The organism is Chryseobacterium camelliae, assembly GCF_030818575.1.
Classification (GTDB): Bacteria; Bacteroidota; Bacteroidia; order Flavobacteriales; family Weeksellaceae; genus Chryseobacterium; species Chryseobacterium camelliae_A.
Genome location: NZ_JAUTAL010000001.1, coordinates 1,787,435 through 2,018,120, shown reverse-complemented (window position 1 = coordinate 2,018,120; position 230,686 = coordinate 1,787,435). Strand labels below are relative to the sequence as shown.

Here is a 230,686-nt window from a genome sequence, read left to right as displayed (position 1 = left end):
TTTCTGGTAGATGTCATACTCCTTTTCCTGAGCATAAGCATACCTGGGGTCCGGTATCATCGGCAATTTTGCCATTTTATGGATGGTAACAGTAGGAAAGTGATAATCCACTTCTACAGTACCAAGCAGCAGATAACAGCCGCCGCCCTGAAAATCATATTCCTTAAGGCTGTCCGGAAAGTGGGTCGTATCAAAGTATTCCCCGTTTACATCGATCCACGTCCCGAAAAACATGGCCCCTTTTTTTGTCGGAACGTGTTTTCTTGAGATCAGGTAGGCCAGCATCTTTACCTGGCGTTTATGGAAGCGGGGGAGGTCTCTCACGAAGACTGAGCCCCGATATGAAGTCTGCAATAAATCAAACGGACTGCAGGACACCGGAAAGCCGATGATCTCAATCTCATCAAAGGCATCTTCAAAGGGTTCCCGCTTCAGTTCAGGCAGGCGGTAAGGCTGTACAGGTTCCTCAATCAGCATCAGGCCCCTGTTTTCAGGCCTGAAGTTGACCAGCAGCATCCTGGCTTCCACAAGCAGTTCATTCTTGGGTTTCCCGGTAAAACGGAAAGCACCGATGAAAATCAACGTCTGGATAGTCTCAATGCCGGCCGGGATACGCCGGATAAAATCTTCCAGTGACCTGTAAGTTCCGTTCCGTTCACGTTCTTCAACAATTCTGTGGGCTATTTTTGTTTCAAGCCTTTCCATAAGCATAAACCCTAAATAGATCTCATTTCCTTTAAGGGTAGCAAGGAATTCGCTGTTGTTCACACAGGGAACCTGAATGCCGGCCCCAGACATCCTGGCTTCATGGATGTAGACTTCCGTGCGGTAAAAACCGCCCTGGTTATTAATCACGGAGACCATGAATTCCAGCGGATAATATACCTTGAGGTATAAACTCTGGTAGCTTTCCGTAGCATAGGAAGCTGAATGGGCCTTGCAAAAGGAATACCCGGCGAATGATTCAATCTGCCGGAAAGCTTCCCGGGTAAGAGCTTCAGAATGTCCCTGTTCCTGACATTTTTTAAAGAAGTTGGTCTTCACTTCCTGTACTTTTTTAATTGACCTTTCTTTTCCGCTCATGGCCCTGCGGAGAATATCTGCATCTGCCAGCGATACCCCTCCGAAATACTGGGCAATCTTAATCACATCTTCCTGGTATACCATGATGCCATAAGTTTCTTTCAGGTTGTCTTCAAAGACAGGGTGGAAATACTCAAACCGGTCCGGATGGTTGTGCCTGAAAATATATTCCCGCATCATCCCGCTTTGGGCTACTCCGGGCCTGATGATGGAAGAGGCGGCGACCAGGGTCCGGTAATCCGAACATTTAAGCCTTCTCAGCAGTCCGCGCATAGCCGGGGATTCAATATAAAAACATCCGATGGTTTTTCCTATCGCCAGGTATTCATTGGCTTTTGCCTCATTTTTGGACAGGGCGGTATTCCGGATATCTACAGTAATGCCCTTTGTTTTTTCAATAAAAGCTACTGTATCATTGATGGTACCGAGCCCGCGCTGCGAAAGGATATCGAATTTTTCAAGGCCGATATCTTCCGCAACGTCCATATCGAACTGGGCGATCGGGAATCCTTTAGGCGGCATTTCCAGCGCGGTGAAATTGGTGATGGGATCTTCGGAGATCAGGATCCCGCAGGCATGCATGCTGCGTTGGTTCGGGAATTTTTCCATCATAGCGCCATAACGGTGGACATGCTTCACTACCGAATTCCGGTCATGGTTTTCTACCGATTGATTGGCCAGGCCGTCAAGTTCTTCTTTAGGAAGCCCGAATACTTTCCCTACTTCACGGAAAATCGATTTGTATTTGAACTGCACATTGGTGCCACAGAAAGCCACATGCTCTTTTCCATAACGCTTGAAGATGTATTCCAGGATGGTATCCCTGTTCTGCCAGCTCCAGTCGATATCAAAATCCGGCGGAGAATTCCGGTTCAGGTTCAGGAAGCGCTCGAAATACAGGTCGAGTTCCAACGGGCAGATGTCGGTAATTCCCAGGCAATAGCTGACGATGGAATTGGCGCCGCTCCCTCTTCCTACATGCATAAGCCCCATCCGGTTGCTGTAGCGGACAATGTCCCAGGTAATCAGGAAATAAGAACAGAAATTGAGCGTATTGATGACTTCCAGTTCACGCTCCACTCTTTTACGTGCCTCTTCATAGTCATGGCCATACCGTTTTTTAAGTCCCAGATAGGCCAGTCGGGTAAGCATCTTCAGGTCTGAGGTTCTGGATCGTGTATAGGACTGTCTGTTGCGGACCTTTTCAAAATCAAATTCAAAGCTGCACGCTGCCAGAAGCTTCCTGGTATTTTCAATAATTTCAGGATAGTACTGAAACTCTTCCATGAGTTCTCTTTCTGGCTTCAGGTATTCCGATTTCCTGCAGGTATCCTGTTCCGAAAGCATGGATAGCAGGGTGTTTTTATCTATAGCCCTTAAAATAAGGTGCAGGTTGTATTCTTTCTGGGAACTGAAGGTGACCGGCTGGAGGATGACCATGCGGTGAAGATGCTTTTTCAGTTCGGGGCGGATCAGGGAATTCAGTTCCTCTTCGCGGATACCGATGTATTCATTATCCTTAAGCACTGTCGGCATGTTCTGCAACGGGTAAACCACAAATACGTTTTCAAAATCCGGGGCTGTTTCCGTAAGTTCTGCTCCGTCGCAGTTATGGGCGGTGATCATCCGGTTCACTTCCCCGATCCCGGAAAATTCCCGGGCTATGGCGATATATAGCAGCTTGTTATCTTTCCGGATTTCCACTCCGGCGATGGGCCTGATTCCGGCGGTATCACACTGCTTTTTAAAATCATAAATAGCAGTGACGGTATTGATATCTGTAAGTACCAGTTCTTGGATGCCCAGTGTTTTTGCTTTCTGTACCAGCTCTTCTACGGACAGGGTTCCGTAACGCAGGCTGTGGAAGGAATGGCAGTTGATATACATAGGAAAAGGTTATAATAGGGTTTTATGTTCAAAATCAAAGCCCGAAGCCCTGCCGACGGCATCCGCTCCGAAACGGTTTTTAAGATGGTCCATAGTCCGGTAAAGGCTCATCTGCTCTTCGGTATCCTCAAACAGGTTCATCTGGTGCCTTCCGTGGACAAGGTCCGTAAACCGCAGTCCGATGAGCCGAATCCGCATCCTGCGTGTATACAGCCGGTTGAAAAGCTCAAGGGCAACCCTGGATAGGGTATGGTCTGCTGAGGTATAGGCGATCCTGGTCTGTTTGGTTTCCGTATCGAAATTGGCATACCGGATTTTCACCACCACGGTAGAGGTCAGCCATTTCTCCTGCCTCAGCTGGTAGGCCAGCTTTTCCGACATTCCATTCAGGATTCTCTGCAGGTCCGGAATATCCATGGTATCGGTGGCAAAGGTCTTTTCCGTAGAAATAGATTTGCGTTCGGAATAGGGGATGACCGGGTTTTCATCGATGCCGTTGGCTTTCTTCCAAAGCTCCTTTCCGTTTGTTCCGATCATCTGCTGGAGCACCAGGACAGGCATTTCAGATAAGGTATGGATCGTACGGATGCCTACCCGGGAAAGCAGCTGGAATGTCCGGTCGCCCACCATCGGGATTTTCCTGACAGAAAGCGGATTTAAAAAAGGCTTGATTTCCGTTTCCCTGATCTCCAGCTTTCCTCCAGGCTTAGATTCCCCGGTCCCTATTTTGGAAACGGTCTTATTGGCGGAAAGCGCAAAGCTGACAGGCAGCCCCACTTCTTTGGTTATGGATAGTGCCATCTCCTGGGTCCAGCGGTAGCATCCGAAAAATTTATCCATTCCGGAGAGGTCCAGGTAAAATTCATCGATGCTTGCCTTTTCCACTACAGGAACTCTTTCCCGGATCATGTCGGTCACCGTATGGGAAAGGTTGGAATAGAGCTCATAATCCCCTTTGATGATTTTCGCTTCAGGACAAAGCCTTAATGCCATCCGGATAGGCATTGCGGAATGGACGCCAAATTTCCGTGCTTCATAGGAACATGACGCCACAACCCCCCGGTCTCCGCCTCCTATAATAAGAGGGATCCCATTGAGGGCGCTGTTTTTAAGCCTTTCGCAGGATACAAAAAAGGCGTCCAGGTCCATATGTACAATTGCACGGTTCACGGTACAAAACTAGATACTATTTGTATCATTTTTTGTATATTTGCTGATACAAATTGTATCAATGTCTATTTTTTCAGATAACATCAGGTTTTTAAGGGCTCAGAAAAATGTATCCCAGCAGGAACTCGCGGATAAAATTTCCCTGAGCAGAGTACGCTATTCCAAATATGAAGACGGGCGGTCTGAAGCTCCTTATGAGCTTCTGATCAGAATCTCAAAATATTTTAACGTGAGCATCGATCTGCTCCTTACGGTTGATATAAGGAAATATCCGCTGGAAGATATCCTGAAGCTTCCGGATAACAGGATCGTCCTGCCGGTTATTGTGGATAAACTCGGGAACAACAGTATTGAGATTGTGCCGCAGAAGGCATCGATGGGCTATCTGTCCGGGTACAGCGACCCCGAATATATTGAAAGTTTACAGAGGATTTCACTCCCTTTCCTCGTCAACGGCAAATACAGGGCATTCCCGGCACAGGGTGATTCCATGCCTCCGTTTAAAGACGGGTCTTACATCATCGGGAAATACGTAGAGGATATTAACGACCTTAAGACCGGTAAAAGCTATGTTTTTGTCACCCTGAACGACGGTATTTCCTATAAAAGATTCAGGGCTAAAAAAGGAAAATCTGTTACGGTAGCTGCAGATAACCCGTTTTACAAACCTTATGATATTCCGTTTGGGGAAATTGTAGAAGTATGGCAGTATGCTTCGGGAATATTCCCGGAGGATTTTGAACCTGGCCATTTTGAAGATTATAATATCAAAGACATGTTCATGCAACTCAGGAAAGATATCCGGGACCTGGAAGATAAAGTTTCAGGGAATCATTAATCATACATGAATACAGGACTTTATCATGATGACTGCATTTTTACTATGATTCAAAATTTAAGACTGTGATTTTCTGTGAGCAGGATTTCTTTTTCATTTAAAAAGCAAAAAGAATTTTAATGCAACAAAATATGATGCATTATTATTAAAAACAAATGGCAAAACCTTCTGGCGTTATAAATTAGAGGCGATAAGAGGCACCGACAAAATAATGTTTTTCTGCATCATGCTGAAGACCATAATTAATTCCTGCATCCACCTTGAAATCTTTGGCTACTTCCATCTGGACCGCGGCATTGACGTAATTCGATATATGGTGCGCCTTAAAATCATATGTGTAATAGGTTTCGGCAATTCCCTCTACTTTTTTTACCATGGGATGGCTGATGGTAAGCGTCTGAAGGAACTCTGTATGCATGGCCGGCTGGTCTGTGTCTTTCAGCCTGTCAACTTCTACCTGCATCCCGATTTTCCATTCTCCGGGCAGTTTATACAGCATAGGAACAATCAGGCCTCCTTCCAGGCGGCTTTCGTCGTCATATCCGGATGTCGGCAGTTTAATGTAGGGGAGAACTGCTAAAACAAATTTCCCCTGATCGTTTCCTATCAGGTTCTGTTTAACCCTGAGGCTGATGTCACCAAAGCCCCGGGCTGTAGTGACGGCACCGGAAGCAAGGTCGGTTTCCTTCTGTATGCCGTAGGTTGGGAAGCCTATCTGTACGGCAGTAGAACCGGTAATCCCGATCTTTATATTGGCATGGTTGATCAGCAGGGTGCTGGTCTTTTGCATTTCAGTCCTTTCATGCACCAGGTTGACGATATCGGTTTCATACTGGAAATGTCCGGCATCTACGGTATAGGGAGATTCGGTTACATCAGGACGGTCGGTTTCCATGTCCCTCATCAGTGCCTTTGGAACCGGCTTAAAAAGTGAGTAGTGCGATTCAGCGTTTTGCTGTCCGGCGCATAAAGAATGAAGGAACAGGACGAGGATGGAAGTGAAAAAGTAATTGTTTTTATTCATAGTTTCGGAGCTTGATTTAACCTTATTTGCTGTATTTCAAAAAAAGAGCCATAGCATTGATCGGATGCCAGGTGTGGTATGTTTTTATTGATGTTGTGAAGGTATGATCAGCATATTGCTAACGAAAAGTGTAAATAAAAACGGTTCCTATATCAATAGAAACCGTTTTTAAAGAGTTAGAAAGCATGCTGTACTTTTCTATCTCCCGGAAAGGTTTTTAGTTCTTACCTACTGATGGTTTACTGATGCATTATGGTAAGTAATATACATCCATTCCAACCTCAATCCCCCTTCTTATGCTTATGCGGCTTCAGTGACGGATCATTTTTAGGGGTTTCTTTGTTATCCCTTTGGCGCTTATCGGTTTCACCGGTAGAAGCGGCTGTTTTCTTTGGGCCTGGTTTTATTCCCATAACGATTGGTTTTAAAGGTTAAACATAAATAAGGTTAATATTGAATTTGCCATGAATGCAGGCATTGAATTTCAAATACTAACTTATTAGAGCATAACGCAAAAGGTCAGCCAAAAGAGCATTTTTAGCTGGCTTTTTACAAAAAATGCAGGACAAAGGTCCTGCATGAATATTGAGTATTGATCTGAATGATTATAGTCCGAGTGAAATCTTGAACACAGGTTTAAGGTTAACCTTTAGTTCATCAACACTGGATTTTGCTCCTTTAACCTCCAGGATTAATGAATTCTGCTTGGATCTAAGGTAGTCGATAAGTTCAGTGTCTATGGTATTGATCACCAGCTGGTTCGGATTGGTGTTGTTCTCAACGGTACCGATCAGTACTTCCGGTAAATTCGGAGCTTTGATATAGATCTTGGCGCTGTTGATGATATCCAGTTTATTTCCAAGATTGGAGCTGATGTATTCTATAGTAAAGCCCGTTAGCTTGGCGCTTTTCAGATTATTGATAGACAGTTTCGGATACTTTTCCTTGATGGTGGCATCAACGTCTAAGTTCAGGGCAATTTCAGGATAGCGCAGATAAGAGCTGGTCTGTACTGTGGCAAAAGGCAGAGTCTGTTCCACGGTTACCGGAATGTCGAAAGGAACGGGGATCTCAAGATCGTCACAGCTCGTTAAAGAAAATAAGCTTAAGAAGCATACAGGTAAAATCAGAGTGAGGAATTTTTTAATCATAATATTTATTTTTTCCCTTCCTGAACCAATTGCATGCCAAATAATAGGGATTTAGCAATCAGACTGTATAAATATTGTATGCATATCATTGGTGTTTTGAAAATTCCAGGTATGGCTATAGCTTATTAATACGGTAAAAATCTGATCAGAAAGATATTAAGATATTGAAATATAAAGTATAATTATATACTAATTTTTTCCAAATATGCAGATTGTGGCCACCTATTGTGATACCCATTTCACATCAAAAAACAAAATTATGGACAACCAACAATCTGAATTAGAACACGTTGAAAAAACAATTGAGCTGGTAGAAACCGGTATTGAGAAAGAATCCAAAACCGGTGCTGCACCCAACATCACCAGCTGGATCAAGATGCTAAAAGGCCGCAGAGGTTTTGCTCCGATCCTTCACGATCTTGAAAAACTGAAGGATGCCATGGCTGAAAAAGACAACAAAAAAATCTGCAGCCTGCTTGAAAAATTAGGCAATGCTACAATAGAAGCCGCTGATAAAGCGGAAAATGAAAAGGACAGCGCATCCATCAAAAAGTTAGGGAAAGGCCTTTTAAAGGTTTCCAAACTGGCGGGAAAGCTGACGCTTGAAAAAAGTAAGTAATGAAAACAGAATGATGAATATTGTATATTAATAAACCATATTAGTCATAGCTTATCATTTAGCCATTCAGACATGATCTGAGTGGCTTTTTCTATATAATGAGTGTTTCAACGAAACATCAAGTATCCTGATAATAAAGCTTTTTATGAGGAAAGCAATATTACTCTTACAATGGAGGGATATCAAGATTATAGTCTGTAAATAAAATATCATAATCGAAATTTCGATGCTCCTGCTGGATTAAATTTTTACGGACATGTCTTGCTACATGGATTTAAAAATATGGATTATGCGGATAATTATGGAGAGCATTGATGGGATTTAAAGAAATTCTGAAACAAATAGATATAAAAAATACTTAAAAATAAGGATATATTCATTGCTCTGATTACAGTACCTTTATTCTTAATGTTTTAACACCATATTCTATGATAAAAATAATCCAGGCAGCAGCTGCACTGTTGATCATTGCAGGCACTTTTTCCGTTTCCGCCCAGGAAATCAATTGTAAAGATCATACAGCGGTCAAAGAGAAGCTGAAGGCTATTCATGAAACTGATCAGCAGATACGTTCGAGGATTAAAAAAGAAATGCCGTCCGGAGATGTTTCTAAAATTAAAGAGATGGCGCTGGAAATGAAAGCGTCGGATAAGCAGAATCAACTATACATCAGCCAGCTGTTGGACCAGTGTGGATGGCCGGAGGGGTTGACTGCGGAAGAGAGCAGTGCCATATTTTTGGTTATCGACCATGCAGACATTGCTTTCATGCAGAAATATCTGCCGGTACTGGAAAGCCAGGCCCAGGTTGGAAACGTCTCAAAAAGTGATCTGGCCACCATTCGCGACCGTGTCCAGATGCTCACCGGAAAGAAACAGGCGTATGGGACACAGACTTTCAAGGTAGGTAATGAGGTTTATGTATGGCCGGTAGATCAGGAAACGATGCTTGATGACCGCCGGAAGGAAATGGGATTACCTTCTATGCAAGAGTACATCGGGATGCTGAATAATGCTTATAAATCAAAAGTGATCTGGGATAAGCAATTGACTGTGGAGGAAGCTGCTTCAAAAATGGCGAAGAAAACCAAGTAATCCTGAAAGGATATCAGGATTGGTCAGAAATGTTTTTTTTAATTGAAGATGAAAATCACTAATTCATTCAGATATACATACTACTGAAAACAAAAACCGAAAGCCAAACATGGGCTTTCGGTTTTATTATGAATGATATAATGAATCGTTTTTATTTGTTGAAATTTTCAGCAAAGAAGCCGAGCATGCTCTTGTAGAATTCGATTCGGTTCTTTTCCTTCCCGAATCCGTGGCCTTCATCATATTTTACCATATATGGCACTTCAAAGCCTTTTGCCCTCAGTGCTTTTACGATTTGGTCAGATTCGTTGATGTTTACCCTTGGGTCATTGGCGCCCTGCACTACAAACAGCGGTTTCTTGATCTTGTCGATCTGATATACCGGTGACACTTCTTTGGCAATTTTGGCTTCCTCAGGATTATCCAGGTCGTACCAGATCTGTTTGACCATTTCTTTGTACGGCTTCCAGTATTCAGGGAAAGAATCGAAGAAGGTGAAGATATTCGATACGCCAACATAATCAACGCCGCAGGTATACAGGTCCGGGGTCTTGATCAGTCCCATCAGGGTGGCGTAGCCGCCGTGGCTTCCTCCATAGATGGCGATTTTATCCTTGTCGACCCAGCCTTGTGCGATGGCATATTTTACGCCGTCTTCCACATCATCCATTGCTTTCCGTCCGATCTGCTTGTAGCCCGATTTCTGGAATTCCTTTCCGTAACCTCCTGAAATCCTGAAATTCACCTGCAAGGTTGCGTAACCTCGGCTCGCGAACAGTTGCGTTTCCGGGTTAAAGCCCCAGTCATCGCGGATGCCCTGCGGACCGCCGTGGGGATTAACGATCAGCGGTACTTTTTTACCCTGGAGCGCTTCTTTTGGCAGAGTAATGTATCCATGGATGGTTACGCCGTCCCTGCTTTTGAATTCTATCGGGCGCATTTCCGCCATATCTTCCTCTTTCAGCTGTGGCATCAGATCGAAAAGGAGCTTGGTGGTTTTGGTTTTGGTATCGTAGATATAATATTTTCCGTATAGCTTGTCGCTGTCTACCACCACCAGCAACTGTTGGTCTTTGTCATCCGATGAAACCACGGAAATCTGCTTGTCCCCAAACTCGGAGGTCAGTTTGGCATGGACTTCCTTATAAAACGGGCTTACCGGGATTGTTTCATTTTTAATGCCATTATAGCTGATGTAATCCAGTTCGTATTTCCTGTTTTTCCCGGCCAGGCTGATGGAGCTCACATCGAAATCCGGATTGGAATACACTTCCTTGATCACGGCATTTTTCTTCAGGTCGTACAGCACAATCCTCGATTTATCGCTGTCAAGATTTGTTACTACATAAGCTTCATCCTTGTTGCCGGAATTTTCATTGAAATCCAGGATGTAGAACGTATCTTTCCAGTCGGTGGATTTCAGGAGGTTGAATTTCCCGGTTTGCAGGTCTTTGTAATACAGCTTTGTGGTCAGTCCGTTTTCCAGGACGCCATATCCGCGGAGGTTCCCGTCCTTATCAAAAATATAATTGTCAATGGGGCTGTTGACATCCTTGTTCTCATAGAGCTGTGTCATTTCCCCCGTATTGAAATTGATTTTATACGGTTCAAAAATCTGCTTGTTGTTTTTATTCATCGCTACGATCACAAACGGAGTATCCTTAATCACATGCACCATATTCAAGGTAATCCCTTCAAAAGGTGTAAGGTCTTTCAGGTTCTTCCCGTCGATGTCGGCGGCATAGAGGTGGATATTTTCATTCCCGCCACGGTCCTGAGTAAAGAACAGCCGTTTTTTATCCAGCCAGCCGTAGCTTCTGATCAGGTCGTCTTTTTCCTCAATCGCTTTGGTAACTGTTCCGGTCTTGATGTTTTTTACATACACATGGTTCTTGCCGTCCTTGTCTTTTTCCTTGTAGGAAAGGTACTGCCCATCCGGCGATACCCTGAACTGAGAGGCTTTCGGCCGGGCAAAATAATCTTCCACTTTGTATTTGTAGTTGCCTTTATCGTACGCCATCAATTTGTCGAAAGTGGCCTTTGTGGAAACCAGGGTAGGATCCCCCGGCAGCTTGCTGGTTTGGGTCTGTGCATTCATCATAATGGAGGATATCACAAGCGTGGTAATCCCGAAAATTTTTGTGTTAATATTCATGTCTCATAGTTTGGTGAATAGTATTTTTAGGATAAGACGCTTTTAGAAAGTGTTTTGTTACATGGGGTGGGGGGATTTAGTATTGTCATTTAAACAGAATTAAGATGAAACATAGTCGGTCTTGTTTTTAAATATGAATGTCACACAATACATTCCAAGTGTTAAAAAGAAAAGGATAAGGACGGTAGGCTTGAAAATTAAGGGTTAGTCTGTATTTTGAAGAGTGTATGGTCAAAAAGTAAAAGAAAAAATATTGCATAAGGGATATATTAAGGGTAATTTTTTGATGTGTTTTCAAACTAATTTGCTTTATTTAAAGTAGAGGGTCTATTTAATTTTTAGAATAATATGTAATCTTTTTATTAGTTTTAATAAATAAACTGATTTTTTGACAGATATTTCAAGATGAGAACAAAAACAAATAAGCGCCGAAAAACTTCAGCGCTTATTGTTTTAAGTATTAAATGATAATTTTATTTTTTAGCAAATATACTTTTAAATAAATTAGGGAAAAAAGCCGGAGTACCAATCCCCATTTTCTTAGTAACTGGAAATATGTATTTAATTAAAGGATTTAAAAAAATAAGGGAAAATATCAATATATAAATATAGTTAGGATTATAATTATTAATACTACTATTTCCTAAAAAATAAAAAACAGATATTCCCAAAATAAAAAATACAATAGCTACTATAAAATTTCCTTTTTTCATACTTCAATAAATTTATAATTTATACAAGAGCACAATATGCTGCGATACCTGCATACCAACCTGCTACTCCCCAAGGACCAGTAAAGCCGGAAACTACAGCTCCTGTTACACCAAGAGCAGACCCCGCATTGCTTGAAAAACATTGACTCCATTTTTGGCGTCCTGCAACTATACCTTCCGGACCATTCGTGTAAGATTCTACAAAGACTATAGTTACTCCAGTTTTATCCTTGTTTAAAGCCAGTTTAAGTCTGTACATTTTATTTCCATCACCGTCTAAATACCAAACATCAGAATAATCATTTGAAACTACTGGTTTAACAATGAAGTCTACAACACCGTCATTTTGTGTTGAATAGAATATCTTTCCATCTTGATCCACTCCGGTTAGAATAGCTGTTCTTTTATCTTTACGGCCAAAATCTATACGCTTAGTAAACTGCAAAGAAGGGAAATTGGTTGACTCACTTGTTACTGGCTTGCTCAAATCGCTAATGTTTAATAAATCAATATCCTCTCCAATTTTGTTTTGTGATTGATTGCTGTACATTTCTGGTTTCGCACTATTCTGTTCATTGATGTTTGAAGAAGTAGGGTTCGTCAAATCATCGTTACCGTTACAAGATAGTAAAAAAATCGCAGAAAATGCAAATAATGTTTTCTTCATAATATAAAATTTAAAAAATTAGTTTACAAATATTAAATAAGGGAGGATGATTTTTAATGGATTTTATTTTATTAAATCTATTAATCATTAAAATTATATTTTTCATTCATATTTTTCCCTTTTAACTAGAACTGTTCAAAAATAGGAAAAATATATGTATTTGCAAATTTTTTTCAAAATTTTGTGATTTAAAATTGTGTGTACATTGGTTTTTTATTCCTTTTATTGTGATTTTTTTATTAAGGATTTAAAAGAGTAAATACTTGACTTAAAGTTGTTTATTTTGTTTTTTTTAGTGGTTTTTATCTAGTTTAAAATCAATTAAAAATAATTATAAACTAGTGTAAATTATTTTTTTTATCACTTTTTTGAGAATAGTTTTAAATGCGTGACCTGGAAATTTTGAAATCTGGTTGATCATCAAGTGTTTAAGAAAAGAAAAAAATAAAAGAATTATATTATACATATGTATTTATGGATATGGTTTGTTTGAAAATAAAAATCACAAACCAAAGGTTCGACTGAATCAAAAGTCACAAAAGTTTTTGACACTTTAGAATTTTTAAGAATCCAGCTTTGAAAACAGGAAGAGCACATAAGTTTTTAAAAACCTACGGTTTTTATGTGTACGTAAAATCCTTTGCAGCTGGTATTTTTGCAAGCTGCAAAATTCCCCTCCTTTGGAGGGGTGGCGAAAATTCAGAGAATTTTTGACGGGGTGGTTTTTAATAACGATTAAAGTGGTGTGGTTCACTTGGGGAAAATAATCTGCGTGATCTGCTAATCCGTGGGAGAGGAAAAACCACAACAGGCACGAAAGTTTTTGACACATTAGAATTTTTAAGAATCCAGCTTTGAAAACAGAAGAGCACATAAGTTTTCTAAAAACCTATGATTTTTAAATGCGTGAAAAAAGCTGCTTGATCTGCTGATCTGCGAGAGGATAAAAGCGTGGTTTTGTTACTGGATATAGGAGAGTGGGAGAGTTTGAGAGTTAGAGAGTTAGAGAGTTTGAGTGAGATGGTAACCACAAAAGTTTTCTTATACTATATAATTTTAAGAAAATAACTGTTAAAAAAAGAAGAGTACATTAGATTCTAAAAGCCTGCGGTTTTTATGTACACGAAATTCGTGAAGGCCGGTGGTAAGTATAATAACTTCAGGTAGAAAATAAAGCCTGATCATGATTGAGGATACAGCCCTCAAAAGAAAATCAATAATAATTCTTATTCCTATTAAAAAAATGGTTATTTTTTCAGGACACCATTTAATACCATCACATGAACAGAAAACTGAAACGGATGCTGATCATATCCTTTGTTATACTGGCATTGATCCATCTCGCTTATTTTATCTACGGATACTTTACATTCAGCAGCAGTATCAAAGAAATTAACATATATACGGAGTTCTACCGGTTTAAGTTTTATGACGATGTTTCCATTTCGCATATTTTCATTACCGGCCTGTTCCTGTCTGTGTTTCTCATCGTGCTCCTACGGAATCATTCGGGATACAGGTATACCGGCCCGGAAATACTGCGCATTGGCGCTGTTTTATTGCTGGTCTCACTGCTTTCATCAACGTTCTTTATCAGCTATAGCGTTGGGGCCAATGCCAAAATCAGGACGGAACTCCCTGAGAAAGCTTTTAATGATGATAAAACAATGCTCAATGTTTTGCGGCCTTTCCTGTATAATTATACTTCCTACAGCTCGGAAAAGTTATTCAACCCTGAAAATATCCTCTACCCGAAACCTTATCCGGTGATAGAAGAAAGGGACACAACTTATTATGATCCTCACAATAAGGAATATTACTCGATAGAACATGCCTATTACAGTATTGATACGTTAAAGATGGCCAATGATGATCTTAAGTCACTGAGGGAGAAAACCCGTTTATTGCTTAGCGTGACCGACATTGATGAGAACGAATTTAAAAAGCGGATTATTTCAAAGAAAGCAATAGGTGACAGTACAGAAGTGGTGTACAAAGGAGTTGAGGTGAATCCGAAATATGATGATAACATCTGTATTTTTCTTGAAAACAACCAGCTTTTCATACCGGTACACAACATTCCTGAGCGCAGTCAGCAATATCGCAATGCAGTAACCCGGTACCAGCTGCTGTATAAGTATCCCCAAGATTCTATGCTGAACTCGTTCCGCAGGCTGAGTGCCATGCTTAATACCTACGGCATAGAAAATAAGATCGTTCCCAAAGAGCTTACCCGTGATGTTTTCTTTTACCGCGATCATCGGCAGGAGCCGCTTAACGGAATCCGGAACTACATTGACAGAAATGCCCTGAAAGAGAAATTCAAGGCATTTGACCGGCTGTTTTACCATCCGAATTATCTTCATCCTTCCATCATGCCTATTTTCATAGCGGTGGTTCTTGGGATATGGGCTGGATTGTTTGGTTTATTCCTGCTGGTCAACCTGGTCAGGAAAAAGCGGGTTCCGGGAAATAGTAATGCATAGATTTCACGGACTGATTTCAGTCAATAGCTTATAAAAAAAACTGCTCAGCCTCATTATACAATGATCCGCTGAGCAGTTTAATTTTATTTTTAACTTGGTTATGCCGGATTATTTCTGGCCTTTTCCAATTCCCAAATACGATGTTGAGCTACCGCTTTGATAAAGGATTCATCGGAATTGCTCTGATCCGCCGTGATGATCGCGGGATCTTCGTGCTTTTTACTTTTCACGTTGCTCGCATCATAAACAGCCTCTGTTCCTTTACCGAAATAAATGGCTTTACAATGCTTATAAGCTTCATTGACAAATAAAAGGGTACCCGGCTTATTATCCTCATTCAGCAGATTCTCTGCCGACTGTTTGCCGCTGCCGATATATAAGGCATCAAAACAAACGCTGGCTGTACTGGTGAGCGAGTGTTTCGGCTCAAAAGTGGTTCCGTCATCTGCCTTTACAGCTGAGAGGCTTCCGGCAATGATTTGTACAACAGCGCCTTCTTTTTCAAGTTTTGATTTCAAATCGTTTACTTCTTTTGCCTGTACGCCATCTTCGATAATGAAACCGATGATCCTGCTCTTAATGGTATCTTTAACCGTATTTTTCATGCTTAATGCATCAGAAATTTGGGTAGAAGGTTCCTTTTCAGGGCTTTGAAGCGATTTTGGATCGGCGTCAGCTGGGATGCTTCCGTTGGGCTGTTTTAATGTCGTTATTTTCACACCTACTTTTTTAGCTACCGCGGCTGCCAGTTCTTTGTTGATGAAATTCAGCTGTCCAACCACTCTTTCACGGATGGCAGGAATGGTTACTTTAGACAATTCAAAGATCAGAGCATTCTGAAGATGCGTTTTTTCAGGCTCGGACTGGCTGTTGTAAAATAATTTTGCCTGGGAATAATGATCCACAAAGCTTTGGCTTCTTGCTCTCACTTTCTTTCCGTCTACACGTTCTTCCTGTGAGGCAAATCCCCCGTTTTTCATCATAGCCTGAAATGGGCATCCTCCTCCAATGGAATTGGGTTCGTAGCTCACCTTGCCTTTCGTGATCTCCTGGCGCATATGGCCGTCACGCTGATTGTTATGGACTGTATTGATGGATCTGTTGATCGGGATTTCGTGGAAATTCGGCGATCCTAACCTGGATAACTGAGTATCGGTATAAGAAAACAGCCTTCCCTGAAGCAACGGATCATTTGTAAAATCTATTCCGGGTACCAGATGTCCCGGATGGAAGGCGATCTGCTCAGTTTCCGCGAAAAAGTTATCGGGGTTTCTGTTCAGTGTCAGGGTTCCTACCAATTCAACCGGTACTTCTTCCTCAGGAATCAGTTTTGTAGGGTCGAGCAGATCAAAATCGAATTTATGTTCGTCTTCTTCAGGAATAATCTGTACCCCGAAGTCCCATTCCGGAAAAGCACCGTTTTCAATGGCTTCCCAAAGATCCCTCCTGTGGAAATCGGAATCCTTTCCTGAAATTTTAGTGGCTTCATCCCAGGCTACCGAATGCACCCCTAATTTGGGTTTGAAGTGAAATTTTACAAAATGCATTTTTCCTTCTTCATTAATAAATTTGAAGGTATGTACACCGAAGCCTTCCATCATCCTGTAACTTCTCGGGATAGCTCTGTCGCTCATGGCCCACATAATCATGTGCATGCTTTCCGGCATCAGGGAAATAAAGTCCCAGAACGTGTCATGGGCAGAAGCGGCCTGAGGAATGGCATTGTCAGGTTCAGGCTTTACAGCATGAATCAGGTCCGGGAATTTAATGGCATCCTGAATAAAGAATACCGGAATATTGTTCCCTACAAGGTCATAATTCCCTTCTTCCGTATAAAATTTAATGGCAAAACCTCTTACATCCCGGGCGAGATCAGTACTTCCCGCACTTCCTGCAACGGTGGAAAAACGCACGAAAACCGGCGTTTCTTTTCCTTCTTCGGCAAGGAACTTGGCTTTGGTATATTTTGCAAGGCTTTTATGGATTTTAAAAACTCCGTGTGCTCCGGATCCTCTTGCATGTACAATCCTTTCGGGAATTCTCTCATGGTCAAAATGAGTGATCTTTTCTCTCAGGATAAAATCCTCCAATAAACTCGGTCCTCTTTCTCCGGCAGTAAGCGAATCCTGATCATTGTTGATTTTCAATCCCTGATTAGTGGTTAGGGCCTGGTCGGTATTATCCGTTGTTGAATGACCCAACTGTGCTGATTTTGGATTAGAAGTCTCTTTCATAAATATGATGTAATTTGTATAGTGTATTGATGAATATTCAAAAATTGAGCCAAAATGTTTTATTATTTCAAATATATTGTTTTTGTGTTGTGATAAAATCTGTTTTGTTGTTAAATGATTATTAATTTGATAAAAATATTATAGAATGTTGTGTTTTATCGATCATTGAGCTTGAAAGATTAATAAAAAATCAATTTTCATGATAAAAAATACAGATTGTTTATTTAGGTGTATTATTTTCTGCCCATCATCTCAATACTTTACTTAGACGGTATTCATTATAAACATTTTAGCATTTTCACATACCATTGTTTTAGGGCAAACAGGTACTTTTACTTATATTTGCTGCATTTATGATTACCCAAGAAACCCTGTCCGATAACAATTTCAGCCTGGACTTAATCATACAGGCATTAGCTTCCTCTCCAGCCCCGACATCTATCTACTCGGGTGAAAATATGATCATACGGTTTGCAAACGAAGGCATGCTGAATCTTTGGGGTAAAGATGCCTCTGTAATAGGAAAGCCTTTGATGGAAGCAATCCCTGAACTTGAAGGACAGCCCTTTCTGGAATTATTGCAGGAAGTATGGCGTTCCGGCAAAACCTATTCGGTATCCGATGCGCCTGCGAAGCTGATAAAAAACGGAAAAGAGACCCTTGATTATTTCGATTATGAATATAAGGCACTCGTAGGCCAAGATAAAAAAACATGGTGTATACTGAATACCGCACTGGAGGTGACCTCACGCAGGGAATTTCTCCGGAAGATACAGCAGAAAGAGGAACGGGAGCAGGCACTCAACGAAGAAATGGCTGCAACCCTTGAAGAACTCACTTCAACAAATGAAGAGCTCAATGACTCTGTAAAGCTGCTTGCCAACAGCAGGCAACATGTCCGGGCAATTATTGAACAGGCTCCTGTTGGAATTACCATGCTGCAAGGTCCCGAGCATATCATAGAAATTGCCAACCCGGCCATCCTGAAGATATGGGGGCGCACGGAGCAGGAAGTTATTGGCTACCCGCATGAAAGTGCCCGTCCGGAATTGCAGGATCAGCCCGTAAATGCGTGGCTTAAAGAAGTCTACCGAACCGGAAAACCGAAGGTTAATAATGAATTACTGGTGAAGCTGTGGCACAGAGACGGTTTACGGGAAGCTATCGTGAATTCAATATACCAGCCTATCTTTTCTGATAGCGGCGAGATAACCGGCGTGCTCATTATCCTCGAAGAGATCACCCAGCAGGTTCTGGACAGACGGAAAAATCAAAACGACCAGCAGATGCTGGCTATGGCCATAGATGCGGGTGAACTCGCTACCTTCTATTACCAGCCTTCCACGAACCTCTTTTCCGGAAATGCACTGCTTAAAACATGGTTTGGCTTATCCTTCGACGAAAATTTAGATCTGTCCCTGGCATTGGAGGTCATTCTGCCGGAAGATCGAGATCAGGTGATTGCAGCGATTACACACGCCCTTAGCAAAGAGTCTGACGGTAATTATTTTATCGAGTACAGGATTCAGAATAAAACTGACAAAAAGGTAAGGCTGCTGCAGGCAAACGGCAGGGTATTTTATGATCAGAAGGGTGACCCGATAAGCCTTAACGGTACTCTCAGGGATATTACCGAACAAAAAAAGGAAGAAGAGCGGAAAGACGATTTTATGGGAATGGTAAGCCATGAACTTAAAACACCGCTCACCTCACTCAAGGCCTATCTGCAGGTTTTGCAGAGAATGGCTGTAAAGAAAGAAAACCATGTAGAGCAAAACACGCTTGAAAAGTCTCTGAAGCAGGTGGACAGCATGAACAGTATGATCAACGGTTTTCTTAATGTTTCTAGGCTGGATTCCGGTCAGATGCACATCCATAAAACACCTTTTGATTTCCAATTACTGTTTTCTGAAATTGAGGATGAAGTGCGGTCAACCATCCATACCCATCAGTTTATTTTCAAACCTTCCGGTTCAAGATCAGTCCTTGCAGACCGCGAAAAGATTGCCCAGGTGCTCAATAACCTGATCGGAAATGCGGTGAAATATTCCCCTGTGGGAACATCAATTATTATAGAATACGATCTCTTCGGTGATGACCGGTTGAAAATTAATGTCCGGGATCAGGGGAAGGGAATTTCAGCAGAGGACCAGCAGCGGATATTTGAGCGGTACTACCGGGTAAAGGACATCAATAATGCTTCCGTGGCAGGATTCGGTATAGGGCTGTATCTTTGTAAAGAAATTATCGGACTCCATGGCGGTGCTATCGAGGTCCAAAGTTCCCCGGACGAAGGCACTACGTTCTCATTTGTATTGCCGGTAAACGGAAGGATGCTTACCAACTAAAAACTTATCGGCTGTTTTTAACTTCACTGAATTTAAGACGTCGTATCATTGGCATGGTCATCACTGATAAACCCGTTATGAGATCTGGATAATCAGGAGATGCTAGATGTGCGACTATAAATTAAAAAGCCAGCCTTATTCATATGATAAGGCTGGCTTTTACAGAAAGTTATATCAGGATTTGCTGCTTTATTCTACATTCCCTTTATATTGTTCCACGCCATTAACGTAAAGGACAGACTTAACCGGATCATATTGATACTGGTCATTTTGATACATGCCCTTGTCAGACTTATTCAGGATGAGGGTATGATTGGCCTGATCCGGTAAAAAAAGCTCCAGTTTACTTTTGTCATCACTCATCAAAACAAATGCACTGATGACGGCTGCATCTTTTTTAGGAGCCACAGGATTCAGCCGGAACCCTTCATTAAAAACCTGTATGCAATCCTGTTTCAGTTCGCTCCAGGTCTGTCCCGCCGAAGCCTTGCATCCATGGTCGTCCTTATCGGCACCCACCACTTTCTGTTCATTCTTAACGGTACTTTCGTTTGTCTGAGCAGGTTTGTTACAGGCTGATAGTACAACCATACCTACTGTTGTTAAAATCAATTTTTTCATTGGAATCAAATGTATGTACCATGAGCTACAACAAAAATGCCATCGCGAAATAAAGATTATCAGGTGTATTATCAATTAAAATTCCTAGCTGAAAATTATCCGGCAGTTCAGGAACAATTAAACTGACGCTGCTCCCATAATGGATAATGATTTTATTGTAATAACATCATTAAGATCATAGCAGGCTGTTATCGATATAATTTAAAGGTAGATCCAATGGAGGAGTACAATATTTAATAATGTAAAAATCAGTATTTATACTGATACCCTTTACAAAGGTATTCCTGATTTTTGCGCACAGGAAAATATAAAGAAGGGTGTGATGTAAAACCGGAGCCTAAAATCTGGAATACGATATTCGTACACTAAAACTGGTCTGCTTTTTCAAAGAGAATGCGTCAAGAGACTAGTGTAACGGTTGAAACTTTTCCTGTAAGGCTCCGCATTATTAAATGGATGGGATGGTTATATAGTTTTAGCCATTGGCTTAATACAACATGAAAATATGGCAGATCATCCCCGGTGAAGCCTTTAGAAACCTATTCGGCATTGCATTCCTGAACATTTGACAGTCATTTATAATTAAAATAAAAACAGATGAAAAATCTATTTTTCGCTATTGCATTAGCAATGGGAACTGGTGCAAAATCTCAGTGCCCTAATTTCATGAAGTCACAGAGCAATCCTTATTATTTATTGTACAGCAGCAGTTCTGCTATTCCGGATAGCGGAAATCCCAAAACCATCAACAACTTATCGTTTGTCAATGCCGGCTACTGGAATCAGTCGAATACATTTTATGCTTCGTGGACCAACACCTCGGGCCAGCCTCTGGATATCAATAATTTCACCATACAGTTTGGTAACCAGACCTGTACCTATAACTCGGCCACCTTATCTGCATTGGAAGTAACCAAGGATCTTCAATCAATTCCGTCAGATAAGGCCTACAAAGTATTTTCAGTTGATGGAAAGCTTTTGCAATCGGGAATAACCTCAAAAAACCTGTACAGAGAACTACCGACGGGTCAGGTAATTTTGCTCAGTGTCGAACAATATTCCGTGTTAAGAATGAAAATTAACCAGAGGTGAGGCATATATAGTTAGATAGATATTGAAGTAATAAAATTGAAAAGAGAACTGATTCAGTTCTCTTTTGTTTATGGTAAAAATGCTGTCCTCTTCAGGCACCCGGATTATTATAAAGGCGGAATAGTCTTATCATAACCTCTAATTTAGATAAATTTACCTGTTATTGCATTGTTTCCAAATAGCTGTTTACTAATCTGACTAACAGCAATTCAGAAGTCATGATACCGCTTACATCGTAGGCAAAGCACCTCCATCCACTGAATAATTAGTTCCTGTTATATAGGTGGCGTTGTCAGAAACCAGAAAGGCGACAAGACGGGCCACCTCTTCAGGTTCTGCCATGCGGTTTAAAGGTACGTTGACAGTTTCCATAACTTTTTTAAATGCTTCCTCTCTGCTGGTACCAGATGCTTTCGCCATATTGTCGATAAATTCAAGCATCAGAGGAGTTTCCACCACACCGGGTGAAACTACGTTTACTCTGATGCCATGAGGGCCAAGCTCGCTGGCCAGGGCTTTACTGTAAGCATTCAATGCTGCTTTAGCAGAAGAATAAGACATGGTCATCTCCCAGATCGGCTGTTTTGCGGCATTGGTGGAAACATTGATGATGACTCCGTTTTTCTGTGCGATCATCGCAGGAAGGAAGGCTTTGTTGATGCGTACCACCGAAAGGAAATTCAATTGCCAGTCATTGATCCAGTGTTCGTCCTCAAGTACGCTGAATCCGCCACCCGGGCTCAGGTTGGCTCCAGCATTATTGATAATGATGTCAATACGCCCGTATTTTTCGATGACTTTTTTACTGATCCCTTCAGCAGTGCCGGCTTCAGTGAGATCAGCCGCAATAAAGTGTTGTTCTTTAAGTGCTTCTTCTGGCTCAGTGCGTGCAATGACAATAACCTGCGCTCCCATATCCCTCAATGCATCGGCAATAGCCTTACCTATGCCTTTGGTTCCTCCGGTTACCAAAGCGACTTTACCGTTTAATGAATAGTCCATATTTTGTTTTTTAAATCTGTTGCAAAGGAAAAGTTAATACTTTACTTTTGCAAGTAGTTACACGATTGTATAGTAATGCCAAAAAGTAAAGCTTTAAACAGAATCAGTGAGATATGGGCGAAAAAAAAATAAAAAAAAATAAAGAGCGGTGTACGCTTCAGGAAATTCTGACCATCATTGGAGGAAAATGGTCGATGTCTATTATTTATGCCCTCTTTCCGGGCAAAAGACGTTTCAGTGAGTTAGAGCGCATGGTTACTGGCATCAATACAAGAATGCTGGTTAAGGAATTAAAGAATATGGAAGCCAACGGCATCGTGGTCAGAAAAGTATTTGCTACCGTTCCTCCCACCGTTGAATATATGCTTACCGATAAAGGAAAAAAACTGGAACCCATTATTGATCAATTGTATCAGTGGGGTGTAGAATACGTTGGTGATGGCGTGACATGAGAAGTGACAATATCTGTTTTTTAGATAATCAGGTTGTCTTTGTTGATTGGAGTTGTGCAGCATCAGGTAATAAAAATCATGACCTTGCAACATTATTACCTACACTTTATTTAGAAGGCAGCCCAAGTCGCTACAAAATAATGCCAGATGGTTCAAATTATGCACCTGCCTTGTGTGCAGGTCACATAAAGCGTTTGGGTGAACGAAACTCTATGCCGAAGTGGTTAGTGAGTGTTTTCAAAAAACTTGTAGCAATTGAGTTAGAATGGGCAGTAGAGTGCTTAGGTTTGGAAAAGCCTGATGGAATTTCTTGGGATGTCATTGATTAGTCTTTTGTCTGCAACAGTTTTGCTATAAATTCTGTAGCACCATTATCTTAAAGATAACAAACATATCTGGATACTCTGTGGAATTTATAGATATAAAACAAATGTCAGCAGAGTCACTGTCACAAGAGTTTTTTTGACACATGAGAATCTTAAGCAGCCAGCTTTGAAAACAGAAAGAGCACATCAGTATTTAAAAATCTTAGATTTTTAATGCGTGAAAAAATCTGCTTGATCTGCTGATCTGCGAGGATTGTACCACAACAGTCACAAAAGTCTTTTTTTTGACACTTAAGATTTTTGTAGTTACCAGCTTTGAAAATAAGAAGAGCACATTAGTTTTTAAAAATCTACGATTTTTAGAATGCATGAAAAGACGTCCTCGTAATCTGCTGACCTTCGAGAATATAAAATTAGAAACGAAGGTTTATCGGTTTAATATGGCAAAAAAATCAATGGCTGGTTTCAGTTGTTTTTCAGGATACTCCATTTGACGCCGAGCATAAGGTAAGACGGCATCATTTCTTTAGCTGAATCCAGAAGAGTATTTCCTGAAATGATCCTGTTGATATAATCCTTGGAGTTGGTAATATTGTAGTAGGCAAGATGCAGATATAACGGCCGAAGTTTGGATATTTTACGTTCAATAAATAGGTTGGCCATAAAAAAAGACCGGCTACGGCTGGTATTGAACCGACCATAATAGGAATGAGATCCGTATCCTGTCAGCTTCCAAGCTTCATTGCTCCAGGAAAGATCAAGCCCTGTTGTATAGGTGAAAAATGATGTCTTTGATGCATTGAGTGTATTGGTGCTGATGATCAGCGAGGGCTGAAAATTAAAGTTTATATCCAATGACTCTCCGAAAGTCTTTGATGCTGCAATAGTCTCCCGGATCGTTGAAATTTTAGTGTGGTTTTCCACGCCATTGATGACATTTCCTGAATATCTGTACATCACATTGGTATTGAAATTCATATTGATTTCGCTTTGTTTGATTTCGGCAGACTTAGAAATATTGAAAGAAAGTAGATAATTGCCGCTGAAATTCATAGGCTTTGTACTCTGGAAGCCGGCCGTATCAGCCGTAACCTGTTCCACAATTTCATTCTGGTACAGGACCGCATTCAGGTTGATCAGAAAAGGCTGCGAGTTGCTGTTGACAGTATTATAAGAAAAATCCAGGAAGTGGGTGAGGGAAGGCTTCAGGTCCCGGTTTCCATACCGGATGAACAATGGATTCGTATTGTCTATTATGGGCTGTAGCAAAATACCGGCAGGCGGGGTTATCGTATTCCGGTAATTCAGGATAAAGGAACGTACGGTATTAGGCTTGTAAGTAAAGCTCAGGTCAGGAGAGAACTGAATACTTTTGGTGGTGTGGTCGCTCCTGGTATCCAGTTCTGTCTGCTGAAGGTTAAGGCCGCCTGAAATTTCATAACGGTCGCGTTGATATGTATACCGTGTTTGTGCCTGCTGTGTCAGAGTTGTTGTTTTTGTCTCCAGAAAAACGGATGAAAAACCGGGATATTCCTGAAATATATTCCTTCTGTTTGTGTTGTACGCTTTGGATAGGCTATAACTTACCGTCATGCTGCCATATGGATGTACAGGTTCTGTATAATTTGCCGATACGGAAACCGATGTGCTCCTGTTTTCGCCTATGTTCATCTGTGTTGAAGCAGGATTATCCATAGAAAATACTCTGATGGTATCGTTTTGCTGCAGGTGATTGATGCCTCCATACCAACCTACTGAAATACTTCTTCCTTTTTTCCTGAACTTCCTGCTGATATAGGCATTCAGGTAACCACTTCCTGTCCGTTGTTTACTGCTCACGGTATTATGGATCGTATTGATAGGGAGTTGATTTTGTATGATGTGAGACAGGCTGTTTTGCTGGGTTAATGTGCGGCCTGTTAAAATATTGGTATTGACATTCAGGGTTGTCAGTGAGTCGATCCGTGCATTAAGCGTATAATTGAACCGCAAGGAAGTATTGTGTAATGAAGAGCTGGTTTCAGTACTGTTATACTGGATCACGTTGCCCGGCAATTGCGTCTGGAGCCTGCTGGATTCCCTGGAAAAGCTCTTTGTATCATCAATTTCAGTACTCCCGTAAAACCGGAGTGCAGGCGATTTAGAATAGGATATATTAATTCCTGCAAGCCTTTTTTGTACAGTTCGCGGACTGTTCCCTGAAGGCATCTTATGGGTACCGATTCCCGTAAGCCCTGCATTGTCATCCTGTGCAACGATGCTGTAGTTGGCCTTTTTATCCAGGGTGCTGATGTTCCCGGATAGGTTGTGGCATTTTACCAGCCCAGCTCCGGCCTGTACGTCGCCGAAAAGAGATTTGTTTTTTTTGGTAATGATATTGATGGTCGTGATTTTGGTTTCGTCCTGAATACTGCCCTGTCCGTTTTCTTTCTTTGCAGAAGAATATACCTGTATGTTGTCAATCAGTTTAGCAGGGATCATCTGAATCGCTCTTTTTTTGTCATCCCCGAAAAAAGCCTCGCCGTTCACCAGGATCTGTTCCACCTCTTTACCGCGGATCAATACATTGCTGTCATGATCCACAAAAATTCCCGGCAGGCGCCTGAGAAGATCTTCCGTACGGGCATCAGGCCTAGTTTTATATTGTGTAGCATTATATTGTAATGTATCTGAATGTATTTTTACTGATATTGGTTTTAACTTTACTTCATCGATAACGGTTTCCTTCAGGCTGAGGTATACATCTGGTAAATCAAGGCCGGAACTTTGGATTTCAATATTGGATTTCAATTCTTTATAACCCTGTTTTTTGAAATGCAGCTGATACCTTCCCGCGGAAACACCGGTGAGAACAAAATGTCCGCTTTTATCAGAAGTCAATTTGCGCACGACCAGGGTATCATTTTTTTTAGTCAGTATAATACTAACAGCCTCTAATGGAAGATGCGTATCAGAATCTCTGACCTTTGCAGAAACTTTCATCTGCCCTGCAATCATCTGGCTGAGCAGGAGGATAATGATTGTATAATATTTCTCACGCAATGTGGTGGTTTTATTCACATTAATTTGAAACAAAAAAGTTTTCTCTTGATTATCAGTATGCCATCATAAAAACATTTAACAGGCATGATTGAATACAATGTATTGGATCTTACCTGCTTGCATGCCGTTGTTATGATGAACGCAAATTTAAAGTTAAACATTTATTAGTAGTAAATATTTTTTATTTGTCATGATAATGTGAATATTTTATTGTAATATTGTTTTACAAAATATTAATACTATGAAAACAATTTTTAAAGCAGTGGCTATCGGCTCACTATTGCTGGGCATGTCAACTGTAAAAGCCCAGTCAGGTACGTTAATCTTCAAAGAAGGCAACGGAGGATCGCAAAATACAGTGGCCCAGATTACGGATGCACCGGGGCAATGGTACAACCTGAAAGCAAAAACACCCGCCTATATCGGTTCCAATGATGAAACACGGTCAGTTATTCTCCAAAATGTTAGGGCTGGCGCAGTTCTGTCTGTATATGATGCTCCTGCAGGAGATGCCAGTGACGATTATTGTGTAATTACCGTAAAACAGTTTACGCCGTACAAAGTTATCCCAAGTTATGAGACTTCATTTGAGGATAGTGAAGTTAAGGTCCAGTTTTTCCGGAAGAATGGCCTGGATGGCAAAGTTTCCTTTATCCGTGTAAACTAATTCACAGATCCTCAGAATAAATAATTGTTATTAATAAAAAAACGGGATCATACCTATTCATGGTCGGAAGATTTTTCTTCCGACTTTTTCTTTTTAGGTAGCAGCGGTAGAAGTTTTTACGCGACCAAAACATTTGGCAGCTTGTCGAGGCTGTTTTTTTATTTTGCACTAAGGCCACATAGCAGAAAGAGTGCTATGAGCATGGAGCGATAATTAAAAAAAATCCGCTTCATTGCAAGGTCTCACTAAATTCGAGGAATTTTTGACGGTTTGGCTTATGTGAACGATAGATGATCATTGTTATATTATTTTATACATTATATAGTGAATTGTATAAAATTTAATAATCTAATTATCAATACTTTAATATTGTGTATTTTAATTTATTTATCACTTTATTTTGAAATAAAAATAAAATATATATCTTTGAATCAGGAATTAGTTTCCTGTTGAGATAATGGCTTTTACTGAAGTATCACAGAGATGCAAATGGGATGGAGATTGACATAACAGAATCTGTGACAGAATAAAGAGTCAAGTTAGAGAATTATAATTTTTAAATATTTTTGACTCATCGTGTTAGTGGAGTGTTTTGGTGTAGCCGTCTTATTGATAAAATAAGGCGGCTTTTATATTCGGCTGATTTTTCCGTCAGAAGAAAGATGCAGGAGAGAATAGACTAGGCATAACCACCAACCGAAGTTTAACGGATTCAAAAGTCGGGAAAGTTTTTTAACACTTAAGAATTTTGAAGCGAACAAATTTGAAAACAGAAAGAGTACTTAGGTTGTAAAATCTACAGTTTTTAATTATAGCGATAAAAATCTGTGTGAAAATTTAACAATCGAAGAATTCCCTTTACTCATAGAAAAGTGAAATTTAGAGAATTTTTAAAGGATGGTTAATGGCCATGGCTTAATAAAGTAAGATCGTACAACAACTTTTAAAGTATAAAAACCTTTAAAATAGCAGCTTTAAAAACAAGACGAAAAAATAAAAGTACGAATACCATGAAAACAGGCAAAATTAAAAATGATGCTGATTATTTGCCTGCTGACTGAGAATTTCTGCTTAGGATGATGTATCCGGTAATTCCGCCGATAAGAGATGCTGCGAAAATCCCTATTTTAGCCTGGGTCTGATATTCCTCATGGGAAAAGGCCAGCGAAGTGATGAACAGGGACATCGTAAAACCAATGGAAGCCAGGAAGCCCAATCCCAGGAGATTCCGGAAATTCATGCCTTCAGGCACCTTGGCAATTTTCAGTTTGATGAATGCCATACTGAATCCTACTACGCCCAATACTTTTCCGGCAAGAAGTCCAAGCGCAGTTCCTAAGGCTATATTATTGTCCAGGAGTGCTGCCGGATCTATGTTCAGTGAAACTCCGGCATTGGCAATAGCGAAGACAGGAATAATCAGGAAGGACACAGCCGGATGCATGGCATGCTCCAGCCTTTGCAGGGGTGGTGTAGCGGCCAGCGTGGCTTCATTCATTTTTTCCAGGACATGGAGCTGTTCGTTGGTAAGGGTAGGCGTATTTTCAGTAGGATCAATGTTTTTGAAGCGTTCCAGGTAAACATTGATCTTGGAAATGAATATATTTTCCTTGATTTTTACATCAGCAGGGATGGTAAAGGCAGCCAGTACGGCTGCAATTGTGGCATGTACGCCTGAAACCAGGAATGTTGCCCACACACCGCAGATACCCAGCACGGCATAAAAGATGATGGAGCGTATGCCCAGTTTATTGCCCAGGTACATAAAAAGCAATATCAACAGGCCGGCCAGCAGAAACCCGATGCTGATCTCCGAGGTATAGAAAAAAGCAATAACCAGTACGGCCCCCAGGTCATCAACGATAGCAAGGGCAGTAAGAAAAACTTTAAGGGCAAGGGGAATCCTGTTCCCCAAAAGATACAATACGCCTAACGCAAAGGCAATATCAGTAGCCATTGGGATGCCCCATCCTTTGTGGGGTTCTCCCGAAGGGTTAAAAGCCAGGTATATCAGCGCAGGGATCAGCATTCCGCCTACAGCCGCAACAATGGGAAGAAGTGCTTTTCTGGGATTGGAAAGTTCCCCGCCAATAATTTCCCGCTTCAGCTCAAGCCCTACGACAAAAAAGAAGATGGACATTAGCCCGTCATTGATCCAATGGTGAATACTATAGTTAAAATAAATTTTGTTGTTCCATGTTAACCCGAATGACTGATCGAGAAATTCATGGTACGCATGAGATAACGGTGTGTTGGCTAGCACTAAGGCGATCATTACGCTGATTCCCAATAGCAGGCCTCCAGATTTTTCCTCCTGGATAAAGCGCTGGACGGGCTGTACTAATTTGTCGATGGGCGTCTGAGGGTAATGATTTTCCATAATTCTTTAATAATTTTAAAAGTATCCGAAGATACCTTTTCATTCATTTGATATTTGTATCCGTATTATCTGCTTTCCGAAAGGCAGCCTGCATATTGTACAGTGAATATCAGGATCCTAAATGCAGAAGTCAGGATCGCTTATAATTTTTTTTCATGTGTCTGACTACAAAATAGCTGAGGTCACCGGTCAGCAGGATCAGGAGTAGAATATAGCAGGCGATCGTAAGAAACGAACCGGATCTGTTGATAAAATCATACAAGGATATCAGAAAAAAAGCAAAGATAATCTTATAAAGTATGGTGAAATTCCTGTTCATATCTGGTAAATAAATGATCCGGTTTATTATTTCCGCTGCATACAAATGTATGAAATTACGAAATAATTCAGGAAATAGGAATGGAATTACCCGTCATGATCAAAAAGCTTTTACATGTGAAAATGACAGATTACAAATGGTTGCCAGGCGGATATTGTATATAAGTGGCTTAGTAAAAATCTGATCACATGTTAAAGATTATGATGTTTAAGGTTTGGCAATACAAAGTTGTAAGATTTATGGCAGCCTCTTTAGGATCCGGTTCATCTGATCAATTTCCCGTTGCTGCGACTTTATAATGCTGTCTGCCAATGCCCTGACTTCCGGATCTTTGATGCCGGCATGCCTGCTGGTCATGATAGCGGAAGAATGATGGGGAATCATAGCCCGTAGGTATTGGGCATCACCTACGGCCAGCTGCAAGCGCAGGGCAGTAAAGGAAGCGATGAATACGAGGGCAGAAATAATAATGATCATACTGTTTTTTTTCCGGTCCGGATACATTCTACCCATCATCATGATCATCAGGATGGCCATTGGTGCCACCATCATCAGGGCCATATAAATTCTTGTCAGGCTGGTATAGTAATCTTCAGCTGCATTGACGTTCAGGAACATCATAATATACATCAGTATAAATGAGAAAAACATCATGAGGAAAAATTTTCTATAGTTCATAACTAATGGTATTAGGGGATTATATTTTATTATACATCAAATACCAAACCTATTGACATCTGCACCCGCCGATTGTTCATGGTATAAGTGGAGAAATAGCCCTGGACTACTTCAATGTTTTCGATTTTATGGTTACGATTGCAGATCCAAATTCCTATTATATGCTGGTAAAGGTTAAAAATTTTCTTTAGTTTTTTATACATTACATAATAACTGCTGTATTTAAGCAATTTTTAATATAATAAACATCTAAACCTATCCTTTGTATGAATAATTCGTATAAATTTGCAGATTCATAACAAATGCAATAATGGGTATTATACAATCGAGAGGGTGCAAAGTGGGGGCTTCTTTATTCTTACTGGCCATGTCCGTCATCAATCATTCATGTACAAAAGATGGTGAAGATTTCTTTGCAGAAAATGTTCCGGAAAATATAAAAAACCAGTCGGAATATTCAGGTCTTCTGAATTATTCTACCGATTTAGGTACATTGAACATCAATACGATCGCTAACGGAAATTACCCCGGAGAAAACAATCCTGGCTACATTAAGAATATCAGCAGCCCGAATTTCGGATATTGCCATCCGGATGTTCAGTATTTTCCCAATGGTTTCCATGGCTAGACAGGAAATGGGAATGAATGCCCGTAAAGCCATGCAACTGTATGCTGAAGATAAAGTCGCCCAGCAATGGAAGGATTTAATTGGTTCTTTCAATGAATAATGCAATTGTATATTTGGGAAAAGATCGTTCACCATACATGTAAAATCCTAGGAAATTTTAAGAGTACGGAATTAAAAAAAACAGGGCTTCTTCAGGCTCAGCTCTCGGAAAATAGATTAGGATCAAATACCTCATCATTATCGATTATATTTATACCCATTTTTTAAAGCACATATGAAAACAATACTCAGGGCATTCGCTGCTGTCATCATGATCAGCAATATGGCGATGGCCCAGGATACCAGGGATACCGCAAAGTCTGGTTGGACAGCCCATTTTCAGTCGACTGTTATTGCCCAGAAACATTCCGGGTTTCCATCGCCGTACAGTGGGGATAATTCCCTCGCTAATAATGTAGAACCTGCTGCAACCAGCCTTACCGGTACGCTGTTCTTAGGCCGCAGGCTGTGGAAGGGAGCAACCTTATATGTTAATCCGGAAGTTTCGGGAGGAAAGGGATTGAGTTTTGCAACTGGTGTAGCCGGTGCACTGAACGGTGAGACCTACCGCGTAGGAGAAGTCTCTCCCCAGGTATTTATTGCACGCGCTTATATCCGGCAGCATATTGCACTGTCCCATGATCGTTATGAATACCTGGAGGACGACAATAACCAGGTGGCAGAAACGGTACCCGCCAACCGGATTACCATCAGTGCCGGAAAATTTGCCGTTTCCGATTTCTTCGACGGGAATGCCTACAGCAAAGATCCGCGAACGCAGTTCTTCAACTGGAGCATGTGGGCGAACGGTGCCTGGGATTATCCTGCCAATACAAGAGGTTATACGTTTGGTGCTGTAGTAGAAATTATCAAACCTCAGTGGGTACTTCGGCTGTCCAGTGTCGCGGTACCCCGTATCGCAAATTTCCATCTGATGGAATACCGGATTTCAAAAGCCCATTCCGAGACTGCTGAACTGGAGCACCAGTTTTCCATCCGCAAGAACCCCGGACGCATCCGTTTGATTGTGAGCCATACGCAATCTCAGGCACCGTCTTATCAGGACGGACTGGAAGCGTTAAGTGAAGGAAACATGTTCCTGCTTAATGTGATCCGTGGTAAAGAAGAACATAATGCCTATGGAGGTAAGAAAACCGCTATCGGGCTGAACCTTGAGCAGCAGCTTACTTCTGATATCGGATTTTTCAGCAGGGCAGGCTGGAATGACGGGAAATATGTTACCTGGGCTTTCACGGAAATAGACCATACCATCAATGCTGGATTTTCCGTCAAAGGAAGCCGCTGGAAACGTCCGGATGATGTAGTGGGTATCGGTTATGGGATTAACGGAATTTCAGAAGACCACAAGGACTTCCTGAAGGCAGGAGGCTATGGATTTATTATCGGTGACGGCAAACTGAACTACGGCAGCGAATCTATTCTGGAAATGTATTACAATGCAAAACTAACCAAATTCCTTTGGGCGACCTTCGACTATCAGTATGTGCATAATCCGGCTTATAACAGGGACCGCGGACCGGTGCATGTCTTTGGGATCAGGTCACACATCCAGTTTTAGTGGATAAGGGTAAGCTGCAGACTGGAACTGGTTAGGTTACTGGCAGAGACGGCAAAGAGCAACCGGCGGAGGTGATGTAATCAAGTGTATAATCTTTTCAGTAGCTTTTGTAACTATTTGGCATCTTGGAAAATGTTCATTTGAAAGATAAATCTTGGCATTGGTCATTGCCAGTGCATTTTTACAGATTAGTGGAAAATGGCTTTCACACCTGTAACTGCAATCTCCAGGCCTACACAGAAGATCAGGAAGGCAAAAATCCTGTTGGCAATATTCTGCCCGTTTGTTCCGAGTTTCTGTATGATGGTTTTGGTATGGCTGTAAAAGAAAAATACCATGGCACACATGATAAGGATGGCCAGAATGATGGCAGAAGTGTTGATCAGGTATGTTTCCCAGTTCTTATCTGCACTGTGGGCACTTAAGGTAAATAGCACCGAAATGGTTCCTGCTCCTGTAGTAATGGGGAATGTAAGAGGGTAAAACAACTGGTCCGAAATATCGGCAGTTCCGATTTCAGTTTCACCGGTCAGGTTTTTATCACTGTTCTGCTGTTGGTCGGAAGACAGCGAAACCCAACCCATCTTGCAGATCAGGATGCCTCCGGCTACCTGGATTACAGGGATTGAAATCCCGAACAGTTCCAGGATCCAGTGGCCTGCAAATAAAGACACGATACAGATGAAAAAAGCATATACCGTAATCTTTCTGACCGCATTCTTCTTCTGGCTATCCGAGAGCCTGGAAAGGTACGGGCTGACAATCAGGGCAGAACCAATAGGATTAACCACCGGGAAAAGCGCGATGATCCCAATAAACAAAAGATGCAGAAAAGAATGAAACGGTACCGGCATAAATCTGTCTAGTATTACGTGAAAAAATATTTTGTGATCTAAATATATAACTATTCAATTAAATATAGAATATCCCAAAGGAAATTTAACAGGCTGAATAAGTTAGGGGATTTTATTATTTTCAGTCGTATATTCGTTGAAAATTAAGTAACATCATGCTAGAAACGATTAAAGAACCCTGGCCATGGTATGTAGCGGGGCCGCTGATAGGACTTACTGTGCCGGTGCTGCTTATTCTCGGTAATAAATCATTTGGGATCAGCTCATCGCTCAGGCATATCTGTGCCGCCTGCATTCCTGCAAATATCAGTTTCTTCAAATACGACTGGAAGAGAGAAGCCTGGAACCTGTTTTTTGTATTCGGGATATTTTTGGGCGGTGCCATAGCCTCCCGACTCCTGATGTACCCTGGAGAAATTTCTGTTAATCCGGCCCTTAAAACAGAACTGGCTACCTATGGAATTACGGATTATAGCAGCCTGGTACCGGTACAGCTGATCAATTTTGCAGGCCTGCTAACGTTCAGAGGCTTTTTCACTATGGTCATCGGTGGATTTCTGGTAGGTTTCGGAACCCGTTATGCCGGCGGCTGTACAAGCGGCCATGCCATTATGGGATTGTCTAACCTGCAATGGCCTTCATTAGTGGCTACCGTTTGTTTCATGGCTGGTGGATTTTTAATGGCCAATGTCCTCCTGCCGTTCATTCTCTCCTTATAACTAAGCAACATGGAAAAAGAAAAAAATGCATCTAGTCCGTCAGGTGTGAATATTAATAAAATTCAGCCTGCCAACCGGTGGTATGGAAATCTGAAGTACCTCCTTGTAGGAATCTTATTCGGCATTGTATTTGTCAAGGCGGAAATCATCAGCTGGTTCAGGATCCAGGAAATGTTCAGGCTACAGTCCTTCCATATGTACGGAGTGATAGGAAGTGCAGTTCTGACCGGAATGGTATCTGTTTTTATCATCAAAAAATTCAATATCAAGACGCTTTCCGGAGAGAAGATCTTTATAGCTCCGAAGACATTCAATAAAGGACAGATCTACGGGGGACTGATTTTCGGCTTTGGATGGGCTGTTACCGGTGCCTGTCCGGGACCGCTTTTCGCACAGATCGGAACAGGTGCATTTGCGGTTATTATTACCCTGGTAAGCGCGGTCGCAGGAACCTGGGTATACGGATATTTCCGTGAGAAACTTCCGCATTAGGAAGATTCCTGATAACGTTTGTAACAAAAGTAGCGGTACAGCTATAGTTTTAAACGGAAATTTGCTTTATACCACTCAGTGTTTAACTTTTAAAATTTTAAATTATGTTTTTTCAGCATATTTATGATAAGAGCCTTGCACAGGCAAGTTATTTGATCGGCTGTCAGGCCGAACGTAAAGCGGTTGTGATCGATGCCAAAAGAGATATCGATACTTATCTCCGGATTGCCCAGGAAAATAACCTTACCATTACCCACATAACGGAAACCCATATCCATGCGGATTTCCTGTCGGGTTCACGCGAGCTTGCAGCAGTTACAGGCGCGCAGCTTTATCTGTCGGATGAAGGCGGTGAAGACTGGCAGTATGAGTTTCCGCATATAGGATTAAAAGATGGTGATACGCTATCCGTTGGAAACCTTAGTCTGAAAGTCATTCATACACCGGGACATACTCCTGAAAGCATCAGTTTTCTGCTGACCGACCATCCTGCAACAGATGAACCGGTGATGATCTTTACAGGGGATTTTGTATTTGTAGGGGATGTCGGAAGGCCGGATTTGCTGGAGAAAGCAGCCGGAATCATCGGTACCCAGGAACAAGGGGCCAAAGAAATGTATCATTCCGTTCGGGATTTCAGTCAACTTCCGGAATTCATCCAGGTCTGGCCGGGACATGGGGCCGGGTCAGCCTGTGGAAAATCCTTGGGGGCTGTTCCCAGCTCAACAGTCGGTTATGAAAAGATACGCAACTGGGCTTTTCAATATGGAGAAGATGAGGAGGGCTTTATAAACGACCTGCTGGAAGGCCAGCCGGAACCTCCAAAATACTTTGCGATGATGAAAAAGCTTAATAAAGTGGAAAGGCCTTTACTCACGGAGGTTCCTGAGCATACCAAACTTTCAGGGGAAGCATTCCTCAGGGCATATAATAACGGAGTAAAGGTGATTGATACCAGAAATAAAGCAGATTTTGCCAAAGGTTTTCTGCCGGGAAGCATCAATATCCAGGGGAATAACTCATTTGCAACATGGATGGGATGGATCATGGAATATTCCGAGCCTTTTATTCTGGTTGCTGAGGATGGGCAAATAGATGACCTTACCCGGAAACTGATGAGGATCGGAATGGATCAGATGACTGGCTATATTGATCATATTAATGACCTTGGAATAGATTTGGAGATTGCCGATGTTATAGATACCGCGGAATTTAAAGCTTTCCTGAACAGGGATGAGGTCCAGGTTTTGGATGTGCGGAACAGGACTGAATATGAAACTGCGCATATTGAAAATGCGGTAAACGTATTTGTAGGAACCCTGCAAGACCATATCGATACCCTTTCCCGTGAAAAACAGATCGTTATCCATTGCCAGAGCGGGTACAGGGCCGCTATTGCCTATTCTTTGCTCAGGAAAAACGGTTTTGATAGGGTTAAAAATTATTCCGGCGGAATGAAAGAATGGCTGGAAAACGGAGGACCTGTAAAAATCTGAGGTTGGATATGTACAATTGTTCCGGATATTCAAGCCTGAAGGTATTCGGACCTGTTTACGAAAGTCTCACGCCTCTACAGCATAATGCTATAATGGCAACTGAAAAATCCGGAAACCCACCTGCTGATCAGCTGAAACTCAGTATTGAGGCTATGTAGTTGATGTATAATGTGTTGTATCGTAAAAATATTCAGGAATTATCCATACCATTGCTGAATTAATGTATAAAAAAATGGAAAATACAGCATGAAAAGCTTCATCTAAGATTGTTTCTGAGCAGGCTCTGCACCTTCTACCATATCTTTTTCATCTTCCTTGGATACCATCTGCGGGCTCCATTTTGCATGTCTGGACGGTTTCAGTTCATGTCCCATGGTTTTTGCATATACTTTGGTAAATTCGGCACCGAAAAAAATAATCTGGCAGGTATAATTGATCCACAACAGCAAAAGAATAATGGTTCCTGCTGTCCCGAATGCAGAGCTGGGGTTGAACGTATCGAAATAGAAAGTCAGGAGGTATTTACCGAGCGTAAAGAGCGCAGCCGTTACCGCAGCTCCCACCCAGACAGACTTCCACTGGATCTCAACATCCGGAAGGATTTTAAACATAGCCGCGAAAAGAATTAGTGTCACGGCAAAACCAACCACGATATTCAGGATATTCACCAAAAATAAGGTCTCCAGGTTGAAGCGGCGGATGATCCAGTCATTGGCAAGCCCGATAAAGGAGCTCAGCAACAAAGTGATCAGCAGCAGAAATGCTATAACAACAATCATCCCTAAAGAATTCGCGCGGTCCAGAAGGTATTTTTCCCACGCTTTTTTAGGGGCTGCCACAACATCCCAAAGCTTATTGAGCGATTTCTGGAACTGAAAGAACAGGGAAGTGGCACCAAACACCAAGGTAACCACACCTACAATTTTCATGACGATATTTTTTTTGTCTACCATACCGCCAATCACCATTTCTTCCAGGCTCTTCCCGACATCTTTTCCCATCATGCTTCCGATGAGTTTTGTTATTTCCCCGCGCACTGCCTCCTCACCGAAGAAAATTCCCGCAAACCATATGATGATGATAAGAAGCCCGGGAATTGAAAAAATGGCACTATATGCAAGGCTGGCGGCTTCCGTACCCAGGTCCCGGGCACTCCAGTCTTTAAAGGTATCTTTCAGGATGTTCCAGAAGTTGTTTGTTATTTTCATGTTTATAGAAATTTGGTTTAAAATATTATTAATAATTAAAAATAATATTTAAAATATTTTCTGAAACATTCAAAATCCGTACCTACATTGCTAAAATCCTTACGGGATAAGCTTTTTTTACATGTAAGACGGTGATGGACAATAAAAAAACTGCCTCATTCCGGAATGAGACAGCTTGTATAATTATATAGATGTATTAAGACTCAATGAACTTCAGAAGATCCCTGTTAATGGTTTCGTGCTCTGTAGTCGGCATTCCGTGCGGGAAACCGGGATATGTAATCAGCGTTCCGTTTTTCAGGAGTTTTGCAGATTTAATAGCTGAATTTTCAATAGGAACAATCTGGTCATCTTCGCCGTGCAGGAGCAGAACGGGAATGTCTACCAATTTCAGGTCCTCTGTAAAATCGGTTTCAGAAAACGCTTTGATACCGTCATAGTGCGCTACGATTCCGCCCATCATGCCTTGTCTCCACCAGTTTTTCTGCACGCCTTCTTTCACGTTGGCACCTTCTCTGTTGTAGCCGTAAAAAGGAAAGGTCAGGTCAATATAGAACTGGTTTCTGTTGTTTAAAGTCTGTTCCCTGATATTGTCGAAGACTTCCATCGGAACACCGTCAGGGTTGTTTTCACTCTTAACCATAACCGGTGGAACTGCGCTAATTAACACCGCTTTTTTCGCCCTTCCGTTGGCATATTTGTTCACATAGCGGATTACTTCGCCACCGCCTGTTGAGTGACCAATGTGGATCACGTCTCTCAGGTCTAAAAATTCAACCAGTTCGGCTGCATCGGAAGCATACTGCTCAATAGTATGATTATAGATATTCTGGCTGGAACGCCCGTGGCCTCTTCTGTCGTGTGCTATCACCCGGTAGCCCCTCTGCAGGAAAAAGATCACCTGCGCATCCCAGTCGTCGGAAGACAGCGGCCATCCGTGATGAAACATCAAAACAGGTCCTGCTCCCTGGTCTTTGTAAAAAATCTCTGTTCCGTCTTTTAAATTCAGTGTACTCATAGTCGTTAATTTTAAAGTTGTGATTTATTTTTATGTTTTTCTGTCCTGATTCTTTAGCAAATGTAGCATACTTAAATTCAACACATCTTAATCTATGGTAATATTTCATTTTAATTAAAAAAGCGGATCTAACTGTTGAGATATCTGAATACGGCAGCAATGGATATCAATGCAGCCGTCGACAATCTGTATATCCAGTTTCCGGAAACCACGAAAATATGTACAGAAAAAACCAGCACTGAAAACCATTCTGGCAATACTGTAGGCTAATATTTTGCAGTGTTTATGAGGGGCGAATTATCTTACGAGGATAATTTTACCGGTATGGGTACCTCCTTCCAGTAATCGGTGTGCTTCGGAAGCTTCCGAAAAAGGAAAAGTCCTGAATAGTACAGGCCTGAATTTTTTCGATGTTATTAAGGGCCATACATGGCCCTGAACCTGTCTGGTCAGCTGTCTTTTAAATTCATATTCCCTGCTTCTGAGGGTGCTTCCGGTGATCGTCAGGCGTTTCTGCATCACCTTTGTAATATCCAGCTGTGTCTTGTTTCCATCTACAGCATTGATATGGACGAGCCTTCCTTCCGGTTTCAGAATATTGATATTCTTAGCTAAATAATGGCCGCCTATCATGTCTAAAATAACATCAGCTCCTTCATCCTGAAGTTCCGTTTCAAAATCCTGAGTTTTATAATTGATGCATACGTCAGCACCCAGATCCAAGCATATTTTACCTTTTTCATCTGAGCCTGCCGTAACAATCACCTTTGAACCCAAAGCGTGAGCGATTTGGATTCCTGTAATTCCGATGCCACTGTTTCCTCCGTGGATTAATAGGGTTTCCCCGGGCTGAAGTTTTCCCCTCTGAAATACATTGGACCAAACCGTACATACCGTTTCCGGCAGACTTGCAGCTTCGGCAAAACTGAGGCCGTCAGGAACCGGAAGGCATTGGCCTTCACGGACACTCACGAACTCAGCATAACCGCCTCCTTCCAGAAGCGCGCAGACAGGGTCACCCACTTTAAAATCGGTGATATCCGGTCCGCAATCAACGATTATTCCGGCAACTTCCACGCCTAAAATGTCAGCCGGAACGCCAGCCGGAGCAGGATAATTGCCTTCACGCTGAAAAATATCCAGCCGGTTGATGCCTGCTGCTTTTACCTCTATCAATACCCGGTCTGCCGATATTTCGGGCGTTGGGTACTCCTTTAATTGTAATACTTCCGGACCTCCGGATTTTGTAATGACGATTGCCTCCATTTTTTGAATTTTAATACTTATTGGTTTTAATTTTTCCAGGCAAGTATAGAGTAGTGTAAACAGCATTATTTACTTTCAGAGCTTTGAAACCAATTTTTGAAAGCTGTAATACGCTTGGTGCATGCTGTTTGCAACAGTCCTGCTGGTTCAGCAATTGTTACTGCTGGAAAATACCCCGGGTATAGTTCATAATTTATGCCGATATGTAGCGATCCGATTGCTCAGTGATGAATTCTTTTGATTTTCGATCACCGGATATAGGTAATCTCTTGAAATATGACCTGAATGGTTATTTATGTTGGTCAAAAAAACACTTTGGGATTGTATCCATTAATAAGAAAGAAATACCTTACAGTTTATCTGTTTGTGATGATGATGTTCGGATTATATTCGACGGCTTTATTCAGAAGATGTTCTTCCTGTGCAGGATTGCTGTCCATACCGAAGAAAAAGCTTCCGCCTTTTGATTTCTTGAAAATGACCAGTTTATTTTGCCTGCCTCTGCTGAAGTAATTGGGACGGATTAAAATTTCACTGAGTTCTGTAAAGGAAATATCAGGTTGGCTATATAGTTTGAAAACCCTGATCTTACCTGAATAAATAATGAAAGACGGAAGCTGTTTCTCCAGCCACCATCTGGTTTTCTCCAGCTTTTCCATAGTTTCCAGGTCTTCATCCGTCATTACTCCGATTACTTCAAGATATCCTTTAAAAAAAGACCGCATAAAAACAGTTGCGCCAATGAATATCAGAAATGCAGGCAGTATCATACACTATAGTCCTGTTGCTGTTCGTTATGTATCCATAGTAAAGGAGAAGGCCTATCCCTGCGGCGATAAGAGAAATACAAAATACAACGATTTCCAGTATAATATTTCTGAGCCTACTGATTTTTTTCAGCACTGTTTCACGGTAATTTGTTTTCAGCATATCTGGACTTATTTATATCCGGTTATATTAAATTCATAAGATTATGATCAGACCTGTTAATTATAAAACTGCCATTTTTGCAGCATTCTACCTGGATAAAAGCATGGTATGCAGGTAGAAACCATGTACGGGGTTTCTGTATTTTAACGGTTTGCCGGCAGGGAAGCAATATAATCCTGCAGGTTTCTGGACTTGACGTACCGGTCCGGAGCAATACCTTTTCCAACCTCCTTGTATTGATCCCCCTTCCTGTTCACCAGGATTCCTGTGGTAAGCTTCAGAATGGCACCGTCTGACATCCTGAACTCAGAATTGTCAGAAGTGAGTCCCTGGGTAGGGGTTCCGATGATCGTGGTGTTTTTCTGCCCGGCGAAAGCCGCGGTAACAAATTCACCTGAACTCGCGGTCTTTTTACTGACCAGGATATAGATCGGAATTTTTTTATGTTGCAGGGTCATTGCCGGAACCTCTATGGTGGCGATCACCGTCTGGCCGAAAAGCACATCATTTTTGCGGTTGGCATAATAGCTGGCCCTGCCGCTGTTATCGATGGATCCAACAGCTTTTTCGCTGTCTAAAAATGGCTGTATCGCTTTGAACATCGGAGAAAACATTCCTCCGTCGTTGTCTCTGAGATCCAGGATCCAGGCTTTTGGGTTGCTGGCATCCAGGGCTTTTATTTTTTTATAAAAATCACTCACGTACAGCTTCCAGTCGTCCTGGTTCAGATTGCCGATGGCCGGAACCGAAAGATAGGCCAGCTGGCCATTGATCAGACTGTCTTTTGCATACGGGAATTCCAGGCCGGATTCTGTATAGCGCTTCATGTAGGCACTGACCATTTCCGGAGGATAAAATCCGGAATGCTGGTCCTGAAGCAGCTCAAGGCTTTTAGTAATGATCGGATAGGCTTCCTTGACTGTTCCTTTACCGGCAGCAGAAGCCAGGGCTTCTTCCGAGAGCTTTGTCCAGTCCACTGTCCCTTTATTGACTGAGTTTTTCTTCATCAGCGTGATGGCCTCTTCAACGTAGCTTACGGCATTTTTCTGGGCCGATAGTGCACCTGAAATGATCAGGCAATAGAAAAAGAGATAGAATTTGGTGGATATTCCGGTCATTATTTCTTGTTTTTTTTAGGTTTTTAAATCTACGGATTATTTGATCATATGACATCAAATTAATTTGCCTGTTGCATAAGGACATTCATTTATACAGTCGTGAGCAGAAGTAGCCCGTAACGTCAGGCGATCTGGGGATGTTCAGTAAGGGCATCACTATAGGTCATATACAGGGATGGATCATGAAATTCTTTTGGCTATGGTTTCAGGATTTTATCTGCCAGGAGGATCAGTTCATTCTGGGTGCCCTGATCTGCTTCATTGGACAGCAGGACAATACCTGAATTCAGATCCGGATACAATATCATGTAGCTGCTGAATCCCAGGCTTCCTCCTGTATGTGAAATACTCCTCCTGCCAGATGCTGTTTTTTTTACTTTCCAGTTTAGGGCAACTGCGCCATCCTCAATGTTGCCGAACGTAGGCTGGTGGCTCAAGTTGACGACAGCATTTTTTTCATTCAGCTGGAAAGCCATGTACTTCAGCATATCCGAACTGGAAGAAGCTATACTTGCGGCCACTCTGAGATCTTCCCAATCAATAACAGGCATCATACGCCCCTTTTCGTCATATCCTTTTGCCATTTTTAGCGGCAGCTTACCGGATTCCAGCAGATAGGTATCTTTCATTTTTAAGGGTCGCACGAAATATCTTTTCAGGAGGTTTTCATAAGAATCATTATAAATGCCTTCCAGGATATATCCAAGCAATTGTGCTGCTGTATTGCAGTGCCTGGAAACGCTTCCCGGTACAGCCTTTAATTGCACCTGATGCAGGTCCCGGTAGAGATCCTGCCTGCTGTAGGCTGTATGGACAGAATCCAAGAGGTAGGGTATGGAGTCCGGGTCTGCCTTGCCAAAGATATCTTTATCCGGCATCCAGTTGGGTAATCCCGAGGTGAGGTTAGCCAGATTACGTAAAGTAATGGGGGTTCCGTTAAACTCCAGATTAGGATAATCTTCCTTCAGGTATTTTCGTATGTCATCGTTGAGGTCTGCCTTCTTATCGAGAACAGCCCTCGCAAGTAAGGTGGCCCCAAATGTTTTCGTGATGGAAGCAAGCTCGTATATCGTATGTTCTGTCGGCAGGTCCTGTCTGTCTTTCCGGCTTGAACCGTAGTTATACAGGTATTCCTTTCCGTTTTTTATAATCCCTATTGAAATCCCGACTCTGGAATTATGCTGCATAAAAGCAAAAACCGATCGGTCCACCAATGAATCGGATGCCGTTTTTAACTGATTATCTGTAGGCCAGTGTATCTGACCCGTTTGAGCAAAACAGCCTGTTGCATAGGATACAAAAGTGAACATTAAAAGGAGCTTTTTCATATAAGGTTAGGTTTTAAAAAGGAATATATTTACAGACGCATTCTCATTTTTTATCCTTTAAATACTGGGTGGCATTGGTGTTTTCAGGATTCAGCTGCAGCGATTTCCTATAGTTAAGGATCGCTTCCTTCCGGTTTCCAAGAGCTTCCAGTATTTCGCCATAGCTGTCATAGACATTGGAACTTTTGGGAAACAGCAGGGTATTCAGTTTGAAAACCTGCAATGCTTCATTTTTTTTGCCCTGTTCCACAAGCTGATAACCCCAGGCATTCACTTCATCTTCTGTGAGGATAAAGTTTTTATGGCTCCTGCTGATCTTATTGAAAATTTTATCTGCATTTTCAAAACCACTCTTAAGGAGTTCCTGGCGCAGAAACTTTAAATTTTTACTCAATCCGAAACCGTTTTTCGTTTTCATATCGGGAATATAAAATCCTGCAATCTCGTCTATGAACCATTCAGGATTCGAACCCTGAAGATTGGTGAGAACGATTATGGACAAGTCATCCTGAGGATATAAAAACAATGCGGAACGCATTCCGCCAACGGGTGCCATTGCGGGATGCTCTTCTCTGACTACTGTCGGCCAGCCCAAAGCATATCCATTGGTCAGTTTATTGAATCCGCCGATGTTCCCGTTATTCAGCCTGGCTGTAGCGAACATCTGATCTATGCTGGACGGGTTTTTCAGTAGTTTTCTGCTTTGCAGTGCCATCAGCCACTGGGCCAGGTCTCCGGATGTTGAAATGATTCCTGTTGCGGTTCTGAAGAACAGAGGAAAAATAGCATAGGAATTATGCAGTTTACCGTCGTTGATCCATTTTCCGTCATCATTATACAGGGTAGAATAGGAGTTTGAATTATTGGGAATAATATCGCTGGAATCACCAAACCGGGTGGAAGTCATACCACAGGCTTTGAATTGGTTTTCTTCAATAAATTTTGTAAAATGCTGACCGCTGAGCTTGGTTATGATTTTCCCTATAATATAATATCCGGTCTGATTGTAACTGAATTTTTCTCCGGGCCTGAATTCTATCGGTAGCTTTTTAACCATTTCCCAGTTGCGGTCTTCATTGCCATCGCCCAATACCTGTTCTTTTTCGTCTATATTATTGGGAAGGCCGGAAGTATTGCTTAGTATCTGGTCAATCCTGATGGATTTCCATTCGTCAGGGATATCGTCCATATATTTGGATATGGGATCTTTCACATCCAGTTTTCCCTGCTCCTGCAACTGCATTACCGCTACGCCCACAAAAGCTTTGGTCATGGAGTTGATTGAGAAAGTGGTTTCTGAACTTGTAGCTACCTGGTGTTCCAGGCTTGCAAAGCCGTAGTTTTCCAGTTTATCTAATCTTCCATTTCGGATGATCGCCAGCTGGAGGCCCGGAATATTCAGCTGTGCCATTTTTCCTTTGATGAATACATCAATACTGTCTGTTATGCTCTGAGCAGTCAGTTGCTTTGAAAATGATACCGCCAGGAGCAGAAATACGATTCTGATGGATCGAAATGGCTTATTCATGAGAAGTAGTCAATGGTTTACACTTTAATAACAGTTTCAACAGCCGGAATGTTACATAAGGCAGTAAGAAAATCATTTCCTTTCTTTTTGTCACTGAAATATGTATGTTAGTTTACATCTGTAGCCCACTTCAGATCGTTATTCACCGCTACCGAATATCCTCTACAGTCAAATAGTATGGACAGGCTGAAACATAGCAGTTTTCTGTTCTAACGTAAAGTATCTAACTATTTTTTCTTGATCTTCTGAAGGGTGTTTTCTATCATTTCCAGGCGAGCCTTTACTTTCTTAGCTGCGGCATCCAGGGTGTAGCCTTCATCCAGCATTTCTTTGATGAGCAGTATTGTTTTGATGTTGTAGTAATTGTAACGCCTGTTCTTCCCCTCCTGGGAAAGGCTTTCTATAATGCCTTTTTCTTCCCAGTAGCGGATCTGGCGTATAGGGATTCCGGTAATTTCCGCTACTTCGCCTATGCCTACCACCAGTTTTTCTAAGAAGTTGAAATCGGTATCTAACAGTTCACTCTTCATGTTTGTAGATTAATTACAATGTATGTTGTAAATATAACCAAATAATTTCTAAATTTGAATTGTAGATAATCGACAATTAATGTAAATGTAATTATATTACGTGTAGATTTAATCGGTTTAAAATTGATCTGCTCAGCTTGCCATATATTTTGCTTTCTGAGCAGCATACCGGCAAAAAAACGGAAACGGATGCATCCGGAACGGAACCATTCTGTGATCATGAGTTGCAAAGCCGGAACTTTGATATTATATATCTTTTGAATAATTAAATAAATATCAACACAATGAAACTACATTTTAACGACCAGGCTTTTTCTTTTGAATTATTAAGGGCTGTAACCTATGCAGGATACCAGGGAGCCAGTATTGGTGAAGCATTGGCAACGGCCAACCGCATCAAAGAAGGGGATTTCAACAGCTGGTTTGAAGAGTGGGAGAAAACTGCCCGCCGTATTGAACGTATTGCCAACCATTGCTTAGAGGGGAAACATACCGTAAGCGCCGGAGAGGCTTATCTGCGGGCCCATAATTATTACCGCACCGCAGAATTCTTCCTTGATGGAACGGATCCACGCCGGATAGAGAGTTTCGGCAAAAGCGTATATACATTTGAAAAAGCAATGGCTCTGTATGGAAATTATTTTGAAAGGGTAGCAATTCCTTATGAAAATACTTTTCTGAAAGGGTATTTTTATGGTGTGCTCGGCTATGATCCGGATAAGCCGTTGCCAACACTGGTATTCATTGGGGGATATGATTCTACCTTGCAGGAACTGTATTTCTGCGGCGCAGCTCCTGCGATAAAAAGAGGCTATAACTGTCTTATTTTTGAACTTCCGGGACAGGGTGAGGCACTGCGGAAACAAAACCTTACGATGCGCTATGACACAGAGGTACCGGTAGGTGCTGCGCTGGATTTTGTACAGCAACGCAAAGATGTCGATATGGAAAAACTGGCTTTGCTGGGGATGAGTTTAGGAGGATACTTTGCTCCGCGGGCAGCTGCTTTCGATCACAGGATAAAAGCCGTTATCGCCTTCAACGTATTCTATGATATCTATGAATCCATACTTAACCAGAATCCGCAATTGAAAGCGGTAATGGATCTGCCTGATGAAGAGAAGGAAACTGTTTTAGCCAACGCTGAGGAAAATAATTCCAATCTCCGCTGGATGCTCAATAACGGCAAATGGGTCTACGGACTGAAGCACCGGTATCAAGTCTTCGATGAAATGAAACGGGCCTCACTGCGTGGCGTAGCTGAAAAAATCCAGTGTCCGGTTTTACTGACCATGGGAGAGTCTGATCATTTCGTATCCGAAGATCAGTTGCAGGAACTGATCCATGCTATCCAATCACCCAAGACCATCCGTATATTTACAAAAGAGGAAGGCGCAGAAGAACATTGCCAGGAAGGCAGTCACGAACTCTTCCATCAGGTGATGTTTGACTGGCTGGATGATACTTTCTGGTATTATAATGGTTAGTGCCTGTCAATAAAGATCATTGCTTTTCCCTTACCGTATTTCTTAACATTGCAGGGACAATTTTTTTATGGAATACGCTTACAGGAATAAAATACAACCGTCCCCATATATTATGGTACTGTACGGTGGTCGTTACCGTTAAGGTACCTTTCTCTTTCAGGATGGAGATCCTGAAATCAAGATGTTTATCATCTTCCCCTAAAATGCATTCATTTTGAGTCATATGAATGATTTTAAAAAAGCCCAGTGCATCGCCTACCTGGTATTCGATGTTGCTTGTCATAACGGGTGCGGAATTATTTTCAGGTACTTTTAGACCTATGAGCTTTACCAGTGCGTTTCTCAATATGAACAAATTTTTGATCCATCGGGGAGTGCCGGAAAAGAAGGTGTTCACCAACTGACTGATGGTAGTATTTTCTATATCTGGAAAATCGGCCCTGAAACTGTCATGATAATCATAAACTAAACGATCAGGAAAAAGAACGGATGTTTCCGGAAAGGCTACTGTATTAATTTTCATCATTATGGATTGTAATTCTTATGGTTCTGTTATAATTACAAGGACAAAAATCAATATTCGGTCTGGATCAACATTTGACTTAGGTCAAATAATATTTTTGGCAATCCTGGATCTTATCCTGCTTAATGTTTCAAGCGAGATACCCAGATATGAGGCAATATAGGTCAACGGAACGGTCCTAATCATATCCGGATGTCGCTTAATCAGGTTAAGGTAAAGAGTGGTTGCATCCTGTGTCTGAAATTGAAACAAACGGTCCTCAAGCCACAAAGAGTGAAGTTCAACAAGATACAGACCTAATTTTTGCAATTCCGGATGCTGCTCCTTAAGAGCATTGAATCTGGATTTGGTAAGACTCCAGGTTTCCACATCGGTAATGGCCTGTGCAAATTCCTGGGCAGCGATATCCAGAACAAAACTTTTTGCAGATTTAATAAAATCTCCGGGAAAAAGAATCTCAGTGGTGATTTCTTTACCATCATGTAAATAATAACTCCTGCAGATGCCTTTCCTGATCCAGAAAATTTTTCTGCAGACTTCATCCTGATGAAACAAATTCTCTCCTTTCCTGAAATGACGAAGCTCTGCATTTTCTTCAATACTACTGAAAATTTTAGGGTCTAATGTTGAAAGCATGGCTTAATGCATTGGTGAGATTAAATGTAATCAATAAATCTTAACAGGTCTGAAATTATTTTATATTCAAATATGTACAGACCATCAGGCTAAGGATAACTTCAGTCTTTTAATCCTCATACAGAACGTATATCACCTGTCTTATTTTTTGCTTTCCTTTATTACTGATCATTCTTTTGCGTTTATGGTCATTAACTTTCTTATATTGGCATTTTAGAAAAGCATTTACATTGCAGCATATATGGATTGAGAATAAATTTCAGGAAAAACCAAAAAATACATACCTACATTTCAGGTTTTTTGTATTTCGGAAAGGACCATATAGAATAAGTTATCTTTGCCATTCAGGAGGTGAAATTTCAAAGTCAGGGATGGCGTTAAAAAAAGCCTCTAACTCAGCCGTGAAACAGGTTGAATGAAATGCTTTTTAGAAATTATATGAGATATTCAACAGCAGGATTCCTGCTGAGTTTTTAATTTAACAGCTACATACCATGATCAGGAAAACATTATTTACCTTCATTGTTTTAATTCCCCTGTTCTTTTGCAGTCAAAAGTACTCTTTTACCTATGAATATACCTTCAGGCCGGATTCTTTGCACCTGGATAAAACTGAAATTGAACTGATGGGGTTGTTTGTAGACAAAAATGAATCAACCTACATCAGCCTGAGAAAAACGAAAAGAGATTCGGCCGTTGCAAGCAACAATGAGTCAGACATTGCTTCTGCAAACCGGTCAGTCTCTACCAACACCTTCCCGAAAGAGAAGGTTAGAGGAATCATTCAGAAAAACCGGCAGTCTGATGAAGTGGTCACCTATCAGACTTTAGGCGGAGAAAGGTTTAAAATCATCCAGCACATTTCATACAACTGGCATATACAGGCAGAAACGAATGAAATACAGGGTAAAAAATGCCAGCTTGCGACGATGGAATACAGAGGCAGGACCTATAATGCCTGGTTTACCGAGGAAATTCCCATTGCTGAAGGGCCTTATAAGTTTGGCGGACTTCCGGGCCTGATTGTAAAGATCGAAGACACCAAAAAACAACATGTCTGGGAGCTGAAAGGCATTGAAAAGTTCAGAAGCATAAAATTCCGCTTGTCTAAATTTATCCCTGTTACAGAAATGCAGTATAAAAAAGCCGTTGAAAATTATCTCAGGGATCCCTTGGTTAAACTGAAGGACCTCATGCAGAGAAATGGTGTTACCAGCATTACAACCACTTTACCTGACGGAAGCTCTTATTCTGATGCGGAATATGAAAAGATGAGAACCAGGAAAATACAGGATGAGTATAAAGAAAATAACAATGCTGTAGAACTTAATTAGGCAGGAAGAAGCATGATGGATACGATATCTGATGGGCTTCATATACTCATGTACATCAGAAATCCCCGATATTTTTTGAGCAGGATTGAATGCAAATTGCTTTTGTATTCCGTAGTATGGATTGTGGCAGCCTGTGACCTGCTGCTCAGATTGATAGTATAAGTGGCTTAATTTATGATAATCAGTATAAGTAATAAAAAATATTCTATGGAAGTTAAAAAGATCATTATAAAAATCCTGAAATGGACAGGAATTGTTGTGGGTTCTGTTCTTCTTCTTATATTTATTATTCCTGCATTGTTTCCGGGAACCATTTCGGAACAGGTAAAAATATTTGCCAATATGCATCTTGCCGGGAAACTCGATTATAAAAAAAGCCACCTCACATTTTTCAGGCATTTTCCTTCGCTTACCGTGTCTGCGGATGATTTCCTGCTTAAAGGTTCAAAACCATTTCAGAACGATACATTACTGTCGGCCCGAGAAGTTGCTGTTGGGATTAACCTTAAAAACCTGATTTTTAACAGACAGATTAAGATTGATGAAATATATGTTACCGATGCTTATGCCAACGTTTTCGTCAATTCGAAAGGGGAAGCCAATTATAATGTATACATAGCAAAGCCTTCAGAAAAGCCTAAAGATACAACAGGCACTGGTACTTCGATAAAGCTGGACCTGATTAAGCTAAGGAACTGGAATATTAAATACAATGACCATTCTGCCAGGGTTCTGGTGGATGCCAGAGGCCTGGATTATACCGGTAAAGGCGGTTTGAGTGAAGATATCTTTGACCTGACTACCTATCTTGATATTGATAAGCTTGATTTCAGCTTAAACAGGACGTACTATGCCAAACAAAAGTCGCTGCACGCAGACCTGATCACCAGGATCAATACCAATGCACTGACTTTCGTGCTGAGGAAAAATGAATTGAGAATTAATGACCTGCCATTGAAGTTTACCGGGTTTTTGAGCGTCCTGAAAGACGGCTATAACCTTGACATCAATGCAGCTTCTGAAAATACAACCGTCCGCAATATGATTTCTGTCTTGCCGCCGCAATACCTGGAATGGGCAAAAGATACCAAGATTGAAGGAAAAAGTGATCTGTTTTTCAGCCTTAAAGGGAGGTTCAGCGAACCTAAAAACCTGAAGCCGCGTTTACAGGCCAGGCTGATGGTCAAAGATGGATTTGTATCCAGTGGAAAAGCCCCCGTTCCTATGAACAATTTTAATATGGATATGAATGTGGACTTTCCTGACCTGAACACAGACCAGCTTGGGCTGGACCTGAAAAACTTAAGCTTTGACTTAGGTAAAAACAATAATTTCAAAGCGGTGGTAAGGACGAAAGGCTTAGATGAGATGCAGGTATTTGCTGATGTAAAAGGTGCAGTTAACCTGCAGACCCTGAGCCAGGCACTGGGACTGAAAAATATGGAAGTTAAAGGCCTTTTGGATACCAATATCAAAGCCAACGGACTCTTCAGCTTGGATAAAAAATTGTTTCCGAAAACACAGGGCTACCTTAATGTGAAAAACGGCTGGCTGAAAACAAAATATTATCCTAATCCTATTAAGGACATTCAAATCATGGCCAATGTTGTCAATACAGATGGAACCTTCAAAAGCCTGGGCGTACAGCTTCATCCGTTTACATTTGATTTTGAAGGCAATCCGGTTTTTGTAAATGCAGATTTACAGAATTTTGAGGATGTCCTGTACAAGGTGAGGGCAAAAGGAGTCCTGAACGTTGGAAGAATCTATAAAGTATTTGCAAGGAAAGGGTTTGATGTCAATGGCCTTATTATGGCCGATGTTTCCCTGAACGGGCGACAGAGTTATGCAACGACAGGCCAGTATAACAGGCTGGATAATAGAGGGAATTTAATTTTAAAAAATATAAAAGCCACCACGGAATACCTTCCGAAATCTTTTTACATCAAAGAAGGGAATTTCCAGTTTGAGAATGAGAAAATGTGGTTTAGGAAGTTTTTAACTACATATGGCAAATCGGATTTCGCCTTAAACGGATATCTTTTAAATACCATTAATTATTTTATTGAAAGGAAGGGGATGCTTCATGGCAAGTTTAAACTGAAATCAGGATACATCCTAATCGATGAGTTCATGGCCCTGAAAAACGGTGACAATGCTGACAAAGCCATAGAAGTGGATTATGCAAAAGCGGAAAATCCTAATAGCAGCGGAGTGGTTATTGTCCCTAAAAACCTGGACGTTTCTTTGGAAGCGGATGCAAAAACGGTTGAATTTAAAGGGTTGAAGCTTAGTAATGTATTCGGTCTGGCCTCTGTTGACAAAGGGCAGGTATATCTTAAAAATACCTCACTCAACGTAGTAGGAAGCAGGATGAATATTGACGCACGCTATCAGGATGAATCCCCGATAACCGCAAATTACGATATCGCACTTAAAGTTCGGGATTTTGATGTGCAGCGGGCTTACCGGGAAATAGATATGGTCCGTGAAATGGCTACCGCCGCAAAAAGTGTCAAAGGCATTGTATCCCTGGACTATAAATTAAAAGGAGACTTTGATAAAGATATGAAGCCGATCTATCCGTCCCTGGAAGGTGGGGGAGTCGTCAACCTCAGGGATGTGGAAGTTAAAAACCTGAAAATGCTTTCCGCGGTAGGAGACAACATCGGAGCAAAAGCATTTAATGATCCCGATATGAAAGGGGTGAATATTGAGACCCACATCAAGAACAATTTGATTCACGTAGACAAGTTTACCTTTAAAGTTTCTATTTTAAGGCCAACCATCAGCGGGACAACCAGCTTTAACGGATTGCTGGATTTGAGAATCAGGGTCGGAATTCTGCCCGGAGGGATCATAGGGTTTCCTGTTGTGGTTACCGGAACGCACGAAAAGCCGAAAGTGAAAATTTTCAGTAAAACCGGGCAGGGAATCATTGACGCACTCTACAATCAAAAATCCAATAAAGTCATCCGCCAGGAAAGGCGTGCCGAGAAGAAGACCAGGAGACAGCAGCGCAAAGAAAAAGAAGCTCAGGAACAGAAAGCGAAAGCAGCCGAGAAAACGATAACAAAAGATCTGAAAGAGAAAAATTAGGCAAGGTATCCCATCTGTACTTACTTAATTTTCTATGCATGCAAGCCGGTAACTGAACGCTTAGCCGGAAATGAATCTCCATTTCAAACGGGTTACTCATGAGCTGTTGAGCTATTTCATTGGCGCAGTTCCGTTAAATGAGTTCCTGAACTCCACAGGCGAGAGACCGGTCTGGGCCTTAAACATCTTGCTGAAGGACTGCTGATGCTCAAACCCCAGTTCATAGGCTATTTCACCAACCGTCAGATCGGTGGACATCAGCCGTACCTTTGCCTGTTCAGTAAGTTTCTCCCGGATATACTGCTGGGCATTTTTCCCGATAACCGAGCGCAGGACATCGCTCAGATATCCGGGCGAAATGTTAAGCCGTTCAGACAGGTACTGTACGGTAGGAAGTCCCTGATGAAGCGATTCCTGATGGCTGATATAGTCATTGAGAATCTTTTCCGCTTTTTCGAGAATATTGTGGTTAACCACCTTCCGGGTAATGAACTGGCGTTTGTAGAACCTGTTGACGTAACTCAGTAAAAGTTCGATCTGCGCAAGCACCACTTCCTGGCTGAACTCATCCACACGGCTGTTCAGTTCCTGTTCCATAATCTTAAATATGGAAATGATGATCTTTTTCTCTGAGTCTGAAACGTGCAGGGCCTCATTGAATGAATAGGAAAAGTAACCGTATTGCTTTATTTTATTGGCTATGGGGTGTCCCAGCAGGAAGTCAGGATGGATCAGCAGAATGTAGCAGTAGGTTTCACTGTTGTACTCGGTGCTTCCTACCAGCTGATTGGGTGCCAGGAACAGCATGCTGCCTTCCTCATAATCATAGTGATCCCGCCCGTATTTCAGCCTTCCGCTATTCTTTGTGATGAACGTTATTTTATAAAAGCTAAGGATGTCATAAATGGGTGCCATCCCTGTATTGAAAGGATTGTCCTCATTGAAATGGACGAGGCTGATCAGCGGATGCTGTGGCGCAGGAAGACCGAAAGCCTGGTGGCTTTGGGATATGGATATAAAGCGTATCAGTTTATCCTCTTTCTTTTTCATAATATAAATGTATAAAAAACCTACGAACATCGTTGCCGTAGGTTTTTGCGTTAGAAATTACCAAGGGAGAATATGATCTTCTCCGCTGAAGTCGGCAGGCCCTGTAAAACTTCCTGTCGGAAGGTCTTCTGCCAGAGCTACCCGTATCGGTTCCTTTGAACCTTCTTCCACAGAATCGGTTCCCTGGAAATTGTTGAGTGCCGTAGCCGTAAATCCGGGACTCACAAGATGAACTTTGATATTGGTATTTTCCAGGTCAATTGCGAGTGAAAGGAATATCCCGTTCAGGGCTGTTTTGGAAGCACCGTAAACGGCATCAAAATTTGTACGGTACGGATTCTCCGGATTTGCATTAATGGTAAGAGACCCCAGTGCGCTGGAAACAGTTACGATGCGTGCGCTGGGTGCCTGTTTCAGTAAGGGCAAAAATGCCTGCGTTAAAGCAAGTGTCCCAAATACATTCGTATCCCACACCGTTTTCAGTTCGTCGATCGAAGCAATGCTGGCGCGTTGCGATCCAAGAACTTCTTCCATGGTACGGCCGGATGCGCCGGCGTGTGAAACTGCAGCATTATTAACCAGTAATGTGAGATACCCATGTTCATTTTCTATGGTCTGTACTGCTTTACGGATCGATTCGGGATCGGTAATATCCAGCTGGATAGCCTGGGCTTTTTCGCCCAGCTTTTCTACAGCAGCTTCGCCTTTTTGCAGATTACGGGAACCTGCATAGACTTTATATCCATTCTCTGTAAGGGCTTTTGCAATCTGAAAGCCCACTCCTGTATTGGCACCTGATACCAGTGCCACTTTATTTTCGTTTGTCTGCATGATGTTTTATATATATTTTGTAGAACAAAGATGGGTATTAAAATGGCTTTTCCTGTATCCGGATCGAAACTATTTGAAGCCGAATTGAGGATAGCGGTTATTTTATCATAAATTCATAGATTTCACCTCATTGGGATGCGTAGAAATGGTTGTTCGCTGATAAAGAGAGCCATATGAAGTCAGGCTTATATTATTCTATCTTTTATAAGTGCGGGAGCTTATAATACTAAACAGCGTAAAGCGGTTTTCCGTAATGAACGACTTGTAGATCATGCTATCTTTATATAAAAATACATTATGACCAGGCATATTTTAATTTCAGGACTGTTTTGTATCATGAGTTGCAGCAAGAAAGCGAGGCCAATCATTATTGGCACAAACATAAGCTATGAGCAAAGCAGATTACTTTTAGAAAACAGTAAAAACCTGGAGCAACAGAAAACTCAAATTTTGGTATTGGTTAATGGTAGGGAATGCTCCTGGGATCATTTTTCTTCGTTGCTAAAGAAAGGTAAAATTAAAACTTTTACAATAGTAAAGGATCCATTGGAAATCCAGAAAGTGCAGAAGCCGTCCGGATCTGTAAAGGCATTGCTATTGGCGACCCAATGATTATACTTCCTGATCCCCAAAATGCAGGGATAGCTGAAACACACTTATAAAAAATCCCCCGGATCTATTGATCCGGGGGATTTTTTATAAACTGCTGATTCCATTTCAGAAGCCCATGTCTGAAGGAAACAGATCCTTACTGCTGAAATTCTACAATAAATCCGCTCACACCGGTGTTATTAGCCGGAAAATCGTTCCATGGATGGACCGAGGTATAATTGTTTTTTACTACAGTCACATTATCATTTTTCCCGTAGGTATGCACAAAGCCTTCACCTGAACCGGCATTATTAGGTTCATTATCATAAAACCAGTTGACTTTTCTCACAGCTGAAAGGCCCCCTGCACTGTAATCGTGTAAAGGCTGTTCACCTGTAATCCATTTCTCTTCCGGATCCGGTGTCAAAGCGGATCCCGCGTCCCATGAAAATTTTACAAAGCCTATCCATGTTCTCTGAGAATCGAAAACGGTATTGTTGGTTAACAGGTTCTGTTCTACATACTGCCATTCGTTATCCGTGGTAAATGTAGCCAGGTATCCACCCATATTTTTGGCCGCATTGTACGCATCGAACCAATTTATGGCCCCGTTGCCGGAGTAAGCGGTATAGGTATGCCCGTTTACAGTATAGGTTATATTGCCCTGTTTTGTATAGGTACTGCTGCCTATTGTAAGGGTTGCAGGAGTAGATGACGCCGTGGCGGTTTTGCTGGGAATATAACCCAGGATATTAGAATCCACTGATGTTGAATAGCTGAGGACTGTAGTATTGGTCACAGCCCCTAAGCTTCTCCAGATACTGCCATCGAAGTAATAGCATCCTGCGGATGTAATATTGGCGGTCTTCGTGTCTGCAGCAGTTGGAATTGAGGTGGCATATACAATAGCGCCAGTCTGTGCTGCGGTATATTTGGGTCCCGCATTCTTAATCTGGTCTCCCGTCATGCGTGGCATCCCGATTCCTTCTGATGTCGTTCCGTCTGTTTTCAAAGCATTTACCTGAAGGCTGGAAATGACATTGGAAGTTCCTATACCCATTTGTGCAGAGAGACCAATGCTGCATCCTGCAAAAGACAGTAATAATAAATATTTGTTCATTTTTATTTACTGTTGAAATTCTACGATAAATCCTGTGGTATTTGCCGAATTGGCCACCACATCATTCCAGGTATGGGTGGACGTATATCCACCGTATGTTTTTGTACCGCTGTTCTTGGGTAAGGTAATGACAAATCCTTCTGTTCCGCCGGAATTGTTCGGTTCTCCACTGTTAAACCAGTTGGATTTCCTTACTGCGCTGGTACCTCCTGCACTGTAATCATGCAGCGGCTGCTCTCCTGTAATCCATTTTTCTTCCGGGTCAGGGGTAAGCGCAGCTCCTGCAAACCACGAAAACTTTGCAAAACCAATCCATGCCTGCTGGGAATCAAATGCAGCTGCACTCAAAAGGTTGGTTTCAACCTGCTGCCATTCCGCATCCGTTGTAAATGTAGCGAGGTAACCACCCATATTTTTAGCTGCATTATACGCGTTATACCAGGTGATTCCTGCTCCGCCTGCAGCATAAGCCGCATAGCTGTGACCATTATAGCTAAAAATACCGGTACGTGTAGCCGTAACACCATTGATAGTAACTGTAGCCGGGGCACTGTTGCCTGCTGTAGCGGTATTGCTCGGTACATAGCCCAGGATATTGGGATCGATGACGGAGCTTATGCTCAGGGTTGTTGTAGTGCTCTGTGCACCCATGCCATGCCATACGCTGCTGTCAAAATAATAATAGCCGGGAGCTGTAATATTTGCGGTTTTAGTGGTAGTAGGTGACGGCACTGAAGTGACGTATACAATAACACCAGCATGTGCAGCAGTGTACTTTGAATCGGCTGCTGAAAGTTGGTTTCCTGTAAGCCGTGGAGCAATAACTCCCTCTGCAGTTGTTCCATCCGTGTTTTTTGGAGCTACATCCAACGTAACTTTAGGGGATGTGGTATTTATCCCAACTTGGGCTTTAGAAAAGCCGGCCGACAAAAGAATGACCAGAAGTAAATTTCTTCTCATAAATAGGTTCTAAAATTTTTTGCAAAGATAGGCAAATTAAGAGCTATATAAAGCTGCAAATGCTTATAAATAGGGAAAATAGAGGGGTAGTAGGTAAGTGTGTATCTTATATGTTCATCTTCAGATCATTACACGTTACACTGAAATCTGATCGAAGGCTTCAGCCTAGTTAAAAATGGCTTTTCAGCCGCTATCAATTTAAAATTATAGTAAAATAAGAGTTTTAAAAAATGTCTTCTCAACAGTCAGCCTGATTTATCTGCCTTCTTTGATCCGTATTATGCTATGGGCTAACCGGATGTATTAAGAAATATATCCTTTCCCAAATGATGTTTAGGAACAGGCATTTCTTCCGTTTTAAAATATCTGAGTTATTTTTTAGATTGTCTTTATCATTAAGGTAGTCAGAATCCCAAAAAATATATTGTATCGGTATACCTTTTGGTTAAGCATATATGATATAATAATGCTGATTAAACTTATTATGCCGGCCATTCGACTTTGAAAAGCGGACAGGAAATAAAATAACATATTTTCAGAACAATCACCAAATAATACAAACAAAATTACAATGAAAAAAGCATCATTAAAAACCATTGCAGAAAAAATGAAAGACTTAGATTTCTGCATGATGATTACACACGATGGAAGACAGGTTCCGCATTCGAGGCCGATGAGCAATAACGGCAAAGTAGAATATGACGGGGATTCCTGGTTTTTTACGTATGAGGACAGCAACAAAGTTCATCAGATCAAGAAGGATGATAAGGTAAGTCTGGCTTACCAGACAGATGATATGCTGTTTATAGAATGTTACGGAACGGCGGCAATAATTAAAGATAAATCGGTTTTAAAGAAAAAATGGGTTGATGGCCTTGAGCAATGGTTTCCGGAAGGAATTGAAACACCGGGAATCTGCTTGTTAAAAGTAAGTGCCAAGCGGGTTACCTTCTGGCATAAGGATGAAGAAGGGGAGTATGTGGCCTGATCAACAATCCGAACAGAATAGATATCACAGACCCAAATCTCATCTGTATGTTTTTACATACGCGGTAGACCGGCAAGTCGTTTAATATATACATTTCAGATATATATTAATCTATTAATGATAATTTGCTGCATTTAATCAGTAAATACAAAGCCATACGAATGATGCGTATGGCTTTATTATTACATCCTGTAATTTTAAGGGATTATCTTTTCCTGTTTCAATTTATTGAATAAGCTGAAAAAAGAATCCTCCGTGCTTTCAAATGCAGTAAAACCGTATTTCCTGCTTTTGGACATATCGGTCATTACTTCCAGCGGCCTGCCCAGATCCAGATCCGTATGCCAGGCAGAGCTGAGCCGGTCAAGATGGGTTTCTTTAAGGCCGTATTGGTGTGCAATCCGGCTCCAGACTTCCTGTTTATTCTCCATTTCTTTTTCAAGGGGCCTGATGGAACCGTTGTAACCTTCTGCTTCAATCCCGAAATAGTCTGCAATTCTTGTCCATAACCATTTCCATCTGAAAACATCTCCATTGGTTACATTGAAGGCCTGATTTTTACAATCTTCCGTTGTTGATGCCCAAATCAGCTGTTTGGCCAATATTTTAGCATCAGTCACATCAGATAATCCATTCCACTGGGCTTCAGAACCCGGCCATACGAATTTTGCACCGGTTTCTTTGCATATGCTGGCATAAACGGCTAACGTAATTCCCATATTCATCAGGTTACCAATGGCATATCCTATAACCGTATGCGGCCGGTGGATGCTCCAGGAGAAATGGTCTCTTTCTGCCGCTTCATACACTGCATCTTCCTGAGCGTAATAGAAATTAGGATATGCTAACCTGGGATGCTCTTCCCTTACCGGTGTTTCAGGCAATATTCCTTCTTTTACATACGCTTCAAAAGGGCCTAAATAATGTTTTAACCCGGTAACCAATGCAACATGGCGGACTGATTTTTTAGGCGATAAGGCATTAAGCAGATTTCTTACCATCGCGCTGTTAACGATGATATTTTCTTTTTCAGTGTCTTTCCGCATCCAGGTAGTAAAGAAAACGTGGGTAGGAAAAATATCCTTAAGAGCTTCAGCTAAACCTTCTTCATCCAACAGATCCGCCTTAATGGTTTCTAATCCTTCAACAGCTGTCCTGTGGTTTCTCGCTAAACCATATGTGGTCCAGTTTTGCGCAATTAATTCCTCAGCAAGATTGCTTCCTGTAATTCCGGTTGACCCTACAACCAGTGCAATATTTTTCATAGTACATATTTTAATTAAACTTGTATGAGCTTAACAAAATTACGCACAGGTCTATCATAAAAAACTTGACCGGGATCAAGAGTTTTTAAAAAGAAATAAGGTTATTGAAACAGCAGTTTTCTTCTGATCCTGCTTACCGTTTCCGGGCTCAGCCCTAAATAAGAGGCAATAAGGGCATGGGGAATTCTCTTAAAAATATCAGGATGAGTCTGTACCAGTGACAAATACTTTTCCTCTGCAGTCGACTTATTGAAAATAATCAGCCGCCGGTCTTTTGTAACCAGACTGTTTTGATAGAGAATCCTGAAATACCGGTCCATCACCGGAATTTTGAGCGTTAGTGTTTCATAATCGTCAGAACTGATCAGAAGCAGTTCAGAGCGTTCAATGGCGTTAATATTCAGCAGTGCTTTTTCCCGGTTGATAAAACTGTTGAAATCGGAAATCCACCAGCCTTCAAAAGCAAAAAGGCTGATCCTGTCCTGGCCTTTTTCGTCGCTGGTAAACGATTTCAGGATTCCGTTGCATACGAATGCAAGGTGAGTGCAGATTTCGCCCTCACGCAATAGAAATTCTTTCCTGTTAAGCTTTTTCTGGATGAAAAAAGTTTTCAGCAATGTTATATCTTCCTGGTTGAGCTCAACCTTCTGACGAATATGTTGTATTAAAATATCGAACATGGCAATGGAAATTAATCAATGATCCAATCTGACCAGACCACGGCACAGGAGAAGCAAATATAGGTAATTAAAATTATGTTATCCATTCATTTAGCAGGCCTGATGCCCAGTATCTGCCCGTAGAAATAAGGATCGATTAGTAAACCAGGTAATATTTTAAAAGATGGAGACACGGATGCCCCAGTATTTCCAACTTGATTGTGCTTAAGGAGGTTTGAAAGATGATCATCTGGTGTTGTGTTGTCTAAGATGGTAATAAGAACTAACCGTAACGTTCTAAAAGCTCCTCTGCCAAAAGCTGAAAATATTTTAAATACCTACCAAAAATTATCAAATAATATTTGATAATAATATACTAGTTAATACCAAATTAATTAAACAACATTTCAAAACCTAAACAGCATCAATCTTTTTGGTGTTGTTTGCGTTACTATTTGCTTATCAGATATAGATTACATAAATTTACTATTAAACAATAATAATTATGAAAACTTTTGATGATTTGCAAAGTATTTGGGAAGATTTAAATATCAAACCTTACAATCATGATGGAAAAATAGAAATAACAATCATGACTGGAGGTGATGATAAGCTAGTTATTAGTATATCTGATAAAAATGACGAAGACAGTGGTAAAAGTATATTTTTGAAAAACGTTAGAATCCAACCTTTAACTAATAATGATTTTAAAATTACATTTATTGATGATGACAACTTAAACATTACTTTCTTAAATGGAAAACATCCAATTAATAATAATGAAAATTTAATGATATTAGATATCCCTGAATATGGGAAAAGATATTTTGAGAAAAAATCAGGAATAAATTTTAAATATCAACCAATAAATTTAGGCTATTAAAGTATGGAAAAGATTATTGATAGGCTGTTTGATTGGGATAAAATATCGACAAAACTTATTTTCTTATTATTTTTAATTACAGGAATATTATTATTTATACCCGATAATTACTTACAGAATTTAAAGCTAGAATCATTTATTTCTGAGTATGGAAAGTATATTGGAATTACTTTTATTAGTACTGTAGGTTTTCTTTTAGTATCATTTACTTCTTATATCATTTCTGTAATTAGAAATAAAAGAGCTACTATTAAAATTAAATCAACTATTGTTAAAAATATCAATCAATTGACATATCCAGAAATATTTGCATTAAGAGAATTTTTGATTAATGGAAAATCGACACTTCAATTACCATTTTTGGACGAAACAATTATAAGTTTAGAAAATAAAATGATTATATATAAAGCTTCTAATACTGGAGTTTCTGCTATAAGAGGACAGTATTGGGCATATTCTATATCAGAATATGCATTGCCTTATATAAATAATCACTTACTTAAAATACCAACAGAATTAAATGATGAAATTAAAGCTAAAATTGAAAATGAAAGACCAAATTGGTCATTAGATAATAGTTTCAGATGATATTATTAGTAGTATATAATCTGCAATAAGCCCAGCTAAATGGCTGGGCTTGTTATTAAACTATTTTGAATTATTCTTTTTAGCTTCAGAAACTTTCCTATCATAAGGAGATTTATTAGTAGGTTGTAATGAGATATTTTCCTGATGAGCTTTATTAGTAATGGACCCTTCTGATCGACCAAGTTCATATGCTATTAATCCAGTAGGTGTATTCTTATCTGCTAATTTTTGTAATTTTTCAATATCAGATTCAGTCCAAGTCTTACCTTGATTTTTAGGAGTTTTTGCCATAGTTGTAATTTTTAGTTTTCATAAAATTAAGAAATAAAATTGATAGTATTGTAATTTCTTTCAACAATAAAGCTTATAATTCATTGAGTAGCATATATATTCTAAATTCAATTATTATGAAATCATTAAAAGAATTCATCGCAGAAAATTTAGAAAATCCTACTGTTACAACTATTCAAGAAAATACAGAAAAGCTGGTTGAAGAAAATAGCAATCAAGAAACTGTTGAAGAGGGCGCTAAATCAAATGAAGACATAACCAAAAAAGACTGATGCTATGGGTTTAGAAATCAACCAAAAGCATCAATTTTATTCTGAAGAACATAATGTCAAATTAGATTTTTTCATTTTCAAAAATAATCACCCTAGATTATTAGTTAGTCAATTAGAAAGAAATTTTAAAACTTCTTTTAACGAATGGCTAAATTTGCCAGATAAACAAAAAGTTGCAGACTTTAAATCAGTATGCTATTTTGACCAATATGGTTATAAGACATGTGGTGACTATTTTAATGATTTTGTTATTGATGTTGATCAACAACAATATTGTTCATATATGTTAGCACATCAATATATTGGTGAGCATAATGAAAAATTATATTCTGAAACATTGGATTTTTATAAACAAATCAGAAAGTTCCATAAATTTTAACCAAATTTTCATAATAATTAAAATTATGAAATTCTAAGTCACTGTCTGTTATTTTAAATATTTTACCATTATTGTAAAGTATTAAAATATCAAAATCTTCATTGTTAAAATTAATACTGGTTTGAACATCAGTTTCAATATTAAGAATACTTTCAAATCTATAATCTTGTGTATTTGTATTTAAAGGCCATGGAACAAACTTTATTATATCATCTTCAAAATATGTATGCCCTTTAGCGATAGAATCATTTAATATACCTTGCAGTTTTTTATATAGTTGATATGTTGTCATCAAAAAATTTTAAGTTACAATTTACCAAATAATCGTATAATAACTATCTATAAGTAGCATTACTTTTAACAATCATCAGTAAGTTTTCATTTAACATTATATCAAAACCCTCTATTTTAGAGGGTTTTGCGTTTTTCAGCCTTAAATCTTTTTTATATATTTGTATTATTAAAAATAAAAACCATTCCGAAAAAGGAATGTAAAATAAATCGTGCTAATTGCATTATTGCTAACCTAAACTACCACAACGAAGTTTTCGAACTTTATCTTTAAAAGCAAATAATGTATATAAGGTACGCCATTTTGGCGTGGCTTGTATCATTGCTTTTAAGGGTGTGGTAGCCCTTGGTTAACGTGGTACAATGTCCACGCTTTATTTAAGCATTATTAACCAAAACTACCACACAATGAAATTTGAATTCTCTACATTCAAAGCAGTAGCATCATGTTCTATTTTGATCCTAACAAATCTCTCTTTATTAGGACAAACAAAATTTACTTTTGATGATGAAACACTAAAAAAGTTTGATTATCAGACTTTAACTCCTGTTAAATACAAACAAATAACCGATGGCTCAGAAAAAAGAAATGCTTACATGATTTCAATTGACGAGCAAATTCCCATTTCCTCAGATGAATTAAAAGGTTCTTTTAATGTTGTTTCAAATAAAATGGGCTTTCACGATCAAGATGTTTCGGGACATTTTCTTAAATATGAATTATCAGAAGAGGTAATGAAATATTATGAGCTTTCTGAAAGTAATGTATTGTTGGTAGAAAATGAAAATACCAAGAAACTTTATATGATGGAATCAAGTTTTCTTAAAAATATCAATAAGGAAAAAGAAGAAAAACAAAAATATGAAGCTGATCGAGAAACTATAAATAGATTTATGCAATCACTCGGCTATAAACCTTATACAATAGGTGAAAATCTATATGTGAAAACAAAATATTATCGAATTTGGTGTACTATGGCTACACTTGAAGTCTTACAAAAAGATAAGGACTATTTAAAAAAGGTTGATAATTGGTATGAACATCGAGAATCCATACGAAAACAAATTATAGCAACTATTCCCAAACTTGATCATTACGTAAGATTATACAAAATACAAAGAAATAGAATGTCAAAGGCTGATATTTCTGCATGGGCGGTACTTACAAAATCGGCTAATAGCTTAAATAAAAAACAGGTTGAGTTAACTCATAAGTTATGGGGATTAATAGAATTATATGACACAACAAATGGATATAATAAATCTGCCGATGAATTTATCAACTATTTAAGTGCTTCTAAAGGAATTTTAGGGATATAATTTCGTTTACAGAGTCAATTGTTTAATAAATATATATACAATAATTTTTTACACGTCAAGTTATGACGTTAACGAATTTTAATTTAGATTCTAATTACTGGAAACCGTAATTTCAATTTCAAACTTTTTTATATATTTACCAAATCGATAAACATACCATGGAAAATGAATTAAAAATAAAAATTCTTTCAAATAGTAATGGAGAAAAAGTTAGTCTCGATAACATATCTATAGATGCTGCCGATGCATTAAAAGTATTTATAGAATCATTGAGCGATTTTGCTAAGAGTTATAATGATAATTCAGATGTAAAGTTGTCTATGAAAGATGGATGTATCGAAACAATACTAATTTATCCTGCAGATAAGACAGAAATATCAGAAGATATTGATGAAATAATTACTGGAAAATCTTTTGAAACTCACAGAACAAAATTATTCAAAAATATTCAAGACAAAATAAAATTGAATGGTCTTGAGTATAGTGTATTATTGAAGGAAAATAACATCGAAAAAGATTTAACCAAGAATTTTAAAGATAAAAACTTTCCATTAAGAAGAGGAAAAAAAGTTCAATTAAAATTTGAGATTGTTTTTCTACATGGTGAAATATTTGAAGCTGGTGGAAAATCTAAAACAAATGTTCATATTACTGTTGGAGATAAAGATTTTAAAATTGACTGTACGAAACCGCAGGCAACTGCTATGGGTGGTGTATATAACAAAGTGAATTTATCTGTATTAAAAAAGTGGAGAACAGAAACCAATATTGAATACATATTAATAGAAAACTATTCAAAAGAAAAAGATTATGATTATTTCAAAAAATTGCATGAAGAATTTAAGAAAAAAAATACTTTAGAAAAGTACGACTATTTACATGATAAAGTTGTTGAAATACTTGAAGATGAAAATATACACACAAATAACATAATTAAACTATTAAGACTTTATAATAATCAATATACAGATAAAGACAGAGGTATTTTACGAACATTGTTAATGAGTATCAAACCTATTTTAAAAGAAAATGATGAAATTTCTTACTACTATAATGAAGTAGCTAAAAGATTTAGATATGGTAGTAAATCACAAAAGATATAGCAGACGATGGATTTTAAAAAACTTTTAACCAAATATAATACTAAAAACCTTTCCGAAAATTTTGTTGCAATTGCAACTCAAATTTATAATAAGAAAGCTGTACATGCTGGAATTTTAATCAGATATAAGAATAAAGACTATCTACATCATTACCCTGGTGGAAATCAAATTCCCTTGGTTGAGGAAAATTTTAATGGTGATGGTTGGTATATCTATAAATCAGCCGACTTTATTAATGAAGACGAGTATGAAGTTGGTGCATTTCTTCAATATTGTAGAAGAATCTGTAAAAATAGCAAAATTAGCTACGGCTTTATAACCGATGGTTCAAAATATGATCAAAGTGGAAAATTTGTAAATAAGAGTGAACTTCCAGAAATTGGAACTTGTGTTGGATTTTGTATAAATACTCTTACGGGTGCAATCATTGATATTCAAGATAATATGTTCGAATTAGATGACTGGACTGATTCGGAATTACTCCAATATCGTGATGAGAAATATCAGCAACAAAATAAAGATAAATATCCAGATATGGATTTGAATTTATATAAGCTTTTTAGAAAAAGAATAACGCCAATGGAATATTTATGTTCATCATTTTTTCATAGTTACCCAATACGAAAGGATGAAATTTCTGATATTATACTTCCCGTACAAGAAGTTATTGATCAAAAATTTGCTTCATAAGATTAACATGGGGTGAAAGCCCCATGCTTTAACCTATCAACTCTTCATAAGTAAGTCGTTCCTCAAATGCACAATATAAAGCAAAATTAAATCTATTGCCTTCATCAAAATCTTTAGTGTTATATCTAAAGGAAAATTCGTCACAGTAAAGTTGTAAATGTTTTGGACTAACTGAATGATAAATACCAAGAATTCCACGTTTTAGTAAACTCCAGAATCCTTCAATACTATTTGTATGATAGTTATCTTTGACATATTGACCTCTAGTATGAGGTATACTTTTATGTTCGTAATGTTTGTGTACTTGTGAATAACCTTTCCAACCATCACTAACCACAATAGAGCCTCTTTTGACCATGTTTTTAATAATCGTTGTGAGAGTTTTCCCTTTTGTGTTAGGAACGATTTCTGTAGATACTTTTCCATTACTAAGTAAACCAAATACAACAGCTTTTGTTTTAGTACTTCGACCCTGGGTATTTTCTACTCTTTTTTGCCATGATTTTTTATGATTTTTACCACCTATGTAAGTCTCATCCACTTGAGTGTCACCATCAAAACTTTTAACTTTTTCAGAACGTAATGAATGTCTAATCCTTGAAAGCATGAACCATGCAGTTTTTTGCGTTACGCCAATATCTCTTGCAAGTTGATGACTGCTAATACCTTTTTTGTGGGATGTGAAAATATAGATTGCATAGAACCATTTCTTAAGCGGAATTGCTGAATTTTCGAACATCGTTCCAATTTTCACATTAAAATTTATTCTACAATCTTTGCATTTATAGATACCATTGAATTCACCATTCTTTTTTAATCTGTAATGGTCAGGTCGTTCACTTAAACAATTGGTACATATTGGGTCGTTGTACCAAAGTAAATCTTCCAAATATTCTCGACATTTTTGTTCTGTATTAAATGCTTCCATCATATTCGTTATAGAATCTGTAGGATCATTAAATCCAAGATTGAAAAGCTTCTGTACGTTATGAATTATCATATTTTATTAGTATATATAAATTTAATAAAAAAGATCGAGGCAGAACAATGCAGGGAGATAAACTTTTATGATTTTTATCTTGTTTTATATTTGATTTTCAGTTGGTTGTTGCTTATTATTTGACAATTTCAGGAATAAAAAACAGCATCAAAAGATTGATGCTGTTTAGGTTTTGAAATGTTGTTTAATTAATTTGGTATTAACTAGTATATTATTATCTAATATTTTTAAGTGAACTGAAATTAGTCGAAATTAGAATCCGAAATAAACAAATCGGATTAAAAATTTATTCTGGTGATAAAACGGAAAGCCTAATCTATGAACAGGCAATTTTTCACAGGAAAAATAAAGGTGAAGTTCTCATTTTAAACAAGTTTATAAAGTAAAAAAATGATTAAAGAAATTTTAATTCATCTTTATCAATAGAAAAACCCTTGTAAAAGCAATGATTGCAAAAATAATCTCAATTGCCCTATTTTGCTACTTCCTTTTTTTTAGGTGCTATGCCGTATGCTCACTGTTTTATTCCTTCATTATTCAGACACCTAACGAAAGCCTGGTCAGGAACACTAATAATGGTTATCAACTGACCATTTTTCAGCTTGAATTTTATTTTTTGCTTATCATTATATACGGTTTAAGACCTTCTCGGTTTAGCAAGATCATTGTTAAGAGCTACAAAGAAGGTGGAACTGAGAAATTCTCAAAAAAATCTTTTTTTTGGATCGTTTATATTGGCGTGCTACTTGCCGTATTTGGAATACCGCTATTAATTTTCAAAAATGCATTAGGAAATATTGCAGAGGTCATTACAACAGCCAACCAGTACATTATCGAAAATACAGGTTTATTGACAATGGCACTTATTTTTTTAGGCCTTAATATGTTGGGCTTTTACTATGACTTTATCAATGCTTTTCATTATGCCAAAATCCAGTTTTTCAGGCTTCTGCTGGCGTTTATGCTAACACTTCCGATTTCGGCATTTTTATATCTCATTTCGGTTGTACTGAAGATGAAGGCTGATGTACTAATTATCATCTGCCTGGCCTTTAACCTTTCTTTTCTTTATTTGGCACTTATGGCTTTGCGGAAACAAGGAAGTCAAAAAAATAATGCATCAGCATTAAAATTCTAGGCAGTAAGGAATTCAAGCTGTCACAAAAAGTAATATCATGCTGAGCTATTGCATAAAAAATAAGACTGACGATAACCGAAAAGTTAAAAAAGGTCCGGAACAAGAGGTGCATTATTATGATGCTCTGAGCCTTTATAAAAGGATGATTTTATCTTTTTAGAATTATATGCTGGCTAATGTAAGCGATTGACGGATAAGGTATATCAATTATTTCAAACCTTAAGTTTTGGATTTTTTCTTAGGCTTCTTTTTCTTTTTATTCAGATAGATGATAAAGCCCGTCACAGGCAATGAGGTTGCGATGATTGCCGCCAGAAAATAGATCAGCCTGCCCGGAGTTCCGAGAATACTTCCTGTGTGCAGGTCATAGTTTCTCGCTCTTAATGCTGAGCCGGATCCCAGATTATCTTTATAAGACTGATATTTTAGGATATCCCCCGAATACTGGTCGATAGTATAATGAATATTCCGGTAATATCTGTTGTCTATGGTAAGTTCAGCGTAGTACGTTCCCTTTTCTGTTCTTGGAAAACTGATCAGTGCCGATTTTTTGCCGTGAAGATCCTGGAGTACTTTATGGCCAATTAAATCCAAAATATTTTTCTGATGGGTAAATGCTCCGGCAGGAACTTTACTTTCAGCCTTCTTTTCCTGGGGAGCGTTTGCGTTTAATGTCTTTTCCATCCATTGATCAAGATCTTCAAAGTTCCATATCAATGCAGAATAACAGATCAATAATAACGGGATTATAGCATAGAATCCTAAGACATTATGAACATCATAATTGACCCTTTTCCAGTTGGCAGATGTTTTAATAAAGAACATCCCTTTCAGCATCGCTTTGCTCATTTTTCGGGGGTACCAGATGACCAGCCCGGAAAGTAATAGGACCGTAAACACAATCGTAGCATATCCTGTAATGGTTTTTCCTATTTTCTCCCCCAACAGAAGCCTCCGGTGAAGGTTCAGTACAATTTCAAAAAAATCTTTTCTGGCATCTTCCACATCCTGTACTTTCCCCGAGTACGGATCAATATATATTCTGTAATAATAGACATAAGTCCCCCAAAAGGTAGCCGCATCGTTATTCATTTTTAAAGTACGGAATACATAGGTTCTGGAAGGGTCAGAAGATATCTGGACTCTTTTTACGGTAAGGCTTTCCGGGAGCGCTTGTTCTGCCCTGAGACAAAGTTCTGAAAGAGGTAATTTTTTACTTCCTGTTTTATCTACAAAATATCTTTGGGGATGTATGAGCTGTTTCAGTTCATCTTCAAAAGCCAGGATACATCCTGTTGATGCCATGATAACAATGATAAGCCCGGACGTGAGTCCGAGCCATAAGTGTAATTGATATGCAATCTTTCTGAATTTCAGTTTCATCATTAGAATTTAAGACTTACTTCCGCTACAAAATTTCGGGGCATCTGGGCTACAACTACGCCCTGGCCTGCAAAGTATTGCGAATTCCCTAAATTATTCATTTTGAATCCTATTCTGTACCTTTCTTTTTCAAGGGAAACGGAAGCATTTATCAAAGTATAGGCAGGAAAAATAAACTGACCGGTAATCACTTTATTGCCGGTAATCTGTTTGCCCACTCGATTCACCCCGAAGCCCAGCCCTAATCCTTTAAGCCCTTCAATGGGAAGAATATAACTGATCCAGGAATTGAACACGTTTGCCGGGCCGGCAGATTCCGGGCGAAGACCTTCCACATTAGCATCAGCCTTTTCCCATTTGCTGTCGTTATAAGCGTATCCGGCCACAATATTGAGCCCCTGGACAGGATTCATCATGGTTTCTATTTCAATACCTTTGCTTCTTTGCTTTCCGTCCTGAACCGTAATATTGTATTCTTTTCCGTCACGAATGACTCCGATTCCCCTCTGCACATTGTCCACCAGAATATCATAATATCCTACCGTGAAGTTAATTTTGTTTCTCCAGAGGTTTCCTTTTACTCCGAATTCCCACTGATTGGCCATTTGTGGTTTCATGTCGCCGCTGTATTCAGGCAATTGCTGTGTAACAGGCGCTGTGTAACTAAAACCATTCATGTAATTTCCATAGGCAGATAAGTGATCTTTAATAATTTGATATACTAATCCAAATTTTGGAGACCAGGCTGTTTGTTTAAATTCTCCGGTACGGACATTCGTATTAAAATTAAGCTGTCCTTTGCTTTCATAATGATCCATACGTAAGCTTAAAAGAGTGATTAAACGGTCTGTAATATACGTTACGTTTGAAAGGTAGGCTCCGTAGAGGTTGGAGGAAGTGTTGTTTCTTACCAAAGGCGCTGTAGAGGTTTGGATTTTTTGCAGGACCAGATCCCGGGAGATATTTGCATACCCCTGCAATGTTTGTCCATTGATGTTATCATAGGCCACAATAGGGGAATGGTTATTATTTAAAGACTGATTAAGAAAATCCAGCCCTATCAAAACTTTGTTTTTGATTTTCCCGAGTTTAAACGCTCCGTTAAAGTTCTGCTGTATACTGGTAGACGAGCCCTCCGAGTTCTGCCATTGCAAGTTGCGCTCCAGCATGGCATCGCTGGTATTTCCTCTTATGAACTGGTACTGGTACAGTCCTTCTGTTTTTCTGAAGTTCCTTGAAATCAAGGTTTGAGAGTTCCAGCGGTCAGAAATTTTGTAATTGGCCTCAGCTTTTACATTGATTGAAGGAGCTTTTAAGGTGATGTCATTATTGGAATAGGATTTCTTCCAGTCGAATCCCAGCTCATCCGGATTATGTGCAAAATAAGCTCTGGTTCTCGGAAGAAAAATAATAGGCGTATTGGTTCCTTCATAATTATAAATCTGAGCGCCTAGATCAAATTTCAGCCTGTCATTGACCTCATAACTTAACGTAGGAGCAACGAACAGCGATTTCCTGAATTCAGAATCCCTGAACCCATTCTGATACTGATAAGCGGCATTCAAGCGGAACAAAGTCTTCCTGGAATCGGTAACCGGTCCGTACACATCAACAGTGGCTCTGTTCAGATTATAGCTTCCCATTAAATAGGAAACTTCCCCGCCGAAGTAGTCTTTAGGCTTTTTGGTGACAACATTGATAAGCCCTCCAAAGGAAGTTACGGCACCTCCGTACAGAGTTCCGGACGGCCCTTTAATCACTTCGATCCGCTCAATATCAGAAGGGTCTATTTCTCCGTTGGTATTGGCAGGAACTCCATCTACCATAGAAACTTTAGTGGGGAATCCCCGAAGACTGTAATAAAAACTACCGTCTCCTGATCCCCTTCCCGGGCTTCCCTGCATTTTTATCATTCCCGGAACGTTTTTCAGTACTTCCGAAACATCGTACGTAAGCTGCTCTTTCATTAACTGCTGATTAATGCTGGTATAAGCCTGAGGGTTTTCAAGGTTTTTGAGAGGCATTTTAGAGACCGACGTACTGTCTTTATCCAGAAACTTGTTTCTGCTGAAGCCATAGATGGTAATTCCTTCAATCACATTATTCTTCTCCGAGATATAAATCGGTGCAATTTCCTCCTCATCCTTTTCAACAGTAATCGTCTGTCGCATCAATTCGATATCATTAAGCATTATCTGAAGGGTGTATTCCCCGGGCTCTACATTATCAAAATGGTATTCCCCAGAATTGTTGGTTTTTGCCTGATAGGAAGTATTGACAAGCCTTAGAATAGCATTTTTAACGGGTACCTGCTCAGACAGCATTATCTTACCGTAAATACGGTCGGTTTGCTGTGCTGAAAGATAATTTGAAAATAATGTTACCGTAAAAAGGAATATAATAGTTTTAAGGGTTTTCATGTTGTAGGTTTTGTAGCAGGGGATAATTTATTTTGCCGTTTGGCGATAATGGAAAGGATTCGATATATTCAGTCTGTACATATTGCGGATTGATGTGCAATTTGTTTTTAATGGTTTCTTTAATGATCTGCGGATCTGTTTCCTTATGATCATACATAACCACAATTTTTTTATCCTTGTCGTTCAGGCATGCGAAAGTAGTTCCCTGCAATTCATTTTTAAGGATAAACTCAACTTCATCAAGATTGAGGCGTATGCCGAAAAGCTTCATGATGCGTTTTATCCTGCCTGTGATGTAATAGATTCCATCCTCATCTTTCCGGGCGGTATCCCCGGTGTGCAATACCTTTTTCTGATGGTAGTCTGCAAGGTCTTCCAGCGTGTTCGCATATCCTCCGAATATACTGGGATGAGAAAAAAGCAATTCCCCCGTTTCCTCGTCGATGGTGAAATTGCCGTTTTTTACAGGGGACCCAATAGAAGTTTCTTCATTCATGAGCCCTTGAGTGGAAAGGTATGCCATTCTTCCTCCGGCTTCGGTTTGCCCGTATTGAGCAAAGAATTCTTTAGAATATTCTTCACAATAGGCAAAAATAATTTTCCTGAGTTCGGTATTGATGGTCCCGCCGGTATGGGTTAAGTACCGCAAACTCGAAGAATTTTTCCTGAAAAAGCCAATTCTGTTAAGGTTTTCATACAAATAAGGAACTCCACCCAAAGTACTGTAACCATACTCATCCATTTCCTTCCAAAATTCGTTCTGCATAATGTCTTTATCAGAGCATACAATTCTGGCGGCACGCATACAGTTTGTGGTAAATATGGAGAAACCATATACAAAATTGATGGGAACATTTAAAGGAACTACATCAGATTCAAGGATCGGCATATAATCAAGGATACTTAATGCATTCTGATAAAGGCTCTCATCAGACAGCTTCACCAGTTTGGGGGTTCCTGTTGTTCCGGAGGTACTCAAAAGGATTTTAATTTCAGAATTAATTTTGATCTCATTCTGGTAATCGTCCATCATAAAAATCTTAATCGTATCTGAAAATTCTTTCAGGCTATAACCTGGAATCTCATTTCTCTGAGGATCAAAAATGTATTTGGGCCGGTATTCTGCCTCAAGGCGATCTTTGAAATCCGGATGCAGCTTTCGTCCCAGCAATGCAATGGTATGGGCAGTGCCGTAAAAATTAAGCAGAATTTCAATACTGTTTAGCTGATTATCATTGTAGAGAAACAGCAAACCTTTTTCCACGGGATTCAGCCCAAGAGAACGGTAGAGCATTCCTACAGGAATGGTCCTGCCGGTGGAGGCCTCTGTAAACAGGAGGTTTTTATTGGCAATTATATTTTCTAAGATTTTCATGGGCATTAATTTTCTACGAAGACTTCATACTTTTTCATTTTTTCACGAATTTTCCCTACAGTGCCCATTTCCATAATATCGTTGAAATCAAATTTAACCTGATAATATTGCTCTAAGGCTTCAACGATAAGGAGGTGCGACATAGAATCCCATTCCGGGATTTCCTGATAGGTAAGGTCTTCTGTAACGACTTCTTTTTTTACCGCGATAGCTGTTGCGATAATTTCATAAAATTCTTCGGTGGTATTCATTTTATATTTTTATAGTTTTCCATTTTCCATTTTTAAAAATCATCAGGAATAATACAGCCAATACGATTTCCGAAGAAACAATAGCTGTAAAGACTCCCTTCAGTTCCCATTGCAGCCTTACTCCCAGGATATAGGCCATAGGAAGCTGAATGACATAAAACATGATCATATAGAGCAGGGTTACCTGCATGATATTTCCTGCAGCATTCAGTGCGCGGCTTATCACCATCGTAAAACCTAATAGCAGATAGGCCATAGAAACCACATGAATGTACTGTACAGCATATCTTGCCACCTCAATTTCTGTGGTAAAGAATTTCACCACATATCCCGCAGCTATTTGCCAGAACAGGGCTACAGCAATGAGGTAGGTCATATTGATCGTTCCTGCGCGCCAAACGGTTTTTTCCGCCCGCTCTGAATTTCCGGCACCCAGGTTCTGCCCTGTAAGGACTCCTGCTGCATTTCCGATTCCCCAGGCAGGCATTGTGGCAACGGACGCAATACGCTGTGCAATGATGTATCCGGCAAGAGCTGTAGTTCCGAACGTGGCAATAATCTTAACCATAATCAGCCAGCTTGATGTAGGAATAACATATTGTACAAGCCCTCCGAAAGCAATTTTCAGAATCTTTTTCAACAGAGGGAAATCCCACTGAAAAGGAGCCATAATATGAATGCTGGTTTTTCCTGAAAAGAAGATGTATACCTGGTACAAAACACCCAGGAACCGGGATAAAAGGGCCGCGTAGGCTAATCCCATCAACCCGAAGGCAGGTATGGAACCCAGCCCGAAAACAAGAACGATGGCAAAGATGATACTGGAAATATGGCAGATCCAAAGAGATTTCATGGCAATGTCAGCATCACCCGCTCCCCGGAACAGTCCATTGACAGAAAGCCGGATAATAACAAGTCCTATGCTAAGGAAAACCAGCCTTGAAAACAGTGGCCCGTCATGTACACTATTCGTATTTACTCCCAGAAAGTGTACGATTTCGGAAGAGAATAAACATGATAAGCCGCCTATCAAAGCAGCAAAAAACAAAGCCAGCAAAATGATGTACTGAGCTGTTCTCCACATGCCTTCATGATCCTTTTCACCTGCTCGTCTTGCGGTTAATGTTGCTGCAGCAATACCGATACCTACCGCAATGGCATAAGCGAAATTGATGTAGTTGTCCGTAATTCCTACAAGCCCAAGGACTTTATCGCCTAATTTAGCGATAATTAAAAGGTTGACGCTCACGAATACGGATTCCATCACCAGTTCCATCACCATAGGAATGGCTAAACTAAAGATGGAACGGTTAATACTTCCGGTGGTCAGCTCCATTTTTCTTCCGGCTAAAGCCCCATAAGTAAAAACCGATCCTTCTTTTAGGATGTTAAAAAGTTTCCTCATACTACAGATACCGAATTTTTATTCGCGATCTGGTATAAAGGATTAGGCAGTGCGCCGTCTTTCCTTGGAATGGCAAATGCCCTGTTCTCGCTGTAACCGTTATTTTTCAGGCGCAGGCTATTGATGTAAAACCTTTTAAATGAAGGAACGTACAAGTCATATTTTTCATACCGTTCCTGCAGATGGGCGTTTTCTGTTTTATAACTTTCTATACAGTGGTGGACAAGAGCCCAAAAGGTTTGCTCTTTGACGTTTGAATAGGTATGCAGTAGGTCTGAAAGGTACCTGAAGAAAGCATCAAAGACCCCCAATAAGATAAAAAGCGGTACATTTTCTTTGTTAGAAGACTGTATAAGCCCATCGGCAAGATGTGAAGGAAGTTTTTCTCTGGCTTCTTGGGTAAGGACAATATCATCTACGAAATCTTTGATGACAATTCTCTGCGGGACACCATTTTTCAGGACAATCATAATGTTTTCCCCGTGCGGGGTTACACACAGCGAATGGGTATAATAGATGTGAAGCAGAGGGGTAAGGTAAGCATCGAGATAAGCTTTCAGCCATTCTTTAATGCTTACTCCTGCTTTTTCTGCAAAAGCCTGGACCAGGGGCTTGCCATGATCGTCTACATAAAGGAGCGATGCCATCGTTACCATCTGTTCATCCTCTTTCAGGTAGTTCTCAGCGCTTTCACGCCATAAAGCCCCAAGAAATTCATTGTACTGATACGGTATCTGGTCTATGGATGAATATTGCGGATGCAGGTACGTGACTGAAGCTTCCTCTCCTAAAAATATGGTTCCTTTGCTTTCAAGATACGCATCGTCTTTGATAAGGCCTTTCACCCATTCCGTGATGGACGGTGCTATTTTCATCTGCTTGGGAGACAGGCCTCTGATGTTGCCTGTACTCAGAATAGAAACGGCAGTTTTCAGATACCTTTTTTCAGGATGATCTGTGTTGTACAATGTACGGATGCTCTGCTGCGGGCTGTAAACATCTTTTCCTTCACCAAGATTAATGAGAAGTCCGGAGGCAATATCTCCCGCAAATTGAACCTGAAGCTTATGTTCCCATTGCCAAGGGTGGACAGGAATAAAAAGATAGTCATCAACTATTTTTCCTTCATCAGCAAGTCTCCGTTCAAAGCTTTTGTAAAGATCATCACCAATCTCCGAACGATAGAACTGTTCTGGGTTAATATGTTCCAATGCCTGGAATGTCGATCTGCTGCGATGGGAAGCCAGCCAGATGACCTTTAGGTTTTCATGGGCTTCAGGAGCAAAAGTCTTTAAATCCCGGGGTGAAAACCCTAGTCTGCTTTTATTGACGATTACCCAGGGATGACCTGTCATACTGTGTTCCACCGTCTGATAATCAGCTCTTGCCAGATCTTCTGATGTAATGATTCCCTTAGATAGAATTAAAGCATCACAATACAGGGTATGAAGGAGCTCTTCTGTATATTTGGCTAATGTGTTAGGATCGAGATCAAATACTGTCTGCATTTCTCTGAAAAAATCAGCCACTTCAAGGACGGATTTTTTTTCTCCGTTTTCAGTTTTTGTAATGCTGTCTTTATCAATATGCCAGTAATCCATCATCCTTTCCTGTCCTCTGAAGTTATAGGTAATATTTTCAAAACCTGTCTGAATGGTAAAAAAGGAAAACCCTTCTTCATCCCGGTAAGAAATTACTGGTTTCAAAAGTTCTTCATGCATGAGTTCTGCAAACGTTTTTGCCATTAAATTCCTGTTGGCCTGTTGCCAGTTTTCCTGGCTTATGGTATTTTTTAAAGTGGTGTTCATTTTCTGTTAAATTTGGATGGTTGGTATTGGAGCATATTTTTCCACATCAAAGTCCTGGAAGGCAATTTTTTTCTCGATAGGGTAATGCTCCCTCCCCAGAATATCGTTGATGATTGAAGAATTACGGTAAGCAGCCATTCCGAGGTCGGTTGAAATATAGCTGTGGGTATGCACTTCTGCGTGGAGAACATAGATTTCTCCGCCATTATGGTCTATGGAATAATTCCTGTTAACATCAAACAGTCCATCGGCATCTCTTTTAATTCTGGATTGAATATTCTCTAAAAATGCAGGCTCCTGATAACGATATCCGGTTCCAAGAATTAGATAATCTGCTTGTTGTTCATAAGGGATTTCCTGCTCCAGCTGGGTCAGTTCAAGATTGATCAAGTGTTCACTGCTATTGTCAACACGATTGAGCTGGCTGTTGGGGATAATCTTAAGATTCGGGTCAGCATTATCGATATTAAGATCATAAATGAAATCATAAATATCATTAATCAGATCATAATTGATCCCTTTGAACTGGCTTTGCTGCTTCCTTAAAATAGCCTTTTTTGCTTCAGTATTTCTGTTATAAAAATATTCAACATAATCGGGGGAGGTAAGTTCCAGAGTCAGTTTAGAATATTCCATCGGGAAAAACCTGTCCGGCCTTGAATACCATCCTAATTCCGTATGCATAGATCTATGCTGAAGGAGATCATAAAAAACTTCCGCTGCGCTTTGCCCTGAACCGATCACAGCAATTTTACGGCCTTTTGAAAGAAGTTCCTCTTTACGGTAAAGATAGCTGCCGGTATGCAATATACGCTGGTCATCCTTAGGAATAAAGGACGGGATGTGAGGCTGTGTTCCGGTTCCCAACACCAAACGTTCTGTTCTGAATACGGTTTTCGCTCTGGTCTTTGTATGAAGCGTTGTTACATGATAAAGACCGTCCTTGAAATGGATCTCTGAAACCTGGGTTGAAAACCGGCATTGGGGAAGTTGTTCAATTACCCACTGGCAATAGCGGTTGTATTCTTTTCTTGGTATAAAGAAATTCTCCCGGATAAAAAACTTGTACAGCCTTCCTGTTACTTTCAAATAATTCAGTAAACTTAAAGGGTTGGTAGGATCTGCCATGGAAACGCAGTCACATAAAAATGGGGTCTGCAAAGTAACGTGATCGATCATCAGTCCGGGATGCCAGTCGAAGCCGTCTTTCTGATCAAGAAAAAGAGTTTTTAATTCCGGAATGGGATTTGACAAAGCTGCTAATCCCAGATTAAATGGTCCTATTCCAATGCCGATGACATTATAAATGGGTTCATTGTTCATTTTTTGTGATGTTTGTGGTGATTGCTATATTTTTATTGTGTGGAAATTTCTCCCAGTACCATTCCCGGTAGCAGAAGTTAAGATTAGCTTTTTTGTGGGGCATTTCAATAACCTTATCCACTCTGAAGCCTACGTGTGCTTTATTCATCATGGAGGCAAGAGAATCCACAGATCCTTCACCAACCATTTTTCCTACTTCCGGCTGTGCAAATACATAATCTACCATAGATTGTGTGGATGGCGACACGTATTTTTTCTTCGGATCGGTAGGTGCGATGAATTGATGGGTTCCGTAGTCTGTGGGCAAAACTTCATAATAATCGCCAACAATATCCCTGCACGCCCAGTACACCTCAATATTACAGCTGGCTTCGCCGTTGCTTGATATAATGTAGCTGTGTGCTTCGTCACTGGGCAACATCAACCTGTAATAGGTTTCAAGCTCATCAATGGGCCAGTTCATCTGCCAAATTTTTATGGCGTGTTCCCTGTTAAACCATTCATGAAGCATTTCAAGATCTTGTTCCAGATCAATAGGCCTCATGCTGATGGTAACATCTTCTTTGGCGAAATAACGTTTGAAGACCACTTCTGTTCCCTTTGGATGAATCAACTGCTCCGAAAAGAAATGCCTGTGAAGGAGATTGGGAACCTTAGCGTAAGATATGGAAGATGCATTAATTCCTCCGTCAACATCAAGAACAGCGGACCTGAGGTTCGATTTTACAGCCCAGTAACGCTGGTGCAAAGCATAGTCTGTAAAATCAGAAGGATCAGACTCATGAAGATGGGCGAATTCAGCATACAGGATATGGATGAGTTCCTTTTCCCTGATCAGCCCTGTCTTGCCTAATGAAGATACTAACGCTGCAAAATTACTGACCAGCAAATGATGGGAGATGATATCCAGAAGGCGGTTGTCACGGATGAAAAGCTCTTCGATTTCAGGACATTCTTGTATTGATTTTTTATACTTTGCTTTAAAGCTTTCCCTTAAAAGGTATCCTTGTCCGTCCCTCACATAGATTGTCTGGGGAAGGAGGTCATCATCCAGCCGGATAAGAAGATTTTGCTGATGAACTTCAGGAGCCATCCCAAATTCTTTAAAAAGTGTATTTAAAGGAGAAAGCAGCAGTCCGACATATCTTGTAAACCAGCTGACAATTGCCTGTTCCGGTTTTATTTGTAAATTTTCGGCAAGTGTGGTGAAAAAATGGTTGGCAAAATGATCATGGCCGGTCGATTCATCCTGACATAGCCTTGCCAGCAAAAGCACTTTATCCTGAGCTGAAAAAGGATTTTCACGAATTAAAATATTAAAGCTGTCAACATTTATGTCTTTAAAATAGACACTCAGGGTAGAAGGTTCGGAGAGCAATTTAAAGCCCGGAAAATCCACTTCAAACAAATCCTTCCTGTCATCCCACCAAACGGAAGAAGCATATCCTCTTCTGAGGTCTTTCAGGCTGTTGGTTCGTACAGACCCTGTCATCAAAACATGCAGAGAGAATTTTAACATCCATTTAAACTCAGGGCTGTACAGTGTTCTGATCGATGAGGTTGCATAAAATTCTTCTCCCAGTTTACCGATATGGATAACCTGCCCGGATCCTATCATTTCAGGATATTCTTCTGTTGACATCAGGTATTGTGCTTCCCAGGGATGGCAGGGAACGATATAATAATCCGCCATATTATCAAAGTAATACTGTTCGGGAACGGATGCGAGTATTGCGAAGATCTCTTTTGCGGATATTCCGGGAAGAGACTGTTCGGAAATACAATCTTTATGGATCAGGAAATAATCCAACTGAAATCCATGCCCGAATTCAGGCGCATACCGCTTTTGTTCTTCTTCAGAGAATCCCATTCTGGATTTGGTGAAAGGGTGGAGATTATGTCCTGCAGGAAGCATCTGTTCCGATTCAAGAAATGAATAGCCTATTGTTGTTTGCCTTTCTAAAATGGCTTCCGCTGTCAGCTGAAGGTTTCTTATACTGCTTTCAACTCTTTCGATGAAGCGCGCTGAACCTTTCTCATTGAAAGTGTCGCAGAACTCTCTGTAGATCATTTCAGTCAATTCTTCGAGATGAACCTCAAAAGCTTTGTTATGGTTGTGGTCAACTGCCCAAACCGGAAAATCATATTCATGAAAAGCACTTTCAGACCGATAGGAGATAGGGGCGAACAGGAAGAGTCCGCTTTTCTTCATCTCGAATCTCATATACAGGGAATACCTGGTTTTTCCAAGAGCCTGTGCTGTCAAAGGATCATATTTTGGGACGCCCTGGTAAAATTTTCCATTTCCCAGCTCTCTCAGCATTCCATTGAGCAATATTCTCAGGGTAATTTCCTGAGCTCTTTTCCCGGTATTATTTTTCTGGACTAAAGTCTTTTCCATGTGTTTTGATTTTAGTGAGAATTTGATGAATGTCTTCTGTAGTTGTGATCGGGTTTAGCAAAGTGAACTTCAGGTAGAAGTTTCCATTAACCCTGGTGCTGGCCACCAGGATTTCCCCGCTGTAAAATAATTTCATCTTGATAAACTGATTTAAAGCATCAGTATCTGCGATATCGGGTCTGGTGTACCGGAAAACGAGAACGCTGAGATCAGAATCGGAAAGAAGTTCAAAGTCAGGATCCTGAGCAATCATTACCGCTGTATCTTTAGTAAGATCAATAACAGTATCCGTATAATCCGCCAATTGCTCTTTACCCATCATTCTTAAAGTAAACCATAGTTTCAGGGCGTCAAACCTACGGGTACTTTGAGTAATGGATTTGTTGATCTGGGCCGGGATTTCTTCTTCATCCATTTCTTTTGGATTCAGATAATCTGCGTGATGCTTAAGAATAAGCAGTTCTCTTTTGTTTTTTACGATAAAAGCACTGCTGCTGATCGGCTGGAAAAAAGACTTGTGGTAGTCAATGGTTACAGAATCGGCTCTTTCAATGCCATTCAGGAGGCTTCGGTATTTTGTGCTCAGTAGCAATGCACAACCATACGCTGCATCTACGTGCATCCATATATTGTATTGTTCTGCGATATCCGCAATGTCGTCTAAAGGATCAACGTTCCCGAAATCTGTTGTCCCTGCCGTTGCGACAATCCCGATAGGGATGTTGCCCATCTGCTCTTCCCTTTTCATATATTTCTTCAGTAAAGGAATATCCATACGGAACCTTTCATCTGTTGGTACCTTAATAATGGATTTCTCACCCAGTCCCATGATGGAAGCATTTTTCAGATTGCTGAAATGAGATTTATCCGATACAAATATTCTGAAACGATCAGCTTCAGGCGGCAAGCCATCCGTTTTGATGTTATGCTGATATCTTTTCTGTGAAAAACAGTCACGCATCATCACAAGACCCATTAAGTTGCTCTGTGAACCTCCCGCAGTGAAAACTCCGTCACTGCCGTTCACGTTATAACCGATCTGCTCAGCGGTCCAGTCAATAAGTTTCCTTTCCATGAAAGTTCCTCCCGCACTTTGATCATAGGTATCCTGAGAAGAATTGATGGCGCTTACCAGAATTTCTCCCGCCAGTGCCGGAATCACAACAGGGCAGTTAAGGTGTGCTACATATTGCGGCAGGTGAAATGCCGTAGCATGTTTTACGTAGATATCGTCTACCTCGGAAAGAAGTTCGCTGTAGCTTGACAGTTTTTGGTTAAGATCAATTTCCTGCACTTTCCCTTTCATTTCTTTGGCTTCTATACCACTGAACGGTTTGGTATTTCTGTAAAGGAATTCCTGAACGAGATCCGCTGTGGTATCAATAGCATTTCGATAGTGATGGTGATTGTCAGGATGAAAAATATGTTCGAAATTTCCCCAATCCTGAGGTAAAACTTCATTGGCGAGTTCTCCGGTGGATGTTAAATTGTTATTCATAAAAGTTTTTTAGAGTGATGTTGTAAAATAGAAATGTGGTGTATTATTCTATATGAAATAGTGTAGTATTTTGGTAATCAGTTTTTTAAGTTTTCATTTTTTTTATATTTTATTTGGTGGTTGGTAAATTATTCCTAAATTTGAACTCGTTATTATTATTTAGAATAATTAAAAACAAATATATTAATTATTATCACACACCAAACTTATTTCCTATGAATTTTACAGAAATTTTAAAAGAGACTCCAAAAACTCAAGTGAAAGTCCTTCCGACAGTGATTGAAATCACTGCACAGGAACGCAAAATGATCAAAGACGCGGCAAAGCACCTCCAGAAAAAATACGGAGACTATGAAAACCGTGACTGTATAAAGCAGATTCATCAGCTTGCCTCATATTTTTTACCAGAAAGGATTTTAAATATAGCCGCTGATTTTTCCAGTGATTTTTCCGAAACCCAATACGGAGCCTTAATATTTAGAGGGCTGATGGATGTGGACCAGGAAAGTATCGGAGCGACGCCTCCCAACTGGCAGTCCGCAGATTATTCCAAATTTAACCTGTACGGTTTTGCCTGTGCCTTGATTCATGGGGCATTACCCTCCAAACCTGTACAGTATTATTCACAACGGAAAGGGGGAGGACTGATCCATGCGATCATTCCCGACGAAAAAATGAAAGAAACACAGACAGGCTCAGGATCTTCAACAGATCTTTACGTTCATACCGAAGACGCTTTCCTGAAGCATCAGGCAGATTTTTTAAGCTTTATGTATATCAGAAATGAAGAGCAGGTTCCTTCAACCCTTTATTCTATCCGTTCGCATGAATCGATCGGAACAAAACATAAGCCTCTTTTTGACCGGATTTACAAAATCCCTAAAGATGCCAATCTGGAAATCAGTGAAGATGAAGAAAATGCTTTAGATGCTGTTTTGTATGGCAATCATCAGCTACCGTTTATGAGATTTGACGCGGCGGAACAGCTATTCAATCCGGGGATCAGGCAGACTGAAGAAGCACATCGATACCTGACTGAATTCTGGGAAGAGGCACGGCATCTGATTTATTCCGGATTTACGCCGCAGGCGGGAGATGTGATATTGGTGAACAACCATTTATGCGCTCACGGGAGATCTGCTTTCAAGGCAGGCGTCAGGAATATAAACGGAGTAGAAAATAAATGTGAAAGAAGGATTATGCTTCGTATGATGAGTAAGGTAAGCCTGATTGATATGAGGGCACATACGCTTACGGAAGATCCTTTCTTTGTCATAGAAGAACATTTAGGGAAAAACTTTGAGCTGCTGTAGCCGGAAGTCTTACTGATTGTTGGATTGATACTTTTTATTGTAAAAAAGTATTGCAAACAAATGGTGTTGCCGGAAGACAGGCAGCGCCATTTGGTTTTTGAAGCTTATTTAACGTGTATCAGAAGATGCAGATCATAGTATAGTTTTCATCCACATGTGTTTTGAGAACATTATTTTGTTTATTTTAGACGCATCAAAATCCTATTTCCGCTATGACTAAAAACTTGCTGTTTATTTTTCTGTTAAGCCTGGTGTCTGGTTTCAACTGCAGAGCACAGAACCGCACAATACTTCCTAAGGATGTACTTCCGTTTCAGGTAACCGCCGAAAAATCCGTTTATAAAGGTAAAAATGCCTTAGCCCTGCAAATAAAAGGTCAGGCTGACGGAGACAGGACCTTGGCCATTTTAAAAGATGTTGATTTTCATAACGGCACCATTGAAGCTATGGTTTCCGGGGAGCCACTTGCCAACGCCGGAGCAACAGCCCGCGGTTTTGTGGGGATTGCATTCAGAGCGGCGGCTGATGCTTCCAAAATGGAGGTTTTTTATCTGCGTCCAACCAATGGCCGTGCCGATGATCAGCTGCGCCGGAATCACTCCAGCCAGTATATTTCTATTCCTGGATATCCCTGGGAGAAATTAAGAAAGGAAACACCGGGAATGTATGAGTCCTATGTGGATATACAGCCTGCGGAATGGATCAAAATAAAAATCGTGGTAAAAGATGAAACGGCCAGGCTGTATGTGAACGGAGCTTCCCAGCCTACGCTGATCGTCAATGACCTGAAGCAGGGCAAAGATCTGCGGGGAAGTATCGGGTTATGGATCGGCCCCGGAACATCAGGCCATTTTACGGATGTTAAAATTATGAAAGAGGATTGAAAATAGGCTGATAGATAACCATTTTAAATGGAATGATCTCATAAGTAATCCTTTTTCAACCTCAGGTAATACAAAAACAGCATAAGAACATGAACGGCTGATTTTTATTTTTTAAAATAGGCCTTTAATATTCCGTAAGGTGTATCATTGGTATTGAAGAAATTTTATTGATAGTCAGCCTTCACTTTATCCAGGATTCGGATCAAATTATATCCTGTAGAATAAAAGTAGTTGATACTCTCAGTTTGGTATTGCCACGGTTCTTCATCAAGCTTAAAATTCTGATAAGCATTCTCCTTGTAGGCAGGATCGTTTCTTAAAAGGTATTTATTTTCAGGAAAATATTGATAGTTTTCCAATAAAGCCAGTTCAACGTATTTTGCGCTGCCTTCAATTTTCTCATAGAAGTTCTCATTGATACTGAAATCATCAAGAATAGATTCTGCTCTTTTCTGTCTCGCATCGCGAAGCGATATGTATTGTTTCAGTCCTTTTCGCAGTTCTTTTCCGGATTTTACCTTTAATAAAGAAATCAGCAGCATATTTTCAATTTGTATACTTTCCGCAAACCATTTTTGTTCAACAAATAATTTCTGTAATTGACTTCCACGTAAATGGATCACCTGATTACTGTACTTTAGCGTAGGGATATGTTGCAACTGATATCCGTGAAATAGCTCATGAACCACCATCGATGCCCATTGTTGGAGACTTTGCAGGTCACTTACTTTTCCCCTTGCTGTTTCAAAGTCGCTGAACATCACAATAGGTTTCTGAAAATATAATGCCGTACTATCGGTCAACTCTACAGCAGTCTCCATGTGAAACGGGTTTTCATCAATACGTTTGGTCTTAAACATGTCAATTCTCTTAAGCGGGCTGGTCTTTTGTGTTACCTTTTGCAAAATCCCCGTGTCTGCATTAAAAAAGTAACTGGACGAGTCAGTAAAATATACCTGAGTAACCCGGTCATTTTCAAAGTCTTTCCATACTTTTCCGGCAATAGCGTTTTTTAAGTCCTGTACATATTGTAATCGTTCGTATGCTAAAGTATCACCATGTTTTTGCGCAAAGCTGTTGATAAAGAGCAGTGATAGCATAATTGTTATGCGAATGATTCTAAATGTATTTTCAGACATAGCAGGGAGTGGGGACGGGTTTGATAATTTTTGAGCCGGGTATGGGATAAAGATAGTTAAAATAATCAACAGTATTCATGTTGTAAATATTTAATTTTAAGTGTCTTATAAAATAGATTTTCGTTTCAAGTAATGATTGATACCTTCAGGATACTCAGAACATGATGGTCTTTAACCGAATCGAGTATAGTATTTCCAAATCTCAAACTTTTTCAGATTAAAAGACCGTAAAAAATTAGTTTGGGTTTAAACTAATTAACGTATATTTGTTAAGGCTGTAACCGGGTTATTTGTCTCCTTAAATGCAACACTGAATCCTATCATGATGCAGACAATCATTTGACATTTGACTTGTTGAAGGCAAAGAAAATTATGTCAATTATGAAAACAATACTGGTACCGGTTGATTCAACGGCGACAACCGAAAATGCGGTTTTATTTGCAGCGCAATGGGCTATAAAATATGGCTATGACCATATCATCCTTATGAAAACATATGGCTCTGTATTCGGCTATGTGAATATTTCCGAGGGGTATACAATGGTGAACGAAGACACCATCAATAGTCTTCGGGAACATACGGAAGCTTTGCTTGACCGGCTGGACCACCTGATCAGGAGCACAGGTTTTACCCATGCGGTATCCAGGCTTACCAGCCAGCTCACCCTCTTGCGCAGCATCAATAATCATCTGAACGAAGATCCTACGGTGGAATTAATCATTTTAGGAAGTGACGATCAGTCGGGCGATAATGAGAGCTCTGTTTCGGAAAATATCATCAGCATTGCAAGGATAAGCCGGGTTAAAACACTCATTGTTCCCGAAGGGTATCATTTCAAAGAGGTAAAGAATGTCCTTATTCCATGTGATATCAGCCGTGCGGACCACCTGGAGCGGATTTCCGGGTATAAGCCTTTTTTGAAAAATAAGAACAATCATCTCATGTTGCTTTATATTGATACGAAAGGGAACAAGGATGCCAGGGATCATAATAAAGAGGTTTGGGAAAATTACGTGAACAACTACCTGAAAGATATACCTTACAGCATTCATTATTCTTTCGGTAAAGAAATCGTAGGAGGGATCCTGTCTTTTGCGGCCGCTCATCAAACGGATCTTATCATTGCTTTACCCGGCGAGCACAGTTTTCTTTATTATATGGCCAATCGAAGCATTTCAGAGGCGATTTACCAGAATGTCGGCCGTCCGGTACTGATATTAAAATAAGCATCCATGATCCAAAACAGCTCATTTGCTCATCGTTTGCAGGATGTGTTGGAGCTTGCTTGTTGCATTCTCAATTTCATGGATCATGTCTTCGGACAATAATGGGGCATAGACTTCTTCCAGAAGGGGAATCAGCTTCTGCTGGTACCGTTCACCTTCCGTTGTCAGCGAAATCAGCTTATTCCGCCTGTCCAGCGGGTTGGTATTTCTCTGCACGAGGCCGCGGGCGGCCATGTTATCAATCAGGGACGTGATGCTGGCTTTATTGCGGTTGGTCTTATCTACGATTTCCTGTTGGTTGACGTTATCTTTATTCCAGAGGATATGCAAAACTTCCAGCATTTCAATGGTCAGGTCAAGATCATGATCTTTCATTTTCTTCATGAACTGCGTACGCACCACCTTTCTGATATCCCGCATCGTCTCTATCAGCCTGGAGATTTTGGACAGATGCTCTTGTTGACTACTTTTCATTCCGTAAAACTATAATAAATAGTTTGAATCTAAACCATATGAATCGACAAAGGCCTTTATAGGATCGTTAAATTCATGCAGGCACTACAGAAGGTTAAAATAAATCTGTGTAACGGGCATCGTCAAAAAATTAGGCACAGGGAAATTTCAGATGTAGGTTTTTGTACACTTTGCAGTATCCTGTAAAAATATACTTGTTACTGTACTTCTTTATGCACTGTAACAGATGATTTTTATATCGGTCAGTTCAACTTATTTTGCGCTGCCTTCAATCTTATCATTGAAGTTCTCATTGCTGCTGAAACCATCCACAATAGATGCTTTTCCCATTGCGAAGTGTAATGGAAAGGTAAGATTGTCACGGCAAAAGCTAACCCCATGATTTCATTTTTTGTATTTTTGTTCAGTCAGCCGGCTCCTGTTAATGCCTTACATTCAATACACTGCATGGTTCACTTGTTCTTTATTGAGCAAATAATTAAAGAAACTGGGTCAGGTTTATATCTGAAATTAGCAGATGCTGCTGCCGTACTTAAATAAAATTAAATCTATCAAAGCAATGAGCATAGAAACAGCAAAACAACATTTAAGCAGGTGGAAGAAAGATCATGAGATCATGATCCTTGATCAGTCAAGTGCCACCGTTGAGCTCGCTGCTCAAGCATTGGGGGTAACGGGTGGTGAAATTGCAAAGTCGGTAAGCTTTTATGATCAAAATGGTGGGGCCATCCTGATTGTTACTTCCGGCACAGCGAGAATAGATAACAGGAAATTTAAAGACGAGTTTGGTCAGAAAGCAAAAATGGTTTCTTCTGAAGATGTAGAATCATTGGTAGGACATCCTGTAGGAGGTGTCTGTCCCTTTGGAGTAAAGCCGGAAGTTAAGGTTTATCTGGACGATTCACTCAGGCATTTTGATTGGGTATATCCTGCGTGCGGAAGTGCCAATTCTGCTATACGTCTTTCTGTCCGGGAGCTGGAGCAGAGTTCAGAATGTGTAAGATGGGTTGATGTTACCAAAGAATAACAGTGAAGTATATGATTGCGAAATTTCATTATTGAAATTCATGAGAAATAGCGTTTAATTGTATTTAAATACTTAAGTGGAAAATACCAATATCACCTTTAAAGAATTCACAAAGACTTATATCCGGAATTTCCCCGATGGGTTCCGGTATCTGCAAACGCCTGTACAAATCTATGATATTGATGATTTATTTGTAAAAAGTATGATTACGCCCACACCGCTGTTGAAAGCCGATTTCAATTTCATTGTGTTTTCTACCAACGGGAACTTTGAACAGCAGGTGGGAAATGAAATCAAGAAAGTATCTGCAAATCAGGCTTTATTGGTGCTGCAAGGCGAAGTCACTTCATTATTGCGTCAGTCTCCGGATGTAAAAGGATATTACATCACATTTAATGATAAAATTTTACAGCAGGCTAAAGAATACCCTTATTTTACCAAACTGTTTACCGCAGCGCCCATCATTCAGCTAAGTAATAGTGACAGTACATTTATTGAACATATTGGTCAACTGCTGATTCAGGAATTGAATACATCGATTCCTGATGAACAGATTATCATCTATCTTTTTCAGGCGCTGCTAATAAAGCTGCTTAAATCTTCGGAATCAAAAAAAGGATTATCAAGGCAGTTTGACATTGCAATTTCTTTCAGGGAATTGTTATATAAAAACTATCTGGAACATTACAACGTTAGCGATTACGCCCGCCTGCTCAATATCTCATCCAACTATTTAAATCGTTGTATTCAAAATGTCTGGAACAAATCTGCCAAACAGTTTATGCAGGAGTTTATCATAACCCAATCTCAAAAGTATTTGCAGGATTTTTCCCTGTCTGTATCGGATATAGCCTACCGTCTCAACTTTAACGATCCTTCTTATTTTGGCAGGTTGTTTAAAAAAACGATTGGTATTTCTCCCCAAAAATACCGTTCAAGACTCATGCACGATGTGTCCGGGTAATGGAACTTTCCATCCACTCTTTTTTTATCTGAAATGGTCAATTTGCATCAAAAATACGGTTCGCTGATATCACCTTAAAAAAGGACGCATTAAACAAAAGCATAGAATGGTAAGTAAGAACATCAAATTTTTGATCATCCTGTTATTCATCGCATCTGCAAAAACTTTGTATTCCCAGATAAAATCCCCAACCCATAACGCTATGGCAACTATTTCCAACAAAGAGGTGGTTACAAAAATGTATCAAACCTGCTTAAATCAAAAACAAACCGAAACTCTTGAACAATATATTGATCTCAGTTATCTGGAGACCTTTAAAGACATGAACAAACCATTATTATCTGCATTTCCGGACATCCGGTTTACCATTAAAGAGATCTTTGAAGACGGTAATAAGGTGGTCACCGTATATGACTGGGAGGGAAGCCATCTAGGCGAATATCAGAAGATACCGGCTACCCATAAAAAAATAACAGTACAGGGAGTCAGTATCTATGAATTTGAAAACGGTAAAATTATCAATAGCAAAGCCATACCCGACAAACTCTCTTTTTTTATACAATTAGGGATGATCCCAAAAGACTTTATCTATAAAAATGCACCGAAAAAAGATTGGGTTTATTTCGTAGATGAATTCGAAGTCCCTGCAAAATCATACGAAGCATTTAAAAGCAAATTAGAAGATAACAGAAAACTGATCCAGAAATTAAAAGGTTTTGTAAAAGATGAAGTGATCGTCAATACTGACCAATCAGATAGGTTAACCATAATGACCATAGCCATCTGGGAAAATGAGCAAAGTCTGGAGGAGGCTAAAAAAACCGTTCAAAGTGAATATGAAAGCATTCATTTTAATCCAGCGGTATTTAATAAACAACTCAACATCAAAATGAAACGAAATACCTTTTCTTATATGGATTGAAATAGACTAATAATCATTACATGAAAACTAGGATCTGAAGATGTTTTTTAATTTCTGGAGAGCAAGTTATTTTCTTTTATTGATTTTTTTTAAAACGAATTCTTTGTATTTTTTAAAAATTCTAGAGGAATATATTCTAATCTAGATAAATATTTATCAAATTCCTTCGATATTTCAAGTCGTTTTTTAATATGTAAATTTTTATACTAATAACAAATTTAAAGTAATTTAAATTTCTTGTCCTGCGGGAAACCGTAAGTAGTATATTGTAATCTCCTTTAATTTTATCTATAAAATAACTTAGTATGGTACTAACCTTAATTAACATTTCATTTGGTATTGGTGAATTTTTTTCGACAACATTCTTAATTTTAATTATTTTATCATTCTGTGCATATATCTACAGGATTTCTAAATATGAAAAGTATAAGAAGTCTAAATATGCAATTTTATGTCTTTCAATCATATTAACTTTACATATAGTAGTCTTTCCTTTTCTGTATACCTTAATGCTTAAAAGTAATCCAGCTAGTTTTGAATTTAAAACTGCTATTCATGATAGTCGAAAACGAGTGGTACTTAATGAGTGGCTTGATGACTCTAAGGATATTAGTTATGAGATTAAATATCTTGAAAATATTAAATACTCAAATTATTCTATTTTAAATAAGTCATTAAAAGAATTAAAACAATTAACTTTTACAAATAGTAGTATAATACATTCAGATTTTAATTTTAGTATTCCTCATAGAAATAATGATCTTATGGCAACTATTTATATTTTTGATAAAAAAGGTCTTCTAAAAAAGAAATTATACAAAGGTGGAAATCAGATTGGATTAGATTCAATGAAGTTTGGAAGTGTAATAAACGAAGATATTAACTACCTTAAAAATGAATTAGACTATTATAAAGTTAAAAAAGCTGAATTAGATAAAAATAATTTTTGGACTTATGCAACATTACTTCCATTTAGTATATCTTCAATATTTACAGGGAATATGTCTCCATTAACACCAATGGCTAATATATTCTATACTTTTCATTACATTATAATCTATTTTATTGGTATAGGAGTTTTCCTTCACTTTTTAATTATAAATTTGGAATTAATCATTAGAAATCGGAAATCCTAATCTCAATTTCTTTACTTGAAATTATGCTGCGAAAATATAATTTTATATCATATTTTTATAATCTGTAAAGTATAATATTGAATTTTTCATATAGTACTTTATAGACGATTTTGTAAATTAGTTCTGTACTGTCTTCTAAACTTATTACTTTTTTAGGAGGCTGTTGGCTCGTTCTTCCATGTCGTGCAAAATATCCTAAAACTTCATAATTATTTGCGGTATGTGTGAATATTTTAATATCGTTTTCAAATTCTTTTAATAAATGTGATGAATCTTCTTTCTTAAGAAAATACTTAATATCATCATAGATCATATATAATAGCTTATAATCAGTATTTTTGGAAAGAAGAAAAAAGAGATTAGTCAAGTACTCGCTTTTAATTATTTTAGAGAAGAGGTCGTAAGCTAGATTATTAGTAATAAATTCGGGTGAATTTTTTAATTTTGATAGATCAAAGTCTATAAAATATATTTCAGGTTCATTAATTGGAGCTGCAATAATTTTTTTAGTTTGAAAATCATATAGTGAGTCAAGTTTAAAGTACTTCCTAAATCGTTTTTCACAAAGTTTAAAAATACCTTCAAAAATTGAAAGAATTTGATATGCCCTTCTGATAATTTCATCTGTATCTTCCAACTCATTGAGAGCTAATGATGAAAAATAGAATGATTGATGATGATTATCATCATATAATTCAGACCAAAACATTGCATCTTCAGTAGAATTATTTGAAGATAAAGTTTCTTCTACACGAATACTAGATGAGGCTAAAAAAAAATATTTATAATCCATAATTCATTATAGTTAATTTAAATAGAAATGAAACTTTGCATTAATCAAATGTATAAAAACAATATATTTTTTTATGGCTTTCCAAAGCAAAAATAAAAGGTATCTCAAAATCTGCAATCAGTATTTTTACGGAATTTCTTAAAGATTTTGAAAATTTTGTCATAAAAAAAATCCTAACTTTTCGTCAGGATTTTCTCTTATTTTGATTTTTAAATTCTCTTTGTAGCTGATCAATTTCACTTTCAATTTTCTTTAATTCTTCGTCATTTAGTTTTCTAAATACGTATAAAATATCTATTTCAAAAAAATTACAGATTTTAAGAAGATTTTCAAGAGTTGGATTGGTTTCTGCTCTTTCAATTCTACCAACATGGTTGCTTGAAATATTGAGCTCATTTCCAAGTTGCAATTGTGACAGTTGTCTTTTGAGCCTATGCAACTGAATAAGCTTACCAATTTGAAATTTTAACTCTTCTATTTCCCATTTATACATGTAGTAAAGGTTGAACTTTCTAATATTTTTCATCAACACATATATGTGTTTTAATGTTTTTTTTCTTACATTTATAAAAAAATACAAACCCATGAAAAATATAAAAACAGATTTCGAGGACCGGTTTTGGACTACCGGGAAAGGCTTCGGGTTGCAGCTGATGGAACATTTTTTTCAGTTCAATGAGCTGGATGTTTCCAAAGAGAGGCTTAGCAACATGATGAAGTATGCGGTCAAGAGGAACGGCTGGATCCATGAAGATCCTGCGGTGATTTTTCAGTTTCACCAGTCGATGAGGTTGCTGGTCCGGGCAGGCCATCTTGTGATGCAGAAGGAAAGGAAATGGACGGTCGATACCCGGCCGGAAAAGATTGCTCCATCGGTCCTTGGCCTCCTTTCGGAGAAAGAATACCGGAATCCTTTGCTGGTGTTCAGAAAAGCATTCTGGGAATACGATATCAAGGAATTTGATTATTTTATGTCCGGAATCGTCTATTTCTCGATGGGCGCCTACGAGAACCTGCCGGAAAGTAATATCGTGATGCCCTACATCCATACGGTTAAAATGCTGGATGCAGGGTATCTTATTCTTCAAAGAAAGAAGGAAAAGGAAAAAGCTGAGAATAATTCAGGGCAAGAAGGTTGAATGTAAATAAAGATTAGGAATGGTGCTGTAATTGATTAATTACGGATGATATGTTTTCTGATGCAAAGCTTTGATTTTTGCACCTGTTGATTATAATAGGACCAAGTATAGAATCAAATCCATCGGGTTGCTGTTTTATAAGCCGAAAGCTGTACATTCGTAAATAAATTACAATAATACATCAACAAATAAAAATAGTATGAAAACAATCCTAAAATCGGCTACTGTCTTAGTTGCAGCCATGACCATCTCCGTAAATGCCTTTGCGCAGGACACTAAGAAACCGGCCAGCCCTCCGGCTACGGCAACGGGGAAAATCAAAGATGCCAACATCACCATCAACTACAGCAGCCCTTCTGTGAAGGGACGTACCATCTGGGGCGGCCTGGAAGCTTATGATAAAGTCTGGCGTGCGGGAGCCAATGAAGCCACCACTTTTGAAACGGATAAAGACATTACCGTTCAGGGTAAGAAACTTCCGGCCGGTAAATACAGCTTTTTCCTGATCCCTAAAGCCAGCGGAACCTGGACTGCCATTTTCAATAAAGAAGCAAAGCAATGGGGTGCTTTTAAATACGAACAGTCAAAAGATGCGTTACGTGTGGATGTAAAAACAAAAGCTCTACCAACCACCCAAGAAACTCTGGTTTATAAAATCAACAATAACGGATTCACCATGGATTGGGATAAGATCTCTGTTCCGGTGGAGATAAAGTAAATGTAGACATAAGAAATTAAATCCCTGTTTTTAGGTGGTATTTTATTTTGAAAAATTTAAAGGTTAAATTTTTCACAACACAATTATAATAATTTCATATAATGTAATTAGTCAATACTTAATCTGACAGTTAGGGTTTAAAAATAATTGTCAGATTAAGTATTGACTAATTCAACCTATGTATTTAGACATTCGGACTATGTAAAAATGCTTCTTTATCGATCATCTATATAATTTTAGTTATGCCGTCTATATTCCTAAAATAGTTTTTCTTCAATTAATTTCACATCAGATTCAACTAGCTCTATTTCATCTGATTCAAAATTAATTTCAAACTCAATTGGTTTGTTATTTCTAAATTGAGTATTTAAAGAACTTAGTGAATCATCTTCCCACTTTATGAGTAATCTACAATCCATAATAAATTCTTTTATGATAATTTTTTTTCGATTTTGATTTTCTTCGTCATAATCAACATTAATAATAGTAAGTTTTTCGACATTATTCACAGGTCGTCCTACAGGGTCTTTAAATTCGTTTATTAATTTAGTTGTAACAAAATTTATCAATTCTTCATAAATTTTAATTCTATCTTTTTCTAACATAATTAATTATTTAATATCTTGCAGTTAATACTTAACTTCTTTAAACAACAATAATAAAAAATACCATAAAACTTTCATTCAGTATTTTTACGGAATTTTTAAAGATTTTGAAAATTTTTCACAAAAAAATCCCAACTCTCGTCAGGATTTCTCAATTGTATTGTTTTCTTAAATTATATTCCAACCATCTTAAAAAAGCTGGCAAGAGTTAAATTTCTAGCATTGCAAATTCGCATTATTGTAAGAAGAGCAATTTGATAATCTTTGTCATCTCTTATTCTTCGGACGGTCTTTTCATCTATATTATGATCTACTGCAAATTTGCTGTTATTGTTCATAGGAATAACCCATTCATCCCTTATAAATTCAACAATTTTTCTATTTGCTTCTGTCATGGAAACAAATAACTTACATATTCTTATAAAAATCTCGGACTTAAATCCGAATTATAAAAATTTTCCCTATATTTGTACAATAAGCTATGATAAAGTAGCTTTGCGATACTTCAACAAAATATAGAAGCTATTGCTTAGAATCTTGTAATAGAAAACTGGTAATTTTTTAAAGCAACAAGATGATAAGTATGAAGCTCACGACCTAGGCGTGGGCTCTCTTATCTGTTGCTAAGGTATACCAGTACCTCTATTACGGATATTGTAGAGTCCCATGCCGTTTTATTTCATGCTGTTCAGCTTTCTACAATGATCTATTTCTAAGCCGCTTCATTACATAAAGTATCATGATACGATACAATGGAGTGTACAATCCATTGCGGCTTCAGTGCTTTCACGGGAACACAGATTTTATTTCTATCCATTTTTCAAAATAAAACTCAGCATACATCGGTATGCTGGCGGTTTCATGCATTTAAAATACAAACCCATGAAAAATATAAAAACAGATTTCGAGGACCGGTTTTGGACCACCGGGAAAGGCTTCGGGTTGCAGCTGATGGAACATTTCTTTCAGTTCAATGAGCTGGATGTTTCCAAAGAAAGGCTCAGCAACATGATGAAGTATGCGGTCAAGAGGAATAGCTGGATCCATGAAGATCCTGCGGTGATCTTTCAGTTTCACCAGTCGATGAGGTTGCTGGTCCGGGCAGGACATCTTGTGATGCAGAAGGAAAGGAAATGGACGGTCGATACCCGGCCGGAAAAGATTGCTCCATCGGTTCTTGGCCTGCTTTCGGAGAAAGAATACCGGAATCCTTTGCTGGTGTTCAGAAAAGCATTCTGGGAATATGATATCAAGGAATTTGATTATTTTATGTCCGGAATCGTCTATTTCTCGATGGGCGCCTACGAAAACCTGCCGGAAAGTAATATCGTGATGCCCTACATCCATACGGTTAAAATGCTGGATGCCGCCCACCTTATTCTTCAAAGAAAGAAGGAAAAGGAAAAAGCTGAGAACAATTCGGGGCAAGAAGGTTGAGTCTACATAAAAGGTTGGAATAATAGACACAAGTGAAATGTATTTTTTCTGACGCAAAGCTTTGATTTTTGAAACTGTTGATTTGCCCAAGCTTATGCATCAGCTACGTTTCATCACCTACAAGTTTTCTTTATTAGCTCCCTGATTCATGGCTGTATTGAACTTTGCCTTTGTGTTTTAAAAAGCTCGTGAATACATAGGGCAGGGTACTGGGTATAGTAGGGTATAGGGTATCAGGATCCTGAAAAAGCTTTTCATAAATAATGAAAGGCTTTTTTTACAGCCAGGACAGAACGGAACTCTAAAATTCAGTTATGGAAGTTTCTATTTTTGTACTATTCCGTTTTTGTAGGTTTCTGTATAGATCAGCGGCCCCTTTTTCCTTGTCTTGATGATGGGGGCACCGGTTTCTTCATCGTATTTTTGCAATAATTTGTAAAACTTCCAGGTTCCTGTGGGCAAGCCGTTTTTATATTCTGCTTCCACATAAGTATAGGGATCTGTGAATTCCGGATGCTTCTGCATTTCTGCAGAGCTGTTGGCTTTGAATTCCAGCCATTTCCCTTCCTTGAGGTGGTTTTTCACGGTGCCCTGCTCTTCTTCATCCTGATAAGGACCATCCTTGTCATAGTATCGGGCAAATTTTCCGGAAGGCAGGACCTGGTATTGCTGCATGGGCTGGAGTCTAAAAGGCCCTTCAGTAAATTCATAGTCCTGCAGAGAGATGATATTATCCTTACCGATATGGAACAGCGTGTAGCGGGAGAATCCCATTTCACCTTCATGATGGAGGTATATTCTCTTCATATCCACAGGCTTGTTGTCTTTGGTTGAAATCAAATATATTTTTTCAATAAACGGTTCGGCATAACGAACAGTATTGTAGACGGCCATAAAGTGCAATGCATAGTCTCTGCGACACAGAAAACCGGATGCCATTCTGATACGGTCATATTTCTCATCGGTATTCCTGCTGAAAGGGAGATAGACATCATATTCCTCCGGAAGTGATACGAGCTCTTTTCTTATGGGGGTTTCAAATTTCAATGCATTGATCTGCTTCCAGGCATGCTCATCCTGTATAATGGATAGAGTGGTGTCAGCTGTGGTTCGTTTTGAAAGATCCGGATATCCAAAGGGCAGGCTTATACAGTCTGCCGTATTGGTGTTGAAGAGCATAGATGATTTATCTGCTGAACTTGGTTCTGCAGGTATTGCTTTGTTTTCCGTCTGAGCCCTGGTAGAGCAGGAAAAAAGGATAAACAAAATGCTGAAAAAAACGATATTGATTTTATGCATAGATATCTGATATTGGATTGAACCCATGGATATGCAGGTGATTATTGTGTCTGGGCGTAGCGGTATGGGTGGTGTGAGGGAGGCGTGTGGTGGCATTGTCTGCTGCACTGGCATTGGCGTTGTTGGAAAAATTTTCAGACCGGCCTAGTATAAACCCAAAATCATATAGGATATTCCGGAGAATAACCTCGCTGTCATAATCAAAATTAGCGGCGGTAAGAATCGTATTATTTCCATCCTGCTGGGTTGTCAGCAAATTCAGGTCTCCTGCTTCTCCATTCACGTGTTCTGCACTGGGATAGCATGATGCATCCGCATAGGAAAAGCCCTGGGACACGATATAATGATTGTGCCCTTCCTGCCTGAACTGGGCCAGGGCTCCCAAAAAACCAGCAAATAGATCGGGCTGAATGCTCCTCCTCCTCGTATGCTGAAATCCGTACCGGATGATCACGCCATTCTGATTATAATTGAACGCTTCAAAAATCTGCGGACCTACTCCAGGATTCGCTATAATATCCATATTCACAAGCTCTACATTGCCCTGTTGGTTGGCGTACCATTTGTCTGTTGCCCCATCACCAAGAGTCCCGTTGGAGTATACCAGCAACTGATGAGCATCTATCTGTTCTCCGGCAGCCCTGTTTGCAGAGTAATCTATGGTCTGCAAAAGGGTCCCTCTCTGAGCCGGCGGCGGGATAGCATTGACTCTTCTTTTTCGGGTGATCGTTTCTTTGGTTCTCGCGCAGATCCTGTGTTCATTATCGTTCTGGTCATAATAAAAATAAACCGCCTCCGCAGAATGATGATTCACAACTTTCTGGATCCTTCTTCTTTCCGGATTGGGATTGATCACGGCTAGGGTATTGTAGGTATTGCTGCCATGGTAAACAGCATATATATTTTTATTCACCACCCTGAACCTTGCCGTATCATCCTGTAAGAAAATACCGGCTCCGTTTACTTCCTGCTGTTCATCTCTATAAGCGCAGGGATGATTGTCTGTTCTTTTTACTACTACCTCCAGATTGACGCTTCCGTCTGCCAGTCGTCTGCTCCATTCATCAAAAGTGGCCCTTCCATCCGGCCTCAACTGGAGTTTAATAATCGCTTTATTGATGTGGTCGCTTTGCAGATTAGTGTAATGAGCATGGCTTCCCAGCCTGTTGTTAAGGGCATCAAAATTTCCTACCTGCACGGTAAACAGCCTCTGCATCACATATCGGTTGGGAGATATAAAACGCATAAGCTGTAATGTATCTGTGTTTTCTGTCATGGTAGCAGCTGAAGGTCTTATCACGGCATCTATACTCAGGTCTGTCATATTGCTGGTCTCTATGACCAGATATACCGTTTTTCCCAATACAGCGTCATAAGGAATTTCCACCTGATTGTGATCCCGCTGTACGTGGGCAGAATCAATCTTTGTGAAACTGACTCTTGTACCATTATCTGTAGTTACTTTCTTGGCAAAATAAACGTCACTGATGCGCTGCAATGAGTCATCGGGAGTATCCGGAGCCGGCGGGCCGCTGAGGGTCTGCGTCTGCCCGGAATCTGTTATTGTAATACGTGTCGCCATTTTAAGATTTTTCTGTTTTTAATATGGGAGTTTCTGATATTCCTGACGAGGATGGTCTGTGCTTTTATTTTCGTTCCCTGAGAGAAAATCCAGACCTCCGAATAAAGACATACCCTGCATGGTATCATCCTTCCTGATTTTCTTACAGCCTGCTCTGCAATTCTTCATTTCATCTTTTTTATAATTCCTCATGGCTGATCTCTTTTATATGATAGATAATTTTCTTTTGATAGTTTTCTCCCAGAGAAAACTCTATGGTCAGTTTATGCTCCAGCACTTCTTTGGTTGTAAAGTCTAATAAGATCTGCCCTTTATATTTGTCCAGTTTCGGAACATCTGCTTCACGGTAAGCGATTTCCTTTCTTTTCATTTCTCCGTAAAACATTTCCCAGTTTTTCTCTGAAGGAATGGTGCCTGCATATTGTACCAGTAATAATTCATCATCACAGCGCATGGCCTCCGTCTGTATACATTCATCAATATCTATTACGGTATTATCCATAAGATTACGGTAGCGTACGCTATGCTTTATCTGATGATCTTTCTCATACCTTCCGTAAAATTGATGAAGGATCATCCCAAACTGATTGTTTTTTAAAAAATCCTTACCCACAAGATTTTCTTTTTGGTAAAATCCTCTTAAAAATTCATAAAAATCTTCTGCCTTTTTACCGACATAAGATCTGGAAAGTCTTTCTACCGCTTTTTCCATTCTGTCCTGAAGAGCCGGCATGTTCTGTATATTTTTTAAACGGCCGTAAGGATCAGTGATCAGCACTGCATCATGATTGATATCTGCAATTCTGGTTAAAAAATCTTTTTCGGACAGCGAAATTTCCTTATCCCGGTGCACCCGGTCGAAAGTCTCGATATGGTATTGATATACTTCTGTGTCTAAAAGCTTCAGCGTTACATGAAAATTTTTGTTGAGCTCGCTTCTGTGGGTTTTCCCATTGGTAGTGGTATACGCATTACAGGAATAGCGATAAAATTTCTTTCCTTCTGAAAGGTTCAGCTTAATCTCTATAGGAAATACGGGCTCCATAATTTTCACTCATTTTATAACTTGCTACTGCTGATTCAACCATTAGTCTATTTAAAAAACTACTTTCCCACCAGAGGAAACCCACTGGTTTTTTTTGTTCCATGACCCGTCACAATCCTGCTGCATCTGCCGTATTATTTTGGCTTTTTTCAGATCGATGATGGCACACGTATAGTTTTCATGAAGAGTGCTGTCTGTATCACTTTCATGCACATAATCTTTGATGACGGAATCTACCACAACATAGTTTGCATTGGGAGAAAGCCGGGAAAAGAGTTCACTTCCACTGCCTTTGTATTCATTTCCTTTACCCACTTTTATGCGTTTGTTTTTCTTTACAATATAGAGGTTGTACCATAATTTCATATTGCTGTTGTAGGAAGCATAGTACAATGATACAGTATCATTTAACGGAACAATGGTATCTTTCTTTACCATCGTATTCTGCACCTCATGATTGCGCCTGGAAACGGTGTTGCCACATGTAATACAGATCCCTAAGATCATTATGATGAATGCGCTTTTTTTCATGACAGATTGGAATTTTTTTTCATTTTTCCATACCGCTTATCCATATCGGTACCTCTTCTTTTATTACCGTAATCATCAAGGATTTCCTGCTCATACTCGCTGTGCATATTTCCCCATTCTGCTGGGTTCCTTGATAGATTCTCTAATTTTTCACCTTCTTTTCTGGTTTTATTTTCTTTAGCTGTGTTGGCATCTTTTTTTGCGAAAAAACGGCCCAGTGCAGCCCCGAAATCATCTTTTACAAATCCCGGTCTGTTAATATGGTGATCCAAAACCGTGGCTTTACCCAACTTTGATTGTAAATAATCTGATAATTTATAGGTGTAGCCTGTAGGTGTTAACGGCAGTACAACCTCTTTTAATCTTTTGATAAAATCCAGTACCTGTTTTTCCTGAAATGATTTATCGATAACAGCATTTACGATTGGCTGCAAAGGCTTACATTCTACTGTTTTTCCGAATAAAGATTCTTTACAGTTTTCTCTGATTTTATTTGATAATGTTTTGCCGGTAATTTTTTCCGCTTTAGGATCTGATGGATCTTTATAGTATAGAATTCCGGAGTCCACCGTCCATCCACATGATACAAACAGCTCGTCATATTTTTCAGGATATTGAGCCTTGAATTCTTCAACTTGTGTCGTAAACTCACCTTTTCCAGTATGGTCCACGGTTTTCTGCATGGCTCCGGCGGTTAATATCATCTGTTCACCGGAAAGGTCCCAGTCATAGGATTGAACGGAATCTAATTTTCCTTCATTTTCAGACATTCCCACCAGGATCGCTTTTTCTTCCGTTGTAATTTTCTTATCTTCAATTAAAGCATCCCAATCGGCATAATTCTCAAGCTTTTTTGATCCCCAGTAGGCTGGTCCGTATTTTCCGCTGTACCGGGTACAGGTAATATCATAATTGTTCCCACAATTACAATATCGGATCTCAAACCTATCATTGTCTTTATTCAGAAACTCATGGGTCTCATCCGGGAATTTCACTTCATCCTCCGTTTCTTTCACCTCGGCCTTGAAATACAAAAATGCATTTCTATCGTCTCTTTTGTTAAATTGATCTATCAGTTTTTTTAAATCTTCATCACTTTTCGGGCGCATCGTTATTTCTTTTGCGTAGACCAATGTTCCGTCAATGGTGAAATCAATAATACTTTTCTCCGTCTCACCATCCAGAAACCTGACAGGATTCTCATATATGTTTTCTGTATGGGTAAGCTTATTTTCATGGATTTCCACAGAGAGCTTTCCACTGGCTCCCTGACACTCTGCAACCACCCATACTTTCTTTTTAATGGTGGTGCTGTTTATTCTCTCAAAATCAAAATCGGGGCTGCCATCCGCTTTTTTTGCCTGGACTTCTTCTTCCCAGGTGATTTTTACCGATTCTTTGGCGCTTAACCTTACGGAGTCTTCTTTTTCGGCCTGAATGTTTCTTCTTCCTTTTTTTACATACTTCTTTTTTACATCAGATACCTGGCCGCCGCTTTTTACAGTATAGGTTTCTTCTTTAGTCTCCCAGGTCATTTTAGGCACCTGTTTCGCAAAATATATTTTCACCACATTCACTTCATGATCTACCTGATGCGGCAGATCATACACCTTTTGATTGGGGTTTGCTGCATATTCATCTTGTCCCTGTGCTTCACTCATACCATTTTATTTTGAGCTTATTAATTAAAATCCTTTCCTTATATTGTGTTCCTAAATCTTTGATTACTTTCAATCATAATTTTGAAGGTAAATCTTTCAGTAGCTATGAGCATCTATGCAGCTACGTCTAATCTTTTTTTTCAGAATTACAGTGACTAAGTACTGTTACGCTAAGTTTATTGTTTAAGCAGGTAGCTAAGCTTTCTTTTTTTGTATAGTAAACTGGTAACTCATTCTGTAATTGCCGTTTTCTGTTTTTCCTCAAATACTGGTCTGAGAATTACTGTTGATAAAGGTTCTGTACTTTTTAATAATAAAAAATGATACGGCAAAAACGAACAGGTTAAAAGGTATTGCGCTTACAACAGCTAAACCGCCCCAGGTTAAACCATAAAACATATCTGAAAATATTTTTTTTAAAAAATCAGATCCTTGGGGAAAGTAACCTGCATTCATATCAAAAAAAGACCATAAAAGACCAGAAAAAAGCAGAGAAGGTACGATCCAGAGCACATAAAAAATGAGGTAGAACATGCTGTTTTGAATCGTCTTTTTGGTTCTTCCCAATAGTACCATCGTTATCATAAAAAAAATAGCAAATATCATTATAAATGAATAAGGGTACGTCCAGTGATAGGCAGATCCCAAAGGAGACCCCACCACTTTATCAACGAGTTTATCCAATATAAAATAGAGTACTGACGTAGCGACATAAAAAACAACACTACATAAAACAGCATATGATAATCTATTCAATTTCCTGAGGGGAAGCATTAAATTCATGAGATACATTTAAATATTTTACATCAGTATATAGGTTAAAATCCATTCCTTTCTTATAATCTTTCCTCCAGTCCCTATAAGATTTATTCTCTATCTTATAATAAGTAGGCATTGTCGGTCCATATGGATTTACCGATACGGCATTATTTTTAGGCGACCAGTCACCCAGGTATTCACTGGCTGTTATAAAATCGAAACTGTCCTTTATGTAAATTCCGATTTTTGTGATTTTAACTCGATAATTATTGTTTTTCCTCGTAATTGTTCCAAAAGCAATGACTCTAAACTGGCAACTTGCCAGGGCCCCAAACAAATCGTCTAATGGTTCCATTGAAAAAACATTTTTACTGATATTATAAGAAACACTCTGATAGTAGTATCTCTCAAATAACGGCATGGATTCCTGCGCCTTTTGTCCTCCTAGCTTAGGCTGTTCGATATGATCAAACTTTTGTATTTTACTTTCAGATACCCCGAAATTGACTGTTTCGTTATCTTTTTTAGGAAGTTTTAAATTGACGTTAGGATTTTTTACCATCTCTTTAATCCTTTTTTTCAGGAGCTTTATAGCATTTTCCGATTTCCATTTTTCTGTAATAATCTTATCATATTCAGTTTTCATTCTGGGATATGATAATACCCAATCCATGGATAATAAGCCAACTTTAGGATCAATTAACCAAGGTTTATCATTTTCATTGCCAGTAAACCAAATGTCTTGTAGCATTTTAGCTTTTGACCATTTTAAAGCGGCTTCTATCTTTGGAACAAACTCAACTGCATGAATTTTGAGGTAATCAGTTTCTTGCGGCAGTTCATAGGTTGTATCTTCAAGTTCAATTTTTGCATACAGATATAAAATACTTTCCTCTCCTTTTGTAAACAGATCTGCGGTTAACGGGAAATTGATATAATTTTTTTCAGAGGCAATGATGTAATTTTTTTCATAGACATGATCATCATTAATGGGACCTGTATCTGATTCATATACCATAAATGTGATCTTTTTTCCTATGGCTGCTTTATTCGCTTCAAAGAAAAAGTGTAATTTTTCATCCCCATAAGGATGCAGCTTTATTTTTTGATTATTTTGATTAACCCAATACCCTAAAATGATAGTAGGCTTATCGTTTTCAATACTGGACTTTATACTCTGAGCCTTTGGAATAGGTTTGGCAACAGCCGTATTAAAATCAGGATCACAGGTGATAAAAGATTCTTTTACTAAAGTTGTTTGTTCCTGTATAATCGAGGTTCCCAGGTTTTGCCATGGACTCAATTTTATAACGCTCATGCAGGGTGGAGGAGACATGTTTCTTGCCGGCCATTTGGGATGTCCGCAGGTTCCTTTGAATTGGAGATTGACCATATTATTTCCGTCACCCTCTGTGGCAAATATCTTATCCTGAAGGTTTATTTCATTAGAGGTCACTTTCAGTTCTCCGGGCCCCTGGGCATAGGGGCACTTCAGCTTGGCGCCGTGCATGACCATTTCTCTTTTTTCCGTAGGAGAATCTTCGGTGGATTTTTTTTCTTTTTCTGCTCTTTTTTCAGAAAGTTTCTGATCGTGCGCTGAAGTATTCTGATCTTCCATGTGGTAATGTTTTGGATTCAATTGTAGGGGCGGAAATCACATTTGCAGTCAGCAATGAAAATTGATATTTCATCACCCGAAACAAGATCTAGCCTTTACTTACTTTAACGTCTTTTCCTCCCTGGAATACAGCCAGGGATGTTCCTCTCAGTTTTAAATCACCTTTAGAGGTCTGTATATCAGCTTCTCCGGAAATACTTTTGAATGCATTGCCGGTACTTTCCGTCTGATCCCGCCTTACGGTAACGGTTTTATTTTCTGAGGTCTGGGTATATCTTTTGGTAATAGATTCGGTATGGTCATTTCCAACATTCAGGGTGCTGTCCTGTCCAATCTTAGTGGTCATATTTCTGCCTACGGAAATGTGCATATCTTCTCCTGCAGTGAAGGTGATGTTCTTTGGTGCAGTAACGTGGATGTTTCCCTGGCCGTCCATAAAATAGGTATTTCCGCTTGGGTCTTTAATGGTTACGCTCTTTTCTGCATCATTCATGAGTACCTTAATACCGCTTCTTGTCTGTATTGATTTCAGATGGTTGTCTACGCCTCCTCCAAGGCCTACCTGACCATGAAACATACCACCCATGGCAAATGGGAAATCAGGATTGTGATACTCAAATCCTACCATCACCTGATCGCCAACCTCAGGAACGGCTACAAAACCTCTGTTTTGGGAGACTGCATCTGTTCCTCCGGCATCAGGGCTCATCATTCTGATAAAGTGTGTCGTACCATTGAGCTGCCAGTCAAACTGAACCTGTATTCTGCCCTGGTTCAAAGGGTCCGTGTTAGATATGACGGTGGCTATCTGTGGCTCAGCTCTCGGCATTTCAAAATCAGGTCTTGGCATAAAACCGGTACCTTCTGCTATGGCTTCAAAGCTTCCTGTATAATATCCTCTTGCATTCACTTCATGGCTCAATTCAGTGATCATAAGTGTTGTAAAATGGGAGGTTTCATTGGTGTCTGTCTTCCTCATGGCCAAATCTGCCACACAACCAATATACATGAAAGGAACGGTTGTCTGTCCCGTAACGGTAAAGACCTCTACCGCTTTACTTCCTCTTGCGCTCTTTTGAGAGTCGTCCACATCCAGAAACATATTGGCATTCACGGGAGTGGGGGTGAGGGAGCGGGTAGTAAAAATAGTTTCATTAAGTTCATAAGCTTTGGAGGACAATGCTCCCAAATGTTGTATACGTTCATCGGTACCCAACATTTTAGTATGGCTGCTGCTGCTGTAGCCAAAATATTCCGGCTTAATATGAACCGCTTTCAGCTCTACGATCACATCATTTACATTGCTGCCATATACCAGCTGGATCGGTTTTTCTGAAGAAGGAAGCTTCCCGAAATGAAGGACTTCGCCATCATAATAGAACTGCTCTCCGTAGGCTTCTGCAATCCTTTTAAGGTAATTGTAATGGGTCTCATTGTATTGTGAGCTGTAAGTGATGTAGCTTTTGTTCTGGGTGTCTACCCTGAAATCGAATTTATTGTTCCCGAAGGTTTCCCGAATGATCTGGCTGGCAATAATATGGGTATTCACCGGCTGATCTCCTCCGAAGCTTTGCGTATGCGGAGCCGCATCCATGAGGATAGTAGGGCTTTTTCCTTTTAAGACAATATTACCCAGGCTCATTTTTTCCTGACTGAAGGCTACCTGTGTGATGAGGCCTACAAATGTTCTCTCGGGGCTATTGCTTTCTGCATCCTTATATCTGAAGATAACGGTGATTCTTTTTCCTAAAAACTTTTGGGCCTGCTCCAGGTTGTGGTTTTGTCTATCACCCAGGGAGTCATGAGCCAATACCAGTTCAAAATCATGGTGCTTTCTTGCACTCTGCTGTAAACGAAAGTTTTTAAAGTGCTTGATAGCCCTGCCCTCAACCACAATTTCCAGCTTTACCACACGGTTGATACCCGCAATGTGGCTGTCTGAAACTTTCTCAGAATTTGAAGCGTTTTTCATAATATTGTGTGCGTATTTTTGGTATTATCTCACCGAATTTAGATAAAAAACACATTACTCAATGTAATTTATCAGTTAATCTGCAAAATTGTAGTAAAACTACGACTGGCAGAAATATGCTCAGAGTAACTTAAAGTGCTATACCACGAAGGGCAATGTATTTTCGATATACATTATTCTTCACATTCAAGACATTGTATGTGTGTGGTTCAACAGTTGATACATTCACCTGACTTAACAATTATCAGAAGGTTATTTTTTAAGTGTACATACTTCAAAATTATAAAACCGCATATCGCTTTGAACGTCTATGCGGTTTCACATCAATTATTGTTACAACTTGTTCGAATTAATTTTATTTGTTTAAAGCCTGTAGCTCTTTGATTTTATCAACGCCTTCAGCATCCAGCCATTCTTCAAAACTTGTCAGCTTTGGCATCCAGGATGAGATCAACTCATAGTCGATAGGATCATAGCCTTCTTTGGCAATCATCTCAACGAGTTTTGCAAACATTTCGCTTTGCTGATGCAGCATTTCGACAGGAATCTGTATGAATTCGATTTTTTGATTCAATTTGTCTTCCAGTAATTTCCAAACATGTTTGGGTGTTAATAGTTTACCTCCAAAATCAATTGTTTTTCCATTGAAATCATTATAGTGCTGAAATATAATACGTGCAAAAGTTCCGATATCTTTTGTAGCAACCCAAGGTATGGGGATTTCTTCAGGCAACGGATTAATAAATTTTCCTTCACCTAATCCGAAACTTGGTAAGAGTAAGTTTTCCATAAAGGATGCAGGTCTGATCACTGCACCTTGCAATTGACTTTCAAGCAGGTATCTTTCTATAGTAAATTTAAATTTCGGACGGAACAGATCCTGTTTGTCCGAAGCCATAACGGAAGAGTACAGCACGAACTGAATGCCCTGTTCTTCAGCTAATTTCAGAGTCTGTATGCCTAATGCTGCTTCAGCTTCATCGGTTTCCACATTTGAGATCCACACGGGAGGTAAAACGAGATACAAGCCATCTACTTTGCTTAATGCATCTTTTAAAACAGCCACATCTTCCAAATCACCTTTTACCAGTTGGGCTCCGGCTTCCTTCAATTGCTCAGCTTCCGGCGATTTCGGATTTCTGGTAAGTGCAAACACGTCAAAACCGTTTTGTAATAATTCATACACTGTGGCACTTCCTTGTTTTCCTGTAGCACCGGTTACCAATATTTTTTTCATGTTACAATTCTTTTAAACAAATTTAGTTTCTCTGTTTAGTATATTTGTATTTGGTAACCTGTAGGAAAGTACTATGGAAAAGAAGATAAAACCTTGTATAGAAAATGAGCAAATCCTTAAACAAAGATTTATAGCTTTACGGGACACTTTGGATCTTTTAAGCGGGAAATGGCGTTTTTCTATTCTTTTGGATTTGCATTACCACGAAAAGCTTAGATTCAAAGATTTTTTTAAAGTTTCAGAAGGCATTTCTCCCAAAGTTCTAAGTTCCGAGCTTTCATTACTGGAATCACACCGATTGATAGAAAAGAAGCTTGAATATACATCCACTCAGGATATTACGTATTATGTCCTGACCGAGCATGCACAGGAAATCTGGGTGGTACTGAATACATTGATTGATTTTGGTCTTTCTAACCGCGAACAAGTGATACAATCTCTTTCTCCCGGTAAGGTAGATTGATTATTTCATGAATTTACTAAGGTTACTTTAAGAAAAAGATGATAAAAAATATAAAAAAAACCGACATAAGAGCATTAAAACCTCAGATGTAAATCTTGTTGTGAACTTGACAGGACTCTGCTCACAACATCTATTAGTATATATTGACAGTATTTTGAAGGTGTTAAAAGATATATTAGTGATAATTTGGTATATAAAAAAAAATTAAAAATTTGTAATTGTATTTGAACTTCTTCTAATAAATTACTTGGTGACATAATTATATTCTCACAGGTGGCATTCAAAATCTATTAAAATTAGATGTGCATTAATTAATGTTGTAGTGCTAAAGTAGAATTTTCGCAGCGCGCATCATCAAAGATTGTTCACCAATCCTGAAAAGAAAAATAACTCCCGGAGATGTTTCCGGAATGTGATGGAAGAAAAGTTTCCATGAACCAAACTGCCGCTGCTCTGTCATCATCATAGGTTAATCCATCGCTGGCTGTCGGGATATTGCTGTTATAAACATCGGACTGACCAATGAACGCAATTTTTCTGGATTGGACGTTGATATGTCCTGCAAACAAACTTAGATAAAGTTTTCTCATAATTTTTTTACTTATGGTCAATATTGTTTATTCCTGTTGTTCCCAATCTATCGGCAAGCAGGATTGCACATTTCACCTTTTGTTCAAATGATTTGACCTTGCATTGATGAATGGATTTTTGCTGCAAAACCTTTGTCTGTCGAAGTTCATTAAAGGTGTGATGAGGGTGCTTTCAGAAGATTTTTACAATGATGTTACAAAACTTATAAAATTGTAACTTCTTAATATTGTTAGATCAATAGCCTAATGCTTAATTAAGATAAAATACTCTCATCAAAAATTGTTGGTGTAAAACAACTTTATTAATATTGTGTTAATATGTCTACGAAAAAAGTTTTTAGAACGTTTGGTTTTCCCAAAGTTTCTATCGTTTTATTTTTATTGCTGATGATCTCGCATGCCTGCAAGAATGCTTCCGAAAAATCGGATAAAATAAAAATCGGCTTTTCGCAAGGTTTGGGAAATCATCCCTGGAGACAGGCTATGAATCATTCCATGGAGATTCAGGCGTCTTTGCATTCTGAGGTGCAATTAAGCATTAGAAAAGCAGAAGGGTCGGTTCAGCAACAGATAGGGGATATTCAGAAAATGATTGACAATAAAGCGGATATTATCATTATTTCACCTATCGATCCTAATTCACTGGTTCCTGTGGTGGAAAAAGCCTTTGCAAAAAAAATTCCTGTGATTTTGGTGGATAGGAAAATCAATTCTGATAAATATGCCACTTATATCGGTGCTGATAATGTGGAGATTGGCAAAGAAGCAGCGCAATACATCATTTCAGATTCTAAAAATTTAAAAAAAATCATTGAAATAAAAGGTGATGATAATTCTTCGCCCACAACAGAAAGGAGTCTGGGATTCCGGCAAACGATCAAAAACAATCCGAATACGGAATTGATAAAAACTTTTAAAGGTCTTCCTGCTGAAGCATTCAGAAAAACTTTGGATTCATTAGGAAATCAAAGCCTGTATGTTTTTGCATTCAATGATGACTTGGCTGCACAAGCGTGGCAGGTAGCGAGAAATATCGGTGTGGAAAATCAAATCAAATTCATCGGTGTGGATGGTTTGAACACCAAAGACGGTGGAATTCAGATGGTTTTGGATGGTAAATTTAATGCCACTTTGCTTTATCCTACCGGCGGAACGGAAGCTATCGAAACCGCCATTAAAATTTACAACGGGCAAATTCCACCGAAACGCATCAAGCTCAGTACAACCATTATCGACAGGTTTAATGCAGAAATCATGCGCAACCAGTTCGATAAAATCATCGAACAGCAGGGTGTTATCGAAAATCAGGTGAATGCCATGAAAAAGCAGACCGAACTCTATTCTTCCCAGAAAGAATTATTCCGATGGTCTGTTGTTCTTCTGATTCTGATGTTTTGTCTGATTGCCTATGCTATTTACCTGATTTATACCATTAAAATTAAAAATAAACAGCTTACCCTCACTAATGAACGTGTGACGATTCAGCGGAATCAGATTGAAACCATTGCTAACGAGCTCAAAGAAAGTAATGAAGCGAGAGTGAACTTTTTCACCGGTTTATCCCACGAATTCAAAACGCCGATAACGCTCATCCTGAGTTCTTTGGAATCACTGAAAGATACTCTTAAAAGCAAAGGTACAAAGCCGTCTTATGAGCTGGAACTGATAAATAAAAATTCAAACCGTCTGCTAAGGTTGGTAGATAATCTTTTGGATTTCAGGAAAATAGAAAATAAAACCTTCAATCTAAGGGTTTCCAAAACCAATATTTATGATTTCACTTATGGGATTTTCAGGGATTTTGAAAATGAGGCCAAAAAAAGGAATATTAAGTTCGAAATCCATTCCGCAAACAAAAATCTGGAACTGTATATTGACAGAAACCTGATGGATAAAGTCTATTTTAACCTTTTGTCAAATGCTTTTAAGTTCACACCGGACAATGGGAAAATTGAAATTACGATTCACGAAAAAGGAAATCAGGCGGTTATCAGCTTTAAAGACAATGGTATAGGAATCCCGGAAAAAGAAATCAGCAACGTTTTTGAACCCTATTTTAAAGGTTCCAACAACCGGAAAAACAGCTCGGGAATCGGGCTTCATCTCAGCCGTCAGTTTGTGGAGCTTCATCTAGGGAAAATTGAGGTCAGTTCTTTTCAGGGAACAGAATTTAGCATCAGCCTTTACAAAGGGAATAAGCATTTCAATGAAGACCAGATGATACAAGAACCGAGTGTTATGGATGCGGAAACGTTGGCAAAAGAAGATGTTTTTGACTTGGTGGAAGAAGGAAGTTTTATGCAAAGCCAGGAAAATCCAGGTGATCGGTATTCTTTGCTTTTGGTGGAGGATAATTCGGATTTGTCGTTTTTCCTCAGCAATAAGCTTCAGACAGAATTTGATGTGATGGTTTCCGATGGTACAGATGCGATTGATAAGGCGATAAGCGAGATTCCCGACATCATTGTCTGCGATGTGAATCTTCCTGAAAAAAACGGCTTTGAAATCTGTGAAATTCTGAAAAAAGACCTCAGAACATCTCATATTCCTGTCATTCTTCTTACGGCTTTGAATAATAAGGAATCTTATCTTCAGGGACTGAAATCCGGAGTTGATCTTTATCTTACGAAGCCTTTCAGCTATCCGATCCTGACACAGTCGCTGCGTTCATTGCTTTACAACCGCGAAAAACTACGTTATTATTACACCAACAACATCGGAAGAATTGTGGACAGCAAATCCTTCGGAAGTATGGAGCAGACGTTCGTGAACAAGTTGAATCAGATCATCAAAACTAATATCGACAATCCAGATTTTTCAGTGGAAAATCTTGCCGATTTACTAAATATTTCAAGAATCCAGCTTTACAGGAAAATAAAAGCAATGTTTAATGTGAATGTAAGCGACTACATCAACAATATTCGTTTGGAACAGGCAAAATCGATGCTGCAAAATCCCGGACTGACGATTTCCGAAATTGCTTATAAAACCGGCTTCTCTTCCCCTAATTATTTCTCCACGGTCTTCAAAAATAAGTTTGGGGTTTCTCCGAATGTGTTTAAGAAGGGGTTTAGTGAGGAGAATAATTAATCCTTACAGATCTTTTCCTATGTTTCCCGAATAGAATGGTAAATATCCGTGCGAACGATATCGTTGTAAGCACTAATAAGGCATATGTATCCGGGTGAACAATGATGTATTGCTTTCTCAAAGTATTCATCTTATAAAAACCAAAGCCGTAAATTCCCAAAACCCCACCTCAAATTTCGGTCACTCTTCCCATACTAACATTCGTTCATATTTCTGAAAATCCTCATAATCCACGTAACATTTTTATAGAATGGTGTTACATTTTTGAAACATCATTATCATAGTTTAAAATTATATCAATTTTAAAGTTTTGATTTTCAGTTAATTAAAATTAGTTAACAAATAATTAACCTTGACGAAATATTTTGTTACATAATTAGACCTTCGCATTCCTGTCCCGGAATATATTAGCCACAAACAAAGTAATATTTTCAAAAGGTGAAATCGCTATGGTTTGTAAACACATGCATCAATGAAGAATAAGCGATTTTATTTGACCATTAAAAAATAATAAATATCTATATATGAATAAAATTGTGATGTGGTCTGTCACCGCAGCGTTGGCAGGATTTCTCTTCGGGTTTGATGTTGTGGTGATTTCCGGGGCTGATAAAAAATTACAGGCACTCTGGCATAGCTCAGACGCCTTCCACGGTGCGGTAGTCATGGGAATGGCATTGTGGGGAACCGTTATAGGAGCCATCTTCGGCGGAATCCCAACCAATACATTCGGAAGAAAGAAAACCTTACTGGCCATCGGTGTATTATATGCACTTTCCGCCATCGGAACAGCATTTTCCAACGACCCTTATCTCTTTGCATTTTTCAGGTTTATGGGCGGTTTAGGTGTTGGTGCGTCTACCGTTGCTGCACCGGCTTACATTTCTGAGATTGCACCGGCAAAAGACCGTGGCCGACTCGTTTCGCTCTATCAGTTCAACATTGTTTTGGGGATTTTGGTGGCCTTCTTATCCAATTATCTACTCAGCGGAATCGGAGATAACGACTGGAGATGGATGCTTGGTGTCCAGGCGATTCCGGCAAGTATTTATACACTTTGCGTGCTTATAATTCCGGAAAGTCCAAGATGGCTGGTATCCAAAGGCAGAATAGAAGAAGCTAAAAATGTAATGAAAATCATCAGTCCGGACCAGGATTCCGACACGCTCATCACACAGATGGAAGATGACCACGCCGAAGCGCCGAAGGAGAACATCTTTATGAAAAAATACCGTTTCCCGCTGATGCTGGCTTTTTTGGTTGCCTTTTTCAACCAGATGTCGGGAATCAACGCCTTCTTATATTATGCACCAAGGATTTTTGGTGAGGCCGGGTTGGGTGAGAAAACCGCACTGCTCAGCAGCATCGGAATTGGAATTGTCAATATGGTTTTCACCCTCGTTGGTGTTAATCTTATCGACAAAGTTGGCAGAAGAACCCTTATGTACATTGGTTCTATCGGCTATATCATTTCATTGGGACTCGTTTCTATGTCATTTTATTTCCATTGGTCGGGCTTGGCGATTCCTGTATTTTTATTCCTGTTTATCGCTTCTCACGCCATTGGACAGGGAACGGTGATCTGGGTTTTCATTTCCGAGATTTTTCCGAATCATCTCCGTGCATCAGGACAGGCATTCGGAAGCTCTACGCATTGGGTTTTGGCAGCGATAATTCCGTCCCTTATTCCAACGTTATTTTCAACGATTGGCGCCGGAACTGTATTTCTGGTATTCACGATCGCAATGGTATTCCAGCTATTATTTGTGATTTTTATGATGCCGGAAACAAAAGGTGTATCACTGGAAAAATTAAGCAAAACACTTACAAAAGAATAAACCCTTCAAAATCTTCGAGATAAAATAATCCAATGAAAAAAATAATATCAAGTTTAATTGTCGCGTCTGTCTTTTTTTCGAATCTCAACGCTCAGTCAGATTCTAAGGAAGAGCAGCTCTATCGACCCAATTTCCATTTCAGTCCTAAAAAAGGCTGGATGAACGACCCGAACGGGCTCTATTACAAAGACGGTGTCTACCACCTCTTTTTCCAGTATTATCCCGACGGGAACAAATGGGGACCGATGCATTGGGGACACGCTACCAGCAAAGACCTCGTGAAGTGGGAAGAACAGCCGTTGGCACTGTCTCCCGATGATTTGGGATACATCTTCTCGGGAAGTGCAGTGGTGGACAAAAACAACACTTCAGGTTTCGGAGATTCCAAAAACAATCCGGTCGTCGCCATCTACACCTATCACAATCCCAACCGTGAAAAAGACGGGAAAATAGACGTGGAATCCCAGGGAATCGCTTATTCTCTCGACAACAGCAAAACGTGGACAAAATATGCTTCCAATCCGGTTCTTCAAAACCCCGGAATCCGTGATTTCCGTGACCCGAAAGTGTTTTGGGATGCTAAAAGACAACAGTGGATCATGGTATTGGCTGCTCAGGACAGAACACACTTCTACGCATCAAAAAACCTGAAAGACTGGACATTCCAATCCGAATTCGGGAAAGAGGAAGGTGCGCACGGTGGCGTTTGGGAATGCCCCGACTTATTTCCGCTGAAAGTGGAAGGAACCAACGAAGAAAAATGGGTGTTGATCGTCAACATCAATCCGGGCGGTCCGAACAAAGGTTCTGCCGGACAGTATTTTGTCGGTGATTTCGACGGGAAAACTTTTAAGACGGATGAACTTTTTAATCAACAACTTCATAAAGAAAAAGCCGCCTGGCTGGATTGGGGAAAAGACAACTATGCGAGTGTATCATTCGACAATATTCCGCAGGACAAAAGAATCATCATCGGCTGGATGAGCAATTGGGAATATGCGCAGGAAGTTCCTACGGAAGCGTGGCGCAGCAGTATGACCGTGGCAAGGGAAGTTTCACTCAAAAAAACAAAAGACGGTTATATCCTCAGGAATGTTCCCGTTTCCCAGCTAAAAAATTATCAGGGGAAATCCATAACGAAAAAAATCAATGTAAAACCTGAAAATAAACTCTTGGGCAAATCGGAAATTGACCTTAGCAAAGCCATTTTAGATTTGGATATAAACAAAATGACCGCCGGAACCTACACTTTCGCACTGAAAAATTCATTGGGGGAAGAACTGATTTTCGGGATGGATAATAAGACCGGGGAACTCTTCGTCGACCGTTCCAGATCAGGGAAAACAGCTTTCGGGAAAAATTACGCAACGCCCGTTACCAAAGCACCGCTGAGCCGGGCGTATACCAATGCAAAAATGAAAGTGGTTTTGGATAAGACCTCCATAGAAATCTTCTTTAATAACGGTGAAAAAGTACTGACCGAAATCTTCTTTCCCAACGAAAATTTCTCAGAACTGACACTATCAACAGACACGAAAGGAAGCTCATTACATATCAATGCCCATCAGGTAAATATCAAATAAAAGCACTGAAAGGGCGCCATCAATAACATTCGATGATGCCCCAATATGAATTAAAATTTTTATTAAAACTAAAACTGTACGATATGAAGAAATATAAAATGGCCATTGCCTTTTGCCTTCTCCCATTTTCCTGCCTCCTGGCACAGGAAATCGTCAAGGGTAAAGTGCTGTCTTCCAATCAGAAACCGCTGAGCGGCGTTACCGTAACGGTTTCCGAAACAGGGGCTACCACGACCACCGACAGCAACGGTGCATTTCAAATCACTGATTTGCACAAAGGAAACAAACTTATTTTCACGTATCCCGATTACTCCACGCAGGAAGTGGTGGTGGATGAGAAGACCGTCCTCAACATTGTTCTGGCTGCCGATAAGGTGAAAAACATCGATGAAGTCGTGATGACCGGATATACGAAACAGAAAAAAGCCGATATCACCGGAGCCGTTTCCATCGTCGATATGAAAGACCTGAACAAACAGGCAGAACCGAATCCCATCAAATCCCTTCAGGGAAGGGTAGCCGGGGTCAACATCTCTGCAGACGGTTCGCCTTCCGGAGGAAATACCAAAGTCCTTATCCGAGGTGTAGGAACGCTCAACAATACCGACCCGCTTTACGTGATAGATGGTGTTCCCACAAAAGCAGGAATGAACGAGCTGAATCCTGCCGACATCGAAACAATGCAGGTGCTGAAAGATGCTTCATCCGCCAGCATCTACGGTTCCAGGGCAGCCAATGGGGTGATTATCATTACCACGAAGAAAGGAAAAAAAGGCAAGATGAGAATTGACCTCAATTATTATACAGCCTTTTCCCAATACGCAAAAAAGACCCCTGTTCTCAACGCAAAACAGTTCGGGCAGGTGCTTTGGCAGGCCAACATCAACGACGGCCTGAACCCGAATAACAATAACCTGAGCTACACCTTCGACTGGGGCGTTCAGAATGGGGTCCCGACCTTGTACAACAGCTATGTTCCGGAATACCTGGATGCAGCGAAAACCATCAAATCGGCCAACACCAACTGGTACGATGAGGTGTCCCAGACCGGCGTTGCCAATTCACTGGATGTAGCGGTTTCAAGTGCTTCTGATAAAGGGGCTTACTATTTCTCAATGGGCTATTATAACAATGACGGTATCGTAAAGCTGACCAATTTCAAGAGATTGTCTGCCCGTGTGAATACATCTTACAATTTCTTTGATGGAAAGCTGAGAATCGGGGAAAATTTTACCTTCAACAAAACCAATGAAGTGATGGACCCCGGTGTTCTGGACCCTGCTTTGAGAGCGCTGCCTATCATTCCTGTTCACACCGTGGACGGAATCGGGTGGGGCGGCCCGGTAGGTGGGATGAACGACCGTCAGAATCCTGTCCGTCTTCTGGAATACAACAAAGATAACGGCTACCGTTACCAGCGTTTTTTCGGAAACGTCTACGCCGAATTGCAGCCCGTGAAAAACCTTACCCTGAAATCCAGCTTTGGGATTGATTTTTCAAACTACTATAAAAGAATGCTGCAACGGAGCTATGTTTCCGGTTATCTTCAGAACAAGACCAATGCGGTGAACATCGACCAGTCCGATACCGAAAAATGGACGTGGAGCAATACCGCACAATACACTGCCAAAGCAGGAAACCACCACTTCGATTTGCTGGGCGGGATGGAAATGTACCGCGATACCTACAACAATACCTGGCTCAGGAAAGAAGGATTCCTGATTGAAACACCGGATTATATGTATCCCGATGCCGGAACCGGCGATGCCTTCAACGGCGGAAGCTCGACCTATTACAGCCTGTTGTCCTATTTCGGAAAATTCTCCTACGATTATGACAACCGTTACCTGTTCTCCGCAACCGTGCGTTATGACGGCTCTTCAAGATTCGGGAAAAACAACCGTTTCGGAACGTTCCCGGCATTTTCGGCGGGTTGGAGAATCAACAAAGAAGATTTTGCAGAGAAATGGATTCCGTTTTTCTCGGATTTGAGGCTGAGAGCAGGCTGGGGACAGACCGGAAACCAGGAAATCAGCAACTCGGCGGTATACTCGCTGTACATTGCGAATTATGCAGGCGGCAATCCCACCTGGGCAACTTCTTACGGTACTGCTTACGATATTTCCGGGGTAGGAAGCGGTTTATTGCCATCAGGATTTATTGCCACTCAAACTAAAAATGATGATTTAAGATGGGAAACCACTACGCAGACCAACCTCGGACTAGATTTCGGATTTTTTAATCAGAAGCTGACCGGAAGCGTGGATGTTTACAAAAAAGCAACCAAAGACATTCTCGTGCTGCCGCCGTATCTCGGGGTTATTGGCGAGGGCGGAAACCGCTGGATTAACGGTGCATCTATGGAAAATAAAGGGCTTGAGGTCGCTTTAGGCTATGCCGATAAAACGGCTGGTGGCTTTGGGTACGAAATTTCAGGGAACTTTTCAATGAACCGGAACAAAATCACAGAGTTGCCGCAATCGGTTATCAACAATTATGGCGGAAACGGAACGACGGATAATATCTTGGGAAGATCAATCAATTCAATGTACGGTTATGTTGCCGACGGACTTTTCAGGACGCAGGCCGAGGTGGATAATTCTGCCACACAACCCGGAAAAGGCTTGGGAAGAATCCGGTATGCCGATTTAAACAACGATGGCATCATCGACGATAAAGACAGAACGTGGATTGGAAATCCGAACCCGGGTTTTATGTATGGCGTTAATCTTAATTTCTCTTATAAAAATTTCGATTTGTCAACCTTCTGGCAAGGCATCGGCGATGTAGATGTTATCAATACCAAAAAATACCAGACCGATTTCTGGAGCGTGGACGATGTCGGTTCCAACAAAGGAACGAGATTGCTCAATGCGTGGTCGCCGCAGAACCCGAATTCCGATATTCCGGCATTGACGACAGTGGATAGCAATGCGGAATCCAGGTTTTCATCCTATTATGTGGAAAACGGAAGCTATTTGAAATTAAGGGTTTTACAATTGGGGTACAGCATTCCGAAAAATGTGCTGGAACAGTATAAAATCACCAATTTCAGGATTTACATCAGTGCACAGAATCTTCTAACCATCAAATCCAAGAGTTTCACAGGCATCGACCCGGAGACACCGGCTTTCGGCTATCCGCTTCCGCTGACGTTTAATTTTGGAGTTAATTTATCATTATAAAATTTCAATACAACTCTCGCTAAGTGAAAAACTTTTATTCAACCACAAAAGCTACAAAAGATGCTGATTGTATATATCAAGCTGAATGTGAAATATCAAATAAGTTCACAAAAGTTTTAAAATCTTTGATTTTAATCTTTTGATAACTACGGCTATCTGAATGAAAATTATAAAATTAACTTTTGTGCCTTTTGACTTCGTCGGACCATCGGTTTGTGGTAAATAATCTAGAGACTAAAAACTTTAAAAAATAATATTTAACAATGAAAAAATATATATTTCTAACAGTTGCCTGTACATTCCTTTTGGGAATGACTTCCTGCAACGATTTCCTGGACAATGAACCGAGAGGGGTGCTTTCCGAAGCCGATGTGGTAACTCCTCAGAATGTGGACGGTTTTGTGGTGGCGGCTTATGCTTCGCTCGGCAACGACCATTATGACACACCTTTCAGCCTTTGGCCTTACGGAAATGTACGTTCTGACGATGCCTACAAAGGCGGAAGCGGAACCAACGACATCCAGGCATTTCACTTTTTTGAAATTTCCAACAATATCCGTTCGGATTTTGGTGAATTAGACCGTCTCTGGTCTCTGCATTATGTGGGAATCGGACGTTGCAACAAAGCTATTGCAGCACTGAATCAGCTTTCCGAAGCGCAATATCCGAACAAGCAGAAGCGTATTGCCGAGATGAAATTCGTAAGAGGCCATTTTTATTTTATGCTGAAAATCCTCTTCAAATATGTGCCTTACGTAGACGAAAATACGCCGATTGAAGATTACCCGAAAATTTCCAACCGGGCAAAAACCGACCAGCAATTGTGGGACGCCATCGCCTCTGATTTTGAATTTGCGGCTGCCAATCTTCCTTCAACCCAATCCGAAGTCGGAAGGCCGAAGAAAAGTGCGGCGTATGCCTATCTTGCCAAAGTGCGGCTGTATCAGGCTTATCAACAGGACGATAATTATACGGTGACCCAAATCAACCCGGCAACGCTTCAGAAATCCATTGATGCGGCCAACCAGGTGATTGGGAACTATACTTTGGAGTCGGATTTTGGGTACAACTTCCTTCCGGGAACACACGAGAACGGTCCGGAATCGGTTTTTTCCATCCAGTATTCCGACAACGACGGAACACTTTTCGGAAGGCTGAATTACGGCGATGTCCTGTCTCTTCCGCAAGGTCTGGGATGCTGCGATTTCCACAAGCCAAGCCAGAACCTGGTAAATGCTTTCAAAACCACACCGCAAGGTTTACCGATGTTCGATACCTATAACGATACGGATTTGGATTATCATCAGCTCAACAATTACAAAGTGGACCCAAGGCTGTATCACACAGTGGCTTTGCCGGGACTGCCTTGGAAATATGAGGAAAACAAAATCTACCAGGAAAGCTGGAACAGAAGCCCGGGAACCTACGGTTATTATGCGTCATTAAAGGAAAATGTTCCGGTGGGCTGCGGCTGTACGGTAAACGTGGACCCGTTCTACGGCAATTCCAAAAACAGGATTATCATCCGCTATTCCGATGTATTGTTGATGAAAGCCGAAGCCTTGATCGAGCTTGGACAAATCAATGAAGCATTGCCGTTAATCAACCAGGTGAGGCAGCGTGCCGCGAACAGTACGGTTTTAACCGGAAGCTATACTACCAATAATCTGATTAGTAAATATGAGCCGGGCGTGAACTGTACTTGGAATCAGGATTTTGCCAGAAAAGCCCTGAGATGGGAGCGCAGAATGGAGTTTGCGATGGAAGGCAGCCGTTTCTTCGACCTGGTGAGATGGGGAACAACAGCAACGACTATGAATACGTATTACTCAGGTGAGAAAACAAAACGGTCGTATTATTCGCAGGCGGGATTTGACCACGGAATCGAAGAATACTGCCCGATTCCATTGGCTCAGATTAACTTCAGCCAGGGGTTGTACAAACAAAATAACGGTTATTAAAAACGAACGATTTATGAAAACAATAGGTAATCAATTCCGGATATTCGTTTTGCTGCTGGTTTCCGCAGTACTCGTCTGGTCCTGCGATAACAATGTGGAGGACGGGCTTGTAACGGATGTTCCGGTGAATGTGTCTTCCTTTAGAGTAAACGGTGTTTCAGGTGACATTGATAATAAAAATGATAAAATCACGGTAACGCTGCCATACGGAACAAGTGTAACCGCAGTATCACCAGCCATTGAAATTCCGCAGGGCGCAAGCATTTCCCCGGCTTCGGGAACGGTGCAGGATTTTACCCAGCCTGTAAAATACCGGGTGAAAAACGGGAATATCTACAAAGACTATCTGGTGACCGTTCAGGCTCAGGTTCCGATTATCAGTTTTAAAATCAATGGATTATCGGCTACCATCAACTATTCAGGTAAAACGATTTCACTCACCATGCCGGAAGGGACTAATCTTACCGCATTGCAGCCTGTCATCGAAATGCCCGGCGGTGTGAGCATCAGCCCGGCATCAGGAACTACGATTAATTTCAGCAGTCCTGTACAGTTTACCGTTTCCAATGCGAATCTGACTGAAGTCTACACGGCAAAAGTAACCACGCCGGTTTCAGGGCCAACGGTAGCATTTCTGGGAATGGCAGCCACCAGAACAGGTCTTACCAATCCTGATGAAATTGCAGCCGCAGACTGGCTTTTCGGGAAATATTCAGGAGCAGTTTATATTTCGATAAATGATATTTCTAATGGCACGGCCAACTTGACCGGAATTGATGCGTTGTGGTGGCATTTTGATTCGGCTACCGCTTTGCCGGGCGATGCACTGAATGCCAACGTAACATCGAAAATCAAAACTTATCTGAATGCAGGCGGAAATATTCTGTTAACAGGATTTGCCGCTCAGTATGTGGATGCTTTGGCCATAGTGCCTTCCGGAAAAGGGCCGAACAACGTTTTTGGGGATTTCCTTCCGAACGGGTTTGTTGATGCGAACAACGACTGGGGAATTTCCTTCAAAGGGAATGAAACGCACCCTGTTTTCGACGGGTTGCAAACCTATGAATCCGGGAAAGCCAATTTCCTTCAGAAAGGAACCTTCCGGTTGAATCATACGGCGTGGTGGTTCTTGCCGGATTGGGGCGGCTATGGAAACGGCGCAGGATGGAGAACCCAGACCGGTGGAAACAACCTGGCCAGTGAAGCCTGGGACAATACGCTGGATGGACGTGTAGCTGTGGCCGAATTTCCGGGCGGAACAGCCAATAAAAAATGCATCACCATCTCGATGGGTTCTTACGACTGGTACAACGAAACCTCTAACGGAACGCCAAGCCAGGCCAACGGATTTTTGGATAACATCAAAAAAATCACGGAGAACAGCCTTAATTATCTTGTAACGCATTAATATCAAAATCCATGACAATCAGAAAAATATATTTAGCCGCTGTAATGATTCTGGCCACTTATTCCTGCCAGGATACTGATTCGGTGGCGAATGTGAATCCGGATGAGATTTTCAGACAGACCAATCTCTTTCCGCAGCCGCCCAATCAATGGATGGGAGATAATAATCCGTATTACACTGCCGGATACGTAGGTGATGTGATGCCGTATTATGAAAACGGAACATTCCATCTTTTTTTCCTGCACGATGCCAAAACCAAACCTGCGGGTGAGGGATTTCACGATATTCACAGCTTTGAAACGACTAATTTTAAGGATTTTACCTATCAGGGAAGACAGATTCCGTACGGAACGGCTTCTGAACCGGATTTTGGCGTCGGAACGGGTAGTCTGGTGAAAGTAGGGAACACCTATTATTACTATTATACGGGTCATAATGAGATTGCGTCCTTTATATCAAGCAACCCGAGAGAAAGTGTATTGCTGGCAACAAGTACCGATATGAAGAACTGGACGAAAATCAAAAACTTTAAAATTACTGCTCCGGCAGGATATTATGATTACGAATTCCGCGACCCGCAAGTGTTTTTCAATGCTGAAGAGGGGAAATACTGGATGCTGGTTTCCGCGCAGACGTCAGCCAAAAAAGCGGTGGTGCTGAAATTTACCACAACTAATCCCGCAAGCGGAAACTGGACGGTAGAAAATCCGATTTACACGACAACTTCGTCAGAAAATTATATAATGCTGGAGTGCCCGGACCTTTTCAAAATGGGCAATTACTGGTATCTTGTTTTCTCTGAAAACTGGAGCAGCAACAGCGGAACGCATTACCGGATTGGAACTTCGCCAAATGGTCCGTGGACAACACCTGCGAACGACCGACTGGACGAGCTCTTATCTCTATGCCGCGAAAACGGTTTCAGACAATGCCAACCGTTATGTGGTAGGCTGGACGGCCAGAAAGGTCCCGGAAAGCAACACCGGAGGAAAAGACTGGGCAGGAAATCTTGTAACGCATCAGCTTGTTCAGAATCCGGATGGAACTTTGGCGGTAAAACCTATTGCTGCCTTATCATCCGTGTTCGGTCCAAGTGCTTCGCTTTCCGTGGATAAAATTACAGGGAATGCTTCACAGAACGGGAATGGTTTCAATCTGTCAGCCAATTCACAGGTGATGTTCGGGAAGCTCCAGAAAGCCAACCAGATCAGTTTTACGCTGAATGCTGCGGCAAACGGAACATCGGGACTGATTCTGGCGCAGGACGATGACGGCAAGAATGGCGTTAAAATTTCATTTGAACCTTCCTCGAACAGAATCGCTGCCTATGTTATGAACGGTGGAAGCGAAGATCTGGCAAACACGTATCCATTGTCCGGGATTTTGGGAACCACCTATAACGTGACGGCTTTCGTCAGCAATGATGTCTGTGTAGTGTATGTGAATAATCAGCTGTCATTCAGCAACCGGGTGTACGATGTCATTAACAAAAAATGGAGTATTTTTAGTTCTTCGGCCGTTACATTCAGCAATATTAATATCAAAAATCCTTAATCCATGTTTTTAAACAATACAATCAATGCGGTAAGTTTTGGAGAGGTACTCTTCGATGTTTTTGGGGAAGAAAAGAAAATCGGCGGCGCACCGCTTAATCTGGCACTCAGAACGGCATCTTTCGGGTTTCCGGTAGCGATGATAAGTGCGGTGGGCAATGATGAAGACGGTCAGGTCATTTGTGATTACATCAAAGAAAATCAGCTTGATACCAGCGGAATGATCACAACCGATGATTATGATACGGGAATAGTACAGGTCAGTTTGAACGAGCGTGGTTCTGCAACCTACGAAATCAAATTTCCGTCGGCCTGGGATTTTATCGAAACCAATGAAAACATACTGAGCATTGTTAAAAATGCCGATGTCTTCTTCTACGGAAGCCTTATATGCCGGAATGAGGTTTCAAAAAACACACTGATCAGCCTCCTGGATTCCAACCCGGATATGTTCAGGGTTTTTGATGTGAATCTGCGAAAGCCTTTTTACAACATGGAACTTCTGGAACAACTCATGAACAAAGCCGATTTCATCAAATTCAACGATGAGGAAATCCTGGAAATCGCTTCTGCGTTAGGCTTCACATCTGGTAATCTGGAAGAAAACATCCGTTTCATTTCAGAAAGAACAAACACCAATTCCATTTGCGTCACTTTAGGAAAACACGGCTCATTACTTTTATGGGAGGGCAAAATGTACCGGCACGGCGGTTATCCGGTAAAAGTAGCTGACACCGTTGGTGCAGGTGATTCATTTCTGGCAAGTTTGATTGCCCAATTGTTATCGAATAGAAAACCGGATGAGGCTATGGATTTTGCCAGCGCTGTGGGTGCTATTGTAGCAAGTAAAGCAGGTGCAAATCCCATAATTACTTCATCTGATATTGATATGTTTAAAGGAAAGACCTTCCGTGATCCTAACTTTAATCCACTGACGATTCAATATGATGTCCGTTGACTGCTAGGTTAGCTTAAAGCAATAAAATAAAACTTCGCATGATAAACAGCTTATCATTTGACATCGAATTATGAAGTGATCCTGTAATAATTCAGATCAGGTTTTTATTACTCTAAAAAGGATTAACCTGGCACCAAAAAAAATGGCTCAATTTAGATTAAATTGAGCCATTTGGCTGTTTGTGACCTCGACAGGATTCAAACCTGTAACCTTCTGAGCCGTAATCAGATGCGCTATTCAGTTGCGCCACGAGGCCGTTGTTTAATGGTTTGCAAATATAGCACTTTTTTCTTTTCTTTGAAAGATGAAACTGAAAATTTTAGTATTATTCGCGGCCTGGACGCTAATTGGCTGTAAAAGAGAACCAAAAATTTCATCCGCAGACTGGACTTCCATTTCCGGAAGGCTACAGTACCGGGAAGCTGATCAGAAGCTGGAACTGAAATCCGGAAATTTCACCTATTCCATTGATGAAAATAAGTTCCCGTTCAAAAAAATCGTGCTGCTGAATGCCAGTATGGCCGGGTACATCACTGAGCTGGGTGCGGAAAATGCCATTGCGGGAGTATCCAGCCCGGAATATATTTATTCTGAAAAAATTCAGCAACTCGTACAGCAGGGGAAAATACAGGATGTGGGCAATGAGCAGAAATATAATGTAGAAAAGATCCTGGCCCTGAAACCTGACGCCATACTGACCAATTATATCGCCAGTTTCGACAATACTTACCAGCTCCTGAAAAACAACGGCATTCAGGTCATTTTCCTGGATGAATACCTTGAACAGCAGCCGCTGGAAAAAGCAGCATACCTAAAATTGTTCGGGAAGCTGCTGGGGAAAATTGAAGAAGCCGAAAAGAAATACCAGGAAATAGAACAGAATTACAAGAGCCTGAAGAAAGAAGCAGCAGGAACAAAGGAAAAACCGGTGGTACTGGCGAATGAAATGTATGGTGATGTCTGGTACCTTCCGGGCGGAAGGACGTCTTCTGCCCGTTTCATCACAGATGCGCATGCCAATTATATCCTTCAGAACAATACCGATGAAAAAGCGGTGACCATGAGTTTCGAAGAAGTGTATGCGAAAGCGGGTTCCGTTCAATATTGGGTCAATGCCGGAAACCATGTTTCAAAAAAGGAAATGCTCAGCATCAACCCTTTGTACAGCAGGCTGAATGTTTTTAACAACGGCAAAATATACGTCATAACAGGGCGCGAAAGGCAGAAAGCCAATGACTTTTTTGAAAGCGGAGTAGTACGAGCCGATGTGGTGCTGAAAGATTACATCAAGATCTTCCACCCGTCACTTTTCCCAGGTTATAGGCTTACTTACATGAAAGAACTGCCGTAAATCGGACTTATTCCTTATTTTTGTATTTCGTTTACGAAGATTATGTGGAAAAAAATCAAACAACTGATATTTATTATCCTGATCCTGAATGTGGTATTTATCGTCTGGGGAAGGTTTTTTAACCCGCCGATCACCATTACCCAGATCGGAGGTTTGCTGGAGTATGGCAAATTGCAGCGGGATTACATTTCATCCGACGAAATGGGAGACAAGGTGAAGAAAGCGGTCATCGCTTCGGAAGACCAGAATTTTTTCGTCCATGACGGATTCGACTATAAAGCCATTGAACGGGCCATGAAAAGCAATGAAAAAGGCAAGAAGCTGAGAGGCGGGAGCACCATTTCCCAGCAGACAGCCAAAAACATCTTCCTGTGGCAGGGCAGGAGCTGGTTCCGTAAAGGGCTGGAAGCGTTCTATACCTTCATCATTGAGAAAATCTGGGGTAAAGACATCATCCTGGAAAGATACCTGAATTCCATTGAAATGGGGCAGGGTGTTTTCGGGATAGAAGCGGCCTCCCAATATTATTTTAAGAAACATGCCAAAGACCTGACGACTTCGGAAGCGGCATGGATCGCTGCCGTTTTGCCGAACCCGAAGAAATATGATCCTAATAACCCTTCAGCCTACCTCAGCAGGAAACATAACTGGATTATGAGACAGATGAGGAATATAAGCCTGAAATAGTATCTTTGTACCCATGAAACTTTTCAATTCCGGTATCCATTTCGAATCAGTTCTTAAGAAATACTTTTCTTTCAGGAACGAAACCCTCTCGCTGGAGCCCTTTGCCGAGTTTCTCGACAGTGCCAAAAGAGCTGATTTCACAGAAGTCCTGAATTCTTTCAGGAGCAATCCCAATATCGCCGGCAACTTCGGGTATTATATCCATAACATCCTCAGGGAGCGGCCCTTCAACCTGTCGCTTACCGAGGCTAACATCCTTTCTGAAAATGCGTTCTTCCCGGAACTTAAAAAAAGGATCCTGAACAAGATCCTTCCTCCGGTAGAGCATGAGAATACGGTATGGTACCTGATTGATAATGTAAGCCTGACGCCGAAGAGCGAGCTGAAATTCCTGCACAACCTTCCCGAAAACGAATTTACCGAGTTTTTGCAGATCATCGGGGCCGCAGATTTCATCATTAAGCCTGAAGTGAAAAAAGAGCTGATCTTCTCCATGAACATCCTTTCCTGGCGGGTAACAGGAATGGCAATGGAAGTGGAAGTGGTGAGGATGGCGCCGGAGTACAGGAATTTCGATAACCCGTTCCTGGCGTTGCAGAATGAGCTGGAAGACCTTGCGGAAGAGCTTGAGCAGAACCCGGAGCTTCAGCTGAATTCCAAAGACGGCAGGTATAAGCAGATCAAGATCTACATCGAGCAATGCTTGGAATTTGTGAATATCGCCTTTAAAAATTCATCCCAATACGGGATTTCCGGGAAGATCAACCAGTCTCTGCTGAAGATCCGGCAGCAGATCCAGCGCATTTATGAAACCATACAGCTGCTGGTAATAGATACTGATGAGGATGTTGCTCGGAATTCCAAGCAGCTGATATTTAATATCCTGAGCTACAAGTCTCATAAAAACAATATTTCGGAACTCATCAACGACAGTACACGTCTGATTTCCCACCTGATCACCAACCATACAGCAGAAACCGGGAGCCATTACATTACTTCTACAAAGAAGGAATATATGACCATGTTTTATAAAGCGAGTGGGGGAGGCATCATTGTTGGCGCATTATGTGTGCTGAAAGTCCTGTACGGATATATTCCGGGAAGTGATTTTTCCCATGCCTTTTTCTATTCCTTTAATTATGCGATGGGGTTCGTCATGATCTACCTGATGCGCTTTACGCTGGCTACGAAACAGCCGGCCATGACGGCAGCGACTATGACCAAAGTACTTTCTGAAGAAGGCAATACCCAGAGAAACCGCACGGAATTTGCGCATCTGGTTTCCAAGCTGTTCAGGAGCCAGTTCATTGCTTTTGTCGGAAATGTACTGCTGTCTTTTCCGGTGGCTTTGGCCATTATTTACGGACTGGATGTATTCTTTTCCCAGAACCTGGCCATCGACCGTTCGGATAAACTCCTCAAGGATTTGGACCCATTTAAGTCCAAAGCGATCCTTCATGCCAGTATTGCAGGTTTTTACCTGTTTATTTCAGGGATCATATCAGGGAATATCGGAAACAACTCCGTTTTTTACCAGATCCCGGAACGGATTGCCAAAAACCTTTCGATCAGGAAATTTTTTGGGGCTAAATTTGCGAAGGGACTTTCTAAATATTACGCACGGAACTGGCCTGGAATCGTGTCCAACTTCTGGTTCGGGGTATTCCTGGGCGCTACGGCCCCGGTAGGCTTGTTTCTGGGACTGGATCTGGATATCCGCCACATTACCTTTGCTGCGGGCAACTTCGCGCTGGGATTGTACGGAAAAGACTTTTCTGTGGATACCTATACGTTCTGGATTTCCTTTATTACCGTCTTCCTGATCGGATTTTTTAATTTCCTGGTCAGCTTTTCCCTTTCCATGTTTCTGGCATTCAGATCCAGGAAGCTGAACTTCGGGCAGGTAAGTGAAATTTACAGAGAGATTTTCAGGTATTTCCTTAAGCACCCGCTTAAATTCTTCCTGCCGATCAGATCCGGGCTGGATAAACGTGCGGATGAACTGATGAGCAGCACTGTGGCTACAAAATCTGAAGATCGGTAAAGTGTTCTTCCCCGAACTGGTCCTGGAATTTTTTCAGGTAGAAGCTTTTCCGCATTTTAAAATCGTTTTTCAGGAGCGGTGATCCGATCCTGATGGAAATTACCTTATGAGCGAGGTTTACACTGATGATCTCTGCAAACAGGCTTTCATCCAGGTAATCCTCCAGGAAATCCTTGATCTCAAAGGCCAGCAGCTTATCTTCAAAACCGTAAACCCTGGCAAAAGACTTCACCAGCTCAGAGGATTGATATTCGCGTTTCTTCTTTCTCATCTTAATTCTTTTTTATCAAACCAACATAAATATTTTGAAAAACATCTCATCATTTATCAATCATCAATCATCATTTATTACCCATTACCCATTACTTATTACTCATTACTCATAACTCAAAGATAATGCTTTCCTCATTAATCTTCTTCACAACGCTTTCCGTACGTTCCCGGTGTGTGTCCGTGATGAAAATCTGTCCGAAGCTTTCCCGGTTAACGAGCTCAATCAGTTGGGAAACCCTGGTGTCATCGAGCTTATCGAAAATATCATCGAGCAGGAGGATCGGGGTTTTACGGGTGAGTTCTTTGATCAGGCTCATCTGGGCGAGTTTCAGGGAAATCAGGAACGATTTCTGCTGTCCCTGGGATCCGGTTTTTTTGATGAGTTGGTCATCCATTTCAAAAAGAAGGTCATCTTTATGGATTCCTTTGGAGGTGTAGGTCAGCATGCGGTCCTTTTCCAGGTTGTCTTTCAGCAGGTTTTCAAAACGGTCCTCAAGCAGATGGGACTCATAGTGGACGGAAACGGTTTCCTTTCCTCCTGAAATGATGCCATAGAAATTCTGTACGATTGGGTTAAGCATGGTGACGAATTCCCTGCGCTTTTCAAAGATCTTGGTACCATGTCCGGTGATGGGATCATCATAGATCTCCAGCGAATCGCGGTCGAAGACCCGGTTTTTGGCAAAATATTTCAGCAGGGCATTCCTCTGCTGGATGGTTTTCTGATATTGGATCAGGTCAAAGAGATATTCCGGGTCGGTCTGTGAGATCATCGAGTCCAGGAACTTTCTCCTGCTTTCCCCGGAGTCAGAAATCAGGTTGGAATCGTAGGGGGAAATCATGACGCTGGGAAGATAACCGATATGGTCGGCCATCCGGTCATAGCTCTTGTCGTTTTTTTTGATGACTTTCTTGGATTCCTTGGGCTGGAAGATTTTGATCTGGTCTTCACTGTCGTCATTAAGCACTTCTGCATCGATGGTGAAGAAGTCTTCCTCTTTCCTGATGTTGTTGAGGTCTGTATTTCCAAGGAAGCTTTTCCCGACCGATAAATAATGGAGGGCATCCAGGATATTGGTTTTCCCTACACCATTATTGCCCACAAAGCAATTGATCTGCGGTGAGAACTCAAACCTCTTTTCGGTATGGTTCTTAAAATTGTACAAGGAAAGTCTTTTGATAATCATGGGTCAAAAATACTGTATTATAGCCAGAAATAAAAAGGGAAGTGCCGAACAGCTTTCTACCCCGAAAGAAAAATAGGCATCACTGTTTTCATTCTTTGAACCGTAGATAAATCCGAAAGTAATGATGCAGGCGATAAAGAAAGCAGCGGCATATGGGTATTCCAGATAAAACACAGCGGTCAGCAGGCTGATAAAAACAAGGAGGTAGGCTATATATTTTGTATTCTGGACGCCGATCAGTTTAGGAAAAGTTTCCATCTCATCACTTTTCATATCACGGATGTCGAACGGCAATACTAAAGCTGTAATAAAACAGAAGCTGATCACAAAAATAGGGATGCTGAATTCCGGCAGCGTGAGCCAGCAGTTCACCAGTGCCCAGACCAATCCTACGTAGAATACTTTCAGCAAAGGGATTTTACGGATGTATACATCCAGGAAAAAACTGTTGTACAAAAGTCCTAAGATTACGATTACCAGCCATTTCAGCAGCCTGATGCCGTTATGGTTGTAAATGATAAGCAGTGCACAGGCGATTCCTGCCAGAGCATTGAGCACGAGTATAGCCGGGAAATATTTTGTTTTCTGGTATTTGGTGTACAGGTAACCGCTGAAATAGGTGATAAAAATAAAGAGCACCGTAGGCCATCGGAACGTGTTTTGCTCTTTCATGAAAAATACTGCAAAAAGGGTTCCCATTAATGAGACATACAATTGGCTGTCTACAATGGATTTTTTCAGTATTTTTAATAAATTCATCAGATCAAAAATAACACTTATGAAAAGACTTTGCAAGATTTTTGTTTTTTTCCTTCTGCTGCTGGTTTCATCCGGAGCTTTTGCACAGAAATACTATGATGAGCAGTGGAAAAAAATAGAAGGGAACATCGGGAAGGGAACTTTTAAATCCAATCTTCCTATTGTTTTGGATATCCAAAATCAGGCCATGAAAGACAATAATGTACTTCAGCTGATCCGTTCCCTGAAAGCGGAATTCAGCATCATCAACGAGACTGAAGATCAGGAAAACAATAATGCAGTCTCCACTTTTTTTGCTAAGATACAGACTGCCGGAAAGCAGCTGAAAGGAAAAGAAAAACTATTGTACGATACCCTGGCCAATGAGTTTTTTATGAATTATTATAACCGTAATTCATGGAGGATCAACGGCCGCACCAACCTGGATACCCGGGATTTCTCACAGATTGAAACCTGGAGCAGCCTGGCCTTTAAAAATTACCTGCTCAAAAACTTTGCTGCACTGGATGCGCAGAGGCAGGAAATGCGGCAGATCTCTTTAGCAACCTATAAAGACCTTTTCCCGGAGAAGGCAGACCTGGTTTACTTTCCTACGCTGTCCGACTGGTATGAAATACAGGAAATTGAATTCCTGTCCAATTCAAATCTTTTTACAAAGAACGAGATTACGGAAAACCAGAAGAAGATCAATGGTTTGTATGACGGGCTTATCGCAGATAACACAGGAAATGCAAAACTGTACTTCATGCACCGTAAATGGGCACAGAACTGTAGTTTTACAGCATGTAAAAACCGTCTGGAAGGCCTTCAAAACCTTTTGAAATCAAATGTAGAAGGCGATTATAAAGTGGTGATCATGCAGGAAATCATGCAGGAGCTTATCGGTAGCCACAAAGAGAAAGAAGCATTGGCAGTGGCAGAGCAGGCCAAAAGCCGTTATCCTAAATCACTTTTCCTGGATAACATCAAGAATACCGAAAACCAGATTACCAATCCGTACCTGCAGCTGAGATATGAGCAGCAGGCGCAAAGCAAGCGTCCGATTCAGCTTGTAGCAGAGCATAAAAACATTTCAACATTTTCGCTGAATATTTACGAGGTAAAGGATATCCTCCCGTTCATGCAGTACTTATCCAATCCTTATGGGGATTTCGTAAATAAGGTTCCTAAAAACTTAGTGAGGAAAGAGGATTATACATTGCCGAATCTTAAGGATTTCCGTAACCATACCACAGCTTTGGAAATAAAGCCTTTACCGTCAGGTATTTACATGGTTGAATATACTATTCCGGGCGATAAGGTGAAAGATGAAAACCAGGAAAAGAATTTCTGGTTCCTGGTTTCTGATCATAAAATCATTTACCAAAGTAAAAGAGATGACCGAAGTGACTCAGATGTGCTGAAGCTGGTCAGCAGTGAAAACGGGAAACCGGTGAAAACAGAAATGGTTTTTTATGAATATGCCGGAAACAATAATTCGAGCAAAACGAATGGTGCCACCGGTTCAGACGGAACATTCAGGCTTCCGGCCACTAAAAACGAAGAGTATTACAGGACGTTCCTGATTCATCAGCCGGCAACCAATGATTTCCAGATAATGCGTTCTTATGGTGATAACAGTCCTGAAAATAATGTTGAGCAGAAAGACCGTACCATGGCACAGATATTTATGGACCGCGCGATCTACCGTCCCGGGCAGACCGTTTACTTTAAGGTCATCAACACCCGGATCAAGAAAGAAACCGAATCTGTAGTGGCCGGATTGAAACAGAAGATCACGCTGGTAGATGCCAATGATGAGGACATTTCTTCGCAGACATTTACTACCAATGAATTCGGGTCTTACCACGGCAGCTTTATCCTTCCCAAAGGTAAGCTGAACGGCACTTTTTACCTGAGGACTGACGGAGATCAGGAAGCAGAAAAAGACTTTCGGGTAGAGGAATACAAAAGACCCAAATTTGAAGTGACATTTGAGCCTGTGAAGGAAGAATACCAGTATGGACAGACCATTATGCTCAAAGGAAAAGCCATGATGTTCTCCGGTGTGCCGCTCAGCAATACCACGGTACAGTATGAAATAAAAAAACGTGATATCCGCTGGAGGTATTTCCCTTGGTATGATAACGGCAACAACAATGAAAACTCTGTTCTTGGAGAAGCCAAAACCAATGAGAAAGGAGAGTTTACCATCCGTGTTGACCTGAAAAAAGATGAGAAACGGGAAGGCGTTCAGATCGATAATTACGAAATCAATGCTTCTGTAACGGATATTAATGGCGAAACCCAGTCGGCCGAAACCCAGCTTAAGGTAGCTTCGGTGTCACATTATATCAAAGCCGGTGAAATTAACAATGTTTTTGCCGGGGAAAATGTAACAACCAAAGTAGAAACGAAAAATTATAACGACCAGGAGCTGAAAAAAGCATATAAAGTGAACCTTTCCAGGCTGCAATCTGCGGACAGGATTTTCAGGAACAACTTTCAGGCTGCGGTACAGGATCTTCATAAGCTGTCAAAACCTGAATTCATCAGCAAATTCCCGCATGATTTCTATGATAAAAATGACGAACCGAAAGAACGGAAAGTGTCCGCTGTAGTGCTGAACAGCGCAGAAAAGAATCAGCAAACACTTGACCTTGGTCCGCTTCAGGCTGGTGATTATAAGCTTGAATTGTACAATATCGAGGGAAAAGATACCATCAAAACGGAACAGTATTTCAGTGTATGGGATAAGAAAGCTTTACATCCGGACCAGAAGCCTTTCTTAAGTGTGGTAGCGCCTAAAGGAGAATTTACACGGGGCGGAAGTGCGGTAATCTATGCCTATTCCGCAGTTCCGGATGCCCAGGTGAATGTTTTTGTCCAGGACGGTTCCGGAAAAACGCTTTCGGAAACCCGCCAGATGAAAAACGGGGTGCTTGAATACAGGGCAGATATCCCGAAAGACAAAGCGGTCAATGAACTGAATATCCAGTTTCAGGTGGTAGCCTTCAATGATATCCAGACAGAATCTGTTACACTCAAGATCAAAGATTCAGAAGCGCCATTAAAGATAGAAACGGTGACGTTCAGGGACAAAATTGAGCCGGGATCCAAAGAAAAATGGTCGGTAAAAGTTACAGGTAACCAGAAAGAAAAGATTAATGCTGAAGTACTGGCGAATATGTATGATATGTCTCTGGATCAGTTTGCTTCCAACAGCTTCGACTGGCAGAAGATGAATGTGCCGTATTCCGTGATCACTTCCTATACGATGAACCCAAACCTATTATCTGAATATTACCAGAAAAGACTGCCTTATTTCAATAACAGAGATGTTATGGTTCCCGATTTCAGTTGGTTTGACGGAAACCTAACCAGCAGATATAATCTTAATATGCTTCAAGGCAGGGTTCGGGGAGTAGCGATCAGTGAAGTAGCTGCACCATCAGTGCAAAAGGAATCTTCCGTGGAAGAAGTCGTAGTTAGAGGATATAAAAGCAAAGTAGCTATGGCAAGTGCTGATAAAGCAGCTTCAGCAGACAGCTTAGTTGAAGGAAAAGATCTGGATAAAGTTGCTGTTCGCCAGAACTTAAACGAAACAGCATTCTTCTATCCGGACCTTAAAACCGATTCCGAAGGCAATGTAAGTTTTGAATTTACTTCTCCGGAAGCATTAACCAAATGGAAGCTGATGTTCCTGGCCCATACCAAAGATGCCAGAGCAGCCACGCTGGAAAAAGAAGTAGTTACCCAGAAAGAATTTTCGGTGACGCCTAATTATCCGCGGTTTTTAAGGGAAGGTGATGAACTGAACCTCCAGTCCAGGCTGTCTAACCTGACAGATAAAAAGCTAAACGGTTCAGCAAGCCTGCAAATCCTGGATGCCTTTACCAACGAGGATATATCCTCTAAGTTCGGGCTGAACGCAGGTGTACAGAATTTTGAATTGGCTGAAAATGGAAACGCTGCATTGACCTGGAAGCTGAAAGCTCCTGAAAATCTGTCTTCCATTATCATTAAAGTGGTAGCCAAAGCTGGACAGTATTCCGATGGTGAGCAGCAGGCCGTAGCCGTGCTTCCGAACAGGATGCTGGTAACTGATGCCGTTCCGGTATTCGTAAAACAAGGAGAAACCAAAACATTTGTGCTGGATCAGCTTAAAAATGCGAACTCAAAAACCATTTCCAACGTGTCCAATACCCTTGAACTGACGACCAATCCGGTATGGGAGATCATGTTTGCGCTTCCGTCAATGAAAAATGACCTGAACAATTCCGCAGACGTTATTTTCAACAAATGGTTCGCCGATGTCCTCGCCTCAGAGATCTTCAAAGCCAATCCGAAAATGAAAACAGTCTTTGAAGAATATCAGAACAAAGGCCTGTTACAGTCGAATCTTGAAAAAAATCAGGAGCTTAAACAGCTGTTACTGGAAGAAACGCCTTGGGTACTGGGAAGCAGCAATGAACAGGAACAGATGCAAAAGCTGGCACTGCTGTTCGATGCCAACACCATGAAAAATTCCACGTCGCAGGATTGGGAAGAGCTGAAAAACCTTCAGAATCCGGATGGTGGCTTCTCCTGGTATCCTGGGTATCCGAGCTCATACGGGGTTTCGTTGTATATCCTCAGGAACCTTGGGAAAATCAACCAATGGCTGAAAGGCAATATGAAAGACTATCAGGATTCAGAACAAAACGCGATGGTGGCCAAACTCGTGGAGTATACCGATACTGAGATCAGCAAATATACGAACGGCGTGAGCAGCAAGGATAAAGTATGGAACAACATGATCCTGGATTACCTTAATACAAGGCATTACTGGGAACAGCAATACCCTCTTAAAGGAAAAGGTGCCCAACTGAAAACCCTGGTTCAGCAGCAGGCTAAAACCGTGAAGATGACGGATCTTACTTTCTTCGGGCTTCACCGTATTGCACTCCTGATGAACAGTTATGGCCATAAGGATGTTTCCGATAAGCTGATGAACTACCTGAAAGAAACTTCTACAGAAACAAAAACCCAGGGAACCTACTGGAAACAGAACCTGGACGATTGGGGCTGGTTCAGCTCGAAAGTCGTGAACCATGCCGGAGCGATTGAAGCGTTCAGCCTGTTGAGACCGCAGGATCAGCAGTTCATTGAAGACCTGAAAATATGGCTGGTAACCCAGAAAGAAGTGAATTCATGGGGCAGTTCCAGGGCTACGGCAGAAGTGATCTTTACCATCCTGAATTCAGGGCAGTCGTGGACCGGTACAGAAAGCAACCAGGCGACAATTGTCTGGGGTGGAAAACAGATCCAGCCACAGACCCAGGCTACGGGTTATGTGAAATCAACCGTAAAAAGCGATGCACTGGATAAAAACCTTGCTACCGTTACCGTTACCAAGCCTGGCCCTGGAATCGTGCAGGGAGGATTGTTCTGGCAATATTACGAAGACCTGGATAAAATAAAGTCTTCCGAAACTTACCTTTCCGTAAGCAAGGAGCTGTACAGAAAAATCAAGACTGTGAACGGAGAAGAGCTGCAGCCGATTTCCGCGCAGACGCCTCTGAAAACCGGAGACCGCGTAACCGTAAGAATGATCCTGAATACGGACCGCCCAATGGAATTCATCCATATCAAAGACATGCGCGCAGCAGGATTTGAGCCGGCAGATGTACTTTCCGGATATCAGTGGAAAAACGGACTGAGCTATTACCAGTCGGCCAAAGATGCATCCACCAACTTCTACATCCAGGCGATGCCGAAAGGGAATTATGTATTTGAATACGATGTAGTCGCCAATGCTTCCGGTAAGTTCTCCAATGGAATCACGACCATCCAGAACTATTATGCGCCACAGATGAATGCGCATACCCAGGGAACGCAGGTTACCATTTCTGAGTAAACTTATTCATCATAAGCCAAAAGCTGCAATACTTGTTATTGCAGCTTTTTTATGGAATTCCAATAGTTTCCCTCCTAAACCTTCAAGGTTTTTAAAACCTTGAAGGTTTCATTAGAGATCACCTATTTCTAAACCTAACGGGTTTCCAAAACCCGTTAGGTTTTTCTCACTGCCAATAAGCTTATAAAAATCAAATACCGAGTACAAATTTCATCAGAAAAGCTCCATCATTTACTTTATCAATCTCCTCTGTCCAGGATGTAAATAAAAAAAACTGCGTAATCTGTACCATCAGCGAGCAAAAAATAAAATGATCTGACAGGCATTCAAACCTCATAGGTTTTCAAAACCTATGAGGTTTTTCTCACTGCAACACAAGCCTGTACAGATAAAATGAAAGACAATCTCCATCCATCAAACCTTCACCTTTCGCATTATTCACCTTCTTCATCCTCTTTACTTTCTAAAAAAGCCTTTCTCCGTTCCAGAATGATAAACCCTGCATCCAGCATCTTCATCAGATGGATATAAGGACCCACCATATTCTTTTCCGGTCCGCAGCGGTAGGCGCCGAGGGAAAAGTAGACCATCCCGCACAGGAAATAATCAAATTCCTTGACTCTATAATCGATGAAAGCGGAATGAAAAACCAGTAGGGGATTTTGGTATTCTGAATCGGAAAGAAAGCCCTGCATGAGTGGGGATGAGGTTTCAGTTGAATTGATGAGCATCCATTTTTTTGCTTTCATCCGCATGAAATACCCGGCACGGATGAATGATCGCATCGACTGGTGGAAATGGACCATCACGGAAAGGTCTTCATTGATCCAGTCTCTTTTCTGCACGGCATACTGCATGATGGTATTCAAAAGGTCTTTGGCTGTGTTGAGGTCGACAGATTGGAAGAAATGTTCCATCATTTTCAGGCTGGAATGCTTTTTAGGGCTTGGTTTCAGCCGGGATTGTAAATCTGAGGTTTCTTTTTTCATACTATGTTTTTTTGTGTTGATGAGGTTCCGGTTGTGCATAGGAATTCCCGGAACGGTTTGTTTTATGAACTGTTCTTTTGTAACTGCAAACTTAAAAGCAAGTTATTCGTGTTTTAAAAAAAGCTTTCCTGATGCCCATTGGCGGAGAAAAAGAACCGGGTAACCAAAGGATCAAAAGCAGTGGCCTCCGGGCACCGGAAAGCATAAGACATATACGGCTGTAAGCCGGTACATCCTAAAAAACACACTTAACACTTATATAACACTCTATCGTTGAGAAGGATTGGCTTAGAACATTTGTAGATACAGCGGACTGCATGAAATAAAAACGGCGTGGAGCTCTACATATCCGATTCGGGGTACTGGTATACCTTGTACACAGATAAGAGAACTCACGCCTAGGTCGTGAGCTTCCCGCTTATCGTCTCGTGTACTAAAAATTACCAGTTTTCGAATCGAGATTCTAAGCAATAGCTTCTTTTGTTCGTTGAAGTATCGCAAAGTTACGTTTACTGTAACCTATAATGCAAATATAATAAAAATAACGACACTTACGTCGTTGAGTGTGTAATCTTTTATAGATTATTTTACCATATGAAATTTCATAAAGAAATATTTAGATATAAAGTGGCTGTAGGATTGGCTTTAAAGAAATTAAGAACAGAAATTCTGATTGATAAAAAGCCTATGACTCAGCAATATTTAAATGATGATATTTCTGAAAAATACAATAAATCTTGGAATTCAGCAAGAGAAGAAACATTGCCCAATACTACCTTAGAAAATCTGTATGTTATCTGTAATTACTTTGAAATTGAAATCGATAATTTTTTTAAGATAGTTAAGAATATTACCGATAAAGAAATTGATGAAGCAATCAGAAGTAAAAAGAAATTAAGTACTATCTATAAGAACATATAAATTATTTTGGCAGTTGAAAGGCTTTGAAACCGAAAGAGTACTTAATAACTATAAAAAAGCGTTGGCTACAGGATTTCTGAATTAAGAAAGAAGGTTATGTTTTAAGATATCTAGAATCATTGTATAAAGTTGTTCTTTTCAGGTTGAGATTTCTAAGTTTTCTATAACAACATTATAAAACGCAACCGATGATTAAATTTAAAAGGCTTGATCACGTTCAAATCTGCATCCCCACAGGGCAGGAAGATAAAGCAAGACGTTTTTATACGGATATTATTGGATTAACCGAGATTCCTAAGCCTGAAGCGCTCATCGCTAACGGAGGGCTCTGGTATCGCATTGCAGATATCCAGCTTCATATCGGCACAGAAGACAACATCAGCAAATCAAAAAGGCATCCCGCTTTTGAGGTAGAAAATTTAGAGGCCATAAAAAAATACCTTATCACCCACAACGTAAACATAAAAGAAGAGATACGAATTCCCGGACAGCAGCGGTTTTCGTTTATGGATCCTTTTGATAACCGGATAGAACTCCTGGAAAAGGAAAAACCGGAAGGAACTAGGGAAACAGCAAAAGAATAATATTATTTCATCATTATATTTTCAGAAAAAAATTTCACCTCTGTTGTAATGCGTCAAGTTTTGTCGCATTAAATACGCTACTTTGAAAAAAATAAGCAATGAAACTGAGTGCTATTATTGCAGAAAGCCCGATGCCCGGGGAAAAAACTATGGTATTGAAATTCCGGGGAGATAAAAAAAACCAGCATTTTGAAGTGCGGTGCCACTTTGAACCTTATCTGCACAAATTCCGGAAGTGGGATGATATTATCGTCTGGATCAAATGGGAATCGGAAATTTTTGAAGAACCCAAAACCGGGCACAAATCCTATTTCACACATCTGGTGTGCCATAAAGCGAAGCTGGTCCATACGCCCTACCCAAAAGAGCGATCCCTGTACAGCCTCGGCGGGTAAACTGAAAAGAATAATGTAAATTTATGTGTTTGAAAAACTACATAGATGATGATTTCCAGCCCAATGAATAAGCAGATGATTATGACCCATTTAAGAAGAGCATAACAAATTTCTTAAAAAATAGACATTAAGAGAATTATTGGTATTTTAGTAGTAATAAATTTTAAAATAAGGATGACCTCAATACTTTCCTAAAGAGTGCAAATGCAAAAACACTTCTACAGAAGTCCCTGGAAACAGGACACGAAATAGATATTGAGATCAAAGAAAATATCATTGTAGATAAATCACGTGATACCCACAGTTACGAAGCGGCATTAATCACTTCATTCATTAGAGAGGTATGTTAATACGTTACAAAATCTTTATCCCGCATTAAAATTAGTAGATCGTGCGTTTTTGTTTGACAATTCAGATGAAATGCTCATGATCGCCGAGAAAGACAATATGGCATTAACGGTTAATGTAAATGCCGAAAATTTTCCCAATTGGTTCACTGAATACGTAATTAATAAAACATCCCTGAAATAACGCGTTAAATTTTAGGACTAATAATCTGAATGAATTCTGTTTAAGATAAAACAATCAAATATTGTTCTTCCGGCTCATCCTTTAATACCTCAGTATATCATATCATCGCAAAAAACTGATATATTTGTGACCGGACAAATAAACAACTATGGAAAATATCTTTGATGCCCGTGAGGCTCAGAATTACATCGACAGGATCAACCATCTTACACCGGAAACCCAGGCTTTATGGGGGAAAATGACGGTAGACCAGATGCTCGCACACTGCTGCGTATCCTATGAAATGATCTACGAACCGGAAAAGCATAAGAAGCCGGGTTCCATTGCTAAATTTATCCTGAAAAACTTTGTCAAGCCTAAAGTAGTGGGCGAAAAAGCATACGCTAAAAACGGGCCCACCTCGCCTCAGTTCCTGATCACGGAACCTAAAAATTTTGAAGCGGAAAAGAAACGGCTGATAGGATTCATCCAGAAAACACAGCAGCTGGGTGCATCTGCGTTTGACGGCAAAGATTCGTTTTCGTTCGGAAAGCTGACTGCCCAGGAATGGAACAATATGCTCGCCAAGCATCTCAACCATCATCTGGCACAATTCGGAGTCTAAAAAAATACTTAACCATGAAAAAACTCATTTTACTATTCACCCTGATATCAGGTTTAGCCTTTGCCCAAATGCCCAACATCTCTAATGTATGGCTGAACGGAAGCCGCCCGTATTCCGGAACGATCGGGAACAGTGGCGAAAATATCCGCCTGAAAATCAATATTTCCGAACAGAATAAGAAAGACGACCAACAGTATTTTGTTTCCGGCTATTCTCTGGTGGACAAGAATTACACAAAGTTTGAAGGCACCTTTACCATAACAAAATATAAGGATTCAAGAAAGAAAGGAGTCGTGTACGGCGATTATGAACTTGCAGAGGAAGACAAGGGAAAGCATTCCGGGACGTTCAGGGGGAAATTCACCTACACTTTCCACTGGAACCCTAAAACGGAGCAGGTGGAAGGCCAGTCCATTGAACTTACCGGCAACTGGAAAAGCTATGACGGGACAATGGATTTTAAAACCTACATGAAAAACCAGTAATAATCCTGGCAAACCATATTAATATTCAATAAAACCATATGAAATTAGGAGCCTTTTCCGTAAGCCTGAGTGTGAAAGACCTTGAAAAATCAAGGGAGTTTTATGAAAAGCTGGGATTCAGCACAATGGGCGGAGACATGAAACAGAATTACCTGATCATGAAAAACGGAACTAGCCTGATCGGGCTTTTTCAGGCCATGTTCGACGGGAATATGCTTACATTCAACCCGGGATGGGATGAGAATGCGCATAACCTGGAGGTATTCGATGACGTCCGGGATATACAGAAGCACCTTAAAGACAATGGCATCACGCCTGAAAAAGAAGCGGACGAATCTTCTTCAGGCCCGGAACACATCTTCCTGAAAGATCCGGACGGGAATATGATCCTGATAGATCAGCACAGATAAATATTCAACAAACAAAAAAATAATAAAGCAGCTATGGCAACAGTTAATGTATACCTTACCTTCAACGGTAATTGCAGGGAAGCGTTTGATTTTTACAAATCCGTTTTCGGCGGGGAATTCCAATATATCGGAACCTTCGGAGATATGCCGCCTTCAGATGATAATCCTGTTCCGGATGAAGATAAGGATGGAATCATGCATGTCACCCTTCCCATTTCCACTGAAACCGTACTAATGGGAAGCGATACCGGCAGTGCCTGGTCTTCAGGTTTTGTGCAGGGAAACAACGTTGCTGTGTCCATCAATACGGAATCTCAGGAAGAAGCAGACCGTTTGTTTTACGGGCTTTCCGAGGGTGGCCAGGTAACCATGCCCATCGCCGGAACTTTCTGGGGCGCCTATTTCGGGATGTTTGCGGATCAGTTCGGCATCCACTGGATGGTCAATTATGATGACCCGTCAAAAGCACAGCAGCACCCGTAAACCAAACCACAACTAACTATGGTTTGTATGGCCTGTCCCGATCTATTCTGGACACTTTCCGTACAGTCTTATGTACTAAATATTGAAATACATTATGATTTATGGTGTATTTCATTTTTATTAGTCTACCTTTAACTTTCTTAATTACAAATAAGAATCAGAATATTTTTATTTCCTGCTGAATCGCAAGTTTTACATGGCTATGAGTGTCATATCGTAAAGTAAAGTCAGCATTTTCACTATAAAGCATAAAAGATGACCAGTAAAATTACAGGAGTGGGTAAGTACATTCCGGAAGAGACTATTACCAACCTTTTTTTTAATCAACACGTTTTCCTCAGCGAAGACGGAGCGCAGCTAAAGGACGATAACGCATCCATTACGGAAAAGCTGAAAAAAATTACGGGTATTGAAGAAAGAAGGTATGCCGGAAGCCATCAGGTGACTTCGGATCTTGGGCTGATTGCCGCTCAGGATGCCATAGAAGACTCAGGAATAGATCCTGAAACGCTTGACTATATTATATTCGCCCACAATTTTGGGGATGTCCGTTTCGGGACTATACAGTCCGATGCCGTTCCCAGCCTGGCTGCAAGGGTAAAGCACATGCTGAAAATCAAAAACAATTTTTGCGTAGCCTATGACATGCTGTTCGGCTGTCCGGGATGGATCGAAGGAATGATCCAGGCCCATGCCTTTATAAAATCCGGTATGGCTAAACGTTGCCTCGTCATAGGTGCGGAAACCCTTTCTAGGGTAGTGGATGTACATGACCGTGATAGCATGATCTATGCCGATGGTGCGGGCGCAGTGATTCTGGAACGGAACGACAAGGATGATTCCGGGATCAAATCCCATTTATCAGCATCCTATACCCTCAATGAAAAAGACTTTCTGCATTTCGGGAAGTCCTACAATACAGAAAGCTGCCCGGATACTAAATACATTAAAATGGACGGCAGGAAAATCTACGAGTTCGCTCTGCTGAGGGTCCCGGAAGCCATGAAAAAATGTTTTGATAACAGTGGGTACGATATCAGCCGTCTGAATAAGATCATCATCCACCAAGCCAACGAAAAGATGGACGAAGCCATCGTCAACAGGTTTTACCAGCTTTACGAAATGCCGGTGCCCGATAATATCATGCCTATGGTCATCCACAAACTGGGTAACAGCAGCGTGGCTACGATACCGACTTTGCTTTCCATGATCCTGAAAGGAGAGCTGGATACCCACGATATCAGGGAAGGCGATGTGGTGCTCTTTGCTTCCGTAGGAGCGGGGATGAACATCAATGCCGTCGTTTATCAGTTTTAAAGCACAAAAGGCTTCCGTCAGTTATCCTGATGGCGGCCTTTTTTCAGCTCCCGTTCGATCTCGTTGATTTCCGGCAGGGGCTGATCAAAACTTTCTTTAATATGGTTGAAAACAGCTTCATCCGTAACCGGGTTCATTTTCCTGATGAACAGCTGGTTGCTTGATTTCAGGGCAGCGATCACTTCATCAGGGTCCGGTTTCCTGCCGAATAATGAAGGTGTTTCCATCACAGCCCTTTTATCATCATTGATGATGACCTCGTTGAATTCAGTATTCATAAGCACCGTCTGGAAAAATGATTCAGCCGGCAGCAAAGTATGGAGGTAATAGTCCTCAAAATCCATCACCCTTTTGTTGTTCGTCATAAAAGAACATGCTGTCCTGGTAAGGATCAGCCATTTCCCGCCTATATAGGGAATAACTCCTTTCATAAATTCCCTTTTGTAGATCAGGGAAGAAATTTTATGGGTAAGTTCCGTGAAATGGTTCTGTATCCTCTGCAGCGTATCGGGCCGGTAAAATTTCTGGTCATAATAAAAAAGATAGTTGCGTCCTCTTTGTTCATAGAGGAACTTCCGGATGATATTCTGGGATTTCAGCGGGTAATCGCTGCCGCTGAGATTGATGAAGTAATCCCATTCCCGGCTGACATTCAGAAGGTATTCCATGGCATTGAGCTCTGCCTGGATCATGCTGAACCCTCCCGAAACAATATTCATGCTTTCCAGGACATAGGCATTGGGGAACCGCGTAAGAAACAGCTGGATCTCTTCCGTTACTTCCGGTTTTGCTTTCCGGTCAATATGAATGAGATAAAACTGGTCCTTGGTGTAAATTTTCTGGAACAGGTCCTTAAATGCCTGTGGCTTATGATGAACCATAATTAAATAGGCAATTTTGACCTGGCGTGAAATCTGCGAATCTGAAGGTTGGGTTTGGGTTTGGGGTTCCTGAATAGAATAAGATACTGGCATAATATGGATTAAAATCATCCGCATTATGCAAACAATTGTTTAATGCGGGAAAGCTACGAATAAATTTTTGATAATCAACTTATTAAAAATTCTTTTATTGGGTTATTTAATCATAGCTTTGCCAGGTATTCATCAAACAGGTTTCTGCCTTCGCTGCACTGTCATAGTTTAAATATCTATTTTTTCTTTCAGTTTTGCTTTTCAGCTGCCCGCTTTAAATTAAATCAATACATTATGGACAGACTGAACAGATCAACCCACTATAACAAGAATAAAAGACCCTTAAAGGTATTTTTGTAAATAGACCGGCAGTACAGGATAAGACTTATGTCCGCCTGCCGTGCCCAGACACACTATTGCATTTGTATAGGGTATTCCTGACAGGATATATTATTCTTATTGCAAAGAATGTTGAAGTAAACAGAAGTTTACACAACAATCCTACACATCCGGATCAACATCCGGCTCTATAAATCCCCATACCGGCATTGTGCTATGAACTTCAGAACATTACATTTAATCAACCCTATTATCCGCGCCGTTACAGAAGCGGGATATTCCAGGCCTACTGAAATGCAGTGTGCAGCCATTCCTGCTATTCTGGCGGGAAGAGATATCATAGGATATGCGGAACCGGGAACAGAAAAGACGGCAGCATTCATTATGCCGGTCCTTCAGCTGCTCAAAAAAAGGTGTGCAGACCACATCCGTATCCGCACCCTGATACTGGTTCCAAACAGAGAACGGGCAATACAGATCGAGGATCATCTGACTCTGTACAGCAAATATCTTCCGTTGTCCCAGCTATCGGTCTTCGGTGGAATAGAGGCGCCGGGACAGCTCGCCGCCCTTAAGAAGCGCGTAGATATCCTTATTGCCACACCGGAAAGGCTCCTGGACCTTGCCGGAAAGAGATTCATAGACCTTTCCAGGGTAGAAATAATGATTGTGGATGAAGCGGACAGGCTTACAGAAACCGGATTTGCAGATGAAATAAAGCAGATTTCACAAATGATTCCCAGGAAAAGGCAGATCCTGCTGTTTTCTGCAACCTTGCCGGAAGCGGTAAATACCATGGCGGGAACCATTATGAATAATCCTTTAAAAATATGCATTGCGGCAGCACGCACAGCAATCATACATACACAGCAGCCTGTTTACGGTACTGATAAAGAAAAGGAACAGATATGCTGATGAATTACAACAGAACAACAATAAAGTTGAGTGTAAGACAGTGTGAGTTACAGACTCCGCACTGGTTGCCATTCAACCCATAATAATTTTTTAATAACGATTACAATGCAACAAGGCACAGTAAAATTTTTCAACGAAGCAAAAGGCTTCGGATTCATTTCCCCGGCAGACGGGAGCAAAGATATTTTCGTACATTCTTCGGGTCTTAACACCCGTTTCATCCGCGAAAATGACCAGGTTACTTTTGAAACAAAACAAGGAGACAGAGGCTTAAATGCTGTTAATGTTAAATTAGCATAGGATTTTCCTTTATATTGTTCATTTGATGAGGACAGCTTTACCATGGTAAAGCTGTCTTTTTTATGGGATAAAACCATTCCTGCTGATGAATATTCCGCGAAAATTTCCATACCGTGAATATTTTCCTTATTATTGATAATCCAAATGGATATTAGGTAAACGATAGATAGCAGCAATAAATTTTGATATGAAAATTGTAAAACTCATGGCTCAGGTCATGGCGCTTACGGCAACCACATTTTCCTTTGCTCAGAAAAATGACCTGGGAGCCTGGTACATGTATTACGGCAATAATAAGATCAGCAAAAAACTGAACTGGCAAAATGAAATCCAGTACCGCAGCTTTGATGGAGCTACAGACCTTGAACAGCTCCTGATCCGCACCGGTATCGGATATGACCTCAGTGAAGATAATAATAACATCCTGGTAGGATACGGATTTATCCTGAGCCAGCCCTATACGGATGGCGAAAAACAGGAGAACATTGAGCACAGGATATTCCAGCAATATATTACCAAACAGAAATTCGGACGCTTCAACATCCAGCACAGGTACCGCCTAGAAGAACGTTTTATGGAAGAGGACTTCAGGATGAGGTTCCGGTATTACCTTAATTTTACTATTCCGATCAATAATAAGGAAATGATTCCCAAAACCTTCTATGCATCCGTGTATAACGAAATTTTTCTGCACCTGGACAGCCCGGTATTCGACAGAAACAGGGTTTATGGCGCATTAGGGTATGTTATCAGTAAAAACCTGAGGATTGAGGCGGGGTATATGAACCAGATCCAGGAAAATAAAAACCGCGGACAGATCCAGATCGGATTCTATAATAATATTCCGTTCGGAAAATAAATAATAACGATTTTTTCAGCATCTTAGCATATAATATTTTTAATACCACACAAACCATGATTCACACGTATGTTATTGTATCTATTGCAGTTCTGCTGTCTGTGATGATACTGGTAATAATAGGACAGAAAATGAAGGTGGCCTATCCCATTTTCCTGGTCATAGCAGGTTTGCTCATCAGCCTCGTTCCCGGAATGCCTCATATTGAAATTGAGCCGGACCTCGTTTTCCTCATCTTCCTTCCGCCTATTTTATTTGAAGCCGCCTGGTTTACCTCCTGGCAGGACTTTCACAAATGGAGGAAACAGATTTTTTCCATGGCGTTCGGGCTGGTCTTCCTGACCTCGATTGTTGTCGCTTATCTTTCATCATCCATTATTCCGGGGCTTACTGTAGCGATGGGATTCTTGCTGGGTGGTGTGAATTCTCCGCCTGACGCCGTAGCGGCAACCTCTGTGCTGAAGCACATGAAAATTCCCAAGAAAATCACGACAATCCTGGAAGGTGAGAGCTTAATCAATGACGCATCCAGTCTTATCGTCTTCAAATTCGCCCTGGCGGCGGTTATTTCAGGACAGTTCATCTTCGGGGAAGCTGTAAAGGACTTTTTCAGCATGGCTATCGGAGGTATTGCGGTGGGAATTGGAGCCGGTTTCGTGTTCGGAGCCCTGCTGAAAATTATTCCTTCCAATTCCAATATTGATACCATCATTACCCTGATCGTACCATACGTTATGTATATCGGGGCTGAACACTTTCATTTTTCAGGCGTGTTGGCGGTAGTTGCCGGAGGGCTCGTCATGTCTTACAATTCGCACTGTTACCTGAGCCATACTTCAAGGATTCAGTCCGGAAACGTATGGAGCGTGCTGATCTTCCTGATGAATACCCTGATCTTCATCCTAATTGGCCTGGAACTTCCTGTAGTGGTAGCCGGCATGGAAAATTATACGATTTCAGAAGGTATTTTCTACAGCATTGTCATTGGAGGTGCTATTATTATCACCAGGATCATTTACAGCTACGCCATTATGTATTTCCCAAGGCTATGTTCAAAAGAACTCAGAATGAAAATGCCTAAGCCCGACTGGCGGGAACCTTTTGTCATCAGCTTTGCTGCCATGCGTGGCGTGGTATCCCTGGCTGCGGCACTTTCCATTCCAGCATTTTTGCCGAACGGTGAGGCATTCCCGCACCGGAATATCATTCTGTTCGTTACATTTGTCATCATCCTGATCACACTCGTGGGACAGGGCTTGTTACTTGCTCCCATCCTGAAGCTGCTGAAAATGGAGGATGCCGGAAGCGAGCTCCCTGAAGAAAAGCAGGAAGTAATCCTCATGCGGAAGTTAAAAGAAACGGCCCTCCGCAAAATCAATGAGGATTTTTCCGGACAGGTAGAAACCAATAACCTCGTGCGCCATCAAAAATACAAACTTGAAAATGAAATGATGCTGATGGCGGATAAGGCACAATGCATGGCTTCGGCAGTGGATTTTGCCAAGGCCGTGAATGAAAACAAGGATGTGCTCAGGCAGGTGATCCAGGCCCAGCGTAATGAACTCCATCACCTGAAGAAGGAAAAAATATTTGATGACCATGTGCTGAGAGCCATTGAGATGCAGCTGGATTTCGATGAAGCGAAAATCACAGGCTTCAGTCACGACTGATGCCGATCTCCTGCATACGTTATAATTTGGTTAATCTGGTCTTTAATTATAAGACCGGAAATAAATTTTTCTTACTTTTGGGGAAAATATTTCGATTTTCAATGAAAAAAAGCATCATAGCAGGTTTTGCAGCCCTTGTACTCTTAACCTCCTGTAAGAACGATAAAAAAATTCTGGACTCCCTGAATGATTACAATAATTCTATGGAGACTACAGGATACCACTTCGGAGATAAACTTAATCTTCCTAAAGAGGTAACGGATAATGCGGAAAGCATTTCCATCAGCTTCGGGGATAAGGAAACTTCAAACCTTACCATTGATCCTAAATTTTTTACTTTAGGAGATAATCCGGTAACCTTTAACATCAAAACAAAAGGGGGGGAGACCCTCAATCAGGATGCTACCATTAATGTATATGCCAAAAGCCCTGAGAAAAATATTCCTTACAAAATAGTATCAGAATATCCCCATGACCCCAAAAACTTTGTTCAGGGGTTCCAGCTTGAAGGAAATACGGTCTATGAAAGCGACGGGCAGAACGGTTCTTCCCAGATCCTGAAATACACCTTGGGAACTACAACGCCTCTGGCCTCTACCAAACAGGCCCAGGAAGATTTCTCTGAGGGAAGCACTATTGTAGGCGATAAAGTATACCAGCTTACCTGGCAAAGCAAGAAAGGGTATGTTTATGACAAAAATTCCCTGAAGCTTTTATCTGAATTCCCTTACCCTAATGTGCTGGGAGAAGGATGGGGGCTAACCTATGACGGGAAAAACCTGATCGCTTCAGACGGCAGTAAGCTGCTGTATTTCCTGGATCCGAAAGATCCTTCCAAGCTGGTTAAATATATTGCTGTAGCAGGAAGTTCCCAGGCGTATGACCAGCTGAACGAGCTGGAATACCATAACGGATTCATCTATGCCAACGTTTGGCAAAAACCAATTGTTTTAAAAATCAATCCTTCAAACGGTGAAGTAGTAGGCAAGTTTGATTTTACTGAAATTGCCCAGAAAAATACCAAAGGAAGCGATGATGTGCTGAACGGAATAGCCTTTAAAGGGGAGAATATGCTGGTTACCGGAAAAAACTGGCCGAAAATTTATGAAGTTGCCATACAGTAATACAACAAAAAAGCAATTTCAATTAAAATAAAATGTAAATTGGTAGCGTTCCTCAGGAGCGCTATCTTTGTAAATGACTTTGAGAATATTCTACTTACTAACGGTTTTTATCTTCTGTTCGTTATCCGCACAGAAAAAGCTGGCCTTCGACACCCTGAAACTCAAGGATGCGGATGATCTGCATGCGGATGATTACGGTAATGTCTATATCTATAAAAATAAAGATTTCAGCTTTACCAAATACGATTCCCTGGGAAAACAGCTGGGCAAAATGATGCTGACCGTTCCCTATAAAGTTCAGAGCGTGCAAAATCCACTGAGCGTGCCGCTGTTTTCTGAAAATGCCCAGGAAATGAAATTCGTAGACCAGAACCTCAATGAGATCCAGCGGGTGGATTTCAGGCAAAAATTTGGGTTTATAAAAATGGCGTATGCGGAAGACCTGCAGCAGCTATGGCTTCTGGATGAAAGTTCAAAGCGGCTCATCCAGTATAATTTCAGAAATGATACCACCATCAATTCATATCCTTTTGATGCCAGCTTTGATGAACTGATGGACCTCCTTGTATACGAAAACAAAATCTATATCCTGACTAAGAAAAACATCACGGTGTACAATTTAAAATTTGAAAAGATTTTTGAAGCCGCTACAGAGAATGCAAAACGTTTCCGAAGGGAGAATGATTCGATCCTGGTGATTACGACACAGTCTATTTTAAAATATATTCCGGAAAAAGAACTGGCAACGGTTTTCAGTGATCCCGGTGCACAGATTGTGGATAAAAATATACTTTCTTTTTTTGAAATCAAAGCAAACAACCTTTATCTTTACACCCTTGAAAAACCGCTACAAGCACAGGAACAGAAAGAGCCTGAACCGGTAAAAATCAATCCTGAACAGCAGCCTGTTCAGCCAGTTGAAGAGACTCCGGCGAAAGCTGTAGAAAAGAAAGAACCGGAACAGCAGTCCGCAGATCCGTTGAGGAAGCTGATGGATGAAAGTGCGGAGGTTCAGGCAGCAGGGTTTTAATTTTGTTAATCAGTAAATACTAAGGGGAAAAATATATGCACATTGCAGTTACAGGCAACATCGGAGCAGGAAAGACCACTTTAACCACCATGCTCTCTAAACATTACGGGTGGGATGCACAATTTGAGGACGTAGACCATAATCCTTATCTCGAAGACTTTTACGCGGATATGAGCAAATGGAGCTTTGCCCTGCAGATCTACTTCCTGGGAAGCCGTTTTCGCCAGGTAAAAGAAATCAGGGAAAGCGGCAAGAATATCATCCAGGACCGTACCATCTACGAAGATGCCCATATTTTTGCAGAAAACCTTAATGACATGAAGCTCCTGTCAGACCGGGACTTCAATAATTATGCTTCCGTATTTAACCTCATGAAAGGTTTTATCTCAGCTCCGGATCTTCTGATCTATCTTAAATCTGATGTCCCGAACCTGGTTAAAAAGATCTACAAAAGAGGGAGGGAGTATGAAGCGTCCATCAGCATCGAATACCTTTCCAAACTGAACCAGAAGTATGAAAAGTGGATCTCCGGGTATACGGAAGGCAAGCTCCTGATCATTGAAGTAGATGACCTGGATTTTGTAGAGAAACCAGAGGATTTCGGGTTTATCCTGGAGAAAATTGAGGCAGAGCTGTACGGATTGTTCTAAAGCCACCACTTTGAAAAGGGCTGGATTATTACTTTAAAAATTCTTATATTTGTAAGTATACGTTTAGTCTTTTAAAATCAAATCCCAATGCTGGTTAAAGTTTTACATAATGCCAACTGTTCAAAATCAAATGCCGTACTCGAGTATCTGGATGAAAATGGGGTACCTTTTGAAATCATTAATATCATTGAAGACCCTTTAAGCGTAACAGAACTTAAGACCGTACTGAAAAAACTTAACCAAAGTGTATTTCACATCATCCGTAAAAATGAAAGGCTGTATGTTGAAAAATTCGCGGGTAAAAATTATTCCGAAGAAGAGTGGCTCCAAATCCTGTCTGAAAACCCTTCACTGATCCAGAGGCCTATATTGATTAAAGGTTCAGTGGCTATGCTGGGAAGACCGGTTGAAAATGTTAAGTATTTTATAGAAAAATAAAGATTGCAGCATAAAAATATAAAAGTCAGCTTTTTAAAAAGCTGACTTTGTTTTTTACAGGAGCATGACGCCTTCTATTTTGGCGACCTGCTGGTATATGTCAACTACCTGGTCTGCATCCAGTACAAATGCATTGATGTTGCAGGCAGTATATTTACCGTTTTTACTTTCCCGGTTTCCCAGTGTAAATTTGATACCGTCGAAAACCTTATAGATTTCGGTCAATTTAGATTGATCGGTAGGAATAATGAATTTAAATAAATAATCTTCCGGAAAATCATGGTGATCTTCCAGTTTGGCCTTTAAGGATTTATAAAAGTCCTCCGGGCTGGCGTGCTGGTTTCCTTGAAGTATGTCCATCTGCAAATTTTAACTTGTCAAGTAAAGATACCTAAAAATATTTTATTTTCCAAGAGGCCCAAGCAGCGCTCTTGAGTTCTGCTGTTCATAATCTTCAATAATATAGAACAGTCCGTTCACCAGTTGCTCAGAGGCCAGCTGGCTTAGTCCGCCTGCATTTACCTTTGTATTGCTGCCGCTTCCGCCCAGTAACCCTCCCAATAAACTGTTTCCGGAAAGTGCCGTATTAATAGTTTTTACAATTCCGTACTGATTAAGCTTTTCGTCCACTTTCGGGGCAATGGCGGCAATAAGCTGCTGGGATGCCTTTTCCTTGAGGATCTGGGTGGCCGTTGTTCCCTGGATGATTCTTGTTACATCCTGGGCCGTAAGGCTGTTGACTGCATTCTGGAGAATGGGCCTTGATGTATTGACGGTATATGCAGCGGCTTCAGCGATATATTCCCTTTCCTTGGCAACCAGGGAAGGGGCAATTCTTTCCAGGGTACTGTTGATGTCGCGCAATTGCTTCGGCAAGGCACGGTCTACCATATTGTTTTGCAGGAAGGCCTCTTTGCTGCTGTAAATATTCATGCCTTTGTCGATACCGTTAAGAAGTAGTCTTTTAATAACAGATAATCCAAGATCTGTAGTTGCAAGGCTTGTGCAGGACTGCATTGTGGAATCGATGACTACCCCGGTACCTAAGACCAGTGCAGCTATGATAATATACTTTTTCATTTTGCTAGATTCGTTTTGTGAGTTATTCAAATATCCGACCAAATTTAAACAGTCCTTTGCAATTGACAAAATACTGCTATAAGTTATGATATCGGGGATGATTTTATGATATGAAGAGATTAAACGTGTTGAATAATTTACAATTAATTAACAATAATTTTAATATAAATTTACACCAAGATGCACTATTGTATTATATTTTTAATATTAAATATCAATTTTAAAATTATTAAGAGATTTTAACGTTGTTTCAGATATTTTTATAATTTTGGGTCTAATGTCTTTTTTTGAAAAAATAAACACCTTTTTATGGTGTCTTTCAAAATTAAGTCTTTTCAGTGTGATTGTACGAATAAAATTAAACTATATGAAACAACGTGATTTAAAGTATTCATGTCTCATTGCTGTGCTGTATTTCGGTATGAACGTCAATGCACAGACTACGCCAAGAGATACGACTGCCAAGGAGCAGAAGATCGAGGAGGTAGTGCTTGTGGGATATGGTACCCAGAAAAAAGAAAATGTGACAGGGAGTATTGGTGTAATTTCAGCAAAAGATCTCGCTGATAAACCTAACGCGAATCCATTGAGTTCTGTACAGGGAAAAGCATCCGGTGTTCAGATTTTCAATTCCGGAACTCCGGGAGCGTCACCAAGAGTAGACATCCGAGGTATTGGTTCTATCACAGGAAGCACGGTATACATTGTTGATGGTTCCATTACCACAGATATTTCTTATTTAAACCCTCAGGATATTGAATCCATGAGTATCCTGAAGGATCCGTCCAGTTTGGCAATTTATGGAGCACAGGCCGGGAATGGAGCTGTTATTATAAAAACGAAAAGTGGTAGAGGTAAAAAGCCAACGTTCAACTTCAATTCCTATCTGGGGATCAAAACGGTAACGAACATTCCGAAAATGGTGAACTCAGATCAATATATTGAGTTGTACAATGAGAAGCTGATGAATGATAATGGATCCAGTGCAGGTTCTATTTCAAGAGCAGACTATCCTGCCAATACCAATTGGTTTAAAGAAGTTTTCCGCCCGAGCTCTATTAATTCCAATGATTTTTCTGCTTCCGGAAGTGTAGGTAAATTAAGTTATTATGGAAGTGTGGGGTATCTCCAGGACGAAGGTAATCTGGATGCCGGTAAAGGGATTAATTCCGGAAGTAATTTCAACAGGTTTACGGCTAAAGCTAATTTAAGTTATAAAATTACCGATTTCCTTACTATTGGAGATAATTTTACATTCTCTAAAATGCTTACCAATGCGGCCAACAATCCTTTGCTCAACGCATATAATGCACCACCTGTTTATTCTCCTATAGATCCTGCAACAGGAACGTATCAGTATTTCACATTGGTTACTGTGAATAACCCGCGTGCACAATTAGACCTTTTCAGATCACAGAACAGACAGCAAAGATTGCTGAACAATGTTTGGGCAGAAGTGAAATTTTTAAAAGATTTCACTTTCAGAAGTAGCTTGACAAATGATAATCTTAATTCTAATTTGTATCAGTATACGCCGGCTATTACGTATACTCCTCAGGCAAGTATTTCTACTCTGGTAACAAGAGATTCCAAAAACAGGGATTATGTTTGGGATAATACTTTAAACTGGAAGAAGAGCTTTGGCAACCATAATTTTGATGTCCTTGCAGGTTTTTCAAGAACACAAAATTATTACAATCAGGTATACAGGAATGCATCTAATGTAAATTATGACGGAACCAATGGCTCTCTTCAGATAGATAACGGTACCAATATTTTTGAAGTTGGAATGTATGATGCTACCAGAGATGTGATTCCAAGATTAAGCAGAATCCAATCTTTCTTCGGAAGAATTAATTATGATTATGCTGGTAAATACCTGATCAATGGATCTATCCGTAGAGACGGATCTTCCAACTTTAATCAGAACAGAAATGAAGTTTTCCCATCGGTAAGTGCTGGTTGGGTAGTTTCAAAAGAAGGTTTCATGAGCAACCAGAATATCTTTAATCTCCTGAAGTTAAGAGGAAGCTGGGGTAGAACAGGTAATCCTAACGTACAGAACGGAGTTTATACCTTATTTGCTTCTAATATAGCCTCAGGTGCCTATTATGGTTCTACAGGTAATCCTGCAGCAACGATAGACAATTTCATAGATACTTCCATCAGCTGGGAAATTACGACAGGTAAAGATTTTGGTGTAGAGATGGCATTTTTAAACAACAGCCTGAAGTTTGAAGCAACTTACTTTGATAAGGATACGAAAGATGTTGTTTACGGTATCGTTCAGGGAACCGTTTCAGGAGCAGCTAACTGGAACAGCTATATTACCAATGCATTCTCATTCAAAAACAAAGGGGTAGAACTGGCCCTTAACTATGATAAAAAGTTATCAGAAAAAGTAAGAATTGGTCTTTACGGAAACTTTACATCGCTAAAAAATGAAATTACTTCAGTTTTTGGTGGGTCCTATGCTAATGCAGGAGCAAGCCTTTTCGGTAATCAGATCATAAGACTACAGGCAGGTCAGCCTGTGGGTTCATATTATGGATATCAGGTAGCAGGAGTATTCCAGACGAATGCAGAGGCAGCCGCATCCGGACAGACCGGAGCAAAAGCCGGATGGTTTAAATTTGTGGACCAGGATGGCAATGGAGTCATTGATGAAAGAGATAAAACATTCTTGGGAAGCCCTGTTCCAAAAGGAACGTATGGTTTCGGATTTAATATGAATGTTTCAGACTTTGATTTTGCAATAGACTTCCAGGGTGTTTTTGGAAACAAGATTTATAATTACAACAGAGAACAGCGTTACGGAAATGAAAGCTGGGATTTAGATTTCTATAACAACAGATGGCATGGTGCCGGTACTTCCAATTCATATTCTATGGTAACCAACAACCAATCTGTTATTTTGCCAAGCAGCTTCTATGTGGAAGATGGTGGCTATTTCCGTATCAGAAATATCCAGGTTGGATATACTTTGCCTAAAGGTTTCTCAAAACTACCGAACTTTAACAGAGTAAGATTGTATGTGAGTGCACAGAACCCTTGGACTTCTTTCAAATATAAAGGGTTCTCGCCGGAGATTAACAACACAGACAGGGTTCAGATGGGTATTGATAACAATATATATCCTTTATCTGCAATTTATACGTTTGGTATGAACTTAACTTTTTAATTAGAAAATCATGAAAAAAATATTTTTATCAATAGCTCTAGTTGCAGTATTAGCAGGGTGTAAGGATGATTACCTGGATGTAGAGCAGCCAAACAGGATTAAGGCGAATGCATTTTTTACCACCCAGGATGATGCGCTTCAGGCAACCAGTGCAATCTATTCAGCACTTAGAAGTTGGGAAAATTCAGCATTTCCTGCACAATATGTATTTGGAGTTCCTGCAGATGATGTTGAAAAAGGGTCAAACCCTGGAGATGCTTCCTTTATCAATGCTTACGATCAGTTTACCTATACAGCGAGTGATTCCGGAGTGGAAGGGTATTGGATAGGACAGTGGCAATTTGTTAACAGATGTAATCAGGTTATCACCAATGTTCCTAACATCAATATGGATGCTACGTTAAAGAACAGACTTGTTGCTGAAGCAAAAATGCTTCGCGCATATTTCTACTTTAATCTGGTGAGGATATATGGAGGCGTACCGATCTTTGACGGATTGCCGGCAGATGGTAACTACAATATCCCTAGAAACTCTGTGGATGAGGTATATAATTTTATCATCTCTGACCTTAGCAGCGCAGCAGCAGTTTTACCGCAGTCGTATGGTGCAGAAGATTTAGGAAGAGTTACTAAAGGAGGTGCTTTAGGACTTCTTTCCAAAGTGTATTTATACAAAAAAGATTGGCAAAAAGCCTATGATACGTCAAACCAGGTTATGGCAATGGGCTATAGTCTGGATCCTGATTTCAATCATTTGTTCCGTCCTGCGGGAGAATTTGGATCTGAATCAGTGTTCGAAGTAAACTGTCAATGCTCTGCGCAGTATGGAGGGAGCCAGTATGCTGAGGTACAGGGTGTAAGAAACCAGTTCGGATGGGGCTTTTTTACTCCGACAACTGCTTTAGAGTCTGCATTTGAGCCAGGTGATATCCGTAAGGAATTAACCCTTCTCAGAGAAGGAGAAACTACTTTAGAAGGAGATGTAATCCATAAAGGAGATCCTCAGGCGGGTAATATGTGGAATCAGAAAGCATATGTTCCACAATCTTTAAACAATAGCAGTTGTGGGTACGGTTCTATTCAGAATATCAGAATACTTCGTTTTGCAGAAATTTTGCTGATTAACGCTGAGGCTGCCAATGAATTAGGCAATACAGCAGTGGCTATCACTAATCTTAATAAGGTGAGAACCAGAGCTGGTCTGGCAGGAACAACGGCTACAACTCAGGCTGCTTTAAGAACTGCTATCTGGAAAGAACGTAGAGTAGAGCTTGCTATGGAAGGTGACCGTTTCGTTGACCTGGTGAGAACAGGTCAGGCAGCGACTGTCTTAGCTTCTTACGGATTTACAGCCGGGAAAAATGAGGTCTTCCCGATTCCGTTAAATTCTATTAACCAGAGTAACGGGATTTTGACGCAAAATCCTGGATACTAAAAATGTATTGATACTAACTTTAGAGGAGAATGAAAGTTCTCCTCTTCTTTTAGCACTTAATTCTAATATCTCAAAATAATGAAAAGGATTGTCATGTCGCTTGCTGTAGCATCCGTATGTTGTATGGTATCATGCGGAAATTCAGTGGCTCACCAGCAGGAAAATGTCCGGAATATAAAGTCCGTAAAGAATTTTACAGATGACCAGCTCATGGACAACGTCCAGAAACAGGCACTGAAATATTTCTGGGATTATGCAGAACCCAATTCAAAACTGGGAAGGGAACGGTACCATGAAGATGATATCTATCCGGATAACGATAAGCATGTCGTGACTACGGGAGGTTCCGGATTCGGGCTGGCTACTGTTCTGGTCGGGATTGAGAGAGGATTTGTACCAAGACAGGAAGCGGTAAAAAGGCTCAACATCATGATGGATTTCCTGGCAAAAGCCGACCGTTATAAAGGAGCATGGTCACACTGGATCAACGGCGAAACCGGGAAAACCGTTCCATTTGGGAAAAAAGATAACGGAGGTGATCTTGTGGAAACTGCATTTCTTACTTCCGGTATCCTGATGGTACGCGAATATTTTAAAAACGGGAATGCAGAGGAAAAAGCCCTGGCAAAAAAATGTGACGAGCTCTGGAAAGGCATTCAGTGGAACTGGTATACGAAAGGAGGAGAAAAAGTCCTGTACTGGCACTGGTCGCCGGACTACCAATGGGAAATGAATTTCCCTCTCGAGGGCTATAACGAATGCCTGATTACCTATATTCTGGCCGCTTCATCGCCCACGTATCCGATTGATGCAGAAACCTATTACAAAGGCTGGACAAGAAACGGCACCTACCTTTCGGATAAAGAAAAGTACGGACTTCCGATGTATGTCAAACATAACGGCGCACAGGAATATGGTGGACCATTGTTCTGGGCTCATTATTCTTATATCGGACTTGACCCAACCAATTTATCCGATAAGTTGATCAAAAACTATTTCGACCTGAACAAAAATCAGGTGCTGATCGATTATAAATACTGTGTCGAAAACCCGAAACACTGGAAAGGATACGGACCAGACTATTGGGGACTGACCGCGAGCTATTCCAGGAATGAAGACGGAAGTGTAGGATATGATGCCCACTTCCCGCAGAATGACCGCGGGGTGATCACACCAACGGCAGCACTGAGCAGCTTCCCGTATACGCCTAAAGAATCCATGGACTTTCTTCGGTTTTTATATACCCAGAAACCAGAATTCATTGGATCTGCAGGACCTTATGATGCGAATTCCATCCACTATAATAACTGGACAACCCCAAGGTATCTTGCCATTGATCAGGGAACCATAGCCCCGATGATTGAAAATTACAGGACAGGATTCCTCTGGAAACTGTTCATGAACGCGCCGGAAATCCAGAATGGACTGAAAAAGCTGAGTTTTAAATCACCCAAATACAACATCAGATAACACATCAGAAGTTCCGGTCATGAATAATGTATTGTTTGAAGCTGTTTCCCGCTTTCACTACTTGGTTTTTTACGCCGTAGCTGATGGCCCTCAGGTAAAAAGAGCTCAGACAGGCCGTTCAATCGGGGCTAGGAATAAACAATTAAAGAACTGAACCACCTGATAGAACATAACGTTCTTACCGTGGAACTGAATATAATGTCAAATACCTGAAAGCAATGATGCATAACCCAAAAATTCCGTCATGAAATTGAAATACATTCCGTTTTTATTCCTGCCTTTTTCCCTGGCAGTGAAAGCCCAGGAAATCAAGGCCGAACTCAATAAAGAGGTCAAAAGACAGGAGAAGATATCTTATATCCTGGATTATCCGCAGAATGCAAAAGGCAATGTCCCGCTGATCGTTTTCCTTCATGGCTCAGGAGAAAGAGGGAACAACCTTGAAATGGTAAAAGCCCATAGTCCTTTCACCTATAAAAACCTCATTAACGAACCGGTAGCCATTCTTGCGCCGCAATGCCCGGAAAATACCTGGTGGGATACCGTAACGGTATATAACCTGATTAAGGAAATCCAGTCCAGGTACAAAGTGGATGCTTCCAGGATTTATCTTACCGGACTTTCGATGGGAGGATGGGGAACCCTGAAACTGGCCATGGAACATCCCGAGATGTTCGCCGCAGTGGTTTCGGTGTGCGCTCCAACGGACAGGGTAATGTACGCTAACATCCAGCAGTACAAAGATCTCAACATGAAAATTTTTCATGGAGGAATGGATGATGTGGTGCTTCCGGAGAATGCCTTCAATTTTTACCAGAAACTGCATCCGGTAAACCCTTCTGCCGAGCTCACGATTTTTCCGAACGACAATCATAATTCCTGGGATTCAACTTACTCCAATCCGGAATTATACCGTTGGATGCTGTCAAAGAGAAAAGAAAGATAATTCATCTGAAATGAAACATAATTCAGGGAATGTTCACGATCTTAGCGGATCAGAAAATCCTTGAAAGCTTTAAAATCCTGATGGTAAATGCCGTTCATCGCTCCATCTATGGAAAATAAAGCTGGATGTTGATGCGTTTATCAGTCAGAATCAAAACCAAAAAGAAACTATAATTTAAGAATATTGATCATCAGTCAATCATTCACGAATATCAAAAAATGAAGAAGTAATGAAAAAGTTAATTGTAATCGCCACTTTGGCCCTTGCTCCTGTATTTTCGGCACAGGAAATGGTAACCAAGCCTGTCCAGGCTTATCAGACAGCCCAGTATCAGGCTAAAAAGAAAGCCTTTGTTGACAATCTTCTCGCCAAAATGACGCTGGATGAGAAAATCGGGCAGCTCAATTTACCGAGTTCTGGCGATTTTACCACCGGACTGGCTAAAAGTTCAGATATTGGTAAAAAAGTAGAACAGGGTTTAGTAGGCGGTTTATTCAATATAAAAGGAGCGGATAAGATTAAAGCCGTGCAGAAAGTTGCGGTTGAAAACAGCCGGCTGAAAATTCCTTTGATCTTTGGGATGGATGTGATCCATGGCTACGAAACCACATTCCCGATTCCTTTAGGCTTAGCCTCATCATGGGACATGAACCTGATCCAGCAGTCAGCCAGGGTAGCCGCCAGAGAAGCTGCTGCGGACGGAATCAACTGGACTTTCTCGCCGATGGTGGACATTTCCCGCGAGCCAAGATGGGGAAGGGTTTCCGAGGGTTCCGGAGAAGATCCTTACCTGGGAAGTGAAGTTGCAAAGAACATGGTTTACGGATACCAGGGAAAAGACCTGGCTAACGGAACTAATATCCTGGCCTGTGTGAAGCACTTTGCCTTATATGGAGCAGGAGAAGCCGGAAGGGATTACAATACTGTAGACATGAGCCATGTAAGGATGTATAATGAATATTTTCCTCCGTATAAAGCTGCTGTAGACGCAGGGGTAGCATCTGTTATGGCATCTTTCAATGAAGTGGACGGCGTTCCGGCAACCGGAAACAGATGGCTGCAGACTGAAGTATTGCGAAATCAGTGGAAATTCAAAGGATTTGTAGTGACCGATTATACCGGGATCAATGAAATGGTAGACCACGGAATGGGCGACCTTCAGCAGGTTTCCGCATTGGCATTGAAAGCCGGGATCGATATGGATATGGTAGGAGAAGGCTTTTTAACCACGCTTAAAAAATCATTGTCCGAAGGAAAAGTAACCCAGGCGGAAATCGATATGGCAGCCAGAAGGATCCTTGAAGCAAAATATGATTTAGGCTTATTTGACAATCCATACAAACACGGAGATGCAAAACTTGCCGCTAAGGAGGTGTACAGTATGGAAAACCGCAACATTGCAAGGAATATTGCGGCCCAGTCTATGGTATTGCTTAAAAACGACAATCAGGTGCTGCCGCTTAAAAAATCAGGAACAGTTGCAGTAATAGGACCATTGGTGAACAATTCCATGAACATGGCCGGAACATGGAGCGTTGCCACCAAGCATGCCGTTTCTGTAAACCTGATGCAGGGACTCCAGGCAGCATATGGAAAAGACGTTAAATTCCTCTCCGCAAAAGGAGCCAACATCGATTACGACGCTAAATTAGAGGACATCTATGCGGCTCACGGTAAAAAAACCGACCGTGACAACCGCCCTAAGGAAGTATTGCTGAAAGAGGCGGTAGACGTAGCCAATAAAGCAGACGTTATTTTGCTTGCCATCGGAGAATCTGCGGAGATGAGCGGAGAATCCTCTTCCAGAACTGAAATCACCATCCCTCAGTCGCAGGTAGATCTGCTCAATGAACTGAAAAAAACCGGAAAACCAATTGCCATGGTACTCTTCACGGGCCGTCCTTTAGCCTTAACCAATGTGAAAGATACTCCGGACGCCATCCTGAATGCGTGGTTCCCGGGCTCTGAAGCAGGAAGTGCCATCGCGGATGTCCTTTTCGGAAAAGTAAACCCATCCGGAAAGCTGCCAATGACCTTCCCGAGAAGCCTGGGACAGGTGCCAATCTATTACAACGCTAAAAACACCGGACGCCCGCTGGATCAGAAACTGGTTGACAAATGCGAATACCAGAGGTTCCGTTCCAATTATATGGATGAATGCAATACGCCGCTTTATCCTTTCGGGTATGGATTAAGTTATACGAAATTCAACTATTCAGATATCACAATCTCCAATGCCAATCCTAAAGGCAACCAAAGCATCCAGGCTTCCGTAACCGTGACCAATTCCGGGAACTATGACGGGGCAGAAGTGGTGCAGCTGTACATCAGGGATATGGTGGGAAGCATCACCAGACCGGTAAAAGAGCTGAAAGGCTTCCAGAAAGTAATGCTGAAAAAAGGAGAGTCCAAAAAAGTGACTTTCGACATCACGCCTGAAAACCTGAAGTTTTATAACGGAGACCTTAAATATGACTGGGAGCCCGGAGAATTTGATATTATGATCGGAACCAGCTCGGAAGATGTGCAACATTCAAAAATCAACTGGACGAAATAAATTCTATCAGCCACCTTTTACGGGTGGCTTTTTTGTATCACGATAACTGGCAAGTATCACATTTTGGTTTGTTTTTTTGATCAATTCAGATTTTAAAAAAGCAAAATATGAAAAAGACACTTGTATTCGGAGCCGTGGTACTTGGCTTCATGGCTTTCGGCCAGAAAACGATCGTATTGGACAAAGTGGGTAATGACAAAGATGCTCACGGTTGTAAAGCTTCAGTAGGATATACCTATTCACAGATCAATCATAAATGCGTACGCCCGTTTGAACAGAAAATACGCCTCAGAGAAGCGAAACCTGCGGGAAGTGCAGCCTTTATGTCGGGAGTTATTTTCAGCAAAGACATGAAACAGGCTGAAATTTTCCTTCCTACTGCCAAGTCCGGCAGCATGGTCCTGGCCAGACAGGCCAACGGAGCCATCTGGAAAAACGGAAGTTACGTATTAGAAGCCTATAAAAAAGACCGGTACAGATTAAAAAAGGATAATAAAGTCATTTATGACCAAATGTAAAAACGAACATACAGGAAAGCCATTCGGAAGAATGGCTTTTTACTTTGCCGGAATTGAAATAGAAAACAGGCTGCAACTTCTTCTGAAAAATATCTAGTATCTGTTCAGAAGCCATCTATAGTTGTAGAGTCTCTCTTCCAAGCCCTTCCGTATCAACATCCATCACCGTTCACGATTCTTCTTCAGGAGCTTTTTCCCGCTATCCACTGTATCTTTTTTATTACGGCCTCCGCTTTGCTCCGGCCGCAATAAAAGAGGATGTCGTTCCTATCGGGGCTAATGATCATAGACTGTAAAAGACCCGGCAGATTGTTAAATCTGCCGGGTCTTTAGTAAAGATAAATGTAAAAAGATCTGATTATCCAGCAACAGCAGCAGCTTCTGTATATATAACACCTTCATAGCAGGCATTGTAAATCGCTTTTAATTCTTCTAGGGAAGGAACCCTCGGATTGAAGCCGGTACAAGGATCAGCCAGGGCATTTGAGGCGATATAATCAAGATTCTTGTCCCAATCTGCTTTAGAAATTCCGAAATCTTTGATTGCAGCCTGGTTATTCACTTCAGAACGCAGGGTTTCAACAGCCTGTGCCAGATCTTCAGCCGTTGCTTTACCGATAACCTTTGCCAGGTCAGGATAACGTTCCGTAGCCTGTGCATTGTAACGGATAACGTTCGGAAGGAAAATGGCGTTGGATGCTCCGTGAGGAATACCGTACAACGCACCAACCTGGTGAGACAAAGAGTGAACAATTCCCAACCACGCGTTGTTGAAGGCAAGGCCTGCCATAAATGAAGCATCATGCATATTCTGGCGGGCTTTAATGTTGCCCGGGTTTTCAACCGCTTCTTTCAGGTTGGCAAAAACGATTTCCAGGCCACCTTTGGAAAGGACGTCGGCAATCGTATTATCAATATTTGAAACATATGCTTCCACACAGTGGGTAAGGGCATCAAGTCCGGTGTTGGAGGTTACGTGTGCCGGCATTGAGGCACAGATCTCACCGTCAACAATAGCGATATCGGGAGTCAGTTCGTAAGAGACGATCGGGTATTTTACGCCTTTTTCTCTGTCGGTGATAACGGCAAGACCCGTAGTTTCAGTCCCTGTTCCGCTCGTGGAAGGGATTGCTATAAACCGGGCTTTATTTCTCAGGACAGGAACCGTGAATGGCTTGATCATCGCATCGAAATCCACATCCGGATATTCATAAAACACCCACATGATCTTGGCTGCATCAATGGCAGAACAGCCTCCCAGGCCGATGATCCAGTCCGGTTCAAAAGTCTTCATGATTTCGGCCCCTTTCATGCAGGTTGCAGATGAAGGATCTTCCTCCACACCTTCGAAAATCTGGGTTTCAATACCGGCTTCGGTAAGGTAGGCGATTGCTTTATCCAATGTTCCGCTTTTTCTCATCGAGCTGCCGCCGGTAACAATGACTGCTTTTTTACCTCCGATGTTTTTTAGTTCTTCAAGAGTTCCCGCACCATGGAAAACCTCTCCTGAAATAAATAATTTACTCATTTTTCTTTCTGATTTTTGATAGGACAAAATTAGTCGGACTGAAATGAGTGGTGTTATACAAACAGGACTATGCGTTATACATTTGCGCCAGTTCATGCTGGAGCTCGGTCGGTGTTTCCTTGAGTTTTGCTTTTACAAACTTGTTGAGGGCGGAAGGAGAATTAAACCCCAGGTCAAAAGCAATTTCCTTATGGGAGAGATCAGAAAACATCAGCTGGCGTTTTATTTCCATTAATATTCTGTTATGAATAGCCTGGATGGCGGTTTCTCCGCAATGTTTTTTAGTGACGGTATTAAGCTTTTTGGGCGTTATGGCAAGTTTTCCGGCATAATACTGAACTGTCCGGTATTGCTTATACTGTTCATTCAGCAATTTCTTGAACTGGACATACAGCGGTTTATCAGCCGTTTCCTTATGCAAGATCGGATGCAGGCCGTGAACCGATTCAATTAGGCCCAGTAGAAAAATCTTGATCTGGAATCTCGCCTGTTCTTTTTTGATCAGGCTCGGTTTCTGGTAAATCTCCTGAATGTTCTGAATTAAATGCAGGCTTTGTTTAAAATCATCCGGCGAAAGAATGGTACAGTTCAGCTGGGTTGAAAGATGGACGTTATACGTGCTCAGTTCGTTCTTGAGAATATCGGAGCAGAATAAAATTTCCTCGAACAGGATGAGTTTTCCTTTTACGTTGTGGCTAAGATCAGAAATAAAATGAACCTGCTCCGGGAAAATCACGGAAATTTTACCTGACTTAAGAGGGTGAACCTTCGATTCAATATGGAGATTCAGGGTTCCGCTTTCGATAACGATAATCAGAAAATGGTCTTTTTTATGGGGATTCCTGTACTCTTTCAGATACTCTTCCGAAAGATCAAATACCCGGAAAGACAAGTTTTTGTCTTCATTTTTTTGAATGTTCTTTTTAATTTCCAGTTTCTTCAGGTTACCCATCTCATTAATATTTAAAACGAAGCTGCAAAGATAAAAACAAAATATTTTCAGATACCGGGACTTTAGTACAATTGCTTATTGAAGGTAATTGCACAGTATTCTTTTCCACTTCCTTTTTTTTATCTGGTTTTACTGACGCAAAGCTTATTTTTTCTGGATGCATAGTGTTAAGATGCAAAGAAATGATCAGCAGGCATATGCTCAATAACAGCTTAGGCAAAGATTGAGACTGCCTTTTGAGATCACCACTTTTTTATGTTCAACAAAAAAAAGACTGTCTCAATTTTAAAAAAAGCCTTTTTACTTTTTAAGCAGTTGCTTGAAAGCTGTGGAATTCAGGGCGATACGTGATACTGCAGATATCATAAAAATCATTAAATTTAGCCAACAGAAAATCTCATATTCATGATAGATAAAAGAGTAAAAAATGCACAGGAGGCCATTGAAGGCATTGAAGACGGCATGACGTTGATGCTTGGAGGCTTCGGGCTTTGCGGAATCCCTGAAAACACCATTAATGCCCTTGTAGAAAGCAATGTGAAAGATCTCACCTGTATTTCCAATAACGCCGGAGTAGATGATTTCGGACTGGGTCTTCTGCTTCATAAAAGGCAGATCAAAAAAATGATATCCTCGTATGTAGGTGAAAATGCAGAATTTGAAAGGCAGATGCTATCCGGAGAGCTTGAAGTAGAACTGACTCCTCAGGGAACCCTAGCAGAGAAGTGCCGCGCAGCACAAGCCGGAATTCCGGCTTTTTATACACCGGCAGGCTACGGAACAGAAGTAGCCGAAGGAAAAGAAGTAAAGGATTTCGACGGTAAGCCCCATATCCTTGAACATGCTTTCAAAGCAGATTACTCCATTGTAAAAGCTTGGAAAGGCGACCACGCCGGAAACCTTGTTTTCAAAGGGTCGGCAAGGAACTTTAACCACCCGATGGCCGGAGCCGGAAAAATAACGGTTGCCGAAGTGGAAGAACTGGTGGAACCGGGAATGCTTGACCCGAATGAGATTCATATTCCGGGTATCATGGTACAAAGGATATTCCAGGGAGAAAAGTTTGAGAAAAGAATTGAGCAGAGAACAGTAAGAAAAAGGTAATTTCCCCTGTTTTTATCGTATCCTAAATGGAACGCTCACAACAAATCAACACTAAGCGTCAATGTCCAAATTGAGCCATTAAAAATTTTCAAATTATTACTATGTTAAGTAAAGAAGATATAGCAAAGCGCATTGCCAGAGAAGTAAAGGACGGCTATTACGTCAACCTGGGAATTGGCATCCCAACCCTGGTTGCCAATTATGTCCCGGATAATATTTCCGTAGAATTCCAGAGTGAAAACGGAGTCCTCGGAATGGGCCCCTTTCCTTATGAAGGGGAAGAGGATGCCGATATCATCAACGCAGGGAAGCAGACCATCACCATCCTGCCTGGCGGTTCCTTTTTCGATTCTGCGTTCAGTTTCGGGATGATCCGCAGCCAGAAAGTAGACCTTACTATTCTTGGTGCCATGGAAGTTTCGGAAAACGGAGATATTGCCAACTGGAAGATTCCCGGAAAAATGGTTAAGGGCATGGGAGGTGCCATGGACCTTGTTGCCTCTGCCGAAAATATTATAGTAGCTATGATGCACGTTAACAAAGCCGGCGAAAGCAAGATCCTTAAAAAATGCACCCTTCCTTTAACCGGTGTCAGCTGCGTAAAAAGAGTCGTAACTGAATTAGCGGTCCTCGATATTACTCCGGAAGGTTTTAAGTTGGTGGAAAGAGCTCCGGGCGTTTCCGTAGAAGATATCATCAAAGCAACGGAAGCCGATCTGATCATTGAGGGGGATATTCCTGAAATGGCGATCTGAAATTATCATCCGGTCGCGGCAGCAGTTGCCGTTTCGGTTTTTTCTACTTAAAAACAGAATTCTCTAACATCCTGAATGAAAAAAATCTTTTCCATCATGGCACTGGCATTGTTTAGCCTCAATGCCTCTGCACAGAAACAGCTGATTCCTAAACCGGTTTCCATCCGGATTACCGGAGGAACAATTCAGATTCCTGAAACACTAAAACTTGCCCAGGGACTTCCTGTAAAAGAAACGGAGTATTTTAAGCAGAAATCAGGCTTTAACTTCGGGAAACCCGGCAAAAAAGATGTCCAGCTTACTTATACTCAGCTGAAGCAACCTGCGAATAAAAACGGGCTCAATGAGTCCTATATTCTTGAAATAACACCTGAACGCATTCACATTATTTCTTATACCGATCAGGGGTATTTTTGGGCATTGCAGACGCTTATTCAGCTTCTGGAAGAGCACAAAAACGATAAGGCTATTCCGGCCATGACGATTCAGGACCAGCCAAAACTGGCTTGGAGAGGGATGCACCTGGACGTAAGCCGCCACTTTTTCACCGTTGATGAAGTAAAACAATACATTGATTATCTTGCCATGTACAAGCTCAATACCTTCCACTGGCACCTTACGGATGACCAGGGATGGAGAATTGAGATTAAAAAATACCCGAAGCTCACCCAAATCGGATCCAAAAGAAAAGAATCCATGATCGGAGCTTATGTGGACAACACCTTTGACGGGAAACCTTACGGTCCTTATTTTTATACCCAGGACCAGGTCAGGGAGGTCGTGCAGTATGCTTCTGACCGTCATATCACAGTAGTCCCTGAAATAGAAATGCCGGGACATGCTTTGGCAGCTCTGTCAGCCTATCCTGAACTTGCATGTACTAAGGGGCCTTTTGAACCTGCTACGAAATGGGGCGTGTTTGATGACGTATACTGTCCGAAAGAGGAAACCTTCACATTCCTGGAAAATGTGCTGGATGAGGTTATTGCATTATTTCCCTCTTCCTATATCCATATTGGTGGCGATGAGTGCCCTAAAACCCGATGGAAAGAATGTGCCCATTGCCAGGAACTGATCAGGAAATATAACCTAAAGGATGAGCATGGCCTCCAAAGCTACTTCATCCGGAGGATTGAAGAATATGTCAACAGCAAAGGCAGGAAAATCATCGGCTGGGACGAAATCCTGGAAGGCGGCCTTGCTCCGAATGCTGCCGTTATGAGCTGGACCGGCGTAAATGGTGGTATTGAAGCTGCCAAAACAAAGCACTTTGCCGTTATGACGCCCGGAGCCTACTGTTATTTTGACCATTACCAGGGAGATCCGCAAACCGAACCGAATGCATTCGGAGGATACACTCCGCTGGATAAAGTCTATTCCTATAATCCCATTCCTGCAGAATTTAATGCAGAGCAGGCCAAATACATTATGGGTGTGCAGGCTAACCTCTGGACGGAATACATTACCGATTTCAAACAGGTTCAGTATATGATCTTCCCAAGGATGATGGCACTTTCCGAAGTGGCCTGGGGAACTTCACAACCCGAAAAATACAAGGAATTTGAAAGCAGAGTGATCCATCAGTTTGAAAAGCTGGACAGGATGCACATCAACTATGCTAAAAGCATATATAATGTTTCCGGAAAGGTCATTCCTGCGAACGGCGGAATTGCCTATGAACTTTCCACTTCACAAAATCCTTCCGGCATCAGATACACCCTGGACGGAACAGATCCTTCGGTACAGTCAACGCCTTATGTACAGCCTATTCCCGTTTTAATATCCTCCACCATAAAATCAGCCTATTTTGAAAACGGACAGCTGAAAAGTGCTGTTTCTTCACAGCAGTTTACGGTATCTAAAACAACCGGCAAAAATATTACGCTGGAACAGCAGCCTAGTGAGAACTATGCTTTCGGAGGAGCATTTACCCTGGTAGATGGTATTACAGGAAATACAAGGCAATTGGGAAAGACCTGGCTTGGTTTTCAGGGGAAAGATGTTGTAGCCACAATTGACTTGGGGAAAAATACAGATTTTACTGAAGTTTACTTCAATACCCTGGATAACAAAGGCAGCTGGATCCATCTGGCCAAGTCTGCTCAGGTGTATGTTTCTGATGACAACCACCAGTTTGCGCTCGTTGCAGAAACAGGGAAGGATGACATCCTTAAAGCAGGAGGCAAAATGAGGCTTAAAGTAGGTCAGCAGCACGGCAGATATCTTAAAATCAGGATAGAAAATGCGGGTATTATTCCTGCCGGAAATCCGGGTGCCGATTCCAAAGCATGGCTGTTTGTGGACGAAATAGGAGCATTGTAACTTTTAATTTTAAACGATCTCATCAATGAATTCAAGACGGAAATTTATAAAAAAATCAGCGGTGGCATCATTGGCTCTGGCATTGAATCCACTTGACCTTATTGCCAATGAACCTGTGAACGAAAAGCTGACAGCTGTTAACAAACCAATTGTATTGTCGACCTGGAATTTCGGATTGCAGGCCAATGCTGAAGCGTGGACGATTTTAGGAAAAGGCGGAAAGGCTCTTGACGCGGTGGAAAAGGGTGTCCGGCTGGTGGAGCTCGATCCTAATGAGAGAAGTGTAGGATATGGCGGACGTCCGGACAGGGACGGAAGGGTGACGCTTGATGCCTGCATTATGGATGAGAACTATAATATAGGGTCGGTGGCCTGCCTGGAGCATATCAAAAACCCTATTTCCGTAGCCAGGGCCGTGATGGAAAAGACACCGCATGTCATGCTGGTAGGAGATGGAGCTTTACAGTTTGCCCTTTCACAGGGCTTTAAAAAAGAAAACCTTCTGACACCGGAATCGGAAAAAGAATGGAAAGAATGGCTGAAAACCAGTCAGTACAAACCGATTGTCAACATCGAAAATCACGATACCATCGGAATGATTGCTCTGGATGCCCACGGAAATCTTTCCGGAGCCTGCACCACCAGCGGAATGGCTTTTAAAATGCACGGAAGAGTAGGTGATTCCCCGATTATCGGAGCAGGACTGTTTGTAGATAATGAAGTAGGGGCAGCAACTGCAACCGGTCATGGGGAAGAAGTGATCCGCACGGTAGGAACCCATCTGGTGGTTGAACTGATGCGGCAGGGCAGGAATCCGCAGCAGGCCTGTAAAGAAGCGGTAGAGAGAATCGTCAATATTACCAAAAAGAGAAACAAAAACCTGAAAGATATCCAGGTCGGGTTTATTGCCCTCAATAAGAAAGGTGAATACGGTTCTTACTGCATCCAGGATGGATTTAACTTTGCTGTGTATGATCAGAAAGGCAACCGTCTGGAGAAGCCGGAATTTGCCTTGAAATAGGTCCTGGATTTAGAAATTAATAGAGAATTGATTCAAGTAAAACAGAATATTGATGTCAAAAATAGAAATAGCCTGCTTTAATCCGGAATCCGCAATGATTGCCTTTGACAACGGAGCCGACAGGATAGAATTGTGTGACGGACTGAGCGAAGGCGGTACCACACCTGATTTTGAAACCGTAAAGCAGCTCAGGGAAAAAATAAACATCCCCATCTTTGTAATGATCCGTCCCCGTGGTGGAGATTTTACCTATTCTGAGGAAGAATTTGAACAGATGAAGTCAGACCTGGTTCAGCTGAAGATGTTAAATGTCGATGGTTTTGTATTCGGGATCCTGAATGAAAATGACCAGGTTAATATTGTTCAGAACAAAGAACTCGTTGCATTGGCACAGCCTTATCCATGTACATTTCACCGGGCCTTTGACCGTGCTAAAGATCTGGAAACTTCCCTGGAGCAGGTGATCGAGTGCGGTTTTACAACCATCCTTACCTCGGGCCAGAAACCCAATGTGTCAGAAGGCATAGAAAACTTAAAAAAACTGGTGGAATTATCCGATGGAAGAATTGAAATCCTGGTTGGAGGCGGGCTGCGGTCTGGCAATATTGCCGGCATCCAGGAGTTTACCAAAGCAACATACTTTCATTCTTCTGCTATTACGGACGGCGGAGCTTTCGCGGATGCTGATGAGGTAGTCGCGTTAAAGAATGCTTAATAAAGATAGGAAGCCAAGATTAAATTATAAGCCTCTTTTAGAAAAAAGGCAATAGTTTATTAAGCGGAAGATTATTAGTAATGTGTAAAATTAATCATCTGTTTATTCGAGCAGAATAGTTTTCAAAAAAAACTTATTTAGAAGTATTTTAACAGAGCGCTATTATTCAAAAACTTCTCGATACACTCCGCTTCGCTGCGTTACTCGAGGTGATGAGCAACATAGTGCTAGTATTTAATTTTTAACTCTCGCAGATCTAATAGATTACGCAGTTTTTTTTATGCATTTAAAAATCGTAGCTTTTTAAGCTTATGTGCTCTTCTGTTTTCATCGCTCTTCTCTGCATATTTCTTATGTGTCAAAACTTTTGTGACTTTTGTGGTTAATAATAAATTGATAAATATTAAGATTTAATATTTTTGATGTCGACAAATGGCTTTTACCATTTCATCCGATTTACTTAAATTGTACCATGAACAAAACATTACTTTTTGCCTTTATTTTTATTCAGTCTTTTATCGATGCTCAATTTTCCGAGCGGAGCTTATCTTCAGAACAGTGGCAGTTTAAAAATACAAAAGACCACACCTGGTTACCGGCAAAGGTTCCCGGAACGGTTCATCTTGACCTGATGCAAAACCGCATCATTCCCGATCCTTTTAAAGATGAGAATGAAAAGAAAGTCCAGTGGATCGAAAATGAAGACTGGGAATACCGGACCGTTTTTAAGGTCAGTTCAAAGGAGCTGGAAAACACGAATATAGATTTGGTATTCCGGGGTCTGGACACATTCTCCGAAGTGTATCTTAATGGAAAACAGATCGGAAATACAGACAATATGTTCAGGACATGGGAAATTCCTGTTAAGGGTTACCTGAAAGTGGGCGATAATCTGTTACAGGTTAAATTCAGGTCTGCGGTGCAGACGGGAAAAAAGCTGGCGGAGAACGTTCATTTCACGATGCCGGAATCACCAAGGAGCTTTGTGAGGAAAGCGCAGTATCAGTTCGGATGGGATTGGGGACCAAGGTTTGTGACGGCAGGAATCTGGAAGGACGTACAGCTCAGCTTCTGGAACCAGGCCAGGTTGAAGCAGGTCAGGATAGGACAGGCATCATTAACAAAGCAAAAAGCGGAGCTGAATATCCGGGCGGAAATTATTGCAGAAAAGCCGGGAGATTATAGCTTAAACATCAACCATCAGTCTAAAAAAATAACCTTAAAACAGGGGCTGAACGTAATTGAATTGCCTTACAGGATCAGCAACCCGAAGCTATGGCAACCAAATGGATGGGGAAAACCGGATATGTATGAGCTGGCAGTAACCCTTAAGAAAGGTTCTTCAACAATAGACCAATCCTTTCAGAAAATTGGTTTGAGAACCGTGGAACTTGTACAGGAGAAAGATAAACAGGGAAAATCATTTTATTTTAAAGTCAATGGCAGACCTATGTATGTGAAAGGAACCAACTGGATTCCTGCCGACAGTTTTTCACCGAGGGTAAGCAAGGAAAAATATCAGAAGCTCATTAGAGACTGTAAAGAAGCCAATATGAATATGGTCAGGGTCTGGGGCGGCGGGATCTATGAAGATGATGAATTTTATAAAGCCTGTGATGAAAACGGAATTCTTGTGTGGCAGGATTTTATGTTTGCGGGAAGTTTCTATCCGGCAGATGAAAATTTTCAGCAAAATGTTGAGGCAGAAGTGAAAGACCAGGTCGAAAGGCTTCAGAACCATCCGTCACTGGCTTTGTGGTGCGGAAACAATGAAGTGGATGAAGCCATTGTCAACTGGGGATATCAGAAACAGTTCAAATATTCTAAGGAAGATTCGATGCAGGTCTGGAGAGATTACAAGAAAATCTTCCATGAAGTCATTCCCAATGCGATAAAGAAATATGCAGCCTCCGATAAAGCCATTTACTGGCCAAGCTCTCCCTCAATCGGTTGGGGACACAAAGAAAGCCTTACCGAAGGCGATTCCCATTATTGGGGCGTTTGGTGGGGCGAGCAGCCGTTTGAAATATACAATGAAAAAGTGGGGCGTTTCATGTCGGAATACGGCTTCCAGGGGATGCCTAGCATGGCAACTACAAAATCAATGTTCTCTGGTAAACCGGATTTAAATATCAATAATCCGGTGATCAAAGCCCATGAAAAACATGTGCGAGGATGGGAGATCATCAATACTTATATGGCGCGCGATTATAAAATTCCTGCAGATTTTATGCAGTACAATTATGTTTCCCAGTTATTGCAGGCCCGCGGAATGCAGATCGCCATTGAAGCCCACCGCCGGGCAAAACCATACAATATGGGAACATTATACTGGCAGCTGAACGACTGCTGGCCGGTGGTTTCCTGGTCATCCGTCGATTATCTTGGCAATTGGAAAGCGTTACATTACCAGGTGAAAAGGAGCTTTGAAAATCAGGTAATTTTACCGGAAGAAAAAAATGAAGTCTTAAACTTTTATGTTATCAATGATGAATTAAAAACGTTTGAGAATGTATCGTTGGATTTTGATATCCTGACCTTGAATGGGGAGAAAAAAGGTTCGGCGGGAACCGCGGAAACCAAAACTTTGGAACCCAACGGAGTGCTGAAATTGGATCCTTTTTCGCTGGAAGAGGTCATTGGAGATTCAGACAGAAATGAAATTTTTTTGCATTTAATGTTAAAAGATGCAAAAAATAATGTGATTACGGAAAGCAATTATTTCTTTTCTAAGCCAAAAGATTTAAAGCTTACTAAACCCAACGTCAGTGTAAAGAAAATATCCCCGATGGAAATAGAGGTTTCCACTGATGTCTTGGCAAAAGATGTATACCTGATGGGAAATACCCATTTCAGCGATAATTTCTTTGATCTGCTTCCCAATAGGCCTAAAAGGATCCTACTGGCTGAACCATTGCAGCATATCGAAGTGATGACTTTATGGGATACGATGAATTAGATTCAGGCTTCGGGTTTTCAAAATTTTTCAAAATATTCCGATCCGCCTTTGCAGGCCATTCAATTTGCTGATCAGGGATCGCTGAAAAAAAACGGATGATGTCTTGCTCATGGAAAAACTTTCATTTGTACCTTTGTATTCTATTTGTCAATTATGGTCAATTTCGTTCTGATTGCTGTCTGTATCCTGGCAGGAATGGTATTTAAGGCAACAAAGTCTATTCATCCGGATGCGCATAAAGGAATTAACACCTGGATCCTGTATCTCGCGCTTCCGGCAGTGTCCTTCAAATACCTGCCTAAAGTGCAGTGGACAAAAGAAATGCTTTTTCCTATAGCAGCCACACTTCTCATTGCGGTAGTCTGTTTTTTTGTGATGAAGCTATACAGCAGGAGCAAAAACTATTCAGAGCGGTCGAGAAGCACGATGGAACTGGTCAGCGGGTACAGCAATACCTCTTTCATCGGTTTTCCGCTGATCAGTGCTTTTTACGGGGAAAGCCTGCTGAGCATTGCCATCATCTGTGACCAGACCATGTTTTTCGCACTTTCCACCTTAGGAATTATTGCTGCTGTGCGGGGCGGAAGCAAATCGGGAAAAGTAAGCGCTGCATTTATCCTCAGGAGGCTGCTGACATTTCCGCCGCTTTTAGGATGTATGGCGGCATTAGTCTTATCGAGGTATATTGATTTTACCGCAGCTGAGCCCTTCTTTGACAAGCTTGCGGCTACGGTAAGTCCATTGGCTTTGTTTTCTGTCGGGTTACAGCTTAAATTCAACGGATGGAAGAAACTGATTCCGCAAATGTCCGTATCCATGCTTTACAAGCTTGTTCTGGCGCCGGCTATCGTGCTGGTCCTTGCATTGCTCATTGGAATCAAAGGAGATGTGGCGAAAATAACCATCTTTGAAGCTGCAATGCCTACGGTAGTTACTTCCAGCATCATTGCAGAACAGTTCAGGCTTAATACTAAACTCACCAATCTCATTGTAGGATTCAGTATTATTGTAGGATTCGTAACTTCTGCGGCCTGGTATCAGATTATTGCGCTATTCTTTTAATCTTCCAGTTTAAAATCGTACAGGAAAATAGAATCGATCGCATCCTGCCACTGTTCTACGGAAACAACATTGCTGTGTGCAGGTACAATGGAGGTCGGCTGATATAACGGAGAACCTTTTAATCTGATTTTCGCTTTAAAACTCATCTTTTTTCCGGTTTTCTGTACTGTAACCAAGGTGATGATGGGAGACTTCATCATTTCCGATTCAGAAAAAGTAAATTCAATCGTGTTATCATTCACATCGCTTCTTTTGAAGTTTTTCAGTATCTGGAGCATATCCTGCTTTTCCATGACCTTATCTTCAGAAACTTTTTTGAAACCGATAATTGTACGTTCTTCCAATTCAGGGGTCAGGATGACCTTCTTTCCCAAAGGAATGGTGATTTCATTCTTTTTCAGGATGATATTTTCCTGAGCCTGGAAAAGGGAAATGGAAAATAAGGCAATGATATAAAGGAACTTTTTCATGGTTGTATCATACATAGGTATTGAGGCCTTAAAAGTAAGAAATAATTGCAATTTTATAAATAAACCCTTAATTTTACGTTTAATTTATTCCTTTGCAGTACGCCCAGATTATTTTACCGTTAAATTTAAAAGGATCTTTTACATATACCGTTCCTGAAGAGCTTGTGCCTCAGATCCAGGAGGGCATGCGCGTACTGGTCCCTTTCCGGGGTAAAAAGATCTATACCGGAGTTGTTTTTGAATTGCATCACAACACGCCTGAAGGTTTTCTCGCCAAGGACATCATCAGCATTCTCGACGAACAGCCTATTGTACCAGAAGCGCAGCTCAAATTCTGGAGCTGGCTGTCAGACTACTATCTGTGCGGGTTGGGTGAGATCTACCGTTTTGCCTTTCCGTCCTCTCTGAAACTGGAAAGCGAAACCTATCTTAAATTAAAGCCCAATGCCATTGTCGATTTTGAAAACCTTGATGTAAATGAGATGTATCTGGTCCAGGCCCTGGAAGTCAGGCAGCTCATTAACCTTACGGATATTGAGGCTTTTATTCCCAAGAAAGACATCATCAGAACCATCAATTCCCTGATTGATCTCCAGTACATAGAAATTGATGAAAAAATAGCGGAAAAGTATAAGGCTAAAGAAGTCGCTTATGTAAAGGTCCGCGATGAAATTATTCAGGACATGAACCTCATGGAGGTGCTGTTAAAGCTCAACAGGGCCGCGAAACAGAAAGAGCTTTTCCTGATGATCCTGGAAAAACAGACCGAGAATCCTGGCCAGCCGATCAGGAAGTCTGACCTTTTCGAGGATGGATTTTTTGCGTCATCCCATTTTAAGGCGCTCGCTGATAAAAACCTGGTGGAAGAATATTACCTCCGTAAAGACAGGCTGGAAAGCTATCAGGGAGACATAGAAGGTATTGAGGAATTGTCAGAAGCTCAGAAAAAAGCAAAAACAGACATCGATGCCGCTTTTGAAGCAGGCAAAAATGTATTGCTTCACGGCGTTACCTCATCAGGAAAGACTCATATTTACCTGGAAAAAATTGAAGAATGCATTCAGCAGGACAAAAATGTACTGTTTCTGCTGCCTGAAACATCACTGGCCAAACAAATCATCCAGCGTCTGGAAAAAAAATACGGCAGGCTTCTTGGTTTTTACCATCAGAAGCTCACGGATTTTGAACGGGTTGAAGTATGGAGAAAAGTTCGCCAGAATGAACTCAGGATCCTGATCGGGACCCGGAATGCCCTGTTCCTGCCTTTTCAGAACCTGGGTCTGGTTATTGTGGATGAAGAACACGACTCTGCCTACCGTCCGAGAGAAGTGTCACCGTATTTCAATGCGAGGGATGCATCATTGGTTTTCGGTTCCCTGTATGGTGCCCGGGTAATTTTAGGATCGGCAACACCTTCTGTGGAAAGTTACTATCTTGCCAAAAAAGACAAGCTTAAATATGTCCTGATTAATGAACGGTTTGGCAATGTAAAGCTACCGTCTTATGAGATCATCAATTTCAAAGAAGCCCAGGAATCCAAAAAAGTAACGGGTAATTTTTCTTTAAAGCTGACGGATGAAATCAAAAAGACTTTGGATGAGCACAATCAGGTGATGATACTGCATAACCGCCGCGGTTATGCGAATGTTGTTGAATGTGAAACCTGCGGTTATGTTAACTATTGCTCCAACTGCGATGTGGTTATGACGTATCATAAAGCAGCCAATGAAATGAAGTGCCATTACTGCGGGCAAAGGGCCTCTAAACCCCGGGTTTGCCCGAAATGTCATTCTGAAAACCTTAACGAGAGGGGGGTAGGCGTGGAGCAGATTCATGAAGAAGTAACCAAACTTTTCCCAGATCAGGAAGTGGACCGGATGGATGTAGATTCCATGCGGAAAAAATTTGCGTATGAAAAGCTGTACGAAAAAATAGAAGCCCGGGAGACAGATATCTTAGTGGGAACCCAGATGATTTCCAAAGGACTGGATTTTGATCATGTCGAGCTTGTGGCTATTCCTAAAGCAGATTCCATGCTGTATGTACAGGATTTCAGGGCTGAGGAAAGAGCATATCAGCTGATCACACAGGTTTCAGGAAGAGCCGGAAGGGTTTCCGGAAACGGTAAAATTGTAATCCAGACCTTCAATCCCGAACATTCCGTTTTCCAGCTGATCACTATGAATGATCCTTCAAAGATTTATGAATATTTTCTGGATGAACGGAAGAAATTTCATTATCCGCCTTTTACCAGGCTCATGATGATCGAACTCAAACACAGGAAGGAAGACCGTGTAAACCGCGCGTCACTGTTTTTAGGCTCGGTACTCAGGAAATACCTCCCGGAAGAATGTGTTTTAGGCCCGGAAAGAGCTCAGATTGCCAAACTCAACAACCTGTACCAGTTCCAGATCATGCTTAAACTGCCTCGCGGTAAGAAATATGAAAAGTTCAAGGAAATGGTAGCAGTAAGTATTCAGGAGTTTAATGAAATTACAGCTTATCAAAGTGTGAAAACAGATGTTTTTGTGGATTATTAACACTTTTTAACAAATTTTATAGGGTTTTATAACAGTTATAAGAACCTACTTATAGCAATAATCTCTACTTTTGACCGTTGATTATATGTTTGACCGGATGATATTAATTTAACTTATTGATTTTTAGCCGATCAAATTTGTAAGAAAATGAGAAAATAGATGGTAAATTTCAGAAAATATGTTTCAGGTATTACGGTTTTGGCCACTGGTTTTTTCTTTGCCCAATCTACCGTTTCTACAGTACTGTATTCACAGGCCTACGACAATCAAAAAAACACGTTAAATCTCCCTTCTCCGATTACTGCTGCAGTAGAGAAGACCGTTTTGTCGGCCAAAGAACTCGTGGATATCAATGTTAATACCATGATGGCCGATCCGGTGCTCAAAAACGCAACCTGGGGCTTCGTGGTATATGACCCGAAGACGAAAAAAGTAATTTCTTCGTATAATGAAACCACTCCGCTCGTCCCAGCTTCCACCACCAAGCTTCTTACCACCGAGACAGCCATGAACCTGCTCGGAGAAAACTACCGCTGGATGACCCAGCTGGAATATTCAGGAAGCATCGATGAAAACGGGGTACTGAACGGAAACCTTTACCTTGTAGGAAGCGGTGACCCATCTTTGGGTACCAATAAGGCAGGGGCATGGTCATATAGGGATATTATTTCAGATTTCATAGGCGGGATGTCACGTGAGGGGATTAAAAAGGTAAATGGTGATATTGTGATCCAGACAGCGCTTTTCAAAGGCAATATTTCAGGGCTTCCGGAAAATGTTGTTTGGTTGGAAAACAATAATTACTACCTGCCGGCAGGAACCACTCATGAAATCAATCCGGCTAACGAAAAGCTGATCGTTAAGAACAGTGGTAGCTTTTCTGCGGATAAGAAATATTTCTATGTTTCTCCGTATGTAAAAAAAGTAGTATATGCGGATAAATATGAGGGTGACGGAATCCTGACCACAAAGATTCCTGACGCTCCGGCATATCTTGCCAATACCTTCAGGACTACTCTGGTAAAAAGCGGTATTGCGGTAACAGGGAAGGTAACCCCAAAAATGACGGATGCCAATCCTGAAAGCCGTAAAATGATTGCCATGTATAAATCACCTACATTGGGTGACATCATTTACTACACCAATCAGCACAGCGATAATTCCCTGGCAGAAGCACTCCTGAAAACCGTGGGATTCCAGAAACTGGGCGACCAGACCACGGAATCCGGAAGGATTGTGGTAACGGAACACCTAAAAGACCGTAATTTCGATATCGAAGGCCTGAATTATATCGACGGTAGCGGGCTTTCAAGAAGCAACCACGTTACACCTATTGCCCAGGCTAAGTTTTTGACCTCCTTGATGGATGAAAAATATTTTAAGACCTATCTCAATTCTTTACCGGTAGGCGGGCAGTCCGGCACGCTGAAGCGAATGTTCATCGGTACAGGAAACGGCCAGGTGTTTGCTAAAACCGGAACATTGAACAAGGTAAAAACCCTTGCAGGATATTTGAAAACCAATACCGGAAAGACGTTAGTATTCTCACTGATGGTGAATAACTATGCAGGATCTGTGGATATGGTGAAAAAGAGGATGGAAAGAATTTTGGAACCTGCACTGGATTTGTAGAAAAAATTAAAAATTCATTAAGATAAAACCTTTTAATCAACGATTAAAAGGTTTTTTTTATCTTTGGTTGCAAATAATGATCTCCGTATGAAAAAACTTTCCCTTTTAGCAGTAAGTTTATTCTTTTGTCAGCAATGGTTTGCCCAGCAGCTGAATACAGACCATAAAGGTCTTATTGACAAGGAAATGAAATCTTTTACCCAAAAGATGACCGCCTATAATGTCAATCCTAATACACTTAATTATGATCTGCTGTACCAAAGGATGGAGGTCAGCCTGGATCCGGCAGTATACAATATTTCCGGTTCCGTTACATCACACTTCAAGCCTTCCCAGAGCATGAACAGCATCTATTTTGATCTGGCCAATACGCTTACGGTTTCGCAGGTGCAGTATCACGGGACAAATCTCACTTTCCAGCAACTCGCGACAAAAGAAGTCAAAATCAACTTTCCGGCCTCGCTTCCGGCTAATGTGACCGACTCTTTAACAATTACCTATTCCGGACCGCCGGCTACCGATAATAATGCTTTTGCCACGGGATCCCAGAACGGAACACCTATTGTCTCGACACTGAGTGAACCGTATGGAGCCCAGGACTGGTTCCCAACAAAACAGAGCCTGAATGATAAGATTGACCGTTTTGACTTTAAAATTACGGCACCTTCCCAATACAATGTGGCGGCCAACGGCAAGCTGATGTCCGAAACCCAGTTGCCAAACGGGAAAAAACTGACATTCTGGAGAACCATGTATCCTATGGCCTCTTATCTGGTGGCTCTGGCCATTACCAATTTCACCAAGCTCAACGATACCATGGGGTCGCCGCCATTCCCCTTTGTGAACTATGTATATCCAACCACGGCCAATAACGCATCAACGATGTCCAATATCAACTGGACCAAGCAGATCATGGATGTTTTTGAAACCTATTTCGGGACTTATCCTTTCAGGAATGAGAAATACGGTCATATGGAATTCCAGTACGGAGGAACCTGTATGGAACATCAGACCATGCCTTCCATGAGCAGCTGGGACAGGGGAGTAATTGCCCATGAACTTGCACACCAGTGGTTTGGGGATAAGGTAACTTGCGGAACCTGGAACGATATCTGGCTGAATGAAGGTTTTGCCACTTTCGGCGAACACCTGGCCAATGAAAAGCTTCTGATGACCAACACGCAGTTCATGACCTACCTGTCGGGACAAAAAAACTATATTACAGGAGCTCCGGGAGGAAGTGTTTACGTGGCGGATTCTAATTTGGGAAGTATCGGAGCGATCTTCAGCGGGAGACTGTCTTATTCCAAAGGAGGTTACGTTCTCAGGATGCTAAAGTGGATCCTGGGCGATGCAGCTTTTTATCAGGCCCTGAAAGACTACCACTCCAGAGCGAACCTGGCCTACAGCTATGCCCAGACAGCAGATCTCAATGCCTCTCTGTTACAGTCAACCGGCAAGGATTTTACCGAATTCTTCAACGACTGGATTTACGGGGAAGGTTATCCTACGTATACCATCCGCTGGAAGCAGAACGGGAACCAGGTGACTTTCAGGGCTTCCCAGGTGCAGAGCAGCCCCACGGTAAGCTTTTTTGAAATGCCGCTACCCATCAAAGTAAACGGAACCGGTGGTCAGGTCGCCTATTTTGCCCTGAATAATACCACTAATAACCAGTATTTTACCCAGACGGTGTCTTTCCCGGTTGCCAGTGTGGAATTCAATTATGAATACCAGATTCTGGAGAAAAATTCCACAGTTGCCCAGGATGCCACTTTGGGGACAGCAGACCTTATTACCGAAACGTTTGCCCTGTATCCTAATCCGGCACGGAATGAGCTGAATATAAAAGGAATTTCTCAGAAAACAGATTATACCATCTATTTTACAGATGGGAAGCTGGTAAGAAAGGATACGTATGAGCCCGGTAAGGCGATCAATATTGCCGAGCTGGTTCCCGGAACATATATGTTCAGGATTAAAGACAAGGATGTTAAATTTATCAAATACTAAAATACAGGAGCTTTCAGTTTAGATCTGAAAGCTCTTCTGTTTTTTAATGGCTTTCTGAGCTCTTCTTCTGGCAGCTTTCACCTTGTGTCTGAACCATCGGTCTTTAAAAATATTCCGCATCAGATTATCGAAGTTGCGGATGATGACCATGTTTTTGAAACCGCGCCATTTCTCCAGCCAGCTAGAAGGCAATGCACGGACGGAAACTGAATAACCTTCTGTTTCATACTGGATGTAATGCCACCAGCCCGAAGGAATATATAGGGTTTCACCGGGTTTGATGACCGCCTCATAACCGTTGATGTACCTGAGGCCCGGAAATTCATTATAATCCGGCTCCTTTATGTTCGCAAGGCTGTGGAAATTGTAGGGCAGCTTATACATGAGATCAGACTGTTCCCATGGGAAAAGCCAGATGCGCTTGATACCCTGAAACTGGGTGATGAATACATGCGACATATCGATATCAATATGGTTGCGGGTTATAGAACCTTCACCCCCGAAAAACATAAAAGGCAGCCATTTCAGAATTTTGCCATTGGTAATATCATGATAACGGAGATCGTTTTTAAGTTCAGGTTTTATCGTTAGCAGGTTGAACAGGAAAAGTCTTTCTTCCGTAGGAGCAGTTGTGATCTGATCCAGGTATTCTGAAAAAGTGCTCTGACGTATAGGCTTGCTGGCCACCCTGTCCAGAGATTCTATTTCGCTGCCGTAAATATTAACCTGGTGGTCTCCGGCTATGGACTTAAAATAGTCATAATTCCATTTTTGAAAAGCAGGGCTTCCCGGATCAATAAAATCTTCCAGTACAACAGGTTTTGCGGTCCTCATATGGTTTTTCAGGAAATCTCCCGCATTCATTTGCCTGACCTTAGATATAGGCGATAAATTCATATTTCATAATTTAGACTGACAAATATAAGAATTAGTCTACTAATATAGTAGACTAATTCGTTAAATGTTCATTTATGGCACCGTCAGGAATAAAAAAATGCATGAGTCTTTAGTTTAGCGTGTTTTTCTTAAATTAGCACATCTAAAATTAACAATAATGATCTCTGAAAAATACCTTCAGCATCTACAGAACGAACTTCAGAATATTGAGAATGACGGCCTCTATAAAAGAGAACGCATTATCACCTCCCAGCAGAGTGCTGAGATTGAAGCCAACGGAAAGAAATTACTGAATTTTTGTGCCAATAATTATCTCGGATTATCCAACCATCCTGATGTGATGAAAGCATCACAGGATATGATCGCATCCCACGGATACGGAATGTCTTCCGTTCGTTTTATCTGCGGAACCCAGGATATTCACAAACAGCTGGAACAGAAAATTGCCGATTTCCTCGGGCTGGAAGATACGATTCTGTATGCGGCCTGTTTCGATGCCAACGGAGGGGTTTTTGAACCTTTGTTTACCGAAGAAGATGCCATTATCTCAGATGAACTGAACCATGCATCCATTATTGACGGGGTACGTTTGTGTAAAGCGGCAAGGTACCGTTACAAAAATAACAATATGGAAGATCTGGAAGCGCAATTGATCGCTGCATCAGGGAAAAACCACAGGTTCAAGATCATTGTAACAGACGGAGTATTTTCTATGGATGGTATTGTGGCTGACCTGAAAGGCGTTTGCGACCTGGCGGATAAATACGATGCATTGGTGATGGTAGATGATTCCCATGCCACAGGATTCATAGGGAAGACAGGACGCGGGACCCATGAAGCTAACGATGTGATGGGCAGAGTAGACATTATTACCTCTACATTAGGTAAGGCATTAGGAGGAGCGCTTGGTGGATTTACATCCGGTAAAAAGGAAATCATCGATATGCTGAGGCAGCGTTCTAGACCTTACCTGTTCTCCAATTCACTGGCTCCGGGGATTGTAGGTGCAGCTTTAAAGGTATTGGATATGATTTCTGAAGACACTTCTCTTCGGGACCGTGTCATGGAAAATGCAGCATATTTCAGAACTGAAATGAAAGCCAAAGGATTTGATATCCCGGACGGGGACGCTGCCATTGTTCCGGTGATGTTATACGATGCGCCTCTGGCTCAGAAAATGGCTGAAAAACTGATGGATGAAGGCATTTATGTGATCGGGTTCTTCTATCCGGTGGTACCGAAAGGAAAAGCCAGGATCAGGGTTCAGCTTTCTGCAGCCCATACCAGGGAGCACCTGGATAAAGCTATTGCCGCTTTTGAAAAAGTAGGTAAAGCACTGAATGTGATTTCTTAAATCAAAATATTTCTACATGATTGGAATTAAACAGGATTTTCTATATTTGCGGAAATCCTGTTTTTTTATGAAAAAAATAATCCTTTTTATCCTGATGTTAGCATTCCTGGCTTCCTGCACATCCAAAATGAATCAGTATATTAAAGACGATCATAATGTCAATAAAAGGCATGGGAAATGGAAAGAGGAGTATTCTGCGGATGACGGCACTATGGTTGCGTTAGGAAAATACAGGAACGGAGAAAAAACAGGCACCTGGAAAACTTACTTGGGGAATAGGCTATACGAAAAAAATAAGATCCGGAAAGATATAACGAGAACAAAAAGGTATTATCCTGATGGTAAGCTCATGGAATCGGGGCAGTCTAAACTTGAAGTTTCGGACCATGAAAGGCACTGGTTTTATTTCGGGCCGTGGAAATATTACAATAAAGAAGGTAAACTGTCCTATATCAAGATCTATAACAACGGCAACAAGACGGATAGTATTTCTAAGGCAAAATAGGACTCACATCTTCAAGATACCGCATCGATCAGATCAGCATTTTAAAATAAATAATCAAATTGCCCAAAGCCTATGATAAAAAAAAGTACTCTTTTTATCCTCCTGATCTTCGGAGGAGAAATTTCTGCCCAACAGGGCGATTACCGTTCAATTATTACTGTAAGCGGGTTTGCACCGCTTCGTGATTATCGCTGGAATATAGGATACCTGTACCGCCTGAACGAAAGATGGTGGTTGGGAGCAGAAGTTGCCTACGGACAGAATGGGATCACGCCTTACCCTATTGAAGAAAACGACTATAAAATCTTTGAAGTTAAGCCTGAAGTGTATTATAGTCTGGCCCCGGATTCCAGGCTGAAACATTTTATCTCCGCCGAATTTTCATACCTTAACCATCAGTCTAAAAAGATCAATGAAGACTACACTGACGGAACAGGTGCGTACTACCATTTTCAGTCCGCGGATTATGAAAGGACACGGCAGGCAGTAAGTATCAATTACAGTATTTTGCTGCACAGGGAATCATCATGGTTCGGCTTTATGCCGAAAGTAGGAATCGGGATCGCACACCGGAAAATTACCTACCGGAATATTGAAGGCAAAGAAGACGGCTTTGAGCCCATTGATGTGTTTAGTTTCCTGAATAACAGGGACAGGGAGCAGCAAGGATTCCGTTTGCATTTCAACGTGGACATGAAGTTTGTTTTTAAATTTTGATGACGTAAAACCCCTTTTTTATTATGGGTAATAAAAGGGGGTTCATATTCATTATCCTCTTTTGTCGCAGCAGTGCCCGCTTATTTTTCTGACTTTCCCGGACAGCCCTTAATTTCCCTTCATTTTTTCATATTAAATGGTGAATTTTTGTGAAATAAACTATCTTTGCAAACAAATTTTCAGGATGCTGTATACCATTATCAAAGCACTGCACATTATCTTCATGGTGAGCTATTTTGCAGGGATTTTCTATCTGGTGAGAATCTTTGTCTATTACAAGGATACCGATACCTTTCCGGAAGACAAGAAGCGTATTTTGCGGGAACAGTATATTTTCATGGCCCGAAGGCTCTGGAACATCATTACAGTGCCTGCCGGGATTATTATGGCCGTCTGCGGAATCATTATGATTTTCCTGAATACAGGCCTTATGAAAACACCCTGGTTCCATCTTAAGCTTACTTTCCTGTTAGGGTTGGCTGCTTACCACTACTGGTGCTGGAAAAAAGTGCTGAGGCTGAAGGAGCTCAACGGGCAGACGCTTGAAACCGCAAACATCAAACTGAGGCAGGCGAATGAGATTGCCACGTTTATTTTGTTTCTGGTGGTATTTACCGTAATCCTGAAATCTTTGGTGATTGAATACTGGTGGCAATTAATTACCGGATTTTTCGTTCTGGTAGTGCTGATTATGATGACGGTAAAGCTGGTGAACAAAAACAAGAAAAAATAAAGTTGTGGAAGAGGCCGTGCAGCTGGCTGAAATCAGCGCACTCCTGAATACATAAATACTTTTACCTTTTACTATAAAAACTATGTTTGCAATTTTAAAAAAAGAACTCTGGAGTTATTTCGGGAACTGGAGTGCCTGGGTCATTATGGCGGCATTCAGCCTGGTGGTAACGCTCTTCCTGTTTTTTTTCGATAACGATTCCAACATTTTCGAGATCGGGATGGCATCCCTGCAAAGCTATTTTGTACTGGTGCCATGGCTGCTGATGTTCATCATTCCGGCCCTTTCCATGAAGACCTTTGCAGAAGAGCAGCAAACCGGAACCCTGAACTGGCTGTTTTCGCAGCCGCTGAAAATCTCTGATCTCGTTTTCGGGAAATTCCTTTCGGTATGGATTGTTGGTATTCTATGCCTGATCCCTTCGCTGATCTACCTTTATACAGTGTATGTATTAGGCGTTCCGGCCGGGAATATAGATCTTGGGATGACCTTCGGAAGTTATATCGGTTTAATTATTTTAATTGCTGCATTTTCCGGTGTTGGTATCCTGGCTTCATCGCTTTCCCAGAACCAGATCATGGCTTACCTGTTAGGTGTTTTCATGTGTTTCATCATGTATTTCGGGATCGAGCAGCTGGCCAGCTACAAATTGCTGGGTGGTGCAGATTTCATCCTGCAAAGCATCGGTTTTTACCAGCACTTTTTAGGATTTACCAGGGGACTGATTGATTTCAAAGATGTGGCCTATTTTGTTCTGATGATCGGGATTACTTTAGTATTGTCCAACCATTTTATCCAAAAAAAGAAGTAAACGTATGAAGAAGATTCCATTCAAATCTCCGTTGGGCATTTTACTGTTCCTGATCCTTCCGCTTACGGTGATCCTGTATATTTCCGGGATCAGGCTAGACCTTACCAAAGAAAAACGATATACACTTTCAGAGAATACAATTAAAGTACTTGAGTCCGTAAAGAAACCGTTGACGGTGGATGTTTACCTAGAAGGTGATTTTCCGGCAAGCTTCAAACAGCTTCAGAGTGAAACGCGTTTCATGCTGGAAGAATTCAGGAAGATCAATCCGAAGATCGATTTTAAGTTTATAGATCCCATCAAAAGCAAGATCTCACAGGATACGCTGATGGCGATGGGTATGCAGCCTTCCGTGCTGCCGGATATCAAAGACGGGAAAGTATCACAGATCTACCTGTTTCCGTATGCGGTGATCAAATACAACAACAGAGGGGTTTCCATCCCATTGGTGGTACAGCAGACCGGAATAGATGCGGATGAGCAACTCAATAAATCCATTGAAAACCTGGAATATAACCTTGTTTCCAATATCAAGAATGTATCTGCTGATAAAAGAAAAAAAATCGGCGTTCTGATCAACCAGGATGAACTGAGCCCGGATGAATTCCAGGGATTCATGCATCTGGCACTGGAAAATTATGATGCCGGACCCATCATCCCGAAAAACCAGAAAGAACTGACCCTTGCTGATGTACCTCTGCTGAAGCAGATGAGCGCATTGGTCATTGCCAAGCCGAGAAAAGCCTTTACTGATAATGAAAAGGTGATCCTGGACCAATACATTATGAACGGCGGAAGAACCTTATGGATGATTGATGCCGTAAATGCCGAAATGGATACCCTTACCAGGTCCAAAAAAGTGATGCCATTCCCGATAGACATCAATATGACTGATTTCTTCTTCAATTACGGGATCAGGATCAATCCTGCTCTGGTAAAGGATGTGAAGAAATTTGCCCTGCTGAGGCTGGTTACCGGCGAAGTAGGAGGGAACCCGCAATATACCAGCCTGCCGTGGCCGTATTTCCCGCTGGGGATTGCCGAGAAAGACAATCCGGTGACCAAGAATATCAACCCGGTAAAATTTGAGTTCCCGACTTCCATCGATACGCTCGGAAGGAAAAACATCAAAACCAACGTACTTTTTGAATCCAGCGAAAGAACCCTGCTGAAACAGGTTCCGAATTATGTTGACCTGAAAGAGATTGCCAGTGTAGATAGTTTAGGACAGATGGAGAAACCGAGTACGCCGAAAATATATGCCGTATCACTCGAAGGGAAATTCACCTCTGCCTACGCGTCCAGGATTGAACGAAAATCGTATCCCGGTTTCAAGGCGGTAAGTCCGGAAAATAAAATGATCGTTATTGCAGACGGTGACATCGGAAGGAATAAAGTCATCAAAGGACAGCCATTGCCGTTAGGGGTGGATATGCTGACCAACGAACAGTTCGGAAACGAACAATTCCTGAGAAATGCCCTGGATTACCTGCTGGATGACAGCAACCTGATGGAATTAAGAAACCGAAACATCGAAGAAAGGCTTCTGGACCGTCAGAGGATTACCGAAGAAAAAACCAACTGGCAATGGCTGAATTTACTGCTGCCACTTGCCATCATCGGGCTGCTGGGAGGACTGTTCTTCTGGCTGAGGAAAAAGAAGTTTGGATAAATGATATATAAAAAGAGAAGCTTTAAGCTTCTCTTTTTTATTTTGTATTTCGTTCTTCGTCGAATCATGTTAAAAGGATATTGTCTTGCATCAAAAATATCGTTAATAACAATACAGTTTGACCGGATTTTGGATTATGAACAAGCTGTCTTGTTGAGTCTAGAATTTGTTTTCTGATTTTATGGGCAACCTGTCTATTAGCTTTAATAGCATAGTAATAAAAAATACTTTTTAGATTTTCAATTGCAAAATCTGTCCATACAATTTTCATCGATTACCAATTTGCGGATAAATTTTCTAAATCTTCCTGAGTCTTAAATTGACCGTTTTTAAAGTCTTCTTCAGATCTTTCAATACGGCTGATTAAACTCTCAACAGTAAAAGGCACAAGTTCAGAATAATCTTCTTTCTCTGATTTTGAAAAAACATATTTTTCAATTTTATCAAAAAACAGCTCATCCTGCAATTGAGCAAGGTAAGTGATTAAATGTAATTTTCTTGTCTGAAGATCCATAACTGATATCTTTTAATCAAAAGTACAAATTAATTTTTAATGTTATATTCAATACGAAATAGTCTTTATCAATAGGATATCAAGACTTTTATCTTCTTTCAGTGAGGTTTTGAGCTTTGTCAAAAAAAGAGAAACCTAAATAGTCTCTCCGTGTATCTAACTATTTTTCAGCCTTTCATTTTCCTGTTTTAAAGCCTCATTCTGTTCCCTCAATAAGTTGATATAATCATTAAGATTACCAAGTACATGTTCCGGTACATTAAAATATTGATTGAAGTTTCCGGAATTATCGTGAAAAATAGGATTGTTATTAACGATATTCAGAGGTTTTTCTTCCTTTATGTCATCCACTTCCACATCCAGTGCTTTGGCCAGTTTTTCCCATTCATCGTCATAGATTCTTACTTCGCCTCTTTCTTTTCTGGAGTAGTTGGATGTATCTGTTGAGATGATGTTTGCCAGCTTTTCCTGAGAGAAGCCTCTCTGTTTTCTTAGATTTCTTAGCTTTTCCATAGTTACGGTATTCGTGCTTTGTACAAATATAGAGAAAATTGTGTTCATGTAAAATGCATGCATGTAATTGTCCCGAATCTTCAGGATCATTTCATGGAAGCCTAAGTAAAAACCCCCGTTTTTGAAAATCAGTATTTACCCTCAGTTGAGTGTGTACATTTCCGTCTAATTTTGAGGGAATGAAGAAGGAATTTATAATGGGAGATATTGTACAGTAATTTTAACCTAAATCCTAAATATTATGCCAACAATTCGCGACAATGCCTTTATCCTTCATGTGATGGATGGGGTGAACAATCTACAGATTTCCATTACAGATCATTCCATTACTTCCGGGCAGCCCTGGGAAAATACGCCTTCGGTAACCAATAAAGGTAACAATACCTGGGAAATTACGGTGCGGGCCGGAAGAAAAGGCAGCGATGGAGTAGCCGACTGGTTCAAAAACCAGATCTCAGGCGGCATCGCTATCGGATGCAGTACTTCCGAAAGTATGCCCGCTCAGTTGAATTTTGCCTTTACCTGCAATCTTTCTTTTGATTACAATAACAAACGTTGCCAGATCAATGGCGTTGTGATCGGGCAGGGGCATAATTGGATGTCTCAGAATAACTGGTGGATCGGCAGCCGGCAGCTTAAGAAAACAGGGAATGTTTATATGCTTTCTACTGATGCAGGAAGCGATTTCAACTACAATATTGCAGTATCCGGTGTCAATGAGTTTTATTTTTCCCTCAATATGACGGAATGGATGGGCAAGCTCAGCCAGAACACTTCTTTGCTGGGCCTGAGCGTGCCGGGAACCCATGATTCCGGAACCTATAAAATATCTTCTGTAATTGTAGGAGCAAGATGTCAGAATTATGACATTGGAAGGCAGCTGGAAGACGGTATACGCTTTCAGGACATCCGGCTGGTGAATGATTCCAATACTTCAGATCCTCTCGTGCTATATCACGGATTTGTTTCCTGCGATGTAAGTTTCGGTCAGGTACTCAATGCCTGTGATGCTTTCCTGAAAAGCCATCCTTCCGAAGTGATCCTGATGTCTGTGAATAATGAAAAAGGAGGGGAGGATATTTCCGCCAATTTCATCACTTACCTCAAAAAGTATGATTCCCTGTATTACAAAGGCAATACCATCCCTAATCTTCAGCAGGCGAAGGGGAAAATCGTATTTTTCTACCGGTTTGACCTGAATGTGGGAACATCGGGAATTGATAAAAATGCAGTTGGAGTGCGTTTTGGGCCTTGGAAAGATGATCAGACATTTGAATCTGTCAATGCCAATCAGCAGAAATTTTATATTGAAGACAATTACCAAAGCTATGATACCCATAAAAAGGCTGAATTGGTACAGGCTAATTTGGAAAAGGCTGTAAAAACAGACGCCGCAAACCAGCAGATCCTATATGTAACCTTCAATAGTATTGCCGTTGGAGTAATGCATCACACGCCTTACCAGTACGCCTGGGGTGGTTTAGGAGTAGATCCTGCCATGAACCCGTGGCTGAGGGATTATACCCGGTATTCCGGAAAGAAACGATTAGGTATCATTCCGCTCGACTTTTATAATAACGGCGGCGAGAATCCTGTTGAAAACGAATTGATCAACAACATCATCCGGTCGAACTACTAATGGAATTTTATCACTATAATGAAAAACAGAAGCAAGATAGCTTCTGTTTTTTTATCAGGAAGAAACTCAGTTAAACAATTTCCTGAATTCCAGTGGCGATTGGCTGGTTTTCTGCTTAAAAAGCTTGCTGAACGACTGCGGATGCTCAAATCCCAGTTCATAGGCGATTTCACTTACGGATAAATTCGTAGTGCTCAGGCGTTCCCTGGCATAATCGATCAGCTTGTTCTGGATATGTTGCTGCGTGTTCTGCTGCGTATGGATGCGCAGCAGGCTGCCGAGGTAATTAGGGGAAATATTCAGCTGTTCGGCAATGGCAGTGACGGAGGGAATGCCGTTTTCGAGGAGTTTTCCGCTTTCGAAATATTCAGAAAGTACTTCTTCAAATTTGTCAAGCAGTTCATGGCTGGATTTTTTCCGGGTAAGGAACTGTCGTTCATAAAACCGTTCGGAATAGATCATGAACAGTTCCAGCTGGGCAACTATCAGTTCCTGGGTAAACTTATCGATGTTGTTCCGGTATTCCTTTTCAATATTTTTAAACAGGTCAACGATGATATTCTCTTCTTTTTCTGACAGAAACAGGGCTTCATTGATCCGGTAGCTGAAAAACTCATAGGATTTCATTTTCCTGATCAGGGACGATCCCCAGAGAAAGTCGGGGTGTATTAACAGCAGGTATCCGGTTGGAGACACTTCCACATCCGGCTTCATTTCAATCCGCAGAAACTGGAGCGGGGAAACAAAGCACAGCACGCCGGAATCAAAATCATATTCCTGCTGCCCATAATTGAACCGTGCATTCACATTCCTTTTCAGTCCGATGGAATAATAGTTCTGGATCCATTTCATTTCGTCATCATTGACCGGATACTGCACTTTGCTGTAATCAATGAGGCTGATCAGCGGGTGTTCGGGCTTCGGCAGATCACAGAATGCATGGAAATCCGAAATTGAGTTAAAACGGAACATCTCTTTCATAAGCACTAAGTTATTTAATTAAATTAAAATGAACGCATTCTTTTATTTTGGATGTTCAATCTGGATTTTAGATGAGAGACCATATGTTGATTTTAAATTATAGATTATAAATTTTAGATTTTGGATTTTGAATCTTGACGAATGTTGAATAGCCGGCAATACATGATGACTTAGGAAAGAAAGGCGTTAAAAAAATAAAGGCTGTGAACGTTAAGAAAATTCTTCTGTCCGAAGCGCGGTACAAAAAATCTAAAGACAGTGCCTACAGTTAATCCGCGCAAGTTTAGAATTTTTAGCGAACAGCCTTTATTTTTAGCCTTTCTTTCCAGTCTTGAATTTTTGTTTCTTTTGCTTCAAGGCAAAAGAAAAAGCGGGGAAAGAATATGATGATTTTAGATGAGAGATAATAGACGGATAGATGATAGACAGAGGACTTTGAATTTTAAATGAAAGATAATAGACATTGAATTTTAAAAGATGGTGATTAACAGACATATAAAAACGACCTAGGAAAGAAAGGCGTTAAAAAATAAAGGCTGTGAGCGTTAAAAAAAATTCTTCTGTCCGAAGCGCGGCACAAGAACTTCAAAGACAGTGGCCATAGCTGATCCGCGCAAGTTTAGAATTTTTAGTGAACAGCCTTTATTTTTAGCCTTTCTTTCCAGTCTTGAATTTTTGTTTCTTTTGCTTCAAGGCAAAAGAAAAAGCGGGGAAAGAATATGATGATTTTAGATGAGAGATAATAGACGGATAGATGAGAGACAGAGGACTTTGAATTTTAGATTATAGATTTTAAATTTTAAATGAAAGATAATAGACATTGAATTTTGACAGATGGTGATTAACAGACATATAAAAACGACCTGGGAAAGAAAGGCGTAAAAAAATAAAGGCTGTGAGCGTTAAAAAAATCTTCTGTCCGAAACGCAGCACAAGAACTTCAAAGACAGTGGCCATAGCTGATCCGCGCAAGTTCAGAATTTTTAAGGCACAACGTTTACTTTTAGCCTTTCTCTCTGGTCTTGAAGTGGAATTCACCGACTTATTTCTTCTGTTTGACAGTGTCGAATTTTCGATTTTAATACAAAAGAATATTAAATAGCCGTAGATACCGTCAGGTTTTCCCAGGCCTCCGCATCTTTCGTAATCGATTCAATCTTGTTATTCAGGAACTCTTGGGTTTCGATGCCCAGCAGGAAATGAACCGGAGGATGAGCTTCTTTGCTTAATGCAATCAATGTCTCCGCAGCTTTCACAGGATCATTCGGTTGGTTTCCGTTGATCTCATTCAGGTGTGCCTGTTCGGAATTTCTTGCCGATTCATACGCCTCGATTGAATGGGCAGGCGTTTTTGCAGATTCCTGGGTTAAAAAATCGGTGCGGAAATATCCGGGATACACTACGGTTGCATGAACCCCGAACGGTCGGATTTCTTCCGCCAGAGCTTCCGTAAATCCGGCTACAGCAAATTTAGTGGAACAATAAATTCCCCAGCCAGGAAAATTTCCTGCATAGCCGCCAATAGAGGAGATGTTGAAGATATTTCCTGATCTCTGTTCCCGAAGATACGGCATCGCATTCCGGATCACATTCAAGCTCCCGAAAACATTAACGTCGAAATTCGCTTTGGCTTCTTCATCCGTAAGTTCTTCCAACGTTCCCAACTGGCCGTAACCGGCATTATTGACAATGACATCCACGTTCCCGAAATGTTCAACGGTTTTGGTAACAGAAGATTTCACATCGGAATTATCCGTAATATCCATGCCTAATGGCAAGAAGTTTTCTGACGCTTCCCCGAAAGAGGAAATCAAAGAATCTACACTGCGGCTTGTAGCCGCCACCCGGAATCCTTTCGATAATAGTTTTTTAACCAGCTCAAATCCTAATCCTTTTGAGGCTCCTGTAACGAACCATACTTTGTTTGTTTCCATTTGCTAATATTTATTTTAATGATGGTACAAAGATCAGCAGCGGCAGCACAGAAAAACTAACCCAATCCACCGGTGATGTAACCGAATCGTGAAGAGAAGGGGAGAATATGATGATTTTAGATTTTAAATTATAGATTTTAGATGAGAGATGAGAGATGAGAGACGGGAATCTTGAATTTTAAATTATAGATTATAAATTATAGATTTTGAATTTTGGATTTTGAATCTTGACGAATGTTGGATAGCCGGCAATACATGATGACTTAGGAAAGAAAGGCGTTAAAAAAATAAAGGCTGTGAACGTTAAGAAAATTCTTCTGTCCGAAGCGCGGGACAAAAAATCCAAAGACAGTGCCCACAGTTAATCCGCGCAAGTTTAGAATTTTTAGTGAACAGCCTTTATTTTTAGCCTTTCTTTCCAGCCTTGAATTTTTGTTTCTTTTGCTTCAAGGCAAAAGAAAAAGCGGGGAAAGAATATGATGATTTTAGATTTTAGATGAGAGATAATAGACGGATAGATGAGAGACAGAGGACTTTGAATTTTAGATTATAGATTTTAAATTTTAAATGAAAGATAATAGACATTGAATTTTGACAGATGGTGATTAACAGACATATAAAAACGACCTAGGAAATAAAGGCGTTAAAAAAATAAAGGCTGTGAACGTTAAGAAAATTCTTCTGTCCGAAGCGCAGGACAAGAAATTCAAAGATAGTGGCCATAGTTAATCCGCGCAAGTTTAGAATTTTTAGAGGACAGGCTTTATTTTTAGCCTTTCTTTCCAGTCTTGAACTTTTGTTTCTTTTGCTTCAAGGCAAAAGAAAAGGAGGGGGAAGGATGATAGACGGGAATCTTGAATTTTAGATTATAAATTTTAGATTTTGAATTATGGATTTTGAATAGCCGGCAATACATGACGACCTAGGAAATAAAGGCGTTAAAAAAATAAAGGCTGTGAACGTTAAGAAAATTCTTCTGTCCGAAGCGCGGCACAAGAACTTCAAAGACAGTGGCCATGGTTAATCCGCGCAAGTTTAGAATTTTTAGAGAACAGGCTTTATTTTTAGCCTTTCTTTCCAGTCTTGAACTTTTGTTTCTTTTGCTTCAAGGCAAAAGAAAAGGAGGGCAAGATGATGTAAGTTTTAGATTAAAGATGATAGACGGGGATCTTGAATTTTAAATTATAGATTATAAATTATAGATTTTGAATTTTGGATTTTGAAGCTTGACGAATGTTGGATAGCCGGCAATACATGATGACTTAGGAAAGAAAGGCGTTAAAAAAATAAAGGCTGTGAACGTTAAGAAAATTCTTCTGTCCGAAGCGCGGCACAAGAAATTCAAAGATAGTGGCCATAGTTAATCCGCGCAAGTTTAGAATTTTTAGAGAACAGCGTTTATTTTTAGCCTTTCTTTCCAGTCTTGAACTTTTGTTTCTTTTGCTTCAAGGCAAAAGAAAAGGAGGGCAAGATGATGTAAGTTTTAGATTAAAGATGATAGACGGGGATATTGAATTGTAGATTATAGATTATAAATTTTAGATTTTGAATTATGGATTTTGGATTTTGAATCTTGACAAATGTTGGATAGCCGGCAAAACATGACGACCTAGGAAATAAAGGCGTTAAAAAAATAAAGGCTGTGAACGTTAAGAAAATTCTTCTGTCCGAAGCGCGGCACAAGAACTTCAAAGACAGTGGCCATAGTTAATCCGCGCAAGTTTAGAATTTTTAGAGAAGAGCGTTTATTTTTAGCCTTTCTTTCCAGTCTTGAACTTTTGTTTCTTTTGCTTCAAGGCAAAAGAAAAGGAGGAGGAAAGATGATAGACGGGAATCTTGAATTTTAGATTATAAATTTTAGATTTTGAATTATGAATTATGGATTTTGGATTTTGAATAGCCGGCAATACATGACGACCTAGGAAAAAATGGCGTTAAAAAAAAATAAAGGCTGTGAACGTTAAGAAAATTCTTCTGTCCGAAGCGCGGGACAAAAAATCCAAAGACAGTGCCTACAGTTAATCCGCGCAAGTTTAGAATTTTTAGAGAACAGGCTTTATTTTTAGCCTTTCTTCCAGTCTTGATCTTTTGTTTCTTTTGCTTCAAGGCAAAAGAAAAGGAGGGAAGAAAGATGATAGACGGATAGATAATAGATTTTGAATATAGAATTCTAAAAAGTAAAGATGCGCTTATCGATAAACGCATCTTTACTGTATCATTATACCTGCCCGAGCAGGAAAATATTGCATCAGCAATTAAACCTCATTACCACGGACTGATTCCGTCTTCATCTTCGATATCATTGCTGAAATACTGTCCGGTCGGAGCATTTTCATCAGTCAGGGTGTGCTTAACGATGAAGGATGCTGCACTTTCTATAGAACCCGGTCCGTTGTGATGGTTAAAATCCGTTGCCGTATAGCCGGGATCAATAACGTTAACCTTGAAAGGAAGGTCTCTTAGTTCATACGCAAGCACTATGGTATAGGCGTTTAACGCGGATTTGGAAGGACCATAGGCGGCATTTTTTACATGATAGTATTTCCATGAAGGATCGCTGTGCAGGGTGAGGGATCCCAACCCGGAAGTAATATTGCTGATTCTGGGTTGATCGGATTTCTTCAACAGTTCCAGGAATGTTTGGGTAACACTTATAGCGCCGAAGAGATTGGTTTCAAAAACGGCTTTGATATCTTCAATGGCCGTATGCTCTGCAGTTTGTGGGATGACCCCTAAAATGCCGGCATTATTGATCAGGATATCCAGTTTTCCCTGCTCATCTTCGATTTGCTCTTTGGCTTTGAGAACAGACTCCGGATTCGTAACATCTATTTCAACAGCCTTAATATTCTGAAATCCCTGTTCGGTAAGATCTTTTATCGTCTCTTCTCCTTTGGTAAGGTTACGGCTGCCCAAATAAACGAATAAACCTTTTTCGGAAAGCTGTTTTGCGGTTTCGAGCCCGATGCTTCTGTTGGCTCCTGTGATCAGTACGGTTTTCATATCTTTTTTTTATTTTGATTAATACTGAAGCAAAATTGCATCAATTTCCCGGACCGGCATTTGCCATTTGACAAAAAGAATAAAACACCATCACCCTCAAACCCTCAAACCTTCAAACTCTCCAACCAGGTCGATTCATCGCACGCCTTTCCTGATCCTGCTGAGCGAAGACTGGGTAATGCCCAGATAAGAAGCAACATAGGAAAGCGGGATTCGGTTGACTGCATTAGGATAGATTTCAAGGAATTTCAGGTACCGGGTTGTTGCATCTTCAGAAACCAATGGACTTCGCCGTTCCACTTTTTTCATCAGCGCTCTTGAAATTATTTTATGTACTGTAGCATCGAAACCCACGATAGTCTGTAGGAGCTCCGTCCAGTCTTTTTTTGAAAAAACAATCATTTTGCAGTCGGTAATGGCCTGTACATAGGCACTGGAGGAGATTTCATGATCAAAGCTTTCCAGGTCTACCACGAGATTGTGTTCGTCGATAAAATATTTGGTGATTTCATCACCCGTATTATTGTAGTAGCATACGCGGAGGATGCCTTCAAAAATAAATCCGATCCTGTTGGCCACTTTTCCGGCTTCAGAAAAGTATTCGTCTTTAGAGAGATGGATTTCTGTTGCTTTTTCAGTAATAAAATCCATCTGCTGCCGATTGAGGTTTCCGAACGTCAGGATAAAATCAAATAATTCTTTCATGCGTGCAATTTAGGCAGAGATAACAAAGAGGCTTTTGCCATTTGGCAAAAAACACAACTATAAGAAGGACTAAAATTTATTGTACACCTTTTGAACGGCATCCCACAATGATTGGAGGACAGATTCTGCTAACATCTGACAAATAACCTCCGCAAGAAGCCTGAGAATTCCGGCAGCAATATGAATCAGGAATTCAGCTATAATTTCCATCCCTAAACATCTTTGATGAAGTCTTCATACTCATAATAAAACCGTTCAAAACCATCCATCTTTTCCACGAAAAATTCGAAAACCTGCTGCCAGGTATTTTTATTGAAAATTGAGACGCCATAGTATTCAACCCATATTTTACTGATGGTCTTACCATTTTCCAGCGTAAAATGTTCTTCCTTGTGAAAATCGCCGATAAAGTCTTTCAGGATATCCTCCAGTGACCAGATTTTTTCGTAGTAGGCGTTACGGAATACCTCATCTTTCATTTCGATATCCAGCGAGACTTCGGCTTTTTTATTATCTGCATAAAATTTAAATGACATATCCTTGATCTTAGTATCATACAAGATCCATTTCCTTGGAAAAGACTTTCCGAAAGCCGTCCAAAACTCCTTTTTTAGCTGTTGTGCTTCCTGTTTGCTGAACATAGAACAAACTTAGTGATTTGAAGGGAGAAAAGCAAAGTAAGCAAATGAGGCTTACCGTGCTGAGAGTTGAAGAATGCGGAGATTGTAAAAAGTAAAATCATCAATTGTTTAACCAATCTTTTTTAAATCTGCTAACCATGGAAATTGCAAATCTGCGAGTTCACGAATTTGTTTTTAACATTTCCACTTTCGCTTTCCGCTTCGCTCATTGTCCCTCTTAGCCAATTCCTTTCACATTAAAAAAACTCCCGTTGCTCTATCAAAACAATTTTCTTATTTTTGCTGTAATGCTGTCCAAAAAATCTCAATATGCTTTTAAGGCACTTTCATACCTCGTGGAAAAGAGGAATGAAGGCCCTATTTTGATCTCAGAAATTGCAGAGCACAAGAAAATACCTCTGAAATTCCTGGAGAATATCCTGCTTGAGCTTAAAAAAGCGGATATCCTTGACAGTAAAAAAGGGAAAGGAGGAGGATATTTTTTCCGTGAAAACCCAGAAAATGTAAAGCTGGCCAAGATTATCAGGCTGGTGAACGGACCTATTGCCCTGCTTCCATGCGTGAGCCTTAATTTTTACGAGAAATGCGATGACTGCAATGAGGATCACTGCGGGCTGCATGACGTGCTGATCGAGGTTCGGGACGCTTCACTAAACATTCTGGAGAAAAAGACACTGATGGATTTAATCGACTGATTTAAATCCTTTTTTTTGAATATGTAGTCTACTTGTTTGGTAGGATAATTATTTTATTAGATATTTGTGTTAGTCTAAACGAATATCTATGATTTCAACAGAAGATGCAGACATACTGAAGGAGCTTCCCGCAGAGGAGGGATTGAAATTCATCACGTCCCGGTTTTCTTCCGGCGTGGTTTTCTCAACCTCGCTGGGACAGGAAGACCAGGTAATCACGGATATGATCTTTAAGAATAAGTTTCCCATAAAAGTCTTTACCTTAGACACCGGTAGGCTTTTTTACGAGCATTACGAACTTCTATCCAATAATAATTCAAAGTATAAAATTAAGACGCAGGTCTATTTTCCTGAGCCTTCGGACGTAGAGCAGTTTGTGAATGAGAAAGGCATTAATGCATTTTACCATTCTGTAGAGAACAGGAAAGAATGTTGCTACATCCGGAAAGTAAAGCCTCTGAACAGAGCCCTGGAAAACGCCAAAGTCTGGATTACCGGCCTTCGTGCTGAGCAGTCGGAAAACCGAGGCCATATGCCTGTCCTGGAATGGGATGAAGAACGGCAGCTGTATAAATACAATCCCCTTATGCACTGGAGCTATCAGGAGGTGCTGGATTATCTTCAAGATCACCGTGTCCAGGAACTTTCCCTGCATAAAAAAGGATTCATCAGTGTAGGCTGCCAGCCGTGTACCCGGGCTATTTCAGAAGGGGAAAATCCCCGTGCGGGCCGCTGGTGGTGGGAAACTTCACAGAAAGAGTGCGGACTGCATACTTAACGGATAAAAATCTTCAAATCATGAACTACTATCAACAGAATTATCTGGAACAGCTGGAAGCTGAAAGCATTTACATTATGCGGGAAGTTGCGGCACAGTTTGAAAAGCCCGCTTTGCTGTTCAGCGGAGGGAAAGATTCCATTACCCTCGTCCATCTTGCTATAAAAGCTTTCGCACCGATGAAAATTCCTTTTCCTTTGGTGCATATCGATACCGGGCACAACTTCCCGGAGGCACTTCAGTTCAGGGATCAGCTTGCTGAGCGTATAGGTGCCGAACTCATTGTGAGGAAAGTTGAAGATACCATCAAAAATAAAAATCTTACGGAGCCCAAAGGGAAATTTGCTTCCAGAAACTGGCTCCAGACCCATACCTTGCTGGATACCATTGAAGAATTTCAGTTTGATGCCTGCATCGGCGGAGCCAGAAGGGATGAAGAGAAGGCGAGGGCCAAAGAGCGCTTTTTCTCAGTACGGGATGAATTCGGACAATGGGATCCAAAGCTCCAGCGACCCGAATTGTGGGATATCTACAACGGAAGGATCAATAAAGGAGAAAACGTCCGTGTATTCCCGATTTCCAACTGGACGGAACTGGATGTATGGAACTACATCAGAAAAGAGCAGATACCGCTTCCCCCCATTTATTTTGCCCATGACCGTGAAGTGATTGAATACGACGGTCAGCTGATCGCCGTCTCAGACTTCATCCGCATTGATGAAACGGATGAGGTAGTCCGCAAGAGAGTACGGTACAGGACTGTGGGAGATATGACCTGTACAGCAGCTGTGGAAAGTACAGCAGAAACTCTGGATGAGGTAGTTAACGAAATCACAGCCTCCAGGATTTCTGAACGTGGCGAAACGAGGATTGACGACCGCGTTACGGAAGCTGCCATGGAAGACCGGAAGAAAGGCGGATATTTTTGAGAGGAAGGAGATTTATTGAATTTTAGATGAGATGAGAGATGATAGACGGATAGATGATAGACGCGGCATATTGAATTTTAGATTATGAATTTTAAATTTTAAATTATGGATTTTGAATTTTGAATTTTGAATATCATTTATTATTGATCCGTTACCTTTCATAACTCATCACCCTTAACTTATTACTCATATCAACAACATGGATATACTACGATTTATCACTGCGGGAAGCGTAGACGACGGGAAAAGTACCCTGATCGGAAGGCTCCTGTATGACAGCAAAAATATACTGGCTGACCAGCTTGAAGCGCTGGAAAAGCAATCTAAAAATAAAAATGCGAACGGGATAGACCTTGCTATTTTAACCGATGGATTACGCGCGGAAAGAGAGCAGGGAATCACTATTGATGTCGCTTACCGTTATTTTGCGACTCCGAAAAGGAAATTTATCATTGCTGACGCACCCGGACATATTCAGTATACAAGAAATATGATTACCGGAGCCTCCAATTCCCAGCTGATTGTCATCCTGATCGATGCAAGGCAGGGAGTGATTGAGCAGACCAGGCGGCATTCCATCATCGCATCCCTACTGAAAATGCAACATGTGGTGGTAGCCGTGAATAAAATGGACCTGGTAGGCTATTCTGAAGAGGTATTCAATGACATTAAGGCCCAATATGAGTTGGTAGCGAAGAAGCTTGGATTGCCTGAAGTGGCTTATTTCCCTATTTCGGCATTTGATGGGGACAATATTGTTGAACATTCCGAAAATATGCCGTGGTACAAGGGAACAACCCTTCTGGATTACCTTGAACAGGTACCCATCAATCCGCATACGGATTCCGGGAAAGCAAGATTCCAGGTGCAGTATGTGATCCGTCCGCAAACTGAGCAACTGCATGATTACAGGGGATACGCAGGGCAGGTTATCTCAGGGGTCTACCGTAAAGGGGATCCGATAACCGTACTGCCTCAGAACATGACCACCCGTATTTCAAAAATAGAAAATAATGGAAAAGAGACCGATGCTGTATTTGCCAACCAGCCGGCCGTCATTCATATTGAAGATGATATAGACATCAGCAGAGGAGATTTCCTCGTGCATAAAGATGAACTGCCCGAAGTCAGCCAGGAGGTGGAGGCCATTGTATGCTGGCTCGATAAAAAAGAACTGTCAGAAGGCAATAAATACTACCTTCAACATAAGAGCAAAGTAATTAAAGCTATCGTTAAAGAAATCGAATATCAGATTGATGTCAATACATTAGAGCAGATTCCTGCAGGACAAAATATCCGGTTGAACGAAGTAGTTAAGCTGCGCCTGAAAACCGCTTCACCATTGGTTTTTGACCGTTTTGGAGAAAGCAAAGCTACCGGAAACGCAATTCTTATTGATGAAACCAGCCACTCTACTGTAGGTGCTGTAATGATTGTATAAGGATGGTCATCTCAAGAAAAATACAAATAAGGCTTAACATACTTTTTGTTACCCTTGCCGTTTTGTTCCTCACGGTTCTGATCATGTATGAAATAGGATATCTGGATCAGTTGGGTGACGTTCTTGCTAAAGACAACTATATTTTTTACTGGATGCTGTTGGTAGGTTTCTTAGCTGAGATTGTTGCCGGATCCATGGGAATGGGTTATGGTGTCATCTGTACTACGACATTGCTGTTCCTCAATATCCCGCCGCATATTGTGAGTGCGAGCATTCATTCTGCGGAAAGTTTTACGACAGCAGCAGGCAGCATCAGCCATATCAGGCTTAAAAACGTGAGTAAAAGTCTGGTGAAGAAGCTTGCTATCCCGGCGGTCATCGGAGCTATTATTGGTGCCGTTTGCCTCACTTATCTGGGGGAGTATTATGCCAGGATCACCAAAACGGTGATTGCTTTTTATACACTCTATCTTGGCTTCCAGATTCTCTCCAATGCCTTTAAAGATAAACAGAGCAAAAAACTGAAGCGGAAAACGAATTTGACCCGTCTGGGAGTGATCGGAGGATTTATAGACTCTTTCGCGGGTGGCGGATGGGGACCTCTGGTTACCGGAACCCTGATCAAAAATGCCTTTACCCCAAGATTTGCCGTAGGAAGTTCTACCATTGCCAAATTTATTCTTACGCTGACGGCTGCTATTACCTTTTTCATTACTTTAGGGGTCCAGCACTGGAATATCATCCTTGGGTTGCTTATTGGGGGGATTATTACCGCACCATTCTCTGCTATGCTAACGGCTAAACTGCCTGTAAAAAAAATGTTTATCATTATCGGCACCCTCGTTATTGTAATGAGCTCGATAACCATCTATAAATCCGTTTTTAGCTGACCTTTGTTTTAAATGTATAAAAATACCGGGATAAAATCATTTTCTGCCGGAAAATATTCTACTTTTACAGCACAAAAATTTAACAATGAATTTACATATTGTGGCACTTTTTAAATTTAATGAAAGTGATCTCATGGAAGCTGTGGAACTGTTCCAGAACCTGGTTAAGGAAACAAGAAAAGAGGAAGGCTGCCTTCAGTACGACCTTATTGAGGATAAAGACAATAAAGGAACTTTTTTCCTGATCGAGCTATGGGAGACTGTGGAACATCATAACAGGCATAACGGACAGGACCATCTGCTGAATTTCAGACGCGATGCCGCAAGAATAATGGAAAGTTCCATACAGGTCTACAAAGGTTTCAGAATCTATTAAACCGGTAGACATCTTATGTCTGAAGTCTAACATCTAAAAAGGCTGCCTATCCCTGGATAAACAGCCTTTATAGAAAAATAGAAAGTATTATTATTTAAATGAATCGCTGAGGTATATTATTTGATAATCAGCTTTTTGGTTTCCGCCTGTCCCCCATAAGATATTTTTACCAGGTAATTTCCGGAAGGAAGGTGGGATAAGTTCAGATCCTGCTTATAAAAACCGGACTGATTGGTAAGTTCTGAAGAATATACTTTTTTACCGGTAAGATCATATACTTCAACACTTCCTTTGCTGTTGGTTTTTTCCTTGATATCAAACAACACGGTCACTTTTTTGTCTGCCGTAGCCGGATTAGGATAGATCCCGAAAGAAGCTTTTTTTCCGATTTCTTTGATTCCTAATGTGGATGTAATGTTTTTGTATTTGAAATACATATTCCCTGTACTGGCTCCTCCGTTGGAAATAAAATACATCCTGTAATAATCAGATCCCTGCTTGATATAATACACTACATCTGAATAGATGCCGCTGGTAGGTTTCCAGGAATGTCCTATAGTGGCAATGTTAGAAGAAAATGCGCTTGATGCCGGAAGGGTAGCTGCTGCTGTTTCCTGAGTTTCCGGCTGTACCCTGGCTACGCTAACGCTGGGACCCTGAAGAACCCCGGCCATCCTGTACATCATCGTGTTGGCATAGAAAGTCCAGTACCGTGTAAAGATAAGGTCCCAGTTGGCTTTCGGCGGTTCCAGATTGGCTACCTTATCGTTGGTGGCAAATGAGAAATAATTGAAATAAGCATCATCGCTACCGTTGGCAATGGTTTTGGTCTGCGTTGCATCCCATGCAGAAGTTGATGCATTCCATTTGGCATATTTAAAAGTATAGCCTCCGAAATAATCGTCAATCATAAATTTATAGTAATCCCCTGAAGCATATTTCAGGATAAAGATCACTTTTCCTTCTATATGATGGCTTGTGGAATTGTATTCACCCCATCCGTAGGTTGCCGTTCCAAGTTCAAAGGCTCCTTTCTTAAGCTCAGTACTGTTATCAGGATTATACAGCGGAGAACCGTAATTAGCGACAGAGTTAGTCGTGATCGAATTCCAGTCAGCCGGATTGCTGGAAGCCTGATAGACTTCAATATTTTGAGCATCATTGATCCTCGTTCCGAAGCTCATGTTGGAATTCCTGTAGAACGCAATATCCCACGTATTGGCAGGCTGGGAAACCGTTGCATTGGCACTCAGGTCAAAGAATACACGGTTCTGATAGCTTGGTCCCATCGTCATATTTACGGTTGTATAACCGTTGGCATCCACCTGTGCTAATGTGGTCTGGTGTACACCTAAAGCCAGCATAGCAGTCAGAAGTAATTTTGTTTTCATAAGATGCTTGTTAATTTATTATTTAGAATTATTCTACAAAACTAAATAATTATTTTTAATAGTTCTAAATAAAAATATGATTTTTGTCGTGTTTTTTAATTTTACTTTTTTTAATTAAGTTCAGTAATCGGAATTTTTCATCGTGAATCATGGCAAGAATGCCCGAAACCTGTAACTATTTGAAAATTATTCTTCATGATCTCTGAAAGTTTATGATCGTAAAGCTTAATTAAATGATCACTTTACGGTTCATGAGTCATATGAAGTCGACCCTGGCGTTTCAGGATAAAAAACAGCCCGTGAAAATCACGGGCCGTCTCAAGTATGTGGGTCTGATAAATTATTTCTTGATAAACTTCGACTGTACTGTCTGGCCTTCCGCGGTTTCAATAATTACATAATAAACACCGGTCTGAAGTGGGCTGATATCATAATTTTTGCCTGAAAGTTTTCCTTCGCTCACCTTCCGGCCTGCTGCCGAATATACCTGGATTCTTTTCGGATCTTTACCGGCCACAAAATGCAGGGCCGTATTCTCTGCATTCACTGCAAACTGAATCTGGTTATGAGCTTTATTTTGATCTGTCACGGAAAGGCTCGCTGATGCAGCATAAACTACATCATCAATTTCCAAAACGGTATGGGGAGCCGCTGCACCTACAAACTTAAATACAATGTATTGGGATGATGAGGCAGTTACAGGAACTGATAGGGTCTGAAAAACATCGCTCGAAAGGAAAGCGGCATTGCCAAGGGCAACAAACGTACTCATATCAGTAGGATTAGAGGCAAGGCCGACCTGAACGGATCCAGGTGCAGAACCGGTATTTCTTCTGGCTTTAAATGTTATGGTTTTATCACCCGCCGGCGCAATGATCATCGGTGAGATCAGATATTGCGGGGTATTCTGATTTGCCCCTGAGTAAGACTGGATAAAACGGTCTGAAGCTCCATTGGCAACTACATTCATCATTGGAGCGGGATTTCCGGCTGCTGCTGGAAAAATGGTTGTCCATTGATTCTGTGGAAAAACCCCCTGGCCTTGGCCTAAAGTAAAATTGTTGAAATTTTCATTGATAGTAGCTACCTGTGCATGTGCCGTAAAAGCCGTAAGCATCATAGTTCCAATAAGTAGTCTTAATTTCATAATATTATTTTTAATTAGAATTATTCCACAAAATTACATATTTATTTTTAATTGTTCTAAATAAAACATTATATTTGTCGCAAAATTTTTTGAATCTATGAAGAAGAAAGTGCTTTCCATTCTATCCTTATCCTTTGTTCTATGGATGAATGCACAGGAAAAAGATTCTCTCGGCCAGAAGAAAATAGAGGAGGTGGTCATCACCGGACAATACATGCAGCAATCGATTAACAAATCTATCTATAAAGTTGAGGTGATTGATGCACAGCAGATCAAGAACATGGCTGTAACTAATGTGGCAGAGGTACTCAACCAGTCGCTGAACATTCAGATTACGCCTGATACCAATTCAGGGAATTCTACGGCCAATATTTTAGGCCTGGGCGGACAATACGTTAAAATCCTTATTGATAATATTCCTGTAGTAGGCGATACCGGACTGGGAAGTAATATTGACCTGACCAAACTGAGCCTTACGAATATCGAAAGGATTGAAATCGTAAAAGGAAGCATGGGAGTGGAATACGGTAACGGAGCTCTCGCGGGCGTCATCAATATCATCACCAAGAAAAGCAGCTCAAAAAAGCTAAGCATCAGGGCCAGCCTCCAGGAAGAAACAGTACGTGATAGCTATAACCTCAGGAAAAAAGGCCAGGGAAGGCACATCCAGAACCTGAATGTAGGGTATAACTTCAATGACCACTGGTTTACGAACATCAGTTTTAACCATAATCAGTTTATGGGCTACGAAGGGGATAAAAAAGGATACAAATATTTCGGGCAGGATAACCTGCGGGGGTACGACTGGAATCCTAAGGATCAGTATGAAGCTAACGCGCTCATACGCTATTCCAAAAATAAAACATCATTTTATTATAAAGCATCTTACCTGAATGAGACTTTCAACTATTACAACCCGAAAGTAGATCGAGTTCCGTTAAACGACGGTTCGGGAGGTGTGGTATATAAAAGCCTGGACCGGAATTATAATACAGAACGCTGGATCCATCAGTTCAATATCCAGACCCACCTGGGACAGATCCGCTATATGGGAGATTTTTCCTACCAGAAACAGGACAGGAAATTTTATGACTACAATTATGATATTCCCAACCGGAAGAAAGATCCCAATTACAATGAACAGCCTTACTATAAAACGGATGTAATTTATTCCAGAGGGATGTTCAGTAATTTCCTGGATAATAAAACATTCGATTTCCAGTTAGGATATGAACTTGACCATACCGACGGCTATGCCGCTCTGATTGCCGGAGAATTTGACGGCAACAACATCAGCAGGAAAATTTTCACCTATGGAACTTTCCTCTCCGCTGAATGGAATATCTCCGACAAGTTTTCATTAAGGCCGGGCACAAGGTTTTCTGTGAGCAACAGATTCAATAACCAATTCAATTACTCACTTTCTGCGAGGTATAAAACATCTGAAAACTCCAATTTAAGATGGGTATTTGGTACAGCCAACCGCTATCCGACCTACGATGAGCTGTTTACCTATTTTGTTAATGTCAACCATGATATCCAGGGAAACCCGGACCTTAAGCCGGAAACAGGGTATTCAGCAGGACTTTTCTGGGACCAGGGTTTTGGTCTGGGGAACGGCTGGAAATTCAACTATAACCTGGAAGCTTTGTATGTAGACCTGAACGACAAGATTGAAAACGTCATGATCGTCCGTCCTTCTACCTACAAATACCTGAACCTTGATAAATACAGAAGCCTTCTGTTCGGCGTGAATGCCAATATTGTTAAAGACCAGTTTTCACTTGGGATAAGGACCTCCCTGAATGGGATTTCGGTTTCCAAGCAGGAAATGGATGTAAGGACCCCGCAAGATTTTCAGTACAATTTCCAGGCAGGAGCTAATGCCGGATACAAAATAGCAGGCTCGAATACTGCGTTGAATCTGTACTACAAATACACCGGGCCGGCGAGACTTTATGTCATAGAAAATGAAAGTTTCCGGCTGGCAAGGACAGACGGTTTCCACATGATGGATTTCATAGTAAGCCAGCCTTTCTGGAAAGATCGCCTCGAACTTTCAGTAGGGATCAAAAACATATTCGATGTAACGACCATCAACAGTACCAACAGTACCGCGAGCGGGCATAATGCTGCCACAGACCTTCTCAACCTGTATTATGGAAGGAGCTATTTTGCAAGATTAATGTATCAATTTTAATAAAATAACAGCATGAAATATTTAAAATTATTGTCTATTGCTTTGATCATTGCTGTACAGTCATGTTTTTCAGCAGATGAAGATCCGGTTTCCGTGCCACCTATGACGGGAGCAACATCAAAGCCTGCCGTTGGAGGAGCCAATGAGCCTAATCAGGTATGGATCGATTTAAGCGATATAGACCCGGTAACAAAAGAACCGAGGCAAAAAACCAATCTGAGGACGGACTGGGAATTGGGTTTCTATAATGGTGATGAATTCCGTGTGATCATCAACGGGTCTATCGGAATGGCAGTTGCCAAAATTCCCGGCGCCACCAACATCAACTCCGTTAAAAGTGCAGATGTTTCTTCTTTGATGAGTGTAGTTCAGATCGGTACTTTCACTGCCAGCAATCTTGAGTACATTGATAATCCTAACGGTAATTTTTTAACCCAGACTACGGGAATTGCAGAAATAAAAGCGAATGATGCGGATAATGGCGTTTACCTCGTTAATATGGGTAAAGCACTTTCTACGGCTACGGTTGCTCCGGGTTCCGTATCATTGACCGGAGAATCCAGAGGATGGAAAAAAATCCAGATCCTGAGATCTGCCAGCGGATACCGAGTAAGGTATGCAGACCTTAATGATGACCAGTACAAAGAACAGGTTATTACCAAGAATCCCGATTACAACTTTAATTTCTTCAGCCTTCAGAAAGGCCAGGCTGTTCAGATACAGCCTCAGAAGCATAACTGGGATATTGCATTCACCACCTTTACCAATGAAGTTTTCATGTCTCCTGGACAAAGTGCCGGAAGTTATTTCTATGCAGATTTCATCATCACCAATATCCTTAGCGGTGTTGGGGTATACCAGGTAGATGTCCCTGCCGGAAAGACACTGGATCAGATTTACGGAGAATTTAAGCTGAGTGATGTCAGCCAGACCAAATTCATTTTCAACGATCATAGAGCGTTGGGTGACAAATGGAGGACAACAACAGGTGCCAATGGTCCGCAGACGTATAGTGACAGGTTTTTTGTCCTTAAAGATGCAGAAGGATTTTATTACAAAATACGGTTTAATGCCATGACCCAGAACGGCGTGCGTGGTTATCCTAATTTTGAATTTGCTCCTCTTTAAATCAATCAAATAATAAGCATATCATGAAAAAAATCATTCTTGCCGCTTCTGTGCTGGTTGCTGTGTATTCATGCAAAAAAGAACAAGGCACTCCAAAGGAAAATACAACCGAAGCCGTTTCGGAAACGCCTAAATCCAATAACAAAATCGTTACCCTGAACGGAGGCATTACAGAGATTGTAAGTGCTCTTGGACACGAAAAAGAGATTGTAGGAACCGATGTGACCAGTACCTATCCGGAATCCCTTAAAGCTACGGCTAAAGATTTGGGCCATGTCAGATCCATGACGATTGAACCGATCATGGCCGTGAGCCCAACCCTTATTTTAGCGTCCGATAAAGATATCAATCCTGAATTGATGGGCAAAATCAAGTCTTCAGGAATCAAAACGGAAATATTCAAACAGGAATTTACTGTTGACGGAACTAAAAAACTAATTGCTGATGTAGCTAAAGCTCTGGGCAATACAGACTATCAGAAGCTGAATGATAAGATTGATGCTGATCTTAAGCAGATCAGGCCAATAGCTAAAAAACCGAAAGTACTTTTCATATATGCAAGAGGCAATATGCTGATGGTTGCAGGGAAAAATACGCCAATGGCTTCATTGATCCAGCTGGCAGGCGGTGAAAATGCAGTAAACGACTTTGAAGATTTTAAGCCCCTGACGCCTGAAGCAGTGGTTAAAGCCAATCCGGATGTACTGTTTTTCTTTACTACAGGACTGCAGGGAGCAGGAGGTAATGAAGGAGCTCTTAAAATGCCGGGCGTGGCACAGACCAATGCCGGAAAAAACAAAAAGATCATTGCCATGGACGGAGGACTGGTTTCAGGATTCGGGCCAAGGCTCGGAGAAGCCGCAGTAGCATTAAACAAGCTTTTAATTGAAAACACAAAATAAACTTTATATGTATCTCACCTTAAGTGCCGTACTGCTGGTCCTGATCGCAGTAACGGCACTTAATACCGGAGTGTACGATTTCGGAGGGAATTCTGCATTCAGCACATTATGGCAATACATTCAGGGCGATCCTGATTTGTCTCTCAGCCATAAATATGTGATCTGGGATGTAAGAGCGGCCAGGATTATAATGGCCATCCTTATCGGAAGCATGCTCGCCGTTTCAGGAACAGGCCTGCAGGGCATGTTCAGAAATCCTTTGGCTACAGGGGATCTGATAGGGCTTACTTCAGGAGCGACATTACTGGCGGCCATTGCCATTGTTTTAGGAGGGTATTTTAAACACAACCTTCCTGAAACAATACAATTTTCACTGGTCGGTATTTCCGCTTTTATAGGAGCCTTTTTATCCATGATGCTGGTGTACAGGATTTCTACCAGCGGAGGAAAGACCAATGTTGTCATGATGCTGCTTACCGGCGTTGCCATTACAGCCATCGGATTTTCCGTCACCGGTTTTCTGATTTATATATCAAAAGATGAACAGCTGAGAGATCTCACCTTCTGGAATTTAGGCAGCCTGGCAGCCGCCACCTGGATGAAGAACGGGATTCTGGCTGTGGTACTGTGTATTTCTTATGTCATTATCCTTCCCCAGGGAAAAGCTTTGAATGCAATGATGCTGGGTGAAAAGGATGCACAGCACCTGGGAATCCAGGTGGAAAAACTTAAAAAGCAGATTATTGTAGTCACAGCGCTGATGATCGGTGCCTGTGTCGCTTTTTCAGGAACCATAGGATTTGTGGGGCTGATTGTTCCCTATATCCTCAGGCAGCTTTTTAAGTCGGATTATGTATTTATACTGCCTTTGTCAGCCGTTTGCGGAAGTATTCTGCTGCTAACGGCAGATACCTTAAGCAGGAGCATTGTAGCTCCGTCAGAACTTCCGATCGGAATCCTGACAGCATTAATGGGCGGCCCAATTTTTATTGCCATCCTGGTCAAATCAAAAAAATCACTGTCATGATCATAGCCCATCAGATCAATTACAGGCATAAGGATTTTCATATCCTGAAAAATATAGACCTTTCTCTGGGATACGGGGAATTTTTAGCCATTGTAGGGCCCAACGGAGCAGGGAAGTCGAGCCTTCTCAGTATCCTTGCTAATGAAGTAAAATCTGAAAACAGAGATATCCTGTTTAAAAATAGGCCCGTTCAGGATTGGAAAATTTTGGAACTCTCCATGCACAAAGCTAAATTTTCCCAGCACAACAGCAATGATATTCCGCTGGAAGTGAAAGATGTGGTCATGATGGGAAGGTATCCTTATTTCGATGCACAGCCGCATGAACAGGATTATGAAGCTTCGGACCGGATGATGCAGGAAACCGATGTGATCCACCTGAAAGACCGGGAATACAATACACTTTCCGGAGGTGAGAAACAGCGGGTGCACCTGTCCAGGGTAATGGCACAACTTCAGAATACCATAGCGCATAAGCTCATTTTTCTGGATGAACCTTTAAACAACCTGGATGTGAAGCACCAATATAAGGCATTGGAAATTATAAAAAACTTTACGCGTAAAGGAAATAGTGCGGTAGTTGTGTTGCATGATCTTAACCTTGCCGCACAGTATGCGGATAAAGTACTGCTGATGAAATCCGGTAAGGTGGCTGCTTACGGAACACCTGCTGATATATTTACAGCAGAAAACATTACGGATGCCTATAATTTTCCCTGCACCATATGCCCGCATCCCATACACCATAACCCTATGATTATTTTTGGCTGAGATGGACCGGGACGAGTTAAAAAAACTGGCGCAGCACCTTGCCAGGCCTGAAGGGGAGACGGGTATTGAAGTCGGTGAAATGATGCACCGGACGAACATAGGAATGACAACGGAGAGTATCCATGCCATGTTGATCGAAGATCGAGAGCATATCCTGGAAATCGGTCACGGCAATGCGGCACATGTACAATATATCCTGGATAAGGCACAGCAAATACAATATACCGGAATAGATATATCTGAAACCATGCACCACGAGGCAAAAAAGCAGAACGAAAGATTTGGGAGCCAGGTTCAATTTGTCCTGTACGACGGAAGCCGGTTGCCTTTTGAGGATAAGGCCTTTGATAAAATCTTTACGGTAAACACCGTCTATTTCTGGAAACAGCCCACGGCTTTCCTGAATGAGATCTACAGGGTTCTTAAAAAGCACGGAACTTTTATACTCACCTATGGACAGAGGCATTCGATGGAGAAACTCCCGTTCACGGAATACGATTTTACCCTATACAGCAATGATGAAATGGAAGAGCTGATTTCCGGCAGTCCGTTTAAGAGAATGAAAATCTCCGAGAAAGAAGAACAGGTAACCAGCAAGACCGGTCAAAAGACTATTACAAGAATATACACAGTTTTAACCATAAAAAAATAAATAAATGAGCACATTAGTGAACGATCTGAAAGAAAAATGGGAAGCGCTGAAAGCAGAAAACCCACATATGAGGATAAGAAATGCTGCAGCACAATTAGGCGTAAGCGAGGCGGAGCTGCTGGCTACCAATATCGGGGAAGGAGTAACGGTTCTTAAACCGGAATTTCAATCTATTTTGACGGATGTGGAACAGCTGGGTAAGGTAATGGCGCTTACCAGGAATGACGAATGTGTACATGAAAGAAAAGGAATTTATCAGAATCCTGACTTCAGCAGCCCGCATGCACAGCTTTTCGTGGGAGAAGATATCGACCTGAGGATTTTCCTTACCCACTGGAAGCTGGCCTTTGCCGTAGTGGAAGGAGATAAGAAAAGCTTGCAGTTCTTCGGTAAAGATGGATTAGCCCTCCATAAAATATACCTTACAAAAGATAGCTTTGAAGATGCATTCTATACGATAGTTGGGAAATATAAAGCAGATGACCAGAACCTCACTTTTGAGTTTGAGGAAATAGCAGCAAAAGCAACTGAAAAATCAGATGACGAAATAGATGTGGAAGGATTCCAGAAAGCATGGAAAGAGCTGAAAGATACCCACGATTTCTTTATGATGACCAGAAAATACGGGGTAAGCAGGACACAGGCATTAAGACTGGCTCCGGAAGGATTTGCAAAAAAAATAGACAATGCAAGAGTGGTGAACGTTCTGGAAGACGCTTCTGAAAAGAACCTTCCGATCATGATCTTTGTTGGCAACAGAGGGATCATCCAGATCCATACCGGGCTGGTGAAGAAAACATTATGGCACCAGCAGTGGTTCAACGTAATGGATCCTGATTTTAACCTGCACCTGGATGTAACCAAGATCGCCGAAGCCTGGATCGTGAAGAAACCGACAGAAGACGGTGAAGTAACGGCTATTGAGGTCTTTAACAAACAGGGAGACTTTATCGTCCAGTTTTTCGGAAAAAGAAAACCGGGAATCCCTGAATTACAGGAATGGAAAGATCTGGTTGCAGATCTTGAAAAATAATAGTTAGATAATTTGAATGAGGCCGTTTTGTGTTGTGCAAGGCGGCTTTTTAGATTTTATGCATATCTGCAGAGGAAAAACACATAAATTTATGGTATTCCAATAGATAGTTCTGTAACTTATGTTTAATAAAATAAGAATGAAAAATATACTTACCATGATATTGCTTTCAGGGTTTTGCCTGATGGGTGCCCAGGATTTCAAAGCATATCAGTTTTACAACCAGAAAGGGAAGAAAATCAATACGGAAAAGCTCGTCAGGGAACTGGCGGATTATGATGTTGTATTCTTCGGAGAGAACCACAACAATTCGATCATTCACTGGCTGCAGTTGAAAGTCACCGAAGCTTTATACCAAAGAAAAAACGGGCAGCTTGTCCTGGGAGCCGAAATGTTTGAACGGGATAATCAGCCCCAGCTTGATGAATACCTGGCCGGTAAGATAGACCCTAAAAACCTGAAAGATTCTGTGCGGCTGTGGAACAATTATACTACTGATTACAGGCCTTTGCTCGATTTTGCCAAAGCAAAGAAACTCCCGTTTATAGCAACCAATGTTCCAAGGAAATATGCTTCAAAAACGGCTAAGGAAGGCCTGGAATCACTGAATACCCTAACCGCAAAAGAGAAAACCTATATCGCAGAACTGCCAATAAAGGTGACGCTTGACACTCCGGGATATACGGAGATGAAAAGCATGATGGGGGAGCATGCGGAAGGCACCAAAGTGATGAATTTTATTTCCGCACAGGCCATTAAGGATGCGACGATGGCAGAGTCTATACTCAGGAACCTGAAGCCTGGAAAAATCTTCATCCATTACAATGGTAACTACCATTCCAAAGAATTCGGAGGCATTTACTGGTACATCACACAGAAAAGGCCTGATCTGAAGATGGCGGTCATTTCCGTCTTTGAATCCGACTCGCCTGAACTTAAAATCCCTGAGAAAGACTATGTTCCCACTACATTCAATCTTATCATTCCTTCTGATATGACCAAAACCTATTAACAGATAGAAATTAACAGATCAATCCGGGCTTTAAGTCCCGGATTTTTTATGAACAGAAGAAATACAGGTCATACAGCTCTTGTATTTTCCATACAGATACGGGTCCACCCAGAGTGACATTATATTTTTTTAATTAACATGGTCCCAATATGAGTAAATATATCAGATAAATCATCAAAATTTAAAATCACAAAGCTTACCTATATCTATGATTTTCTATCGCATTTAAAATTAAATTAATCAATTGTATTTCAGTGTTTTATATTTTTAAAATTTAGTTTATTTAGCTTCACGATCAGATTTCGGGTTAAATTTAAACAGCGAGACGCTGATACTTCAGGAAAAATATTTTACATTCATTAAAGTAAAACAAAAAAGATAGCCGTCTTACCCATATGGAGGTTGTCGAAAAAATAACAATGCCACAGAAGGAAAAGGAAAATATCATTTCGCAGACCGTATCCAAATACGGCGGCAAGCTGATGTCATATATCCGTCCTAAAGTGAAAAATACCGAAGATGCGGAAGATATTCTGCAGGAAGTCTGGTACCAGTTCAGCAGCCTCACCAACCTCTCGGAAATTGTGAATGTAGGAGGATGGCTGTATAGGGTAACAGCCAATAAGATTACCGATAAATACCGAAAAAAGAAAACGGAAAACCTGGAAGACTTTGTGTATGAAGATGAAGATGGTGATTTTTCCATCAAAGATATCCTGCTCATGGATGAGAGTGCAGGTCCGGAAATAAAAATGTTTCAGGATGAGATCTGGAAAAAGCTTTTTGAAGCCCTGGACGAACTTCCGGAAAAACAGAGGCTGGTGTATGTTGAAAATGAGCTGAACGATAAAACACTGCAGCAGATTGCAGATGAGCAGGGAGAAAACATCAAAACCATCATCAGCAGGAAAAATTATGCTGTGAAACACCTCAGGAACCGCCTGAGAAAATTATACGAAGATTTAAACAGTTAGAAAAACAACAGATATGAATCATAAACATAAAAAAGGATGGATTTTTTTAATTCTCTGCCCGCCACTGATTTTCCTGGGTGTTACCTGGATAGTCATGGCATTGTGGAATGCACTTCTGCCGGAGATTATCGGCGTGAAGGCCATCACGTTCTGGCAGGCTATGGGAATACTGGTTTTAAGTAAGATCCTTTTCGGAGGATTTCATTTCGGGAAAGGAATGAGAGACTTTAAAGAAAGAAAGATGAGACAGAAAATGATGAACCTTTCCCCGGAAGAAAGAGAGAAATTCAAAGAAGTCTGGAAGAGCCGCTGCGAAAACGGATTCTTCGGCAGAAACAGAACTAACAGGGATTAAACGGAATTTAAAGAAGTAGTAAAGTAATATCCGTACTGACCCGTCTTAATAAAAAAGAAGTAGTAAAATTTAAAATTTTGAACAATGAAAAATTCAGTCGTAAAAGGAGCTCTTGGAGCGTTAGCCGTAGTAGGCGTTGCTTTGATCGTTAAGAAAGCAGCCCAGAGAAAAAGATTTGTAAAAGGTATTTTTGAAGAATACGGAATTAAAGAAAGATCACCATTCGGGCTTGCTGATAAGATCCGTGAAATGGATGAAGACCAGTATCAGGAACTGAAAGGGAAATTTAAAAAAGAATTTGCCTCAAAATGCTGCAGGAGAGAAAATCAGAAGGAGCAGCTTACAGAAGCATAAAAGAAAATACTAAATTGAAATTGTTGGTTCCGGGGCGGGAAAGCGAAGCTTTCCGCCCCGGAACTTTTTTATTTTCAGCAGAATATCGTATCTTTATCACTCCAGTCAGGCTCATTACCGTTTTATATTCAGTACCTTTGATCAAACCAAAAAAATATAAATATGGAAATCACTGCAGCTTTAGTAAAAGAAAAAGGTGGACATTTTGAACTTGAAAAAATCCGCCTTGATGATCCGAAACCGGATGAAGTACTCGTAAGAATTGTAGCTACGGGAACATGCCATACAGATATGGCGGTCCGGGACCAGCAGATTGCTGATACACCATTTCCTTTTGTATTGGGACACGAAGGATCCGGTGTGATAGAAAAAGTAGGGAGGAACGTTACCCACCTTCAGCCCGGGGACCATGTAGTGCTTACCTTCGGCTTTTGTGGAGAATGTGACAATTGCCGGAAAGGAAAGCCGGCATACTGTGAAAACTTTATGGCCCTTAATTTTGCAGGCTGCAGGTTGGACGGTAGCCACAGCCATCACAGCGACCGCTATGAGGTTTTTGATAATTTCTTCTCCCAGTCGTCCTTTGCCACTTATTCTATTGCGCATAAAAATAATGTGATTAAAGTTCCTGACGAAGCTCCGCTGGAGATTCTGGGCCCGTTAGGATGTGGTATTCAGACCGGAGCTGGGGCAGTCATTAATTCATTGGCCGTCTCTCCGGGACAATCGATTGTCATTTCCGGAGCGGGCGCAGTCGGGCTGGCCGGTGTTTTAGGTGCAAAGGCGTGTTCTGCTGGGACAATTGTAGCCGTGGATATCAATGATGACCGCTTACAACTGGCTAAAGAGCTGGGAGCAACCCATACCGTGAACAGCAGGGATGAAAATGTAATAGAATCACTGAACAGGATTTCTCCTAAAGGATTCGATTTCGGATTTGATACAACGGGAAGAAATGATGTCATCAACAATACGATAGCCTGCCTCAAATCTTTTGGGGAAATGGGCATTGTAGGAGTAGCCGTAAAACCACTGGAAATAGAAATGAATGCCTTTGTAGCAAAAGGGATCCGTCTGAAGGGCATCGTAGAAGGCGACAGTATTCCTTCCGAGTTTATTCCGGCCATGGTCAGGATGTACCTGAACGGCCAGTTCGCTTTTGACAAACTGATCCGGAAATATAAATTTGAAGACATCAACCAGGCCATTGAAGATTCCGAATCCGGAAAAACCATCAAGCCTGTGATCCTGGTCGGGGAATATGGACAATAATCGGAGATTAAAGGAAAAGAAGATTAAAGAGGCTTTATCTTTTTTGAGATATTCCTATCCGTATCTTGATGTAAATCGGATCCGGATCGGTGGTCTCAATGAACATTCAATACGCTGATAATAGACTTAAAATAAACTCAAGGGGCTGGCTGTAAAGTCAGCCTCTTATTGTTTGCTGGAATGGCAATTGGACCATTATTATCATTTCCTACAGGCAGAAAGAAAATAAAAATCCTTATTTTTGCATAGGTTCATGAAAGATTACTACTATTTTCTCGGTGTTTCACAGGATGCTTCGGATGAAGACATCAAAAAGGCCTATCGCAAGCTTTCCTTAAAATACCATCCCGATAAGAATGAAAACGATGAGTTCTTTGCCGGACGTTTCCGGGAAATCCAGGAAGCCTATGAACTGCTCAGCGATAAAGCAAAACGCCGGACCTATGATGAAAATTTGGAAAGTCATCAGAAAAGTTTCAGATATAATACGCCGCCTTCTATCAAGACCTTTACGGCCAATAAAATCCATGCTAAAAAAGGGGAGGAAATCATCATCAGCTGGCAGACGCAGAATGCAGATGTGGTGAAAGTTTTACCGTTCGGCCTGGAAAAGCCTTATGGAGAAAGAATTTTTAAAATTACAGAGTTCAAAGACGGTAAATTCCAGCTACTGCTGCATGCCACCAATTCATTACTGCACAAAACCGTCGTACAGGGGATCACCATTACCGAAGTCTTTGAAAGCGAAGGTGAGAAGTTCCGGGATCAGGCGGAAGAATTATTCAGGTCACATCCCAGGACCGTTGCCAATCCTCACGGTCAGCCTAAAATCTTAAAGATCATGGTTGCCGTCCTACTCCTGATACTGGCCGTTTATTTCTTAATCAAAAGTATTTGACTTCTAAGAAATTTTCTTATTTCCCGGGCATTTTTTGCACCTTTTGCCTTTCTTGAATTTTTTACAGCATGACTTCTTTTCGCATTGCATTTCTTCCGGACGGTATGAAAAAGCAGGGGCCAATGGCGGTACTTTGAATGGGACGATCATATTCATACTGCAAATATATTAATTTAGAATAAATATAATTAATAATTTTTTTTATAAATAATGAATCTGCCATAATGTAGTTTAGGATGAGGCTGAACACAGGTAAGAATTGAAAGAGTGGAGATTTAACAATCAAAAGATTTAAGATGAAGTTTTGTTAATAGTTAACAGATGATCGATCCATGTTTGATTTTAGAAATTTCAGGATGATAAACAACCTGTATTTTTTACTAAACCCATAGAAATTGCGTTGCATAGTATGGGCCAGAACACAGGAAATGACGGAATAAAAATAATTTTAACTGTTTGAAGTGTCAAACGGGCAATAAAAACCCATTAATTTCTAATCAGATAGAATACTTTTCCGGATCAAGGACTTCCTCTTGAGACTCTTGTACAATCGTTCAAAAAATCGTAATTTTACCCATCTTTTTTACAAACAAAATCTAATATATAAAAATGAATACAGAACAGTTTGTGAGCCGTCACATTTCCCTGAATGAAGCTGATAAGCAGGCCATGCTGGAAAAAGTGGGCGTTTCAAGCATCGAAGAGTTAATTTCTCAGACTATTCCTTCCTCCATCCGTTTAGAAAAAGACCTGAACATTTCCGAGCCGCTTTCAGAATACGAAATGCTGAACCACTCGAAAGAACTGGCTACTAAAAATGCGGATTACACAAGCTACATAGGTTTCGGTTATCACAATACCATACTTCCGGCAGCAATCCAGAGGAATATTTTTGAAAACCCGAGCTGGTATACTGCTTATACACCCTATCAGGCGGAAATTGCACAGGGAAGGCTGGAAGCACTTCTGAATTTCCAGACTGTAATATGTGACCTCACCGGTTTTGCTCTGGCGAATGCTTCATTGCTTGATGAATCTACTGCCGCCGCAGAAGCGATGCACATGTTTTTTAACAACAGGACCAAAGAACAGAAGAAGGCAGGAGCCAATAAGTTCTTTGTTTCAGACCTGGTATTGCCTCAGACGGTTGCCGTTCTTAAAACCAAAGCTGAAGGGCTGGAAATTGAAATCGTGGAAGGCGACCATAAAACCCACACATTTGATGGATCTTACTACGGAGTTCTGTTGCAGTATCCGGGTAAAAACGGAATTGTGTTAGATTATACGGAAGATATTGCAGAATATAAAAAATCTGACCTTCAGGTTGTTGTGGCCTGTGACCCGATGGCGTTGGTAAAGTTGAAATCTCCGGCTTCCATGGGTGCCGACTGTGCTGTAGGAACAACGCAGAGATTCGGGATTCCGTTAGGCTACGGAGGTCCTCATGCTGCATTCTTCTCCTGTAAAGAAGAATATAAAAGAGATATTCCTGGAAGGATCATCGGGGTTTCCCAGGATATGTACGGAAGACGTGCTTTAAGAATGGCACTGCAGACCAGGGAACAGCACATCAAAAGAGAAAGAGCGACTTCAAACATCTGTACCGCTCAGGTGCTTTTAGCCGTAATGGCAGGAATGTATGCCGTTTATCACGGTCCTAAAGGGTTGAACTATATTGCAGACCAGATCCATTTTAAAGCGAATGCCCTGAAAGGAGGTCTTAAAGCTTTAGGATATGATATCGTGGAAGAGCCGATCTTTGATACGGTAAAGATTACCGTTAATGAAGACGACAAGAAGAGGCTGATGAGAATGATGCTGGACCACAAGCTGAACCTGAATTATTTCACGGAAGGCGTTGTGAGCATCGCAATCAACGAAAGTACAACATTGGATAAACTGAATTATCTGATGGCATCTTTTGCCCAATTCAAAGACAAGCAGACTTTCAAATTAGAAATCAAAGAAGGATACAGTATTCCGGAAGAGAATTTGAGAAAAGACGAAATCCTTACCGAAGAAGTATTCAACAAATACCATACAGAAACAGAGCTGATGCGTTACATCAAGCGTCTGGAAAGAAAAGACTTATCGCTGACCCATTCCATGATCTCTTTGGGATCATGTACCATGAAGCTGAATGCAGCAACAGAAATGCTGCCGCTTTCATGGGATAACTGGGGTGCAATCCATCCTTTTGTACCGGTTGACCAGGCCGGAGGATACCAGGAAATGATCCGTGAGCTGGAAAAAGACCTAGCTGAAATCACTGGTTTCGCAGGAACTTCCCTTCAGCCGAATTCCGGAGCCCAAGGGGAATATGCCGGACTGATGGTCATCAGACAATACCACATCTCAAGAGGTGAAGGCCACAGGAATGTAGTACTGATTCCTCAGTCGGCACACGGTACCAACCCTGCTTCTGCAGCAATGGCCGGAATGAAAATCGTAGTCGTGAAAAACCTGGAGAACGGAGAGATCGATTTCGAAGACCTGAAAGCCAAAACAGAACAGCATTCTGAAAACCTTTCATGTGTTATGATCACATATCCGTCTACATACGGATTCTTTGATGCCAACATCAAAGAAATTACTGCCCTGATCCACGAGCACGGCGGACAGGTATACATGGACGGAGCCAATATGAACGCTCAGGTAGGCTACACCAGCCCGGGGAACATTGGAGCAGACGTTTGCCACCTCAACCTGCACAAGACATTCGCCATTCCTCACGGAGGAGGAGGTCCTGGTGTGGGCCCGATCTGCGTGGCTAAGCATCTGGTTCCATTCCTGCCTTCCAATGCAAACATCAGAGTAGGTTCTAAGGATTCTATTGAAGGTATTTCAGCAGCACCTTACGGTTCCGGATTGATCTTGAACATTTCCTATGCCTACATCAAAATGCTGGGAACTTCCGGACTGAAAAAAGCAACAGAACACGCCATCCTGAATGCGAACTACCTGAAAGAAATCCTTGCCGAGCATTTCCCGATCTTATATTCCAACGAAAACGGAAAAGTAGCACATGAATGTATCGTAGATTTCAGACAGTTCAAGTCATTAGGTATTGAAGTGGCTGATGTGGCGAAAAGATTAATGGATTACGGATTCCACGCACCAACGGTTTCTTTCCCGGTAGCAGGAACCCTGATGATTGAGCCTACAGAATCTGAAAGCAAATCTGAAATCGACCGCTTTGCAGAAGCATTGATCGCGATCAATCATGAGATTGATGAAATTGCCAACGGAGAAGCCGACAGGGAAAACAATGTCCTGAAAAATGCTCCGCACACCGAGCAGACGGTTATTTCTGATTCTTGGGACAAGCCATACAGCAGGGAAAAAGCAGCTTACCCGCTGGAGTGGGTAAGAGATCATAAATTCTTTGCTTCCGTTTCCAGAGTAGACGAAGCTTACGGAGACCGAAACCTGGTATGTACCTGTGAACCGATTGAAGCTTATATGTAATTCAATCTGATTTAATATAGAAAATCCCTTTCAGCAATGAAAGGGATTTTTTTTTGATCTGAATAACAGAGCCGCAGTGTTTGTCAGAGATTAATTTCCGTCTCCGTCAGTTCGAGTGCGGAACAAAGTGGAGTGTATCGAGAACTTGTTGAAAAGAAGCACTCTTTTGTTTGTTAATCACCGGTTCTCGATACATTTTTCTCCGCGTTGCTGCGAAAAACACTCGAACTGACGTGGCCACAATGTTTGTCAGAGACTAATTTCCATCTCCGTCAGTTCGAGTGCGGAACGGAGTGGAGCGTATCGAGAACTTTTTGCAAATGGTAACTACGTTTGTTTGATACTCACCAGTTCTCGATACATTTTTCTCCGCATTGCTGCGAAAAACACTCGAACTGACGGTGCCGCAGTGTTTGTCAGAGATTAATTCCCGGTTCCGTCAGTTCGAGTACGGAACGGAGTGGAGCGTATCGAGAACTTTTTGCAAATGGTAACTACGTTTGTTTGATACTCACCAGTTCTCGATACATTTTTCTTCGCTTTGCTACGAAAAACACTCGAACTGACGTGGCCGCAGTGTTTGTCATAGATTAATTTCCGTCTCCGTCAGTTCGAGTGCGAAACGAAGTGGAGTGTATCGAGAACTTGTTGAAAAGAAGCACTCTTTTATTTGTCAATCACCGGGTTCTCGATACATTTTTCTCCGCTTTGCTGCGAAAAACACTCGAACTGACGTGGCCGCACTTATTGCTAGACAATCGATTCTTTGTCAGTTCGAGTGCGGAACGGAGTGGAGCGTATCGAGAACTTGTTGCGGATGGTAACCTTTGTTTATCAATCATCGGTTCTCGATAAATTTTTCTCCGCTTTGCTACGAAAAACACTCGAACTGACGTGGCCACAATGTTTGTCAGAGACTAATTTCCATCTCCGTCAGTTCGAGTGCGGAACAAAGTGCAGCGTATCGAGAACTTGTTGAAAAAAAGCACTCTTTTGTTTGTCAATCACCGGGTTCTCGATACATTTTTCTCCGCCTTGCTGCGAAAAACACTCGAACTGACGGTGCCGCAGTGTTTGTCATAGATTAATTTCCGTCTCCGTCAGTTCGAGTACGGAACGCAGTGGAGTGTATCGAGAACTTGTTGAAAAGGATTCCACTTTTGTTTGTTACTTACCGGTTCTCGATACATTTTTCTCCGCCTTGCTGCGAAAAACACTCGAACTGACGGGGCCGCAGTGTTTGTCAGAGATTAATTCCCGGTTTCGTCGTTCAAGTGCGGAACGAAGTGGAGCGTATCGAGAACTTGTTGAATAGGATCTCGCTTTTGATAATCACTGGCTCTCCGATACAAGTCTTTTGAGTAATTTCTGTTTTAACAAATCATCAGGGAATCAATCCAAATAAGCCTCCTTAATACTTCGCTTCCATTCCTGAATCATTTCTTCAGTGGCTTTATCTGCCCTGTCTAAAAACAGGTGTTGACTGATCTCCAGGCCGCAATAGGTATAGATACCCTTATCAGAGGTCAGGCTCAGTGCCTGGTCCATTCCTATGCTTGCGTATTCAGCCTTGGATTTTCCATGTGTATTGATGATGATTGTCTTTTTACCTTTGAGCAAGCCTTTCTGGATGCCCTGGTCATAACGGTAGGCAAAGCCATAACTGAAGACACGATCGATGAAACCTTTCATCATGGCAGGCATTCCGGTCCACCAGATCGGATAAATAAAAGTAATGTGCTCTGCCCATAAAATATGCTCCTGTTCCTCTCTAATATCCTGTGACAGTTGGCCGGACCTTTGATCTTTAAGGTCTTGCAGGGACAGAACAGGATTGAAATCAAGTTCGTATAAATCCCTGATTCTGATCTCTTGGTTCTGTGCTTTCAGGATTTCTGTGACGGTCTGAAGGAGATGGTGGTTTAAACTCTGGTCATTCGGATGACTATAAATAACTAAATGTCTCATTGTTCTGTTTTTTATTGGTACAGGACAAAGATAAAATGGCAATCAGAGGTAAAATTGTAAGAAAACGAAACGGATTACCGGTTTTCGGAGATACAGATATCCTCCTGGAACTTCAGGTATTGGGTAGGGCTGATATGAAGGTAGTAATTGAAATCGTGAATGAGTTGGCTCTGGTCATAATAGCCACATTCTGACACAATGTCAAACCATTCCACGTTGCCTGAAGCTTCCAATACATCCTGAATATGCATAACCGCTTTCAGGAACCGGCGATAACGGCTGGCTTCTTTGGAAGTATAGCCCAAATATTTTTTATGGCTGAGCTGTACCGTTCTTTCCGTCTGGTTTTGAAGGGAAGCTATTGATTTAACCGTGTCGAGTGCTTCATGATCAAAGTTAGACAGGGCTTCTGCAACGGTATTCCTGGGCCTGAGGTATGGCCTGCAATACTCAAGGATATAATTGATTCTTTGATGAGTGTCATTGAGGTTGTTGAGTTCTTTCCATAAAGCGGTAAAGCAGTTTTCGTCCAGGAGCTGATCTGGATGTACGGAAAAATGTTCCCAAATAGCACCCTGCCCGAAGAAGCGGAAAAAAGCATCATTCTTAAAATTGGCCACAAGGATGGTTGAGCCTGGAGGAAGGGAATATTGGAATGCTTTCTTTACCGGACCTAAGACAAGGCAGCTGTCAATATCTACTTGAGTATCATTAAATGTATGGATCGTCGTGGGTTGCAGTCCGAAACTAAAAATCAAAATGGTCTGAAAAGAGGGTAGCAGGATCCTTGAAATGGTTTCAGACGAAGCATTTTCTGCATGGTAAAAGTGGGAGAAAACTTCGCTGAATTCTTCCGGGACTTCTATTCGATTGCTCTTATATTCTCCATCATTTTCCTGCATTGTTGTATTTCGTTTAATGGATTATTGATTCATAATTAATGAAAACGTAAAACGTAAAGATAAAAATATACAGCGATACATGAAAATTTGCTTTCTGGATAACATCTGACTCTTCTGAATGACACAATACGAATTATAATGATGTTAAAATGAGTTTTAATAAGTTGCAATGTCTCTTCATTGATTAAATGATTCTCCGTCAGTTCGAGTGCGGAACGGAGTGGAGTGTATCGAGAACTTAGTGCGGACGGTAACCTTCTTTTGTTTATCAATCACCAGTTCTCAATATATTTTTCTTCGCTTTGCTGCGAAAAACACTCGAACTGACGGCGCTGTAATGTTTGTCAGAGATTAATTTCCGTCTCGGTCAGTTCGAGTACGGAACGGAGTGGAGTGTATCGAGAACTTTTTGAAAAGAATCACACTTTTGTTTGTCAATCACCGGTTCTCGATACATTTTTCTCCGCGTTGCTGCGAAAAACGCTCGAACTGACGTGGCCGCAGTGTTTGTCAGAGATTAATTTCCGTCTCCATCAGTTCGAGTGCGGAACGAAGTGGAGTGTGTAGGGAACTTGTTGCGGATGGTAACCTTTGTTTGTTAATCATCAGTTCTCGATACATTTTTCTCCGTTTTACTACGAAAAACACTCGAACTGACGTGGCTGCAGTGTTTGTCAGATATTAATTTCCGTCTCCGTCAGTTCGAGTGCGGAACGGAGTGGAGTGTATCGAGAACTTTTGAAAAGAAGCACTTTTTTGTTTGTCAATCATTGGTTCTCGATATATTTTTCTTCGCTTTGCTGCGAAAAACACTCGAACTGACGTGGCTGCAGTGTTTGTCAGAGATTGATTTCCGTCTCCGTCAGTTCGAGTGCGGAACGGAGTGGAGTGTATCGAGAACTTTTTGAAAAGAAGCACTTTTTTGTTTGTCGATCATTGGTTCTCGATACATTTTTCTTCGCTTTGCTGCGAAAAACACTCGAACTGACGGCGCCGCAGTGTTTGTCAGATAATTGATTCTTCTTATGCTTAAGTGTATAACAATGCTAAACATCAATCCCTGTTTCATTAAGCAACCGCCCGTTCTCAATCAGCAATTATTTTCTGCTCTGATGCAAGCATTTATCGCCTCAATCAAGAGAACCTGACCAATCGGTAAAAATAAATGAGCCGGCTGAATACCGGAACAACACGGAAAAATCAAAATATCAGGTCATCTTTCATAAATACCAAATCAAAATGCCGGAATATCAATTATCCGGAAAACTCCTTATAGCTCTTCATAATTTTGCCGCAAATAAAAAGCAATAGTATGAGCAACAAAACTGTAGCGATCTTATCTTATGTCACCATTATAGGTTGGATCATCGCGTATGTGAAAAGCAAGGACCTCAATCCTAAAAGTGACCTGGCGGTATACCACCTGAAACAGGGATTGGGCCTTTTTATTGTATCTTTTATCGTCAATATTCTTATGTCGGTAGTCGTGGCTATAGTCCCTTCAGTTGGTTTCATCAATTTTATCGGGATCATTTTTTTAATCCTGCTGATTATGGGCATCATCAATGCGGCCAATGAGGAGGAGAAGCCGTTCCCGGTTATCGGGCATATGTTTGAAAACCGTTTCGGATTCATAGACAAATAGTTCTTGATACAACTTTCTAATGCGGATGATCAGGGTGGTCATCCGCGTATCATCAAATCCTTACAGGAATGAAAAAAAAATTACTCACACTAGCAGTGGCCGTACCGGTTACTGCATTTTCCCAGGTTGGAATAAATACCACCAATCCACAGGGAACCTTTCACGTAGATGGCGGCAAGAATAATCCTTCCTCCGGTACGCCTTCTGTAATCCAGCAGTCAGATGACGTAGTGGTTACCGCTGCTGGATTTGTCGGTATAGGAACCATTTCACCGTCCGCGAGGTTAGACATTAATAACGGAACAACCAGCGGAGCTTTAAAAATAGCAGACGGTACACAGGGAAGCGGGAAAGTACTGACTTCTGATGCCAGCGGACTTGCTACTTGGCAGAGCATCCCGGCCTGGGCGCTGACAGGAAACAGTGGTACTGACGCTACGGCGCTCAATGCTCTGGGAACAAAATTCATCGGAACGACTGACGCGCATTCATTCGTTATCAAGACTAATAATAATTTAGCTGGTTATATTGGGACAGCAGCCTCCGATAATCTTGCTTTAGGTGTTGATGCAGGGAAAGCCAATACGACAGGCAATCTGAATGTTTTCTTGGGAAATAATGCAGGCTCTGCCAACACGGTAGGGAGCTCCAATGTATTTGTCGGATCTTATTCAGGAACTTCCAATGTCGGCGGCAACTCTAATGTACTGATGGGGTATAATTCCGGAAGCAGTACAACCGGTGATGCCAATACTTTTTTAGGAACCTGGGCCGGAAATGCTAATACTTCCGGAGGATATAATGCTTTCGTAGGTTATCAGGCTGGTGTAGGCAATACTACAGGGGTAAGAAATGTTGCTGTGGGGAACTTGGCAGGAAAAGCGATTACTACTGGTAGTAACAATACTTTTGTTGGAAATGGTTCGGACGCATCTGCCAACAATCTTACTAATGCTACTGCGATCGGTTATGGAGCAGTAGTAAGCGCCAGCAACAGCCTTGTATTAGGCGGTACGGGGTCATTAGCAGTCAACGTAGGGATCGGAACCACATCTCCTGCCTCAAAATTGGAAATTGACGGTGCTTCCACCAACAAATCTGCTTATAATGCAGGAAGCAGTACCACCATTGATTACAGCAAAAGTAACCTGGCCTATACTTCGGCTTCTGCAGGAAACTTTACGCTTCAGAATATCAAGGATGGCGGAACGTATACCTTAAGTGTAAGAGGAACCACCTCAGGAACATCAGCATTTACAGCTAATTGGTTTACAGTAAAATACGTACACAATACAGCAACAATAGCTGATAAGGAGACCCTTTATACTTTTATGGTAATGGGAAGCACGGTATATGTTCATATGATTTCAGGATTCTAGAAATGAAAAATAATATGATAAAAAAGTATATCCTTACCTTCATCTTTTGTGTTATGTTGGTAGTAACGGTTAACCTTAAAGCGCAGATGGCCGGGAGTCCGCCAATGTCTTTCTATGCAGTTACGGCCAGGTACGGCGGAACCGATCAGGATTATTTATATTCCGTCAACAATACCTCAGACGGGGGCTTTATTATGGGAGGTTACTCGGCTTCGGCATCAGCCGGGTCAGCAGACCAGGCAGGCATCACCGGAAAAGGAGGACGGGATTACTGGGTGGTAAAAGCGGATAATACCGGAAACATTCAGTGGCAGAAACGATACGGGGGAACCGGTGATGACCAGCTCTACGGTGTTGTTCAGACCAGCGATAACGGATATGTCCTGCTGGGAAGATCAGAAGCGGCTTCTGCATCTACCGGAGACCAGGCTGGAATTGCAGGTAAGGGAGGGATAGATTATTGGCTCATTAAGATTGATTCTTCCGGAAATATCCAGTGGCAGAAAAGATACGGCGGATCTGGGGATGATATTGTCAATGGTGCTAATTCCATTGTGCAGACCGCTGACGGAGGTTTTTTTATCGGAGGTTATTCCGTTGCAGCATCAGCCAATACAGAAGACCAGACAGGAAGCTCCAATTATGGAGGATATGATTACTGGGTTCTGAAAACTGATGCGTCAGGTATAATCCAGTGGCAGAAAAGGTATGGAGCTGGCTACGATGATTTTTTATATTCTGTTAAACAGACACAGGACGGAGGATATATTATCGCGGGAAATTCTGATTTTGAAGGTGGTGGTATCCAGGCGGGATCATCAAGCCGAGGAAGCATCGATTATTGGCTGATCAAGGTTAATAATGCTGGGACAATACAGTGGCAGAGAAATTACGGATCTATGGCTCAGGATATCTTATATGATGTTATCAAAACCAATGATGGTGGATATATTATAGCAGGACATTCAAACTATGGCCTTTTCCTTTCTGGTGATCAATCTAATCTAAATGCTTATGGCCCGTACGATTACTGGATTGTAAAAATCAGCAGTACTGGTGATATCCAATGGCAGAACAGGTATGGCGGATCATCCTATAATTACTGTTATGCGATCCGGCAGACTTCAGACGGAGGATTTATCATCGGAGGTTTCTCTGATGCTAATTCTGCCAGTACAGGCCTTCAGGCAGGCTCCCCCGGATATGGAGGAAACGATTACTGGATTTTGAAGACTGACAGTTCAGGAATCATTCAGTGGCAGAAGAGATATGGCGGTGCTTCCGATGATTTCCTGTACAGCATTTCCGAAACGCCGGATGGCTATCTGTTCGGTGGTTTTTCCGAAGAAGGCTCATTCAATACCGGTAACCAGGCAGGAACAAATAAGCAGGGCGGGTTCGATTTCTGGTTAGTCCGGACGGATAAAAATGGCAACGTAGGGATTGTGAGATAATAGGAAAATCACATCAAAAAATTTCCTTTTTGACGGTCAAAATGTTAACTTGCATCTGTTAAACATTTAAAACACAAATGATGTTCAAAGACATTCACATCGGCAAGCTGATCGTGGGGAGAGTCCGTGAAAGCGGTATAGAGATGCCCAGGATCATGAATTTCCTGAAAAAAACAGAAGCGGAAATTTTAGAAATGTACGAATCCCGGGATCTGGAAACGGGGATCCTGCTCCGTTGGAGCAAACTTCTGGAATATGATTTCTTCAGGCTCTACAGCCAGCACCTGATCCTTTATGCCCCAACCTCCGGAGCGGCTAAAAAGAAGGCCGCGTCGCACAATACTTCCGCATCGGGCTTACCTGTATTCAGGAAGAATATCTATACCCAGCAGATGATCAGTTTTATCCTCGAACAGATTGAAACCGGAAAAAAGACTCCCCAACAGGTCATAGAAGAATACAAGATTCCCAAAACCACTTTATACAAGTGGATCAGTAAAAACAGGTAATATTTTAAATGATGAAAAATACACCGGATTACAAGAAAATTTACAGGGATATGATTGCTTTGAAATATCCTGATAAGGCATCGCTTTGCAAGCCTATTTTGAATAAAAGCCAGATACAGATTATGGATATCATCCGGCTGGATGAAATTCTGTCAGAAAACACAGATACTGAACAGATCAGGAACAATCAGAAACTGAAGGCTTACGATTTAAAAGCTATCAGGGATATTCTTCAGTTCCAGAAAGAATACGGATATAACAACAGGCAACTGGCTACCCATTTCAGGCTCAGCAGGAATACGGTAACCAGATGGAAAAAAATGCTTGAAAACAAAAGCTGATTCAGCGGTGATGAATAAAATGTAAAACGCCGGACAGAGAGTCCGGCGTTTTACTTTATCTTTAAGATATGATATTTTGATCGATACCTGAATCTGAAGTTTTACGTTCCCCGATCTGCTGCCGCCACATGGCATAATACAGACCATTTAAAGCCAGCAGACTGTCATGGGATCCGGTTTCGATGATCTGCCCGCGTTCAAGGACGTAAATACGGTCTGCGTGCATAATGGTGCTCAGACGATGGGCAATGAGTACGGTGATCTGGTCTTTTTCCCGGGAGATTTCTTTAATAGTTGAGGTAATAGCTTCTTCGGTAATACTGTCCAGAGCAGATGTTGCTTCATCAAAAATAAGGAGATGCGGCTTTCTTAGAAGTGCCCTGGCAATGGCAATCCTCTGCTTTTCACCACCGCTCAGTTTAAGGCCTCCTTCGCCGATAACGGTGTCAATACCTTTTTCGGCCCTTCTGATAAGCGCTGTACTGCTTGAGCGTTCCAAGGCCAGCTGAAGGTCAGTTTCCGTGGCATCCGGATTCACGAATAAAAGATTTTCCTTAATGGTACCTGCAAAGAGCTGGGTATCCTGGGTCACAAAACCAATCTGGTTTCGCAGTTCATCAAAATCAAATGCATTGCCGTTGATATGATTATAAAAAATAGATCCTTCCTTTGGCCGGTAGAGACCTACCAGGAGCTTGACCAGTGTGCTTTTCCCGGATCCGCTCGGACCTACGAACGCTATGGTTTCCCCATTCTTCACTTCAAAGGAAATGGCATTCAGCGCTTTGTAAGATGCCGTCTGGTGCTGAAAAGATACCCCCTGGAATTCCAGCTCCCTGATCGCTCCGATTTTTTTTGGAGCAAGTGGTTTTTCTTCAACATCTTTTTTCATCAGACGATCGAAATTATTCAGTGATGCTTCCGCTTCACGGTAAGAAATAATAATGTTCCCGATTTCCTGCATAGGGCCGAAAATGAAAAAACCATAAAACATCAGCGACAGGTATTCTCCCGGAGTTACGATATTTTTAAAGATCAGAAGCAGCAGGGTCAGGGTGATCAGCTGCTGAAGGAAATTTACCATGGTTCCCTGGATAAAGCTCAAAGACCGGATGCTTTTCACTTTTCTAAGTTCGAGACCGAGGATCTTATAAGTATTATTGTTCAGCCGCCTGATTTCCTGCTGGGTCAGTCCCAGGCTTTTTACAATTTCGATATTCCGCAAGCTCTCAGTGGTACTCCCGGCGAGTGCGGTGGTTTCAGAAACTATGGTCTTCTGGATATTTTTGATTCTCTTGCTCAATAGGTTGGTGATGAACGCAATCAGGAAAATTCCTACCACATAGACCGGCATAATCGACCAGTGAAGGCGGATCGCATAAATGGATACGAAAATGATACTTACGAGAATCCCGAAAAAGATATTGATGAAGTTGGTAATGAATTTAACACCGTCTTCTCTTACCTTCGTTAACACCGAAAGCGTTTCTCCGCTTCTCTGGTCTTCAAATTCCTGATAGGGAAGT

General features: G+C 41.0%; 199 protein-coding genes and 1 tRNA gene (2 of these 200 cut by a window edge). 115 read left to right on the top strand and 85 right to left on the bottom strand.

Annotation, left to right across the window (positions count from 1 at the left end; all coding sequences use genetic code 11):
* On the bottom strand, positions 1 to 2,970 hold the 5' portion of the coding sequence (locus QE404_RS09115) for a DNA polymerase III subunit alpha (RefSeq protein WP_307449609.1). The gene continues 87 nt to the left of window position 1, outside the view; only the first 2,970 of its 3,057 coding nucleotides appear in the window; its start codon is at positions 2,968 to 2,970; its stop codon lies beyond the left edge, outside the window.
* A 9-nt stretch (positions 2,971 to 2,979) separates the two neighbouring features.
* Positions 2,980 to 4,140 carry a DNA polymerase IV gene (gene dinB / locus QE404_RS09110; protein ID WP_307449606.1) on the bottom strand — a complete coding sequence of 387 codons (1,161 nt, stop codon included), beginning with the start codon at positions 4,138 to 4,140 and terminating at the stop codon, positions 2,980 to 2,982.
* Positions 4,141 to 4,201: 61 nt separating this feature from the next.
* Here dinB and QE404_RS09105 point away from each other — a divergent pair, with 61 nt between their 5' ends.
* The gene (locus QE404_RS09105) at positions 4,202 to 4,978 is read left to right on the top strand and encodes an XRE family transcriptional regulator (protein WP_307449605.1); all 777 of its coding nucleotides are present in this window, start codon (positions 4,202 to 4,204) and stop codon (positions 4,976 to 4,978) included.
* 181 nt (positions 4,979 to 5,159) lie between these two features.
* Here the strand turns inward: QE404_RS09105 and QE404_RS09100 are convergent, their stop codons facing one another.
* From QE404_RS09100 to QE404_RS09090, 3 genes are all read right to left on the bottom strand, one after another.
* Positions 5,160 to 6,002 carry a transporter gene (locus QE404_RS09100; protein ID WP_307449602.1) on the bottom strand — a complete coding sequence of 281 codons (843 nt, stop codon included), beginning with the start codon at positions 6,000 to 6,002 and terminating at the stop codon, positions 5,160 to 5,162.
* A 281-nt stretch (positions 6,003 to 6,283) separates the two neighbouring features.
* Entirely contained in the window at positions 6,284 to 6,415 is a 132-nt protein-coding gene (locus tag QE404_RS09095) for a hypothetical protein (RefSeq protein ID WP_257790671.1), read from the bottom strand.
* Between the two features lie 192 nt (positions 6,416 to 6,607).
* On the bottom strand, positions 6,608 to 7,153 hold the full coding sequence (locus QE404_RS09090) for a hypothetical protein (protein WP_307449598.1): 546 nt from the start codon (positions 7,151 to 7,153) through the stop codon (positions 6,608 to 6,610).
* Positions 7,154 to 7,412: 259 nt separating this feature from the next.
* Between QE404_RS09090 and QE404_RS09085 the strand changes: the two genes are divergently transcribed.
* Together QE404_RS09085 and QE404_RS09080 are read left to right on the top strand one after the other, a co-directional pair.
* Positions 7,413 to 7,772 carry a hypothetical protein gene (locus QE404_RS09085; protein WP_307449595.1) on the top strand — a complete coding sequence of 120 codons (360 nt, stop codon included), beginning with the start codon at positions 7,413 to 7,415 and terminating at the stop codon, positions 7,770 to 7,772.
* 428 nt (positions 7,773 to 8,200) lie between these two features.
* A complete protein-coding gene (locus QE404_RS09080) occupies positions 8,201 to 8,866 on the top strand; it encodes a DUF6624 domain-containing protein (protein ID WP_307449592.1) in 666 nt (221 codons plus the stop codon).
* Between the two features lie 151 nt (positions 8,867 to 9,017).
* Here the strand turns inward: QE404_RS09080 and QE404_RS09075 are convergent, their stop codons facing one another.
* The 3 genes from QE404_RS09075 to QE404_RS09065 all read right to left on the bottom strand — a co-directional run bounded on the left by QE404_RS09075 (position 9,018) and on the right by QE404_RS09065 (position 12,401).
* Positions 9,018 to 11,021, bottom strand: coding sequence for a S9 family peptidase (locus tag QE404_RS09075; protein WP_307449589.1), 2,004 nt, complete (start codon positions 11,019 to 11,021; stop codon positions 9,018 to 9,020).
* Between the two features lie 473 nt (positions 11,022 to 11,494).
* Positions 11,495 to 11,734 (bottom strand): hypothetical protein, encoded by a 240-nt coding sequence (locus tag QE404_RS09070; protein ID WP_307449586.1) that lies wholly within the window; start codon positions 11,732 to 11,734, stop codon positions 11,495 to 11,497.
* A 19-nt stretch (positions 11,735 to 11,753) separates the two neighbouring features.
* The gene (locus tag QE404_RS09065; RefSeq protein ID WP_307449584.1) at positions 11,754 to 12,401 is read right to left on the bottom strand and encodes a hypothetical protein; all 648 of its coding nucleotides are present in this window, start codon (positions 12,399 to 12,401) and stop codon (positions 11,754 to 11,756) included.
* Positions 12,402 to 13,681: 1,280 nt separating this feature from the next.
* Between QE404_RS09065 and QE404_RS09060 the strand changes: the two genes are divergently transcribed.
* Positions 13,682 to 14,887, top strand: a complete 1,206-nt coding sequence (locus QE404_RS09060) for a hypothetical protein (protein WP_307449580.1) — start codon at positions 13,682 to 13,684, stop codon at positions 14,885 to 14,887.
* A 98-nt stretch (positions 14,888 to 14,985) separates the two neighbouring features.
* On the opposite strand, the gene QE404_RS09055 is transcribed toward QE404_RS09060, so the two are convergent.
* Positions 14,986 to 17,121, bottom strand: a complete 2,136-nt coding sequence (locus tag QE404_RS09055) for a catalase (RefSeq protein ID WP_307449577.1) — start codon at positions 17,119 to 17,121, stop codon at positions 14,986 to 14,988.
* 353 nt (positions 17,122 to 17,474) lie between these two features.
* Between QE404_RS09055 and QE404_RS09050 the strand changes: the two genes are divergently transcribed.
* Positions 17,475 to 19,469 (top strand): PAS domain-containing sensor histidine kinase, encoded by a 1,995-nt coding sequence (locus QE404_RS09050; RefSeq protein ID WP_307449575.1) that lies wholly within the window; start codon positions 17,475 to 17,477, stop codon positions 19,467 to 19,469.
* 189 nt (positions 19,470 to 19,658) lie between these two features.
* Here QE404_RS09050 and QE404_RS09045 read toward each other — a convergent pair whose 3' ends face one another.
* Positions 19,659 to 20,060, bottom strand: a complete 402-nt coding sequence (locus QE404_RS09045) for a hypothetical protein (protein ID WP_373462418.1) — start codon at positions 20,058 to 20,060, stop codon at positions 19,659 to 19,661.
* 627 nt (positions 20,061 to 20,687) lie between these two features.
* Between QE404_RS09045 and QE404_RS09040 the strand changes: the two genes are divergently transcribed.
* Complete coding sequence (locus tag QE404_RS09040; protein WP_307449570.1) at positions 20,688 to 21,182, top strand: hypothetical protein; 495 nt, start codon at positions 20,688 to 20,690, stop codon at positions 21,180 to 21,182.
* A 228-nt stretch (positions 21,183 to 21,410) separates the two neighbouring features.
* Here the strand turns inward: QE404_RS09040 and QE404_RS09035 are convergent, their stop codons facing one another.
* A complete protein-coding gene (locus QE404_RS09035; protein WP_307449568.1) occupies positions 21,411 to 22,184 on the bottom strand; it encodes an SDR family oxidoreductase in 774 nt (257 codons plus the stop codon).
* A gap of 113 nt (positions 22,185 to 22,297) precedes the next feature.
* Here QE404_RS09035 and QE404_RS09030 point away from each other — a divergent pair, with 113 nt between their 5' ends.
* Positions 22,298 to 22,636, top strand: coding sequence for a winged helix-turn-helix transcriptional regulator (locus tag QE404_RS09030; protein ID WP_307449565.1), 339 nt, complete (start codon positions 22,298 to 22,300; stop codon positions 22,634 to 22,636).
* The gene (locus QE404_RS09025; protein ID WP_307449562.1) at positions 22,633 to 22,965 is read left to right on the top strand and encodes a hypothetical protein; all 333 of its coding nucleotides are present in this window, start codon (positions 22,633 to 22,635) and stop codon (positions 22,963 to 22,965) included. Before QE404_RS09030 ends, QE404_RS09025 begins: the two co-directional genes overlap by 4 nt.
* Before the next feature lie 462 nt (positions 22,966 to 23,427).
* Here the strand turns inward: QE404_RS09025 and QE404_RS09020 are convergent, their stop codons facing one another.
* Positions 23,428 to 26,022, bottom strand: a complete 2,595-nt coding sequence (locus QE404_RS09020) for a TonB-dependent receptor (RefSeq protein WP_307449560.1) — start codon at positions 26,020 to 26,022, stop codon at positions 23,428 to 23,430.
* Between the two features lie 223 nt (positions 26,023 to 26,245).
* On the opposite strand from QE404_RS09020, the gene QE404_RS09015 reads away from it, so the two are divergent.
* Positions 26,246 to 26,671 carry a hypothetical protein gene (locus tag QE404_RS09015; RefSeq protein WP_307449557.1) on the top strand — a complete coding sequence of 142 codons (426 nt, stop codon included), beginning with the start codon at positions 26,246 to 26,248 and terminating at the stop codon, positions 26,669 to 26,671.
* 1,042 nt (positions 26,672 to 27,713) lie between these two features.
* On the opposite strand, the gene nhaA is transcribed toward QE404_RS09015, so the two are convergent.
* Positions 27,714 to 29,051: a Na+/H+ antiporter NhaA gene (gene nhaA / locus QE404_RS09010; RefSeq protein ID WP_307449555.1), complete on the bottom strand. Its 1,338-nt coding sequence runs from the start codon at positions 29,049 to 29,051 to the stop codon at positions 27,714 to 27,716.
* Between the two features lie 556 nt (positions 29,052 to 29,607).
* Positions 29,608 to 30,048, bottom strand: coding sequence for a DUF305 domain-containing protein (locus QE404_RS09005; RefSeq protein ID WP_307449553.1), 441 nt, complete (start codon positions 30,046 to 30,048; stop codon positions 29,608 to 29,610).
* Between the two features lie 310 nt (positions 30,049 to 30,358).
* Here QE404_RS09005 and QE404_RS09000 point away from each other — a divergent pair, with 310 nt between their 5' ends.
* Both QE404_RS09000 and QE404_RS08995 read left to right on the top strand, forming a co-directional pair.
* On the top strand, positions 30,359 to 30,676 hold the full coding sequence (locus QE404_RS09000) for a hypothetical protein (RefSeq protein WP_307449551.1): 318 nt from the start codon (positions 30,359 to 30,361) through the stop codon (positions 30,674 to 30,676).
* A 274-nt stretch (positions 30,677 to 30,950) separates the two neighbouring features.
* Positions 30,951 to 32,294, top strand: a complete 1,344-nt coding sequence (locus QE404_RS08995; protein ID WP_307449548.1) for a carbohydrate porin — start codon at positions 30,951 to 30,953, stop codon at positions 32,292 to 32,294.
* 188 nt (positions 32,295 to 32,482) lie between these two features.
* Here the strand turns inward: QE404_RS08995 and QE404_RS08990 are convergent, their stop codons facing one another.
* Positions 32,483 to 33,148 (bottom strand): MarC family protein, encoded by a 666-nt coding sequence (locus QE404_RS08990; RefSeq protein ID WP_307449545.1) that lies wholly within the window; start codon positions 33,146 to 33,148, stop codon positions 32,483 to 32,485.
* A 155-nt stretch (positions 33,149 to 33,303) separates the two neighbouring features.
* On the opposite strand from QE404_RS08990, the gene QE404_RS08985 reads away from it, so the two are divergent.
* The 4 genes from QE404_RS08985 (at position 33,304) to QE404_RS08970 (ending at position 36,013) form a co-directional block, all read left to right on the top strand.
* Positions 33,304 to 33,867, top strand: a complete 564-nt coding sequence (locus tag QE404_RS08985) for a YeeE/YedE family protein (protein ID WP_307449542.1) — start codon at positions 33,304 to 33,306, stop codon at positions 33,865 to 33,867.
* 9 nt (positions 33,868 to 33,876) lie between these two features.
* On the top strand, positions 33,877 to 34,359 hold the full coding sequence (locus tag QE404_RS08980) for a DUF6691 family protein (RefSeq protein WP_307449540.1): 483 nt from the start codon (positions 33,877 to 33,879) through the stop codon (positions 34,357 to 34,359).
* Between the two features lie 104 nt (positions 34,360 to 34,463).
* Positions 34,464 to 35,855: an MBL fold metallo-hydrolase gene (locus QE404_RS08975; protein ID WP_307449536.1), complete on the top strand. Its 1,392-nt coding sequence runs from the start codon at positions 34,464 to 34,466 to the stop codon at positions 35,853 to 35,855.
* A gap of 8 nt (positions 35,856 to 35,863) precedes the next feature.
* The gene (locus tag QE404_RS08970; RefSeq protein ID WP_307449533.1) at positions 35,864 to 36,013 is read left to right on the top strand and encodes a hypothetical protein; all 150 of its coding nucleotides are present in this window, start codon (positions 35,864 to 35,866) and stop codon (positions 36,011 to 36,013) included.
* 102 nt (positions 36,014 to 36,115) lie between these two features.
* Here QE404_RS08970 and QE404_RS08965 read toward each other — a convergent pair whose 3' ends face one another.
* The 8 genes from QE404_RS08965 to QE404_RS08930 form a co-directional block, all read right to left on the bottom strand.
* Positions 36,116 to 37,063: a YihY/virulence factor BrkB family protein gene (locus QE404_RS08965; protein WP_307449529.1), complete on the bottom strand. Its 948-nt coding sequence runs from the start codon at positions 37,061 to 37,063 to the stop codon at positions 36,116 to 36,118.
* A gap of 196 nt (positions 37,064 to 37,259) precedes the next feature.
* Positions 37,260 to 38,081, bottom strand: coding sequence for an alpha/beta fold hydrolase (locus QE404_RS08960; protein ID WP_307449525.1), 822 nt, complete (start codon positions 38,079 to 38,081; stop codon positions 37,260 to 37,262).
* Between the two features lie 297 nt (positions 38,082 to 38,378).
* Entirely contained in the window at positions 38,379 to 39,347 is a 969-nt protein-coding gene (locus QE404_RS08955; RefSeq protein ID WP_307449519.1) for an NAD(P)H-quinone oxidoreductase, read from the bottom strand.
* 356 nt (positions 39,348 to 39,703) lie between these two features.
* Complete coding sequence (locus tag QE404_RS08950; RefSeq protein WP_307449516.1) at positions 39,704 to 40,117, bottom strand: hypothetical protein; 414 nt, start codon at positions 40,115 to 40,117, stop codon at positions 39,704 to 39,706.
* Positions 40,118 to 40,420: 303 nt separating this feature from the next.
* Positions 40,421 to 41,395 carry a S41 family peptidase gene (locus tag QE404_RS08945; protein ID WP_307449513.1) on the bottom strand — a complete coding sequence of 325 codons (975 nt, stop codon included), beginning with the start codon at positions 41,393 to 41,395 and terminating at the stop codon, positions 40,421 to 40,423.
* Positions 41,396 to 41,592: 197 nt separating this feature from the next.
* Complete coding sequence (locus QE404_RS08940) at positions 41,593 to 42,723, bottom strand: serine hydrolase domain-containing protein (protein WP_307449511.1); 1,131 nt, start codon at positions 42,721 to 42,723, stop codon at positions 41,593 to 41,595.
* Positions 42,724 to 42,766: 43 nt separating this feature from the next.
* Positions 42,767 to 44,251 (bottom strand): serine hydrolase domain-containing protein, encoded by a 1,485-nt coding sequence (locus QE404_RS08935; protein WP_307449509.1) that lies wholly within the window; start codon positions 44,249 to 44,251, stop codon positions 42,767 to 42,769.
* A gap of 227 nt (positions 44,252 to 44,478) precedes the next feature.
* Positions 44,479 to 44,781, bottom strand: coding sequence for a MerR family transcriptional regulator (locus tag QE404_RS08930; RefSeq protein ID WP_307449506.1), 303 nt, complete (start codon positions 44,779 to 44,781; stop codon positions 44,479 to 44,481).
* A gap of 284 nt (positions 44,782 to 45,065) precedes the next feature.
* Here QE404_RS08930 and QE404_RS08925 point away from each other — a divergent pair, with 284 nt between their 5' ends.
* On the top strand, positions 45,066 to 46,268 hold the full coding sequence (locus QE404_RS08925) for an alpha/beta hydrolase family protein (protein ID WP_307449504.1): 1,203 nt from the start codon (positions 45,066 to 45,068) through the stop codon (positions 46,266 to 46,268).
* A gap of 16 nt (positions 46,269 to 46,284) precedes the next feature.
* Here QE404_RS08925 and QE404_RS08920 read toward each other — a convergent pair whose 3' ends face one another.
* Both QE404_RS08920 and QE404_RS08915 read right to left on the bottom strand, forming a co-directional pair.
* On the bottom strand, positions 46,285 to 46,794 hold the full coding sequence (locus QE404_RS08920; protein WP_307449502.1) for a DUF2867 domain-containing protein: 510 nt from the start codon (positions 46,792 to 46,794) through the stop codon (positions 46,285 to 46,287).
* Positions 46,795 to 46,875: 81 nt separating this feature from the next.
* Positions 46,876 to 47,427 carry a Crp/Fnr family transcriptional regulator gene (locus QE404_RS08915; RefSeq protein ID WP_307449499.1) on the bottom strand — a complete coding sequence of 184 codons (552 nt, stop codon included), beginning with the start codon at positions 47,425 to 47,427 and terminating at the stop codon, positions 46,876 to 46,878.
* 494 nt (positions 47,428 to 47,921) lie between these two features.
* Between QE404_RS08915 and QE404_RS08910 the strand changes: the two genes are divergently transcribed.
* Together QE404_RS08910 and QE404_RS08905 are read left to right on the top strand one after the other, a co-directional pair.
* Positions 47,922 to 48,761, top strand: a complete 840-nt coding sequence (locus tag QE404_RS08910; RefSeq protein ID WP_307449497.1) for a GLPGLI family protein — start codon at positions 47,922 to 47,924, stop codon at positions 48,759 to 48,761.
* 207 nt (positions 48,762 to 48,968) lie between these two features.
* The gene (locus QE404_RS08905) at positions 48,969 to 51,860 is read left to right on the top strand and encodes an AsmA-like C-terminal region-containing protein (RefSeq protein WP_307449494.1); all 2,892 of its coding nucleotides are present in this window, start codon (positions 48,969 to 48,971) and stop codon (positions 51,858 to 51,860) included.
* A gap of 111 nt (positions 51,861 to 51,971) precedes the next feature.
* Here QE404_RS08905 and QE404_RS08900 read toward each other — a convergent pair whose 3' ends face one another.
* The 4 genes from QE404_RS08900 to QE404_RS08885 all read right to left on the bottom strand — a co-directional run bounded on the left by QE404_RS08900 (position 51,972) and on the right by QE404_RS08885 (position 56,412).
* Positions 51,972 to 52,910, bottom strand: a complete 939-nt coding sequence (locus QE404_RS08900) for a helix-turn-helix domain-containing protein (protein WP_307449491.1) — start codon at positions 52,908 to 52,910, stop codon at positions 51,972 to 51,974.
* 57 nt (positions 52,911 to 52,967) lie between these two features.
* On the bottom strand, positions 52,968 to 53,741 hold the full coding sequence (locus QE404_RS08895; RefSeq protein WP_307449488.1) for an SDR family NAD(P)-dependent oxidoreductase: 774 nt from the start codon (positions 53,739 to 53,741) through the stop codon (positions 52,968 to 52,970).
* Between the two features lie 748 nt (positions 53,742 to 54,489).
* Positions 54,490 to 55,452 (bottom strand): hypothetical protein, encoded by a 963-nt coding sequence (locus QE404_RS08890; protein WP_307449486.1) that lies wholly within the window; start codon positions 55,450 to 55,452, stop codon positions 54,490 to 54,492.
* 6 nt (positions 55,453 to 55,458) lie between these two features.
* On the bottom strand, positions 55,459 to 56,412 hold the full coding sequence (locus tag QE404_RS08885; protein WP_307449483.1) for a C-type lectin domain-containing protein: 954 nt from the start codon (positions 56,410 to 56,412) through the stop codon (positions 55,459 to 55,461).
* Between the two features lie 571 nt (positions 56,413 to 56,983).
* Here QE404_RS08885 and QE404_RS08880 point away from each other — a divergent pair.
* Positions 56,984 to 57,400 carry a pyridoxamine 5'-phosphate oxidase family protein gene (locus QE404_RS08880; protein ID WP_307449480.1) on the top strand — a complete coding sequence of 139 codons (417 nt, stop codon included), beginning with the start codon at positions 56,984 to 56,986 and terminating at the stop codon, positions 57,398 to 57,400.
* A gap of 197 nt (positions 57,401 to 57,597) precedes the next feature.
* Here QE404_RS08880 and QE404_RS08875 read toward each other — a convergent pair whose 3' ends face one another.
* Both QE404_RS08875 and QE404_RS08870 read right to left on the bottom strand, forming a co-directional pair.
* The gene (locus QE404_RS08875) at positions 57,598 to 58,665 is read right to left on the bottom strand and encodes an SDR family oxidoreductase (RefSeq protein WP_307449477.1); all 1,068 of its coding nucleotides are present in this window, start codon (positions 58,663 to 58,665) and stop codon (positions 57,598 to 57,600) included.
* 101 nt (positions 58,666 to 58,766) lie between these two features.
* Positions 58,767 to 59,345 (bottom strand): Crp/Fnr family transcriptional regulator, encoded by a 579-nt coding sequence (locus QE404_RS08870; RefSeq protein ID WP_307449474.1) that lies wholly within the window; start codon positions 59,343 to 59,345, stop codon positions 58,767 to 58,769.
* A gap of 484 nt (positions 59,346 to 59,829) precedes the next feature.
* Between QE404_RS08870 and QE404_RS08865 the strand changes: the two genes are divergently transcribed.
* On the top strand, positions 59,830 to 60,207 hold the full coding sequence (locus QE404_RS08865; RefSeq protein ID WP_307449472.1) for a hypothetical protein: 378 nt from the start codon (positions 59,830 to 59,832) through the stop codon (positions 60,205 to 60,207).
* A gap of 3 nt (positions 60,208 to 60,210) precedes the next feature.
* Entirely contained in the window at positions 60,211 to 60,795 is a 585-nt protein-coding gene (locus tag QE404_RS08860) for a super-infection exclusion protein B (protein ID WP_307449469.1), read from the top strand.
* Between the two features lie 60 nt (positions 60,796 to 60,855).
* Here the strand turns inward: QE404_RS08860 and QE404_RS08855 are convergent, their stop codons facing one another.
* A complete protein-coding gene (locus QE404_RS08855) occupies positions 60,856 to 61,086 on the bottom strand; it encodes a hypothetical protein (RefSeq protein WP_027379653.1) in 231 nt (76 codons plus the stop codon).
* A gap of 116 nt (positions 61,087 to 61,202) precedes the next feature.
* On the opposite strand from QE404_RS08855, the gene QE404_RS08850 reads away from it, so the two are divergent.
* Positions 61,203 to 61,358 (top strand): hypothetical protein, encoded by a 156-nt coding sequence (locus QE404_RS08850; RefSeq protein ID WP_307449429.1) that lies wholly within the window; start codon positions 61,203 to 61,205, stop codon positions 61,356 to 61,358.
* A gap of 4 nt (positions 61,359 to 61,362) precedes the next feature.
* Complete coding sequence (locus QE404_RS08845; RefSeq protein WP_307449428.1) at positions 61,363 to 61,737, top strand: hypothetical protein; 375 nt, start codon at positions 61,363 to 61,365, stop codon at positions 61,735 to 61,737.
* Here QE404_RS08845 and QE404_RS08840 read toward each other — a convergent pair.
* Positions 61,715 to 62,029 (bottom strand): hypothetical protein, encoded by a 315-nt coding sequence (locus QE404_RS08840; RefSeq protein ID WP_307449427.1) that lies wholly within the window; start codon positions 62,027 to 62,029, stop codon positions 61,715 to 61,717. The genes QE404_RS08845 and QE404_RS08840 overlap by 23 nt on opposite strands.
* 407 nt (positions 62,030 to 62,436) lie before the next feature.
* On the opposite strand from QE404_RS08840, the gene QE404_RS08835 reads away from it, so the two are divergent.
* The 3 genes from QE404_RS08835 to QE404_RS08825 all read left to right on the top strand — a co-directional run bounded on the left by QE404_RS08835 (position 62,437) and on the right by QE404_RS08825 (position 65,141).
* On the top strand, positions 62,437 to 63,348 hold the full coding sequence (locus tag QE404_RS08835; RefSeq protein ID WP_307449425.1) for a hypothetical protein: 912 nt from the start codon (positions 62,437 to 62,439) through the stop codon (positions 63,346 to 63,348).
* Between the two features lie 158 nt (positions 63,349 to 63,506).
* A complete protein-coding gene (locus QE404_RS08830) occupies positions 63,507 to 64,451 on the top strand; it encodes a hypothetical protein (RefSeq protein WP_307449422.1) in 945 nt (314 codons plus the stop codon).
* A gap of 6 nt (positions 64,452 to 64,457) precedes the next feature.
* Positions 64,458 to 65,141: a hypothetical protein gene (locus QE404_RS08825; protein WP_307449421.1), complete on the top strand. Its 684-nt coding sequence runs from the start codon at positions 64,458 to 64,460 to the stop codon at positions 65,139 to 65,141.
* A 28-nt stretch (positions 65,142 to 65,169) separates the two neighbouring features.
* Here QE404_RS08825 and QE404_RS08820 read toward each other — a convergent pair whose 3' ends face one another.
* Positions 65,170 to 66,141, bottom strand: coding sequence for an IS1595 family transposase (locus tag QE404_RS08820; RefSeq protein WP_307449418.1), 972 nt, complete (start codon positions 66,139 to 66,141; stop codon positions 65,170 to 65,172).
* A gap of 445 nt (positions 66,142 to 66,586) precedes the next feature.
* Between QE404_RS08820 and QE404_RS08815 the strand changes: the two genes are divergently transcribed.
* Positions 66,587 to 67,279: a hypothetical protein gene (locus QE404_RS08815; RefSeq protein ID WP_307449415.1), complete on the top strand. Its 693-nt coding sequence runs from the start codon at positions 66,587 to 66,589 to the stop codon at positions 67,277 to 67,279.
* A gap of 219 nt (positions 67,280 to 67,498) precedes the next feature.
* On the opposite strand, the gene QE404_RS08810 is transcribed toward QE404_RS08815, so the two are convergent.
* The 9 genes from QE404_RS08810 to QE404_RS08770 are packed head-to-tail and all read right to left on the bottom strand — an operon-like array spanning position 67,499 to position 81,143.
* A complete protein-coding gene (locus tag QE404_RS08810) occupies positions 67,499 to 68,665 on the bottom strand; it encodes a PepSY-associated TM helix domain-containing protein (protein WP_307449412.1) in 1,167 nt (388 codons plus the stop codon).
* Positions 68,665 to 71,082 carry a TonB-dependent receptor gene (locus tag QE404_RS08805; protein WP_307449409.1) on the bottom strand — a complete coding sequence of 806 codons (2,418 nt, stop codon included), beginning with the start codon at positions 71,080 to 71,082 and terminating at the stop codon, positions 68,665 to 68,667. The genes QE404_RS08810 and QE404_RS08805 overlap by 1 nt, the downstream gene beginning before the upstream one ends.
* Positions 71,069 to 72,457, bottom strand: coding sequence for an AMP-binding protein (locus QE404_RS08800; protein WP_307453832.1), 1,389 nt, complete (start codon positions 72,455 to 72,457; stop codon positions 71,069 to 71,071). Before QE404_RS08800 ends, QE404_RS08805 begins: the two co-directional genes overlap by 14 nt.
* A gap of 5 nt (positions 72,458 to 72,462) precedes the next feature.
* A complete protein-coding gene (locus QE404_RS08795) occupies positions 72,463 to 72,708 on the bottom strand; it encodes an acyl carrier protein (RefSeq protein WP_307449401.1) in 246 nt (81 codons plus the stop codon).
* A gap of 1 nt (position 72,709) precedes the next feature.
* Complete coding sequence (locus tag QE404_RS08790) at positions 72,710 to 74,113, bottom strand: MATE family efflux transporter (protein ID WP_307449398.1); 1,404 nt, start codon at positions 74,111 to 74,113, stop codon at positions 72,710 to 72,712.
* Positions 74,110 to 75,921, bottom strand: a complete 1,812-nt coding sequence (locus QE404_RS08785; RefSeq protein ID WP_307449395.1) for an IucA/IucC family protein — start codon at positions 75,919 to 75,921, stop codon at positions 74,110 to 74,112. Before QE404_RS08785 ends, QE404_RS08790 begins: the two co-directional genes overlap by 4 nt.
* 6 nt (positions 75,922 to 75,927) lie before the next feature.
* Entirely contained in the window at positions 75,928 to 77,244 is a 1,317-nt protein-coding gene (locus tag QE404_RS08780) for a lysine N(6)-hydroxylase/L-ornithine N(5)-oxygenase family protein (protein ID WP_307449391.1), read from the bottom strand.
* Entirely contained in the window at positions 77,234 to 79,645 is a 2,412-nt protein-coding gene (locus QE404_RS08775; RefSeq protein ID WP_307453830.1) for a GNAT family N-acetyltransferase, read from the bottom strand. Before QE404_RS08775 ends, QE404_RS08780 begins: the two co-directional genes overlap by 11 nt.
* Entirely contained in the window at positions 79,617 to 81,143 is a 1,527-nt protein-coding gene (locus QE404_RS08770; protein WP_307449385.1) for a pyridoxal phosphate-dependent decarboxylase family protein, read from the bottom strand. The genes QE404_RS08775 and QE404_RS08770 overlap by 29 nt, the downstream gene beginning before the upstream one ends.
* 215 nt (positions 81,144 to 81,358) lie before the next feature.
* Between QE404_RS08770 and QE404_RS08765 the strand changes: the two genes are divergently transcribed.
* The gene (locus tag QE404_RS08765) at positions 81,359 to 82,456 is read left to right on the top strand and encodes a TauD/TfdA family dioxygenase (protein WP_307449383.1); all 1,098 of its coding nucleotides are present in this window, start codon (positions 81,359 to 81,361) and stop codon (positions 82,454 to 82,456) included.
* Between the two features lie 212 nt (positions 82,457 to 82,668).
* On the top strand, positions 82,669 to 83,340 hold the full coding sequence (locus QE404_RS08760; protein ID WP_307449381.1) for a hypothetical protein: 672 nt from the start codon (positions 82,669 to 82,671) through the stop codon (positions 83,338 to 83,340).
* Between the two features lie 164 nt (positions 83,341 to 83,504).
* Here QE404_RS08760 and QE404_RS08755 read toward each other — a convergent pair whose 3' ends face one another.
* Positions 83,505 to 84,440, bottom strand: a complete 936-nt coding sequence (locus QE404_RS08755) for a hypothetical protein (protein WP_307449378.1) — start codon at positions 84,438 to 84,440, stop codon at positions 83,505 to 83,507.
* A 420-nt stretch (positions 84,441 to 84,860) separates the two neighbouring features.
* Here QE404_RS08755 and QE404_RS08750 point away from each other — a divergent pair, with 420 nt between their 5' ends.
* Positions 84,861 to 85,706: a universal stress protein gene (locus QE404_RS08750; protein ID WP_307449375.1), complete on the top strand. Its 846-nt coding sequence runs from the start codon at positions 84,861 to 84,863 to the stop codon at positions 85,704 to 85,706.
* A gap of 21 nt (positions 85,707 to 85,727) precedes the next feature.
* On the opposite strand, the gene QE404_RS08745 is transcribed toward QE404_RS08750, so the two are convergent.
* On the bottom strand, positions 85,728 to 86,180 hold the full coding sequence (locus QE404_RS08745; protein ID WP_307449372.1) for a MarR family winged helix-turn-helix transcriptional regulator: 453 nt from the start codon (positions 86,178 to 86,180) through the stop codon (positions 85,728 to 85,730).
* Between the two features lie 559 nt (positions 86,181 to 86,739).
* Here QE404_RS08745 and QE404_RS08740 point away from each other — a divergent pair.
* From QE404_RS08740 to QE404_RS08725, 4 genes are all read left to right on the top strand, one after another.
* A complete protein-coding gene (locus QE404_RS08740; RefSeq protein WP_307449369.1) occupies positions 86,740 to 87,207 on the top strand; it encodes a YbaK/EbsC family protein in 468 nt (155 codons plus the stop codon).
* A gap of 76 nt (positions 87,208 to 87,283) precedes the next feature.
* The gene (locus tag QE404_RS08735) at positions 87,284 to 88,171 is read left to right on the top strand and encodes a helix-turn-helix domain-containing protein (RefSeq protein WP_307449366.1); all 888 of its coding nucleotides are present in this window, start codon (positions 87,284 to 87,286) and stop codon (positions 88,169 to 88,171) included.
* Positions 88,172 to 88,277: 106 nt separating this feature from the next.
* On the top strand, positions 88,278 to 89,093 hold the full coding sequence (locus QE404_RS08730; protein ID WP_307449364.1) for an ester cyclase: 816 nt from the start codon (positions 88,278 to 88,280) through the stop codon (positions 89,091 to 89,093).
* Between the two features lie 305 nt (positions 89,094 to 89,398).
* Complete coding sequence (locus tag QE404_RS08725) at positions 89,399 to 90,229, top strand: hypothetical protein (RefSeq protein ID WP_307449361.1); 831 nt, start codon at positions 89,399 to 89,401, stop codon at positions 90,227 to 90,229.
* Positions 90,230 to 90,284: 55 nt separating this feature from the next.
* Here QE404_RS08725 and QE404_RS08720 read toward each other — a convergent pair whose 3' ends face one another.
* Positions 90,285 to 91,022: a hypothetical protein gene (locus QE404_RS08720; RefSeq protein WP_307449359.1), complete on the bottom strand. Its 738-nt coding sequence runs from the start codon at positions 91,020 to 91,022 to the stop codon at positions 90,285 to 90,287.
* Positions 91,023 to 91,206: 184 nt separating this feature from the next.
* Entirely contained in the window at positions 91,207 to 91,548 is a 342-nt protein-coding gene (locus QE404_RS08715) for a helix-turn-helix domain-containing protein (protein WP_307449355.1), read from the bottom strand.
* A gap of 58 nt (positions 91,549 to 91,606) precedes the next feature.
* Here QE404_RS08715 and QE404_RS08710 point away from each other — a divergent pair, with 58 nt between their 5' ends.
* A complete protein-coding gene (locus QE404_RS08710) occupies positions 91,607 to 92,161 on the top strand; it encodes a hypothetical protein (protein ID WP_307449352.1) in 555 nt (184 codons plus the stop codon).
* 199 nt (positions 92,162 to 92,360) lie between these two features.
* Entirely contained in the window at positions 92,361 to 92,879 is a 519-nt protein-coding gene (locus QE404_RS08705; RefSeq protein ID WP_307449349.1) for a DUF2911 domain-containing protein, read from the top strand.
* A gap of 257 nt (positions 92,880 to 93,136) precedes the next feature.
* On the opposite strand, the gene QE404_RS08700 is transcribed toward QE404_RS08705, so the two are convergent.
* Together QE404_RS08700 and QE404_RS08695 are read right to left on the bottom strand one after the other, a co-directional pair.
* Positions 93,137 to 93,484, bottom strand: coding sequence for a hypothetical protein (locus QE404_RS08700; protein ID WP_307449346.1), 348 nt, complete (start codon positions 93,482 to 93,484; stop codon positions 93,137 to 93,139).
* A 173-nt stretch (positions 93,485 to 93,657) separates the two neighbouring features.
* Positions 93,658 to 93,879, bottom strand: coding sequence for a hypothetical protein (locus tag QE404_RS08695; protein WP_307449343.1), 222 nt, complete (start codon positions 93,877 to 93,879; stop codon positions 93,658 to 93,660).
* 487 nt (positions 93,880 to 94,366) lie between these two features.
* On the opposite strand from QE404_RS08695, the gene QE404_RS08690 reads away from it, so the two are divergent.
* Entirely contained in the window at positions 94,367 to 94,921 is a 555-nt protein-coding gene (locus QE404_RS08690) for a hypothetical protein (RefSeq protein WP_307449340.1), read from the top strand.
* Between the two features lie 324 nt (positions 94,922 to 95,245).
* On the opposite strand, the gene QE404_RS08685 is transcribed toward QE404_RS08690, so the two are convergent.
* The 10 genes from QE404_RS08685 to QE404_RS08640 all read right to left on the bottom strand — a co-directional run bounded on the left by QE404_RS08685 (position 95,246) and on the right by QE404_RS08640 (position 106,625).
* The gene (locus QE404_RS08685; RefSeq protein WP_307449337.1) at positions 95,246 to 96,220 is read right to left on the bottom strand and encodes a hypothetical protein; all 975 of its coding nucleotides are present in this window, start codon (positions 96,218 to 96,220) and stop codon (positions 95,246 to 95,248) included.
* The gene (locus QE404_RS08680) at positions 96,213 to 97,802 is read right to left on the bottom strand and encodes a hypothetical protein (protein WP_307449334.1); all 1,590 of its coding nucleotides are present in this window, start codon (positions 97,800 to 97,802) and stop codon (positions 96,213 to 96,215) included. Before QE404_RS08680 ends, QE404_RS08685 begins: the two co-directional genes overlap by 8 nt.
* A gap of 18 nt (positions 97,803 to 97,820) precedes the next feature.
* On the bottom strand, positions 97,821 to 97,970 hold the full coding sequence (locus tag QE404_RS08675; protein ID WP_307449331.1) for a hypothetical protein: 150 nt from the start codon (positions 97,968 to 97,970) through the stop codon (positions 97,821 to 97,823).
* Positions 97,971 to 97,980: 10 nt separating this feature from the next.
* The gene (locus QE404_RS08670) at positions 97,981 to 98,847 is read right to left on the bottom strand and encodes a hypothetical protein (protein ID WP_307449329.1); all 867 of its coding nucleotides are present in this window, start codon (positions 98,845 to 98,847) and stop codon (positions 97,981 to 97,983) included.
* Positions 98,848 to 98,898: 51 nt separating this feature from the next.
* A complete protein-coding gene (locus tag QE404_RS08665; RefSeq protein ID WP_307449327.1) occupies positions 98,899 to 99,378 on the bottom strand; it encodes a hypothetical protein in 480 nt (159 codons plus the stop codon).
* Complete coding sequence (locus QE404_RS08660; RefSeq protein ID WP_307449324.1) at positions 99,375 to 101,039, bottom strand: hypothetical protein; 1,665 nt, start codon at positions 101,037 to 101,039, stop codon at positions 99,375 to 99,377. Before QE404_RS08660 ends, QE404_RS08665 begins: the two co-directional genes overlap by 4 nt.
* A gap of 261 nt (positions 101,040 to 101,300) precedes the next feature.
* Positions 101,301 to 101,822, bottom strand: coding sequence for a hypothetical protein (locus QE404_RS08655; protein ID WP_307449320.1), 522 nt, complete (start codon positions 101,820 to 101,822; stop codon positions 101,301 to 101,303).
* Positions 101,788 to 103,308: a DUF6402 family protein gene (locus QE404_RS08650; RefSeq protein WP_307453382.1), complete on the bottom strand. Its 1,521-nt coding sequence runs from the start codon at positions 103,306 to 103,308 to the stop codon at positions 101,788 to 101,790. The genes QE404_RS08655 and QE404_RS08650 overlap by 35 nt, the downstream gene beginning before the upstream one ends.
* 196 nt (positions 103,309 to 103,504) lie before the next feature.
* Entirely contained in the window at positions 103,505 to 105,388 is a 1,884-nt protein-coding gene (locus tag QE404_RS08645) for a type VI secretion system Vgr family protein (protein WP_307449319.1), read from the bottom strand.
* Positions 105,389 to 105,743: 355 nt separating this feature from the next.
* A complete protein-coding gene (locus QE404_RS08640) occupies positions 105,744 to 106,625 on the bottom strand; it encodes an NmrA family NAD(P)-binding protein (protein ID WP_307449316.1) in 882 nt (293 codons plus the stop codon).
* A 73-nt stretch (positions 106,626 to 106,698) separates the two neighbouring features.
* Between QE404_RS08640 and QE404_RS08635 the strand changes: the two genes are divergently transcribed.
* Positions 106,699 to 107,088 carry a winged helix-turn-helix transcriptional regulator gene (locus QE404_RS08635; RefSeq protein ID WP_307449314.1) on the top strand — a complete coding sequence of 130 codons (390 nt, stop codon included), beginning with the start codon at positions 106,699 to 106,701 and terminating at the stop codon, positions 107,086 to 107,088.
* Positions 107,089 to 107,453: 365 nt separating this feature from the next.
* Here QE404_RS08635 and QE404_RS08630 read toward each other — a convergent pair whose 3' ends face one another.
* Positions 107,454 to 107,678 carry a hypothetical protein gene (locus QE404_RS08630; RefSeq protein ID WP_307449311.1) on the bottom strand — a complete coding sequence of 75 codons (225 nt, stop codon included), beginning with the start codon at positions 107,676 to 107,678 and terminating at the stop codon, positions 107,454 to 107,456.
* A 318-nt stretch (positions 107,679 to 107,996) separates the two neighbouring features.
* Between QE404_RS08630 and QE404_RS08625 the strand changes: the two genes are divergently transcribed.
* The 9 genes from QE404_RS08625 to QE404_RS08585 all read left to right on the top strand — a co-directional run bounded on the left by QE404_RS08625 (position 107,997) and on the right by QE404_RS08585 (position 123,254).
* Positions 107,997 to 110,768, top strand: a complete 2,772-nt coding sequence (locus QE404_RS08625; RefSeq protein WP_307449309.1) for a hybrid sensor histidine kinase/response regulator transcription factor — start codon at positions 107,997 to 107,999, stop codon at positions 110,766 to 110,768.
* Between the two features lie 524 nt (positions 110,769 to 111,292).
* The gene (locus tag QE404_RS08620) at positions 111,293 to 112,606 is read left to right on the top strand and encodes a sugar porter family MFS transporter (RefSeq protein ID WP_307449306.1); all 1,314 of its coding nucleotides are present in this window, start codon (positions 111,293 to 111,295) and stop codon (positions 112,604 to 112,606) included.
* A gap of 32 nt (positions 112,607 to 112,638) precedes the next feature.
* Complete coding sequence (locus QE404_RS08615) at positions 112,639 to 114,189, top strand: glycoside hydrolase family 32 protein (protein ID WP_307453829.1); 1,551 nt, start codon at positions 112,639 to 112,641, stop codon at positions 114,187 to 114,189.
* A gap of 83 nt (positions 114,190 to 114,272) precedes the next feature.
* On the top strand, positions 114,273 to 117,374 hold the full coding sequence (locus QE404_RS08610; protein WP_307449298.1) for a SusC/RagA family TonB-linked outer membrane protein: 3,102 nt from the start codon (positions 114,273 to 114,275) through the stop codon (positions 117,372 to 117,374).
* 263 nt (positions 117,375 to 117,637) lie between these two features.
* Complete coding sequence (locus QE404_RS08605; protein ID WP_307449294.1) at positions 117,638 to 119,335, top strand: RagB/SusD family nutrient uptake outer membrane protein; 1,698 nt, start codon at positions 117,638 to 117,640, stop codon at positions 119,333 to 119,335.
* Positions 119,336 to 119,348: 13 nt separating this feature from the next.
* On the top strand, positions 119,349 to 120,743 hold the full coding sequence (locus QE404_RS08600; RefSeq protein ID WP_307449292.1) for a DUF4960 domain-containing protein: 1,395 nt from the start codon (positions 119,349 to 119,351) through the stop codon (positions 120,741 to 120,743).
* An 11-nt stretch (positions 120,744 to 120,754) separates the two neighbouring features.
* Entirely contained in the window at positions 120,755 to 121,858 is a 1,104-nt protein-coding gene (locus tag QE404_RS08595; protein ID WP_307453827.1) for a family 43 glycosylhydrolase, read from the top strand.
* On the top strand, positions 121,824 to 122,297 hold the full coding sequence (locus QE404_RS08590) for a glycoside hydrolase domain-containing protein (protein WP_307453825.1): 474 nt from the start codon (positions 121,824 to 121,826) through the stop codon (positions 122,295 to 122,297). The genes QE404_RS08595 and QE404_RS08590 overlap by 35 nt, the downstream gene beginning before the upstream one ends.
* Positions 122,298 to 122,300: 3 nt before the next feature.
* Positions 122,301 to 123,254 (top strand): carbohydrate kinase family protein, encoded by a 954-nt coding sequence (locus QE404_RS08585; protein WP_307449286.1) that lies wholly within the window; start codon positions 122,301 to 122,303, stop codon positions 123,252 to 123,254.
* Between the two features lie 182 nt (positions 123,255 to 123,436).
* Here QE404_RS08585 and QE404_RS08580 read toward each other — a convergent pair.
* A tRNA-Arg gene (locus tag QE404_RS08580) sits at positions 123,437 to 123,510 on the bottom strand.
* Positions 123,511 to 123,558: 48 nt separating this feature from the next.
* Here QE404_RS08580 and QE404_RS08575 point away from each other — a divergent pair.
* The 3 genes from QE404_RS08575 to QE404_RS08565 are packed head-to-tail and all read left to right on the top strand — an operon-like array spanning position 123,559 to position 127,336.
* On the top strand, positions 123,559 to 124,605 hold the full coding sequence (locus tag QE404_RS08575; protein ID WP_307449283.1) for an ABC transporter substrate-binding protein: 1,047 nt from the start codon (positions 123,559 to 123,561) through the stop codon (positions 124,603 to 124,605).
* A 42-nt stretch (positions 124,606 to 124,647) separates the two neighbouring features.
* On the top strand, positions 124,648 to 125,292 hold the full coding sequence (gene mtgA / locus QE404_RS08570; protein WP_307449282.1) for a monofunctional biosynthetic peptidoglycan transglycosylase: 645 nt from the start codon (positions 124,648 to 124,650) through the stop codon (positions 125,290 to 125,292).
* 13 nt (positions 125,293 to 125,305) lie between these two features.
* Positions 125,306 to 127,336 (top strand): recombinase, encoded by a 2,031-nt coding sequence (locus tag QE404_RS08565; protein ID WP_307449279.1) that lies wholly within the window; start codon positions 125,306 to 125,308, stop codon positions 127,334 to 127,336.
* On the opposite strand, the gene QE404_RS08560 is transcribed toward QE404_RS08565, so the two are convergent.
* The 3 genes from QE404_RS08560 to QE404_RS08550 form a co-directional block, all read right to left on the bottom strand.
* Positions 127,314 to 127,607, bottom strand: a complete 294-nt coding sequence (locus QE404_RS08560; protein ID WP_307449276.1) for a hypothetical protein — start codon at positions 127,605 to 127,607, stop codon at positions 127,314 to 127,316. The two genes, QE404_RS08565 and QE404_RS08560, sit on opposite strands and share 23 nt — an antisense overlap.
* 109 nt (positions 127,608 to 127,716) lie before the next feature.
* Complete coding sequence (gene recF, locus QE404_RS08555) at positions 127,717 to 128,796, bottom strand: DNA replication/repair protein RecF (RefSeq protein ID WP_307449273.1); 1,080 nt, start codon at positions 128,794 to 128,796, stop codon at positions 127,717 to 127,719.
* Between the two features lie 3 nt (positions 128,797 to 128,799).
* The gene (locus QE404_RS08550; protein WP_307449270.1) at positions 128,800 to 129,555 is read right to left on the bottom strand and encodes a hypothetical protein; all 756 of its coding nucleotides are present in this window, start codon (positions 129,553 to 129,555) and stop codon (positions 128,800 to 128,802) included.
* 19 nt (positions 129,556 to 129,574) lie between these two features.
* On the opposite strand from QE404_RS08550, the gene QE404_RS08545 reads away from it, so the two are divergent.
* The gene (locus QE404_RS08545) at positions 129,575 to 135,433 is read left to right on the top strand and encodes an alpha-2-macroglobulin family protein (protein WP_307453823.1); all 5,859 of its coding nucleotides are present in this window, start codon (positions 129,575 to 129,577) and stop codon (positions 135,431 to 135,433) included.
* A 434-nt stretch (positions 135,434 to 135,867) separates the two neighbouring features.
* Here the strand turns inward: QE404_RS08545 and QE404_RS08540 are convergent, their stop codons facing one another.
* A complete protein-coding gene (locus tag QE404_RS08540) occupies positions 135,868 to 136,422 on the bottom strand; it encodes a hypothetical protein (RefSeq protein ID WP_307449260.1) in 555 nt (184 codons plus the stop codon).
* Positions 136,423 to 137,016: 594 nt separating this feature from the next.
* Here QE404_RS08540 and QE404_RS08535 point away from each other — a divergent pair.
* The 8 genes from QE404_RS08535 (at position 137,017) to QE404_RS08500 (ending at position 142,152) form a co-directional block, all read left to right on the top strand.
* Positions 137,017 to 137,343 carry a hypothetical protein gene (locus QE404_RS08535; protein ID WP_307449257.1) on the top strand — a complete coding sequence of 109 codons (327 nt, stop codon included), beginning with the start codon at positions 137,017 to 137,019 and terminating at the stop codon, positions 137,341 to 137,343.
* 188 nt (positions 137,344 to 137,531) lie between these two features.
* Positions 137,532 to 137,927, top strand: a complete 396-nt coding sequence (locus tag QE404_RS08530) for a VOC family protein (RefSeq protein WP_307449255.1) — start codon at positions 137,532 to 137,534, stop codon at positions 137,925 to 137,927.
* Positions 137,928 to 138,025: 98 nt separating this feature from the next.
* A complete protein-coding gene (locus QE404_RS08525; protein ID WP_307449252.1) occupies positions 138,026 to 138,322 on the top strand; it encodes a hypothetical protein in 297 nt (98 codons plus the stop codon).
* A 679-nt stretch (positions 138,323 to 139,001) separates the two neighbouring features.
* Positions 139,002 to 139,457 carry a DinB family protein gene (locus QE404_RS08520; RefSeq protein WP_307449249.1) on the top strand — a complete coding sequence of 152 codons (456 nt, stop codon included), beginning with the start codon at positions 139,002 to 139,004 and terminating at the stop codon, positions 139,455 to 139,457.
* Positions 139,458 to 139,471: 14 nt separating this feature from the next.
* Positions 139,472 to 139,942 carry a hypothetical protein gene (locus tag QE404_RS08515; protein WP_307449246.1) on the top strand — a complete coding sequence of 157 codons (471 nt, stop codon included), beginning with the start codon at positions 139,472 to 139,474 and terminating at the stop codon, positions 139,940 to 139,942.
* A gap of 38 nt (positions 139,943 to 139,980) precedes the next feature.
* Positions 139,981 to 140,352: a VOC family protein gene (locus QE404_RS08510; protein WP_307449244.1), complete on the top strand. Its 372-nt coding sequence runs from the start codon at positions 139,981 to 139,983 to the stop codon at positions 140,350 to 140,352.
* Positions 140,353 to 140,385: 33 nt separating this feature from the next.
* Positions 140,386 to 140,835 carry a VOC family protein gene (locus tag QE404_RS08505; RefSeq protein WP_307449241.1) on the top strand — a complete coding sequence of 150 codons (450 nt, stop codon included), beginning with the start codon at positions 140,386 to 140,388 and terminating at the stop codon, positions 140,833 to 140,835.
* A 255-nt stretch (positions 140,836 to 141,090) separates the two neighbouring features.
* A complete protein-coding gene (locus QE404_RS08500; protein ID WP_307449239.1) occupies positions 141,091 to 142,152 on the top strand; it encodes a 3-oxoacyl-ACP synthase III family protein in 1,062 nt (353 codons plus the stop codon).
* Positions 142,153 to 142,169: 17 nt separating this feature from the next.
* On the opposite strand, the gene QE404_RS08495 is transcribed toward QE404_RS08500, so the two are convergent.
* Positions 142,170 to 143,126 carry a beta-1,6-N-acetylglucosaminyltransferase gene (locus QE404_RS08495; RefSeq protein WP_307449237.1) on the bottom strand — a complete coding sequence of 319 codons (957 nt, stop codon included), beginning with the start codon at positions 143,124 to 143,126 and terminating at the stop codon, positions 142,170 to 142,172.
* Between the two features lie 495 nt (positions 143,127 to 143,621).
* Between QE404_RS08495 and QE404_RS08490 the strand changes: the two genes are divergently transcribed.
* From QE404_RS08490 to QE404_RS08455, 8 genes are all read left to right on the top strand, one after another.
* On the top strand, positions 143,622 to 144,320 hold the full coding sequence (locus QE404_RS08490) for a DEAD/DEAH box helicase (RefSeq protein ID WP_307449234.1): 699 nt from the start codon (positions 143,622 to 143,624) through the stop codon (positions 144,318 to 144,320).
* Positions 144,321 to 144,425: 105 nt separating this feature from the next.
* Positions 144,426 to 144,620: a cold-shock protein gene (locus tag QE404_RS08485; protein ID WP_307449232.1), complete on the top strand. Its 195-nt coding sequence runs from the start codon at positions 144,426 to 144,428 to the stop codon at positions 144,618 to 144,620.
* Positions 144,621 to 144,807: 187 nt separating this feature from the next.
* The gene (locus tag QE404_RS08480) at positions 144,808 to 145,479 is read left to right on the top strand and encodes a DUF2490 domain-containing protein (RefSeq protein ID WP_307449227.1); all 672 of its coding nucleotides are present in this window, start codon (positions 144,808 to 144,810) and stop codon (positions 145,477 to 145,479) included.
* A 56-nt stretch (positions 145,480 to 145,535) separates the two neighbouring features.
* Positions 145,536 to 147,149, top strand: a complete 1,614-nt coding sequence (locus tag QE404_RS08475) for a Na+/H+ antiporter (RefSeq protein ID WP_307449224.1) — start codon at positions 145,536 to 145,538, stop codon at positions 147,147 to 147,149.
* Positions 147,150 to 147,250: 101 nt separating this feature from the next.
* Positions 147,251 to 148,273, top strand: a complete 1,023-nt coding sequence (locus QE404_RS08470; RefSeq protein WP_307449221.1) for a glutaminyl-peptide cyclotransferase — start codon at positions 147,251 to 147,253, stop codon at positions 148,271 to 148,273.
* 73 nt (positions 148,274 to 148,346) lie between these two features.
* Positions 148,347 to 149,303: a hypothetical protein gene (locus QE404_RS08465; RefSeq protein ID WP_307453821.1), complete on the top strand. Its 957-nt coding sequence runs from the start codon at positions 148,347 to 148,349 to the stop codon at positions 149,301 to 149,303.
* Positions 149,304 to 149,338: 35 nt separating this feature from the next.
* Positions 149,339 to 149,953: a deoxynucleoside kinase gene (locus QE404_RS08460; RefSeq protein WP_307449216.1), complete on the top strand. Its 615-nt coding sequence runs from the start codon at positions 149,339 to 149,341 to the stop codon at positions 149,951 to 149,953.
* An 87-nt stretch (positions 149,954 to 150,040) separates the two neighbouring features.
* Complete coding sequence (locus tag QE404_RS08455; RefSeq protein WP_307449213.1) at positions 150,041 to 150,391, top strand: ArsC/Spx/MgsR family protein; 351 nt, start codon at positions 150,041 to 150,043, stop codon at positions 150,389 to 150,391.
* Positions 150,392 to 150,445: 54 nt separating this feature from the next.
* Here QE404_RS08455 and QE404_RS08450 read toward each other — a convergent pair whose 3' ends face one another.
* Together QE404_RS08450 and QE404_RS08445 are read right to left on the bottom strand one after the other, a co-directional pair.
* Positions 150,446 to 150,751: a DUF493 family protein gene (locus tag QE404_RS08450; protein ID WP_307449210.1), complete on the bottom strand. Its 306-nt coding sequence runs from the start codon at positions 150,749 to 150,751 to the stop codon at positions 150,446 to 150,448.
* A 42-nt stretch (positions 150,752 to 150,793) separates the two neighbouring features.
* Positions 150,794 to 151,471 (bottom strand): DUF4197 family protein, encoded by a 678-nt coding sequence (locus QE404_RS08445; protein WP_307449209.1) that lies wholly within the window; start codon positions 151,469 to 151,471, stop codon positions 150,794 to 150,796.
* A gap of 367 nt (positions 151,472 to 151,838) precedes the next feature.
* Here QE404_RS08445 and QE404_RS08440 point away from each other — a divergent pair, with 367 nt between their 5' ends.
* The 6 genes from QE404_RS08440 (at position 151,839) to QE404_RS08415 (ending at position 161,578) form a co-directional block, all read left to right on the top strand.
* Positions 151,839 to 154,652: a SusC/RagA family TonB-linked outer membrane protein gene (locus QE404_RS08440; RefSeq protein ID WP_307449207.1), complete on the top strand. Its 2,814-nt coding sequence runs from the start codon at positions 151,839 to 151,841 to the stop codon at positions 154,650 to 154,652.
* Between the two features lie 10 nt (positions 154,653 to 154,662).
* Positions 154,663 to 156,087, top strand: a complete 1,425-nt coding sequence (locus QE404_RS08435; RefSeq protein WP_307449204.1) for a RagB/SusD family nutrient uptake outer membrane protein — start codon at positions 154,663 to 154,665, stop codon at positions 156,085 to 156,087.
* A gap of 78 nt (positions 156,088 to 156,165) precedes the next feature.
* Positions 156,166 to 157,557 carry a glucoamylase family protein gene (locus tag QE404_RS08430; RefSeq protein ID WP_371935230.1) on the top strand — a complete coding sequence of 464 codons (1,392 nt, stop codon included), beginning with the start codon at positions 156,166 to 156,168 and terminating at the stop codon, positions 157,555 to 157,557.
* A gap of 244 nt (positions 157,558 to 157,801) precedes the next feature.
* A complete protein-coding gene (locus tag QE404_RS08425) occupies positions 157,802 to 158,503 on the top strand; it encodes a carboxylesterase family protein (protein WP_307449202.1) in 702 nt (233 codons plus the stop codon).
* A gap of 229 nt (positions 158,504 to 158,732) precedes the next feature.
* Positions 158,733 to 161,060, top strand: coding sequence for a beta-glucosidase BglX (gene bglX / locus QE404_RS08420; RefSeq protein WP_307449199.1), 2,328 nt, complete (start codon positions 158,733 to 158,735; stop codon positions 161,058 to 161,060).
* Positions 161,061 to 161,167: 107 nt separating this feature from the next.
* On the top strand, positions 161,168 to 161,578 hold the full coding sequence (locus QE404_RS08415; RefSeq protein WP_307449196.1) for a hypothetical protein: 411 nt from the start codon (positions 161,168 to 161,170) through the stop codon (positions 161,576 to 161,578).
* Between the two features lie 358 nt (positions 161,579 to 161,936).
* Here the strand turns inward: QE404_RS08415 and QE404_RS08410 are convergent, their stop codons facing one another.
* Together QE404_RS08410 and QE404_RS08405 are read right to left on the bottom strand one after the other, a co-directional pair.
* Positions 161,937 to 163,106 (bottom strand): iron-containing alcohol dehydrogenase, encoded by a 1,170-nt coding sequence (locus tag QE404_RS08410; RefSeq protein ID WP_307449193.1) that lies wholly within the window; start codon positions 163,104 to 163,106, stop codon positions 161,937 to 161,939.
* 67 nt (positions 163,107 to 163,173) lie between these two features.
* Positions 163,174 to 164,058 carry an AraC family transcriptional regulator gene (locus QE404_RS08405; protein WP_307449191.1) on the bottom strand — a complete coding sequence of 295 codons (885 nt, stop codon included), beginning with the start codon at positions 164,056 to 164,058 and terminating at the stop codon, positions 163,174 to 163,176.
* A 405-nt stretch (positions 164,059 to 164,463) separates the two neighbouring features.
* On the opposite strand from QE404_RS08405, the gene QE404_RS08400 reads away from it, so the two are divergent.
* The 7 genes from QE404_RS08400 to QE404_RS08370 all read left to right on the top strand — a co-directional run bounded on the left by QE404_RS08400 (position 164,464) and on the right by QE404_RS08370 (position 173,996).
* Positions 164,464 to 165,162: a CoA transferase subunit A gene (locus QE404_RS08400; protein ID WP_307449188.1), complete on the top strand. Its 699-nt coding sequence runs from the start codon at positions 164,464 to 164,466 to the stop codon at positions 165,160 to 165,162.
* A gap of 101 nt (positions 165,163 to 165,263) precedes the next feature.
* Positions 165,264 to 165,917 carry a CoA transferase subunit B gene (locus QE404_RS08395; protein WP_307449185.1) on the top strand — a complete coding sequence of 218 codons (654 nt, stop codon included), beginning with the start codon at positions 165,264 to 165,266 and terminating at the stop codon, positions 165,915 to 165,917.
* A gap of 75 nt (positions 165,918 to 165,992) precedes the next feature.
* Complete coding sequence (locus tag QE404_RS08390; RefSeq protein WP_307449182.1) at positions 165,993 to 168,239, top strand: beta-N-acetylhexosaminidase; 2,247 nt, start codon at positions 165,993 to 165,995, stop codon at positions 168,237 to 168,239.
* 25 nt (positions 168,240 to 168,264) lie between these two features.
* Positions 168,265 to 169,260: an isoaspartyl peptidase/L-asparaginase family protein gene (locus QE404_RS08385; RefSeq protein ID WP_307449179.1), complete on the top strand. Its 996-nt coding sequence runs from the start codon at positions 168,265 to 168,267 to the stop codon at positions 169,258 to 169,260.
* Between the two features lie 52 nt (positions 169,261 to 169,312).
* Positions 169,313 to 169,975, top strand: coding sequence for a copper homeostasis protein CutC (locus QE404_RS08380; RefSeq protein ID WP_307449177.1), 663 nt, complete (start codon positions 169,313 to 169,315; stop codon positions 169,973 to 169,975).
* A 472-nt stretch (positions 169,976 to 170,447) separates the two neighbouring features.
* Positions 170,448 to 172,934, top strand: coding sequence for a beta-mannosidase (locus tag QE404_RS08375; RefSeq protein ID WP_307449173.1), 2,487 nt, complete (start codon positions 170,448 to 170,450; stop codon positions 172,932 to 172,934).
* Positions 172,935 to 173,087: 153 nt separating this feature from the next.
* Positions 173,088 to 173,996 (top strand): AEC family transporter, encoded by a 909-nt coding sequence (locus QE404_RS08370; protein WP_307449171.1) that lies wholly within the window; start codon positions 173,088 to 173,090, stop codon positions 173,994 to 173,996.
* Here QE404_RS08370 and QE404_RS08365 read toward each other — a convergent pair.
* On the bottom strand, positions 173,993 to 174,466 hold the full coding sequence (locus QE404_RS08365) for a hypothetical protein (protein WP_307449169.1): 474 nt from the start codon (positions 174,464 to 174,466) through the stop codon (positions 173,993 to 173,995). The two genes, QE404_RS08370 and QE404_RS08365, sit on opposite strands and share 4 nt — an antisense overlap.
* A gap of 92 nt (positions 174,467 to 174,558) precedes the next feature.
* Between QE404_RS08365 and priA the strand changes: the two genes are divergently transcribed.
* From priA to QE404_RS08350, 3 genes are all read left to right on the top strand, one after another.
* A complete protein-coding gene (gene priA / locus QE404_RS08360) occupies positions 174,559 to 177,006 on the top strand; it encodes a replication restart helicase PriA (protein WP_307449166.1) in 2,448 nt (815 codons plus the stop codon).
* A 159-nt stretch (positions 177,007 to 177,165) separates the two neighbouring features.
* The gene (gene dacB, locus QE404_RS08355) at positions 177,166 to 178,638 is read left to right on the top strand and encodes a D-alanyl-D-alanine carboxypeptidase/D-alanyl-D-alanine endopeptidase (protein WP_307449164.1); all 1,473 of its coding nucleotides are present in this window, start codon (positions 177,166 to 177,168) and stop codon (positions 178,636 to 178,638) included.
* Positions 178,639 to 178,725: 87 nt separating this feature from the next.
* A complete protein-coding gene (locus QE404_RS08350; RefSeq protein ID WP_307449161.1) occupies positions 178,726 to 180,651 on the top strand; it encodes a M1 family aminopeptidase in 1,926 nt (641 codons plus the stop codon).
* An 18-nt stretch (positions 180,652 to 180,669) separates the two neighbouring features.
* Here QE404_RS08350 and QE404_RS08345 read toward each other — a convergent pair whose 3' ends face one another.
* The gene (locus QE404_RS08345; RefSeq protein ID WP_307449158.1) at positions 180,670 to 181,548 is read right to left on the bottom strand and encodes a cupin-like domain-containing protein; all 879 of its coding nucleotides are present in this window, start codon (positions 181,546 to 181,548) and stop codon (positions 180,670 to 180,672) included.
* A 157-nt stretch (positions 181,549 to 181,705) separates the two neighbouring features.
* Between QE404_RS08345 and kbl the strand changes: the two genes are divergently transcribed.
* From kbl to gldG, 6 genes are all read left to right on the top strand, one after another.
* Positions 181,706 to 182,902 (top strand): glycine C-acetyltransferase, encoded by a 1,197-nt coding sequence (gene kbl / locus QE404_RS08340; RefSeq protein WP_307449155.1) that lies wholly within the window; start codon positions 181,706 to 181,708, stop codon positions 182,900 to 182,902.
* A 67-nt stretch (positions 182,903 to 182,969) separates the two neighbouring features.
* A complete protein-coding gene (locus QE404_RS08335; protein ID WP_307449152.1) occupies positions 182,970 to 183,407 on the top strand; it encodes a hypothetical protein in 438 nt (145 codons plus the stop codon).
* A gap of 72 nt (positions 183,408 to 183,479) precedes the next feature.
* Positions 183,480 to 184,124 (top strand): hypothetical protein, encoded by a 645-nt coding sequence (locus QE404_RS08330; RefSeq protein ID WP_307449150.1) that lies wholly within the window; start codon positions 183,480 to 183,482, stop codon positions 184,122 to 184,124.
* Between the two features lie 184 nt (positions 184,125 to 184,308).
* Positions 184,309 to 184,857 (top strand): CopD family protein, encoded by a 549-nt coding sequence (locus QE404_RS08325; RefSeq protein WP_307449147.1) that lies wholly within the window; start codon positions 184,309 to 184,311, stop codon positions 184,855 to 184,857.
* Between the two features lie 82 nt (positions 184,858 to 184,939).
* Positions 184,940 to 185,668, top strand: a complete 729-nt coding sequence (locus QE404_RS08320; RefSeq protein WP_307449144.1) for an ABC transporter permease subunit — start codon at positions 184,940 to 184,942, stop codon at positions 185,666 to 185,668.
* Positions 185,669 to 185,672: 4 nt separating this feature from the next.
* Positions 185,673 to 187,340: a gliding motility-associated ABC transporter substrate-binding protein GldG gene (gldG, locus tag QE404_RS08315; RefSeq protein WP_307449142.1), complete on the top strand. Its 1,668-nt coding sequence runs from the start codon at positions 185,673 to 185,675 to the stop codon at positions 187,338 to 187,340.
* Positions 187,341 to 187,404: 64 nt separating this feature from the next.
* Here gldG and QE404_RS19330 read toward each other — a convergent pair whose 3' ends face one another.
* The 3 genes from QE404_RS19330 to QE404_RS08305 all read right to left on the bottom strand — a co-directional run bounded on the left by QE404_RS19330 (position 187,405) and on the right by QE404_RS08305 (position 188,415).
* On the bottom strand, positions 187,405 to 187,611 hold the full coding sequence (locus tag QE404_RS19330) for a type II toxin-antitoxin system RelE/ParE family toxin (RefSeq protein WP_371935233.1): 207 nt from the start codon (positions 187,609 to 187,611) through the stop codon (positions 187,405 to 187,407).
* 3 nt (positions 187,612 to 187,614) lie between these two features.
* Complete coding sequence (locus tag QE404_RS08310) at positions 187,615 to 187,854, bottom strand: hypothetical protein (protein ID WP_307449139.1); 240 nt, start codon at positions 187,852 to 187,854, stop codon at positions 187,615 to 187,617.
* A 156-nt stretch (positions 187,855 to 188,010) separates the two neighbouring features.
* Positions 188,011 to 188,415, bottom strand: a complete 405-nt coding sequence (locus QE404_RS08305) for a helix-turn-helix domain-containing protein (protein ID WP_307453819.1) — start codon at positions 188,413 to 188,415, stop codon at positions 188,011 to 188,013.
* Between the two features lie 193 nt (positions 188,416 to 188,608).
* Here QE404_RS08305 and QE404_RS08300 point away from each other — a divergent pair, with 193 nt between their 5' ends.
* Complete coding sequence (locus QE404_RS08300) at positions 188,609 to 190,006, top strand: phosphatidylinositol-specific phospholipase C (protein ID WP_307449135.1); 1,398 nt, start codon at positions 188,609 to 188,611, stop codon at positions 190,004 to 190,006.
* 66 nt (positions 190,007 to 190,072) lie between these two features.
* Here the strand turns inward: QE404_RS08300 and QE404_RS08295 are convergent, their stop codons facing one another.
* The 5 genes from QE404_RS08295 to QE404_RS08275 form a co-directional block, all read right to left on the bottom strand.
* Positions 190,073 to 190,987 carry a helix-turn-helix domain-containing protein gene (locus QE404_RS08295; protein ID WP_307449130.1) on the bottom strand — a complete coding sequence of 305 codons (915 nt, stop codon included), beginning with the start codon at positions 190,985 to 190,987 and terminating at the stop codon, positions 190,073 to 190,075.
* Positions 190,988 to 192,081: 1,094 nt separating this feature from the next.
* The gene (locus QE404_RS08290; RefSeq protein WP_307449127.1) at positions 192,082 to 192,921 is read right to left on the bottom strand and encodes an SDR family NAD(P)-dependent oxidoreductase; all 840 of its coding nucleotides are present in this window, start codon (positions 192,919 to 192,921) and stop codon (positions 192,082 to 192,084) included.
* A 2,265-nt stretch (positions 192,922 to 195,186) separates the two neighbouring features.
* Positions 195,187 to 195,924, bottom strand: coding sequence for an SDR family NAD(P)-dependent oxidoreductase (locus QE404_RS08285; RefSeq protein ID WP_307449124.1), 738 nt, complete (start codon positions 195,922 to 195,924; stop codon positions 195,187 to 195,189).
* Positions 195,925 to 196,059: 135 nt separating this feature from the next.
* On the bottom strand, positions 196,060 to 196,629 hold the full coding sequence (locus tag QE404_RS08280) for a Crp/Fnr family transcriptional regulator (protein WP_307449119.1): 570 nt from the start codon (positions 196,627 to 196,629) through the stop codon (positions 196,060 to 196,062).
* Between the two features lie 212 nt (positions 196,630 to 196,841).
* Positions 196,842 to 197,270: a DUF4268 domain-containing protein gene (locus QE404_RS08275; protein ID WP_307449116.1), complete on the bottom strand. Its 429-nt coding sequence runs from the start codon at positions 197,268 to 197,270 to the stop codon at positions 196,842 to 196,844.
* 287 nt (positions 197,271 to 197,557) lie between these two features.
* On the opposite strand from QE404_RS08275, the gene QE404_RS08270 reads away from it, so the two are divergent.
* The 6 genes from QE404_RS08270 (at position 197,558) to QE404_RS08245 (ending at position 202,379) form a co-directional block, all read left to right on the top strand.
* Positions 197,558 to 197,965 carry an RrF2 family transcriptional regulator gene (locus QE404_RS08270; protein WP_100074586.1) on the top strand — a complete coding sequence of 136 codons (408 nt, stop codon included), beginning with the start codon at positions 197,558 to 197,560 and terminating at the stop codon, positions 197,963 to 197,965.
* A gap of 88 nt (positions 197,966 to 198,053) precedes the next feature.
* Positions 198,054 to 198,743 (top strand): phosphoadenylyl-sulfate reductase, encoded by a 690-nt coding sequence (locus tag QE404_RS08265; RefSeq protein WP_307449113.1) that lies wholly within the window; start codon positions 198,054 to 198,056, stop codon positions 198,741 to 198,743.
* Between the two features lie 20 nt (positions 198,744 to 198,763).
* Positions 198,764 to 199,672, top strand: a complete 909-nt coding sequence (gene cysD, locus QE404_RS08260) for a sulfate adenylyltransferase subunit CysD (protein WP_307449109.1) — start codon at positions 198,764 to 198,766, stop codon at positions 199,670 to 199,672.
* A gap of 199 nt (positions 199,673 to 199,871) precedes the next feature.
* A complete protein-coding gene (locus tag QE404_RS08255; RefSeq protein ID WP_307449106.1) occupies positions 199,872 to 201,113 on the top strand; it encodes a sulfate adenylyltransferase subunit 1 in 1,242 nt (413 codons plus the stop codon).
* Between the two features lie 2 nt (positions 201,114 to 201,115).
* Entirely contained in the window at positions 201,116 to 202,003 is an 888-nt protein-coding gene (locus tag QE404_RS08250) for a sulfite exporter TauE/SafE family protein (protein ID WP_307449103.1), read from the top strand.
* An 85-nt stretch (positions 202,004 to 202,088) separates the two neighbouring features.
* Positions 202,089 to 202,379: a putative quinol monooxygenase gene (locus tag QE404_RS08245; protein ID WP_307449101.1), complete on the top strand. Its 291-nt coding sequence runs from the start codon at positions 202,089 to 202,091 to the stop codon at positions 202,377 to 202,379.
* 116 nt (positions 202,380 to 202,495) lie between these two features.
* Here the strand turns inward: QE404_RS08245 and QE404_RS08240 are convergent, their stop codons facing one another.
* Both QE404_RS08240 and QE404_RS08235 read right to left on the bottom strand, forming a co-directional pair.
* Complete coding sequence (locus QE404_RS08240; protein WP_307449097.1) at positions 202,496 to 203,770, bottom strand: T9SS type A sorting domain-containing protein; 1,275 nt, start codon at positions 203,768 to 203,770, stop codon at positions 202,496 to 202,498.
* 340 nt (positions 203,771 to 204,110) lie between these two features.
* Positions 204,111 to 204,917 carry a T9SS-dependent choice-of-anchor J family protein gene (locus QE404_RS08235; protein WP_307449096.1) on the bottom strand — a complete coding sequence of 269 codons (807 nt, stop codon included), beginning with the start codon at positions 204,915 to 204,917 and terminating at the stop codon, positions 204,111 to 204,113.
* A gap of 97 nt (positions 204,918 to 205,014) precedes the next feature.
* Here QE404_RS08235 and QE404_RS08230 point away from each other — a divergent pair, with 97 nt between their 5' ends.
* The 14 genes from QE404_RS08230 to gcvP all read left to right on the top strand — a co-directional run bounded on the left by QE404_RS08230 (position 205,015) and on the right by gcvP (position 220,962).
* A complete protein-coding gene (locus QE404_RS08230; protein ID WP_307449093.1) occupies positions 205,015 to 207,117 on the top strand; it encodes a TonB-dependent receptor plug domain-containing protein in 2,103 nt (700 codons plus the stop codon).
* 12 nt (positions 207,118 to 207,129) lie between these two features.
* Positions 207,130 to 208,245, top strand: a complete 1,116-nt coding sequence (locus tag QE404_RS08225) for an HmuY family protein (RefSeq protein WP_307449090.1) — start codon at positions 207,130 to 207,132, stop codon at positions 208,243 to 208,245.
* Positions 208,246 to 208,268: 23 nt separating this feature from the next.
* A complete protein-coding gene (locus QE404_RS08220; protein WP_307449087.1) occupies positions 208,269 to 209,147 on the top strand; it encodes a heme/hemin ABC transporter substrate-binding protein in 879 nt (292 codons plus the stop codon).
* Positions 209,131 to 210,174, top strand: a complete 1,044-nt coding sequence (locus QE404_RS08215; protein WP_307449082.1) for a FecCD family ABC transporter permease — start codon at positions 209,131 to 209,133, stop codon at positions 210,172 to 210,174. The genes QE404_RS08220 and QE404_RS08215 overlap by 17 nt, the downstream gene beginning before the upstream one ends.
* Positions 210,171 to 210,944: a heme ABC transporter ATP-binding protein gene (locus QE404_RS08210; RefSeq protein ID WP_307449079.1), complete on the top strand. Its 774-nt coding sequence runs from the start codon at positions 210,171 to 210,173 to the stop codon at positions 210,942 to 210,944. Before QE404_RS08215 ends, QE404_RS08210 begins: the two co-directional genes overlap by 4 nt.
* Before the next feature lies 1 nt (position 210,945).
* On the top strand, positions 210,946 to 211,596 hold the full coding sequence (locus QE404_RS08205) for a class I SAM-dependent methyltransferase (protein WP_307453379.1): 651 nt from the start codon (positions 210,946 to 210,948) through the stop codon (positions 211,594 to 211,596).
* A 4-nt stretch (positions 211,597 to 211,600) separates the two neighbouring features.
* On the top strand, positions 211,601 to 212,629 hold the full coding sequence (locus QE404_RS08200; RefSeq protein WP_307449076.1) for a hemin-degrading factor: 1,029 nt from the start codon (positions 211,601 to 211,603) through the stop codon (positions 212,627 to 212,629).
* A 139-nt stretch (positions 212,630 to 212,768) separates the two neighbouring features.
* On the top strand, positions 212,769 to 213,641 hold the full coding sequence (locus QE404_RS08195; RefSeq protein WP_307449073.1) for a ChaN family lipoprotein: 873 nt from the start codon (positions 212,769 to 212,771) through the stop codon (positions 213,639 to 213,641).
* 419 nt (positions 213,642 to 214,060) lie between these two features.
* Positions 214,061 to 214,615, top strand: a complete 555-nt coding sequence (locus tag QE404_RS08190; protein ID WP_307449070.1) for an RNA polymerase sigma factor — start codon at positions 214,061 to 214,063, stop codon at positions 214,613 to 214,615.
* A gap of 13 nt (positions 214,616 to 214,628) precedes the next feature.
* A complete protein-coding gene (locus tag QE404_RS08185) occupies positions 214,629 to 214,970 on the top strand; it encodes a hypothetical protein (RefSeq protein WP_307449068.1) in 342 nt (113 codons plus the stop codon).
* Between the two features lie 84 nt (positions 214,971 to 215,054).
* On the top strand, positions 215,055 to 215,324 hold the full coding sequence (locus QE404_RS08180; protein WP_307449065.1) for a hypothetical protein: 270 nt from the start codon (positions 215,055 to 215,057) through the stop codon (positions 215,322 to 215,324).
* A gap of 162 nt (positions 215,325 to 215,486) precedes the next feature.
* Positions 215,487 to 216,596: an NAD(P)-dependent alcohol dehydrogenase gene (locus tag QE404_RS08175; RefSeq protein ID WP_307449062.1), complete on the top strand. Its 1,110-nt coding sequence runs from the start codon at positions 215,487 to 215,489 to the stop codon at positions 216,594 to 216,596.
* A 253-nt stretch (positions 216,597 to 216,849) separates the two neighbouring features.
* Positions 216,850 to 217,494, top strand: coding sequence for a DnaJ domain-containing protein (locus tag QE404_RS08170; RefSeq protein ID WP_307449059.1), 645 nt, complete (start codon positions 216,850 to 216,852; stop codon positions 217,492 to 217,494).
* Between the two features lie 609 nt (positions 217,495 to 218,103).
* Positions 218,104 to 220,962 (top strand): aminomethyl-transferring glycine dehydrogenase, encoded by a 2,859-nt coding sequence (gcvP, locus tag QE404_RS08165; RefSeq protein ID WP_307449057.1) that lies wholly within the window; start codon positions 218,104 to 218,106, stop codon positions 220,960 to 220,962.
* Between the two features lie 1,392 nt (positions 220,963 to 222,354).
* Here the strand turns inward: gcvP and QE404_RS08160 are convergent.
* Together QE404_RS08160 and QE404_RS08155 are read right to left on the bottom strand one after the other, a co-directional pair.
* Positions 222,355 to 222,930, bottom strand: a complete 576-nt coding sequence (locus QE404_RS08160) for an NAD(P)H-dependent oxidoreductase (RefSeq protein WP_307449055.1) — start codon at positions 222,928 to 222,930, stop codon at positions 222,355 to 222,357.
* 74 nt (positions 222,931 to 223,004) lie between these two features.
* Entirely contained in the window at positions 223,005 to 223,832 is an 828-nt protein-coding gene (locus tag QE404_RS08155; protein ID WP_307449052.1) for a helix-turn-helix domain-containing protein, read from the bottom strand.
* A gap of 1,312 nt (positions 223,833 to 225,144) precedes the next feature.
* Between QE404_RS08155 and QE404_RS08150 the strand changes: the two genes are divergently transcribed.
* The 5 genes from QE404_RS08150 (at position 225,145) to QE404_RS08130 (ending at position 229,160) form a co-directional block, all read left to right on the top strand.
* Complete coding sequence (locus tag QE404_RS08150; RefSeq protein ID WP_307449049.1) at positions 225,145 to 225,477, top strand: DUF4870 domain-containing protein; 333 nt, start codon at positions 225,145 to 225,147, stop codon at positions 225,475 to 225,477.
* A gap of 68 nt (positions 225,478 to 225,545) precedes the next feature.
* Positions 225,546 to 226,856 (top strand): beta strand repeat-containing protein, encoded by a 1,311-nt coding sequence (locus QE404_RS08145; protein ID WP_307453817.1) that lies wholly within the window; start codon positions 225,546 to 225,548, stop codon positions 226,854 to 226,856.
* Between the two features lie 14 nt (positions 226,857 to 226,870).
* Positions 226,871 to 228,310 (top strand): hypothetical protein, encoded by a 1,440-nt coding sequence (locus QE404_RS08140; protein WP_307449041.1) that lies wholly within the window; start codon positions 226,871 to 226,873, stop codon positions 228,308 to 228,310.
* 77 nt (positions 228,311 to 228,387) lie between these two features.
* The gene (locus QE404_RS08135; protein WP_307449039.1) at positions 228,388 to 228,819 is read left to right on the top strand and encodes a transposase; all 432 of its coding nucleotides are present in this window, start codon (positions 228,388 to 228,390) and stop codon (positions 228,817 to 228,819) included.
* An 8-nt stretch (positions 228,820 to 228,827) separates the two neighbouring features.
* Positions 228,828 to 229,160 (top strand): helix-turn-helix domain-containing protein, encoded by a 333-nt coding sequence (locus QE404_RS08130; protein WP_307449036.1) that lies wholly within the window; start codon positions 228,828 to 228,830, stop codon positions 229,158 to 229,160.
* Positions 229,161 to 229,221: 61 nt separating this feature from the next.
* On the opposite strand, the gene QE404_RS08125 is transcribed toward QE404_RS08130, so the two are convergent.
* On the bottom strand, positions 229,222 to 230,686 hold the 3' portion of the coding sequence (locus QE404_RS08125) for an ABC transporter ATP-binding protein (protein WP_307449033.1). 356 nt of this gene lie beyond the right edge of the window; the window shows 1,465 of its 1,821 coding nt (coding positions 357–1,821); its start codon lies beyond the right edge, outside the window — the gene reads right to left on this strand; its stop codon occupies positions 229,222 to 229,224.

Excerpts from the sequence above, each read along its gene's own strand:
- QE404_RS08865 (WP_307449472.1), top strand. The coding sequence starts at position 59,830 with ATGAAAACTTTTGATGATTTGCAAAGTATTTGGGAAGATTTAAATATC.
- QE404_RS09090 (WP_307449598.1), bottom strand. The coding sequence starts at position 7,153 with ATGATTAAAAAATTCCTCACTCTGATTTTACCTGTATGCTTCTTAAGC.
- QE404_RS08145 (WP_307453817.1), top strand. The coding sequence starts at position 225,546 with ATGAAAAAAAAATTACTCACACTAGCAGTGGCCGTACCGGTTACTGCA.
- QE404_RS08515 (WP_307449246.1), top strand. The coding sequence starts at position 139,472 with ATGAAAAAACTCATTTTACTATTCACCCTGATATCAGGTTTAGCCTTT.
- QE404_RS09005 (WP_307449553.1), bottom strand. The coding sequence starts at position 30,048 with ATGAACTATAGAAAATTTTTCCTCATGATGTTTTTCTCATTTATACTG.
- QE404_RS08525 (WP_307449252.1), top strand. The coding sequence starts at position 138,026 with ATGAAACTGAGTGCTATTATTGCAGAAAGCCCGATGCCCGGGGAAAAA.
- QE404_RS08700 (WP_307449346.1), bottom strand. The coding sequence starts at position 93,484 with ATGTTAGAAAAAGATAGAATTAAAATTTATGAAGAATTGATAAATTTT.
- QE404_RS08680 (WP_307449334.1), bottom strand. The coding sequence starts at position 97,802 with ATGGCGACACGTATTACAATAACAGATTCCGGGCAGACGCAGACCCTC.
- QE404_RS08585 (WP_307449286.1), top strand. The coding sequence starts at position 122,301 with ATGTTTTTAAACAATACAATCAATGCGGTAAGTTTTGGAGAGGTACTC.
- QE404_RS08400 (WP_307449188.1), top strand. The coding sequence starts at position 164,464 with ATGATAGATAAAAGAGTAAAAAATGCACAGGAGGCCATTGAAGGCATT.
- QE404_RS08490 (WP_307449234.1), top strand. The coding sequence starts at position 143,622 with ATGAACTTCAGAACATTACATTTAATCAACCCTATTATCCGCGCCGTT.
- QE404_RS08390 (WP_307449182.1), top strand. The coding sequence starts at position 165,993 with ATGAAAAAAATCTTTTCCATCATGGCACTGGCATTGTTTAGCCTCAAT.
- mtgA (WP_307449282.1), top strand. The coding sequence starts at position 124,648 with ATGTGGAAAAAAATCAAACAACTGATATTTATTATCCTGATCCTGAAT.
- QE404_RS08600 (WP_307449292.1), top strand. The coding sequence starts at position 119,349 with ATGAAAACAATAGGTAATCAATTCCGGATATTCGTTTTGCTGCTGGTT.
- QE404_RS08730 (WP_307449364.1), top strand. The coding sequence starts at position 88,278 with ATGGTAAGTAAGAACATCAAATTTTTGATCATCCTGTTATTCATCGCA.
- QE404_RS08845 (WP_307449428.1), top strand. The coding sequence starts at position 61,363 with ATGGGTTTAGAAATCAACCAAAAGCATCAATTTTATTCTGAAGAACAT.
- QE404_RS08170 (WP_307449059.1), top strand. The coding sequence starts at position 216,850 with ATGAAAGATTACTACTATTTTCTCGGTGTTTCACAGGATGCTTCGGAT.
- QE404_RS08385 (WP_307449179.1), top strand. The coding sequence starts at position 168,265 with ATGAATTCAAGACGGAAATTTATAAAAAAATCAGCGGTGGCATCATTG.
- QE404_RS08245 (WP_307449101.1), top strand. The coding sequence starts at position 202,089 with ATGAATTTACATATTGTGGCACTTTTTAAATTTAATGAAAGTGATCTC.
- QE404_RS08800 (WP_307453832.1), bottom strand. The coding sequence starts at position 72,457 with ATGAAAATCTTAGAAAATATAATTGCCAATAAAAACCTCCTGTTTACA.
- QE404_RS08200 (WP_307449076.1), top strand. The coding sequence starts at position 211,601 with ATGAGCACATTAGTGAACGATCTGAAAGAAAAATGGGAAGCGCTGAAA.
- QE404_RS08230 (WP_307449093.1), top strand. The coding sequence starts at position 205,015 with ATGAAGAAGAAAGTGCTTTCCATTCTATCCTTATCCTTTGTTCTATGG.
- QE404_RS09050 (WP_307449575.1), top strand. The coding sequence starts at position 17,475 with ATGATTACCCAAGAAACCCTGTCCGATAACAATTTCAGCCTGGACTTA.
- QE404_RS08440 (WP_307449207.1), top strand. The coding sequence starts at position 151,839 with ATGAAACAACGTGATTTAAAGTATTCATGTCTCATTGCTGTGCTGTAT.
- QE404_RS08720 (WP_307449359.1), bottom strand. The coding sequence starts at position 91,022 with ATGGATTATAAATATTTTTTTTTAGCCTCATCTAGTATTCGTGTAGAA.
- QE404_RS08350 (WP_307449161.1), top strand. The coding sequence starts at position 178,726 with ATGAAAAAACTTTCCCTTTTAGCAGTAAGTTTATTCTTTTGTCAGCAA.
- QE404_RS08635 (WP_307449314.1), top strand. The coding sequence starts at position 106,699 with ATGGAAAAGAAGATAAAACCTTGTATAGAAAATGAGCAAATCCTTAAA.
- QE404_RS08155 (WP_307449052.1), bottom strand. The coding sequence starts at position 223,832 with ATGCAGGAAAATGATGGAGAATATAAGAGCAATCGAATAGAAGTCCCG.
- QE404_RS08250 (WP_307449103.1), top strand. The coding sequence starts at position 201,116 with ATGGTCATCTCAAGAAAAATACAAATAAGGCTTAACATACTTTTTGTT.
- QE404_RS08860 (WP_307449469.1), top strand. The coding sequence starts at position 60,211 with ATGGAAAAGATTATTGATAGGCTGTTTGATTGGGATAAAATATCGACA.
- QE404_RS08610 (WP_307449298.1), top strand. The coding sequence starts at position 114,273 with ATGAAGAAATATAAAATGGCCATTGCCTTTTGCCTTCTCCCATTTTCC.
- QE404_RS08705 (WP_307449349.1), top strand. The coding sequence starts at position 92,361 with ATGAAAACAATCCTAAAATCGGCTACTGTCTTAGTTGCAGCCATGACC.
- QE404_RS08690 (WP_307449340.1), top strand. The coding sequence starts at position 94,367 with ATGAAAAATATAAAAACAGATTTCGAGGACCGGTTTTGGACCACCGGG.
- QE404_RS08305 (WP_307453819.1), bottom strand. The coding sequence starts at position 188,415 with ATGAACACAATTTTCTCTATATTTGTACAAAGCACGAATACCGTAACT.
- QE404_RS08810 (WP_307449412.1), bottom strand. The coding sequence starts at position 68,665 with ATGATGAAACTGAAATTCAGAAAGATTGCATATCAATTACACTTATGG.
- QE404_RS08550 (WP_307449270.1), bottom strand. The coding sequence starts at position 129,555 with ATGAATTTATTAAAAATACTGAAAAAATCCATTGTAGACAGCCAATTG.
- QE404_RS08295 (WP_307449130.1), bottom strand. The coding sequence starts at position 190,987 with ATGAAAGAGATGTTCCGTTTTAACTCAATTTCGGATTTCCATGCATTC.
- QE404_RS08850 (WP_307449429.1), top strand. The coding sequence starts at position 61,203 with ATGAAATCATTAAAAGAATTCATCGCAGAAAATTTAGAAAATCCTACT.
- QE404_RS08530 (WP_307449255.1), top strand. The coding sequence starts at position 137,532 with ATGATTAAATTTAAAAGGCTTGATCACGTTCAAATCTGCATCCCCACA.
- QE404_RS08460 (WP_307449216.1), top strand. The coding sequence starts at position 149,339 with ATGCACATTGCAGTTACAGGCAACATCGGAGCAGGAAAGACCACTTTA.
- QE404_RS08915 (WP_307449499.1), bottom strand. The coding sequence starts at position 47,427 with ATGCTTTCAACATTAGACCCTAAAATTTTCAGTAGTATTGAAGAAAAT.
- cysD (WP_307449109.1), top strand. The coding sequence starts at position 198,764 with ATGAACTACTATCAACAGAATTATCTGGAACAGCTGGAAGCTGAAAGC.
- QE404_RS08985 (WP_307449542.1), top strand. The coding sequence starts at position 33,304 with ATGCTAGAAACGATTAAAGAACCCTGGCCATGGTATGTAGCGGGGCCG.
- QE404_RS08325 (WP_307449147.1), top strand. The coding sequence starts at position 184,309 with ATGCTGTATACCATTATCAAAGCACTGCACATTATCTTCATGGTGAGC.
- QE404_RS08725 (WP_307449361.1), top strand. The coding sequence starts at position 89,399 with ATGGTACTAACCTTAATTAACATTTCATTTGGTATTGGTGAATTTTTT.
- QE404_RS08750 (WP_307449375.1), top strand. The coding sequence starts at position 84,861 with ATGAAAACAATACTGGTACCGGTTGATTCAACGGCGACAACCGAAAAT.
- QE404_RS08805 (WP_307449409.1), bottom strand. The coding sequence starts at position 71,082 with ATGAAAACCCTTAAAACTATTATATTCCTTTTTACGGTAACATTATTT.
- QE404_RS08980 (WP_307449540.1), top strand. The coding sequence starts at position 33,877 with ATGGAAAAAGAAAAAAATGCATCTAGTCCGTCAGGTGTGAATATTAAT.
- QE404_RS08370 (WP_307449171.1), top strand. The coding sequence starts at position 173,088 with ATGGTCAATTTCGTTCTGATTGCTGTCTGTATCCTGGCAGGAATGGTA.
- QE404_RS08715 (WP_307449355.1), bottom strand. The coding sequence starts at position 91,548 with ATGAAAAATATTAGAAAGTTCAACCTTTACTACATGTATAAATGGGAA.
- QE404_RS08780 (WP_307449391.1), bottom strand. The coding sequence starts at position 77,244 with ATGAACAATGAACCCATTTATAATGTCATCGGCATTGGAATAGGACCA.
- QE404_RS08605 (WP_307449294.1), top strand. The coding sequence starts at position 117,638 with ATGAAAAAATATATATTTCTAACAGTTGCCTGTACATTCCTTTTGGGA.
- QE404_RS08675 (WP_307449331.1), bottom strand. The coding sequence starts at position 97,970 with ATGAAGAATTGCAGAGCAGGCTGTAAGAAAATCAGGAAGGATGATACC.
- QE404_RS08950 (WP_307449516.1), bottom strand. The coding sequence starts at position 40,117 with ATGATACTGCCTGCATTTCTGATATTCATTGGCGCAACTGTTTTTATG.
- QE404_RS08760 (WP_307449381.1), top strand. The coding sequence starts at position 82,669 with ATGACTAAAAACTTGCTGTTTATTTTTCTGTTAAGCCTGGTGTCTGGT.
- QE404_RS08150 (WP_307449049.1), top strand. The coding sequence starts at position 225,145 with ATGAGCAACAAAACTGTAGCGATCTTATCTTATGTCACCATTATAGGT.
- QE404_RS09030 (WP_307449565.1), top strand. The coding sequence starts at position 22,298 with ATGGGCGAAAAAAAAATAAAAAAAAATAAAGAGCGGTGTACGCTTCAG.
- QE404_RS08275 (WP_307449116.1), bottom strand. The coding sequence starts at position 197,270 with ATGTTCAGCAAACAGGAAGCACAACAGCTAAAAAAGGAGTTTTGGACG.
- QE404_RS08310 (WP_307449139.1), bottom strand. The coding sequence starts at position 187,854 with ATGGATCTTCAGACAAGAAAATTACATTTAATCACTTACCTTGCTCAA.
- QE404_RS09060 (WP_307449580.1), top strand. The coding sequence starts at position 13,682 with ATGAACAGAAAACTGAAACGGATGCTGATCATATCCTTTGTTATACTG.
- QE404_RS08740 (WP_307449369.1), top strand. The coding sequence starts at position 86,740 with ATGAGCATAGAAACAGCAAAACAACATTTAAGCAGGTGGAAGAAAGAT.
- QE404_RS09045 (WP_373462418.1), bottom strand. The coding sequence starts at position 20,060 with ATGGTTGTACTATCAGCCTGTAACAAACCTGCTCAGACAAACGAAAGT.
- QE404_RS09075 (WP_307449589.1), bottom strand. The coding sequence starts at position 11,021 with ATGAATATTAACACAAAAATTTTCGGGATTACCACGCTTGTGATATCC.
- QE404_RS08755 (WP_307449378.1), bottom strand. The coding sequence starts at position 84,440 with ATGCTATCACTGCTCTTTATCAACAGCTTTGCGCAAAAACATGGTGAT.
- QE404_RS08695 (WP_307449343.1), bottom strand. The coding sequence starts at position 93,879 with ATGACAGAAGCAAATAGAAAAATTGTTGAATTTATAAGGGATGAATGG.
- QE404_RS08660 (WP_307449324.1), bottom strand. The coding sequence starts at position 101,039 with ATGAGTGAAGCACAGGGACAAGATGAATATGCAGCAAACCCCAATCAA.
- QE404_RS08540 (WP_307449260.1), bottom strand. The coding sequence starts at position 136,422 with ATGAAAAAAGAAACCTCAGATTTACAATCCCGGCTGAAACCAAGCCCT.
- QE404_RS08655 (WP_307449320.1), bottom strand. The coding sequence starts at position 101,822 with ATGAATTTAATGCTTCCCCTCAGGAAATTGAATAGATTATCATATGCT.
- QE404_RS09055 (WP_307449577.1), bottom strand. The coding sequence starts at position 17,121 with ATGAAAGAGACTTCTAATCCAAAATCAGCACAGTTGGGTCATTCAACA.
- QE404_RS08220 (WP_307449087.1), top strand. The coding sequence starts at position 208,269 with ATGAAAAAAATCATTCTTGCCGCTTCTGTGCTGGTTGCTGTGTATTCA.
- QE404_RS08450 (WP_307449210.1), bottom strand. The coding sequence starts at position 150,751 with ATGGACATACTTCAAGGAAACCAGCACGCCAGCCCGGAGGACTTTTAT.
- QE404_RS08795 (WP_307449401.1), bottom strand. The coding sequence starts at position 72,708 with ATGAATACCACCGAAGAATTTTATGAAATTATCGCAACAGCTATCGCG.
- QE404_RS08910 (WP_307449497.1), top strand. The coding sequence starts at position 47,922 with ATGATCAGGAAAACATTATTTACCTTCATTGTTTTAATTCCCCTGTTC.
- gldG (WP_307449142.1), top strand. The coding sequence starts at position 185,673 with ATGAAGAAGATTCCATTCAAATCTCCGTTGGGCATTTTACTGTTCCTG.
- QE404_RS08955 (WP_307449519.1), bottom strand. The coding sequence starts at position 39,347 with ATGGAGGCAATCGTCATTACAAAATCCGGAGGTCCGGAAGTATTACAA.
- QE404_RS08375 (WP_307449173.1), top strand. The coding sequence starts at position 170,448 with ATGAACAAAACATTACTTTTTGCCTTTATTTTTATTCAGTCTTTTATC.
- QE404_RS08990 (WP_307449545.1), bottom strand. The coding sequence starts at position 33,148 with ATGCCGGTACCGTTTCATTCTTTTCTGCATCTTTTGTTTATTGGGATC.
- QE404_RS08595 (WP_307453827.1), top strand. The coding sequence starts at position 120,755 with ATGACAATCAGAAAAATATATTTAGCCGCTGTAATGATTCTGGCCACT.
- QE404_RS08160 (WP_307449055.1), bottom strand. The coding sequence starts at position 222,930 with ATGAGACATTTAGTTATTTATAGTCATCCGAATGACCAGAGTTTAAAC.
- QE404_RS08930 (WP_307449506.1), bottom strand. The coding sequence starts at position 44,781 with ATGAAGAGTGAACTGTTAGATACCGATTTCAACTTCTTAGAAAAACTG.
- QE404_RS08430 (WP_371935230.1), top strand. The coding sequence starts at position 156,166 with ATGAAAAGGATTGTCATGTCGCTTGCTGTAGCATCCGTATGTTGTATG.
- QE404_RS09025 (WP_307449562.1), top strand. The coding sequence starts at position 22,633 with ATGAGAAGTGACAATATCTGTTTTTTAGATAATCAGGTTGTCTTTGTT.
- QE404_RS08445 (WP_307449209.1), bottom strand. The coding sequence starts at position 151,471 with ATGAAAAAGTATATTATCATAGCTGCACTGGTCTTAGGTACCGGGGTA.
- QE404_RS08765 (WP_307449383.1), top strand. The coding sequence starts at position 81,359 with ATGAATTTTACAGAAATTTTAAAAGAGACTCCAAAAACTCAAGTGAAA.
- QE404_RS08620 (WP_307449306.1), top strand. The coding sequence starts at position 111,293 with ATGAATAAAATTGTGATGTGGTCTGTCACCGCAGCGTTGGCAGGATTT.
- QE404_RS08975 (WP_307449536.1), top strand. The coding sequence starts at position 34,464 with ATGTTTTTTCAGCATATTTATGATAAGAGCCTTGCACAGGCAAGTTAT.
- QE404_RS08650 (WP_307453382.1), bottom strand. The coding sequence starts at position 103,308 with ATGCACGGCGCCAAGCTGAAGTGCCCCTATGCCCAGGGGCCCGGAGAA.
- QE404_RS08500 (WP_307449239.1), top strand. The coding sequence starts at position 141,091 with ATGACCAGTAAAATTACAGGAGTGGGTAAGTACATTCCGGAAGAGACT.
- QE404_RS08685 (WP_307449337.1), bottom strand. The coding sequence starts at position 96,220 with ATGCATAAAATCAATATCGTTTTTTTCAGCATTTTGTTTATCCTTTTT.
- QE404_RS08900 (WP_307449491.1), bottom strand. The coding sequence starts at position 52,910 with ATGAAAAAGAAAGAGGATAAACTGATACGCTTTATATCCATATCCCAA.
- QE404_RS09070 (WP_307449586.1), bottom strand. The coding sequence starts at position 11,734 with ATGAAAAAAGGAAATTTTATAGTAGCTATTGTATTTTTTATTTTGGGA.
- QE404_RS08520 (WP_307449249.1), top strand. The coding sequence starts at position 139,002 with ATGGAAAATATCTTTGATGCCCGTGAGGCTCAGAATTACATCGACAGG.
- QE404_RS09040 (WP_307449570.1), top strand. The coding sequence starts at position 20,688 with ATGAAAAATCTATTTTTCGCTATTGCATTAGCAATGGGAACTGGTGCA.
- QE404_RS08565 (WP_307449279.1), top strand. The coding sequence starts at position 125,306 with ATGAAACTTTTCAATTCCGGTATCCATTTCGAATCAGTTCTTAAGAAA.
- QE404_RS08205 (WP_307453379.1), top strand. The coding sequence starts at position 210,946 with ATGGACCGGGACGAGTTAAAAAAACTGGCGCAGCACCTTGCCAGGCCT.
- gcvP (WP_307449057.1), top strand. The coding sequence starts at position 218,104 with ATGAATACAGAACAGTTTGTGAGCCGTCACATTTCCCTGAATGAAGCT.
- QE404_RS09015 (WP_307449557.1), top strand. The coding sequence starts at position 26,246 with ATGAAAACAATTTTTAAAGCAGTGGCTATCGGCTCACTATTGCTGGGC.
- QE404_RS08970 (WP_307449533.1), top strand. The coding sequence starts at position 35,864 with ATGTACAATTGTTCCGGATATTCAAGCCTGAAGGTATTCGGACCTGTT.
- QE404_RS08615 (WP_307453829.1), top strand. The coding sequence starts at position 112,639 with ATGAAAAAAATAATATCAAGTTTAATTGTCGCGTCTGTCTTTTTTTCG.
- QE404_RS08510 (WP_307449244.1), top strand. The coding sequence starts at position 139,981 with ATGAAATTAGGAGCCTTTTCCGTAAGCCTGAGTGTGAAAGACCTTGAA.
- QE404_RS08195 (WP_307449073.1), top strand. The coding sequence starts at position 212,769 with ATGAAAAATATACTTACCATGATATTGCTTTCAGGGTTTTGCCTGATG.
- recF (WP_307449273.1), bottom strand. The coding sequence starts at position 128,796 with ATGATTATCAAAAGACTTTCCTTGTACAATTTTAAGAACCATACCGAA.
- QE404_RS08345 (WP_307449158.1), bottom strand. The coding sequence starts at position 181,548 with ATGAATTTATCGCCTATATCTAAGGTCAGGCAAATGAATGCGGGAGAT.
- QE404_RS08875 (WP_307449477.1), bottom strand. The coding sequence starts at position 58,665 with ATGAAAAATATTGCACTGGTTGTAGGGTCAACCGGAATTACAGGAAGC.
- QE404_RS08785 (WP_307449395.1), bottom strand. The coding sequence starts at position 75,921 with ATGAACACCACTTTAAAAAATACCATAAGCCAGGAAAACTGGCAACAG.
- QE404_RS08545 (WP_307453823.1), top strand. The coding sequence starts at position 129,575 with ATGAAAAGACTTTGCAAGATTTTTGTTTTTTTCCTTCTGCTGCTGGTT.
- QE404_RS08670 (WP_307449329.1), bottom strand. The coding sequence starts at position 98,847 with ATGGAGCCCGTATTTCCTATAGAGATTAAGCTGAACCTTTCAGAAGGA.
- QE404_RS08535 (WP_307449257.1), top strand. The coding sequence starts at position 137,017 with ATGAAATTTCATAAAGAAATATTTAGATATAAAGTGGCTGTAGGATTG.
- QE404_RS08505 (WP_307449241.1), top strand. The coding sequence starts at position 140,386 with ATGGCAACAGTTAATGTATACCTTACCTTCAACGGTAATTGCAGGGAA.
- QE404_RS08380 (WP_307449177.1), top strand. The coding sequence starts at position 169,313 with ATGTCAAAAATAGAAATAGCCTGCTTTAATCCGGAATCCGCAATGATT.
- QE404_RS09105 (WP_307449605.1), top strand. The coding sequence starts at position 4,202 with ATGTCTATTTTTTCAGATAACATCAGGTTTTTAAGGGCTCAGAAAAAT.
- QE404_RS08665 (WP_307449327.1), bottom strand. The coding sequence starts at position 99,378 with ATGAAAAAAAGCGCATTCATCATAATGATCTTAGGGATCTGTATTACA.
- QE404_RS09095 (WP_257790671.1), bottom strand. The coding sequence starts at position 6,415 with ATGGGAATAAAACCAGGCCCAAAGAAAACAGCCGCTTCTACCGGTGAA.
- QE404_RS09080 (WP_307449592.1), top strand. The coding sequence starts at position 8,201 with ATGATAAAAATAATCCAGGCAGCAGCTGCACTGTTGATCATTGCAGGC.
- QE404_RS08320 (WP_307449144.1), top strand. The coding sequence starts at position 184,940 with ATGTTTGCAATTTTAAAAAAAGAACTCTGGAGTTATTTCGGGAACTGG.
- QE404_RS08855 (WP_027379653.1), bottom strand. The coding sequence starts at position 61,086 with ATGGCAAAAACTCCTAAAAATCAAGGTAAGACTTGGACTGAATCTGAT.
- QE404_RS08465 (WP_307453821.1), top strand. The coding sequence starts at position 148,347 with ATGACTTTGAGAATATTCTACTTACTAACGGTTTTTATCTTCTGTTCG.
- QE404_RS08835 (WP_307449425.1), top strand. The coding sequence starts at position 62,437 with ATGAAATTTGAATTCTCTACATTCAAAGCAGTAGCATCATGTTCTATT.
- QE404_RS08405 (WP_307449191.1), bottom strand. The coding sequence starts at position 164,058 with ATGGGTAACCTGAAGAAACTGGAAATTAAAAAGAACATTCAAAAAAAT.
- QE404_RS08825 (WP_307449421.1), top strand. The coding sequence starts at position 64,458 with ATGGATTTTAAAAAACTTTTAACCAAATATAATACTAAAAACCTTTCC.
- QE404_RS08645 (WP_307449319.1), bottom strand. The coding sequence starts at position 105,388 with ATGAAAAACGCTTCAAATTCTGAGAAAGTTTCAGACAGCCACATTGCG.
- QE404_RS08945 (WP_307449513.1), bottom strand. The coding sequence starts at position 41,395 with ATGACCGGAATATCCACCAAATTCTATCTCTTTTTCTATTGCCTGATC.
- QE404_RS08495 (WP_307449237.1), bottom strand. The coding sequence starts at position 143,126 with ATGCCAGTATCTTATTCTATTCAGGAACCCCAAACCCAAACCCAACCT.
- QE404_RS08630 (WP_307449311.1), bottom strand. The coding sequence starts at position 107,678 with ATGAGAAAACTTTATCTAAGTTTGTTTGCAGGACATATCAACGTCCAA.
- QE404_RS08235 (WP_307449096.1), bottom strand. The coding sequence starts at position 204,917 with ATGAAATTAAGACTACTTATTGGAACTATGATGCTTACGGCTTTTACG.
- QE404_RS08575 (WP_307449283.1), top strand. The coding sequence starts at position 123,559 with ATGAAACTGAAAATTTTAGTATTATTCGCGGCCTGGACGCTAATTGGC.
- QE404_RS08880 (WP_307449480.1), top strand. The coding sequence starts at position 56,984 with ATGAAAAAAGCATCATTAAAAACCATTGCAGAAAAAATGAAAGACTTA.
- QE404_RS08710 (WP_307449352.1), top strand. The coding sequence starts at position 91,607 with ATGAAAAATATAAAAACAGATTTCGAGGACCGGTTTTGGACTACCGGG.
- dacB (WP_307449164.1), top strand. The coding sequence starts at position 177,166 with ATGGTAAATTTCAGAAAATATGTTTCAGGTATTACGGTTTTGGCCACT.
- QE404_RS08240 (WP_307449097.1), bottom strand. The coding sequence starts at position 203,770 with ATGAAAACAAAATTACTTCTGACTGCTATGCTGGCTTTAGGTGTACAC.
- QE404_RS08840 (WP_307449427.1), bottom strand. The coding sequence starts at position 62,029 with ATGACAACATATCAACTATATAAAAAACTGCAAGGTATATTAAATGAT.
- QE404_RS08745 (WP_307449372.1), bottom strand. The coding sequence starts at position 86,180 with ATGAAAAGTAGTCAACAAGAGCATCTGTCCAAAATCTCCAGGCTGATA.
- QE404_RS08960 (WP_307449525.1), bottom strand. The coding sequence starts at position 38,081 with ATGAGTACACTGAATTTAAAAGACGGAACAGAGATTTTTTACAAAGAC.
- QE404_RS08290 (WP_307449127.1), bottom strand. The coding sequence starts at position 192,921 with ATGGAAACAAACAAAGTATGGTTCGTTACAGGAGCCTCAAAAGGATTA.
- QE404_RS08775 (WP_307453830.1), bottom strand. The coding sequence starts at position 79,645 with ATGGAAAAGACTTTAGTCCAGAAAAATAATACCGGGAAAAGAGCTCAG.
- QE404_RS08885 (WP_307449483.1), bottom strand. The coding sequence starts at position 56,412 with ATGAGAAGAAATTTACTTCTGGTCATTCTTTTGTCGGCCGGCTTTTCT.
- QE404_RS08425 (WP_307449202.1), top strand. The coding sequence starts at position 157,802 with ATGAAATTGAAATACATTCCGTTTTTATTCCTGCCTTTTTCCCTGGCA.
- QE404_RS08820 (WP_307449418.1), bottom strand. The coding sequence starts at position 66,141 with ATGATAATTCATAACGTACAGAAGCTTTTCAATCTTGGATTTAATGAT.
- QE404_RS08335 (WP_307449152.1), top strand. The coding sequence starts at position 182,970 with ATGAAAAAAATAATCCTTTTTATCCTGATGTTAGCATTCCTGGCTTCC.
- QE404_RS08210 (WP_307449079.1), top strand. The coding sequence starts at position 210,171 with ATGATCATAGCCCATCAGATCAATTACAGGCATAAGGATTTTCATATC.
- QE404_RS08790 (WP_307449398.1), bottom strand. The coding sequence starts at position 74,113 with ATGAGGAAACTTTTTAACATCCTAAAAGAAGGATCGGTTTTTACTTAT.
- QE404_RS08770 (WP_307449385.1), bottom strand. The coding sequence starts at position 81,143 with ATGAATAACAATTTAACATCCACCGGAGAACTCGCCAATGAAGTTTTA.
- QE404_RS08280 (WP_307449119.1), bottom strand. The coding sequence starts at position 196,629 with ATGAAAGAATTATTTGATTTTATCCTGACGTTCGGAAACCTCAATCGG.
- kbl (WP_307449155.1), top strand. The coding sequence starts at position 181,706 with ATGATCTCTGAAAAATACCTTCAGCATCTACAGAACGAACTTCAGAAT.
- QE404_RS08395 (WP_307449185.1), top strand. The coding sequence starts at position 165,264 with ATGTTAAGTAAAGAAGATATAGCAAAGCGCATTGCCAGAGAAGTAAAG.
- QE404_RS08455 (WP_307449213.1), top strand. The coding sequence starts at position 150,041 with ATGCTGGTTAAAGTTTTACATAATGCCAACTGTTCAAAATCAAATGCC.
- QE404_RS08475 (WP_307449224.1), top strand. The coding sequence starts at position 145,536 with ATGATTCACACGTATGTTATTGTATCTATTGCAGTTCTGCTGTCTGTG.
- QE404_RS08905 (WP_307449494.1), top strand. The coding sequence starts at position 48,969 with ATGGAAGTTAAAAAGATCATTATAAAAATCCTGAAATGGACAGGAATT.
- QE404_RS08285 (WP_307449124.1), bottom strand. The coding sequence starts at position 195,924 with ATGAAAACCGTACTGATCACAGGAGCCAACAGAAGCATCGGGCTCGAA.
- QE404_RS08415 (WP_307449196.1), top strand. The coding sequence starts at position 161,168 with ATGAAAAAGACACTTGTATTCGGAGCCGTGGTACTTGGCTTCATGGCT.
- QE404_RS08485 (WP_307449232.1), top strand. The coding sequence starts at position 144,426 with ATGCAACAAGGCACAGTAAAATTTTTCAACGAAGCAAAAGGCTTCGGA.
- QE404_RS08140 (WP_307449041.1), top strand. The coding sequence starts at position 226,871 with ATGATAAAAAAGTATATCCTTACCTTCATCTTTTGTGTTATGTTGGTA.
- QE404_RS08130 (WP_307449036.1), top strand. The coding sequence starts at position 228,828 with ATGATGAAAAATACACCGGATTACAAGAAAATTTACAGGGATATGATT.
- QE404_RS08830 (WP_307449422.1), top strand. The coding sequence starts at position 63,507 with ATGGAAAATGAATTAAAAATAAAAATTCTTTCAAATAGTAATGGAGAA.
- nhaA (WP_307449555.1), bottom strand. The coding sequence starts at position 29,051 with ATGGAAAATCATTACCCTCAGACGCCCATCGACAAATTAGTACAGCCC.
- QE404_RS08870 (WP_307449474.1), bottom strand. The coding sequence starts at position 59,345 with ATGTTCGATATTTTAATACAACATATTCGTCAGAAGGTTGAGCTCAAC.
- QE404_RS08925 (WP_307449504.1), top strand. The coding sequence starts at position 45,066 with ATGAAACTACATTTTAACGACCAGGCTTTTTCTTTTGAATTATTAAGG.
- QE404_RS19330 (WP_371935233.1), bottom strand. The coding sequence starts at position 187,611 with ATGAAAATTGTATGGACAGATTTTGCAATTGAAAATCTAAAAAGTATT.
- QE404_RS09085 (WP_307449595.1), top strand. The coding sequence starts at position 7,413 with ATGGACAACCAACAATCTGAATTAGAACACGTTGAAAAAACAATTGAG.
- QE404_RS09065 (WP_307449584.1), bottom strand. The coding sequence starts at position 12,401 with ATGAAGAAAACATTATTTGCATTTTCTGCGATTTTTTTACTATCTTGT.
- QE404_RS08255 (WP_307449106.1), top strand. The coding sequence starts at position 199,872 with ATGGATATACTACGATTTATCACTGCGGGAAGCGTAGACGACGGGAAA.
- QE404_RS08890 (WP_307449486.1), bottom strand. The coding sequence starts at position 55,452 with ATGAACAAATATTTATTATTACTGTCTTTTGCAGGATGCAGCATTGGT.
- QE404_RS08225 (WP_307449090.1), top strand. The coding sequence starts at position 207,130 with ATGAAATATTTAAAATTATTGTCTATTGCTTTGATCATTGCTGTACAG.
- QE404_RS09000 (WP_307449551.1), top strand. The coding sequence starts at position 30,359 with ATGGGTATTATACAATCGAGAGGGTGCAAAGTGGGGGCTTCTTTATTC.
- QE404_RS08995 (WP_307449548.1), top strand. The coding sequence starts at position 30,951 with ATGAAAACAATACTCAGGGCATTCGCTGCTGTCATCATGATCAGCAAT.
- QE404_RS09035 (WP_307449568.1), bottom strand. The coding sequence starts at position 22,184 with ATGGACTATTCATTAAACGGTAAAGTCGCTTTGGTAACCGGAGGAACC.
- QE404_RS08470 (WP_307449221.1), top strand. The coding sequence starts at position 147,251 with ATGAAAAAAAGCATCATAGCAGGTTTTGCAGCCCTTGTACTCTTAACC.
- QE404_RS08640 (WP_307449316.1), bottom strand. The coding sequence starts at position 106,625 with ATGAAAAAAATATTGGTAACCGGTGCTACAGGAAAACAAGGAAGTGCC.
- QE404_RS08410 (WP_307449193.1), bottom strand. The coding sequence starts at position 163,106 with ATGAGTAAATTATTTATTTCAGGAGAGGTTTTCCATGGTGCGGGAACT.
- QE404_RS08135 (WP_307449039.1), top strand. The coding sequence starts at position 228,388 with ATGATGTTCAAAGACATTCACATCGGCAAGCTGATCGTGGGGAGAGTC.
- bglX (WP_307449199.1), top strand. The coding sequence starts at position 158,733 with ATGAAAAAGTTAATTGTAATCGCCACTTTGGCCCTTGCTCCTGTATTT.
- QE404_RS09100 (WP_307449602.1), bottom strand. The coding sequence starts at position 6,002 with ATGAATAAAAACAATTACTTTTTCACTTCCATCCTCGTCCTGTTCCTT.
- QE404_RS08920 (WP_307449502.1), bottom strand. The coding sequence starts at position 46,794 with ATGATGAAAATTAATACAGTAGCCTTTCCGGAAACATCCGTTCTTTTT.
- QE404_RS08965 (WP_307449529.1), bottom strand. The coding sequence starts at position 37,063 with ATGAAAATAACAAACAACTTCTGGAACATCCTGAAAGATACCTTTAAA.
- QE404_RS08480 (WP_307449227.1), top strand. The coding sequence starts at position 144,808 with ATGAAAATTGTAAAACTCATGGCTCAGGTCATGGCGCTTACGGCAACC.
- QE404_RS08175 (WP_307449062.1), top strand. The coding sequence starts at position 215,487 with ATGGAAATCACTGCAGCTTTAGTAAAAGAAAAAGGTGGACATTTTGAA.
- QE404_RS08940 (WP_307449511.1), bottom strand. The coding sequence starts at position 42,723 with ATGAAAAAGCTCCTTTTAATGTTCACTTTTGTATCCTATGCAACAGGC.
- QE404_RS08895 (WP_307449488.1), bottom strand. The coding sequence starts at position 53,741 with ATGCAGACAAACGAAAATAAAGTGGCACTGGTATCAGGTGCCAATACA.
- QE404_RS08625 (WP_307449309.1), top strand. The coding sequence starts at position 107,997 with ATGTCTACGAAAAAAGTTTTTAGAACGTTTGGTTTTCCCAAAGTTTCT.
- QE404_RS08190 (WP_307449070.1), top strand. The coding sequence starts at position 214,061 with ATGCCACAGAAGGAAAAGGAAAATATCATTTCGCAGACCGTATCCAAA.
- QE404_RS08935 (WP_307449509.1), bottom strand. The coding sequence starts at position 44,251 with ATGAATAAGCCATTTCGATCCATCAGAATCGTATTTCTGCTCCTGGCG.
- QE404_RS08365 (WP_307449169.1), bottom strand. The coding sequence starts at position 174,466 with ATGAAAAAGTTCCTTTATATCATTGCCTTATTTTCCATTTCCCTTTTC.
- QE404_RS08270 (WP_100074586.1), top strand. The coding sequence starts at position 197,558 with ATGCTGTCCAAAAAATCTCAATATGCTTTTAAGGCACTTTCATACCTC.
- QE404_RS08265 (WP_307449113.1), top strand. The coding sequence starts at position 198,054 with ATGATTTCAACAGAAGATGCAGACATACTGAAGGAGCTTCCCGCAGAG.
- QE404_RS08435 (WP_307449204.1), top strand. The coding sequence starts at position 154,663 with ATGAAAAAAATATTTTTATCAATAGCTCTAGTTGCAGTATTAGCAGGG.
- QE404_RS08560 (WP_307449276.1), bottom strand. The coding sequence starts at position 127,607 with ATGAGAAAGAAGAAACGCGAATATCAATCCTCTGAGCTGGTGAAGTCT.
- QE404_RS08185 (WP_307449068.1), top strand. The coding sequence starts at position 214,629 with ATGAATCATAAACATAAAAAAGGATGGATTTTTTTAATTCTCTGCCCG.
- QE404_RS08815 (WP_307449415.1), top strand. The coding sequence starts at position 66,587 with ATGATTGCAAAAATAATCTCAATTGCCCTATTTTGCTACTTCCTTTTT.
- QE404_RS08300 (WP_307449135.1), top strand. The coding sequence starts at position 188,609 with ATGCCAACAATTCGCGACAATGCCTTTATCCTTCATGTGATGGATGGG.
- QE404_RS08180 (WP_307449065.1), top strand. The coding sequence starts at position 215,055 with ATGAAAAATTCAGTCGTAAAAGGAGCTCTTGGAGCGTTAGCCGTAGTA.
- QE404_RS08330 (WP_307449150.1), top strand. The coding sequence starts at position 183,480 with ATGATAAAAAAAAGTACTCTTTTTATCCTCCTGATCTTCGGAGGAGAA.